Annotated in this window: 153 protein-coding genes and 5 pseudogenes; 77 read left to right on the plus strand and 81 right to left on the minus strand. The window is 70.7% G+C overall.

Annotation, left to right across the window (positions count from 1 at the left end; translation table 11 throughout):
• Positions 1-163: 163 nt before the first annotated feature.
• Entirely contained in the window at positions 164-1,624 is a 1,461-nt protein-coding gene (locus ACFVJQ_RS24205) for an APC family permease (protein WP_385786736.1), read from the minus strand.
• A 173-nt stretch (positions 1,625-1,797) separates the two neighbouring features.
• On the opposite strand from ACFVJQ_RS24205, the gene ACFVJQ_RS24210 reads away from it, so the two are divergent.
• The 8 genes from ACFVJQ_RS24210 (at position 1,798) to ACFVJQ_RS24245 (ending at position 14,685) form a co-directional block, all read left to right on the plus strand.
• On the plus strand, positions 1,798-2,409 hold the full coding sequence (locus ACFVJQ_RS24210) for a TetR/AcrR family transcriptional regulator (protein WP_385786739.1): 612 nt from the start codon (positions 1,798-1,800) through the stop codon (positions 2,407-2,409).
• Positions 2,410-2,820: 411 nt separating this feature from the next.
• The gene (locus tag ACFVJQ_RS24215; RefSeq protein WP_385786742.1) at positions 2,821-6,483 is read left to right on the plus strand and encodes a LamG-like jellyroll fold domain-containing protein; all 3,663 of its coding nucleotides are present in this window, start codon (positions 2,821-2,823) and stop codon (positions 6,481-6,483) included.
• A gap of 46 nt (positions 6,484-6,529) precedes the next feature.
• Entirely contained in the window at positions 6,530-7,564 is a 1,035-nt protein-coding gene (locus ACFVJQ_RS24220; protein WP_385515808.1) for a LacI family DNA-binding transcriptional regulator, read from the plus strand.
• A 17-nt stretch (positions 7,565-7,581) separates the two neighbouring features.
• Positions 7,582-8,838: an extracellular solute-binding protein gene (locus ACFVJQ_RS24225; RefSeq protein ID WP_385786745.1), complete on the plus strand. Its 1,257-nt coding sequence runs from the start codon at positions 7,582-7,584 to the stop codon at positions 8,836-8,838.
• A 28-nt stretch (positions 8,839-8,866) separates the two neighbouring features.
• A complete protein-coding gene (locus ACFVJQ_RS24230) occupies positions 8,867-9,841 on the plus strand; it encodes a carbohydrate ABC transporter permease (protein WP_385787013.1) in 975 nt (324 codons plus the stop codon).
• Positions 9,838-10,689, plus strand: coding sequence for a carbohydrate ABC transporter permease (locus tag ACFVJQ_RS24235; protein ID WP_385515810.1), 852 nt, complete (start codon positions 9,838-9,840; stop codon positions 10,687-10,689). Before ACFVJQ_RS24230 ends, ACFVJQ_RS24235 begins: the two co-directional genes overlap by 4 nt.
• A gap of 34 nt (positions 10,690-10,723) precedes the next feature.
• Complete coding sequence (locus tag ACFVJQ_RS24240; protein WP_385786748.1) at positions 10,724-12,727, plus strand: TIM-barrel domain-containing protein; 2,004 nt, start codon at positions 10,724-10,726, stop codon at positions 12,725-12,727.
• A 14-nt stretch (positions 12,728-12,741) separates the two neighbouring features.
• On the plus strand, positions 12,742-14,685 hold the full coding sequence (locus tag ACFVJQ_RS24245; protein ID WP_385786751.1) for a glycoside hydrolase family 127 protein: 1,944 nt from the start codon (positions 12,742-12,744) through the stop codon (positions 14,683-14,685).
• A gap of 61 nt (positions 14,686-14,746) precedes the next feature.
• On the opposite strand, the gene ACFVJQ_RS24250 is transcribed toward ACFVJQ_RS24245, so the two are convergent.
• Complete coding sequence (locus tag ACFVJQ_RS24250) at positions 14,747-15,220, minus strand: DUF4396 domain-containing protein (RefSeq protein WP_224739440.1); 474 nt, start codon at positions 15,218-15,220, stop codon at positions 14,747-14,749.
• 165 nt (positions 15,221-15,385) lie between these two features.
• On the opposite strand from ACFVJQ_RS24250, the gene ACFVJQ_RS24255 reads away from it, so the two are divergent.
• Complete coding sequence (locus ACFVJQ_RS24255; RefSeq protein WP_385515814.1) at positions 15,386-16,021, plus strand: class I SAM-dependent methyltransferase; 636 nt, start codon at positions 15,386-15,388, stop codon at positions 16,019-16,021.
• A gap of 182 nt (positions 16,022-16,203) precedes the next feature.
• On the opposite strand, the gene ACFVJQ_RS24260 is transcribed toward ACFVJQ_RS24255, so the two are convergent.
• Positions 16,204-17,151 (minus strand): methionyl-tRNA formyltransferase, encoded by a 948-nt coding sequence (locus tag ACFVJQ_RS24260; RefSeq protein WP_385515815.1) that lies wholly within the window; start codon positions 17,149-17,151, stop codon positions 16,204-16,206.
• A 249-nt stretch (positions 17,152-17,400) separates the two neighbouring features.
• Between ACFVJQ_RS24260 and ACFVJQ_RS24265 the strand changes: the two genes are divergently transcribed.
• From ACFVJQ_RS24265 to ACFVJQ_RS24300, 8 genes are all read left to right on the plus strand, one after another.
• Positions 17,401-18,756 (plus strand): lysine N(6)-hydroxylase/L-ornithine N(5)-oxygenase family protein, encoded by a 1,356-nt coding sequence (locus ACFVJQ_RS24265; RefSeq protein WP_385786756.1) that lies wholly within the window; start codon positions 17,401-17,403, stop codon positions 18,754-18,756.
• A gap of 112 nt (positions 18,757-18,868) precedes the next feature.
• Positions 18,869-19,927: a FecCD family ABC transporter permease gene (locus ACFVJQ_RS24270; protein WP_385786759.1), complete on the plus strand. Its 1,059-nt coding sequence runs from the start codon at positions 18,869-18,871 to the stop codon at positions 19,925-19,927.
• Positions 19,924-20,985: a FecCD family ABC transporter permease gene (locus ACFVJQ_RS24275; protein WP_385786762.1), complete on the plus strand. Its 1,062-nt coding sequence runs from the start codon at positions 19,924-19,926 to the stop codon at positions 20,983-20,985. The genes ACFVJQ_RS24270 and ACFVJQ_RS24275 overlap by 4 nt, the downstream gene beginning before the upstream one ends.
• A gap of 38 nt (positions 20,986-21,023) precedes the next feature.
• Entirely contained in the window at positions 21,024-21,863 is an 840-nt protein-coding gene (locus ACFVJQ_RS24280; RefSeq protein WP_385515819.1) for an ABC transporter ATP-binding protein, read from the plus strand.
• 111 nt (positions 21,864-21,974) lie between these two features.
• Positions 21,975-23,033 (plus strand): ABC transporter substrate-binding protein, encoded by a 1,059-nt coding sequence (locus ACFVJQ_RS24285; RefSeq protein WP_385515820.1) that lies wholly within the window; start codon positions 21,975-21,977, stop codon positions 23,031-23,033.
• A 2-nt stretch (positions 23,034-23,035) separates the two neighbouring features.
• Complete coding sequence (locus tag ACFVJQ_RS24290; protein WP_385515821.1) at positions 23,036-24,823, plus strand: ABC transporter ATP-binding protein; 1,788 nt, start codon at positions 23,036-23,038, stop codon at positions 24,821-24,823.
• Positions 24,824-24,882: 59 nt separating this feature from the next.
• Positions 24,883-35,778 carry an amino acid adenylation domain-containing protein gene (locus ACFVJQ_RS24295; RefSeq protein WP_385786766.1) on the plus strand — a complete coding sequence of 3,632 codons (10,896 nt, stop codon included), beginning with the start codon at positions 24,883-24,885 and terminating at the stop codon, positions 35,776-35,778.
• Positions 35,765-37,465, plus strand: coding sequence for an ABC transporter ATP-binding protein (locus ACFVJQ_RS24300; protein ID WP_385786769.1), 1,701 nt, complete (start codon positions 35,765-35,767; stop codon positions 37,463-37,465). The genes ACFVJQ_RS24295 and ACFVJQ_RS24300 overlap by 14 nt, the downstream gene beginning before the upstream one ends.
• A 9-nt stretch (positions 37,466-37,474) precedes the next feature.
• On the opposite strand, the gene ACFVJQ_RS24305 is transcribed toward ACFVJQ_RS24300, so the two are convergent.
• A complete protein-coding gene (locus ACFVJQ_RS24305; RefSeq protein WP_385786772.1) occupies positions 37,475-38,566 on the minus strand; it encodes an alpha/beta hydrolase-fold protein in 1,092 nt (363 codons plus the stop codon).
• Positions 38,567-38,655: 89 nt separating this feature from the next.
• On the opposite strand from ACFVJQ_RS24305, the gene ACFVJQ_RS24310 reads away from it, so the two are divergent.
• Genes ACFVJQ_RS24310 through ACFVJQ_RS24325 form a run of 4 tightly spaced genes read left to right on the plus strand, consistent with a single transcriptional unit; the run spans position 38,656 to position 41,179 of the window.
• Positions 38,656-38,868 carry an MbtH family protein gene (locus ACFVJQ_RS24310; protein WP_129801476.1) on the plus strand — a complete coding sequence of 71 codons (213 nt, stop codon included), beginning with the start codon at positions 38,656-38,658 and terminating at the stop codon, positions 38,866-38,868.
• A 6-nt stretch (positions 38,869-38,874) separates the two neighbouring features.
• Positions 38,875-40,452 carry an amidohydrolase gene (locus ACFVJQ_RS24315; protein WP_385786775.1) on the plus strand — a complete coding sequence of 526 codons (1,578 nt, stop codon included), beginning with the start codon at positions 38,875-38,877 and terminating at the stop codon, positions 40,450-40,452.
• Positions 40,449-40,685: a hypothetical protein gene (locus ACFVJQ_RS24320; RefSeq protein WP_385786777.1), complete on the plus strand. Its 237-nt coding sequence runs from the start codon at positions 40,449-40,451 to the stop codon at positions 40,683-40,685. The genes ACFVJQ_RS24315 and ACFVJQ_RS24320 overlap by 4 nt, the downstream gene beginning before the upstream one ends.
• Positions 40,682-41,179: a GNAT family N-acetyltransferase gene (locus ACFVJQ_RS24325; protein ID WP_385786780.1), complete on the plus strand. Its 498-nt coding sequence runs from the start codon at positions 40,682-40,684 to the stop codon at positions 41,177-41,179. The genes ACFVJQ_RS24320 and ACFVJQ_RS24325 overlap by 4 nt, the downstream gene beginning before the upstream one ends.
• Here the strand turns inward: ACFVJQ_RS24325 and argB are convergent.
• Together argB and ACFVJQ_RS24335 are read right to left on the minus strand one after the other, a co-directional pair.
• Entirely contained in the window at positions 41,163-42,035 is an 873-nt protein-coding gene (gene argB / locus ACFVJQ_RS24330) for an acetylglutamate kinase (protein WP_385786783.1), read from the minus strand. The genes ACFVJQ_RS24325 and argB overlap by 17 nt on opposite strands.
• Complete coding sequence (locus tag ACFVJQ_RS24335; protein WP_385786786.1) at positions 42,032-42,688, minus strand: isochorismatase family protein; 657 nt, start codon at positions 42,686-42,688, stop codon at positions 42,032-42,034. Before ACFVJQ_RS24335 ends, argB begins: the two co-directional genes overlap by 4 nt.
• A 106-nt stretch (positions 42,689-42,794) precedes the next feature.
• Between ACFVJQ_RS24335 and ACFVJQ_RS24340 the strand changes: the two are divergent.
• A pseudogene (locus ACFVJQ_RS24340) lies at positions 42,795-43,430 on the plus strand (ABC transporter ATP-binding protein); the annotation flags it as partial.
• A gap of 98 nt (positions 43,431-43,528) precedes the next feature.
• Positions 43,529-43,696 (plus strand): annotated as a pseudogene (locus tag ACFVJQ_RS24345) (DNA-binding response regulator); the annotation flags it as partial.
• Positions 43,697-43,730: 34 nt separating this feature from the next.
• On the opposite strand, the gene ACFVJQ_RS24350 reads toward ACFVJQ_RS24345, so the two are convergent.
• Positions 43,731-44,930: a hypothetical protein gene (locus tag ACFVJQ_RS24350; RefSeq protein WP_385787016.1), complete on the minus strand. Its 1,200-nt coding sequence runs from the start codon at positions 44,928-44,930 to the stop codon at positions 43,731-43,733.
• Between the two features lie 90 nt (positions 44,931-45,020).
• Here ACFVJQ_RS24350 and ACFVJQ_RS24355 point away from each other — a divergent pair, with 90 nt between their 5' ends.
• The 11 genes from ACFVJQ_RS24355 (at position 45,021) to ACFVJQ_RS24405 (ending at position 57,695) form a co-directional block, all read left to right on the plus strand.
• The gene (locus ACFVJQ_RS24355; RefSeq protein WP_385786789.1) at positions 45,021-45,998 is read left to right on the plus strand and encodes an ABC transporter substrate-binding protein; all 978 of its coding nucleotides are present in this window, start codon (positions 45,021-45,023) and stop codon (positions 45,996-45,998) included.
• 104 nt (positions 45,999-46,102) lie between these two features.
• Positions 46,103-47,245 (plus strand): FecCD family ABC transporter permease, encoded by a 1,143-nt coding sequence (locus tag ACFVJQ_RS24360; protein ID WP_385515843.1) that lies wholly within the window; start codon positions 46,103-46,105, stop codon positions 47,243-47,245.
• Complete coding sequence (locus ACFVJQ_RS24365; RefSeq protein ID WP_385515831.1) at positions 47,242-48,249, plus strand: FecCD family ABC transporter permease; 1,008 nt, start codon at positions 47,242-47,244, stop codon at positions 48,247-48,249. The genes ACFVJQ_RS24360 and ACFVJQ_RS24365 overlap by 4 nt, the downstream gene beginning before the upstream one ends.
• Before the next feature lie 20 nt (positions 48,250-48,269).
• The gene (locus tag ACFVJQ_RS24370) at positions 48,270-49,091 is read left to right on the plus strand and encodes an ABC transporter ATP-binding protein (RefSeq protein ID WP_385515832.1); all 822 of its coding nucleotides are present in this window, start codon (positions 48,270-48,272) and stop codon (positions 49,089-49,091) included.
• 59 nt (positions 49,092-49,150) lie between these two features.
• Positions 49,151-49,264, plus strand: a complete 114-nt coding sequence (gene amiA, locus ACFVJQ_RS24375; protein WP_385515833.1) for a streptamidine family RiPP — start codon at positions 49,151-49,153, stop codon at positions 49,262-49,264.
• A 93-nt stretch (positions 49,265-49,357) separates the two neighbouring features.
• Positions 49,358-50,200 carry a hypothetical protein gene (locus tag ACFVJQ_RS24380; protein ID WP_385786794.1) on the plus strand — a complete coding sequence of 281 codons (843 nt, stop codon included), beginning with the start codon at positions 49,358-49,360 and terminating at the stop codon, positions 50,198-50,200.
• Positions 50,197-51,678 carry a CocE/NonD family hydrolase gene (locus ACFVJQ_RS24385; RefSeq protein WP_385786797.1) on the plus strand — a complete coding sequence of 494 codons (1,482 nt, stop codon included), beginning with the start codon at positions 50,197-50,199 and terminating at the stop codon, positions 51,676-51,678. Before ACFVJQ_RS24380 ends, ACFVJQ_RS24385 begins: the two co-directional genes overlap by 4 nt.
• Positions 51,675-53,054 (plus strand): YcaO-like family protein, encoded by a 1,380-nt coding sequence (locus tag ACFVJQ_RS24390; protein ID WP_385515836.1) that lies wholly within the window; start codon positions 51,675-51,677, stop codon positions 53,052-53,054. Before ACFVJQ_RS24385 ends, ACFVJQ_RS24390 begins: the two co-directional genes overlap by 4 nt.
• 11 nt (positions 53,055-53,065) lie before the next feature.
• Positions 53,066-54,199, plus strand: coding sequence for a SagB/ThcOx family dehydrogenase (locus tag ACFVJQ_RS24395; protein ID WP_385786800.1), 1,134 nt, complete (start codon positions 53,066-53,068; stop codon positions 54,197-54,199).
• Complete coding sequence (locus ACFVJQ_RS24400; protein ID WP_385786803.1) at positions 54,196-55,935, plus strand: ABC transporter ATP-binding protein/permease; 1,740 nt, start codon at positions 54,196-54,198, stop codon at positions 55,933-55,935. Before ACFVJQ_RS24395 ends, ACFVJQ_RS24400 begins: the two co-directional genes overlap by 4 nt.
• Positions 55,932-57,695 (plus strand): ABC transporter ATP-binding protein, encoded by a 1,764-nt coding sequence (locus tag ACFVJQ_RS24405; protein ID WP_385515839.1) that lies wholly within the window; start codon positions 55,932-55,934, stop codon positions 57,693-57,695. Before ACFVJQ_RS24400 ends, ACFVJQ_RS24405 begins: the two co-directional genes overlap by 4 nt.
• Here the strand turns inward: ACFVJQ_RS24405 and ACFVJQ_RS24410 are convergent.
• Complete coding sequence (locus tag ACFVJQ_RS24410) at positions 57,673-58,827, minus strand: magnesium and cobalt transport protein CorA (RefSeq protein WP_385786806.1); 1,155 nt, start codon at positions 58,825-58,827, stop codon at positions 57,673-57,675. The genes ACFVJQ_RS24405 and ACFVJQ_RS24410 overlap by 23 nt on opposite strands.
• A gap of 145 nt (positions 58,828-58,972) precedes the next feature.
• Between ACFVJQ_RS24410 and ACFVJQ_RS24415 the strand changes: the two genes are divergently transcribed.
• Complete coding sequence (locus tag ACFVJQ_RS24415; protein WP_385786809.1) at positions 58,973-60,082, plus strand: winged helix DNA-binding domain-containing protein; 1,110 nt, start codon at positions 58,973-58,975, stop codon at positions 60,080-60,082.
• Between the two features lie 121 nt (positions 60,083-60,203).
• Here ACFVJQ_RS24415 and ACFVJQ_RS24420 read toward each other — a convergent pair whose 3' ends face one another.
• The 3 genes from ACFVJQ_RS24420 to ACFVJQ_RS24430 form a co-directional block, all read right to left on the minus strand.
• Positions 60,204-60,995 carry a S1 family peptidase gene (locus ACFVJQ_RS24420; protein WP_385515185.1) on the minus strand — a complete coding sequence of 264 codons (792 nt, stop codon included), beginning with the start codon at positions 60,993-60,995 and terminating at the stop codon, positions 60,204-60,206.
• A 254-nt stretch (positions 60,996-61,249) separates the two neighbouring features.
• Complete coding sequence (locus ACFVJQ_RS24425; protein ID WP_385786812.1) at positions 61,250-64,069, minus strand: AAA family ATPase; 2,820 nt, start codon at positions 64,067-64,069, stop codon at positions 61,250-61,252.
• 202 nt (positions 64,070-64,271) lie between these two features.
• The gene (locus tag ACFVJQ_RS24430) at positions 64,272-65,081 is read right to left on the minus strand and encodes a response regulator transcription factor (protein ID WP_385515183.1); all 810 of its coding nucleotides are present in this window, start codon (positions 65,079-65,081) and stop codon (positions 64,272-64,274) included.
• A 111-nt stretch (positions 65,082-65,192) separates the two neighbouring features.
• On the opposite strand from ACFVJQ_RS24430, the gene ACFVJQ_RS24435 reads away from it, so the two are divergent.
• Together ACFVJQ_RS24435 and ACFVJQ_RS24440 are read left to right on the plus strand one after the other, a co-directional pair.
• Complete coding sequence (locus tag ACFVJQ_RS24435) at positions 65,193-66,863, plus strand: AMP-binding protein (RefSeq protein WP_385786815.1); 1,671 nt, start codon at positions 65,193-65,195, stop codon at positions 66,861-66,863.
• Complete coding sequence (locus ACFVJQ_RS24440) at positions 66,860-68,470, plus strand: AMP-binding protein (RefSeq protein WP_385786818.1); 1,611 nt, start codon at positions 66,860-66,862, stop codon at positions 68,468-68,470. The genes ACFVJQ_RS24435 and ACFVJQ_RS24440 overlap by 4 nt, the downstream gene beginning before the upstream one ends.
• 23 nt (positions 68,471-68,493) lie before the next feature.
• Here the strand turns inward: ACFVJQ_RS24440 and ACFVJQ_RS24445 are convergent, their stop codons facing one another.
• Positions 68,494-69,171 carry a hypothetical protein gene (locus ACFVJQ_RS24445; RefSeq protein WP_385786821.1) on the minus strand — a complete coding sequence of 226 codons (678 nt, stop codon included), beginning with the start codon at positions 69,169-69,171 and terminating at the stop codon, positions 68,494-68,496.
• A 188-nt stretch (positions 69,172-69,359) separates the two neighbouring features.
• On the opposite strand from ACFVJQ_RS24445, the gene gcl reads away from it, so the two are divergent.
• Entirely contained in the window at positions 69,360-71,144 is a 1,785-nt protein-coding gene (gcl, locus tag ACFVJQ_RS24450) for a glyoxylate carboligase (RefSeq protein WP_385786824.1), read from the plus strand.
• A gap of 13 nt (positions 71,145-71,157) precedes the next feature.
• On the opposite strand, the gene ACFVJQ_RS24455 is transcribed toward gcl, so the two are convergent.
• The 24 genes from ACFVJQ_RS24455 to ACFVJQ_RS24570 form a co-directional block, all read right to left on the minus strand.
• Positions 71,158-71,838, minus strand: coding sequence for a TIGR04222 domain-containing membrane protein (locus tag ACFVJQ_RS24455; protein ID WP_385515178.1), 681 nt, complete (start codon positions 71,836-71,838; stop codon positions 71,158-71,160).
• Positions 71,839-71,996: 158 nt separating this feature from the next.
• Positions 71,997-72,245, minus strand: a complete 249-nt coding sequence (locus tag ACFVJQ_RS24460) for a hypothetical protein (RefSeq protein WP_385515177.1) — start codon at positions 72,243-72,245, stop codon at positions 71,997-71,999.
• Between the two features lie 460 nt (positions 72,246-72,705).
• Entirely contained in the window at positions 72,706-73,599 is an 894-nt protein-coding gene (locus tag ACFVJQ_RS24465) for a 2-hydroxy-3-oxopropionate reductase (protein ID WP_385515176.1), read from the minus strand.
• Between the two features lie 24 nt (positions 73,600-73,623).
• Positions 73,624-74,445 carry a TIM barrel protein gene (locus tag ACFVJQ_RS24470; RefSeq protein WP_385515175.1) on the minus strand — a complete coding sequence of 274 codons (822 nt, stop codon included), beginning with the start codon at positions 74,443-74,445 and terminating at the stop codon, positions 73,624-73,626.
• Positions 74,446-74,597: 152 nt separating this feature from the next.
• The gene (locus ACFVJQ_RS24475; protein ID WP_385786829.1) at positions 74,598-75,350 is read right to left on the minus strand and encodes a hypothetical protein; all 753 of its coding nucleotides are present in this window, start codon (positions 75,348-75,350) and stop codon (positions 74,598-74,600) included.
• Between the two features lie 34 nt (positions 75,351-75,384).
• Entirely contained in the window at positions 75,385-75,942 is a 558-nt protein-coding gene (locus ACFVJQ_RS24480; RefSeq protein ID WP_385786832.1) for a hypothetical protein, read from the minus strand.
• On the minus strand, positions 75,909-77,183 hold the full coding sequence (locus tag ACFVJQ_RS24485; RefSeq protein WP_385786835.1) for an MCE family protein: 1,275 nt from the start codon (positions 77,181-77,183) through the stop codon (positions 75,909-75,911). The genes ACFVJQ_RS24480 and ACFVJQ_RS24485 overlap by 34 nt, the downstream gene beginning before the upstream one ends.
• Positions 77,180-78,448, minus strand: a complete 1,269-nt coding sequence (locus ACFVJQ_RS24490; protein WP_385786837.1) for an MCE family protein — start codon at positions 78,446-78,448, stop codon at positions 77,180-77,182. Before ACFVJQ_RS24490 ends, ACFVJQ_RS24485 begins: the two co-directional genes overlap by 4 nt.
• Complete coding sequence (locus ACFVJQ_RS24495) at positions 78,445-79,560, minus strand: MCE family protein (RefSeq protein ID WP_385515170.1); 1,116 nt, start codon at positions 79,558-79,560, stop codon at positions 78,445-78,447. Before ACFVJQ_RS24495 ends, ACFVJQ_RS24490 begins: the two co-directional genes overlap by 4 nt.
• Positions 79,557-80,654 carry an MCE family protein gene (locus tag ACFVJQ_RS24500; RefSeq protein ID WP_385786840.1) on the minus strand — a complete coding sequence of 366 codons (1,098 nt, stop codon included), beginning with the start codon at positions 80,652-80,654 and terminating at the stop codon, positions 79,557-79,559. The genes ACFVJQ_RS24495 and ACFVJQ_RS24500 overlap by 4 nt, the downstream gene beginning before the upstream one ends.
• Complete coding sequence (locus ACFVJQ_RS24505) at positions 80,651-81,694, minus strand: MCE family protein (RefSeq protein ID WP_385515168.1); 1,044 nt, start codon at positions 81,692-81,694, stop codon at positions 80,651-80,653. Before ACFVJQ_RS24505 ends, ACFVJQ_RS24500 begins: the two co-directional genes overlap by 4 nt.
• The gene (locus tag ACFVJQ_RS24510) at positions 81,691-82,917 is read right to left on the minus strand and encodes an MCE family protein (RefSeq protein ID WP_385515167.1); all 1,227 of its coding nucleotides are present in this window, start codon (positions 82,915-82,917) and stop codon (positions 81,691-81,693) included. The genes ACFVJQ_RS24505 and ACFVJQ_RS24510 overlap by 4 nt, the downstream gene beginning before the upstream one ends.
• Before the next feature lie 5 nt (positions 82,918-82,922).
• Positions 82,923-83,738 carry an ABC transporter permease gene (locus ACFVJQ_RS24515; protein WP_224739830.1) on the minus strand — a complete coding sequence of 272 codons (816 nt, stop codon included), beginning with the start codon at positions 83,736-83,738 and terminating at the stop codon, positions 82,923-82,925.
• Positions 83,739-83,741: 3 nt separating this feature from the next.
• Positions 83,742-84,512, minus strand: a complete 771-nt coding sequence (locus ACFVJQ_RS24520; RefSeq protein ID WP_129801449.1) for an ABC transporter permease — start codon at positions 84,510-84,512, stop codon at positions 83,742-83,744.
• Positions 84,509-85,423 carry an ABC transporter ATP-binding protein gene (locus tag ACFVJQ_RS24525; protein ID WP_385786844.1) on the minus strand — a complete coding sequence of 305 codons (915 nt, stop codon included), beginning with the start codon at positions 85,421-85,423 and terminating at the stop codon, positions 84,509-84,511. The genes ACFVJQ_RS24520 and ACFVJQ_RS24525 overlap by 4 nt, the downstream gene beginning before the upstream one ends.
• A 120-nt stretch (positions 85,424-85,543) precedes the next feature.
• Positions 85,544-86,596: a sigma-70 family RNA polymerase sigma factor gene (locus ACFVJQ_RS24530; RefSeq protein ID WP_385786846.1), complete on the minus strand. Its 1,053-nt coding sequence runs from the start codon at positions 86,594-86,596 to the stop codon at positions 85,544-85,546.
• Positions 86,597-86,649: 53 nt separating this feature from the next.
• Positions 86,650-87,714: a lytic murein transglycosylase gene (locus ACFVJQ_RS24535; RefSeq protein ID WP_385786849.1), complete on the minus strand. Its 1,065-nt coding sequence runs from the start codon at positions 87,712-87,714 to the stop codon at positions 86,650-86,652.
• A 652-nt stretch (positions 87,715-88,366) separates the two neighbouring features.
• Entirely contained in the window at positions 88,367-89,113 is a 747-nt protein-coding gene (locus ACFVJQ_RS24540) for a hypothetical protein (protein WP_385786852.1), read from the minus strand.
• Positions 89,114-89,313: 200 nt separating this feature from the next.
• On the minus strand, positions 89,314-89,904 hold the full coding sequence (locus tag ACFVJQ_RS24545; RefSeq protein WP_385786855.1) for a hypothetical protein: 591 nt from the start codon (positions 89,902-89,904) through the stop codon (positions 89,314-89,316).
• Between the two features lie 45 nt (positions 89,905-89,949).
• Positions 89,950-90,534, minus strand: a complete 585-nt coding sequence (locus ACFVJQ_RS24550) for a hypothetical protein (protein WP_385786858.1) — start codon at positions 90,532-90,534, stop codon at positions 89,950-89,952.
• A 109-nt stretch (positions 90,535-90,643) separates the two neighbouring features.
• Entirely contained in the window at positions 90,644-91,237 is a 594-nt protein-coding gene (locus ACFVJQ_RS24555) for a hypothetical protein (RefSeq protein WP_385786861.1), read from the minus strand.
• Positions 91,230-91,748: a SigE family RNA polymerase sigma factor gene (locus tag ACFVJQ_RS24560; protein ID WP_385786864.1), complete on the minus strand. Its 519-nt coding sequence runs from the start codon at positions 91,746-91,748 to the stop codon at positions 91,230-91,232. Before ACFVJQ_RS24560 ends, ACFVJQ_RS24555 begins: the two co-directional genes overlap by 8 nt.
• A gap of 310 nt (positions 91,749-92,058) precedes the next feature.
• Positions 92,059-92,715 (minus strand): response regulator, encoded by a 657-nt coding sequence (locus ACFVJQ_RS24565; protein ID WP_385515161.1) that lies wholly within the window; start codon positions 92,713-92,715, stop codon positions 92,059-92,061.
• Positions 92,712-95,039 (minus strand): sensor histidine kinase, encoded by a 2,328-nt coding sequence (locus tag ACFVJQ_RS24570; RefSeq protein WP_385786867.1) that lies wholly within the window; start codon positions 95,037-95,039, stop codon positions 92,712-92,714. The genes ACFVJQ_RS24565 and ACFVJQ_RS24570 overlap by 4 nt, the downstream gene beginning before the upstream one ends.
• A gap of 681 nt (positions 95,040-95,720) precedes the next feature.
• Here ACFVJQ_RS24570 and ACFVJQ_RS24575 point away from each other — a divergent pair.
• The 10 genes from ACFVJQ_RS24575 (at position 95,721) to ACFVJQ_RS24620 (ending at position 107,350) form a co-directional block, all read left to right on the plus strand.
• The gene (locus tag ACFVJQ_RS24575; RefSeq protein WP_385786870.1) at positions 95,721-96,272 is read left to right on the plus strand and encodes a peptidoglycan-binding protein; all 552 of its coding nucleotides are present in this window, start codon (positions 95,721-95,723) and stop codon (positions 96,270-96,272) included.
• Between the two features lie 646 nt (positions 96,273-96,918).
• Positions 96,919-98,991 (plus strand): N-acetylmuramoyl-L-alanine amidase, encoded by a 2,073-nt coding sequence (locus ACFVJQ_RS24580; protein ID WP_385786873.1) that lies wholly within the window; start codon positions 96,919-96,921, stop codon positions 98,989-98,991.
• Between the two features lies 1 nt (position 98,992).
• Complete coding sequence (locus ACFVJQ_RS24585; protein ID WP_385786876.1) at positions 98,993-100,882, plus strand: PhoX family protein; 1,890 nt, start codon at positions 98,993-98,995, stop codon at positions 100,880-100,882.
• 749 nt (positions 100,883-101,631) lie between these two features.
• On the plus strand, positions 101,632-101,883 hold the full coding sequence (locus ACFVJQ_RS24590) for a hypothetical protein (RefSeq protein WP_385786879.1): 252 nt from the start codon (positions 101,632-101,634) through the stop codon (positions 101,881-101,883).
• Positions 101,884-101,930: 47 nt separating this feature from the next.
• Positions 101,931-102,242, plus strand: a complete 312-nt coding sequence (locus tag ACFVJQ_RS24595) for a helix-turn-helix domain-containing protein (protein WP_385787019.1) — start codon at positions 101,931-101,933, stop codon at positions 102,240-102,242.
• A 124-nt stretch (positions 102,243-102,366) separates the two neighbouring features.
• Positions 102,367-102,882 (plus strand): 2-oxo-4-hydroxy-4-carboxy-5-ureidoimidazoline decarboxylase, encoded by a 516-nt coding sequence (uraD, locus tag ACFVJQ_RS24600; protein WP_385786882.1) that lies wholly within the window; start codon positions 102,367-102,369, stop codon positions 102,880-102,882.
• Positions 102,879-103,280 (plus strand): hydroxyisourate hydrolase, encoded by a 402-nt coding sequence (uraH, locus tag ACFVJQ_RS24605; RefSeq protein WP_385786885.1) that lies wholly within the window; start codon positions 102,879-102,881, stop codon positions 103,278-103,280. Before uraD ends, uraH begins: the two co-directional genes overlap by 4 nt.
• A gap of 8 nt (positions 103,281-103,288) precedes the next feature.
• Positions 103,289-104,185 carry a factor-independent urate hydroxylase gene (gene pucL / locus ACFVJQ_RS24610; protein WP_385786888.1) on the plus strand — a complete coding sequence of 299 codons (897 nt, stop codon included), beginning with the start codon at positions 103,289-103,291 and terminating at the stop codon, positions 104,183-104,185.
• Between the two features lie 122 nt (positions 104,186-104,307).
• Complete coding sequence (locus ACFVJQ_RS24615; RefSeq protein ID WP_385786891.1) at positions 104,308-105,687, plus strand: 8-oxoguanine deaminase; 1,380 nt, start codon at positions 104,308-104,310, stop codon at positions 105,685-105,687.
• Positions 105,688-105,940: 253 nt separating this feature from the next.
• The gene (locus ACFVJQ_RS24620; protein ID WP_385786894.1) at positions 105,941-107,350 is read left to right on the plus strand and encodes a nucleobase:cation symporter-2 family protein; all 1,410 of its coding nucleotides are present in this window, start codon (positions 105,941-105,943) and stop codon (positions 107,348-107,350) included.
• Here the strand turns inward: ACFVJQ_RS24620 and ACFVJQ_RS24625 are convergent.
• A complete protein-coding gene (locus tag ACFVJQ_RS24625; protein ID WP_385786897.1) occupies positions 107,310-107,918 on the minus strand; it encodes a 3'-5' exoribonuclease domain-containing protein in 609 nt (202 codons plus the stop codon). The genes ACFVJQ_RS24620 and ACFVJQ_RS24625 overlap by 41 nt on opposite strands.
• Positions 107,919-108,033: 115 nt before the next feature.
• On the opposite strand from ACFVJQ_RS24625, the gene ACFVJQ_RS24630 reads away from it, so the two are divergent.
• On the plus strand, positions 108,034-109,662 hold the full coding sequence (locus tag ACFVJQ_RS24630; protein ID WP_385786899.1) for a serine/threonine-protein kinase: 1,629 nt from the start codon (positions 108,034-108,036) through the stop codon (positions 109,660-109,662).
• Positions 109,663-109,707: 45 nt separating this feature from the next.
• A protein-coding gene (locus ACFVJQ_RS24635) for an IS5 family transposase (RefSeq protein WP_385786902.1) occupies positions 109,708-110,582 on the plus strand; the annotation gives its coding sequence in 2 pieces (ribosomal slippage) (positions 109,708-109,834 and positions 109,834-110,582; 876 coding nt in all).
• A gap of 21 nt (positions 110,583-110,603) precedes the next feature.
• On the opposite strand, the gene ACFVJQ_RS24640 is transcribed toward ACFVJQ_RS24635, so the two are convergent.
• The 4 genes and pseudogenes from ACFVJQ_RS24640 to ACFVJQ_RS24655 all read right to left on the minus strand — a co-directional run.
• Positions 110,604-111,059, minus strand: coding sequence for a VOC family protein (locus ACFVJQ_RS24640; protein ID WP_385786905.1), 456 nt, complete (start codon positions 111,057-111,059; stop codon positions 110,604-110,606).
• A gap of 246 nt (positions 111,060-111,305) precedes the next feature.
• A pseudogene (locus ACFVJQ_RS24645) lies at positions 111,306-112,004 on the minus strand (XRE family transcriptional regulator); the annotation flags it as partial.
• Between the two features lie 46 nt (positions 112,005-112,050).
• Positions 112,051-112,500, minus strand: a complete 450-nt coding sequence (locus tag ACFVJQ_RS24650; protein ID WP_385786908.1) for a spore-associated protein — start codon at positions 112,498-112,500, stop codon at positions 112,051-112,053.
• 79 nt (positions 112,501-112,579) lie between these two features.
• A pseudogene (locus ACFVJQ_RS24655) lies at positions 112,580-113,080 on the minus strand (MFS transporter); the annotation flags it as partial.
• Between ACFVJQ_RS24655 and ACFVJQ_RS24660 the strand changes: the two are divergent.
• Positions 113,010-113,372, plus strand: a complete 363-nt coding sequence (locus ACFVJQ_RS24660) for a winged helix-turn-helix transcriptional regulator (RefSeq protein WP_385786911.1) — start codon at positions 113,010-113,012, stop codon at positions 113,370-113,372. The pseudogene ACFVJQ_RS24655 and the gene ACFVJQ_RS24660 sit on opposite strands and share 71 nt — an antisense overlap.
• On the opposite strand, the gene ACFVJQ_RS24665 is transcribed toward ACFVJQ_RS24660, so the two are convergent.
• A complete protein-coding gene (locus ACFVJQ_RS24665; RefSeq protein WP_385786914.1) occupies positions 113,330-114,136 on the minus strand; it encodes an SDR family NAD(P)-dependent oxidoreductase in 807 nt (268 codons plus the stop codon). The two genes, ACFVJQ_RS24660 and ACFVJQ_RS24665, sit on opposite strands and share 43 nt — an antisense overlap.
• Positions 114,137-114,361: 225 nt before the next feature.
• Between ACFVJQ_RS24665 and ACFVJQ_RS24670 the strand changes: the two genes are divergently transcribed.
• On the plus strand, positions 114,362-114,958 hold the full coding sequence (locus tag ACFVJQ_RS24670) for a CGNR zinc finger domain-containing protein (RefSeq protein WP_385786917.1): 597 nt from the start codon (positions 114,362-114,364) through the stop codon (positions 114,956-114,958).
• A 132-nt stretch (positions 114,959-115,090) separates the two neighbouring features.
• Here the strand turns inward: ACFVJQ_RS24670 and ACFVJQ_RS24675 are convergent, their stop codons facing one another.
• Genes ACFVJQ_RS24675 through ACFVJQ_RS24690 form a run of 4 tightly spaced genes read right to left on the minus strand, consistent with a single transcriptional unit; the run spans position 115,091 to position 118,080 of the window.
• A complete protein-coding gene (locus tag ACFVJQ_RS24675) occupies positions 115,091-115,513 on the minus strand; it encodes an acyl-CoA thioesterase (protein ID WP_385259877.1) in 423 nt (140 codons plus the stop codon).
• Between the two features lie 55 nt (positions 115,514-115,568).
• Positions 115,569-116,204, minus strand: a complete 636-nt coding sequence (locus tag ACFVJQ_RS24680; RefSeq protein ID WP_385786920.1) for a hypothetical protein — start codon at positions 116,202-116,204, stop codon at positions 115,569-115,571.
• Positions 116,205-116,251: 47 nt separating this feature from the next.
• Entirely contained in the window at positions 116,252-116,851 is a 600-nt protein-coding gene (locus ACFVJQ_RS24685; RefSeq protein WP_385786923.1) for a histidine phosphatase family protein, read from the minus strand.
• 20 nt (positions 116,852-116,871) lie between these two features.
• Entirely contained in the window at positions 116,872-118,080 is a 1,209-nt protein-coding gene (locus tag ACFVJQ_RS24690; RefSeq protein WP_224737072.1) for a pyridoxal phosphate-dependent aminotransferase, read from the minus strand.
• An 81-nt stretch (positions 118,081-118,161) separates the two neighbouring features.
• Here ACFVJQ_RS24690 and ACFVJQ_RS24695 point away from each other — a divergent pair, with 81 nt between their 5' ends.
• A complete protein-coding gene (locus ACFVJQ_RS24695) occupies positions 118,162-118,788 on the plus strand; it encodes a winged helix-turn-helix transcriptional regulator (RefSeq protein ID WP_385786926.1) in 627 nt (208 codons plus the stop codon).
• Positions 118,789-118,838: 50 nt separating this feature from the next.
• Here ACFVJQ_RS24695 and ACFVJQ_RS24700 read toward each other — a convergent pair whose 3' ends face one another.
• Genes ACFVJQ_RS24700 through ACFVJQ_RS24710 form a run of 3 tightly spaced genes read right to left on the minus strand, consistent with a single transcriptional unit; the run spans position 118,839 to position 122,425 of the window.
• Complete coding sequence (locus ACFVJQ_RS24700; protein ID WP_385515314.1) at positions 118,839-119,615, minus strand: hypothetical protein; 777 nt, start codon at positions 119,613-119,615, stop codon at positions 118,839-118,841.
• Entirely contained in the window at positions 119,615-120,886 is a 1,272-nt protein-coding gene (locus ACFVJQ_RS24705; protein ID WP_385515313.1) for a VWA domain-containing protein, read from the minus strand. Before ACFVJQ_RS24705 ends, ACFVJQ_RS24700 begins: the two co-directional genes overlap by 1 nt.
• 45 nt (positions 120,887-120,931) lie before the next feature.
• Complete coding sequence (locus tag ACFVJQ_RS24710; RefSeq protein ID WP_385515312.1) at positions 120,932-122,425, minus strand: IucA/IucC family protein; 1,494 nt, start codon at positions 122,423-122,425, stop codon at positions 120,932-120,934.
• A gap of 103 nt (positions 122,426-122,528) precedes the next feature.
• Here ACFVJQ_RS24710 and ACFVJQ_RS24715 point away from each other — a divergent pair, with 103 nt between their 5' ends.
• Genes ACFVJQ_RS24715 through ACFVJQ_RS24725 form a run of 3 tightly spaced genes read left to right on the plus strand, consistent with a single transcriptional unit; the run spans position 122,529 to position 125,272 of the window.
• Positions 122,529-124,043 (plus strand): IucA/IucC family protein, encoded by a 1,515-nt coding sequence (locus ACFVJQ_RS24715; protein ID WP_385786931.1) that lies wholly within the window; start codon positions 122,529-122,531, stop codon positions 124,041-124,043.
• Positions 124,044-124,085: 42 nt separating this feature from the next.
• A complete protein-coding gene (locus ACFVJQ_RS24720) occupies positions 124,086-125,000 on the plus strand; it encodes a HipA family kinase (protein WP_385515310.1) in 915 nt (304 codons plus the stop codon).
• Positions 124,997-125,272, plus strand: a complete 276-nt coding sequence (locus ACFVJQ_RS24725) for a SelT/SelW/SelH family protein (RefSeq protein ID WP_224734985.1) — start codon at positions 124,997-124,999, stop codon at positions 125,270-125,272. The genes ACFVJQ_RS24720 and ACFVJQ_RS24725 overlap by 4 nt, the downstream gene beginning before the upstream one ends.
• Before the next feature lie 3 nt (positions 125,273-125,275).
• Here the strand turns inward: ACFVJQ_RS24725 and aceB are convergent, their stop codons facing one another.
• Together aceB and ACFVJQ_RS24735 are read right to left on the minus strand one after the other, a co-directional pair.
• Complete coding sequence (aceB, locus tag ACFVJQ_RS24730) at positions 125,276-126,901, minus strand: malate synthase A (RefSeq protein WP_385515309.1); 1,626 nt, start codon at positions 126,899-126,901, stop codon at positions 125,276-125,278.
• A gap of 220 nt (positions 126,902-127,121) precedes the next feature.
• Complete coding sequence (locus tag ACFVJQ_RS24735) at positions 127,122-127,724, minus strand: NTP transferase domain-containing protein (RefSeq protein WP_385786935.1); 603 nt, start codon at positions 127,722-127,724, stop codon at positions 127,122-127,124.
• Between the two features lie 186 nt (positions 127,725-127,910).
• On the opposite strand from ACFVJQ_RS24735, the gene ACFVJQ_RS24740 reads away from it, so the two are divergent.
• Positions 127,911-128,225 carry a DUF5955 family protein gene (locus ACFVJQ_RS24740; protein WP_385515307.1) on the plus strand — a complete coding sequence of 105 codons (315 nt, stop codon included), beginning with the start codon at positions 127,911-127,913 and terminating at the stop codon, positions 128,223-128,225.
• 19 nt (positions 128,226-128,244) lie between these two features.
• On the opposite strand, the gene ACFVJQ_RS24745 is transcribed toward ACFVJQ_RS24740, so the two are convergent.
• Entirely contained in the window at positions 128,245-129,039 is a 795-nt protein-coding gene (locus ACFVJQ_RS24745; protein WP_224734989.1) for an IclR family transcriptional regulator, read from the minus strand.
• Positions 129,040-129,297: 258 nt separating this feature from the next.
• Here ACFVJQ_RS24745 and allB point away from each other — a divergent pair, with 258 nt between their 5' ends.
• Positions 129,298-130,632 (plus strand): allantoinase AllB, encoded by a 1,335-nt coding sequence (allB, locus tag ACFVJQ_RS24750; protein ID WP_385515306.1) that lies wholly within the window; start codon positions 129,298-129,300, stop codon positions 130,630-130,632.
• A 32-nt stretch (positions 130,633-130,664) separates the two neighbouring features.
• Positions 130,665-131,780, plus strand: coding sequence for an allantoicase (gene alc, locus ACFVJQ_RS24755; protein ID WP_385786940.1), 1,116 nt, complete (start codon positions 130,665-130,667; stop codon positions 131,778-131,780).
• A 51-nt stretch (positions 131,781-131,831) separates the two neighbouring features.
• Here the strand turns inward: alc and ACFVJQ_RS24760 are convergent, their stop codons facing one another.
• On the minus strand, positions 131,832-132,575 hold the full coding sequence (locus ACFVJQ_RS24760) for an SDR family oxidoreductase (RefSeq protein WP_385515304.1): 744 nt from the start codon (positions 132,573-132,575) through the stop codon (positions 131,832-131,834).
• A gap of 163 nt (positions 132,576-132,738) precedes the next feature.
• Between ACFVJQ_RS24760 and ACFVJQ_RS24765 the strand changes: the two genes are divergently transcribed.
• The gene (locus ACFVJQ_RS24765) at positions 132,739-133,365 is read left to right on the plus strand and encodes a dihydrofolate reductase family protein (protein ID WP_385786944.1); all 627 of its coding nucleotides are present in this window, start codon (positions 132,739-132,741) and stop codon (positions 133,363-133,365) included.
• Positions 133,366-133,469: 104 nt separating this feature from the next.
• On the opposite strand, the gene ACFVJQ_RS24770 is transcribed toward ACFVJQ_RS24765, so the two are convergent.
• The 4 genes from ACFVJQ_RS24770 to ACFVJQ_RS24785 all read right to left on the minus strand — a co-directional run bounded on the left by ACFVJQ_RS24770 (position 133,470) and on the right by ACFVJQ_RS24785 (position 139,106).
• Positions 133,470-136,184, minus strand: coding sequence for an ATP-binding protein (locus ACFVJQ_RS24770; RefSeq protein ID WP_385786947.1), 2,715 nt, complete (start codon positions 136,182-136,184; stop codon positions 133,470-133,472).
• A 219-nt stretch (positions 136,185-136,403) separates the two neighbouring features.
• Positions 136,404-136,859, minus strand: a complete 456-nt coding sequence (locus ACFVJQ_RS24775; protein WP_385515301.1) for an SsgA family sporulation/cell division regulator — start codon at positions 136,857-136,859, stop codon at positions 136,404-136,406.
• A gap of 237 nt (positions 136,860-137,096) precedes the next feature.
• Positions 137,097-138,017: an RNA polymerase sigma-70 factor gene (locus ACFVJQ_RS24780; protein ID WP_385786951.1), complete on the minus strand. Its 921-nt coding sequence runs from the start codon at positions 138,015-138,017 to the stop codon at positions 137,097-137,099.
• Positions 138,018-138,173: 156 nt separating this feature from the next.
• The gene (locus ACFVJQ_RS24785; RefSeq protein WP_385786954.1) at positions 138,174-139,106 is read right to left on the minus strand and encodes an RNA polymerase subunit sigma; all 933 of its coding nucleotides are present in this window, start codon (positions 139,104-139,106) and stop codon (positions 138,174-138,176) included.
• A gap of 374 nt (positions 139,107-139,480) precedes the next feature.
• On the opposite strand from ACFVJQ_RS24785, the gene ACFVJQ_RS24790 reads away from it, so the two are divergent.
• Together ACFVJQ_RS24790 and ACFVJQ_RS24795 are read left to right on the plus strand one after the other, a co-directional pair.
• A complete protein-coding gene (locus ACFVJQ_RS24790; protein ID WP_385786956.1) occupies positions 139,481-140,431 on the plus strand; it encodes an alpha/beta hydrolase in 951 nt (316 codons plus the stop codon).
• A gap of 88 nt (positions 140,432-140,519) precedes the next feature.
• The gene (locus ACFVJQ_RS24795; protein ID WP_385515297.1) at positions 140,520-141,362 is read left to right on the plus strand and encodes an alpha/beta fold hydrolase; all 843 of its coding nucleotides are present in this window, start codon (positions 140,520-140,522) and stop codon (positions 141,360-141,362) included.
• 111 nt (positions 141,363-141,473) lie between these two features.
• Here ACFVJQ_RS24795 and ACFVJQ_RS24800 read toward each other — a convergent pair whose 3' ends face one another.
• From ACFVJQ_RS24800 to ACFVJQ_RS24810, 3 genes are all read right to left on the minus strand, one after another.
• On the minus strand, positions 141,474-141,971 hold the full coding sequence (locus ACFVJQ_RS24800; protein WP_385515296.1) for an Ohr family peroxiredoxin: 498 nt from the start codon (positions 141,969-141,971) through the stop codon (positions 141,474-141,476).
• A gap of 290 nt (positions 141,972-142,261) precedes the next feature.
• Positions 142,262-143,188: an RNA polymerase sigma-70 factor gene (locus ACFVJQ_RS24805; RefSeq protein ID WP_385515295.1), complete on the minus strand. Its 927-nt coding sequence runs from the start codon at positions 143,186-143,188 to the stop codon at positions 142,262-142,264.
• Between the two features lie 242 nt (positions 143,189-143,430).
• Positions 143,431-144,174 (minus strand): SDR family oxidoreductase, encoded by a 744-nt coding sequence (locus ACFVJQ_RS24810; RefSeq protein WP_385515294.1) that lies wholly within the window; start codon positions 144,172-144,174, stop codon positions 143,431-143,433.
• Between the two features lie 272 nt (positions 144,175-144,446).
• Here ACFVJQ_RS24810 and ACFVJQ_RS24815 point away from each other — a divergent pair, with 272 nt between their 5' ends.
• The gene (locus tag ACFVJQ_RS24815; protein ID WP_385786961.1) at positions 144,447-144,968 is read left to right on the plus strand and encodes a hypothetical protein; all 522 of its coding nucleotides are present in this window, start codon (positions 144,447-144,449) and stop codon (positions 144,966-144,968) included.
• A 67-nt stretch (positions 144,969-145,035) separates the two neighbouring features.
• Here the strand turns inward: ACFVJQ_RS24815 and ACFVJQ_RS24820 are convergent, their stop codons facing one another.
• The 5 genes from ACFVJQ_RS24820 to ACFVJQ_RS24840 form a co-directional block, all read right to left on the minus strand.
• Positions 145,036-145,524: a cupin domain-containing protein gene (locus ACFVJQ_RS24820; RefSeq protein WP_224734760.1), complete on the minus strand. Its 489-nt coding sequence runs from the start codon at positions 145,522-145,524 to the stop codon at positions 145,036-145,038.
• A gap of 234 nt (positions 145,525-145,758) precedes the next feature.
• Entirely contained in the window at positions 145,759-146,232 is a 474-nt protein-coding gene (locus tag ACFVJQ_RS24825) for a carboxymuconolactone decarboxylase family protein (RefSeq protein WP_385515292.1), read from the minus strand.
• Between the two features lie 88 nt (positions 146,233-146,320).
• Positions 146,321-147,253, minus strand: a complete 933-nt coding sequence (locus ACFVJQ_RS24830; protein WP_385515291.1) for an SDR family oxidoreductase — start codon at positions 147,251-147,253, stop codon at positions 146,321-146,323.
• A 280-nt stretch (positions 147,254-147,533) separates the two neighbouring features.
• A complete protein-coding gene (locus tag ACFVJQ_RS24835) occupies positions 147,534-147,920 on the minus strand; it encodes a ribonuclease domain-containing protein (RefSeq protein WP_385515290.1) in 387 nt (128 codons plus the stop codon).
• A 117-nt stretch (positions 147,921-148,037) separates the two neighbouring features.
• Positions 148,038-148,238: a hypothetical protein gene (locus ACFVJQ_RS24840; protein WP_224734750.1), complete on the minus strand. Its 201-nt coding sequence runs from the start codon at positions 148,236-148,238 to the stop codon at positions 148,038-148,040.
• Positions 148,239-148,408: 170 nt separating this feature from the next.
• Here ACFVJQ_RS24840 and ACFVJQ_RS24845 point away from each other — a divergent pair, with 170 nt between their 5' ends.
• The 3 genes from ACFVJQ_RS24845 (at position 148,409) to ACFVJQ_RS24855 (ending at position 151,622) form a co-directional block, all read left to right on the plus strand.
• The gene (locus tag ACFVJQ_RS24845) at positions 148,409-149,665 is read left to right on the plus strand and encodes a sensor histidine kinase (RefSeq protein ID WP_385786966.1); all 1,257 of its coding nucleotides are present in this window, start codon (positions 148,409-148,411) and stop codon (positions 149,663-149,665) included.
• 111 nt (positions 149,666-149,776) lie between these two features.
• On the plus strand, positions 149,777-150,889 hold the full coding sequence (locus ACFVJQ_RS24850; protein ID WP_385515288.1) for a hypothetical protein: 1,113 nt from the start codon (positions 149,777-149,779) through the stop codon (positions 150,887-150,889).
• Positions 150,890-150,941: 52 nt separating this feature from the next.
• Positions 150,942-151,622, plus strand: coding sequence for a response regulator (locus tag ACFVJQ_RS24855; protein ID WP_385786970.1), 681 nt, complete (start codon positions 150,942-150,944; stop codon positions 151,620-151,622).
• Positions 151,623-151,656: 34 nt separating this feature from the next.
• Here ACFVJQ_RS24855 and ACFVJQ_RS24860 read toward each other — a convergent pair whose 3' ends face one another.
• Positions 151,657-152,679, minus strand: a complete 1,023-nt coding sequence (locus ACFVJQ_RS24860) for a Gfo/Idh/MocA family oxidoreductase (protein WP_385515286.1) — start codon at positions 152,677-152,679, stop codon at positions 151,657-151,659.
• Between the two features lie 117 nt (positions 152,680-152,796).
• Between ACFVJQ_RS24860 and ACFVJQ_RS24865 the strand changes: the two genes are divergently transcribed.
• The 8 genes from ACFVJQ_RS24865 (at position 152,797) to ACFVJQ_RS24900 (ending at position 163,382) form a co-directional block, all read left to right on the plus strand.
• On the plus strand, positions 152,797-153,546 hold the full coding sequence (locus ACFVJQ_RS24865) for a GntR family transcriptional regulator (protein ID WP_385787022.1): 750 nt from the start codon (positions 152,797-152,799) through the stop codon (positions 153,544-153,546).
• A gap of 169 nt (positions 153,547-153,715) precedes the next feature.
• Positions 153,716-154,720 carry a sugar ABC transporter substrate-binding protein gene (locus tag ACFVJQ_RS24870; protein WP_385786973.1) on the plus strand — a complete coding sequence of 335 codons (1,005 nt, stop codon included), beginning with the start codon at positions 153,716-153,718 and terminating at the stop codon, positions 154,718-154,720.
• Positions 154,717-155,745: an ABC transporter permease gene (locus ACFVJQ_RS24875; protein ID WP_385786976.1), complete on the plus strand. Its 1,029-nt coding sequence runs from the start codon at positions 154,717-154,719 to the stop codon at positions 155,743-155,745. The genes ACFVJQ_RS24870 and ACFVJQ_RS24875 overlap by 4 nt, the downstream gene beginning before the upstream one ends.
• Entirely contained in the window at positions 155,742-156,533 is a 792-nt protein-coding gene (locus ACFVJQ_RS24880) for an ATP-binding cassette domain-containing protein (protein WP_385515283.1), read from the plus strand. Before ACFVJQ_RS24875 ends, ACFVJQ_RS24880 begins: the two co-directional genes overlap by 4 nt.
• Positions 156,534-156,650: 117 nt before the next feature.
• Positions 156,651-157,832 carry an ROK family glucokinase gene (locus tag ACFVJQ_RS24885; protein WP_129801394.1) on the plus strand — a complete coding sequence of 394 codons (1,182 nt, stop codon included), beginning with the start codon at positions 156,651-156,653 and terminating at the stop codon, positions 157,830-157,832.
• A complete protein-coding gene (locus ACFVJQ_RS24890; RefSeq protein WP_385786980.1) occupies positions 157,829-158,422 on the plus strand; it encodes a sugar kinase in 594 nt (197 codons plus the stop codon). The genes ACFVJQ_RS24885 and ACFVJQ_RS24890 overlap by 4 nt, the downstream gene beginning before the upstream one ends.
• A 98-nt stretch (positions 158,423-158,520) precedes the next feature.
• The gene (locus tag ACFVJQ_RS24895) at positions 158,521-161,394 is read left to right on the plus strand and encodes a DEAD/DEAH box helicase (protein WP_385515281.1); all 2,874 of its coding nucleotides are present in this window, start codon (positions 158,521-158,523) and stop codon (positions 161,392-161,394) included.
• On the plus strand, positions 161,391-163,382 hold the full coding sequence (locus ACFVJQ_RS24900; RefSeq protein ID WP_385786983.1) for an SWIM zinc finger family protein: 1,992 nt from the start codon (positions 161,391-161,393) through the stop codon (positions 163,380-163,382). The genes ACFVJQ_RS24895 and ACFVJQ_RS24900 overlap by 4 nt, the downstream gene beginning before the upstream one ends.
• A 192-nt stretch (positions 163,383-163,574) precedes the next feature.
• Here ACFVJQ_RS24900 and ACFVJQ_RS24905 read toward each other — a convergent pair whose 3' ends face one another.
• Positions 163,575-163,916 carry a hypothetical protein gene (locus ACFVJQ_RS24905; protein WP_385786986.1) on the minus strand — a complete coding sequence of 114 codons (342 nt, stop codon included), beginning with the start codon at positions 163,914-163,916 and terminating at the stop codon, positions 163,575-163,577.
• 214 nt (positions 163,917-164,130) lie between these two features.
• On the opposite strand from ACFVJQ_RS24905, the gene ACFVJQ_RS24910 reads away from it, so the two are divergent.
• Together ACFVJQ_RS24910 and ACFVJQ_RS24915 are read left to right on the plus strand one after the other, a co-directional pair.
• Complete coding sequence (locus tag ACFVJQ_RS24910) at positions 164,131-164,901, plus strand: class I SAM-dependent DNA methyltransferase (protein ID WP_385786989.1); 771 nt, start codon at positions 164,131-164,133, stop codon at positions 164,899-164,901.
• Positions 164,898-165,488, plus strand: a complete 591-nt coding sequence (locus ACFVJQ_RS24915) for an AAA family ATPase (RefSeq protein ID WP_385786992.1) — start codon at positions 164,898-164,900, stop codon at positions 165,486-165,488. Before ACFVJQ_RS24910 ends, ACFVJQ_RS24915 begins: the two co-directional genes overlap by 4 nt.
• A 205-nt stretch (positions 165,489-165,693) precedes the next feature.
• Here ACFVJQ_RS24915 and ACFVJQ_RS24920 read toward each other — a convergent pair whose 3' ends face one another.
• On the minus strand, positions 165,694-167,586 hold the full coding sequence (locus ACFVJQ_RS24920; protein WP_385786995.1) for an SMI1/KNR4 family protein: 1,893 nt from the start codon (positions 167,584-167,586) through the stop codon (positions 165,694-165,696).
• A 316-nt stretch (positions 167,587-167,902) separates the two neighbouring features.
• On the opposite strand from ACFVJQ_RS24920, the gene ACFVJQ_RS24925 reads away from it, so the two are divergent.
• Positions 167,903-168,328 carry a contact-dependent growth inhibition system immunity protein gene (locus tag ACFVJQ_RS24925; protein WP_385786998.1) on the plus strand — a complete coding sequence of 142 codons (426 nt, stop codon included), beginning with the start codon at positions 167,903-167,905 and terminating at the stop codon, positions 168,326-168,328.
• Between the two features lie 709 nt (positions 168,329-169,037).
• Here the strand turns inward: ACFVJQ_RS24925 and ACFVJQ_RS24930 are convergent.
• From ACFVJQ_RS24930 to ACFVJQ_RS24990, 13 genes and pseudogenes are all read right to left on the minus strand, one after another.
• Positions 169,038-169,886: an aldo/keto reductase gene (locus ACFVJQ_RS24930; RefSeq protein WP_385787025.1), complete on the minus strand. Its 849-nt coding sequence runs from the start codon at positions 169,884-169,886 to the stop codon at positions 169,038-169,040.
• Between the two features lie 46 nt (positions 169,887-169,932).
• A complete protein-coding gene (locus tag ACFVJQ_RS24935) occupies positions 169,933-170,931 on the minus strand; it encodes an aldo/keto reductase family protein (protein ID WP_385515274.1) in 999 nt (332 codons plus the stop codon).
• Positions 170,932-171,283: 352 nt separating this feature from the next.
• On the minus strand, positions 171,284-172,162 hold the full coding sequence (locus tag ACFVJQ_RS24940; protein WP_385515273.1) for a helix-turn-helix transcriptional regulator: 879 nt from the start codon (positions 172,160-172,162) through the stop codon (positions 171,284-171,286).
• A gap of 133 nt (positions 172,163-172,295) precedes the next feature.
• Entirely contained in the window at positions 172,296-173,534 is a 1,239-nt protein-coding gene (locus ACFVJQ_RS24945; protein ID WP_385515272.1) for an MFS transporter, read from the minus strand.
• Between the two features lie 209 nt (positions 173,535-173,743).
• Positions 173,744-174,430 carry an NADPH-dependent F420 reductase gene (locus tag ACFVJQ_RS24950; RefSeq protein WP_385515271.1) on the minus strand — a complete coding sequence of 229 codons (687 nt, stop codon included), beginning with the start codon at positions 174,428-174,430 and terminating at the stop codon, positions 173,744-173,746.
• A gap of 409 nt (positions 174,431-174,839) precedes the next feature.
• Positions 174,840-175,877 carry a zinc-dependent alcohol dehydrogenase family protein gene (locus ACFVJQ_RS24955; RefSeq protein WP_385787002.1) on the minus strand — a complete coding sequence of 346 codons (1,038 nt, stop codon included), beginning with the start codon at positions 175,875-175,877 and terminating at the stop codon, positions 174,840-174,842.
• A gap of 295 nt (positions 175,878-176,172) precedes the next feature.
• A complete protein-coding gene (locus tag ACFVJQ_RS24960; RefSeq protein ID WP_385515269.1) occupies positions 176,173-177,195 on the minus strand; it encodes an aldo/keto reductase in 1,023 nt (340 codons plus the stop codon).
• Between the two features lie 451 nt (positions 177,196-177,646).
• Complete coding sequence (locus ACFVJQ_RS24965; RefSeq protein ID WP_385515268.1) at positions 177,647-178,759, minus strand: DNA alkylation repair protein; 1,113 nt, start codon at positions 178,757-178,759, stop codon at positions 177,647-177,649.
• A 462-nt stretch (positions 178,760-179,221) separates the two neighbouring features.
• Complete coding sequence (locus ACFVJQ_RS24970) at positions 179,222-180,151, minus strand: NADP-dependent oxidoreductase (protein ID WP_385787006.1); 930 nt, start codon at positions 180,149-180,151, stop codon at positions 179,222-179,224.
• Positions 180,152-180,494: 343 nt separating this feature from the next.
• Positions 180,495-181,484: a helix-turn-helix transcriptional regulator gene (locus ACFVJQ_RS24975; protein ID WP_385515266.1), complete on the minus strand. Its 990-nt coding sequence runs from the start codon at positions 181,482-181,484 to the stop codon at positions 180,495-180,497.
• 1,363 nt (positions 181,485-182,847) lie between these two features.
• Positions 182,848-183,147, minus strand: a complete 300-nt coding sequence (locus ACFVJQ_RS24980; RefSeq protein ID WP_385787010.1) for a hypothetical protein — start codon at positions 183,145-183,147, stop codon at positions 182,848-182,850.
• Between the two features lie 1,406 nt (positions 183,148-184,553).
• Complete coding sequence (locus ACFVJQ_RS24985) at positions 184,554-185,138, minus strand: hypothetical protein (protein ID WP_385515264.1); 585 nt, start codon at positions 185,136-185,138, stop codon at positions 184,554-184,556.
• Between the two features lie 289 nt (positions 185,139-185,427).
• Positions 185,428-185,509: pseudogene (locus ACFVJQ_RS24990) on the minus strand (IS5/IS1182 family transposase); the annotation flags it as partial.

Raw genomic sequence — 185,509 nt, forward strand, 5'->3', positions numbered from 1 at the left:
AGCCAGTCGCGTACGTCGCTCTCGTCGCCGACCGCGGTGATCAGCCCGTCGCGCACGGCGACGGCGGTGGCCCGCGGTCGGGCCGGGTCGAGGGTGCGGACCGTGGCGCCGGCGAGAACGAGGTCGGCGGTGGCCATGTGGTGAACTCCCTTGGCGTGTCTGGTCATTCGGCGGGTTCGGTGGCGAAGGCGGCGTACGCCGTGGGGCGTCTGCGGCGCAGCCACCAGGCGAGCGGGAAGCCGGTGGCGAAGACGAGGGGTGCCGTCACGACCAGGATCGTGTTGACGGTCGCCGAGGCGCCGGTGAACAGGTCGATGTGGCCGACGACCAGGACGATCGCCGTGGTCAGCAGGACGGTGGCGGCGATCGGTGCGACCACTGTGGGCAGGATGCCCTCCCGGTGGCTCACGCGCCGGAAGTAGCAGGGCACGGCGATCGCGGTGAGCAGCTGGAGGAACAACAGGCCGATCATTCCGGGGGTGTTGACCCACAGCAGCAGCTGCCCGTACGGGTCGGCGCCGGCCGCCCAGAAGGCGAGGACGACGACGGCGCCGAGGACGGTCTGGGCCATGCCTGCGAGGTACGGGGAGCGGTGGCGCGGGTGGATGCGGCCCAGCCGCCTGGGCAGCAGGCCCTCTTCGGCGAGGGCGAGGACGTAGCGGTTGATGGCGTTGTGGAAGGCGAGGAGGGAGGCGATGACGCTGGTGACGATGAGCACGTGCATCAGGTCGGCCGCCCAGCCGCCCACGTACACGGTGATCGCGGTGAAGAACAGGCCGCCCGGGTCCTCGGCGGCGGCCCGGACGACTTCGTCGTTGCCGAAGGCCTGGATGGCGATCCAGACGACGAACGCGTAGAAGAGGCCGAGGAATCCGACGGCGAAGTAGGTGGCGCGCGGGACGGTGCGCTCGGGGTCGCGGGCCTCGCGGCGGTAGATGACGGTCGACTCGAAGCCGGTGAACGCGGCGAAGGCGAAGGCGAGGACGGCGGCCGTGCCCGGGATGAGGATGTGGTCGGGGTGGAGGGAGGCGGCGGACAGGCCGTGCGCGCCACCCTTGACGAGGACGCCGCCGGCGAGGAGGACGAGTATCCCGGTCTCGGCGACGAGCAGGACGCCGAGGACCTTGGCGCCGAACTCGATCGAGCGGTAGCCGCCGTAGCCGATGAGCAGCAGGCCGGCCAGTGAGATCGGCAGCCAGGGGACGTCGGTGCCGAAGAGGGCGTGGACGGTGTCCTGGGTGGCGGAGCCGAGGAGGCCGTAGACGCCGATCTCCATGCCGGTGTAGCCGACGAGGGCGAGCAGGGCGGCGCCGATACCGACCGGGCGGCCCAGACCCCGGGTGACGAAGGCGTAGAAGGCGCCGCCGCTGCGGACGTGCCGGCTCATCGTGGTGAAGCCGACGGCGAAGACGGCCAGGGTGATGCCGGCCAGGAGGTAGCCGACGGGGGCTCCGATGCCGCCGAGCATGATCGCCAGCGGGGCGACTCCGGCCATCACGGTCAGGGGCGCGGCGGCGGAGACGACGAAGAAGGCGATGTCGGCGGTGCCGAGAGAGCCGGAGCGCAGGCCCGCCGTGGCAGACGGCACTCCCTCCTTCGGGGGCTCGTTGGTGGTCACGGACATGGGAAGGCCCTTCGAGCGGCGGACGGGAGGGGTTCCGGGCGTGCGGGATGGCGCCGAAGGTCCCGGCGTACCGGGGATGACGTGCGCCGGGATCCGTAAATCTAAAGCCTTTCGGTTTCTGCAATGTAACCTTCCGTTGGGTAGGCGGGAAGACCTCAGGGAGAAGACTGACGATGGGCCGGCCGCGCACACCGCTCCTCGACCGCGAGCGCATCACCACCACGGCGCTGCAACTGATCGACGAGCAGGGCGACTTCAGCGTGCCGCAGATCGCCCGGCGGCTCGGGGCGCAGACCGGCTCGGTGTATCACCATGTGGATGGCCGGGACGGCATCGTGGAACTGCTGCGCGAGCGGGTCGCGTCCGCGATCGACGTCACCACCCTGGACGCGGGGCCGTGGGACGCGGCGCTGGAGGCCTGGGCACGCTCGTACCGAGCCGCGTTCGCCGCGCACCCGAGGACGATCCCACTGCTGATGACGTCACCCGTACGGGCGCCCCGAGTGCTGGAGCAGTACGAGCGGGCGGTGACGCTGCTGCTGGACGCCGGGTTCGCCCCCGGCGAGGTCATGCCGCTGCTCGTAGCCCTGGAGAACCTGGTGCTGGGCTCGGCGCTCGACCTCGCGGCGCCGGAGACGATGTGGGAGCTGGCGGACGGCACGCCCACGCCTCGGCTGGCCGAGGCGCTGGCCGCGGTCGGCGAGGGGCGGGCGGACCGGGCGTTCGAGGTGGGGCTGACCGGTTTCCTGGAGCACGCGCGGGCCATGCGGGCCGCCCGGGCCTGACCTGCGCAGGCGCCTTCCATGCCGGCCGCCGCCCGCGCGGCGGCTTCGAGGTCGTCTGCGCACTTTTGCGCAACAGTCACGAGGGCAACTGGGCCCGCAGGGACCACGACAGGTGCCCTGGCCGGGGCACGCTGCCTGAACTGCGCGGACACGTTCTCGGTAAGAGCGGCATTACCGATGTGTGTCACGGGTGTTGACGCCACGCCCGGAGTGAAGCCATTCTCGCCCGAGGCGAAATCCCGCATGGCGTTCGTTATTTCGAACGTCGGCGGCGTCGCGTATCACCATGGCGCCACACAGCAAGGAGAGTGACGGCGGCCTCGTTGTCGAACCGGTTCGAAAGAGGGCGGCAGCGAGCGGCGTCGAACCGGTTCGACAGACCCACGTATCGACTCACAGGAGCTGCAACCGATGGTGCAATCGAGAGCAAGACGGGCGCGCCCGGGCCCACGCGCGCTGGTCGTCACCGCACTGGGCGCCGGCCTGCTGGCCACGGGCCTGACGGTGCCGGCCGCGACCGCCGCCGAACTGCCGGCGCCGAAGCTGCACTACACCTTCGACACCGACGACCTGAGCTCGGGAAAGGTCACCGACAGCTCCGGCAACGGGCTCGACGGCTCTCTCGTCAACGCCTCCACCGCGGCCCTGGTCGGCGGCGCGGACGGCGGCGCGGCGCTGGACCTGCCCGGCGGGGCGCCCACCTCCAACGGCGCGTACGTCCGGCTGCCCCGCGAAGCGGTCGGCTCCGCAACCGACCTGACGGTCTCCGCGCGTGTGAAGTGGAGCGGCGACAAGTCGTCCTGGCAGCGGATCTTCGATCTGGGCACCGACACCACCAAGTACCTCTTCAGCACTCCGTACAACGGCAACGGGCTGTTCCAGACCTCCGTGACCACCGGCGGTGGGAGCGCGGAGGCACAGGTCCGCGGCTACGCGCCGCTCCCCGCGGACAAGTGGCAGACCGTCACCGTCACCCTCGACAGCTCCGCGGACCGGCTCACCACGTATCTCGACGGCGTGGCGGTCTCCTCCGCCGAGACCAGCATCAAGGCCAGGGACGTGTTGGACAGCTCGGCCACGGCCGCCGGCTACATCGGCAAGTCGTTCTGGCCGGATCCGCTGCTCAAGGGCGCGGTCGACGACTTCACCGTGTGGCATTCGGCGCTCAACTCGGAACAGGTGGCCGACATGGCCGGGAACGTCCCCACCCTGCAGGAGCTCTCCAAGACGTCCTTCGAGGTCCGTACGACGACCGGGACCGCCCCGTCCCTGCCCGCCGCCGTCCGCTCCTCGTACTCCGACGGCTACGACCGCGACACCCCGATCACCTGGGACGCCGTACCCGCCGACAAGTACGCCCAGCCGGGCACCTTCACCGTGGCGGGAACCGCGGCCGGACGCGCGGTGAAGGCGACCGTCACCGTGGTTCGCGAAGGCCAGCTCAACGTCGACCTCGGCTCGGACACCGGCAAATTCCACGGCGGCGCCTCCGGCACGCTCTACGGCGTGTACGGGCCGGACGTCCCGACCAACAACCTCATCGAGGGCATGGGCCTGCGCACGGTCTCCACGAAGGCGCAGGACGGCCCGCAGCACCCCGGTGCCGACGCACTGGAGGTGGTGAAGCCGCTGGCCGACTCCACCGACGGTGACGTGTACATCTACATGACGGACATCCACCGCGGCTTCCCGTACCAGTGGCCGGGCGACACCCCCGAGGAGAAGCTCAAGCTCTACCGGGAGAAGATCGTCAAGCAGGTCGACCAGGTCCTGAAGCTGCCGAAGGAGTACCAGGACAACATCGTCTTCGTGCCGTTCAACGAGCCCGAGGGCAACATGTTCGGCACCGGCCAGTGGAGCTACAACAAGGTCAGCTGGCTCAACGACCCGGACGACTACTTCGCCGCCTGGGACGACTTCTACCAGCTCATCAAGAGCAAGATGCCCGAGGCCCGCATCGCCGGCCCCAACACCAGCGTCCTCTACGAGCAGGTCAAGGGCTTCCTCACGCACACCCTGGCCGCCGGCACCCTCCCGGACGTCATCACCTGGCACGAGCTGAGCCACCCGGAGGCGGTCCGCGAGAGCGTCGCCAAGTACCGGGCGTGGGAGAAGGACCTGTTCAAGGGCACCGACCGCGAGGGCACCCAACTCCCCATCAACATCAACGAGTACGCCTTCAATTACCACACCTCCGTCCCCGGCCAGATGATCCAGTGGGTGTCCGCGATCGAGGAGTCCAAGGTGGACGCCGACATCGCGTACTGGAACATCGACGGCAACCTCTCCGACTCCGCGGTGCAGTCGGGCCGCGGCAACGGCCAGTGGTGGCTGCTGCACTCGTACGCCTCGATGAGCGGGCACACGGTGAAGGTGACCCCGCCGTTCCCGGGCGAGAACTACACCATGCAGGGCGTCGCCACGCTGGACGAGGAGAAGAAGCAGTCCCGGCTGATCTTCGGCGGCTCCACCGGCAAGGGCCACATCACCTTCGACAACGTCCCGAAGAAGATCTTCGGGGACCGCGTCCACGCCTGGGTGAAGGAGATCGAGTGGACGGGGCAGGTCGGCGACAACTCCGGCCCGAAGCTGCTCTCGGAGCAGAACCTGAAGGTCGGTGACGACGGCGAGGTCGTCGTCGACTTCGGCGACGGCGCACTGCCGAAGCTGAAGGAGTCCTCGACGTACGAGATCGTCCTCAGCCCGGCCGGGAAGGCGAAGAGCACGCAGTCCCCGCCCGTGCGCTGGAATGCCTCTTACGAGGCGGAGGACGCCGCCCACACCGGTTCCGGCTACTCCAAGAACGGCCCCGAGGGCTCGCCGCGCGACGTGTCGAAGTTCTACACCTCCGGCGGCTACGACGTGGGCGGCCTGCGCACCGGCTCCGACGTCAAGCTCGACTTCACGGTGGACGTGCCCGAGGACGGCGTGTACGACCTGAGCGTCTTCGCCAACTCCCTCAACACCTTCGACAAGGTGAAGGAGCAGGGCCCCACCAACGTCTTCCTGAGCGTGGACGGCAAGGCGGACAGCGAGCAGGAGCTGTACCTGCCGCTGGGCTACAAGTGGGTGGTGTGGGACCACACCGACACCAAGGTGAAGCTCACCAAGGGCAAGCACACCCTGACGCTCGCTGCGAAGAGCGCCGACGGCAAGCGCGCCACCAAGGGTGACGCCATCGTCGACCGCCTCACCCTTTCCCTGCCCGAGGCTTCGGCCGACACGCAGGTGTACGAGGGTGAACTGGCCTGGCTGGGCGGCGGGGCGAAGCCCGTCTACGACCTGCCGAAGCAGCCGGCCACCGGCTCGGGCGCGGCCCAGCTGGCAAAGAACCAGACCGCCACGTTCTGGGTCTACTCGCCCGCCGACCGCGAGGCCACCCTCAAGGTCGACACTCTCGGCGGCACGGGCGCCCGGCTCTCCGTCAACGGCCACGACGTCCTGCGCCTGGGCAAGGGCACGAGCAGCGCGGCGGTCTCCCTCTCGGGCGGCGTCAACAAGGTGACGCTGACAGGGGGTTCCTCCACCACCCTCGTCGACCGCCTCAGGGTCACGCCGACCGAGGGCGCGCTGCCGGCGCGTACGTACGAGGCACAGGACGCCGAGCTCGCGGGCTCGGCCACGCTGACCCCGCTCTCCCTGGCCACCGACGGCACGGCGATCAGCGGCATCGGCGGCGACCCCGGCAACGGCAACACCGCGACGTTCACCGTCGCCGCCGACCGGACCGGCCTGTACGCGCTGCGCATCCGCTACTCCAACCCGGAGCAGTCCGAGGCCACGCACTACAACCCGGACCCGCTCGCCCGCCACGCCGACATCAGCGTCAACGGCGGCGAGGCACGGCGCGTGAGCTTCCCGCACAGCTTCCACCAGAACAACTTCTGGGAGCTGACCGTCCCCGTCCAGCTGAAGAAGGGCCAGAACACGATCGCCTTCCGCTCGGAGGAACTGCCCAACTTCGACGGCGAGACGTACGCGTCGGACACGTTCCCGGGCGTGCTGCTGCGCTCGAAGTACGCGCCCCTGATCGACAGGATCACGGTCGCCAGGTTCGCGGCCCCACGGCCGTGACGTGAACGGCCCCACGGCCGTGAAGTGAAAGGACAAGGGAGTCAGAGTGGTCACGATCGGCGACATCGCGCGCGCCGCCGGGGTTTCCCGCAGCACCGCCTCGTACGCACTGTCGGGCAAGCGGTCCATCTCCGCGGAAGTGCGGCAGCGGGTGGCGGACGCGGCGCGGGAGCTGGGCTACACCCCCAACGCCGGCGCCCGCGCCCTCGCCACCGCGGAGACGATGGTCCTCGGCCTGCTCGCCCAGTTCCACGAGGACGAGTTCGCCCCGGCCATGCTCCAGTACATGCTGGGCGTCTCCGACACCGCGCGCGAGCTGGGGTACGACACCCTGCTCGTCACGGAGGCCGACGGCGCCCGCGCGCTGCGCCGGATCACCAGCTCCCGGATGGTCGACGGCGTCGTCCTGCTGAACGTCGCGCAGGACGACGCCCGGCTCCCGCTCCTCAGGTCCGCGCCCCAGCCAGGGGCACTGGTCGGACTGCCGGGCGACTGCTCCGGCGTGGATGTCTTCGACCTGGACTTCGAGGCGGCCGGCCGGCTGATGGTCGACCACATGCACCAGCTGCGGCATCGGGAGCTGATCCTCGTCTCCCAGCCGGAGCACGTCGTCGAGCGCGGCGGCGCCTACGTGTGGCGGCTGCAGAACGCGGTGGTGCAGCAGGCGCGGGCCCGCGGCATCGAACTCCACGCGGTCTTCGGCGAGTCACGGCAGCCGGAGGTCGGACGGACGCTGCACGCGCTGCTCGACGCCCACCCGGCCGCGACCGGCCTGCTGCTCAACAACGAGGCGGCCGCGGCGGCGCTGCCGTCCGTCCTGCACGCCCGCGGTCTTGAGACACCACGGGACCTGTCGGTCATCGGCCGCTACTCCGACGAGTTCGCCCGCACCTTCTCCCTGCCGTTCACCTCCATCGAGAGCGCACCCGACCTCCTCGGGGAGATGGCCGTGCGGCAGCTCGTGCGCCGGATCGTCACCCCGCAGGCCAGGGACGAGCCGCACGTTCTGCGGCTCCTCACGCCCGAGCTCGTCGACCGCGGGAGCACCGGCGTGCCCTCCGCACCACCCAGCACCTCATGAGTTCAAGGAGAAAGACAGTGAGAGACCTCCCGAAGCCCTTCCGCGCCGCGGGCGTGCTCGGCGCCGCCCTCGTCCTCATGACCGGCGCGGCCGCCTGCTCGTCCAACACCGCCAGCGGCGGCGACCAGGCCGACGACACCTACACCTGGTGGGACCCGTACCCGCAGCACAACAAGTCGTCCGACTGGGCCAAGCGCGTCACCAAGTGCGGTGACGAGGCGGGCGTCACCATCAAGCGCACCGCCTACGACACCACGGCGCTGACCAACCAGGCCCTGCTCGCCGCCCAGGAGGGCACGTCGCCCGACATCATCCTGCTGGACAACCCCGCCGTCTCGACGCTCGCCGACACCGGCATGCTGACCACGATGGAGGAGTTCGGCCTCGACACCTCCGAGATCGACGAGAACCTGCTTGCGGCCGGTGTGGTGGACGGCAAGGAGTACGGCATCCCCATCGGCGCCAACACGCTCGCCATCTACTACAACAAGACCGTCCTGGACGACGCCGGCGTCGACCCCGGCTCCGTCAAGGACTGGGCGTCGCTCACCGCCGCCCTGAAGAAGGTGAAGGACGCCGGGCACAAGGGCATCACGTTCGCCGGCATCGGCACCGAGGAGGGCTCCTTCCAGTTCCTGCCGTGGTTCTGGGGCGCCGGAGCTGACCTGCGCGACCTCGACTCGGCCGAGGCCGCCGAGGCCCTCGACCTGTGGACCGGCTGGCTGAAGAACGGCTACGCACCCAACTCCGTGATCAACAACTCCCAGAACACGACCTGGGAGGAGTTCCTGACCGGCGACTTCGCCTTCGGGGTGAACGGCACCTGGCAGGTCAACAGCGCCGCGGAGGCCGACTTCCCGACCGGTGTCATCCAGATACCCGGCAAGGACGGCGGGATGGCACCGACCCCGACCGGCGGCGAGTTCCTCACGACTCCCGTGCAGGACGACACGGGCCGGTACGAGGCCACCAAGAAGATCGTCGAGTGCATGACCACCCCGGAAGGCATGGTGGAGACGGCCACGACCTTCGCGTACTACATCCCGCCGACGAAGGCCGGACAGCACAAGCTCCTCGCCGACCAGGCCGAACTCGAGCCGTGGGTCGAGGCCGTACGCACCGCCAAGGGACGCACCAGCGACGACCTCGGGACCGACTACCCGAAGATCTCCGAGCCCCTGTGGACCGCCGTGCAGCAGGCCCTCAGCGGAACCAAGAGCGCCAAGGACGCGCTCGGCGAAGCACAGGCGACCGCCGAGGACGAGGTCGGCTGACCGCCGCCCGAGGAGCCGTTTCATGAACATGTCCACGAAGTCCGCCCCGCAGGACCGGGAGGCCGGCGGGGCGGCGGTCGGCGAGCCGCCCTCCGCCCCGCGCCCGCGGATCCGCGTGCGCGGGCGTTCCACCCAGTGGGCCGCGTTCGCGTTCCTGGCCCCGCTCATCGCCTACCTGCTGGCCTTCTACGCCTACCCGCTCTACCGGAACATCGACCTCAGCCTGCACGACTACACCGTCAGGTCGTTCGTGCAGGGCGGCGCCGAGTTCACCGGTCTGGCCAACTACCGCGACATCATGGGATCCGAGGCGTTCGGCCCCGCGCTGCGGAACACCCTCGTCTTCACGCTCGTCTCGATCGCCGCGCAGTACGCCATCGGCCTTGCGCTCGCCGTGTTCTTCCGCGACACCTTCCGCCTGTCCGGGGTGCTGCGCGGCATGTTCCTCGTCCCCTGGCTGCTGCCGCTGATCGTCTCCGGCTCCACCTGGTCGTGGATGATGAACAGCGACAACGGCATCGTCAACGCGGCCCTCGAGGCATTCGGCATCGGTCAGATCAACTGGCTCACCGACCCGGGCTGGGCGCTGACCTCCGTGATCATCGCGAACATCTGGCTCGGCATCCCGTTCAACCTCGTCATCCTCTACTCGGGCCTGCAGAACATCCCGCGCGAGCTGTACGAGGCGGCGGCGCTGGACGGGGCGAACGCCTGGCAGCAGTTCTGGCGGGTGACCTTCCCGCTGCTCCGCCCCGTCTCGGCGATCACCCTGCTGCTCGGCCTGGTCTACACGCTCAAGGTCGTCGACGTGATCTGGATCATGACCACCGGCGGGCCGGGCAGCACCTCCACCACGCTGGCCGTGTGGTCCTACCGGGAGGCCTTCGGCGCCGGGCTGCCCGACTTCTCGCCCGCGGCCACGATCGGCAACCTGCTCATCCTCATCGCCCTGGCCTTCGGCTTCCTCTACCTCCACCTCCAGCGTCGACAGGAGCGGTCATGACAGCGCCGACGCCCTCGGTCACGCCCCGGCACCCCCGGCGCAGGCCCTGGTGGAAGACGGCCCTGGGGGTCTTCCTCACCGCGGTCATGCTCTTCCCGGTCTACTGGATCTTCAACGTGTCCCTGACCAGGACCGAGGACATGCGGTCCGACCCGCCGCACTGGTTCCCGTGGGACCCGACGCTCGAGGGCTACGCGAACGTCGTACGCGACCAGTTGCCGGCCCTGACCACCAGCCTCGGCATCGGCCTGGGCTGCGTGCTGCTCACCCTGGCGATCTCCGCGCCCGCCGCGTTCTCGCTGGCCAAGCTGCGCCCGCGGGGCGCGGGCACGGTCAACTTCCTGCTGCTGGTCGCGCAGATGGTCCCCAGCGTGGTCATGGCGGTGGGCTTCTACGCCATCTATGTGCGGCTCGGCTGGCTCAACTCGGTCTGGGGCCTGATCATCGCCGACTCCACGATCGCCGTGCCCTTCGGCGTCATGGTGCTGACGGCGTTCATGTCCGGCATCCCCGGCGAGCTCCTGCAGGCCGCGAAGATCGACGGCGCGAACACCTGGCGGATCTTCCGCTCCGTGGTCCTGCCGCTCAGCCGCAACGCCGTGCTGACGGTGTCGCTGTTCGCGTTCCTGTGGGCGTGGTCGGACTTCATCTTCGCCTCCACGCTCGACCGCAACGGCGACGCGATCCCGATCACCCTCGGGATCTACGCCTACATCGGCAACAACACCACCGAGTGGAACTCGATCATGGCGACCGCCGCCGTCGCCTCCGTCCCCGCGGCCGTCCTGCTGGTCGTCGCCCAACGCTTCGTCGCCGGCGGCGTCACGGCCGGCGCCGTCAAGGACTGACCGTGGGGAAACCGACTGTGAGGAACAAGAGTTCATGGTGAGCTTCCGACCGTCCCCGACCGCCCTCGAGGTACGGCACCGCCACGAGGTCCTGACCATCGAGGCCTGGGGCGCCGACAGTGTCCGCGTCCGCGCGGCGCAGCACCGGATCCCGGCAGAGAGCCACGGGGCCCTGGACAACCAGCCCCCGCCGTGCGACCTCCCGCAGATCACCGCCGAGAAGGACCGGGCCACGTTCGTCCACGGCGACCTCACCGTGCACGTGGACTTCGACCGGCGAGCCGCCTACCCTGAGCCCCTGCTGACCTTCTCCCGCACGAGCACGGGAGGCGAGCTGCTGGCCGAGAGCCGCGAGCACTTCTGGCTGCCGGGGGCCCGGGTCTTCACCGGAAACCAGTGGGGCACCCACGAGGTGCACCAGCAGTTCGCCGCGTACGAGGGCGAGCGGTTGTACGGCATGGGGCAGCGCACCCACGGCCGGCTCGACCTCAAAGGGCTCGCCCTGGACCTCGTCCAGCGCAACGGCGAGGTGAGCATTCCGTTCGTACTGTCGAACCGGGGCTACGGGCTGCTGTGGAACCTCCCGGCCGTCGGCCGCGCCGAGTTCGCGCAGAACGCCACGCGCTGGCAGGCCGGCCAGGCACGCGAGATCGACTACTGGTTCACCGCCGCCCCGACACCCGCCGGCATCCTCGCCCGCTACGCCGACGCGACCGGGCACACACCCGAACTGCCCGAGTGGGCCAGCGGTTTCTGGCAGTCCAAGCTGCGCTACCGCGACCAGGACGAGCTCCTCGCCGTCGCCCGCGAGCACCGGCGTCGAGGCCTGCCGCTGTCCGTCATCGTCGCCGACTACTTCCACTGGTCGGCCATGGGCGACTACCGCTTCGACGAGAGGGAGTGGCCCGACCCCAAAGCGATGGTCGACGAGCTGGCCGAACTGGGCGTCGAGCTCATGGTCTCGATCTGGCCGACGGTCTCGCCGCTGTCGGAGCACTTCGCGGACTATCGCGACCGCGGTCTCCTCGTCGGCACCCACCAGGGCGTGGAGTTCCACCAGACCATCCAGGACAAAGGCATGGCCGCGCCGATGCCGGTGGCGTTCTACGACCCCACCAACCCCCGGACACGGCAGTTCGTATGGGACCTGGTCCGGCGCAACTACCGCGACCTGGGCATCCGCGTGTTCTGGCTGGACGCCTGCGAACCCGAGCTGAACCCGGCGCACCCCGGACACCTGTCCCTGTACGCCGGGCCCGGCGCCGAGGTCGCCGGCATCTACCCGAGGGACAACGCCCGTCTGTTCGCCGAGGGCATGGCGGCGGACGGGGAGCCGACGGTGCTGCTGTGCCGCTCGGCCTGGGCGGGCGCGCAGAAGTACGGGGCGGCGCTCTGGTCGGGCGACATCCCCGCCACCTGGCAGTCCCTGCGGCAGCAGATACGGGCCGGCCTGAGCACCGCCGTGTCCGGCATCCCGTGGTGGACCACCGACATCGGCGGCTTCCACGGCGGCGACGCGCGCGATGCGGCCTACCGGGAACTGATGATCCGCTGGTTCCAGTTCGGCGTGTTCTGCCCGCTGTTCCGGCTGCACGGCGACCGCGAGCCGCGCAACCCCACCTCCTTCGCGCAGACCGGCGGACCCAACGAGGTGTGGTCGTACGGAGAAGAGGCGTACGACATCATCTCGGGCCTGCTGCACCTGCGGGAGCGGCTGCGCCCGTACATCCACGAGCAGATGCGCACGGCCGCGCGTACCGGGCTGCCGCCGATGCGGCCGCTGTTCGTGGACCATCCGGAGGATCCGCACGCCTGGGCGGTGGACGACGCGTTCCTGTTCGGCCCGGACATCGTCGTCGCGCCGGTGACGCAGCCAGGGCAACGGTCGCGGGAGGTGTACCTCCCGGCCGGCACCCGCTGGGTCTGTGCCGCCGGCGGCGAGGTCCACGAGGGCGGCCGCACCGTGACGGCGCCCGCGCCCATCGACCACATCCCCGTCTTCACCCGCGAGGGCGCGGACGTCCCTCTGACCGCATGAGGAGAACCACGAACGTGACCGTGCAGGAGAGCACGACCGGCGCCGACCCCAAGGGGGGCCGCCCGGTACTCCCCTCCCGGGGCCGGCAGCGACCGCTCGGCATGGGCGAGACGACGCTCACCGGCGGATTCTGGGCGACGCTTCAGCAGACCAACGCCACGGCGACCCTCGAGCACTGCGAGCAGTGGATGGAACGCCTGGGCTGGCTCGCCAACTTCGACCGGGTCGCCGACGGCACGACAGGACCCGACCGGGCCGGCTGGTCCTTCGCCGACTCCGAGGTCTACAAGCTCATCGAGGCCCTGGCGTGGGAGCACGGGCGTTCGGGCGACCAGGTCTACGACGACGCCGTGCGCCGGCTCACCGCACGCATCGCCCGCGCCCAGGACGCGGACGGCTACCTCAACACCTGCTTCGGGCACGCGGGCCGGCAGCCCCGCTACAGCGACCTGGAGTCCGGCCACGAGCTGTACTGCACCGGGCACCTGTTGCAGGCCGCCGTCGCCCGGCTCCGCACGACCGGCCCCGACGAACTCGTGGCCGTCGCCCGCCGGGCCGCCGACCACGTCTGCGACACCTTCGGCCCCGACGGGCTGCAGGGCATCTGCGGCCATCCCGAGATCGAGGTCGGCCTGGCCGAGCTGGGGCGCGCGCTGGGCGAGAGCCGCTACGTCGAGCAGGCGCGGCTGTTCCTGGACCGCCGCGGGCACGGCACCCTGAAGGACATCCCGCTCGGCCGCGCCTACTTCCAGGACGACGTGCCGATCCGCGAGGCCGACACCTGGCGCGGCCACGCCGTGCGCGCGCTGTACCTGTCGGCCGCGGCCGTCGACGTCGCCGTGGAGCAGGACGACCATGAGCTCCTCGCCGCGATCGAGCGCCAGTGGGCGAACGCGGTGGCGCGGCGGACCCATCTGACCGGCGGCATGGGATCCCGGCACCAGGACGAGGGGTTCGGCGAGGACTGGGAGCTGCCGCCGGACCGTGCCTACTGCGAGACCTGCGCCGGTGTGGCCTCGGTCATGGTGTCGTGGCGGCTGTACCTCGCCACCGGAGACGTCCGGTACGCCGACCTCGTCGAGCGCACCTTCTTCAACATCATCGCCACCTCGCCGCGTTCGGACGGGCGGGCGTTCTTCTACGCCAACCCGCTTCACCAGCGGGTGCCCGGCGAGGCCTCCCACGACGACGCCGTGAGCCCCCGCGCCGAGGGCGGTTCCCGCGCCGCCTGGTTCGACGTGTCCTGCTGCCCCACCAACGTCGCCCGCACGCTGGCCACCTGGCACACCTACCTCGCCACGGCCGGGCGGCACGAACTGACGCTGCTGCAGTACGCCGGCGCCCGGATCGAGGCCGAGCTGGGGGACGGGCGGTCCGTGTCGCTCGAGGTCGAGACGGACTACCCGCGGGACGGTCTCGTGACCGTGCGGGTCCTGCGGGCGCCCGAAGGGCCGGTGACGCTCCGGCTGCGCGTGCCCGCCTGGGCCCGGGGCGCCGAGCTCGACGAGGGCGGACGCCGACGCCCCGTCCCACCGGGCCTGGCCGTCGTGGACCGCCAACTCACCACCGGGGAGGAGATCCGGCTCCACCTCCCGATGACCCCGCGCTTCACCTGGCCGGATCACCGCATCGACGCCCTCCGCGGCTGCGTCGCCGTCGAACGCGGCCCGCTCGTGTACTGCGCGGAATCCGTCGACCTCCCGGCCGGCACCGAGCTCGACGATCTGACAGTGGACACCCGCGCAGCGCCCATGGACCACGAGGGCCGCGTCACGGTCAGGGCCGCCACGAACCACCGGAACGATCCCGAACCGGCCTGGCCCTACGGGACCCCGGCCGACGTAGGCGGAACGGGCAGTACCGCATCCATGGACCTCGCCCTCGTCCCGTACCACCGGTGGGCCGAGCGGGGACCGACGGGCATGCGCATCTGGCTGCCCGTCGCCCGCCCGTCCTGAACCGTCGGCATTCCAGCCGGCAGGCGGCGCGCCGGAACGGCCCCGCCTGCCGGTCCGGTCGTCAGTGGTGGGCGTGGGCGTGTACGACGGCGTGGCCCTTGCCGCGGCCGATCATCCACTTGTTGACCGGGGTGGTGATCACGAAGGCGACCGCGAACCCGCCCAGCAGGGCCGACCAGAACAGCCCGTCGGACAGATGGGCGTCCATCGCGCCCGGGGTGAGGGCGATGATGGCGTTGTCGACGAACTCCATCACCGCGATCGAGACGGTATCGGCGGCCAGCGCGACCTTGATCGCGCTCCGGAGGTTCAGGCCGGCCCGGAGTACCGCGAACAGCGTGAACGAGTAGCCGAAGAGGAACGCCAGCGCGATCGCCAGGACCATGGTGGGCACGTTGCCCCACAGCAGCGCCGTGCCGATGACCATGCCGAGGATCTCACCGATGGCGCAGCCGGTCAGGCAGTGCAGCGTCGCCTTCACCGCCATGCCCCAGGACGCTCCCGCGTGCCCTGCGTGGTGCGAGCTGTGGTCCATGATCCTCATCCCATTCCCGTCCAGTGTGAACCGTCTTCTGAGCTCCACACCTCCTCAACGTATACCCCCTGGGGGTATTCCCAAGGGGTCAGGCGGCTACGTGTGCGGGGCTCGGGGGCCGCGACTACGGTGGTGGCTGCCTGACCAGGTCAAGGAGGGGTGGTCATGCCCCTGGGGCCCCACATCTACGAGTTCTGCGGTGCCGTCCTCTTCGCGGGCCGGCGACACCATGCCTTCGCCCGCCTCGCCGAGCTCAGCGGGGCCGAGGCCGGAGACCGTGTCCTGGACGTGGGGTGCGGCACCGGCTGCCTCACGCGGCACATGGCCGCCCGGGTCGGGCCCGAAGGTGCGGTGACCGGGGTGGATCCGTCATCGCCCGTACTCGCCTACGCCCGCCGCAAGAGCCACAACAGCCGGGACCACCGCAGTGCTCCCTGCATCTACCAGGAGGGCATCGCCGAGGCCCTCGATCTGCCCGACGCGTCCTTCGACACCGTCGTCACCAGCCTGATGCTGCACCACCTGCCAGGGGAGCTTCGGCCGGTGGCGCTGCGCGAGATGCTGCGGGTGGTGCGGCCGGGCGGTCGGCTGCTGGTCGTCGAGTTCCGGCCGCCGAAGAGCCGCCTCGGCTGCCGTCCGGTGCACCCCACGGGTGGGCACGCCATGGCGGACCTCCGTGTCGACCTGCTGGCCGGACTCATCGCCGACACGGGCTTCGAGGTGCGGGGGAGCGGTGACGTCCGGCCCTGGCTCGGTTATGTGCAGGCTGTGCGGCCCGGGGGTGGGGAGTCCGGCCATTGAGGGTAGGTGGGGGGCAGGACGCGTACACCCACTCGGTGAGGACGGGTGCCATGAGTGGAATTCCGCGCTGGGTCGTGCAGGCCGTCAGTGTGCTCGCGGCCCTGGCCATCCTGTTCTGGCTGGGGACCGAGGTGGTCAGGAACTTCTGAGGGGAGGCCGGCCGGTGGGGCCGGCGGGTCAGGTCAGGGGTGGCTGGTCAGGTAGCCGCCCATGGAGGTGAAGTACTCCGTCGCGCCCAGCTCCCGGCCGTCCTCGGTCCGTACGCGCGTGATGGCCAGGCCGTGGTTGCGGCCGGTGCGGGCGTCGGCCCCGGCGACGATCACCACGCCGTCGCCCTCGCGATAGAAGATCCGGCCGGGCGTACCGCCGTAGCGGCCCTGGGACACCACGGCGGCGAGGATCTCAAGTCGCCTGCCCTTGTGGAAGGTGAAGGCGCTGGGGTACGGCTCGGACTGGGCGCGGACGAGGCGTTCGAGGTCCTCCGCCGGCCAGGTCCAGTCGATGCGGATGTCCTCGGCGGACCGCTTGTGGAAGAAGCTCGCCTGGGACCGGTCCTGCTTGGTGAACTCCGTCTGCCCGGCGGCGATGAGGTCGAGCGCGCCGATCGTGACCGGGGCGATCAGGTCGACGGTCTTGTGGAAAAGGTCGGTGGCGGTGTCCGTCGGTCCGACCGGCACCGCCTCCTGCCGGACGATGTCGCCGGCGTCGAGTTCGTCGTTCATCATGTGGGCGGTGACGCCCACTTCGGGCTCGCCGTTGATCAGCGCCCAGATCAGCGGGGAGAAGCCGGCGTACTTCGGCAGCAGCGAGTCGTGCACGTTCAGCGTGCCGTGGCGCGGCAGGTCGAAGATGCGCGGCGGGATCCACGTCCGCCAGTTGTTCGCCACGATGATGTCCGGGTCGGCCTCCTTGAGGCGCTCGAACAGCTCGTCGTCGTCAGGGCGGTTGCGGATCAGCACCGGGACGCCGTGCTCTTCGGCGAGGTCGGCGACGGAGTCGCTCCAGATCTTCTCGTACGCGTGCTCGCTCTTGGGGTGCGTCACGACCAGGACCACGTCGTGTTCGGAGTCCAGGAGGGCTTGCAGGGTGCGGTGCCCCCAGGTCTGGTAACCGAACATGACGACCCGCATGGGGTTCCTCCTCGAGGCAGGGGCTGACCGACCAGGGACAAGTGAAGCAAGGCTTACCTTAGTTTGCAACGGCTGTACAGCACGCCCCAGTTGGTGAGCGTCGATGCCCCGGCCGGTCCGGTTTGCCCTATCGACAGCCTCACAGGTTTAGCTTAGGCTCACCTAAGTTAGGGGCCGCTCCGTCGGCGTGCCCACCTTTCGTACTTCCCCCACGCACGACAGGCGACTGCCCCGCACGATGGGAGTGACATGTCACAGGTTCTTCCTGCTGACGCACCACTGGTCCACGACCTCATTGGCATCGGCTTCGGACCGTCCAATGTGGCCATGGCGATCGCACTCAACGAGCACAACGCACGCGCCGGCAGGCACGAGGCGATCACCGCTCACTTCTTCGAGCAGCAGCCGTGCTTCGGCTGGCACCGCGGCATGCTGATCGACGACGCGACCATGCAGGTGTCCTTTCTCAAGGACCTGGTGACGCTCCGGAACCCGGCCTCCGAGTTCAGCTTCCTCTGCTACCTGAAGAGCAAGGGACGGCTGATCGACTTCATCAACCACAAGAACCTCTTCCCGCTGCGGGTGGAGTTCCACGACTACTTCGAGTGGGCCGCGGCCAAGGTCGACGACATGGTCTCCTACGGTCACGAGGTCGTCGGCGTCGCGCCCGTCGTCCGTGACGGGGCCGTGGAGTACCTGGAAGTGACGGTCCGTTCGGGGGAGGGCCTCGTGGTCCACCGGGCCCGCAACCTCGTCATCGGCACCGGGCTGCGGCCCCTCATGCCGGAGGGCGTGGAGCGCGGCGAGCGCGTCTGGCACAACTCCGAACTGCTGGCGAAAGTCGGCGAACTGGAGGGCACCTCGCCCTCCCGGTTCGTCGTCGTCGGCGCCGGGCAGAGTGCCGCCGAGAACGTCGCCTACCTGCACCGCCGCTTCCCCCAGGCCGAGGTCTGCGCGGTCTTCTCCCGCTACGGCTACAGCCCCGCCGACGACAGCAGCTTCGCCAACCGGATCTTCGACCCCGGGGCGGTCGACGAGTACTTCGCCGCGCCCGAGGGCGTCAAGCGCCGCCTGATGGACTACCACGGCAACACCAACTACTCCGTGGTGGACATCGATCTGATCGACGATCTGTACCGGCAGATGTACCAGGAGAAGGTCCTCGGCACGGAGCGGCTGCGCTTCCTCAACGTGTCCCGGCTCACCGACGTCAAGGAGATGCAGGGCCTGGTCCGTGCCACCGTGAAGTCCCTCGTCACCGGCGAGGAGACGCTCCTCGACGCGGACGTCGTGGTCTTCGCCACCGGCTACAGCCCGGCCGACCCCCTCGGCCTCCTCGGCGAGGTCGCGGACCGCTGCCTCCGCGACGACCAGGGCCGGGTCCGCGTCGAGCGTGACTACCGCATCGCGACGGACCCCGGCCTGCGCTGCGGCATCTATCTGCAGGGCGGCACGGAGCACACGCACGGCATCACGTCGTCCCTGCTGTCCAACACCGCGATCAGGGTCGGCGAGATCCTGGACTCGCTCCTCGACCGGGGTCTCAAGTCCGCTTCGGACGAGGTCCGGACGGTCGCAGACGGAACCGGCAGCACGGCCCGTTAGCCCGCCCACCGGTTCGCCCCCACACCGCCGCGCCCCGCCGGGTGGCACCGCACCCGGCAGGCGCGGCAGCACTGTGCAACCCCGTGAAACCAAAGGGATAACGTACGTCGACATGGGCACGACTGCAGTGGAGCGCCCCGCGTCCAAGGCCACAACAGAGGCCCGTCGGCGGCGGGTTGCGGGTTTGGGCACGCTTGTGGTGATCCTCGTGATCGCGGGGGCGGTGTCGTTGGCCGTCGGTGCGCGCGCGTTGAGTCCTGCCGAGGTGTGGCACGGGTTGTTCGCGGCGCCGGACTCCGACCAGCGGCTCACCGAGATCAGGCTGATCGTGCAGACCGTGCGGGTGCCCCGGACGGTGCTCGCGATCGTGGCGGGCATCGCCCTCGGAGTCGGCGGGGCGCTGATCCAGGGGTACACGCGCAACCCCATCGCCGACACCGGCTTGCTGGGCGTGAACTCCGGTGCCTCGTTCGCCGTGGTGTCGGTGATCGCCCTGTTCGGGTTCTCCAACCCGTTCCAGTACGTCTGGTTCGCCTTCCTGGGAGCGGGGGTCGCCGGTGTCGTCGTGTTCGGGCTTGCGAGCATCGGCCGGGGCGCCAGCAACCCGTTGACGCTCGCACTGGCCGGGCAAGGAGTCACAGTGTTCCTCGCGGCGATGACCACGGCGGTCGCGCTGTCGGACAAGGAGTCGCTGAACGCGCTGCGGTTCTGGAACTCGGGCTCCGTGGCCGGTGTCGGATTCGACGTCATCTGGCCGGTGACCGCGTTCATCGCGGTCGGGCTGGTGCTGGCCCTGACCACGCTGCCCGCCATCAACCTGCTCAACCTGGGCGACGACGTGGCACGGGGGCTGGGCGTGAACATCGCGCTGAGCCGGACCATCGGCATCGCCGCCATCACCCTCCTTGCGGGCGCGGCAACAGCGGCATGCGGCCCCATCGCGTTCCTCGGGCTCATGGTGGCCCACGTGGCCCGGTATCTGACCGGGCCGGACTATCGCTGGCTGGTGCCGTACGCGGGTCTGCTCGGCGCCATCGTCCTGCTCGTCTGCGACATCGTGGGGCGCCTGGTGGTGCGGCCCGGCGAGTTGGACGCGGGTGTCCTCGTCGCTCTCCTCGGCGCCCCGTTCTTCGCGGGTCTGGTGTGGCGCGGAAAGTTCAAGAACGCATGAACGGGACAGAGTTGAAGCCATCGGTGGCGCCGGGCGTGCGGCTCGGCCATGTGTCGTTCGTATGGCGGCCCTGGATCGTCCTCGTCACGCTGCTCCTGGCGGGGGCGACCTTCCTGGTGTTCTGCCTGTCCATCGGCATCGGGGACTTCCCCATCAGTCTGCCCCGGGTGATCACCACGATCCTCGGCCGGGGCGAGCAGGTCGACGAGTTCGTGATCATGGACCTGCGGATGCCGCGTGCCCTGGCCGGGCTCGTCGTGGGGATCGCGCTGGGCGTGTCCGGGGCGATCACCCAGTCCATCGCGCGTAATCCGCTGGCCAGCCCGGACATTCTGGGGATCACCTGGGGCGCCAGCGCGGTCGCGGTGTTCGGGGTGACGGTGTCGGGCGGGGCCGCCGCGGCGGTCGTCGACTCCGTGGGCCTGTCCGCGGCGGCGCTCGCCGGTGGTCTCGGTACGGGCCTGCTGGTGTACTTCCTGGCGTGGCGGCGCGGCATCGACGGCTTCCGGCTGATCCTCATCGGCATCTCGGTGAGCGCCGTGATGGAGGCGATCACGACCTGGCTGCTGGCCACGGCCGACATCAGGGACGTGGCCCGGGCCCAGGCGTGGCTGGTCGGCTCGCTGGACGACCGGTCATGGGGCGAGGTCCGGATCGCGCTCTGGTGCACGCTCGTCCTCCTGATCGTCGTGACGTGTGTCGCGTTCCAGTTCAAGCCGCTGCACTTCGGCGACGAGGTCGCCGCGGGCCTGGGCGTCCGGTACTCGGTGGTGCGGGCGGTCCTGCTGCTGTGCGCGGTCCTGCTGGCCGGTGTGGCGGTGAGTGCGGCGGGCCCGGTCCCCTTCGTCGCGCTGGTGGCGCCGCAGGTGGCGATGCGCCTGGCGAGATACCCGACGCCGCCGATGGTGGCCTCCGGCCTGGTGGGAGCGTTGCTGCTGATCGGCTCGGACCTGGTCGCACGCACCGCACTGCCGGTCACTCTCCCGGTCGGCGTGGTCACCGCCGCGATCGGTGGCCCTTTCCTCGTCTATCTGCTGGTACGGGCGAACCGCAGATAGCTGATACAAAGTTAGGCAAGCCTAAACAAGGGGGCCTTGTGGTCGCTCAGTCCATCACCAAGACCGAGTCCGGGGTCGAGGACGCCGCACGGCTGGCAGCCAGGGGTGTCACGGTCGGGTACGGCGCCCGGACCGTCATCGACGAACTCGACGTGGCCATCCCGCCAGGGGTGATCACCACGGTCATCGGCCCCAACGGCTGCGGCAAGTCGACCCTGTTGCGGACCCTGTCGCGGCTGCTCAAGCCGGCCAAGGGGACGGTCGTGCTGGACGGCGACGACATAGTCAAGCTCAAGACCAGGGACGTGGCGAAGAAGCTCGGCCTGCTGCCGCAGGCACCGGTCGCGCCCGAGGGGCTGACGGTGTCCGACCTGGTCGCCAGGGGCCGCCATCCGCACCAGAGCTGGCTGCGGCAGTGGTCGTCGGACGACGCCGCCGTCGTGGAGCGCGCGCTGGCCATGACCGGGGTGTCCGACCTGGCCGACCGCCCGGTCGACTCACTGTCCGGCGGGCAGCGCCAGCGCGTCTGGATCTCGATGACCCTCGCTCAGGGCACCGACCTGCTGCTGCTTGACGAGCCGACCACCTACCTGGACCTGGCGCACGCGATCGACGTGCTCGACCTGGTGGACGACCTGCACGAGTCGGGATGCACCGTGGTCATGGTGCTGCACGACCTCAATCTGGCCACCCGCTACAGCGACAACCTCATCGTGATGAGGGAGGGGTCGATCCTGGCGCAGGGGCACCCCCGTGACGTGATCACCGCCGATCTGCTGCACGAGGCGTTCGGACTGCGCGCCAAGGTGATCGACGACCCGGTGGGAGACCGGCCGTTGATCGTGCCGATCGGCCGTGCCCATGTCCAACTCGACTAAACCGCTACAAAGTTACAGAAGTTAGGCTAGGCTAACCTCACCCACTCACGGTACGGTTTGCCTGCCCTCAGACGGGGTGCAGTGGACAGCGCGACAGCAAGGGGATTCCGGATGCTCCTCAAAAGAACGACGCGTATGAAGCCGTTGCGGCGGTTGGCGGCCGTACTGTCCGCCGCGACTCTCGGCGTCGGCCTCCTCGCGGGATGCGGTTCCGACTCGTCCGACTCGGCGGACAACGCCGGCGACAACACCTCGACCGCCGCCGGCGGCGCATTCCCGGTCACCGTGGAGCACGCGTTCGGATCCACGAAGGTTGCCAAGGCTCCCGAGCGGGTGGTCACCGTCGGTTACACGGACGACCAGAGCGTCCTGGCATTCGGCATCAAGCCGGTCGGCATGACCGACCAGTACCCGAACCCGGCGGGCCAGAGCCCCGACATCAACACCCAGTGGCCCTGGGTGAAGGACAAGTGGGGCGACACCAAGCCCGAGGTCATCATGAAGAACGGTGACTCCGGCCCCAACTACGAGAAGATCGCCGCCCTGCGCCCGGACTTGATCATCGCGGTCTACTCCGAGATCGACCAGGCCGCCTACGACAAGCTCTCCAAGATCGCCCCGACGGTGGGCCGCACCAAGGCCGAGAAGGAGCCGTTCAGCGCCCCCTGGCAGGACAACGCGCTGCACATCGCCAAGGCGCTCGGCAAGGCCGAGGAGGGCGAGAAGATGGTGGCGGACATCCAGGGCCGGCTCGACGCGGCCAAGAAGGCGCACCCCGAGTTCGCGGACCAGACCGCCGTCGCGCTGTCCTGGTACGAGGACTCGGTGGCGCCGTTCACCTCCACCGACGTGCGCGGCCGGCTGGTGACGGGCATCGGCTTCACGTACCAGACCGAGATCGACAAGGTCGCGGACGGCAGCTTCTACACCAAGCTCTCTCCCGAGCGCATCGACCTGGTCGACGTCGACCGCATCTTCGTCATCAACGACAAGGCGGACACGGACGCGCTGAAGAAGTTCAAGCTGTTCGCCAACCTGGACGCGGTGAAGAACGGCAAGGTGTCGTACCTGCTGGACAGCGAGGGCCCGGCGGTCGGCGCGGCCATCTCCCAGGGCACCCTGCTGTCCATGCCGTACGCGATCGACGAACTCGTCAAGTCGGTCGAGTAGGTGTGAGCACCACCGTCACACGCGTCGCCCCGGCGACCCTGCGCACGGCGACCGGACGCGAGGCCACCCGATGGGTCGCGGCACACTGCCGCGAAGTGCCCTGGCTGACGGTCGCCACCGTGCTCACCACGGTGGCCGGGGCGGCGCTCCAGGTGCTCCCGGTGCTCCTGCTCGGCCGGGTGGTCGACGGGGTGGTCGAGGGCGCATCGCAGTCGGTCCTGGTCACGATCGGGGCCCTGATGGCGGCCGCCGCGCTGCTCGGCGCGGCGGCCACCGCGGTGTCGACGTACCTGATCGGGCGGCTGGGCGCGGATCTGCTCGCGCGGCTGCGCGAAGGCGCCGTCCGGGCGGTGCTGGGGATGCCGAGCGCACGGATCGAGCAGGTCGGCCGGGGAGACGTGCTCTCCCGGGTCGGTGACGATGTGGCCGTCATCTCCAAGGGCATCCGCACGGCCGTCCCCACGGTGTTCTCGGCGGGCGTGCTGGTCGCCATCGCCACGGTCGGCATGTTCGGACTGGACTGGCGGCTCGGCCTGGCGGGCGCCGGCGCGCTGCCCGCGTACGCGCTGGCCCTGCGCTGGTATCTCCCCCGGTCCGCCCCGCTCTACCGGAAGCAGCGACTGGCCCAGGCCGACCGTGCGCAGGCGTTGATCAGCGGTCTGAACGGGATCGACACGGTCCGGGCGTACCGCCTGGAGGACGCCTTCCGGGAGAAGGTCACCCACGAGTCATGGCGGGTGCGCAATCTGGGCATCGAGGTGTTCCGGTTCTTCGGCCGGTTCGTCGGCCGGGAGAACCGCGCCGAGTTCATCGGACTGACCCTGATCCTCCTGGTGGGGTACGCCCTGTTGGAGGCCGATGCCGCCAGCCTGGGCGAGGTGTCGGCGGCCCCGCTGCTGTTCCACCGGCTGTTCACCCCGCTGGGCCTCATCATGTTCACCTTCGACGAGGCGCAGAAGTCGGGCGCGAGCCTGACCCGGCTGGTCGGGGTCCTGGGGGAGGAGGCGGAGGACCGGCTGGTGGGCGACGCGTCCGTCGCGTCGGCGAACGCAGGGCCGTTCCCGGTGACGGTGGAGGGGCTGACGTTCAGTTACCCCGGCACCGACGAGCCGGTCCTGAAGGACGTCGACCTGACGATCCCGGCCGGTGGTTCGCTCGCCCTGGTGGGAGCGACGGGCGCGGGCAAGACGACCCTGGCCGCGCTGATCGCGGGTATCGGAACCCCGCAGGCCGGATCGGTGCGTGTCGGGTCGACCGACCTCGCCGGTCTGGACGAGGCCGGGGCGCGGGCCTTGGTGAGCATCCTGACGCAGGAGACGCATGTGTTCTCCGGTCCGCTCGCCGACGACCTGCGGCTGGCCGCGCCGGACGCGACCGACGCCGAGCTGGTGGACGCGCTGCGCACGGTCGGCGCCGACGAGTGGGTCGACGCGCTGCCCGAGGGGCTGAACACCCTGGTCGGCGAGGGCGGCGAGCGCCTGGACGTCACCAAGGTCGCCCAGATCGCCCTGGCCCGGCTGGTGTTGGGCCGGTCGCCGGTGGTGGTGCTCGACGAGTCGACGGCGGAGGCGGGCAGCGAGGGCGCCGCCGAGCTGGAGCGGGCCGTGCTGGCGGCGTGCCGGGGCCGGACCACGTTGTTCGTGGCGCACCGGCTGACCCAGGCGATGGCGGCGGACCGGATCGCCGTACTGGACGCGGGGCGCGTCGTGGAGCAGGGAACTCACGAGGAGCTGGTGGCTCTGGGCGGCCGGTATGCGCGACTGTGGCGGGCCTGGCGAGAAGGCAGTTAGGTAACCCTGATTTAGGTGAGAGCTTACTTTCATTCCTTGGAAGGGATGCTGAGGCTTCGATGATGGAACCGAGCACTCGTCTCGTACGGCTTACTCCCGCGCGCCTGGCCGACGTACGCCGGCGAACCGGCGACTTCTCCGACCGGACCATCACCGAAGCATGCGCCATCGGGCTGTCGTACTGGGCGACGGGCCGGAGCCCCGACGGCATCGACCTCACCCCCGGCACGCTGTTCGCCGACGTTCTCGCGTGGGTCGACAACGGCGGTGCCGGGCTTGGCGGTTGGGATGTCGGCGCGGACGGCTGGAGCATTGCCATCCCGGAAGGCGTAGTGGCCGCCGAGGCGCAGCTCGCGCTGGACGACCTGGCCGACTTCCCGGACCGGCCCCTCGGCACCATCGGCCCGTCCGGTGTGGCGGCGCGGCTCGAGGCCCTGGCCGAGTGGAACGACACCCGGGCCGACCGGGTCCGCCCGACCATTGTGGAGATGTTCCGCGAGCAGGCGCGGGCCAGGCCGGACGCCGTCGCCATCGTCGACGAGCACCGATCACTGACCTACCGTCAGGCTGCTGAACTGTCCAGCCAGTTGGCCCATCATCTGCTCGAACGCGGCCTCGCCGCCGAGCAGGTCGTCGGCATCTCACTGAGCCGCTCCGCCGATATGGTGATCGGGCTGCTCGCCGTGCTCCAGGCGGGGTGCGCGTTCGTGCCGCTCGATCCACAGTGGCCCGCCGCGCGCCGAGCCGTCGTCATCGAGGACGCCCGGGTCGTGGTGCAGCTCAACGCCTCGGGCGAGCACGACCCGGCCGAACCGGACGCCGTGGCCGTCGACCTGGGCGACTGGCGGTTCGGTTCCTACCCCACCGAGGGGCCTGGGGTCACCGTCCTCGGCGACGCGCTGGCCTACGTGATCTTCACGTCCGGTTCGACCGGGCGGCCCAAGGGTGCGATGATCCGGCACGAGGCGATCAGCGAGCGCCTGCTGTGGCAGGTCGACGAGATCCTGGGCTTCGGCCACGACGACGCGTCGCTGTTCAAGGCTCCGTTGTCCTTCGACATCTCCATCAACGAGATCTTCCTGCCGCTGGTGAGCGGCGCCAGGCTGGTGGTCCTGCGGCCCGGCGGCGAACGCGACCCGCACCACCTGCTGAGCGTGATCGCCGAGCAGCGCGTCACCTTCACGTACCTGGTGTCGTCGATGCTGGACGTGCTGCTGGAGATCGCCGGCGACTCCGGACGGCTGGACAGCCTGCGGCACGTGTGGTGCGGCGGCGAGGTGCTGACCCCGGAGCTGTACGAACGGTTCCGCACCAAGCTCGACATCCCCATGTACCACGGCTACGGCCCGGCCGAGACGACGATCGGCGTCTCGCACGTCATCTACCGGGGCGCGGCGGAACGCCTGTCGACATCGATCGGCAAGGCCAACCCCAACACCCAGCTGTACGTGCTCGACGACGAACTGCGCCCGGTCCCGGTCGGGGTCGGCGGCGAACTGTACGTGGGAGGGTTCCTCCTGGGGCGGGGGTACGTGGGTGCGCCCGGCCTGACGGCGTCCCGCTTCGTCGCGAACCCCTTCGCGAACGACGGTTCCCGGCTGTACCGGACCGGTGACCTCGCCCGGTTCAACCCGGACGGGTCGCTGGACTTCCTCGGCCGGGCCGACAACCAGATCAAGATCCGCGGTATGCGGCTGGAGATCGAGGACGTCGAGGTCGGTCTCGCGGAGCACCCCGGAGTACGCCACACCTGCGTCGTCGCGAAGAAGAACGCGGCCGGCGGCACCTACCTCGTGGGATACGTGATCCCGGCCGCCGGCAGCGAGGACCTGCGGGCCGACGAGGTCAAGGCGTGGGCCGCCGAGCACATGGTCGAGTACATGGTGCCCGCCCACATCGTCGTGATGAAGGAGTTCCCGCTCACCGCGAACGGCAAGCTCGACCGGAACGCGCTGCCGGAGCCCACGATCGGGACGGGCTCGCTCGTGCAGCCCGCCACCGAGAACGAGCGCGCGGTGTGCGCAGCGGTCGCGTCCGTGCTACGGCTCGAAGAGGTCGGCGTCGACCAGGACTTCTTCCAGCTCGGCGGAGACAGCATTCTGGCGATCTCGCTGCTGAGCGCGCTGCGCGACGCCGGTCTCCACGTCACGGCACGGCAGATCTTCGCCCACAGCACCGTAGGGGCGCTGGCGGCGGTGGCGAGCCGTGAGGACGTCTCCACGGTGGACCACGGCGATGTCGCGACCGGTTCCGTCGTGGGCTCGCCCATCGTGCAGTGGCTCGGCGAGACCACGGACGCGATCGACGGCTTCGTACAGTCGGTGGTGCTGAACACCCCGGCGGACCTGACCGCCGACGCGCTCGACGCGATCCTCACCGCCGTGGTCCGGTGGCACGACATGCTGCGCGCCAAGCTGGTGCGCGGCGACCACTGGAGCTTCGACATCCCGGAGGCGGACCAGGCCGTCGCGGGGTGGCAGGAGAGCGACGGCCCGGTCGAGGAGTGCGTCGCGCTCGCCACCGAAGGGCTGGACCCGGCGGGCGGCGTGATGCTGCGGGCCGTCTGGCGCCGCGAGGCGCGGCAGCTGGTCCTGGTCGCCCACCACGTGGTGATCGACGGCGTGTCCTGGCGGGTCCTGATGGAGGACCTGGCCACGGCGTGGCGGCAGTTCGCCTCGGGCGCGCCGATCGAGCTGCCCCCGGTGGGCACGTCGTTCCGGCGCTGGACGCAGTTGCTGGAACGTGCGGCGTTCGACGCGGACAGCGCCTACTACTGGCGTCCCCTGCCGGGAGCGGACGCGCCGGTGGGCAGGCGCGCGCTGTCCGAAGCCGACACCGTCGCGCGCGAGCGGCTCCGGACCGTCTCGGTCGGTCCCGAGGTCACGGCCGCGCTGCTGGGCGAGATCCCCGCGAAGTTCCACGCGGGCGTCAACGACGTCCTGCTGACCGCGCTCGCCGTCACCCTCGCCCGGTGGCGCCGCGACCTCGGGCAGGACCAGACGTTCGCGCACATCGAACTCGAGGGCCACGGCCGCGAGGGACAGTTCGTGGTGGGCAGCGCCGGCTTCGAGCCGGAACTGTCGCGGACCGTGGGCTGGTTCACCACCCTGTTCCCGGTGACCGTGGACCCCGGCACGGCGGCCGACTTCACGGCGCCCGAGTACCTGGCCGCCGCGCTCAAGGCGGTCAAGGAGGACCTCGCCCGGGTTCCGGACAACGGCGTTTCCTACGGTGTCCTGCGGTACCTGACCCACACCGAGTTCGACGCGCCCGCGCCACAGGTGCTGTTCAACTACCTGGGCCGCTTCGATGCGGGCGCGTCGGGGGACTGGCAACTCGCAGGCACAACTGGGCAGTTGGGCGAGAAGCGCGACCCGAGGATGCGCCTGCCGCGCCCCCTGGAGTTCAACGCGATCGCCGAACCCGCGGCGAGCGGCGAGTACGAACTGGTCACCACCATCTCCTGGCCCGACGGGGTGTTCACCGACGAGGACATCGCGACCATCGGCGAGTACTTCCGGGTGGCTCTGGCCGGGCTTGCCGCGCTCGACCAGGGCGGCCACTCTCCCAGCGACTTCGGCCTGGTGCCGCTCACGCAGGCCGATGTCGACGCCCTGGACGGCCCCGGGCTTCGGGACATCCTGCCGTTGACCCCGTTGCAGGAGGGCCTGTACTTCCACTCCGTCTTCGACGACGACTCGGCGGGCGCTTACGTCGAGCAGCAACTGCTGACGCTGGACGGCGAGGTGGACGCCGATCGGCTCGCGGCGGCGGCCACTCGCCTGCTCACGCTGTACCCGAACCTGGCCGCGCGGTTCGTGGCCCTCGCCGACGGCCGTGTGGTCTCCGTGCTGGAGAGCGGTGTGGAGGCGCCGTTCACCACGCTGGACCGCCCCGGCATCACCGACGACGAGATACGCGAGTACGCCGAGCGGGATCGCCGCGCCGGGTTCGACCTGGCCACCGGCCCGCTGATGCGGTACACGCTCGTCCGCGCGGGCGCCGGCCGGAACGTCCTGGTGCAGACCGTGCACCACATCATCGCCGACGGCTGGTCGGTACCGCCGATGCTCCGCGCGCTGCTGGCCGAGTACCACGCGCCGGGGAGCGTGTACCCGGTCGGCGGCTTCTCCGACTACGTGCGCTGGCTGGCCGGACGTGACGACGACGAGAGCGACCGGGTATGGCGCGATCAGCTCGCCGATCTGCCGGGCCCTTCGCTGGTCGCCGAGGGGCACACTCCGTCCGACCGGTTCGCCGACACCGCCGTGGAGCCGGCGGACGACATCGACGCGGCCGCCCGGTCGGCCGGCGTGCCGCTGAGCGTGGCCGTGCACAGCGCCTGGGCGGTGACGCTGGGCGGCATCCTGCACGGCAGGGACGTGGTGTTCGGCTCCACGGTGTCCGGGCGCGACGCGGAAGTGCCCGGCATCGAGGACATGGTGGGTCTGTTCATCAACACGATCCCCGTGCGCGCTCGTTGGACCGGTACGACCACTGCAGGTGACCTGCTTGCCTCGGTACGGGAGCACCAGAGCGCGGTACTGCCGCACCAGCATGTCTCGCTGGCCAGGATCGGCCGCCAGGCCGGCGCCGACGGCCCCCTGTTCGACACCCTGGTGGTGTTCGACGTCGCGACCGACGTGGACGGTCTGCGGGGGTCCGGCGATGAGCTGGTCATCACCGACATCGTGAACGAGGGTGCTCCGCACTACCCGTTGACGCTGGTGGTGGAGCGGGCGGTCGACGGCCGTCCGCGCTTCAACCTGATCTACGACGGTGAGCTGTTGAGGGAGGCGAGCGTCCAGGAGATCCTGCGTACGTTCACCTCGACCCTCACCGGCCTGCTCACCCGGCCGGACGCCTTGGTCGACGACTTGGCGCCCGCAGGCGCTGGGCGTCCCGCACGGATCACCCCGACGACCCTGGGTGGGCTGTTCGACGCCGCCGCGAACCGCGCCCCGGTCGCCACCGCTGTCACACAGTGCGGTCTCGACGGCGGTACCCGCTCACTGACCTACGGCGAACTGGCCGATGCGAAGAACGGTTTGGCCTCGGCACTGCGCGCGGCCGGTGTCGGGCCCGGGAAGCGGGTCGCCGTCGCCGTCCCGCGTTCCCTGGAGCAGGTGGTCGCCCTGGTCGCGATCGTCAGCGCGGGCGGCGCGTACGTGCCGCTGGACCTGGCCTACCCGGACGAACGGCTGGAGTACATCCTCGCCGACGCCGCTCCGCAGGTCGTTCTCGTGGAGCGTGAGCAGCGGGACCGCTTCACGGAACTGCTGGCCCGGGCGGGCGTGTCGGCCCGGGTGCTCGTGCAGGGGGACGAGCTGCCGGTGCGGGACACCACCGAGCCCGAGGTCGGCTGGCACGACCCCGCGTACGTGATCTACACGTCCGGATCGACCGGCCGGCCCAAGGGTGTCGTCGTCCCGCACTCCAGCATGGTGACGCTGCTTGCGAACACCCAGCCCGACATGGACTTCGGCCCGCACGACGTGTGGGTCCAGTTCCACTCCTTCTCCTTCGACTTCGCGGTCTGGGAGCTGTGGGGTGCGCTGGCGTACGGCGGTGAGCTGCTGGTGCCGGAGTACGGGCTGACCCGCTCCCCGGTCGACTTCCACCGGCTGGTCCGCGAGCGCTCAGTGACCGTGCTCAACCAGACCCCGTCGGCGTTCTACCAGTTCATCGAGGCGGACCGGCACGCCGGTGAGCCGGTCACCGCACTGCGCCGGATCATCTTCGGCGGCGAGGCGCTCGATCTCGGGCGGCTGCGCGGGTGGGTCGAGCGGTACGGCACCGGTTCGCCCGAGCTGGTCAACATGTACGGCATCACCGAGACCACCGTCCACGTCACCCACCGGGTGCTGACCGACGAGGACTTCGCCTCCGGCGACGACGTCAGCCCGATCGGCGGCCCGATACCCGGCCTGGTCACCTACCTGCTCGACGACCGGCTCCGGCCGGTGCCGCCGGGCCGGGTGGGCGCCATCTACGTCGCCGGCGACCAGGTGTCGCTCGGCTACCTGGGCAGGCCGGGGCTCACCGCGGGCCGGTTCGTGGCGAACCCGTTCGCGGGCGACGGCTCCCGCATGTACCACACGGGCGACCTCGCCCGCCGCACGTTCGACGGCGAGCTGGAGTTCGTCGGCCGTGCCGACGACCAAGTCCAACTCAAGGGTTTCCGCATCGAGTCGGGCGAGGTGGAGTCCGCGATCAGGGAACTCGACGGCGTGGTCGACGTGGCCGTCACCGTGGCGGACAGCGGCGACCATCTGGTCGCGCACGTCGTGGGTCGGGTGCCCCGTGACTTCACCGAGCAGCTGTCCACGAAGCTGCCCGTGCACATGGTGCCTGGCCGGGTGCTGCCGGTCGACGCGCTGCCGCTGACGGTCAACGGCAAGCTGGACCGGAAGGCCCTGATCGCACGGGCCGCGCAGGATGACACCCCGGTGGCCGTGAGTGACTCCGCGCTCGCCGCCCTGGTCGACATCTTCGCCGACACCCTGCCCGGCTCCGCCGTCGACGGTGACACCGACTTCTTCCGCGCCGGCGGCGACAGCATCCTCGCCATCACCGTGATCAACCGGGCCAGGGCGCTCGGCCTCGCGATCACGCCACGGGACGTGTTCCTGCTCAGGACCCCCCGCGCCCTCGCCGACCACCTGGGGACGAGCACACCGCCCGCCGCGGCCCTCGCCCCCGCCCGCCGCGAGGACGGCCCGCTGATACCGACGCCGATCATCCTCCGCCAGCGCGAACTGGGCGGATCGCTCCACCGGTTCGCCCAGGCCAGGACACTGGTCGCCCCCGAGGACACCGGGTTCACCGACGTCGAGCGCGCCGCGAACGCCGTCGTGGCCGCACACCCGGCCCTCCGGCTGCGGCTGCGCGTCGAGCACGGGGTGTGGGCACTGCGCACCGAACCCGCCCGCGAGGTCACCGTCGTACGACCGGACACGACCGACGCGACCACCGCGGCGAACGAGGCCGCCGGACGGCTTGACCCCGAGTCCGGGGACGTCATCGCGTTCTCGTGGCTGGAGGCGAGCCGGACCCTGGTCGTCACCGTGCACCACCTCGCCGTCGACTCGGTGTCCTGGCTGATCCTGCTGGACGACCTGGCCACTGCCCTGCGCGGGGAGCCCCTGGCGCCGCCGACCACGTCGTACGCCGAGTACGCCGAGGCACTGACGCTCCAGTCCGCCCAGGCCATTGACGACCTCGGGCACTGGATCACCACGCTCCAGGCACCCGCGCTGCTGCCCACGGTCGAGCGGCTGCGTGAGACCACGGTGGTGCTCCCGCCCGAAGTGAGCGACCGCGTGACGCGTACCGCGCCTGCCGCACTCGGCGTCGGTCTCACCGAGTTGCTGTGCGGCGCGCTGCGCACCGCGCTGACCCACGTCCAGCCGTCGCCCACCGATCTCGCGATCGAGCTGGAACGGCACGGCCGGGTCCCGGTGCTCGAACACCACGACTACACCCGCACGGTGGGCTGGTTCACCTCCATCGCGCCCGTACGGCTCACCGCGCACACCGACCCCGTCGCCGCGGCGCGCGAGGTCACCGAACGCCGGCCGGACGAGCGCGCGCACGTCGCCTACGGCCTGCTCAGGTACCTCAACCCGCAGACGGCCCCGCTGCTGAACGCCCGCCCGCAGGTGCTGTTCAACTACCTCGGCCGGGGCAGCGAGTCCCAGGCCCTGCACATCACCGGCGGCGACCAGGGCAGCCCGTACGCCGTCGAGGTCAACGCGTGGCTCGACGAGGCCACCGGCAGCCTGCACGCGGCCTTCACCCTCGCCGAGGGCATCCCCGACGAGCTCGCCGAGCACTGGCGGAGCGCACTGGAACGCATCGCGGACGCGTCCGCGACAGCCGAGCGCACCGCACCGGTCACCCCGCTCCAGCGCGGTCTGTTCTTCCAGGCCCAGATGGCCGGCACGGCCGGACACTACGTCGCGCAGAGCTGGTTCACCTTCGACCGGCGTCTGGACACCGACGCGCTGGCCGAGGCGATGGCGTACGTGATCGCGCGGCACCCGGTCGTGGGAGCCGGCTTCACCACCGACGACGACGGGAACCCGGTCCAGGTCTTCAGTGCAGGGCGGCAAGTCGCCGTCCGTACGGTCGAGTTGGCGACGGACGCGGAAGTCGAAGCCCTGCGCACCCGCGACCGCGACACGGGATTCGACCCCGGTGAGCCACCGCTGATCCGGCTGACCGTGGTGCGTCTGCCCGATGACCGCGACGGTCTCCTGCTGAGCTACCACCTGCTGCTGTGGGACGGCTGGTCCCGCGAGATCGTGCTGCGGGACCTGTTCGACGCCTATCAGGCCGTCGTAGCGGGCGAGCCGTGGGATACGACCCCGGCCACGCCGAGCTTCGAGGACCACGCCCGGGCGCTCGACGCCAAGGACCCCGCCGTATCGGAACGCTTCTGGGCGGATCACCTGGCCGGCCTCCCCGGCCCGACGCTGCTCGCCGGACCGGCGCCGTCCCTCTCGGACGACCTGCCGCGCGCGCTCGTGCACACGCTGTCCGCCGAACAGTCGGTCCTGCTGAGGGAGGCGGCCGGGGCGCACGGCGTGACCCTGAACTCGGTGCTGACCGGCGCGTTCGGCCTCCTCCTCGGCGCCCACACGGGCCGCACCGACGCCGTGTTCGGCGTGACCGTCTCCGGCCGGGAAGGCGAAGGCCTGGACGGCATCGTCGGTGTGCTGCTCAACACCGTGCCGATGTGGACGCGGGCCAGGCCGGACGACACGGTCCGCGACTACCTGTCGGCCGTACAGACGGCCAGGGTCGAGGCGATGGAGCACGAGCACCTCGGCCTCGGCGAGATCCAGCGGGCCAGTGGGCATGACACCCTGTTCGACAACCTGTTCGTGCTCCAGAACTTCCTGGACATGGAGGCGTTCGCCGAGATGAACGCCCGGCACGGCATCACCTCGGTGAAAGCCGATGACTCCACCCATTACCCCTTCACGTGGGTCGTCACGCCCGGCGACCGGCTCACGGTCAAGCTGGAGTACCGCGACCACGACACCGAGAACGCCCGTCGTCTCCTCGACGACTACCTGCGCGTGCTGGACGATCTGGCCCGGGCGACCGGGCCGGTTGGCGCGCTGCGGGGGTTGGGGCTGGAGCCCTCGCGGGGAGCGCGTACGGACGTCGGCACCGACACCGTCGTCGACAGGTTCGACCAGGCGGCGGACCGCGCCCCCGAGCGGGTCGCGCTCGTCGCGCACGGCTCGACCATGACCTTCGCCCAACTCCGGGATCGCAGCCGGGCGGTGGCGGGTGTGCTCGCCGGGCGCGGCATCGGCCCCGAGACGACCGTGGGTCTCGCGATCCCGCGTTCCCTCGACTCGATCGTGGCGCTGTTCGCCGTACTGCGCGCTGGCGCCGCGTACGTGCCGCTGGAGCTGGACCACCCGGACGAGCGGATCGCTTCGATCGTCGCGGACGCCCGCCCGGACGTGATCCTCACCGTGAGCGCCGTGTCGCCCCGGCTGACCCCGCTGACCGGCGACCTGATCGAGCTGGACCGCCCGCTGCCCGCCGCCGAGCCGTTCGTGACGTTCGCGCCGGACGACCCCGACCGCCTGCGGCACCCCGCGTACACGATCTACACCTCCGGATCGACCGGGAAGCCCAAGGGCGTGGTGACCGAGTACGCCGGGCTCACCAACATGCTGATCAACCATCAGCGCCGGATCTTCAAGCCGGTGTTGGCCGAGCACGGCCACCGGGTGTTCCGGATCGCGCACACCGTGTCGTTCGCGTTCGACATGTCGTGGGAGGAGCTGCTGTGGCTCGCCGACGGGCATGAAGTGCACATCTGCGACGAGGAGTTGCGCCGTGACGCGCCCCGGTTGGTCGAGTACTGCCTCGAGCACGGCATCGACGTCATCAACGTGACCCCGACCTACGCGCAGCAGCTGGTCGCCGAGGGCCTGCTCGACAACCCGGAACGGAGGCCGGCGCTGGTACTGCTGGGCGGCGAGGCCGTCACCCCGACGCTGTGGCAGCGGCTCGCCGAGACCGAGGGAACGGTCGGCTACAACCTGTACGGACCCACCGAGTACACCATCAACACCCTCGGCGTCGGCACCTTCGAGTGCCAGGACCCGGTGGTGGGCGTCGCGATCGACAACACCGACGTGTACGTGCTGGACCCGTGGCTGCGGCCGTTGCCGGACGGCGTGCCCGGTGAGCTGTACGTGTCGGGCATCGGCATCGCGCGCGGCTATCTCGGGCAGCCCGCCCAGACCGCGCACCGTTTCGTCGCCTGCCCGTTCGGTGAACCCGGCGAGCGCATGTACCGCACCGGGGACCTGGTGGTCCGCCGGCCCGACGGGAACCTGATGTACCTGGGCCGCACCGACCAGCAGGTCAAGATCCGGGGACACCGGGTCGAGCTCGGCGAGGTCGAGGCCGTGTTCGCGGCGCACCCCGCGGTGCGGTTCGTCGCCGCGGTCGCCCAGCCCGACCCGCAGGTCGACGGCGCGTACCGGCTGGCCGCCTACCTCGTCCTCGACGGCTCCGACCTGGCGGCGGTCGCCGCCGAGGTGGGCGCCGGGCTGCCGGACTTCCTGCGGCCGACGCACTACGCCCAGGTCGACAGCATCCCGCTGACGGTGAACGGGAAGGCTGACACGGAGGCGCTGCCGGAGGCCAAGCCGCTGGGCGCGCTGACCACGGCAGGGGAGCGCGGCCCTCGGACCGAGACCGAGACCATGGTCTGCGAGTTCTTCGCCGAGGCACTGGACCTGGACGACGACGAGGTGAGCGCGGTGAGCGACTTCGTGTCCCTCGGAGGACACTCCATGCTGGCGGTGCGGCTGATCGGGCTGCTCCGCCGGGAGTACGGTCCTGTGATCACGATCCGAGACCTGTTCACCCTGCGCACCCCGGAAGCGATTGCCCGCCACCTCGATGACAACTCCTGACACGCAGCGGCCCCGCCCGGGGTCCGACATCCTCCGGACCGCACTGCGCCGCAACATCGGTGCCATGGCCTGGGGCACCCTCCTCATGGGCCTGTACCAGGCGGGGGAGACCGCCTTCCCCATCGCGCTCGGTCTGATCGTCGAGCACACGATGCGGGACCGGAGCCTCGGCGCGCTCGGCCTGTCGATCGGCGCGCTGGCCGTGATCATCACGACCGTGTCGCTGTCGTGGCGGTTCGGGATGCGCATCCTGCAGAAGGCCAACACGACCGAGGCGCACCGCTGGCGGGTGAAGGTCGCGGCCTGCGGACTCCAGCCGGTGGCCAGGGACGTCGACCTGAAGTCCGGCGAGGTGCTGACCATCGCCACCGAGGACGCCGACCAGACCGCCGACATCATCGAGGTGGTGCCGCTGCTGATCAGTTCGCTGGTCGCGGTGCTGGTCGCGGCAGTCGCGCTCGGCCTGGCCGACATCCGGCTCGGCCTGCTGGTGATCGTGGGAACCGTCGCGATCCTGTCGATCCTGAGCGTGCTGTCCAAGCGGATCGGCTCCAGTACCCAGGAACAGCAGGCCCGGGTGGCGCGGGCGGGCGCGAAGGTCGCCGACTTGATCACCGGCCTGCGCCCGCTGCACGGCTTCGGCGGCAACCACGCGGCGTTCCGGTCCTACCGGAAGGTCAGCACGGAGGCGAAGCTCCAGGCGATCACCGTCGCCAAGGTGAACGGCGCGTACGCGGGCACCGCGCTGGCCCTCAACGCGGTCCTCGCCGCCGCCGTGACCCTGACCGCGGGCTGGCTGGCGTTCAACGGCCGGATCAACATCGGGGAACTCGTCATGGCGGTGGGGCTGGCGCAGTTCATCATGGAACCGCTCAAGCTGTTCTCCGAGATGCCCAAGTACGTGATGATCGCGCGCGCTTCCGCCGAGCGGATGGCGCTGGTGCTGACCGCACCGCCGGTGACGACCCCGGGGCCTCAGCGCCCGGCCACGGGCGGAGACCTCGAGATCGACTGTGTCCGCTACGGGACCCTGCGGAATCTGAAGTTCCAGGTGACCGCCGGCGAGTTCGTGGCGATCGCCCCCTACCAGCCGCGCGCGGCGGCCGACCTTGCGTCGATCCTGGCCGTGAACGTCCCGCCCGACGCGTACGAGGGTGTGGTGCGGGTCAGCGGGCAGGCGCTCGCGGACCTGTCGATCGAGGCGGTCCGCGAACACATGCTGGTGAACCCGTACGACGGGGAGATCTTCGCGGGCACCCTCCGCACGAACATCGACCCCTCGGGCACCAGCGGAACGGTCCCCGAGGCGGTCGAGGCGTCCATGCTGACCGACGTCGTCGCCCTCCACCGCGAAGGGCTCGACTACGCCGTCCGCGACCGCGGCGCGAACCTCTCCGGGGGCCAGCGCCAACGGCTGTCCCTCGCCCGCGCATTGGCCGCCGACACCGACGTCCTCGTCCTGCACGACCCGACGACAGCCGTCGACGCGGTCACCGAACAGCTCATCGCGCGCAACGTCGCAAAGCTGCGCCGCGGCCGCACCACCATCGTGATCACCAGCAGCCCGGCCCTCCTGGACGCCGCGGACCGTGTCCTCGTACTGGACGACGGCGTCATCACGGCAGAGGACACGCATAGGAACCTCCTCGCCAAGGACGAGGCCTACTGCCTGGCGGTGGCGCGGTGACCTGACCTGCTAGCCAAGGGTCCAGGCAACATCCCTGAGCAGCGCGTGCCGCCAGCCCGCTCGGTCATGCTCCGATGCCGACCGCGAAACCCGCACGGCCGCACCGGCCTGCTCGGCCAGGGTCTCCACCAGCTCGCAGTGCGGCAGCATCCGCCTCTCGTGTTCCCCCACGTCGAACGCGACCCGCAGCCCGGACAGGCCGGGGCGCTCCCGCAGCCGCGCGGCGATGGCGCCGCCGACCGGGCCGCCCAAGGGATCCGCCAGGTCCATGGCGGCGTGTGTCCACCAGAACGACCCCGACTGGCAGGCGACGCGAGACACCAACTCCGGGTACTCCAGCGCCGCGTACATCGCGCTCAGCCCGCCGAGGCTCTGCCCCGCGACCACCAGCCGGTCCCGGTCGGCGGGTACGCCGCTCTCCGCCACCAGCGGCAGCAGTTCGTCCCGGACCGCCTCCCACAGCTCGGGCCTGCACGCGAACTCGGCCGCCCGGTCCTTGGCCGGAAGGAAGACGAGGGTGACCGGCGGCATCTCGCCACTGGCGACGGCCCAGTCGAACGCGGTCATGGCCGGGTGCAGATACAGCCAGTCGTCCCCGTCGAGCAGCAGGACCACCGGTCCGCCGCCGCCCGCCGGGTGGACGCGCACGGTACGCCGCCCGCCGAGCCGTTCGCTGCTCCAGCGGAGCCGGGTGCGCGGCAGGGGCAGGACGCCGTCGGCGCCGACGACGGGCCAGTGCGGCTGGGCCGGGGCGTCCGGCGTTGCGGCGATGGACCGGTCACCGCCCGCACCGACCGGGTTGAGCGGGTCGGCATACGCCTCGTCGCCCACGAGGAACTGGTAGGTCACCCGCAGTCGCGCAGGCATGCGCACCTGGGCGTACCAGCAGTCCGTGTCGCCCCACCGGCGCAGGGGTACAGGCTCCGACCAGCTTTCGAAACCGATGCTCGCCGCTTTGGACCCGCGCCGCAGGAACAGGGTCACCCAACCGTCGCCGTCGGGTATCGACGCCGGTGTCCTCGCAGTCGCCCAGAACTCGTCGGTGCCGGGTGCGCCGGACAGCCCGAACGCGACGAAGGCGTCTTCCCCCACCAACCTCATGAACGTCTCCTTGTGGAGCGGAAACCGAGAAGGCTAAGCTCATTTTTGATTAGGCGAGCCTAACCTAATTCTCCAGGAGGCCACCGCACATGAGCACCAACCCCTTCGACGACGCCGACGGCCGTTTCCTCGTCCTCGTGAACGACGAGGGCCAGCACTCGCTCTGGCCGTCCTTCGCGGACGTGCCCGGGGGGTGGACGATCGCCTTCGAGGAGAACACCCGGGACGCCTGCCTGGAGTTCGTCGAGGCCAACTGGACGGACCTGCGCCCCCGTTCGCTCGCCGAGTCCATGGACGCCTGACGCCCGATGCTCAGCGCCCGACTGACGAACGCCCGCTTCCTCACCATGGACCCCGGCCACCCCGTCGCCCACGACCTGGGCATCTGGCGGGGCCGGATCGTCGGACTGGACGAGGCCGTGACCGCCCTGCCCGCCCGTGAGGTGATCGACCTGCAGGGCGCCACCGTGCTGCCCGGGTTCATCGACGCCCATGTCCACCTGGCCTGGACCGGGTTCAAGCAGAACACCCCGAGCATCGCGGGGTGCACGCGGATCGACGACGTGCTCGCCGTCGTGGAGGAGGCCGTCACCCGGAAGGGCTCGCCCGGCACCTGGGTGAGCATCGCCGGCTACGACCAGCGGGCCCTGGGCCGCCATCTGACCGCCGCCGAACTGGACAAGGTCAGCCACGGGCACAAGGTGTTCATCCTGCACGACTCCGGGCACGGCTGCGTCGTCAACTCCGCCGTACTCGACCTGCTCCCCGCCGGCATCCCGCACGAGAACGGCTTCCTCGCCGAGGGCGCCATGGGCGCCGCCCGCGCGCTGCGCCTGCCCCACTCCCAGGAGGAACTGGCCGAGGCGATCGGGCGCGCCGCCCGGACCTGCCTGGCCGAGGGCGTCACGGCCTGCGCCGAGGCCGGAATCGGCGGCACCCTCCTGGGCCACAGCCCGGTCGAGCTGGGTGCCTACCAACTCGCCTGCGAGAAAAGCCTGTTGCCGTTGCGTCTGCAGCTCATGGTGTCCGCCGACCGGCTGCACCCGGTCGCCGCACACGAAGCCGACGGGATTCCCCGGGCCCTCGACCTCGGCCTGCGCACGGGGTTCGGCAACGACCGGCTCTCCGTGGGCGCGCTGAAGATCTTCACCGACGGCGGCATGATGGCCCGGACCGCCGCGCTCAGCAGTCCGTACGAAGGGCTGGACCACACGGGCCAGTTGCAGGACGACCCGGAGGTGCTCGCGGACACGATCGTGGACGGCCATCTCGCCGGGTGGCAGCTCGCCGTCCATGCGATCGGCGACCGCGCGGCCGACGTCGCCCTGGACGCCCTGGAGCGGGCCCAGCGCCTCCGGCCGCGCCCCGGCGCCCGGCACCGCATCGAGCACGCCGGCCTGATCCGCCCCGACCAGCTCCCGCGCTTCGCGCAGCTCGGCGTCAGCGCGGTCGTCCAGCCCAACTTCCTGCGTTACTTCGGCGACGACTACGCGGCGATCATGGGCGAGGAGCGGGCCCCGTGGCTCTACCGCGGCAGGGCGTTCCTGGACCACGGCATCACGCTGGTGGGCAGCTCCGACCGCCCCGTGACGGACGGATCACCGCTGCGGGCCGTCCAGTTCATGGTCGAGCGTGCCTCCGAGTCCGGCCAGGTGATCGGCCCGGACGAGGGCATCACCGTCGACGAGGCCCTGCGCGCCTACACGGTCGCCGGCGCCTTCGCCTGCCACTGGGAGGACGACCTGGGAAGCCTCACCCCGGGCAAGCTCGCCGACCTGGTCGTACTCGGCGACGACCCCCGGCGCGTCGACACGTCACGCATCGGAGACATCGAGGTGGTGGCGACGTACGTCGACGGCCGTAAAACCGACAGGTCGGCGTCATGAGCAGGAAGGCGGCGGTTGTGGAGAGCTACGCGCACCTCTGGGAGGAAGAGGGGTTACGGCGTCGCTGGGTCGTCTGGAACACGGCCGGCGAGACTCTGGTCTTCGACAGGGAGACCAACTGCCCGGTGGACATCGGCGACGAGTCGGTCCTGCACGAGGTTCTGCGCAGGATGCGCAAAGCGGGCGTACCCGAGACCGACGACTATCCGGGCCGCCCGTGCGCGGAGGGGTGACCGGGCCGCATACGCTCCTCGCGCCGACGTTCTCCGTGCGTGTCGCCCGTGCGGAGGACGCTGCCGCACTCGCCGACCTGTCCCGGCCCTTCGTCCGCTCGGGGGCGCTGCGGGAGCGGCCCGTATCGCTCTACGCCACCCACGCGGCCGACTTCCTTGTGACGGAGGCCCCGGGAGGCACCCTCGAGGGCTGCGTGGGCCTGCGCGTGCACCCGGCCGGCCCGGGGGAGGGCCGCAGGGCCGCGGGCGTTGTGTACAACTTCTGCGTGGCCGGGCAGAGGCAGGGAAGCGGAGTGGGAGCCGGGCTCCTGCGCGCCGTGCTGGCCAGGGCGCGCGCCCTGTCGCTCGGTGGCCTGTTCACGGCGACGACCGGCGGTGGCGGCCTGTTCCTCTGGTACGGCTTCACGCCCACGACTGCGCGCCTGGCACCTCAGTCCTGGGCAGAGTCCCTGGACCCACGGCGCAATGCGCGGATCCTCAGGAGGATCCTGTGACCGGGCTGCGGTCGGGAACCACGGTGGTGCCGGGCCCGGCCTCGTCGAGGACGCCTCGCAGTACCAAGTGCGGCACGCGGCCGTCGAGTACGTGTGCCCGGCGCACGCCGCCGCGGACGGCCCGCAGACAGCCCTCCATCTTCGGCAGCATCCCGCTCGCCAGCCCCGGCAGCAGCCCGTCCAGCGCGTCGGCCGTCAGGCGCTCGATCACCTCGGTGCTGTGCGGCCAGTTCGCGTACAGCCCCGCCACATCGGTGAGTATCACCAGCCGCTCGGCGCCGAGGGCCACGGCCAGGGCCGACGCCGCGAGATCGGCGTTGACGTTGTAGACCTGCCCGTCCTCACCGCGTGCCACGGGAGAGATCACCGGGATGTGCCCCTGTTCCAGGAGCGTGCGCACCATGCCCGGATTCACGTCCACGATGTCGCCGACAAGACCGATGTCCACCGGCCGGCCGTCCACCCAGGCCGGCCGCCGCACGGCGGTCATCGTGTGCGCGTCCTCGCCCGTCATCCCCACGGCGAACGGCCCATGGGCGTTGATATGACCCACCAGCTCCCGCTGGACCCCGCCGGTCAGCACCATGCGCACCACCTCCATGGTCTCCGGCGTGGTCACCCGCAGGCCCGCCTCGAACCGGGTCTCCAGGCCGAGGCGGCCGAGCATCGCACTGATCTGCGGCCCGCCCCCGTGTACGACGACCGGACGCAGGCCCGCGTGCCACAACTCCACGATGTCCCGGGCAAACGTCCGCTGCAGGCTGGCGTCCACCATGGCGTGGCCACCGAACTTGACGACGACCACGCTGCCCCGCAGCTCCTCCTGACGGCCCGATGCCGCGCGCGATGTGGTCACGCGTTCTTCGGCTCCCTGTGCAGGAGAAGACCGCGCAGCAGACCGTCCGTCGTACAGACCACGCCGCTGCGTGCGGCCCACCGCAGGGCCAACGCGTGCTCCTCGGCGGAGAAGTCGGCCACCGCGTCGGCGACGACGAACGGCTGGATGTCGTTCATGAAGGCGTCCGCCGCGGTCAGCAGGACACCGAGGTGCGCGTACACCCCGCAGATGATCAGCTGGTCGCGGCCCTTCGACCGCAGCAGTCTGCCGAGATGGCTGCGCAGGAAGGCGTTGTGGCGCACGTTCGGCAGCAGATGCTCACCGGGCCGAGGCGTGAGGGGCTCCACGATCGCGGCGGCGTCCGGCTCGTCCCCGATCCCCGGACCCCACATGTCGGCGACGAGCCCGCGCTGCTCCGGCGGCTGTCCGGCCGGCTCCGCGCTGAAGACGACCGGCATGTCCAGCGTCCCTGCCAGTTCCCGGAGCGCCGCGATGTTGTCGACGAGTTCCGCCACCGGGGAACGCCCCGCCGGGAACGCGCCGACGAAGTGGTTCTGCATGTCGTGCACCAGCAGCGCGGCGCGCGCCGGATCGATTCTCCAGGAGACGCGCGACCGGGGGAGGGTGGTGCGGTCCGGCATCGGGTAGGAGTCGATGGCGGGCAAGCCCATGCGTGGTTTCCCTCCCCTGACGACGCGCGCACCGCCGGATCCGAACTGCCAAGCTTAGCTTAGCCTAACCTAATTTACGCGACCCTGCGTCAGTCTTCGGGTTCACGCCGTGCACGCGCTGCGCGACCTCGACGCCCGGGTGTACGCGCACTCCCTCACCGCCGTGACGGGCCCCTCCGGCTCCGGGAAGTCGACCTTCCTGCAGTGCGCGGCCGGACTCGACAAACCCACCTCCGGCACGGTGCGGCTGGCCGGCCAGGAGATCAGCGCGATGAGCGAGCGCGAGCTCACCCGGCTGCGGCGCGCGCATCGGCTTCGTCTTCCAGTCCTTCTTCCAACTGCCCACCCTCACCGCCCAGGAGAACGTCCTGCTCCCCCTGCGCCTGGCCGGCCGGCGCCGCGACCCCGGGCGGGCCCGCCGGATGCCGGCCCGCGTCGGCCTGGACGGGCGCGCGGACGCCCGGCCGGGGGAGCTGTCCGGCGGCCAGCAGCTGGGGGTCCCCCCAGGCCCTTCAGGCACTGGGGGAGTGTGGCGATCGCCCGCGCGCTCATCACCGAGCCCGACGTCGTGTTCGCGGACGAGCCCACGGGTTCGCTCGACCAGGACACGGCGGCGGGCGTGCTGGGGCTGCTGCGGGAGGCGGTCGGCGAGCACGGGGCCACGGTCGTCGTCGTGACCCACGACCCGGCGGTCGTCGCCCGGGCGGATCGGGTGCTGCGGCTGGCGGACGGCCGGCTCGCCCAGGACACGGCGGGGGTGCTCGCATGAGCCTGTTCGCCACCACCGGCCTCGCCACCGCTTCCGTCCGGGCCCGCCCCTCGGCGTTCGCCGGCGCGTTCGCCGCCGCCGTCGGTGACGCCCGGGCGCTGCTCACCGCCGTGGCGGAGCACCGCCCCGACGTCGTCGTCGCCGACATCCGGATGCCGCCCACCCACCGTGACGAGGGGCTGCGGGCGGCGCTGACCCTGCGGGAGCGCTGTCCGCAGCTGGGGGTGCTGCTCTTCGCCTGCTCCGCACCGGCCGCCAGGCGTGGCCCGGCCGTCACCGGCCCGCGGGATCGCCTTCGGCGCAGTCGGTCTGTGTGCGCAGCATCGCGTGGCCGCCGTGGTTCAAGGGTGTGTCCAGCTTCAATCGGGCTGCTTCGCTGCCTGTTCGGGCGTCGACGACGTGGACTTCGCCGTGGCCGCCGCGGGTGACGGCTATCCAGTCCGCGCCCGGTGAGGCGGCCACAGCACGGCGTTGGACGCCCTCCCAGGGGGTGCCGCCGCGGCGGGGCGCGCCGTCCATGGCGGGGAGAGGGACGCGGCGGGTGGTGTCGTCGGCGTCCAGGAGGATCAGTTCGTCGCCGTCCGGGTGGATGCGGGTGAACGCGGTGTGGTGTCGGGCGAGGGCCAGCCGGAAGACCAGGCCGGGGCCGAGCTCTGTCAGGGTCGTGCGGTTCGTCTTCAGGTCGTGGCGCCACGCCTGGTTGGTCCATTCCGGCCACCGCAGCGGGTCCGCGGGGCCGCCCCGCAGTGTCGACCACAGCGCCCGTCGCCGAGGGTCGAGCCGGAGGTACCAGCCCCGGGCGGGCGAATCCCAGGGGATCGTCTGCTCCGGGACGAGTGCGTCTCCCTCGGGGCGGGCCCGGTATACGCCGTGGCCCGTGGCCGCGAACACGTGGCCGGAGTACGGATCTTGGGCGTCCCCGTGTCCGTCGTCCGGCAGCGGAAGGTGGCCGTGAGGCGTGACCGGAGGGCAGCCGGGCGGAGCCCCGAGCAGGTCGGCGAACCGGTGGACGGCCAGCGCGCCGGGCTCCCGGTGCCGTAGGACGACCAGCGGATCGCTGCTGCCCAGAACCGTCACACCCGGTTCGCCGACGCGCGTGCGTACCCGGGCAGCGTCTCCCGTGGTGAGGTCGGCAACCGTCAGCAGGTCCGACCACGGCTCGCCGTTGTCGCCCAGGCCCGTCGTGACGGCCACCCACCGGCCGGACGGGTCGCAGGCCAGGTGCTCGGCCGGCACGGCGACCGGGATCGCGGTCTCCACCAGCTCATTGCCGAAGGGGTCGAGCACCAGCAGCTCGCCCCTGCGGTCGTCGACGCAGGCCACTCGTCCGCCCGGCAACGCCAGGAACCCGGCATGTTCGGAGAGATGACGGCCGGTGAGGCGGCCGGCCTCGGTGCCGTCCGGCACGGTCAGTACGTGGACGGATCCCTCCACATGGTCGGAGACGAGCAGCAAAGCGAGGGCGGCGGTCATCGATGCCTCCATGAAAACAGGGTCATATTGAAAACGATTATCATGTATCTTCGGGGCGTTCCGGGTTCCTGAGAAGAAGCGAGGGCATCGATGCTGCGCTCACCGTCGAGATTCGTCCGAAGCTGGATCACCGCAGCGCTGGTGGCCTCGGTGCTGGTCGGGTGCGGCTCGTCCACCGAACCGGCGAGCGAGAAGGCCGCTGCGGCCGGCCAGAAGACCGACGTCACCGTCGAACCCATCAAGGCGACACGGGAGTTGACCGACACGAACGGGGTCAAGGTATCCCTCGACAAGGAACCCGAGCGTATCGTCTGCCTGTTCGCGCTCTGCGACGACATCCTGACTGAGCTGGGCATCGTCCCCACGGCCACCAACGGCGCGCTCCTCGCCCACCCCGACTTCCTGGGGGAGGAGAAGGCGAAGGACGTCGACGTCATCCCCGGCGGGTTCATCGCGCCCGAAGTGGAGGCGATCCTCTCCCACAAGCCCGACCTTGTGATCGGCCTGGAAGACACCCACGGCAAGCTCGCCCCGGCGCTGAAGGACGCCACCACCTTCTGGCCCATGCAGCCCGAGACGTGGGAGGACAGCGTGGGCTACCTGCGTGATGTCGCCGCGCTGACCGGCCGTACGGCCGAGGGCGAGAAGGCCGAGAAGACCTTCCGCGCCAAGCTCGCCGAGGCCGAGAAGACCAGGAGCGACAAGACCGCGCTCATCATCTACGGCAGTGACGAGAACTTCGGCGTCGCGACCCCGGAGACGGACGTGGGCGCCAGCCTGTTCCCGAAGCTCGCCGACTACCCCTGGAAGTCCCGTGGTGTGGAGGGGAGTTACAGCCTTGAAGAGATCCTCGCCCGTGACGTCGACGTGCTGTTCGTCGAGACGATGAGCTTCGGCGAGGCGGACGGCAAGCTGTCGGAGAAGCTGGCGAAGAACCCCCTGTGGGGCAAGATCCCGGCGGTGAAGAACGGGGACGTCCACGAGGTGAACTCCGAGGTGTGGGCCAAGGGGCGCGGTACCCGTTCGCTGGGCCTCATCCTCGATGAGGCCACGGCCGCGCTGCGGTGAGCACGCCCTCCGCGACGCACACCGCGGCAGGTGACCCGGCATCCGGCGCACGGCGGTCCGTGCGCCTCTCGGGAGCGTGGCAACTGCCCGTCGTGGTCGTCCTGTTGGTCGCGGCTTCGGTCTGCGCGCTGAGCCTGGGCACGCCCTACATACCGCTGTACCGGCTGCCCGGTGCGCTGCTGGAGGCGGACAGCACGCTCGCCGGGATCGTCGTCACCGAACTCCGCGTGCCCCGGTTGGTGCTGGCGCTTGTCGCCGGCGCCTGTCTGGGCGCGGCGGGGCTCGTGCTCCAGGAGGCGCTGCGCAACCCCCTGGCCGTTCCCGAGATGCTGGGCGTGTCCTCCGGGGCCGCACTCGGGGTGGCCGCGCCGCTGGTGCTGGCGGTGTCCCTGCCCGCCGCCGTCCAGCCCCTTCTGGCCATCGGCGGGGCCGCGCTCGGCGGCGGACTCACGCTGCTCGCCGCCGGGTTGGGGCGCAGCCCGTCGGCCGTACTGCTGACCGGTGCCGCGGTCGCCGCTGCGTTGCAGGCCGCGCTGCTCGTGCTGATGGTGATGGCCGACCAACTCGACCTCCAGCTGATCTACCGCTACCTGCTCGGCTCGCTCTCCGCCCGTACCTGGGACGACGTCACCGGGCTGTGGCCCTGGCTGCTTGTCGCGGTCCCCGCGCTCGTGCTGTGCGCGCCGGTGCTCTCGGTGCTGCGGCTGGGGGACGAAGATGCCGAGGCGCTCGGTGTGCGCGCCCAGCGGGCACGGCTGGCCGCGCTGGCCATCGCCGTCGTGCTGATCGCTCCCGTGACGGCCGTGTGCGGGCCGGTGGCGTGGGTGGGGTTCCTCGCTCCGCACCTGGCGCGGTGGTTCAACCCCGCGGCGGACGCGGTGCGCTGGCTGCCCTGGTCGGCGGCCTGGGGCGCCGTCGTCGTGGCCGTCGCCGACGTCCCGGCCCGCCTCGCGCTGGCGCCCGTGGAGACGCCGGTCGGCGCTTGGACGGCCCTGGTCGGTGTGCCCGCCGGGGTCGCCCTGCTCCGGTCGGGCAACCGCGGGCCGGCGGCCCGGCGCCGAGCGGCGGGCACCGCTGCCGCGGGCTCGGCGCCGCAGGGTGTCCAAGCCGTGCCCTCCAGCCCTTCGGAGAAGGAGCCTGCCACGGGGACCCGAGAGCGTGTCTGTCGCGGGGATCCCGGGAGCGACGGATCTTCCGGTGTTTCCGCCTCGCGCGGTGAGGCGACCGGAGCGGAGGAGGGCCGGTGAGCCGACGTTTCGCGGTGCTCACCGCGCTCATCGTCGTATGCGCCGGTGTCGAACTGGTGGCCGGGCGGGGCATGTCCCCGGCCGTGGTCTGGGACGTCCTCGGCGGGGGCGGCGATACGACGGAACGGCACATCCTGCTCCAGCTCCGGCTGCCCAGACTCCTGGTGGCCCTGGGTGCGGGTGCGTGCCTCGGCGTCGCGGGCCTGGTGCTGCAGTCGGCGCTGCGCAACCCGCTGGCCGGGCCCGAGGTGACGGGTGTGACGCCGGGGGCGGTGCTTGGGGCCGTCGTCGCGACCAGTCTCGGACTCGCGGGGTGGGATTCACCCCTCGCCGTAGTAGTCGCAGCGTGCGTGGGCGGTTGCGCCGGGGCCGCTCTGCTGTGGCTGCTCGCCGGGCGCGGCCGGAGCGACCCTGCGCAGACCGCCGTGCACGGGGTGCTGGTGTCGGCGGTGCTCGGCGGGCTCACCGCCATGGTGCTGCTCGTGGATCCGGGTGAGCTCGGCAGCGTCGTGCAGTGGCTCGTCGGCACCACGGAGGGCCGGGTGTGGCAGCACTGGCACCTGCTCTGGCCGTGGGCGCTGGCCTGGGGTGTGATGGCGTGGCTGCTGGCCGGGCCGCTGATCCTGTTGCGCTGCGGGGACGACATCGCCCTCGCCGCCGGGCTGTCCGCCAGGCGGGCCCGGACCCTCGCCCTGCTGTGCGCGGTGGCGCTGACGGCCGGTGCCGTGGCCGCCGTGGGGGCGCTGGGGTTCGTCGGGCTGCTCGTACCGCACGTAGCCCTGGCCGTCTTCAGCGCCGACCTGCGGGTGACCCTGCCCGGCGCCGCCCTGGTGGGCGCGGCCGTGGTGTGCGGGGCGGACGCGGCGGCGCAGCTGTCGTCGCGCCTGCTGGCGGACGCGTTGGACTCCGGGCGGCTCACGCTGCCGGTCGGGGCCCTCACCGCCTGTCTCGGGGCCGCGCTGCTGCTGGTCGTCGTGCGCCGCGCGCCGAGCCGTACGTTCTGATGTCGACTTAAGGACAGAGCATGACCGAGTCCGTGGGGATCCGCGTCGAGGGGGTCCACTTCGGCTACCCCGGACAACCCGTGTTGCGGGGCGTCGACATGACCGTCGAGCCGGGTGAACTGACCGCCCTCATCGGCCTCAACGGCTGTGGGAAATCGACCCTGTTGCGGCTGGCCGCCGGGCTGCTGAGCCCCGACGACGGGCGGGTGCTGCTCGGCGGGGACGACCTCGCCCGGCTGTCCCGGCGCGCCACGGCCCGACGGGTCGCGCTGCTGCACCAGTCGGCCCCGGCTGTGCCCGGTATGACGGTGCGGCATCTCGTCCGGCAGGGGCGGTACGCGGCGCGCGGTCCGCTGGGCATGCTGCGCGAGGGCGACGACCCCGTCGTACGCCGCGCGCTGCGCGACGTCGGCGTGGAGCAGTGGGCCGAGCGTGATGTCGACGCGCTGTCCGGGGGTGAGCGGCAGCGGGTGCGGCTCGCGATGGCACTCGCCCAGGACACCCGCGTCCTGCTGCTGGACGAGCCGACCACCTACCTGGACCTGCACCACCAGCTCGACGTGCTGCAGACCGTGGTCCGCCTGCGCGAGGAACGCGGCCTCACCGTCGTGATGGTGCTGCACGACCTGGCCCACGCCGCCCGGTTCGCCGAGCGGATCGTCGCCCTGCGCGACGGCCGTGTGATGGCCGACGGCACGCCGAAGGAGGTCGTCACGCCCGGGCTGCTCGCGGACGTTCTCCGGGTGGCCGGCCGGGTCGGCCGGGACCCCGAGGGCGGCTGGCCCGTGTGTTACCCAGATCACCCCCTCCCAGCACTAGAATATGAAAATCATATTCATTAGTGTTCCCTGTGTGGCGCTCACCCAGAACGCCGCATCTCCCTGATGCAGAAGGAGAGTTCATGGACAACGAGAAGGTCTTCGCACCGATCGCCGACCCCGGTCAGCTGGCTCACGCCTCGGCCACGCACTCCAACGCGCTCGTCGAGAACCCCTTCGACGACACCGAGGAGTAAGCGAGGGTCCAGCACCCTCGACCGTGGGCCCGCCCGTCATCTCGCGGGCGGGCCCACGCCCTTCCAAGGCCACTTCCCCATAGGAGGACTGACGTGTCCCGCAGTCGGCTCGCATCCGGTGTCGAGGTTGTCGCCGTGCCTGGGCGGGGCCTCGCCGTCCGTACGGCCGGGGGGGAGTTCCTCGGCGTCAGGACGGGCGACGTGGATCGGGACTCCCTGCTGTCCCGCCTCTCCGGTACGGCCGCAGACGAGCCGGACGGCGAACTCGACCGCATCGTCCGGGCCTTCGAGGACGCCGGGTACCTGGCGGACGGACCGCAGCGCCCCGCATGGCCCTCAGATCGCCGGGACATCCGGCTGCTGGGTGACGCGGTACTGACCGAACCACTGGAGGCACTCCTGCGCGCCCTGGGCGCCGAGCCGCGAACGGCCGTGCACAGCAGCACGTCACCGTCACCTGACGACCTGTCTGCCGGAGATCCCGCCGCCGTCGTGTGGTGCCTCGACGGGCCCGTGCCCGAAGGACTGTGGGACGCTGCCGACCGGCTGCCCGAGCGCGGCATCGCCTGGCTCCGCTGCCACCGCGAGGGCTGGCAGGCGTACGTCGAGCCCCTCGCCGTGACCCCAGGTGACGTCACCTCGGCACACGTCCGGGCCCGTCGGCTCGCCGCCACACCCGCGCACCGCGAGCTGGCCGCCTACTGGAGCGGGCCTCGTACGTCCGGCGCGCCCGTTCACCTCACCGCCCCCGCTGCAGGGCTGCTGGCCGCCCTGCTCGCCGACGACCTCAGCCGGTGGATCACCGGCGCGCCCGACACGGGCACCCTGCCTGCCCGGCGCCGGCTCCGGCGCGTCGACCTGCGCACGCTGACCGTCACCGAGCACCCCGTGCTGCCCGTGCCCGACGTCGCCCCGATGCCCGAGAAGGCCGGATGACGCCGTTCACCGTGCCCGTCGAAGGGCTCGCCACCGACATCCGCCTCCCGGACGGCGCCGGCCCCTTCCCGGCCGTCCTCATCCGCACCCCCTACGACCGCAGACGGCACCGCGCCGAGCTGCGCGGCTGGGCCCGCCGCGGATTCGCCGCACTGGTCCAGGACGTACGGGGCCGGCACGCGTCGCCGGGGGAGTGGCACCCGTACGAGAACGAGGCCGCCGACGGAGCGGCGACCGCCCGCTGGATCCGCCGACAGCCCTGGAGCGACGGGCGGTTGGTGGCCACCGGGGCCTCCTACGCCGCTCACTGCTCCCTCGTCCTCGCGCTCGACGCGCCCACGGAGGCCCGGCCCGACGCCGTCATCGCCGTCGTGCCCGCGCTGGGCCCCGCCGAGACGGCTCGCGAACCCTCGGGCGTGGAACGGCTGCTGGCCCGCGCCGGGTGGTGGGCGGCCCACGGCGACCGGCCGGACTCCGACGAGAACGCCCTGGAGAAGGCACTCGCAGCGGACCCCGGCCTGCTCACCCATCTGCCGCTGACCGGCCTGCCCGAGCGGCTCGGCCGGAGCCTGCCCTCCTGGCCGGGCCTGTGGCGGCACCGCGAACGCGGACAGCTCCTCTCGCGGGCGGAGCACGCCGGGACGCCCCTGCTCGCGGTGGGCGGCCACCACGACCACTTCACCGAGGACACCGTCGCGCTGTGGCGACGCTGGGGCGGTCCGTCGGCGCGGCTGTTGCTGGGCCCCTGGGGGCACGGCCTCGTCGCCGAACCCGGCCCCGAAGCCGAGCCCGCGCACCGGGTGAGCCTCGGCGAGCTCTACGTGCGCTGGGCCCGCCGCGCCCTCGCCGGGGACCTCGCCCCCGGGCACCGTGGCGCGGTCGGCCTGGGCGGCAGCCCCTTGTGGGTGCCCGCCGACAACGAGGGAGAACCGCGCACGCAAGACATACGGCTGCTGCACGGCTCCTCCTTCACGGCCGATCCCGAACGCCCCGTGTCGTCCGCGGACCTGGCCGTCCCCACGGAGGGTCCACCCGACCGCTGTCTGCTGGTCACTCCGCCGCTGCCGCGTCCGCTGGACGTGGTCGGGCCCGCGGAGGTGCGGCTGCGGGCCACCGCCCACACGCCGTCCGCCGACTGGGCCGTCCGGCTCGTCGCCCTCACACCGGAAGGGGTGGCTCAGCGGCTCGCCGTCGGCGTCGTCCGACGCGAGGAACCACCGGGAAGGGAAGCCGAGTTCACCGTACGACTCGGCCGGCTCGCCCGGCGACTGCCCGCCGGTACCCGGCTCCGCCTGGAGATCGCCGGGCACCACTTCCCGGCCCACGCCCGCAACCCCCACACCGACGACGACCCGGTCACGGCCACCCGGATGGTCACGTCCCGGCGCGAGGTCGACGCCGGGAGCGTGGCGCTCCGGCTGCCCGTGCTCACGTCCCGTCCCACTCCCACTGGTCCTGCAGAGGAGATCCTGCGATGACGTCGCTGCCGCTGGAAGCTCTCGTCGACCCCGTCTGCGGCATCGTCCGCACGGTCAAGCCCGTCGAGCACCCCGTGGGCGCACCGCCCCGCTACACCGCGCTCACCGCCGAGATCGCCGACGCCCGCCGGCTCGGCCTGTGGCCCGCGGACCGGGTGTCGCTCGGCACCACCTTCGGCGACCCCGAGGGCGCTCGAACAGCCGCGATAGCCGAGGGAATAGAGAGATACTGCGGCAACCGCGTGCCGCCGCCCGGCCATCCCGGCGCCCCCCTGCGGGCCACGGCCGCCGAACTGGCCGAGAAGGGGCTGCGGCTGTACGGGCCGGGCGAACTGCCGGCATACGCCGACTGGCAGTACGCCCGGGAGAAGTTCCCCTACCGCCCCCTCACCGACGACACGCCGTCCCTGTGGACGCGGGGCACGGAAAGGCTGCCCGAGGGCCGGACCGCCGAAGTCTGGGCGCCCGTCGCACTCACCCACCTCAACTGGCGCCAGGGCGACCTTCGTTCACTGCCACGCACCCACCACCTCAACTACGCGGGAATAGCCACCGGGCAGGGCTTCGACGACGCGGCCGAGCGCGGCCTGCTGGAGATCGTCGAACGGGACGCCCTCGAACTGTGGTGGCACCTCGACGGCTCGACCCGGGGCATCGACCCGGCCAGCGTGCCCGGCCTCACCGACGACCTCGCCGGATCCGCGCTCGACGTCCATCTCGTCGAGATGCCCTCGGAGTTCGCCCCCTGCATGGCCGCGCTCGTCCACGACCCCCGGCTCGGGCTGTACGCCGCCGGGTTCGCCTGCAAGTACGACCCGGCCGAGGCCGCCCGCAAGGCCGTCCTCGAAGCCGTCCACACCTGGGTCTTCACCCGAGGTCTCACCGACCCCGACGGCTGGGTCTTCCAGGCTGTCGAGGCCGGGCTGCTCGCCCGCGGGCTGTACCTGGACCACCGTGCCGACGGCCGCTATCTCGACGTGTGCGGCGAACAGTTCGAGCACGTACGGGACCTGGGCGCGCACGTCCAGGTGTGGCTGGACGAGCGGATGGCGCCCGAGGCCCGGCGGTTCACCGACCCCGCGCACGGGACCGTGCCCATCGACGCGGTCGAGCCCGGCAGCCGCGACCGGCTGGAACGCGCCCTCCATGAGGGCGGCCACCGCATCATGACGTTCGACCTCACCACCGAGGACGTGGCCGAGACCTCCCTGCGCGTCGCCCGGGTCCTCGTCTCCGGGCTCCTCCCCAACGCCCCGGCCGCCTTCGGCTACTTCGGCTGCCCGCGCCTCGCCGACGCCGCCGTCGACCGCGGCTGGCGGACGACCGCGCCGGGCGCGCCGGAGGACTTCACGCTGGCTCCTCCGCCGCACATGTGAGGGATCTCCCAGTGGACCTCACTTATGAGCCCGTGGACCTCGTCACCGCCCTCGCCCGTGCCCGTTCGCACGAGCGGCCCGGCCCGGACACGCCCGCCGGGCCCGCCGTCCGCGCCTGGCCCGCACCGCCGTGCGCCCTGCCGCAGGCCGGCCCCGGGCAGCTGGACCTGGACCGGCTGCTCCGCCTCTCCCTGGCGGCCTCGAACGGCTCCGGGCGGCTGCGGCCCGCCCCCTCCGCGGGCGCGCGGCACCCGGTGGACGCCGAACTCATCGTGGGCACCGGCTGCTCGCTGCCGCCCGGGCGCTACGGCTACGATCCGCTGCGCCATCGCGTGCACCGCCTCGGCCGGGAACCCGACGGCACGCAGCCCGGGGCAACCGTCGAACTCTCCGTCACCCCACAGCGTACGGTCTCCCACTACGGCCACCGCGCCTGGCCGCTGATGTTGCTGGACATCGGACACGTCACCGCGGCGCTGTGGCTCGCGGCTCGCGTGCCGGGCATCGCAGAGCCGGTACCCAGCTTGGACGGGCGGGCCGAACACCCCTTGGCCGCACTGCACTTCGCCCTGCCTCAGGAGAGAGGCCGGGTTTCTCAGCCTCAGCCGGCGAGCCCGCCCATGGACGTGCCCGCCCCCCGCGAGCTGCTGGGCCGCCGCAGCGCCCCGCCACCGCTCACAGGCACCCCGTCCCGGGATGTTCTGCGTGCGGTGCTGGCCACCGCCGTCCAGGCGAGTGCCGGTGAGCTCGCTTGGTGCGCGGCCGTCGGCGAACCGCAGCCCGAGCTGGTCGAGTCGGCCCCCGACGGCACACTGCGGCGGCTCGCAGCGGGGGAGGCCCGGCCGACGCTCGCCGTCTGGGCCGGGGGTCAGGCATGGCTTGCGGAGGCGGGCGCCGTACTGCTCGCGTACGGCTGCCCGTCGGACGCCGGCCCTCCGCTGATCCGCCGAGCGTATCTACGGGCCGGATTCGCCGTCCACCTGGCCCAAATGGCCGCCATACGACATGGGCTTGCGGCCCGCCCTGTCGGCTCCTGGCAGCAGGCGGACCTGGGCGCCGCACTCGGCGGCCCAGCGGGCCGGGACTGGATCGTCCACGGCCTGGCCCTCGGCACCACCCACCCCGACGAGGAGAAGACCTCGTGATCGTCCACCCCGAGCTGCGCCGCGCCGCACGGCACGCACGGCGCCCCCTGCTCACGGCCACCCTCCTGCAGGCGGCCGTCACCCTTACCCACCTCGCGCAGGCCGTACTGCTGGCCGTCGCCCTCGCCGGCCTGGCCCGCGGGGACACGGACCGGCTCCCGCTGCTCCTCGGCGCGGTGCTCGGCGTCGTCGCCGCGCGCGCCGGGCTGGACAACTGGCAGCGGCGCACCGCGACCCGTGCCGGGGTCGGGGTCAGGGTGGCTCTGCGGGACGAACTCCTCGCCCACCTCGGACGGCTTGGCCCTGCGCACCTGACCACCGCGCGTGCCGGGGCCGTCCGTACCACCCTTGTCGACGGAGTGGAGGGCGTCGACGCCTACGTCTCCCGCTATCTGTCCCAGCTCCTGATCACCCTCACCGTGCCGCCCCTGCTGCTCGCGGCCTTGGCGGTCATCGAACCGGCCGCCCTCCTCGGCCTCGTCCCCGCCCTGCTGCTCGCCCTGGTCGGGCCGCGCGCCTGGGACCGGCTCCTCGCGCAGCGCGGAAAGGAGCACTGGGACACGTACGAGGAACTGGGTGCCGACTACCTGGAAGCCCTCCAGGGCATGCCCGCGCTGCGGGCCGCGGGCGCCGTCGGGTGTACCCGGGAGCGGCTGGAGAAGCGGTCGGCGGAGCTGCACCGGGCCACCGTCGCCAAGCTGCGTGTGTCCCTCGTCGACACCGGCATCACCGACCTGGCCATCCAGGGCGGCACCGCGGCCGCCGCGCTCCTCGCCTGCTGGTCGGCCGTCACCGGATCCACCACGGCGACCGGCACCTACCTGGTGCTGCTCCTGGCCTCCGAGTGCTTCCGGCCGGTCCGTGACCTGTCCCGCGAGTGGCATGCCGGGTACCTGGGAGTGTCGGCCGCGGACGGGCTTGCGGCGCTGCGCACCGCCGAACCCGCCGTCCCCGACACCGGAACGGCACCGGCGCACTGGCCGGGCCCGCCCGAACTGCGTTTCAAGGATGTCCAGTTCACCTACGACGGCGCCGAGACGCCCGCCCTCCAAGGTGTCACCTTCACCGCCGAGCCGGGACGTACGACCGCGATCGTCGGCCCGTCCGGCGCCGGCAAGTCCACGCTCCTCGCCCTGCTCCTGCGCCACCACGACCCACAGGGCGGCCGGATCACTCTCGACGGCCGCGCCGTGACCGCGTACGCACTCGACTCGCTGCGGCAGGGCATCGCCGTCGTCTCCCAGGAGACGTACCTCTTCCACGCCACCATCGCCGACAACCTGCGTCTGGCCCGGCCGGACGCCGCGGACGACGAACTGATGCGCGCGGCACGCACCGCCGGCATCCACGACGAGATCGTCGCCCTCCCCGACGGCTACGCCACCGTCCTCGGTGAACGGGGCGCCACCCTGTCCGGCGGCCAGCGGCAGCGGCTCGCCCTCGCGCGCGCCCTGCTGGCCGACGCTCCGGTGCTCGTCCTCGACGAGGCCACCAGCGCGGTCGACGAACGCCGCGAGGCGGACATCGTCCGTGAACTGCTCCACGCCGCAGGCGGCCGAACCGTCCTGGTGGTCGCCCACCGGCTCGCCGCCGTCCGGTACGCCGACCGCATCGTCGTTCTCGACGGCGGACGCGTGGACGCCATCGGCGAACACACCACCCTCGTCGAAGCCGGGGGAGTCTACGCCGAGCTCGTCAAGGCGGGCCACGCTCACCAGGGAGGGCTCGCCGCATGATCAGCACCACCACCGACCGCGGTACCGTCGACATGCCCGCGCGCGGCTCACTGCGCGCCCTGCTCCCCGCCCTCGCTGGGCACCGGATCATGATGGCCCGCACCTGTGCCGCCGCACTCATCGAGCAGGGCTCGCTCGTCACGTTGCTGACGCTGGCGGCCCACACCGTCGGAACCGCCGTCATCGAGGACCACGCCCCCTCGGCCGGTACGGTCGGCGCGCTCATCGTCCTCGTCCTCGTCCGTGCCCTGATGACCTGGCGCGAGATGGACCTCAGCCACGACCTGGCCTACCGGGTACTGGCCGAACTGCGCGTGCGCGTCTTCGACGGGCTCGCCCGCAGCGCGCCCGCCCGCGTCGCCGGCCGGCGCAGCGGGGACCTCGCCGCCACCGCCATGGCCGACGTCGAAGCACTGGAGTTCTTCTACGCCCACACCACCGCCCAACTCCTCGCATCCGGCGCGGTGTTCACCGGCGGCGCCGCCGTTCTGGCCACGGTGGAGCCCTGGCTGCTGGCGGCGGTCCTGCCGGTCGCCGCACTGCTCGCCGCGGCGCCCTTCGCCGACGCGCGCGGACGCGCGGCGCGCGGGGCCCGCACCCGGGCGGCCGCCGCGAAGCTGTCGGCCGACACCGTGGAGACCGTCGACGGGCTGCGCGAGCTGCTCGCCTTCGGCCGGCTGGCCGAGCGGCGCGGCCGTCTCGCCGAACAGGGCCGGCGGGTGGGCGAGGCCCAACGTGCCGAGGCCACCTGGGAAGCCATGGCCGCCGCGGTCCGCGACCTCCTCATCGTGCTCGCGATCCTCGGCGTGGTAGCCGCCGCGGCGCAGTCCGTCACCTCCGGGCGGCTGCACGGCGCATGGGCCCCGGCGGCGATGGCGCTGGCCCTGTCGGTGCTGGGCCCCGTCGCCGAGTCGGCCAGGGCACTGAGCCAGGCAGTGGGACTGCGCGCTGCCGCCGCCCGGGTCGACGCGGCCTTGAAGGCGCCTGCGCTCGCCCCGCCGCCCGCCTCACCCCGTCGGCTTCCCTCCGGTCCGCTGGGTGTCCGGCTGCACAGGGTGAGCTTCGACTACGGGGACAGGCCCGTGCTGGACGAAGTCGAGCTGACGGTCCCCGCGGGGCAGACCCTCGCACTGGTCGGTGCGTCCGGGGCCGGAAAGTCGACCTGCGCCCACCTGCTGGCCCGCTTCTGGGACCCGTCCGAGGGAACCGTCCAGCTGATACCCGGCGACGGCGATCCCGTCGACGTGCGAGACGTGAGCGATGCCGAACTCCGGTGTGCCGTCGCCGTGGTGGGCCAGGACACCTCCCTCTTCCACGGAACCCTCGCCGACAACCTGCGCCTCGCCGCCCCCGAGGCGGACGAAGAACTCCTCGCCGAAACGGCCCGGTTGTGCGCCGTCGACCGGATCGCCCCCATGGACACCCTCGTCGGCGAGCGCGGCTCCACCCTCTCCGGCGGCCAGCGCGCCCGGATCGCCCTCGCCCGCGCATTGCTGGCGGAGCCGAGAGTCCTCGTGCTCGACGAGACCACCGCCCACCTGGACAACGCGAGTGACGCCCAACTCGCCACCGCACTCGGTAAGGAAGGCCGCACCACGATCGTCATCGCCCACCGCCCGGCCACCATCCGCCGCGCCGACCGCATCGCCGTACTCGAAGCCGGCCGCATCACGGAGGAAGGCACCTGGGACGAACTCACCACCCGCCCCGACAGCGCGCTGCGCCGCGTCCTCGCCCTCAGAGCCAGTCCCGCCGCTTGAAAATCACGTACAAACTGACGCAAACAACCCCCATCAGGGCGATCGCGAAGGGATATCCGAACGCCCAGTGCAGCTCCGGCATGTGCGCGAAGTTCATCCCGTAGATCGTCCCGACCAGCGTCGGAGCGAACAGAATCGCCGCCCACGACGAGATCTTCTTGATCTCCTCGTTCTGCTCGAACCCCGCCTCCGCCAACGCCCGCATCTCAGCGTTCTGTTGCTGGGTCACCAGGGTCGCGTTCACCGTGAGGATGTCCGTCAGGGCCTGGCGGAAGCCGTCGACCCGCTCGCTGGTGTGGGTGACGTGGTCGGCGACGTCCCGCAGATACCGTTGCAGTTCCTCGTCCGTGCCGTACTTGGCGAAGCCGGCCATCAGGCCGTGCAGCATGCCGACGAGGGGGCGGGTGGCGCGCTGGAACTCGACCATTTCGCGGGAGAGTTCGTAGATGCGGCGGGAGACCGCGGGGTCGCCGCCGAAGACCTCGGTCTCGATCTCGTCGATGTCGTTCTGGACGCCGGTGACGACCGGCACGTAGCCGTCGACCACCGCGTCCAGTATCGCGTACAGCACCGCCTCCGGGCCCAGTTTCAGCAGCTCGGGCGTCTCCTCCATGCGGTGGCGCACCGCCGACAGGTCGGGGGCCGCGCCGTGGCGGACGGTGATCACGAAGTCGGGGCCCACGAAGACGTGCAGTTCGCCGAACTCGACCTCCTCCGGCGCGTCGAGATACCGGGCCGCCCGCAGCACGACGAACAGCGTGTCTCCGTAACGTTCCAGCTTCGGGCGCTGATGGGCCTCCATCGCGTCCTCGACGGCCAGCGGGTGCAGGTCGAACTCCTCGGCCAGGGAGAGCAGTTCCCCCTCGGTGGGGCGGGCCAGGCCGATCCATGCCATGCCCGACGGCTGCTCGCGCAGTTCGCGGTAGGTCTCGGCGAGACCGGCGGGGGAGGAGACGCGGACGCCGTCCTGGTAGACGACGGCCTGGACGACGCTGGGGATCTCCGTGGGCAGCGCCTCTGAGGCCCCGGAGGCGGGGTCCGGGGTCTTCGGCGGCTGGGCCGGGGGAAGGGCGCGGCGCCAGCCGGACCTTCTGGAGTTCTTCGCGGCGGGTCGGGCGCGTCGCTCGGACATCGCGCTGCCTCCCGGGTCTGGCCTGCGGCTGTGTGATCGTTCAGCAGGATATACGGGGCAAACGGTATCGGCGGGGCCGGTCGGCCGGGGGCTTGGTGAGAGTTGCGGACAGAAGCTGTCCGCAGGTCGCGTTAGCGTGCGCTGCATGACCAGGACGAAGCCCGTCGTGACCGCCCCCGTGCTCGGCACCCGCGCCCTGAACCGCGCGACCCTCGACCGGCAGCTGCTGCTGCGCCGCTCACCGCTGTCCGCGGCGGCGGCCGTGGAGCACCTCGTCGGCCTTCAGGCCCAGGAGGTCAAGCCCCCGTACCACGCGCTCGCCGCCCGCCTCGAGGGCTTCACCCCCGAGGAGCTGTCGGGGCTGCTGGCCCGCCGCGATGCCGTCCGTATCGTCACCCTGCGCTCGACCATCCACCTGCACACCGCCGACGACTGCCTCACCCTGCGGCCGCTGGTGCAGCCCGCCCGCACCCGGGAGCTCAGCCTCTTCCGCAAGGGGCTCGTCGGCGTCGACCTGGGCCGGCTCGCCGCGCTCGCCCGCGAGCTGGTCGAGGCCGAGCCGCGCACGATGCGGCAGCTGCGCGAGGCCCTGCTCGTCGAGTGGCCGGACGCCGACCCGCAGGCCCTGGCCGTGGCCGCCCGCTGCACCCTCCCCCTCGTCCAGGTCACCCCGCGCGGGCTGTGGGGCCGCAGTGCGCAGGTCGCCCTCACCACCGCCGAGCACTGGCTGGGCCGCCCCGCCGAGCCCGCCGCCGGCCCCGACACCGCCGTGCTGCGCTACCTCGCCGCCTTCGGACCCGCCTCCGTGAAGGACATGCAGACCTGGTGCGGCCTGACCCGGATGCGCCCCGTCTTCGAACGGCTCCGCCCCCGGCTGGTCACGTTCCGCGACGAGCACGGCGTCGAGCTCTTCGACCTCCCCGACGCGCCCCGCCCCGACCCGGACACCCCGGCCCCGCCGCGCTTCCTGCCCGAGTTCGACAACCTGCTGCTGTCCCACGCCGACCGCACCCGGGTGGTGCCGCCCGCGAACCGGGGTCGCACCTGGCAGGCGAACACGGTCTACTGCCCGCTCCTCGTCGACGGCTTCCTGGCCGGTGTGTGGCGGCTGCTCGGCGACGCCCTCGTCATCGAGCCCTTCGGCAGACTCACCAGGGCCCAGCGCGCAGAGGTGGCCGAGGAGGGCGCGCGCATGCTCCGGGTACTGCACAAGGAGTCGTCGTACGACATCCGCTTCGGGACCGTCATCCCCTGAACGGCATGGCACCTGTATGGCACTTGTACGGCATGGAAAGGGGGCGCTGCGGGCCGCTCGTGGAGGCCCGCAACGCCCCCCGGTCACTTACCTGAGGGGTACTCAGGAATCCTTGACCTGGCTACGAGTTGACCTGTGCGGTCACCAGGCTCGAGAAGGTGGTCAGGCGGGTGTAGATGCCCGGGTAGCCGGCCGCCGCGCAGCCCTCGCCCCAGGACGTGATCCCTGCCAGGACGCCCCCGATGAGCAGGGGACCGCCGCTGTCGCCCTGGCAGGTGTCCACGCCGCCGGAGGTGTATCCGGCGCACACCATGTCGCTCGCGACGAAGTCCGAGCCGTACGAGCCGGCGCAGCTGGAGTCGGAGACCGTCGGGACCGTCGCGGTGCGCAGCTGGTTGGAGGAGCTGCCGCCCGAGGAGGTGGTGCCCCAGCCGAGGATGCGGGCGGTGGTGCCGGCCGCGTAGACGGAGGTCTGCGAGGAGGAGACGTACTTCGCCGTCGTGTACGGCATGGACGTCGACAGCGTCAGGACGGCCACGTCGTCGCCGTTGGTGACGTCCGTGTAGCTCGGGTGGATCCAGATCTTGCTGACCCGGCTCACCGTGCCGTTCGTGCCGTTCAGGTAGGTGCGGCCGCCGACCACACGGACGCTGCTGGTGGTCTCGCCGACCATGCAGTGCGCGGCGGTGACGACCTTCGTGGGGGAGACCAGCGTGCCGCCGCAGAACTGGTCCTGCGAGGCGTCCGTGATCTGCATCATGAACGGGTACGCGGTCGTGGTGGTCGTCGTGCCGCCGACGATGGGCTGCGGGGCGGCGACGGCGGCGGGGGCGGTCAGCAGCGCGGTCGCGGCGGCGGCAGCGGCCGCCGTGAGGACGGCGGCGGTCTTTCTGAGACGGGTGAGCCCGAGCATGAGTCTCCTCAAGGGGTTGCCGGTGGGGGGTCGCGCGGGTGTGGGGGTGGAGCACGAGGGTCTCGGGACCGACCCCCGCGTGCCCGGCGAGCGGCACTCCCTTACGCTAGAACCCGGAACACTTCCCTCCCAATGAGGGAACTCCCTAAGGGAGTTGGGAAGGGAAATCCCTCGGTTCCCCGCAACAGGCCCTGCGCGGGCCGCACTTGGTGTACGGCTTCACTTCGCGTACGGCTTGATCTCGCGTACAGCCCTCACCTGGCGTGGCGCCCCGCCGCCAGTCTGACGATGTCCACCCGCGATCGGATCCCCAGCTTGCGGTAGACCCGGGTGAGCGTGGCCTCGACCGTCTTGACGCTGATGAACAGACGCCCGGCGATCTCCCGGTTGGTCGCGCCCTCCATCACGAGCGCGGCGACCTGACGCTCCATCGAGGCCAGGCCCTCGAGCGCGTCGAGCGCGGCGGGCGCGGCCGCCGGGACGGCCGGCCGGACGGACGGGCCCGCGGCGACCGCCGCGTCCACCTGACGCAGCCAGGGCAGCGCCCGGCACCGCCTGAACAGCCGCGCCGCCTCGTCGTACGACGCCGGGCCCGGACGCCCGGCGCGCAGCCGCGCCGACTCGAAGGCGGCCCGCGCCTCCTCGAGCCCGTAGCCCAGCTTAGCCAGCCGGTCCTGGACGGACGTCAACTGGGCGAGCGCCGCCTCGTGTTCACCGCGCGCTGCCCGCACCAGCGCCTCGGCCCGGTCGAGGACGGCCAGCACGCTCTCCCGGCCGAGCCGCATCGCCTGCTCTCGTGTCACGTCGATGACGTCCTGCGCCTCGGCCGGCTCACCGATGCGCACCAGCGCCTCCGCGAGGTCCCCGTGCCAGCGGCCGCGCGCCGGGTCCGTCACGCCGAGTCCCTGCTCCAGCTCCCGCACCCGGCGCAGCGATCCGACCGTGCCCTGGGCGTCCCCGGCGACCAACTGGACGTAGCCGAGGGCGGCCAGTGCCCGGGAGACATAGATCTGGTCGCCGTCCTCCTCCGCGTGCTCCACCGCCTCCCGGGCCAGCGCCAGTGCCTGGTCCACACTGCCGCCCGAGGCCTCCGCGAGCGAGGTGAGCATGGCGGCGGCCACCTCGCCGATCCCGGAGTCCCGGGCCAGCCGCAGGCTCTCGCGGGCCAGATCCAGGGCCCGCCCGCAGTGCCCCGACCGCAGTTCGGTCTCGGCGAGCAGCCGCAGGAAGTGCACTTCGCTCTCGACCATGCCGCGCCGCCGCACCTCGCGCAGCAGCGAGGTGACGGTCCGGCGGGCCTCCGGCAGCTCGTCGCTCATCAGCAGCCAGCGGAAGCGCGTCGAGCCCGCGCCGTTGTGATGGCACGCCACCTGCGGGTCCTGCGGCTCCTTCAGCGCCCGCTTGATGGTGGCGGGAGCGTCCGGGTGGCCCATCAGGGTCTCGGCCTGCGCCTGGAAGGCGAGCGCGAGGAGCTCGGTGCGCCGGTCGCCGGCCCGGGCGGCCAGGTCGGCCGCGTGGGCGGCCTCCACGCGGCCCTCGGCGAAGTCGCCCTCGACGACGAGGACCCGCCAGGCCAGCTGGTAGTGCACCAGGGCGAGCAGCCCCGGGTCGTCGCCCGCGTCGGCCAGCGCCTGCGGGAAGACGGCGTCGACGTCCCCGAGGGCCTGGCCGGCCGCCTCGATCACCACCATCCAGGCCCGCACCCGGTCCGCGGGCACCGTGGCCACGGTCAGCACCTCGCGGGCGATGTCCCGGGCGAGGTCCACCTCCCCGGCGGTGATCGCGTCCTCGGCGGCCAGCAACCGCCGCTCGTCGGGCCCCGGCACGCTGTCGGCCGGGGTGTGCCGGGCCGCGAGCAGTCCGAGGGAGGCGGCGACCGAGGGCGCACCGCGGTCCCGGGCCAGCGCGGCGGCCCCGGCGAGCCGCGCCGCCACGTCCGGGTCGGTGCCGATGGTCGCCAGGGCGAGATGCCGGGCCCGCTCGATCGGGTCGGAGGCCGCCGTGGACAGCGCGGCATGAGCGGCCCGCCGCTGGTGCGCGGGCGCCTCCGCGTACAGCGCGGCCGAGATCAGCGGATGCGCGAACCGTACGGTGGGGCCCTCCGGTTCCGTGGCCAGCAGCCCGAGTTCGGCGGCCCGGGCGGTGTCGGCCTCGGCGTTCTCCCGGCCGGCCGCGAGCAGCAGGGCCGTCGTGGGGCGGGCGCCCGCGCTGGCCACGAGGAGGGTGTGCCGTGCCTCGTCGGAGAGCATCTCCAGCCGGCTGAGGACGAGCGCCCGCAGCGAGGTCGGCACGGGCAGCGGCTCGCCCGGGCGTGGCGGGGTGGGATTCTCGGCGAGGGCGCGGCCCAGTTCCAGCGCGAACAGCGGGTTGCCGCCGCTGGTGCGGTGGATCTCGCGAACGGTGGACCGTGGCAGGCCGGTGTAACCGCGGTGGTCGAGCAGCGCGGAGACCTGGGTGCGGGAGAGCGGACCGAGGCGGACGGCGAGGGTGTCCGGCGGGGACGCGCGTAGATGGCGGTCGTACTCCTGGCCCTCGGTCCGTACCGCGCACAGCATCCGGACGGGCGTGTCGCCGAGCCGGCGGGCGGCGAAGCCGAGGAGTTCGGCACTGGCTGGATCCAGCCACTGCACGTCGTCGGCGACGATCAGGACCGGACCGTCGGTGGCGAGCGCGCGCAGCGCGGACAGCACCGCCAGACGCAGCGCGAGACCGTCCCGCTGGAGGGTGGACTCGCCGCGGCCGGTGAGCGCCGACTCCAGGGCGGTGCGCTGGGCGGCGGGCAGCTTGCCCGAGACCTCGTCGAGGACGAGTCCGAACAGGTCCGCCAGGGCCAGGAACGGCAGATGGGATTCGGACTCCGTCGCCGAGCAGCGCAACACGGTCCGTGCCGCCCCGCCGTATTCCGCGGCCAGCGCACGCAGCACCGTCGACTTTCCTATTCCGGCGGGCCCGTGGAGCAGCACGCTGCCGCCACGGCCGAGCTGCTCACACGCCGCCGTGAACGGCTCCTCCCGGCCGATGACCAGGTCGGAGCGGCATCTGCCAGGCTCCGAGAAGTCCCGTCGCATGGTCACCGCTCCCTCCGCGTGTCGTGTCCTGGCCAAATTCTAGGCAACAAGTCATTGAAATTCGGAGTGCCGCCGTGGTGAGGGAAATAACAGCGGGGTGGCACGGGGAATTTCACCGCGCGCTCGACTGAATAGCAGCGCAAGGGACGCGCCCGGCTCGAGCCTTTCGGACACCGCACGGGCGGGTGGGTCGGAAAACGCCACAAACCTACGGCAACCACCCTGCCCGACGCGCGGCGACCACGGCCTCTCCACGGGTCCGGGCCCCGAGCTTCCGCATGGCGGACCGCAGATACCCTTTGACTGTCTCGGCGGTCACGCCCAACCGCTCGGCGGCACCGGCGTTCGTGGCCCCCGCGGCGACGCACGCCAGCACATCCACCTCCCGGGGCGTCGGACGAACCCCCACCGACGACACATCGACAGTCAGCAGCTCGCAGGCGTCGAGAAGCTCAGCCCGCAACGAAGGGTCCGCGATCCGAGGCGCCAGCGCCCGCAACGCCGCATGCGCCTCCCGCACCTGCTCCCATCTCGCGCCGGACGCGACCTCGGAGGCCAGCGTCCGTGCCTCCTCCCGCACGACCAGGGCCCGCTCCACGTCCCGCGCCGCCTCGACCGCCACGCTCAGCGTCCGGTCGCCCAGCGGGTGGGCCGTACGCAGGGCGCCGTACAGGACACCCCGCACCCGGTGCCGTACGACGACGGGCACCGCCACCACCGACCGCAGCCCCTCGGCGACGACGGGGGCGTCGTATTCGTGGCTGATCTGCCGCGACGACGAGTAGTCCGTCACCGCGCACGGCCGGGCGAGCACCACCGCCTTGCCGCCCAGGCCGTTGCCGGAGGTCACCGAGACCGCGCGCAGCGCGGAGGTCGCGGTGCCGCTGAGTTCGCTGATACGCATCTGTTGACGCCCGGCCTCCATCAGCCCGCCGAAGGCGACCGGGAGTCTGGTGGTGCGCCGCAGCCGCACCAGCGCGTTCCGTATCTCCACCGACTCCGCCGTGTCTGCTCCCACGTGCTCGCCCTTTCCTGCCGCACACCCCCGTTCGGGGGTAGTGAGACCTGCATCACGGATTAGACGATGGCGAAGAGCCGCCCGGCAATGGTCCGGTACCGAGGAGGATGGATGACAACGGCGACGGAACCCTTCCGCAGGGCGCGGGACTTCCTGCTGCAGCACCGCGAGGACTACGCCACCGCATACGAGGGCTTCGCCTGGCCCCGTCTCGAGCGGTTCAACTGGGCGCTGGACTGGTTCGACGTCATCGCGGACGGAAACCTCCGGACCGCGCTCCACATCGTCGAGGAGGACGGCTCCGAAGTCCGCCTGTCCTTCGCCGAGATGTCGGCCCGCTCCGACCGGGTCGCGAACTGGCTGCGCGCGCGGGGCGTCGGCGCCGAGGACCGGGTCCTGGTCATGCTCGGCAACCAGGCCGAGCTGTGGGAGACGGCCCTCGCGGCGATGAAGCTGCGTGCCGTCGTCATCCCGGCCACCCCGCTGCTCGGCCCCGCCGACCTGCGCGACCGTGTCGACCGGGGCCGGGTGCGACACGTGATCGTGCGCGCCGCGGACACTGGCAAGTTCGACGAGGTGCCCGGCACCTACACGCGTATCGCGGTCGGCGGCGCGGGCGCGGGCTGGCAGCCGTACGAGGACGCGTACGGCGCCTCCGACGCCTTCACCCCGGACGGCCCGACCCTGGCCGACGACCCGCTGATGCTGTACTTCACCTCGGGGACGACGGCCCGCCCCAAACTGGTCGAGCACACCCACACCTCGTACCCGGTCGGGCATCTGGCCACCATGTACTGGATCGGCCTCCGACCCGGCGACGTGCACCTGAACATCTCCTCGCCGGGCTGGGCCAAGCACGCCTGGTCGAACCTGTTCGCCCCCTGGAACGCGGAGGCGACCGTCTTCCTGCACAACTACACGCGTTTCGACGCGGCCCGGCTGATGTCCGAGATGGACCGTGCGGGCGTCACCACCTTCTGCGCCCCGCCGACGGTGTGGCGGATGCTCATCCAGGCCGACCTGACCCAGCTGCGCACCCCGCCCCGGGAGGCCGTCGCCGCCGGTGAGCCGCTGAATCCCGAGGTGATCGAACAGGTCCGCCGCGCCTGGGGCGTGACCATCAGGGACGGCTTCGGACAGACCGAGACCGCCGTCCAGGTCGCCAACACTCCGGGACAGCCCCTGAAGACCGGCTCCATGGGCCGCCCCAGCCCCGGTTACCGCGTCGAACTCCTCGACCCGGTCACCGGCGCACCCGGTGCCGACGAGGGCGAGATCGCCCTCGACCTGTCGGCGGAACCCGTCGGCCTGATGACCGGCTACCACGGCGACCCGGACCGCACGGCGGAGGCGATGGCGGACGGCTACTACCGCACCGGGGACATCGGCGCGCGGGACGCCGACGGATACATCACCTACGTCGGACGCGCCGACGACGTGTTCAAGGCCTCCGACTACAAGATCTCCCCCTTCGAGCTGGAGAGCGCCCTGCTGGAGCACGAGGCGGTCGCCGAGGCCGCCGTCGTGCCCGCCCCGGACGAGGTACGCCTCGCCGTGCCGAAGGCGTACGTCGTGCTGGCGGACGGCTGGGAGCCCGGCCCCGACACCGCCAAGGTCCTGTTCGAGCACTCCCGCGAGGTGCTCGCCCCCTACAAGCGCATCCGCCGCCTGGAGTTCGGTGACCTGCCCAAGACCGTCTCCGGCAAGATCCGCCGTGTCGAGCTGCGCGAGGCCACGGCCGCGGGCTCGGCGGGCGAGTACCGCGAGGAGGACTTCCGGTGACCGAACTGTCGTACACGCACGGGACGAGCGAGGTCCCGCTCCTCGGGGGCACCATCGGCGCCAACCTGGACCGCGCCATCGCCGCGTATCCCGACCGCGAGGCACTCGTGGACGTTCCCTCGGGGCGGCGCTGGACCTACGCCGAGTTCGGGGCGGCGGTCGACGAGGTGGCGCGCGGACTGCTCGCCAAGGGCGTGGCAAAGGGCGACCGGGTCGGCATCTGGGCGATCAACTGCCCCGAGTGGGTCCTCGTCCAGTACGCCACCGCCCGCATCGGCGCGATCATGGTGAACATCAACCCGGCTTACCGCGCACACGAGTTGGAGTACGTGCTGAAGCAGGCCGGCATCTCGGTGCTGATTTCCTCGCTCGCCCACAAGAGCAGCGACTACCGGGCGCTCGTGGAGCAAGTGCGCGGCAAGTGCCCGCAGTTGAGGGAGACCGTCTTCATCGGCGACCCGTCCTGGGAGGCGCTGACGGCGGCCGCGGCGCAGGTGCCGTACGAACAGCTCACCAGCGTCGGAGCCGAGTTGAGCTGTGACGACCCGGTCAACATCCAGTACACCTCGGGCACGACCGGTTTCCCGAAGGGCGCCACGCTCTCCCACCACAACATCCTCAACAACGGTTACTGGGTGGGCCGCACGATCGGCTACACGGAGCAGGACCGGGTCTGCCTGCCCGTGCCCTTCTACCACTGCTTCGGCATGGTGATGGGCAACCTGGCCGCCACCTCCCACGGAGCCTGCATCGTCATCCCGGCGCCCTCCTTCGACCCGAAGGCCACCCTGGAGGCCGTCCAGCAGGAGCGCTGCACGTCCCTGTACGGCGTCCCGACCATGTTCATCGCGGAGCTGAACCACCCCGACTTCGCGGGGTACGACCTGTCGTCGCTGCGCACCGGCATCATGGCGGGCTCGCCCTGCCCGGTGGAGGTGATGAAGAGGGTGGTCGCCGAGATGCACATGGAGGAGGTCTCCATCTGCTACGGCATGACCGAGACGTCCCCGGTCTCCACGCAGACCCGCAGGGACGACGACCTGGAGCACCGCACCACCACCGTCGGCCGCGTCCTCCCGCACATCGAGGTGAAGATCGTCGACCCGGCGACCGGCGTGACCCAACCGCGCGGCACCGCCGGTGAGTTGTGCACCCGCGGCTACAGCGTGATGCTCGGCTACTGGAACGAGCCCGAGAAGACCGCCGAGGCCATCGACCCCGGCCGCTGGATGCACACCGGGGACCTGGCGGTGATGCGCGAGGACGGGTACGTCGAGATCGTCGGCCGCATCAAGGACATGATCATCCGGGGCGGGGAGAACATCTACCCGCGCGAGATCGAGGAGTTCCTGTACGCCCACCCGAAGATCGCCGACATCCAGGTCGTGGGTGTGCCGCACGAGCGGTACGGCGAGGAGGTGCTCGCCTGTGTGATCCCCCGCGACCCGGCCGACCCGCTGACACTGGAGGAGCTGCGGGCGTTCTGCGAGGGGCAGTTGGCGCACTACAAGATCCCCAGCAGGCTGCGGATCCTCGACTCCTTCCCGATGACCGTCTCGGGGAAGGTGCGCAAGGTCGAGCTGCGGGAGACGTACGCGGCGGACTGAGCAGTCGTCCGCAGACGGTTACCTCAGGCCCCCGTGGCGTGCAGTTCGTCGGCGGGCCCGTTGGCCGGTTGCGGCGGGCCCGTCGGGCCGAGTACGAACAGCGGTATGCCGAGGGTGTCGGCGCGGGTGCGGGCGTCCTCGGTGTAGCCGGCGAGCGAGAAGTACACGCACTCCGCGGATTCCGTCATGGCCGTCAGCCACAGGCACTCCACGTCCCGGAGGGTGGCCGGGCGCACCGACGGGTCGACCTGGGCGAGCAGGCCGCGGGCGGCGAGCCCTACGCCGGACGGGGGCCGCTGGTCGGCGCGGCGGATGTCCCGGTGGCCGAGCCGGTGGAGGTGGAGGGCGGCGGCCGTGACGACGTCGAGAGCGGTGCGCGGAGCGACGGGGCGGTGGTCCGCGCCGGGTACCACCGGGATCCGCAGCACGGTCCCGCAGGGGCAGCCCAGTTCCGGACGGGGCCACTGGTTGCCGCGGCCGCATGCCGGGCAGCGCACGGCGACCCATTCCTCGTCCCAGACGCGGTGTGTGACCACCGCCGGTGCCGTGAGCCGGTCCAGCGCGGGGCTGACGGGAGCGCCACAGGCGCAGGGGTAGGACGGCGCGGCGTAGACGTGCTCACGCCGACAGGCCGGGCAGCGCACCGGCACGCTCTCGGGCATGGCCCACTCCAAGGCGTCGTAGCAGGGCAGCTGTCCCATCGTGCTCCTGTCGGACCCCGTCTGTCCGTCTCTTGACGGCATTCGCACAGCCCCCTACATTGCTTCCAGATAGTAGAAGTTGCTTTCCGTTATACGGAAAAACTATACGGAAAGCTCGCTCATACGGAAGCCGCTCACCGCGGGGCGCGACGGGAGTGCGAATCCGACAGCCGAAGCAGGAGTACTCCATGGCTCGAATGACCGCTGCCCGCGCGGCAGTTGAGATCCTCAAACGTGAGGGCGTCACGGACGCCTTCGGTGTGCCGGGTGCGGCGATCAACCCGTTCTACGCGGCTCTCAAGGCCTCCGGCGGCATCGGCCACACCCTCGCCCGGCACGTCGAGGGCGCCTCCCACATGGCCGAGGGCTACACCCGCACCCACCCCGGCAACATCGGCGTGTGCATCGGCACCTCCGGACCGGCCGGCACCGACATGATCACCGGCCTGTACTCCGCGACCGGCGACTCGATCCCGATCCTGTGCATCACCGGCCAGGCCCCCACCGCGGTGATCCACAAAGAGGACTTCCAGGCCGTCGACATCGCCTCCATCGCCAAACCGGTGACCAAGATGGCGGTCACCGTCCTGGAGGCCGCGCAGGTCCCCGGCGTCTTCCAGCAGGCCTTCCATCTGATGCGCTCCGGCCGCCCCGGTCCCGTCCTGATCGACCTGCCGATCGACGTCCAGCTCACCGAGATCGAGTTCGACCCGGACACGTACGAGCCGCTCCCGGTCTACAAGCCGGCCGCGACCCGCGCCCAGATCGAGAAGGCGATCGGGATGCTGAACGCCGCCGAGCGCCCGCTGATCGTCGCCGGCGGCGGCATCATCAACGCCGACGCCGCCGAACTCCTCGTGGAATTCGCCGAACTGACGGGCACTCCGGTGATCCCGACCCTGATGGGCTGGGGCGTCATCCCCGACGACCACGAGCTGAACGCCGGCATGGTCGGCCTGCAGACCTCGCACCGCTACGGCAACGCGACCTTCCTGGAGTCCGACTTCGTCCTCGGTATCGGCAACCGCTGGGCCAACCGCCACACCGGCAAGCTGGACGTCTACACGGCCGGGCGGAAGTTCGTCCACGTGGACATCGAGCCGACCCAGATCGGCAAGATCTTCGCCCCCGACTACGGCATCGCCTCCGACGCCAAGGCCGCCCTCGAGCTCTTCGTCGAGGTGGCACGGGAGTTGAAGGCGGCGGGCGCGCTGCCCGACCGCTCCGGCTGGGCCGCCGCCGCGCAGGAGAAGAAGGCGAAGCTCCAGCGTCGTACGCACTTCGACAACATCCCGATCAAGCCGCAGCGCGTCTACGAGGAGATGAACAAGGCCTTCGGCCCGGAGACCCGGTACGTCACCACCATCGGCCTCTCGCAGATCGCCGGCGCCCAGATGCTGCACGTCTACCGGCCGCGGCACTGGATCAACTGCGGCCAGGCCGGCCCGCTCGGCTGGACCGTCCCGGCCGCGCTCGGCGTCGCCAAGGCCGACCCGGAGGCGTCCGTGGTCGCGCTCTCCGGGGACTACGACTTCCAGTTCATGATCGAGGAACTGGCGGTCGGGGCGCAGCACAAGATCCCGTACGTCCATGTCCTCGTCAACAACTCCTACCTCGGCCTGATCCGCCAGGCGCAGCGGGCGTTCGAGATCGACTTCCAGGTCAACCTGGAGTTCGAGAACGTCAACTCGCCCGAGCTGGGCGTCTACGGCGTCGACCACGTCAAGGTCGCCGAGGGCCTGGGCTGCAAGGCGATCCGGGTGACCGACCCGGACGAGCTGGGCGCGGCCTTCGAGGAGGCCAAGAAGCTGGCCGCCGAGTTCCAGGTGCCGGTCGTCGTGGAGGCGATCCTGGAGCGCGTCACCAACATCTCCATGTCGACCACCAACGACATCAGCAGCGTGGTGGAGTTCGAGGAGCTCGCGACCGAGCCGGGGCATGCGCCGACCTCGATCAAGGCACTGAAGGTCTGACGCACGTCCGAGTTCAGTCCCCGCCGCCTCCGCCACCCCCGCCGCATCCGTATCCCCCGCCCCCGTAGGGGTACCCGCCGGGGGTGGCGCCGGGTTCGCCGTCGCCCTGGCCGGGTGTTTCCTCCGCGCCGAACGTCCGGCGGAGGTCGGTGCCCCGGCCGAACGGGAAGCGCCCCTCGTCGGCGAGCGCGCTCCGGCCGACGAGCCCCGAGGCGTGGGCGAAACGCGGCAGGAGCGCGGTCAGGGCCCGGTCGCCGAACAGCGCCACCGCGAGCAGCACGTCATCGTCCCCCCGCCCGTCCGGGGCCGCGGGGAGCGGGTGCAGCTCGCGGAGGGCCGCCAGGTGACGGCGGGCGGCGCGGGTCGGGCCGGGCAGCGTCGAGCGCAGGAGCCCGGCCGCGGCGAGTTCGCCGCGCATCCGCGCCAGGGCGCGACGTACCACCGACCGGCCGAGCAACTCCCGTATGCCGGCGGGCCGGTAGAGACCGACGCGTACCGCCTTCTCCAGCGGGTGCAGTGGGGCCGGGGCGTCCGCGCCCGGCGGCGTCGCCTTGCGCAGGGTCCCCGGCCGGCCGGCTTCGACGATGCCCCGCAGATGCAGCGCCAGCACGGCGACCGTGACGGCGGCGCGTGGGCCGCCCCGCAGCAGCGCGATCTCGTGCGGCTCCAGCCGGTCCGTCGTTCTGTCACCCATGACACACCCCCGATCCACGGGGCCCGCCACCCCCGTGCCGGCGGGTCCCGTGTGAGGGGTATCTGCCCGCGTCGGCGCGGGGGCGAAGCATCCCGGGGCGGGTTCAGAGGTTGATTTGAGGGTGCCGTAGCCGGCGTACGTCCCCTGACGTACACGGGTCATTCGGTGCCGGGCTGCTCGTGATGCTCCGACAGCCCGGGCCAGTCGTCCGGGCCGCCGCCCTGCCATTCGATGAGGTCGCTCTCCTCGACCTCGATCGTGTCCAGATCGGCCAGACGCAGGATCTCGACGACGTCGTCCAGGTGAGTGGCGATGCCGAGGGTCTCGTCGCCCGAGGTGACCCGGCGGGAGCCGTCGAGGGCCGGGGGGTGCACGACGACGTGCGGGGGCTGTGTGGGGTGTGCCATGCCTCCAGGTTGCTGCGGGCGGGGGCAATCCGCACGTCAGCCGGGAGGGGGGCGGGTGTACAGCGGAAGGGCGCCGGGAAGATGAGGGTTCCTTCCCGGCGCCCTGCGTTGTGGCCGTCCGACGGTGCGAGGCTGGGCGCGACAGGACGTTCGCACCGCCGGACGGAGTCGGTGTGGCTGGGACCGCGGCGGTGCGACGGAACCGGGGCGCCTTCCCTCAGGTCGAGAAGGGAGCCTCGGGACCTTCACCACCGCACTGGCTCGCACGCCGCCGCGGTCCTCGCCTGCCCGCCCCGTCCGAGCGACCACCCCTCATTCGGGTCGCTCGGTCTGGGCGGGCTGTGCGTCCGGCACCTGACCTACTGACAGGTGCCGGACGCGGTCCAGGTGTTCAGGTTCCGGGCGACACCGACGCCTGGGCGCGACAGGACAGTGTCAGCGGCGGCGCCGCCCGGAAGTCTCAGAGCTGGGCACCGGAGAGGCGCTCGACCGCGCGCAGCAGCGCGGAGTGGTCCAGGCCGCCGTCGCCCTGCGTGCGCAGGGAGGCCACCAGCTGGGCGACCACGGCGCCGACCGGCAGGGCCGCGCCGACGTTGCGGGCCGCGTCCGTGACGATCCCCATGTCCTTGTGGTGCAGGTCGATACGGAAGCCCGGCTTGAAGTCCCGGTTGAGGAAGTTGTCCTTCTTGCGGGTCAGTACGGTCGAGCCCGCGAGGCCGCCGTTCAGGACGTCCAGCGCCGCCTTCAGGTCCACGCCCGACTTCTCCAGAAAGACCACGGCCTCGGCGCAGGCCTGGATGTTCACGGCGACGATCAGCTGGTTGGCGGCCTTCACGGTCTGGCCGGAGCCGTGCGGACCGCACAGCACGATGGTCTTGCCGAGGGCCTCGAAGATCGGCTTCGCCGTGTCGAAGTCCGCCTGCTCACCGCCGACCATGATGGACAGCACGGCCTCGACGGCGCCGGCCTCACCGCCGGACACGGGGGCGTCCAGGACGCGGATGCCCTTGTCCTCGGCCGCCTTCGCCAGGTCGATCGAGGTCTGCGGGGTTATCGAGGACATGTCGATCAGCAGGGCACCGGACCTGGCGTTCTCCAGGATGCCGTCCGGGCCGTACGCGATGGCCTCGACCTGCGGTGAGGCGGGGACCATCGTGATGATGACGTCGGCGTCGCGCACGGCCTTGGCAATGGAGGAGGCGGCGGTGCCGCCGGCCGCGGCCAGGCGGTCCAGCTTCTCCTGCTCCAGGGTGTAGCCGGTGACGTCGTAACCCGCCTTGATCAGGTTCTCGGACATGGGGGAGCCCATGATGCCGAGGCCTATCCAGGCGATCTTGGGGGGAGTGTTGCTCATGAGAGGTGCCTTTCGGTACGGGGGTCAGCGGGACAGCCAGTCGAAGGCCTCGGCGCTCGGACGGTCGCCCGGCTTGTACTCGAGGCCGACCCAGCCGTCGTAACCCGCCTTCGTCAGCTGGTCGAGGAGGTCCTCGAGGGGCAGCGAGCCCGTGCCGGGCGCTCCGCGTCCCGGGTTGTCCGCGATCTGGACGTGGCCGGTCTTCGCCGCGTACTCCTCGATCACCGTCGGCAGGTCCTCGCCGTTCATGGACAGGTGGTAGAGGTCCATGAGGAAGCGGGCGTTGCCCAGACCCGTCGCGTCGTTGACCTTGTCGACGATCCCGACGGCGGCCGGCGCCGACACCAGCGGATACCGCGGCGACTCGGGCTTGTTCAGGGCCTCGATCAGCAGGATCGCGCCGATCCGGTCGGCGGCGCGGGCCGCGAGGGCCAGGTTCTCCAGCGCGAGGGCCTCCTGCTCGGCGGGGTCGACGCCCTCGACCCGGTTGCCGTAGAGCGCGTTGAGCGCCCTGCAGCCCAGGGAGGCGGCGAAGCCGGCGGCCACGTCGATGTTCGCGCGGAACCTCTCCGACTCCACGCCGGGCAGGGACAGGGCGCCGCGGTCCGGGCCCGGGAGCTGTCCGGCGTAGAAGTTCAGGCCGGTGAGCTGGACGCCCGCGTCCTCGATCGCCTTCTTCAGGGCGTCGAGCTCGGACTGCTCGGGGGTGGGGGAGTCGACCCAGGGCCACCACAGCTCGACCGCGGTGAAGCCCGCCGCGGCGGCCGCCGCCGGGCGCTCCAGGAGCGGGAGTTCCGTGAAGAGGATCGACAGGTTGACGTTGAAGCGCTGCTCTGTGAATCCCATGGGGTCGGCGCTCCCTCCCTGCTATTTCCGTATTGCGGAAGTTGCTTTCTGCTTAATGGAAAGACTGCCCGGGATGGCTGAGGGCTGTCAAGAGCGACCAGCAAAAAGGCGCCCCCGCGCAAAGGGCGCGGGGGCGCTGCGGAGACGGTGGCTCAGAGTGCGTCGACGGCGCTCACCTTCCACCCCTCGGACGTGCGGGTCATCGTCATCCGCACCCGGTTCAGGTCCAGCCGGGAACCGGTCACCTGGGTGCTCCTGGTCACCTGGTTGACGAAGAGCAGGACCACCGCCTCGTCCGCCGAGGCCGACACCACGGAGACCGCCGCGGCGCCGCCGGCCGGCTCCGCGACCGTTGCCTTCACCACGCCGTCGTACTTCTTCGCCGTCGGCCCGACCACCGTCCGCGTCGTCTTCCCGTACTCGTCGCGGAACTTGCCGGTGAGGTGGGCGCGCGCCGCGGCGAAGTCACGGTCCAGATGCCGGTGGTCGTACGAGAGCACGACGGGCGCCGCCTTCCGCGCGGCCGCGAGCGCCTGCGCGCGTGCCTGCTCGGCCTGCACGCCCTCCCGGTAGTGCATCCCGAGTACGGCGACGGCGACCAGTCCCGCCACCAGCAGCACGCACAGGATCCCGGTGAGCAGCCCCCGCCGGGAACCGCGCACGGCCGCCGTCTCCTCCAGGGCGTCCGCGTCGAAGTCCTCCGGCGACGGCTCCGGCGGATCGTCCCAGCCGTCCGGGGGCTCGATGACGACGGTGCGCCCGGCGAGCGGCCTCAGCTCTGCGACGGCGGTCGCCGGGCCCCGCTCCGCACGTTCCGCGCGCTTGGCCGCCGCGCGGGCCGCGGCCGTCATCGTGTGCCGGGTCGGGGAACCGGAGCCGCGGCCTCGGGTGGTGGTTTTCGCCACGGTCTTACTCCTCACTGGGTGATACGGCAGAAGGTCAGCCCACGAACTCGACGTCGGAGGTCAGCCAGCGGCCGCCCTCGTGGACGAGGTCGAGCTGCAGCCGGTAGGTGCGCGCCTCCCCCTTGGGCACGGCCGTGTTGGTCACCTTGCTGTCGGCGACCACGAGCACCCGGGCCGAGCGCTCGTCGGAGCGGACGATGCCCGCGTCGAGGACCTGGCCTTCGGACACGGACTTGTTCTGCGCGACGAGCTCGGTCAGCTCCTCGGTCTGCGCGGCGAACTCCTTCCTGAAGTCGCCGGTGGCCCCCTTGAGCACATTGGCGCTGTCCCGGTCGTAGCGCCGGTAGTCGAGCGAGGTGAAGTTCAGCGCCGACTGCCGGGCCGCTGCCAGGATGTCCTGCCGGCGCTGCTCCGCCGCGCGCTGGTCGTAGAGCCGGCTGCTCAGCCAGAGCGCCGACGCCGTGCAGAGGACGGTCGCCACGATGAGCCCCACGGACAGGGCTCTGGAGCGTCCGGCCCGGGTGAGAAGGCTCCGGGTCGCTTGGATCACGCGCCCGCTCATGCCATCGGTCCGACGAGCAGCCATTGCCACGACTCCTTTCCGAAGACGGTCTGCTGGCCGCCCGTCGAGCCGATCTCGACGGGCGTTCCGTCCGGGCCGGTGAGAGTGCCGGTCTCCGGGTCGTACGGCGTGACGTACGCCGCCTGGTCGGCCCCGCTGCGGGACGACGCCCCGGGCGCGTTCTGCGCGCCGCGCACCGAGGTGGTGCTGCCGCGCGGGGCCGTGCAGCGCGCGTCGGTGTTCGCCTCGCGCGTGCTGGTGTCCGCGGGGTCGCGCCGGGCCGTGCCGTACCCCTGGGTGCAGGGCGGGGGGTCGTCGGCGTTCACCACCAGGCCGAAGTGGGTGGTGCCGTCGCCGGGGATCACGGTGTAGCTGCCTGCGACGACCACCGGGAAGGTGACCAGGGCCTGCTCCACGCCGGGCAGCCGCGCGAGCGTGACCTGCCCGCCGCTGATCAGGTTGGCCAGCAGCACCGACAGCCGCGGCTCGATCGACTTCAGCAGCGAGTTGAGCTCGACCGCCGCCGGTTTTGCGTTGCCGATGAGTTTGCGCAGGTCCCCGTCGCTCGACTTCAACTCCTCGGTGAGCAAGGCCAGATCGCGCGAGAACGCCTTGATGGACGAGCCCTGGTCGGCCTGCGTCTTCAGCACCTTCCGGGAGTCCTCGATCAGCGAGATCGTCTCGGGCAGCGACTCGGACGCGGACTCCACGAGCGCGTTGCCGGAGTCGACCAGCCTGCTCAGGTGCGGTCCGGTGCCGGAGAAGGCCTTGCCCAGCTCGTCGACGGTGACCCGCAGATCGTCCTTGCCGACCGAGTCGACCAGCCGGTCGAGGCTGAGCACGAGGTCCGTCGTGGGCAGCGGCACGCGCGTGCGGCCGCGGGGGATCGTGCTGCCTTGAAGCAGATACGGCCCGCCGGAGGTACGTGGCTGGAGGTCGACGTACTGCTCGCCCACCGCCGAGCGGTTCGCCACCACGGCGAGGGTGTCCGCCGGGATGCGCGGCGCCCCGTCCTCGATGTCGAGCGAGACCGAGACCCCGCGGGCGCCGGTCAGCCGCAGCGCGCCGACCCGCCCCACCGGGACCCCGCGGTAGGTGACCTCGGCGCCGGTGAAGATGCCCCCGGAGTCGGCGAAGTCGGCCTGCACGGTGTAGCCGCGGCCGAGCATGCTGTCCACCAGGCCCGTGTACTCGGCGCCGACATAGGACACGCCGACGGCGGTGACCGTGGCGAAGGCGAGCAGTTGGGCCTTGACCGTACGTGTGATCACGGCTGTATCCCCTTCAGCATCAGCTCCGCGAGCGCGAGGTCGATCCCCGGCGGCAGGCCCCGGTGGGTGCTGTGACCGGCGGTGCACACCGGCGGGCACAGCAGGTCACCGCCGGATGGTGCGGAGGGGGTGGCGGGCGCGTCGGGCAGACCGGGCGTGGGCGTGGGCACGCTCGGCAGGTCGGGGAGATCGGGGACGTCGGGAAGGTCCGGAGGATCCGGAAGGTCCGGTGCGCTTGGGGTATCGCCCTTGTCGTCCGGCTCCTCCGTCAGGTTGCCGTAGAGGCTCGCCAGATCGAGGTCCGCGGTGACGCTGAGGTTGACGTAGTCGCCCTTGATGGCGTCGACCGCGTTGCGCGGGAAGGGGTAAGTGGTGAGCAGCTCGAGGGAGTTGGGCAGGTCGTTGCCCGCCTTGTTGAGCTGTTGCAGGATCGGCCGCAGCTGCTTCAGGTTGGCGACCGTGTCGTCCCGGGATGCGTTGACCACCTTCGTGCCGGTCTTGCCCAGCTTCGACAGAGCGGTGAGCATCTTCGTCAGATCGCGCCGCTGGTCCGCGAGCACCTTGAGCGCGGGCGGCATCGTGTCCACGGCCTTGGCGATCGTCTTCTTCTCCTTCCCGAGCCGCTTGGCGAGCCGGTCGACGGCCTTGAGCGCGCGGACGATGTCCTTGCGTTGGTCGTCCAGGCCGCCGAGGAACGTGTCCAGCTCCTTGAGCAGGGACTTGACCCGGTTCTCGCGACCCTCCAGGGCCTTGTTCAGCTCCACGGTGATCGTCTTGAGCTGGGCCACCCCGCCGCCGTTGAGCAGCGCGGACAGGGCGGACAGCACCTCCTCGATCTCCGGGTTGCGGCCGCTGCGGCTGAGCGGGATGCGGTCGCCGTCGCGGAGCCGGCCCACGGGGTCGGTGCCGGGCGGGGCGGACAGGGCCACGTACTTCTCGCCGAGCATGCTGGTCTGCCTCAGCTCGGCGACCGCGTTGCCGGGCAGCTTCACCGAGTCGGCGACCCGCAGCTGTACGCGTGCGTGCCAGCCCTCCAGCTCCACCTTCTCGACGGCGCCCACGGTGACGTTGTCGACCTTCACGGCCGACTGCGGCACCAGGTCGAGGACGTCGCGGAACTCGACGGTGACGCGGTACGCGTGGCCGTCCGAGGCCGCCCCGCCGGGCAGCTCGACGTCGTACCAGCCGTTGAACTCACAGCCGGACAGCAGCAGCGAACCGACCGCCGCCCAGGCGACCGCACCGCCCTTGCGCAGCCCGCTCATGCCTTGCCCTCCAGGATTCCGCCGAGGGTCCGGTCGACCGTGCCCGACACCGCGGGCTCGCTCGGCACCTCGGGCAGCGAGTCGAAAAGCTTCTGCAGCTCCGTGCAGTCGGGGTTCTCGCCGCCCTCGTCGCCGGTCGTCCGCAGCACGGAGCACAGCAGGGCGGCCGGATCCTGCGGGTGCTGCGGGTTGTTGCGGGTGTCGAGGGTGCCGGAGGAGGCGTTGTAGGCGTTCTGCAGGTTCGACAGACCCGTGGGGGCGACCTCCAACAGCTCTTCCAGCGCAGCGCGTTGGGTGACGAGCACCTTGGTCACCTTGCTGAGGCCCTTCACGTTCGAGGTCAGCGATTTCTTGTTCTTCTTCACGAACGCGGACACGTCGCCGAGCGCCGTGCCGAGGTTGCGCAGCGCCGCCGCGAGATCCTTGCGCTCCCCGGCGAGCTGCTCCGCCACCTTGGCGAGGCTGGTGTTGAACGACCGCACGTTCTTGTCGTCGGCCGCCAGCGCCGCCGTGAACACCTGCAGGTTCTGCACGGTGCCGAACAGGTCCCCGCGCCCGTCGGACAGCGTGGTGACCGCCTCCGAGAGGTCCTTCACCGTCTGGTGGATGTTCCCGCCCTGGCCCTGAAGGTTGTCCGCGCTCACCCCGAGCAGCCGCGACAGGGAGCCCTCCTTGTTGGCGCCCTCGGGGCCGAGCGCCTCGGCCGTGGTGTGCAGGCTGTCGAAGATCCGGTCCAGCTCGACCGGCACGGCCGTACGCGACTCGGGGATGACGGCGCCGTCCCGCAGCACCGGACCGCTCCGGTACACGGGCAGCAGTTGCACGTAACGGTCGCTGACCACCGAGGAGTTGATGATCGCGGCCTGCGCGTCGGCCGGCACCCTGCGCCCCTCGTCGTACTCCAGCTCCACCCGCACCCGGCCGCCCTCCGGCGTGATCTTCCGGACCTCGCCGATCCGGACCCCGAGGACGCGGACGTCCGAGCCGGGATAGATGCCGACGGTGCGCGGGAAGTAGGCGGTGACCTGCACCTTCTCGGGACGGGGCCACAGGACGAGGGCGAGCCCGGCGACGAGGGCCAGGGCGAGCAGCAGCGCCAGACGTTTCCTCATCGCGAGCCTCCCGTGCGCGGCACCACCGGGGCGGCGACCAGGTTCTGGACGTAGGAGTCGAACCAGCGGCCGTTGCCGAGGGTGTTGGTGAAGACCCGGACGTAGGGCGCGAGCAGCTTGACGCTGCGGTCCAGGCTCGACTGGTTGCGTTCGAGCATCTCGACCACGCGGTTCAGGCCCTTGAGCGCGGGTCCGATCTCCTTGTCGTTGTCCTCGACCAGGCCGGAGAGCTCGACGCCGAGCGCGGCGGAGGACTTCAGCAGCTTGCTGATGGCCTTGCGTCGCTTGCTGATCTCCTTGAACAGCTTGTCGCCGTCGTCGACCAGGGCGGTGAAGTCCTCGGAGCGTTCGGCCAGTACGCCGGTGACCCCGTTGGCGTGGTCGAGGAGCTCGCGCAGCGCCTTGTCGCGCGAGGCGACCGTCCGGGAGATCTTCGACAGGCCCTTGATGGACGCCCGCACTTCGGCGGGCGAGTCCTGGAAGGTGGTGGAGATGGCGTCCAGGGCCGTCGCCAGCCGGTCGGTGTCGACCTCCTCGGTCGTGGTGGTCAGATCGCTGAACGCCTGCACGACGTCGTACGCCGGGACGGTCCGCGTCAGCGGGATCTCACTGCCGGGCTTCAGCTGACCCGGCCCCTTGGGGTGCAGCGCGAGGTACTTGGCGCCGAGGATGGTCTGCACCCGGATCGAGGCCCCCGTCGAGGTGCCGAAGTCCGGGTCGCCCTTGACCTTGAAGGTGACCTTGACATGGTCGCCGTCCAGGTCGACCTCCTCGACCTTGCCGACCTTGACCCCGGCGATCCGCACCTCGTCGCCGGGCTTGAGACCGCCCGCCTCCGCGAAGGCCGCGCTGTACCGCTCGCCGTCGCCGATCACCGGAAGGGAGTCGGCGTTGAACGCCGCCACGGTGAGCAGCGCGAGGGTGGTCAGACCGACGGCGCCGATCGTGACGGGATTGCGCTCACGGAAGGGGGTGAGGCGCGGTCGCCCTCCGATCCGCGGGAGCCGGATGCGCGGCAGCCGCGGAGGGTCGATGCGCACCTTGACCAGCGGCTCGGGGCGAGGCCTGCGTTTCCTGCGCAGCGGGATGGTCATCCGGCGCACCTCGCCCTCGCCACGTGCATCTCCGGAGTGAGCACCTCACGCGTCTTCGGCAGCACGATCCGGCCGTCGAAGTCGCAGAGGTAGAAGTTGAACCACGAGCCGTAGGACGCCGTCCCGGTCAGCTCGTTGAGCTTGTTCGGCAGCCGCTTCAGGACGCCCTCCACGGTCTTCTCGTTCCTGTTCAGCGTTCCGGTGAGCTCGGTCAGCTCGGCGATGTCGTCCTTGAGCGGCGGGCGGGCGTCCGCGAGGAGCCCCGACGTCGCCTCCGTCAGGTCGCCGATGCTCACCAGCGACTTCCCGATGGGCTTGCGGTCGGCGGACAGCCCCGAGATCACCCGGCGCAACTGCTTGAGCAGCCCGGAGAAGCGGGCGCCGCGCTTGTCGAGCGTCTCCAGCACGGTGTTGAGGTTGTCGATCACGGAGCCGATCAGCTGGTCGCGGCCGGCGAGTGTGGTGGTGAGCGACGCCGTGTGCGCGAGCAGGCTGTTGACCGTGCCGCCCTCGCCCTGGAGGGTCTTGATGATCTCGGTGGCGAGCTGGTTGACGTCCTTGGGGCTGAGCGCGGCGAACAGTGGCTTGAAGCCGTTCAGCAGCGCGTTCAGGTCCAGCGCGGGCTGCGTCCGCGACAGCGGGATCGTCGCGCCGGGCCGCAGCCGGGTGCCGTCACCCGCACCCTCGGTCAGGGCGACGTACCGCTGCCCGACGAGGTTCCGGTAGCGGATGACCGCGCCGGTGCCGGTCAGCAGCGGGCGTTTCTGGGTCACCGTGAAGGTGACCTCCGCCCGGGTCCGGTCCTTGATCCGGATGCCCTCGACCTCACCGACCCGCACCCCGGCCACCCGGATGTCGTCGCCCTCCTCCAGGCCGGTGACGTCGCTGAACACCGCGCGATACGTGTCCTTGGGCGTGAAGGAGAGGTTGCCGATGGTGGCGGCCAGCAGGGCCGTCGCCAGGATCGTCACCAGTGCGAAGAGGCTGAACTTGATCAGCGGTCCGGCGGTCCGGCGCGCCTTCGTCGTGCTGCTGCTCATGCGACGCTCACCGCCGTCCCGCGTGCCATCGGCCCGAACAGCAGCGTCGCGACCGGCGGCACCTCGTCGGCAGGCACGCCCAGGACAGGTGCCACGAGCGAGCCGACGGCGCGCTGCTCGGCCCGGGTACCGGACACACCGGACGAACTCGCCGCGGCCGTACCGTCGTTGAGGTGGGGCTTGGGTCCGGGCACCGGAGGGTGGGGCATGTCGCGGCAGTTGGGCCCCGACCGCTCGCCGTAGTGGGGCTCCTCACCGGGTTCGTACGCCGGTTGCTGCCGCACCACTTCGAGTGTGATGCGCATCTTCCCGCCCCGGAACGCCTCCTCGGAGGCCTCCTCCTGCCGGACCAGGCCGTCCAGGAGGCACGGGTACTCCGGCGAGTAGCGGGCGAACAGCTCCAGCGTGGGCCGGGAGACCCGGCCCAGGGTGATCAGCCGGTCGCCGTTCGCGGCGAGGAAGTCGTCCGCCGTGCGGGCGGTGGTCGTGGTCGAGGTGAGCGCTGCGGCCAACTGTTCCTTCTTCTCCACCAGAGTGCGGCTGGTCGTGACCGTGTTGCGGAGGATCTTCATCAGGTCGGGCGCCGCGTCGCCGTACACCTCGGCGACGTCGGCGAACCGCGCGATGTCCTCCTTCAGGGACGGCAGATGCGGGTTGAGCCTGCGCAGATAGGCCTCCACGCGCGTGAGGTTGTCGCCGATCCGGTCGCCGCGCCCCTCGAGCGCCGTGGCGAACGCGGAGAGCGTGGCGTTGAGTTCGCCGGGCTTGACGGTCCGCAGCAGCGGCAGCAGGTCGTTCATCAGCTGCTGGAGCTCGATGCCGACGCGGGTGCGGTCCTGGGTGATGACGTCCCCGGCGCGGATCGCCCGGGCGGACGAGCCGGCGGGCACGACCAGGTCGACGTACTTCTCGCCGAACAGCGTCTTGGGCAGCAGCCGTGCGTGCACATCGGCGGGGATGTACGCGACGTGCTCCGGCTTGAGCGCGATGTCGAGCGTCGCCTTCGTCCCGTCCGCGCGCACCTCGCGCACCTCGCCGACCAGCAGCCCGCGCAGCTTGACGTCGGCACGCCGGTCGAGCTGGTTGCCCAGGCTGTCCGCCTCCAGCGTGATCCGCACGACCGGCGTGAACGCCTGCTGGTAGACGGCGACGGACAGGGACAACAGCAGGGCCAGCACAGCGAGGAACACCACGCCGTACACCCGCAGTCTCACCACTCTCACCCGGCTCACCCCGCTATCCGTACGGTCGTGTTGGCGCCCCAGATCGCGAGGCTCAGGAAGAAGTCCAGGACGTTGATCGCCACGATCGAGGTCCGCACGGCCCGTCCGACCGCGACGCCGACGCCCGCCGGGCCGCCGCTCGCGTAGTAGCCGTAGAAGCAGTGCACAAGGATGATCACGACGGCGAAGACCAGCACCTTGCCGAAGGACCAGAGCACGTCGACCGGGGGCAGGTACTGCTGGAAGTAGTGGTCGTAGGTGCCCGCCGACTGCCCGTAGTAGCCCGTGGTGATGGTGCGGGCGGCGAGGTACGACGACAGCAGCCCGACCACGTACAGCGGGATCACGGCGACGAACCCGGCGATCATCCGCGTGGTCACCAGGAACGGCAGCGACGGCACGCCCATGACCTCCAGGGCGTCGGTCTCCTCACTGATCCGCATCGCGCCGAGCTGCGCGGTGAACCCGGCGCCGACCGTCGCGGACAGCGCGAGCCCGGCCACCAGCGGGGCGATCTCACGGGTGTTGAAGTACGCCGACAGGAACGCCACGAAGTTGGAGGTGCCGAGCTGGTTGAGCGCGGCGTACCCCTGCAGGCCCACCTCGGTGCCGGTGAAGAACGACAGGAAGGCGATCACGCCGACCGTGCCGCCCACCACGGCGAGCGCGCCCCGGCCGAAGCTGACCTCGGCGAGCAGCCGCAGGATCTCCTTCTTGTAGCGGCGCAGGGTCCGGCCCGTCCACGCCAGCGAGCGGCCGTAGAAGGAGAGTTGAGCGCCCAGGTCCTCGAGGGACTTCAGGGGGCGGTCGAGAAGTCTCATCGGCTAGCCCCTCTGCGGAACGACCTGGAAATACACCGCGGTCATCACGAAGTTCGTCACGAACAGCAACATGAAGGTGATCACCACCGACTGGTTCACCGCGTCGCCCACACCCTTCGGGCCGCCCTTCGCGGTGAGTCCCTTGTACGAGGCGACGATCGCCGCGATCGCGCCGAAGACGAGTGCCTTGATCTCGGCCGCCCACAGGTCGGAGAGCTGGGCGAGGGTGGTGAAGGAGGCCAGATACGCGCCCGGTGTGCCGTCCTGCAGGACGACGTTGAAGAAGTAGCCGCCCGCCACCCCGACCACCGACACCAGGCCGTTGAGCAGCACCGCCACCAGCATCGAGGCCAGCACCCGCGGCACGACCAGCCGGTGGATGGGGTCGATGCCCAGCACCTGCATCGCGTCGATCTCCTCGCGGATCTTCCGCGCCCCCAGGTCCGCGCAGATCGCCGTCCCCCCGGCGCCCGCGATCAGCAGCGCCGTGACGATCGGTGAGGCCTCACGCAGCACCGCGAGGACGGAGGCCGCACCCGAGAACGACTGCGCGCCCAACTGCCGGGTCAGGCTGCCGATCTGCAGGGCGATGACCGCGCCGAAGGGGATGGAGACCAGGGCGGTCGGCAGGATCGTGACGCTGGCGATGAACCAGGCCTGCTGGATGAACTCCCGCACCTGGAACGGCCGTTTGGGAACGGTCCGGACGACGTCCAGGGCCATCGCGAAGAGGCTGCCGGAGTGGCGCAGCGCGCCGACGGGGTTGAGGCTCATGCGCGGGCCACCTCCTCCTCCCGCCGCGCGATGGCCTGCCAGCGGGGCGGCCGGGAGATGCCGGGGCTGGGCAGCAGCCGGGGAGTGAGGTGCTCGGGATCGGCGCTCTCGCCGATCTGGGCCAGTTCCTGCTCGACCTGCGCGGCGTCCTTCTCCTCCGCCATGCCGATCGGTCCCTGCATCCGGCCGTTCAGGAACTGCCGTACGACCGGTTCGCCGCTGGTCAGCAGTTGGTCGCGGGGTCCGAACATCACCAGCTCGCGGCGGAACAGCAGCCCGATGTTGTCCGGGACCTGGCGGGCCGAGGCGATGTCGTGGGTGACGATCAGGAAGGTCGCGTCGATCTGGGCGTTGAGGTCGACGATCAGCTGGTTGAGATACGCGACACGCACCGGGTCGAGCCCCGAGTCCGGCTCGTCGAACAGGATGATCTCCGGGTCCAGGACCAGCGCCCGCGCCAGCCCGGCGCGTTTGCGCATACCGCCGGAGATCTCCCCGGGCAGCTTCTCCTCGGCCCCGATCAGACCGACCATGTCCATCTTCTCGAGCACGATCCGCCGGATCTCGCTCTCCGGCTTGCGGGTGTGCTCGCGCAGCGGAAAGGCGATGTTGTCGTACAGGTTCATCGAGCCGAACAGCGCGCCGTCCTGGAACAGCACGCCGAACAGCTTCCGCACCTCGTACAGCTCGTGCTCACGGAGCCTGGTGAGGTCCCGGCCCTGGATCGTGATCGAGCCCCGGTCCGGCTTGAGCAGTCCGACGAGCGTCTTGAGGAACACCGACTTGCCCGTGCCCGACGGGCCGAGCATGACCGAGACCTCCCCGGCGGGCAGCGTCAGCGAGACGTCCTGCCAGATGACCTGGTGACCGAAGGACTTGGTCAGCCCTTCCACACAGATCTCGACACCCATCCAGTCCACCCTTCGCCCGTGCAGTCACCCGTGGAGCAGCTCCGACATCTGCTCTACGGGGAGGGGCGGGGCGTCCGTCGCGGCGGAGGCGAATTTTTTTGCGGACGGGTTTGAGAAGGGTTACGGCAGGGGGTCCACGGGTGCTTCGAGCGTGGCGGAAGCAGTGGGGTGGTCCGGCACCTCTGGAAGATCCGGCACGTCCGGGGCCGCCGAGATGCCGGGCAGCTCGGGTACGTCGGGCACCGCGGGTACGTCGGGCACCGCGGGCACCTCAGGCACCGCGGGCACCGCGGGCACCTCGGGAGTCGGCAGCTCCGGCCCCGAGGAGAGGGGGACCTCCGGCAGGGACGGCACGGACAGCGGCAGCAGCGGACGGTCGCCCGGGGGCCGCGTCGCCTCCGGGGCGCCGGTCCTCGAGGCGGTCGGCAGCTCACGCGCGTCCGGGGACGTCTCCCCGCCTCCGCTGTCCGGCCGCTGCCACGCCTCCGGGACCGGGGAGACGGAGGGCCGCGGCGCCGTGCCCTGCCCGTCCCAGTCGTGGGCGTACGGCAGGACGAACCCCGCCACCGCCAGCGTCGCCGCCGTCCCGGCCACCGCCACGGCCTGCGCGTGCGACGCCCCGCGCGGCCTGCCCCGTCCCCACAGGAACAGGGCGAGACCGAGCGTGCCGGCCAGCGAGTTGCGCAGCGTCCGGCGCGCCCGGGCCAGCAGCGACTCGACCGTCCGGTAGCTCAGACCCATCCGCACGGCGACCTGGCCGACGTCCAGGTCCTCCGACTTCAGCCGGAGCGCCTCCGCCTGGCGGGCGGGCAACTCACCACTGCGGACGGCAAGCCACTTGGCCTCGGCCCGGTCGCACACCGCCTCCTCGACCGGCACCGGACCGGGCGCGATCAGCGTCGGGCTGGTGCGCACCTCGGCCTCGCGGTTGACCTGCCGGTACCGGTCCACGCACAGCCGGATCGTCACCGTCGTCAGCCAGGCGGCCAGCCGCTCGTCGTCCAGGTCGGGGCGCTCGGCCGCGCGCAGCATCGCCTCGTGCACGGCGTCCTCGGCGTCCTCCAGGGACATCGATCTGCGGCGGGCCACCCTGAGCAGATGCTCACGGTGGCTCCACATGCGTTCCCACCGGTCGTGGGCCGCCTGTATCTCCGCCGGCATGTTCGTCGCCATGAGGGCCCCTTCGCGCTCGCCCGCCGGTCATGTGCGCCCGGCGGGGGGCGACATTACCGCCCGGTAGTCGCGGTTGTGGAGGGGGCTGCGACCTTTGGGTTCTCATCGTTGCCGGGCAGCGGAGCCGTGCTGGGCAGTATGTCCTCGGCGGGTGGGGCGACTTCGGTGTCGGGGAGCGATGCCAAGGGGGCCGCCGATTCTTCGGCGGACGGGCTGCTGTGCGTCGGCCGTGGCTCGGAAGGGGTCGGGGACGGGGACGGCGTACCGGAACCACCGCCCGCCGGGCGGGCACTCGGCGTCGGCGACGGCTCGCGCCGCACCGGCCGGGAGGCCTCGGGCTCCGGGCTCGCGCCGCCCGCCGCCACGGCGTCCGGCACCACCCGGTGCCCTTCCAGGAAGTACGCGAACCAGGCCCGCACCGTCCGCAGGTAGGCCCTGGAGTGGTTGTAGCCGAGGATCGCCGCGTCCAGGTCGCCCGGCACGGACAGGTCGCGTCCGCCGGCGCACAGGTAGTGACCGGCGGCGAGCGCCGCGTCGAAGACGTTGTGCGGGTCGGCCCGGCCGTCGCCGTTGCCGTCGACGCCCCAGACCGCCCAGGTCGACGGGATGAACTGCATCGGGCCGACCGCGCGGTCGTACACCGCGTCCCCGTCGTACGCCCCGCCGTCGCTGTCCCGGATGAGGGCGAAGCCGACGCCGTCCAGCCGGGGACCGCGGATCGGCGTCAGGGTCGTACCGTCCGCGTCCACCCGCCCGCCGCCGGCCTGCCCGGACTCCACCTGCCCGATGGCCGCCAGCAGCTGCCACCGCAGCCGGCAGCCGGGCGCGGAGTGCGCGAGCCGCGTCTCGGCCCGTCGGTAGGCGGCGAACACGCTCGCCGGCAGCGCGCCACCCGCCTGTGCTGTCTCGGCTGTCTCGACCTTCCGCACCCGCAGCGGTGGGAGCTCCGTGCGGAACGGCGTGTCCCCGGACACGCTGGGCCCGCGCCCGGCGGCGGGTTCCGCGGGCGCCACCGCCCGCGCCGATGTCGTCCCAGGCGCCTGCGACGCGGTCAGCGCCGCCATCGCCGCCGCCGCGAGTGCCGTACCCCTGATGCCTCTGACCCTGTGCCCTGCCACGTCGCGGTCCCCTCCCTGTGGTTTCTCCTCGTCTGCTCTACGGGGCAGTGAGGGCGGTCCGTCGCGGGGATCCCGTGCCGGTGAGGGCTGCCCGGAAATCCGTGCAGGGCGTTAGGTTGAGCGCGTGCGACTGAGAGTGAAGCCCTGCCGCACGGCTCTGACCTGCGCGAACGTGCGCTAACCCGTCCTGACCTGCAAAAACACCCCTCGCTCGTTCGCGTTGCTTCGCAGTGTTCTCCGGGGGCGTGTGCCCTGGATGTGCCCTGTGGGGGACAGGCTGGAGGCGAGTTCTGCGTGGTCTGTGCGGTCGGCGGAGTCGGGGTCCGACTCGGGGCACGGGCTGCTGGGGTGTGCGGCAGAGGAGTGTTTGGGGAGCCGAAACGCAGTGGTTGTCACCTCGATGCGTCCAAGAGGTGTTGTGGCGCATGTGCGTCCAGCATTTGCTGCGCCGTAGTGGGTGTGAGGCGCCGACGGCCGCGAGTTACGTGGATGGAGGGCAGGGAGTGGCCAAGGGGTGGCCGGACGCCTTTGGATGGTGCAGCACGAAATATCGGTGCCGAGCACGGCGTATGTGGTCTGATCAGGCACAACAGCATCGCAAAGCAGGAACGGCGGGAGGCGGGCCGCACCGTGCTGGACGATGGTGGTCCCGTCAGGGCTTGTACAGCGACTTCAGGCTGGTCACCTGACCCGCTCCGTCGAAGACCAGGTCGTACCCGATGCCGTCGTGGAGGCCGGAGTCCAGCTGGTTCAGCAGGGTGACGAACTGGGCCGGGGAGTACGGCAGCAGCTCGGCGCGGCTGACCCCGGCAACCTCGTCGCGAACCGGGCAGGTCAGCAGAGCCTGGGCGTCCTTGGCCATGGGCACCGTGGTGAACGGGTCCGTGCCCGGGGTGATCTCCCAGGTGTCGAACTGGGTGTTGACCTTCTTCTGGGCGGGCCGCACCGACAGATAGGTCAGTCCGTCCTCGGTCCAGGCCTTGTTGATCGTCACGAACTGCTGGGTGTCAGCGAAGGGGGCCTGGCTGGTCGAGGCCGACGTGTCCTTTGCCGCCTCGCTGCTGTCGGACCGGGTGCCCGTCTGCGCGGAAGGCGACTGTGTCTTTACGGCCGCGGTGGGCTCCGCGGACTTCTGACCGCCGTCCGACCGGGTGCCCGAATTCCCGGCGGGCGCGGAAGGCGACGCCTTCTTCGTGGCCTCGGCAGGGTCCGCGGACTCTTTGCCGCCATTAGGCCGGGCGTCCGTCTTGTCGGCCGACGCGGAAGATGACGCCGGCTTTGCGGCCGCGGCGGATTCCATTCGATCCGCGGGCTTCTGGCTGCACCCGGTCAGGGCAATGGCGCCGAGGGCGACAACGGTGAGCCAGCGCTTGGCGGTCCGGCGGCGTGAGGTGTTCATCGTCAACTGCTCCTGAAAACCGGTGTGGTTGGGTTACATGGTCTCTACGTCCCACACCGTCCACCGGGTTGCATCCCGGTCAGCTTTCTATTGTGGGAGTTTCACGAGCGCACCGAACTGTGATGTCGCCGCATCCCCACGCAAAGATCCCGGCCGATCAAGAAGATCGGCCGGGGTCTCGTCATCGTTCCCGAACGAACTCAGGAACTGCCGTTGATTACTTCACTGACGGTCAGCCAGAAGGCCTCCCTCAGCGATTGAATTCGGCCCTCGCCGTCGTAGTCGATGGCGAACACCCACCGCGGTCCGGTGCCCAACCGGCCCAGCAGTTCCCCCAGCCGCATGTCCCCCGGCTTCCCGTCGGCCACATGCTTCACCTCCACCGGGGTCTGCGTCGGCACGGTCACCTTGTGCACCACTCCGGTACGAAGCTGCTTCACGGTGGCCTGGACCGTATCCCCCTCCAGCAGCACCACGTCGTACACGTAGCCGATCTCGCTGGCGTATTCCTCGCCCGGGGCCGGCGTCGGGGGCACGAACCGTGAAGTGCTCGGCGCTGTCGGCCTCACGGCGGCTGGTGCCGGCTTTGGACCGAGCCCGACCAGAGACAGGACGCCCACGGCCAGAGCCGTGGTCAGTACCACGCCACCCGATGTCAGAACCGCCTGCATGCGCCGCCGCCGCTGATCGCCGCGTGCCCTGATCCGCTCCGCGGCCAGCGGCACGGCGAACCGCTGACCCGAGGCGGCAAGATCGGCGAGGTGATCCCCCAAGCCGGTCTCGTCAACCATGCTCCACTTCCTCCGCGGTCCCCATGAGGTCCAGGCGCGCGCAACTCACGGCCTGTATACGGACTGCAGCTTGGCTACCTGACCCTCTCCGTCGAAGCTCAGGTCGTACCCGACGCCCGCAGCAACCCCGGAGTCCAGCTGGTTCAGCAGGGTGACGAACTCGGCCTGGGAGGACGGCAGAGGCTCGCCCCGGCTGGCACCGGACGCGTCGTCGCCTCGGACCGGGACCGTCAGCAGAACCCGGGCGTCCTTGCCCATGGTCACCGTGGTGAAGGCCCCCGTGCCGGGGATGATCTCCCAGGTGTCGAACTGGGTGTTGACCTTCTTCTGGGCGGGCCGCACCGACAGATAGGTCAGTCCGCCCTCGGTCCAGGCCTTGTCGATCGTCACGAACTGCTTGGTTCCCGCCCACGGGGTCTTACTGGTCGATGCCTGCGTGTCCTGCGAACCCTCGCCGTCGTCCGACGGGGCGGCCGTCTGGTCACTGCCAGCCTGTGCGGTGTCCGCCGCCGCGACCGCGGTGGGATCCGTGGGCTCCTTGCCGTTCTCGCCGCATCCGGTCAGGACAAGGGCGCCGAAGGCGACAACGGTGAGCAGGCGCATGGTGGCCCGGCGGCGTGAGGCAGACATGGTCAACGTTCTCCTGGAATCCGGTGTGGTTGGGTTACACGGTCTCTACGCCGCACGCCGTCCCCCGGGTTGCATCCCGGTCAGCTTTCTTTGGGGTTTCTGCCGAAGCTCACTCGACGGTCAGCCAGAACGCCTCCCGCAGCGATTGGATTCGGCCCTCGCCGTCGTAGTCGACGGCGAACACCCACCGCGGCCCGCCACGCAGCCGGTCCACCAGCTCCCCCAACCGCATGTCCCCCGGCTTCCCACCGGCCACCTGCTCCACCTCGACCGGGGTCTGCGGCGACAGGGTCACCTTGTGCACCACTCCGGTGGGTACGGCCGTTCCCCGCTCGGTACGAAGCTGCTTCACGGTGACCTGGACCCCGTCCGCCAGCACCATCGCGTTGTACACATAGCCGATCTCGCTGGCGTACTCCTCACCCGGGGCCGGCGTCGGGGGCACGAACTGGGGAGCGCTCCGCGACGGCGTCGGCTTCGCGGCGGTCGGCGCCGGTCCGGGACCGGGCAGGACCAGCGACAGACCTCCCACGGCGACGGCAGCGGCCAGCAGCACACCGCCCGACATCTGTGCTGCCCGCTTACGGCGCCGACGCCGGTCACCGCGCACCCGGATCTGCTCCGCGGCCATCGGCACGGCGAACCGCCGGCCCTCGGCGGCAAGACCGGCAAGGTGATCATCCAAGCTGGTCTCGTCAACCATGCTCCACCTCCGAAACTCGGCCCGCCCGCGGATCCAGCTCAGTGTCGGCCAGAATCCTTGCCAGCGCGGCCCGACCCCGGCTCAGCTGTGCCTTAACCGTACCGACGGGACAGTTGGTCTCGGCAGCCACCTGCTTCACCTCCAGATCGCACAGGTGGTGGAGCACGATGGCCCGTCGCTGCGCCGCGGGGATCTGCCGCAGCGCCTGCACCAGCAGCACGTGGTGGGTGTCCGGCGGCGGTACGTTCGGGGGCGGGCCCTGGCGCCGCGCGAAGGAGAGCGAGGTTCGCACGCGCCGCCACCGGCTGACCGCCAGCCGCCAGGCCACGGTACGCACCCATGCCTCGGGCGCACCGTCCTTGTCCAGCTGGGCCCGGTGCTCCCAGGCCCGGACGAAGGCTTCTTGGACCACGTCCTGCGCCTCAGTACGGTCGCCGATCATGGCGTACAGCTGGCCGATGAGCCGCCCCACGCTTCCGGCATAAAAGGCGTCGAACGCTTGCTCGTTCATCCCCCGCCTGTGGTTCCTGATGGCCGTACATCTGTTCAATCATGCGAACGATGCCACCTGGCAGGCTTGTGGCGCAAGGAGCCCGTCACACCACCGAGACCTGCGACGACGGCAGCGTGAACGTGATCACCGACACGTGCAGGTCCGACGCAAACGACAGCATCGCCCCCCTGGCTCGGCCTGCCAGAGCTGCCCGTGGTGAACTGGCCCGCTCCACCGACGACGAACCGGTGGACGGACTTCACTGACAAGCCAATACTCCAGCCGCCCGGAATCGTCCCAGGTCAGACAGCAAAGTCCTGCTGGAGTATCAGAGGTCGTCCACGTCGACCAGCCCGTCCTGGATGGCGCGGGCGACCAGGCTTGCCTTGGTCCGGGCGGGGCGGCCGACGTTCGCGTACTTGATGCGCACTCGGTCCAGATACGAGTTGACCGTTCGTACGGAGATCCCGAGACGCTGCGCGACCAACTCCTTCGACTCCGACTGGAACCACTCGATGAGCACGTTCTCCTCGCGCACGGAGAGCTGGGGGCGGTCGGCGCGGGTGTTTGTTCCCAGCGCGCCGGCCAGCGCGGGCGGCATGTAGGGCCGCTCATCGGCTGCCGCCAGCGTCGCCTCAACCAGGTGCTCCCGGCCCTCGCTCTTGGTCAGAAAGGTCGCGGCTCCCAGGTCCAGGCAGCTGAGCGCTGTCTTCTCGTCATCCCGCATCGAATAGACGACCACCTGCCGCCCGGCGTCGACGAGTCTTCGAAGACTGCCGAAGGCGGGGCCGCCCTCGCCCAGTTGCAGATCCAGGAGGACGACATCGGCCGTGCTGCCCGGCGCGGTCCAGGCTTCCCGTACGGAGCCGCCGGCCGCGACTACGGTGATGGGCCGCCGCGATACGGCGTACCACGCCTCTACGCCCGAGAGGATGGCGGGATGGTCGTCAACGACGACCACGCTGACCGGTGCGTTGGTACTCATGTCAGGTCAACTCCGGAGGCCGCCGGTCTACTCCAGCCAGCCTCCACCCACACACTTCCGCCGCGCGTTGTTCTGGCCACGGTCACCTTCGAGTCCGAGACATGGCCGTGTGCCTGAGCGGCTTCGTCCGCGCCACGGCCCCCGGCGCAGTCCTCGCTGACCACGCTCACACGGACCGTGCGGGGTGTCCATACGACGGTCACCCGCGCGGTCGACCGGGTACGGCCCAGAATCACCGTCACCGGGTCGACCAACTCCCTGCGTACCTCCACAGGCACCTCACCCGGCCGGCCTCGTACGGCCAGGCTCACCGTCACCCCTCGGTGCTCGGCCACCTCGACGCACGCCCGCAACTCGTTCAGCAGCGGGTCGGAGACGGCATCGCTCTCCGCGAACAGGCGCCGCATACGGGCGGCTTCCACGCCGCACCGCAGCCTGACCTCCTCATCGTGCGGGCTCAGCACACCGTGACCAAGACCCACGAGCAGTGGCACTGTCGTCGCCGTCAGGGCGCGGTAGCGGTCCTTGTGATCACGCTGCATGTCCTCGTGGATGCGTTCCCGGGTACGCAGTTCCTCCTCCCGTGCGGCCGCGGTCCCCGCTGCCGGCGCCGTGCCGTGGAGCAGGCGCGTCAGTAGTACACCGACGGAGAGCTGGAGGCCGCAGTTGGATATCGCGGAGATCCCCATGGTGGCCGACTCTGCGGCGGTTGGCGCCCCCGATAGGAACACAGCGGTCGCGTTGAGCCCGATATGTGCCCCGAGGAACGCCGCGAACGCCCTGACCCGCAGGTCTGCCAGCAGGAACAGCGCATGCCAGCCGACCAGTCCGAACGCCCAGTCCTCCGCACCGGTCAACCGCTCCGGCGGGAGCGTGAACGCGCCTGTCGCGGAAACGGTCAGCACCGCGCCCAGGCTCCACCAGCGCACCCTCGGCGGGATCTGCCTGCCACGCAGCAGATAGGCGGCGCCGGTCGCCGCGACGGCGACGAGGCAGACGAAGGCCGCCGTCTGTGCCCACGCGGGGCGGTACACGCTCTGGTAGGCCGTGAGCTGGTGCAGCGAGAGAGTGACCTGCGACAGCAGGCTGATCAGCAGCGCGGCCAGTTGGGCCCCGTGCAGCAGCTGCCTGCGGATGAGCATGACGACGGCCGTGTGCGCCCGGACGCGGGGCGGGCGCGGTATGCCCGTCGCCTGCGCTCCGTCCCCTGACTGTGACGCCCGGGCCCGGGCGTGCCAGCGCCACTGCACGCGGGTCCCGGTGCCCGGATGCGAGTAGACCGTGGCGGAGCCTCCGACCGCGTGCATCCTGCTGATGATGGAACCATTGATGCCCCGGCGCCGCGCGGGGACGGACTGCGGGTCGAAGCCCCGTCCCGTGTCGGACAGTTCGACGACGGCGCCGTCCTCCTCCGTCCATGCCCTGAGCTCCGCTTCCCGCACCCCGGCATGGCGTGCCACATTGGTGACGGCCTCCCGGACTCCGTTGAATATCGCAAGCCCAGGGCCGGACGGGACCGTGAGTGGGCCGTCGATGTGCGTCTTGAGCCGCACCCTGGCCTGTCCCTCGCCTTCGGGCACGCAGCCGAGAAGTGCCGCGAGGTCGACGCTCCCCGTCTCGAATCCGGGCACGGCGGACAGTGCCTCCAGATCCTGTCTGGCACGTGGAGGCAGCCACGACCAGTCCCGCCCGTCGCCCTGGGAGACCATCAGCAGCGTCGCGCTCGCCGTATCGTGCAGGGTCGCCAGGTACTCGCGCTCGGCCGCTCTCCGTGCGGCGGCGACATCGGCCTCCCGGCGTGACGCCGCCCTGAGCGCGGCCGACCGGTCAGCGGCCCTGGCCCGCGCTCGGACGATGAGGTAAGCGGCCCTCGACAGGCCCGCCAGGAAAAGCATGCGCACCAGGGGTATCAACTCCGGGCTGTGCCCGGGCGAGGAGAGGAGGTCGCCGAGCGCACAGGCGACAGCCCCCAGCGCGGCCAGGGCAGCCCCGGCCAGGGGGCGCGTCGCCCACTCGTGCTGGAAAGTGATGACGCAGATGCCGACAACCGCCTCCACCATCACATCCGCGCCGTCGCCGCCGAGCACCGGCTGAGACAGCCCTGTCAGCACCACCACGGCCGCGTCCAACGTCCACAGCGGGGCGAACGGGAGCGGGCGGCGCAGCGCATAGAGGCGCACACCGCAGGCGAGGAGAGCGGGCACCAGCAGAGACATCGCCAGGGGAATCTCCGCCACGTCCGCCGAGACGACGCCCAGCGCACTGCACAGACAGACCACGGTGGACCGGAGCCACACCCCGTACCGCTCAAGGGTCAGGATCAACAGGCGCTCGCTGGACCTGGGGCCGTCTATCGGCTCAGCGGCTCCAACCCGCTCCTCGTGCCCCCCATGCCGCATAGAAACAAGGGTAGTTGACCCACGATCAAGGAAGAACGCCCATTGGCGGCGGCAAGCGACCCGGCGCATGGGGATGCAAGATCACTGAGCTCTGGGCGGGCTGGGTCAGCGCGACCTTGACCAGAACGTCGTTGTCGGGGAAGTGGCGGTTCCAAGGGCCCGGCGAGGACAGGCGGAATGCGGATGGGCGTCCGAGGGGGAGTCGAACCGACACCCCAACCCTCCGACTTCGCGGTGGCCTGCGCCTTCGCTGCGAGCCACGGATCTGACGGACCTGTAGGGCGGCTTCTCGTGGTCCCAGCGGTAGCGGCAGCCGAGCTCAACAAGGTCACGGCTGTCAACCAGGGGCGGTCTCGTCCGCTGCCTCCGCGTATTCCCGTGTGTGCGGCGGCCGTTCCTTGTGGGGCAAACGACCGGCACACTCAGCGACCGGGCCGGGCTACTGTGCCCGTCGTGCGGGGCTGACACCGGCCGTGGCGGGCGCGCATGACCTCGCCTTCGCTTTCCCGCTCATGACCCGGACAGTCGGCACCGGCAGGGTCATGCCGGATCGAATTCGAGGCGGACAATCCTGCTGCCTCCCTCTCTGAAGAATGAGGAGAACGTATGTCCATCACGAGGGGTTTGGTCGCGCTTGCCGCATGTGCGGCTCTGGGCGTAACGGCGCTGAGCACGAGCCCTGCGTCGGCAAGTGTCTCGCAAGGGTACATCTTTGGTAGCGGCACGATCACCGATGACTGGGGGGATGAGGGCCCTCTTTGGGCGGGTGGCAACTATCAGATATCCAACGCGGTTGGTCTCTGGCAATACGTCCTGTGGGCAGAGGGCGCCACAGAACAGAACGGCACAGTTTACGACTACGCAGATATTGACTGCGATTTCGGTGCCAACACCACCTATGCAACCAAGAAACTGCAGGCGAGATGGGGCCTGGAGGCAGACGGGGTCGTGGGCAGCAAGACCTTCAGTATCGCGGACAACCACCTCCGGGGAAGCACGGGTGAGGTCACCTACTTCGGTAAAGCGCGCGCCGTTACGTTCGTACGAACCTCTGGTGGCGCCTACCGCTTTGAGAACCCTGAGGCGGGTGTGGGCTCGAATTGGTGGGAAACGGCAAAGTACGACCCCTTCGCGACCTGCTTTGTTCCTGGCGGCTGAACCCAGCACGGAGAGATGAGAGGCCGCAGTCGCCACTTGTGACGGCGGCCTCACCCGCGCTGAAGCACTCATCGCACAGAGCCCCGCACCGGGCCGGTCGCGTCTTCCCATGCGCCAACAGGGGAATGCCGCCCGCCCGGTCAAACGCGACCGGCAATACCCGCTGGAGCGGCGGCGGTCGTTCCGCAGATGTCCGCTCCCCAGATCGGGCCCCACACGGCGACCCCCTCGCCGGCGTGCCGCGGCGTCCGGCCCTTTGTTGCAGGGGCGTTGGCAGGATGCTGCCGAGGCGTGCCTCGTTTCCGGCGGCTGCCGGGACGGCAGATCCTCTCCCGGAACGGCGTCCCGGAACGGCTCCCTCCGAGGTCAGCGACGCTTGGTGCATACGCGTCAACCCGGTCTTTTCCGGGCCCTGTGCGGCAGGCGGAAGAGGCACCCGGCCTTTCCAGGCGCTCTCGTGAGGAGGCCTGCCCTGGTTCCGCGCTGCCGGGCCCCGGCACCGACAGAGCGGTCGGTGACGCGAGGCCCGTCCCGGCGTCGCGCACGGACGACGCGGGTTCTTCCCATGGAGGAGACCTCAGTGGTAACGATTCAACCCCGCCGAACATGGCTCGAGAAGGCCCGAAGCGGTGAAGTCATATTCGCGATGGCCTCCAACCTGGCCCAGAACTCCGGCCTCAGCTACTACGAGGCCGAGGAAGTGGTCCTCAGCAGACTCTCGGTCCCCCGGAACCTGACAGGTGGTGAGTGGACCCCCTGGAAGGGTGGCGTCTTCATCCACTACGAGGGCGGCGGAAGCATCAATACGCCTTCCTGCGAGGACTGCCAATACAAGATCGCCGAGATATGGATGGACCACTACCTCGGCGAGTTCGGCGACCTCGCCTACAACTACGTGGTCTGCCAGCACGGCACCATCTACCAGGGGCAGGGATACCAGCGTGGCGAGGCCAATGGCGGTTATCCGGCGGGCCAGAATCCGGCCGATCCTACGCTCCCGGCCCGGCACATCCGGGTCCCCACCTACGGAGTGGTGGGCCGCAACGCCGCGTTCTACTCGATCCTCGGACTCGTCAGCGCCAACGACCAGCCCAGTTCGGCACTGCGCACGACGATCCGGGACCTCGTATATCACCTGAGGTCCTACTCCAACCCGGACCGGCGGGCCGGGAACCTTCTCTACCCGCACCAGCACGGCGACGCAACCGACTGCCCCGGCCCGCTCCTTCCGTATACGCTGGACGGCTCGCTGGACCCTGGTGTGGTCGTGGTGCCCGGTCCGCAGGTCTCCATCATCCCGCGGGAGTCGTGGGGAGCCCGGCCGCCGACGGACGAGTACCCGGTCGCGCTCTCCCAGCGCACAGGGTTTACCGTGCACTACTCCGCGGGACCGCCCACCCAGACCGTCAAGCAGATCCAGAACTTCCACATGGACGGCCGCGGCTGGCCAGACATCGGCTACAACTTCCTTGTCGACCGGCAGGGATGGATCTACGAGGGCGTCGGCTGGAACCACCGCGGCTCGCACGCGGTCAACTACAACACCACCCACATCGGGGTCTGCTTCATCGGCAGTGACGGGGACGCCACGGCCGCGGCGAAGTCGTCGATCCGCTCCCTCTACTACAAGGCCTCGGAGCTCTGCGGCCGCACACTCAACGCCACCTATCACAGCGGCCTGCCCGGCGCCTCCACCGCCTGCCCCGGTAACGACCTGCGTAACTGGGTGCTGGGCGGCATGGACGGCGAGGACATCCCGATCGTGGTGAGCCCCGGCACCGGTTCTGGGGGCCGCAGCGACATCCGCTCAGTGGTGTCCCAGCAGTGGGCCGTGAACCTCCTCGGGTACACCCCCCGACTGGTCGAGGACGGGGTCTTCGGTGCGCTCACCCTCGCCGGTGTGAAGTGGCTGCAGGGCGTGGTCGGGGTCGAAGCCGACGGCAAGTGGGGCCCGATCACCGAGAGCGCGTACAAGGCGTACGTCGCGGGGGGCGGGGGCGGCGGGCGGACCGACATCCGCTCGGTCCGGGGCCAGCAGACTGCGGTGAACAACCTCGGGTACCAGCCGCCGCTGGTCGTGGACGGAGTCTTCGGCGCGGCCACCGCGGCGGGTGTGAGCTGGCTGCAGCAGCAGCTCGGCCTCGAGGCGGACGGCTTGTGGGGCCCGATGACCGAGGACGCCTACAGGGAGCGGTCCGGCGAGACCGGCTGGTCCGGCGGCGCCAACACCACCATCCGGTCGGTGGTGCAGCAGCAGACCGCCGTCAACCGGCTCGGGTACTCGCCGGCCCTGGTCGTCGACGGGGTCTTCGGCCAGTACACCTTCAACGGTGTCCGCTGGCTGCAGGAGCAGGTCGGCACCCTGGCCGACGGGCTCTGGGGGCCGGCCACGGAATCCGCGTACACCGCCTACCTCAACGGCGAGGCCCTCGCCGTCGACGGCGTCTTCGGCACCGCGACGAAGCGTGCCCTGCAGCGCGCCGTCGGTGTCGAGGCGGACGGTGTGTGGGGTGATGCGTCCAAGCGCGCCACTCAGCGGCACCTCAACCTGTGGGCGGACGCGGGACTCGTCGTCGACGGTGTCTTCGGCACCGGAAGCGTCCAGGCCATGCAGCGCCACATCAACACGATGACACGCGCCGGACTCGTCACCGACGGAGTCTGGGGCGCCGGCACCACGCGAGCCCTGCAGACCGCACTCAACCAGGGGAAGTTCTGACATGAGTCAGCCCAACGAAGACGCCGTGCGCACCGCGGGCGCCGTTTCCGGTGCCTTTGCGAGTGCCCCTGCCGGGGTGTCCCGTCGTACCGTCCTGACCACGACCGCGGCGGTGGCCCTCTCGGTGACCGGCACGGCGGGTCCGGCGCACGCCGCGCCCGGACCGGGTGGCGCGGCCACGCCGGTGTCCGTGCCGTCGCCGCCGTTCCGCGCGGTGGGCGCGTCCACGGCGGACCGGGTCACCGTGCCGTCCGGGTTCCGGTCCGACGTACTGGCCCGCTGGGGGGACGCCCTTACCCGTAGCGCACCGGCCTGGCAGCCGGACGCGGGCGGTGCTGGGGCGGTGGCGGACGCGCAAACGGCCCAGGTCGGTAGCCACCACCATGGTGTCGAGTTCCTCCCGCTCACCGACGGCAAAGGCTTGCTGGTCCTCACCCACGAGGCCGCCCCCGGCATCACCGTGTCCGGGGCGGGGGCGCCGCGCCTGGCCATGGCCGCGCAGGGCGTCACTGTCGCCGCCGTGCACCGCGCCGCCGGCGGCACCTGGGCCCTGGCCGGGTCCCGGTTCAACCGGCGGATCACCGCGGACACCCCGGTACGGCTCTCCGGCCCGGCTGGCGGCCGCGAGGCACGGGGCGTGCTGGCGCCCGGCGCCACCGGCGTCACCCCGTGGGGCACCCTCCTGATCGCAGAGGAGAACGCCAACGCGGCCTTCGGTACGGACAGTCCGGACTGGCGGCGCGATGAGACGGCCGTACGGTACGGCTTCTCCGCGAGCGGCTTCGGCGCGCCCTGGCACACCGCCGACGCCCGCTTCGACCTCGCGGACGAGGGGGCCCGGCCGGAAGACCAAGGCTGGATCACCGAGCTGGACCCGCAGGACCCCGCCTCTGTCCCGGTGAAGCGGACTGCCCTCGGCCGCTTCTGGCACGGTGCCGCCACCGTCACCGAGGTGAACGGCCGGGTCGTGGTGTACAGCACGGACGCCGAGGACGGCGAGTACCTCTACAGGTACGTCAGCGCGCGGCCGTGGCGCACCCTGCGCGCGCAGGGCGAGGACCCGTTGGACCACGGCACGCTGTCCGTGGCCCTGTTCGGCGCGAATGGCTCGGGGCGCTGGCTGCCGCTGGTCTTCGGCAGTGGGCCGCTCACGGCCGGGAACGGCTGGCGGGACCAGGCCGACGTCCTGGTCCGGGCCCGCCTCGCTGCCGACGCCGTGGGCGCCACCCCGTTGGCCAGGCCCGAGCGGGTCGCCGTACACCCGGGTACCGGGGAGGTGTATCTCGCCGTCGTCGGCGGGACCGCGACCCCGGCCTGCACCGGACACGCGGAGCAGGGCCAGGAGCACCAGCGGGCAGGCTCGGGTGGGGCGGCGGCCGCCGGGCAGGCCACCGGTGCCGGACGCTACGGCCGGGTCGTGCGCTGGACCGAGACCGGCGGCACCAGCACGGAGGGCGGGACCTTCGCCTGGGAGGTGTTCCTCTCCGGCGGCGACCCGGCATTGACCCCGGACGGCCTGTTCGCCGGGCCGAAGAACCTCTGGTTCGGCACCGACGGCAGGCTGTGGATCTCCACCGGTGTCCCCGGCCACAGCCTTGCCGACGGCGACGACACCGTCTTCGCCGAGGTCGGCAACAACGCGCTCCTGGTCGCCGACACCCGGACCCGGGAGGTGGCCCGGTTCCTGGTCGCTCCCCGCGGTGCCGAGGTCGCGGGCGCGTCCGCCACTCCGGACGGTGACGCGCTCTTCGTCAACATCCAGCACCCCGGCCAGCGCACTCGTGCCTGGGGCATCCCCACGGCCGCGGACCCGCGGGCTGTGAGTTCCTGGCCCGACGGCGAGGCGGCGGCCCGGCCGCGCTCGGCGACCGTGACGGTCCGGCCGGCGTAGCGGGGGCGGCCTGGTTGCGGTCCCGTGACCGCAACCAGGCAGCAGGAGCGGTTCGGGGGTGCGGCCCGGGACCACACCCGTCGGCAGCGGGGGCGGCGCGGGGGTGTACACGCCGTCGCGCTCTCGCGCGTGATGTTGCGCGGCTTCACGACGACCGCCGCCTCGGGAAGGTCGTGGGGACGTCCTGAACCCGGTGCCCACGGCGTCCCATCGCTGGGTGTCGTGTTCCAGCCGGGGTTCCGCTCGTGCTGAGGAGCGGGCGCTCCGGCTCTCATCGATTACGCGATGGTGCTTCCAGCGGACAGAATGCCTGGCTCACGGCTATCTTGACCGCCGGTGTGTCCGGGGCCCACAAGTGGGGGTGGGCGTCGGATGCTCGGCGACTTCCTGCTCCTGCCGAGATTCCGGCCTGGTTTCTGCCCGTGGGGCCACGCGTTGCAAGATCTCAGATAGGCGCTCGGAGGCGACGGATTGGGGCGCGCTCGACGGGACGGCCGGATTTGAGACGACCAGCCTTTGGGCCATGGCGCTGCGCGGGCGGCTGGTCACGTGCAGGGCGGAGGGAGGCCATGGTCGGTTAGGGTCGCCTCGTGGCGGACGAAGCGGCTCCGTCCCAGTGAAATTGATTGGCCTGGGGTGCGTCGCGGCTGTGAAGGAGTCGGCTGATGCATCCTCGTTGTGCCCTGATGTGCCCTCGCGGTGGGTGATCTGGGTAAAATTGCAGGTCAGAGGCATGCTCTGGGGGCACAGTGCGACTGAGAGTGGAATTCACGACCGAGCCGTTCGACCTCGACGAGGCACCTGCGCACGCGCTGGTGGCCCGTGAGGTCGTGGAGGCGGCGGAGCTGGACGCGGTGGACGTCGGTCCGTTCGGCAACACCGCGGAGGGCGGGGCCGACGCCGTGCTCACCGCCGTGGACGCGCTGCTGCGCAAGACCCTCGAGGCCGGCGCCACCCGGATCTCGCTCCAGGTCAACGTGATCGCGGAGGGCGAGAAGTGAGCGAGGACGAGCCCTTCATCACGGCCGTGAAACCGCTGGTCGACGCCATGGGCGGCGAGATACTCCCGCCGGACGAGGCCGGCCCCGACGACGTCGTGCTCTCCTGGAACGGTGCCGATGTCGTCGCCGTACGCCTCCCGCAGCTCGCCGACTCCCTCGATCACATCCTCGCCGCCATGGAGCGCAAGAAGGGCAAGCCGCTGGCCGAGCTGGACCGCAAGGCCAAGCAGGAGGTCGTACGGACACTGGAGGCGCGGGGCGCCTTCTCCGTGCGGCACGGCGTGGAGACCGTGGCGAGCGCGCTCGGGGTGAGCCGCTTCACGGTCTACAACTACCTGAACCGCGAGAAGAACGTCTGAGGCGGCCTGCTCAGGTTCCGGTACCGCGAATTTTCAACAAAGTGTTGACGTCTCGTCGTCGCAGGGCGTTAGCTATCGGCACGCCCGTTCAGCACGAAGGCCCTTCGCGGCCACGGAGGCTCCCGTGACGTCGAATTCCACGCCCCCGGGCCTGGCCCGGTTCAACGCCCTGGAGGAGCACGCGGCCTACGCCGCTCTCCACGAGGCGTGCGCCTCCACCACATGGGCGAAGCGGCTGCTCGCCGCCCGGCCCTACGCCACCCCCGACGACCTCTACGCCGCCAGTGACGCCGCGATGGCCGAGCTGACCGCCGTGGACCTGGAGGAGGCGATGGCCGGGCACCCGCCGATCGGCCGCCCCAAGCCGGGCGACCCGACCTCGGCCCGGGAGCAGCGCGGCATGGCCGGCGCCTCCGCGGAGCTCAAGGCGGAGATGCTCGAACTGAACCTGGCCTACCAGGAGAAGTTCGGCCATGTCTTCCTGATCTGCGCGACCGGCCGGACCGGCGAGCAGATGCGGGACGCGGTCAAGGAGCGGATCGGCAACTCGCCGGAGCGGGAGCGGGAGATCGTCCGCACCGAGCTGGGGAAGATCAACCGCATCCGACTGGCCAACCTCGTAGAGGAAGATCAGACATGAGCACGAGCACCACCGCCTCCGTGTCCACCCACATCCTGGACACCAGCATCGGCCGCCCCGCCGAGGGCGTCGCCGTCCACCTCTCCGCCCGCGCCGGGCGCGATGCGGACTGGCAGGCGCTCGGCGGCTCGGCGACCGACGCGGACGGCCGGTGCAAGGACCTGCCGGCGCTGCCGGAAGGGACGACCCATGTACGGCTCGACTTCGCCGTCGAACCGTACTTCGAGAAGTTCGCGAAGAAGCAAGCCGATGCGCAGCAGGACGCCCCCGCGAATCGGGACAGCGGTGCCGTGTTCTTTCCGGAGGTGGCCATCACCTTCGCCGTGAAGGCCGGTGAGCACTACCACGTACCGCTGCTGCTCAACCCGTTCGGCTACTCCGTATACCGAGGGAGCTAGCAGACACCATGCCCACGATCCTGGGACAGAACCAGTACGGCAAGGCCGAGAACCGAGTCGTCAAGATCACGCGGGACGGCGCCACCCACCACATCAAGGACCTGAACGTGTCCGTGTCGCTCTCCGGCGACATGGACGAGGTCCACTACTCCGGCTCCAACGCCAACGTCCTGCCGACCGACACCACCAAGAACACGGTGTACGCGTTCGCCAAGGAGCACGGCATCGAGTCCGCCGAGCAGTTCGGCATCCACCTGGCCCGGCACTTCGTGACCTCGCAGGAGCCGATCAGGACGGCCCGTATCCGCATCGAGGAGTACGCCTGGGAGCGGATCGACAACTCCGGGAAGGGCGAGCACTCGTTCGTCCGCAAGGGCCAGGAGACCCGGCTCACCCAGATCACGTTCGACGGCTCGTCGTGGGAGGTCGTCTCCGGTCTCAAGGACCTGACCGTCATGAACTCGACCGACTCCGAGTTCTGGGGCTACGTCAAGGACAAGTACACGACCCTCCCCGAGGCGTACGACCGCATCCTGGCCACGTCCGTCTCCGCCCGCTGGCGCTTCAACTGGTCGGCCGACGAGCAGGAGATGCCCGACTGGGACACGTCCTACGAAGAGACCAGGACGCACCTGCTCCGGGCCTTCGCCGAGACGTACTCGCTGTCGCTCCAGCAGACCCTGTACCAAATGGGCGCGCGCATCATCGACAACCGCAGCGAGATCGACGAGGTCCGCTTCTCGCTCCCGAACAAGCACCACTTCCTCGTCGACCTGGAGCCGTTCGGGCTGAAGAACGACAACGAGGTGTACTTCGCCGCCGACCGCCCGTACGGCCTGATCGAAGCCACCGTCCTGCGGGACGGCTGTGAGGCGAGGATCCCGGTGGACCTCACCAACCTCTGATCAACTCCATATTTCGGCACCCGCGGCCGGGGGACACGGATTTCAGAAGGCTCCCCGGCCGCGGCACTCAAAACTCCCAGGGTCCTGCCGTGCCCTCTCCACATCAGCGCAAAGGACGAACCATGGCAGCAGACCGGCGCATCGTCATCGAGAACTGTGCGATCGCGACCGTCGACGCGAACGACACCGAGTACGCGAACGGGTACGTCGTCGTCGCCGGCAACCGCATCGAGTCGGTCGGCGCAGGCAGAGCCCCCGAGGGCCTGGAGAACGTCGACCGCCGTATCGACGCCTCCGGTCACCTCGTGACCCCCGGCCTGGTCAACACCCACCACCACTTCTACCAGTGGATCACCCGGGGCCTGGCCACGGACCACAACCTCTTCAACTGGCTCGTCGCCCTCTACCCGACCTGGGCACGCATCGACGAGCCGATGGTGTACGCGGCGGCCCAGGGCTCGCTCGCGATGATGGCCCGCGGCGGCGTCACCACCGCCATGGACCACCACTACGTCTACCCGTACGACTCCGGCGACCTGTCCGGCGCGATCATCCGCGCCGCCCGTGAGACGGGCGTCCGCTTCACCCTCGCCCGCGGCTCCATGGACCGCAGCGAGAAGGACGGCGGGCTGCCGCCGGACTTCGCCGTCGAGACCCTCGAGGGCGCGCTGGCCGCGACCGAGGAGACCGTCAACAAGCACCACGACGCCTCCTTCGGCGCGATGACCCAGGTCGCCGTCGCGCCCTGCTCACCGTTCTCCGTCTCCACCGAACTCCTCCGGAAGGGCGCCGAGCTGGCCCGCCGCCTCGGCGTACGGCTGCACACGCACGGTTCGGAGACGGTCGAGGAGGAGCAGTTCTGCAAGGAACTGTTCGGCATGGGCCCGACCGACTACTTCGAGTCCACCGGCTGGCTCGGCGAGGACGTGTGGATGGCGCACTGCGTCCACATGAACGACTCCGACATCGCCGCCTTCGCCCGCACGAAGACGGGTGTCGCCCACTGTCCGTCCTCCAACGCCCGCCTCGCGGCCGGCATCGCCCGCGTCCCCGACATGCTGGCGGCCGGTGTCCCGGTGGGCCTCGGCGTCGACGGTACGGCGTCGAACGAGTCCGGGGAGCTGCACACCGAGCTGCGCAACGCGCTGCTCATCAACCGCCTCGGCGCGCATCGCGAGGCCGCCCTGAACGCCCGGCAGGCGCTGCGGCTCGGGACGTACGGCGGCGCCCAAGTCCTGGGCCGTGCCGCGGAGATCGGCTCGCTGGAGCCGGGCAAGCTGGCCGACCTGGTGCTGTGGAAGCTGGACACCCTGGCCCACGCCTCGATCGCCGACCCGGTGACGGCGCTGGTCTTCGGGGCGGCGGCGCCGGTCACGGCCTCCTTCGTCAACGGCCGCCAGATCGTCGAGGACAACCGCCTGCTGCACGTCGACGAGGACGCGATCGCGCGCTCGACGCGGGCGGAAGCGCAGCGCCTGGCGCAGATCTCGGCGCAGGCCTGATCGCCGTACTGAATCTCCTTACTGCATACGGCATTTGATCTCCGGCCGGGAGGGACGGCTCCCGGTCGGCAGCCGTGGATCCGAGCGAGGTCCATGGCGGCCGTCTCCGGGGCGCGCGTCGGACGCGTGCGCCCCGGAACGGTCACCGTTCCCCTCCCTGAGAACGGGTCCGTCCTGGTCCCGCACGACCACACGCATCACCTCCATGAAACCCACGTCAATGCCGACGTGTTAGCCGCTCGGAGGAGCCGCCGTGTCCGATCAGCCAGTCGACGCGACCCACCCCGTCGACGAGAAACTCCCCGCCCTCAAAATGGCGACCACCGGCCTGCAGCACGTGGCCGCCATGTACGCGGGCGTCGTCGCCCCACCCCTGATCGTCGGCGCGGCCATAGGCCTGACCGCCACCGACCTGACCTTCCTCACCGGCGCATGCCTGTTCACCGCGGGCCTCGCCACCTTCCTCCAAACCCTCGGCATCTGGAACATCGGCGCCCGGCTGCCGTTCGTCAACGGCGTCACCTTCGCGGGCGTCGCCCCGATGACCGCGATCGTCGCGTCCACCGAGGACAAGTCGGATGCGTTGCCGATCATCTTCGGTGCGGTGATCGTGGCGGGGCTCCTCGGTTTCCTGGCCGCCCCCTTCTTCAGCAAGGCGGTCCGCTTCTTCCCGCCGGTGGTGACCGGCACGGTCATCACGCTGATCGGTATCTCCCTTCTCCCGGTCGCCTTCGGCTGGGCGCAGGGCCCCAACCCGGCGGCGGACGACTACGGTTCGGCGACGAACCTGGGCCTGGCGGCCGGAACCCTGCTGATCGTGCTGCTCCTGCGCCGCTTCACCCGGGGCTTCGTCAAGCAGATCGCCGTGCTGCTCGGCCTGGTCGTCGGCACGCTGGTCGCGATCCCGTTCGGCGTCACGGACTTCGGCCCGGTGGCGGACGCGGACGTCATCGGCTTCCCGACCCCGTTCCACTTCGGCGCACCGCAGTTCCAGCTCGCCGCGATCATCTCGCTGTGCGTGGTGATGGTGGTGTCGATGACCGAGTCGACCGCCGACATGCTGGCGTTGGGTGAGATCGTCGAGCGCCCGGCCGACGAGAAGACCATTGCGGCCGGCCTGCGCGCCGACACCCTCGGCTCGGCGATCAGCCCCCTCTTCAACGGCTTCATGTGCAGCGCCTTCGCGCAGAACATCGGCCTGGTGGCGATGACGAAGATCCGCAGCAGGTACGTCGTCGCCACGGGCGGCGCCTTCCTGGTCCTGATGGGCCTGTGCCCGATGGCCGCGTCGCTCATCGCGGTCGTACCGCGCCCGGTGCTCGGCGGCGCGGGCGTGGTCCTGTTCGGCTCGGTCGCGGCCAGCGGCATCCAGACCTTGGTCCGGGCCGGCCTGGAGAAGGACAACAACGTCCTGATCGTCGCCGTGTCGCTGGCCGTCGGCATCATCCCGATCACCGCGCCGGAGTTCTACCACTCCTTCCCGGAGACCGCGAGGATCGTCCTGGACTCGGGCATCTCGACGGGTTGCGTGGCGGCGGTCCTGCTGAACCTGGTCTTCAACCACCTGGGCAAAGGCCGGGATGCGCAGGACGTGACCCATCCGATGGAGGCGGGGGAGGAGATCACCGGGGCGGCGACGACCCGGGCCCCGGCCACTTCATGAGGTTGGCGAACAGCTCGGCCTGCTCGACGGCGTCGTCCAGCGCATGGTGGGTGTGGCGACGTCTCGACAGCAGCTCGCGCGGCATCGTGCCCTTGGCCACCGCCCGCAGCGGCAGCCCGGCCTTGGTCGCGTACAGCGTCTTCATGTCGATGCAGCCGGAGTGGCCGAAGGGGCTCGAACCGGTGAAGCGGATCAGGTACCAGTACAGGAATGTCCAGTCGTACGAAGCCGGATAGCCGCACATCACCGGCTGCGCGTCGCCGCTGACCTCGCGTACCCAGCGTGTGAGCTGCGTGAGTGCCAGGGCGGGGGCGAGGCCCTCCGTCCCGAGGCGCTCGCGGTCGAGTCCGCTCACCGCGAGCGCCTCGGGCACGAACTCCTCGCTGATCGGGCGCAGTTCGCGGTAGAAGGTGTGCTTCTCCGGGTCGGCCGCGGTGAATCCGTTGGCGTCCTGCACTCCGGCGACCGCCGCGCCGAAGCTCAGCATGGAGTAGGGCCCGGGAATCGGGCCGTCGGCCTCGATGTCGACGGAGATGTAGAGGCTGGGTCTGATACGTCGTGCGGCCATGGAGTGGGAGCATCCCAGGTGGCCGGAGCTTCCCGCATCCGAATTCCGTTTAGGCTTCCACCTCGGTCAACTCACGGTTGACCAGGGATCCAGGGGATGAGGGGGAAGTGGGCCGATGAACCATGCCACCGAGGTGTTCCAGCCACTGCAGGCGGACGATCCTCCCGTCGTGGCCGGCTACCGCCTCGCCGCCCGGCTCGGCGCGGGTGGCATGGGCCGGGTCTACCTGTCGCACACGCAGGGCGGCCGACCGGTGGCGATCAAGGTGGTACGGCCGGAGCTGGCCGACGACCCGGCCTTCCGGCGGCGGTTCCGCCGGGAGGTGGAGGCGGCCCGGCGGGTCCGGGGCGCGTACACCGCCGAGCTGATCGACGCCGACGCGGACGGCGTACCGCCCTGGCTGGCCACGCTCTACGTACCCGGGCCCTCCCTGGCCGAGGCCGTGGCCCGGCGCGGACCGCTGCCGGTGCCCGCGGTGCTGTGGCTGGTGGCGGGGGTGGCCGAGGCGCTACAGGCCATCCACGCCGCGGGAATCGTCCACCGGGACCTCAAGCCGTCGAACGTGCTGCTGGCCGCCGACGGTCCACGTGTGATCGACTTCGGCATCTCGCTGGCCGCTGACCTCAGCTCGCACACCGCCACGGGCTCCGCCGTCGGTACGCCCCAGTTCATGGCCCCCGAGCAGGCGACCGCGGGTGAGGTCACAGCGGCGACCGACATCTTCGCACTGGGCCAGACGGCGGCGTTCGCGGCGCTGGGCGAGCCGCTGTACGGGGACGGCCCCGCGCCCAGCGTGCTCTACCGGATCGTGCACGAAGAACCCCACCTGTCCCGGCTGTCCGAGCCGCTCCGTCCGCTGATCGCCCGGTGTCTGGCCGCAGATCCGGAGGAGCGGGCCACCTTGGCGGAGGTCGTCGAGTGGTGCCGGCAGCGGCTGGGCGGGGACGCCGACGCGGGCGCGGGACCAGCCGTCTGGCGGGACGTCATGGGACCGGAGGTGACGGTTCCGGCTCCGGTCCCCGAGCCCACCCGGGTACAAGCGGTGCCGTTGGTCGTTACGCAACCGCAGCCGACGCTGCCGGGCGTGCGGCGGGCGAGCAGACGACGTACCGCGCTGATCACGGCCGCGGCCGTGACGGCGGGGGTGCTGCTGACGGGCCTGGTGTGGACGGTCCCGGATGCGAGGGACAGGTTCCGCGACTGGGTGGCGGGCGCACGGTCGACCCCCGGCTCGGAGGAGTCCGCACGGTCGTCGGCGTCGGAGTCGTCGACGGCGTCGCCATCGGCATCCGGGACGGCGTCGGGGGCCGGTGGCGGGGCACCGGAAGCGGCACGACCGTCCCCGACCGCGTCCAAGTCGCCGCAAGCCATCCCGAACACCCAGCTGTGGCTGGACGCGAAGACCTCGCTGAGCTTCGAGAAGCCGGTCCAGCGCAGGGACCGCAAGGGGGACATCCGCTTCGTGTGCGAGACCGGGGAGCCCGACTGCACGCTGGAGAGCGACACCAGCGTGTTCGTCCAGATGATCGGCGCGTCGGGGACTTCCCTCGACGAGTGCCGTCTCTTCCTGGCCAGCGCCGAAAGCCGCCGCTGGCCGCTGGCCGCGGCGGCGAACGGCAGCGAGATCTGTGTCAAGCACTCCTCCGGGGACATCGCGCTGATCGTGATCGAGACGAAGTCGACCGCACTGCCGGAACTAGCCTTCTTGACCGTGTCCATGACGATCTGGCGGGCGGCGGCCTAGGGCGTGTATCAAAAGTGGATCTTGAATGATGAATGATCGTGGTTCATGGTGCGGGGAGATCTCACGGATGCACAGTGGGCGATGTTGGAGCCGTTGTTGCCCAAGGGAGCGAAGGTGGGACGGCCGCCCGTCTGGCCCCGGCGACAGCTGATCGACGGCATACGGTTCCGGTTCGGACAGGAGTTCCTTGGCGGGATGTGCCCGTCGAGTACGGTCCGTGGGGCCGGATCTACGATCTGTTCCGCCGGTGGCAACGAGACGGCACCTGGCACCGGGTCCTCACCCGACTTCAGTCCCAGGCCGACACGAAGGGCGGGATCACGTGGGACCTGAGTGTCGATTCCACAGTGTGTCGCGCCCATCAGCATGCGGCAGGGGCCAGGAAGCAGGGCGATCTACAGAAGGAACCGCCGGACGGAGTGCTGGCCGAGCCCAGTGATCACGGGCTGGGACGCTCACGTGGCGGGTTCACCACCAAGCTGCACGTGGCTGTCGAGCAGGGCCAAAAGCCCATGTCGATCGTGGTGACGGCCGGGCAGCGCGGCGACTCGCCGCAGTTCGAGCCCGTGCTGGAGAATGTCCGCGTACCCCGCATCGGATCGGGCCGGCCACGCGTCCGCCCCGATCGAGTACGCGCTGACAGGGCGTACTCCTCCCGCAAGAACCGCGCCTACCTGCGCCGCCGTGGAATCCGCTGCACCATCCCATACAAGGCTGACCAGGCCCGCAACCGCAGGAAGCTCGGCTCCCGTGGCGGCCGACCGCCGCGCTTCGACGCGGTGGATTACCGCGAGCGCCATGCGGTCGAGTGCGGGATCAACCGACTGAAAAGGCACCGGGCAGTGGCCACGAGGTACGACAAGCTCTCCGTCCGCTACGAGGCGACTGTGCTGGTCGCGGCCGTGAACGAGTGGCTGTGACCAGCACCGTCGCAACGGCCCTCAGACGACGTCGAATTCGTTGCCCTCGGGGTCCTGCATGGCGGCGGCGTAGAGCCCCATGTCCGGCTCATCCTTAATCCGCAGCACGGTGGCACCAGCTTTGACCAGCCGTTCCACCGTGGCCTTGACCCGCTGTGTGCGGACATCCAGTGGGACGTCACGGCCCCCACCGACCTTCAGGTCGAAGTGCCACCGGTTCTTGGCGACCTTCGACTCCGGAACCTGCTGGAACCACACCCTCGGTCCACGTCCCGCGGGATCGATGATCGACTCCGGAATATCCCCGGCACCGGCCGGCAATTCTGCCTCGGGCACCCCCACCGCCGCCCAGTAAGCACGCCATGTGGCGTGCCCGCCAGGCGGAGGCTCAGGCACGTAGCCCAGGGCCTCGGCCCAGAAAGTCACCATTCTCTGCGGATCGGAGCAGTCGATCGTCAGCTGCACTGTCATCTCCATGCTCGGAGCATCCCAGGCAGGTCTGACAGACGATCCACTTTCGCAACAGGCCCTGGTAGTGCAGGCAGTCGGACGCCGGCGTCGGCGCTCGCGGGGTGGACGGCCGCCGGGCTTTGATGCCGCGCGGTACAAGAAGCGCGGCGTATTGAGCCCAGTTAATAGACGGCAAAGGCGATCAGCGCCCTGCTGCGCCTACGACTGAGCCCCTGACAATCCGGCAGGGGCTCAGTGCTGCTTGATCCCAGGTCATTCGGGCGCCTTGTTGTACTTGGCGATGGTGGCCTTGCTGGTGTCGGCGTCCATGAACCGTAGTTCCCACGGACCCGTGTTCACGTCGAACTCCTTACCGAACCCGACCCACTTGCCCGCCATGCGGCGGCCGGTCGGCTCCACCAGCATCTGGATGGCACCGAAGTACCGCGCACCCCGGTAGTAGCCCTCGCTCGCGGTCTGCTCGGTCCATGTGCCGGTGATGATGCCGCCGTCCACCTGGAGGTCCAGCGTCAGTGGGCTGTCCGGGTTCAGTGAGCCCTGGGGCAGGCTGCGGCCCGTCAGCCGATTGCCGTGCTGGAGCAGCGCCACGTGGTGCTTGCCCATGAAGGTCGAGTCCCGGCCGCTGGAGAAGTACTCATAGGTGCTCAGCCAGATGCCGGAGTAGTTACCCCGGGGTGCGGCTTGGGCCGTGGGCTGGCCGCCGGCAGCCGGGATGCCCACCGGGGAGTCCTGTAGGTCGTGCCCGCCGTGGCCGTCGTCGGTCACGCGGACCTGCGGCACCGGGGCCGCGAAGCCCAGGGACTCGATCGGCAGGCCAGTCACCATCTCCAGCGCCCGGGCGTACACCGGCCGGGGCGCCGCCGTCTCACCGCTCTCCCAGCGCTGCACCAGCCGCTTCGTAGCTTCGTTCGGCTGGCCCGAGCGCTGTCCGGCGTCACGTACCGCCCTGGCAGAACTCCGCGAGTCCTGCCAGGGCGAGCCGTGCCACTGTGCCGGGTCAGCGGGTGAAGGTGACCCGGTGCTCCTTCAGGGCACCGCAGTTGGAGCCCGTCACCTGTACATACACGTTGTTGATGTGACCGCCCCAGTCGACGCAGTGGGCCTTGCCGTAGACGTAGGTCGGTCCGGCGTACGACGTGTACCGCCCGTAGTCCTCGTCGTATTCCTCGGTGTCGGGGACGTAGATCCACGCGGACATGTCCACGGCGGTGCCCGGGTTGTTGCGGATGGTCGCCACGCAGTTCTTGCCGTTGGAGGCGTTGTACGTCAGGTAGACGGTGCCCAGCGAGCCGACGGGTGCCGAGTTCACGGTCTTGTAGCCGCTTCCGCAGACCTTCTGCGGGGTGGTGTTGGGTGCGGCGGAGGCGGGCGCCGTCAGGGCGGCCGTGGTGCCCACCGTCAGGGCCGCCAACGCGGCAGCTGACAGGACGGAACGTGCATATCGCATATTTCCCCCTGGTCTCCATTGGAGGTGGTTGTTCCTGCATGGTGTGACCCACGGGGTATGCGAATGGTTGTGCTCAGTTCTACCGCTTCCGCAGCACCGCGGCCGCCGGCACCAGCGTCCCCGCCGCCATCAACGTCCCTGCCTGGTATGCCAGTTGGTAACCCTCCGCCGTGGCCGCCACCGGATCGGCGCCACCGGCGAGCAGGTCGTCGGTGTGACTCGCCGCCAGGACCGAGAGCACCGCGAACCCCAGCGAACCGCCCACCACCTGTGTGGTGTTGAAGAGTCCCGACGCCGGCCCGGCATCCTCCTCACGGGCCCCCGACATCGCGAGCCCGGTGAGCGCGGGCATCGCGGCGGCGAAGCCGGTGGCGAGCAGGAGCAACGGCGGGAGCCCGATGGGCAGGTTGATCAGGAAGATCCAGTGCCAGTTCAGGGCCTCCGTCAGCGCCCCGCCGAGGAACGTGCCGAGGGCTCCGCCCGCCGCGCCGACCGCGCTGAACGCCGCGATGGCGCGGGCCTGTTCCCGTGGCTCAGGGAAGAGCGCGACCAGCATGCCCAGCACCGAGTTGGAGCGGAGCATCGAGGGGATCAGCCGCCGGATGCTGACCCTCACCCTGCGCAATCTCGAGCGCGACGGCCTCGTCACCCGCACGGTCCATCCGACGGTGCCGCCGAAGGTGGAGTGCGAACTCACGCCGGTGGCCTGGGAGTTGCACGAGACCCTGCAACGCCTGACCGGCCGGGCCGAGTGGAACAGGGTCTACATCGCCGAGTCGCGCGCGGCCTACGACGAGGAGCGCGCACCGGAGTTGGTGCGACCACGGTCTCATCGCGTGGCGGAGGTGCGCCGGTACCGTGCGGCGGGTTGAGAGCCGGAGAGGTTGCCGCTCAGAGTCAGGCGCGCGGCCTGGTAGGCATCCCACAACTCGGCGTCGGGCAGTGCCGGGATGGTCACGAACTCGCCGTCGTCGAGCCCCGCGAGCGCGGCGTCGACCATGTCGTCGACGGTCATCACCCACTCCTGGGGCAGGTTCTCCACCGGGGTGCCGGCGATCTCCCAGAAGTCCGTCGCGGTGGCTCCGGGCAGCACCACCTGCACCCGCAGTCCCTTCTCGCCCAGCTCGTGCCGCAGCGACTGACTCAGTGCCAGCACGAACGCTTTGGAGGCGCCGTAGACCCCGTTGAGCAACTCGGGGACGACGGCGACGATCGATCCGATGTTGATCACGGTGCCGCCGCCTCGGGACACCGCACCAGGGGTGAACGCATAGGTGAGCCGGGTCAGTGCGGTCGCATTGAGGGTGATCATGGATTCCATCGCGTCCACGTCCGAGTCCACGAGCGTGGACACCGCACCGAAACCGGCGTTGTTCACCAGCACCGAGATGTCCGCGTTCGAACGCAGGACCTGTTCGACGCGGCGCAGATCCTCGGCTTGCCCGAGGTCTGCGGTCAGGACCTCCACCGAGCGGCCGGTCCCGGTCGTGATCCGCTCGGCCACCGCGTCCAGCCTTTCCCGGTTGCGCGCCACCAGGATCAGGTCGTGGCCGCGCCGGGCCAGTCGGTCGGCGTACACCGCGCCGATGCCGGAGGAGGCGCCGGTGATCAGGGCGGTTCCCGATGTAGCACTCATTGTGTCGTCATTCCTTCGCATCGCAGGTGAGGAACGATGTGGTCAGTAGATCCACCACGCGTATCCGTTGAAGTAGGCACGGAGCAGCAGGCCCCCCACAGCAGGCGAGGCCGAAGCCGTCCAGGCTCACGATGCTGCTGGCCCGATTCTGCATCAGACATAACCGTAAGCCTTTCACTTATGTCGAGCAAGGTGAGTCTCAACATAACCGACTATGCTTTGGGTATGTCCTATGCGGCCACTGAACGCTTTGGGATGGAGTCGGCCCCCGGCGGGCTCGCCCTGGTGCAAGACCTGCTCAACACCATCGGCGTGGGGGGACCGAGCCACCCGGACCTGCTGCAGGAGGTGCGACCTGCGCAGGAGTGGCTGAACGCTGCGCTGGAGCGGTGGGCGGAGGCGACCGGAGCCGGCCGGCCGCCGGACATCGCGCTCACGGAGCGGGACCTGCCCCGGCTGCGTGCGCTCCGGGACCGACTGCGAGCAGGGCTGAACCACCAGAACCCGTCCGACGCCGAACCGGCCCGGCCCGGCCCGGAGCCGACCGGCTCACTACGCCTCGCCCTGACCTCCGACGGTCGGATCGAGGTGCACCCGGAAGGACGGGGCGCCCGATGGATCACCTCGTCGCTGCTCGGCGAGATCTACGACGCGCAGCAGAACGACACCTGGCGGCGACTGAAGATCTGCCGATCCGAGAAGTGCGCCGTGGCCTTCTACGACCGCTCGCGGAACAACAGCGGGGTCTGGCACGACGTACGCATCTGCGGCAACGCCGTCAATCTGCGGGCCTCCCGGGCCCGCCGCAGGCAGTTGCCCTGACCACTGGTGGCGCATCGCCGCCAAGCAGCCCGATGTACAGACGTGCACTCCAGCTCGCCGTCCGCTACGAGGCGACCGTACTGGTCGCAGCCATCAACGAGTGGCTGTGACCAGCACTTTCGAAATACGCCCCTAGAGCCCGAACAGGCTCGGGTCCGACGCCAGCTCTTTGAAGACCTCCCGGGGATCGGTGACCAGCCTGCGCTCCTCGAGGTTGAGGAGGCCGCCGACCGCCGTGATCTCGGCCGCCACCGTGCCGTCCGTCTTGCGGATCGTCTGCTCGATGCGGAACGTCTTGCCGCTACCCCAGTCGAAGGCGCACGTGACCTCGACCTCGTCGCCCGCGAGCAGCTCCCGCTTGTAGCGGATCGTCGTCTCCAGGGCCACCGGACCCACGCCCTTGCCGATGAGACCGGCCTGGCTGATACCGGCGGCCTGCAGCAGCGACCAGCGGGCGTGCTCCGCGTAGTTGAGGTACACGGCCTGGTTGAGGTGCCCCTGCACATCCGTTTCGTACCCACGGACGGTCACCGGAACGGAAAACGGCTCGGTCACGACTTCCCCTTCTCCTGGCGCGGTTGGTGGTTCAACCGATCCTGACATGTGCCCCTTACATCCGTCGCGGAGATGCCAGGAGATAACGAGCCCTCGTCCGCGGCTCCGTGTACTCGCCGACCTGCCAGCCCGCCTTCTCCAGCGTGGCCGCGCAGGCCCGCAGCCCCTCGGGATCCGGTTCGCGGACGGCCACCGCCTCCGGCTGCGGGGTCGCCCGAACCCGGTAGCCCGCGGCATCCGGCTCCGGTCCGGCCGGGAGGTGCCCGGCCGCCTCCAGGGCGAGTGCGGCGGCCTGCACCAGATGCTTACGCTCCCACCCGCACGGCCGGTCCATGGCACCGTCCGGATTGGTCATCCGGCGCAGCTCCAGCAGCCCCTGCCAGGCGCTGTGCACCTCACGGACGCGCGCCGGGCCCATCTCCGGGGCGCTCTCCTCACCGCCGATGCGGGCGGCGAACACACCGGTGGCGGCGGGAGCCTCCACTGCAGGCTCGGGGGCTTCGGGTGCCGCCTCCCGTATTCGATGCCCCGCCGGCGTCAGAAAGTGATCGTGCGGCGGCCGCGGGTGCCGGAAGGCGAGCCCCCGCTTCACCAGCGCCGCGAGCTGTGCCTCCGTACCGCGCAGCCGCCCGGTGACCGGATCGGCGGCGTCGATGACACGCCGCTGGGCGGCGGTGGGCGGTCGTGTCACGGCGTGCTCCTTCCCGGCGCTGGTCACTGTTCCCATCGCTTCGAAGGCTACGACGAGGGTCTGACATTCCACCCGGCGATCACCGGCCGCCCGTGCTCCGTGCTCAGCCGGCACAGCGTGCCCGTCGCCAGCTGGAACAGCGCGCCGGCCGCCGGCGACAGCCCCAGCCGCCGCGCCGTCAGTACCCGCAGGAAGTGCCCGTGCGACACCAGCACCACACACCCCTCGGTGTTGGCGAGCGCGGCATCCACCTTGGCCAGCATCCGGTCGGCACGCTCCCCGACCTGCTCCACGCTCTCCCCGGGATGCTCCGTCGGCCCGGGCGGCACTCCGTCCGCGAACAGGAACCAGCCGGGCCGGTCACGCTGGATCTCGACGGTGGTGATCCCCTCGTAGCCGCCGTAGTCCCACTCCGCGAGATCCGCATCGACCCGTGGGCCGTGCAGCCCGATCAGCTCTGCCGTCTCCCGGGCCCGCTGCAGCGGGCTGACGAACGCGGCCCCGATCCGGTGCGAGCGGATCAGCGGCACCAGCGCCCGTGCCTCGTCCCGCCCGTGCTCGGTCAGCGGCACATCGGTCCGCCCGGTATGCCGCCCGGACCGCGACCACTCGGTCTCCCCGTGCCGGACGAGAAAGAGATCACCCATGCGGCAAGGCTAGGAGGCCGCTACTGCCGGTAGCCGCTCAAAAACCGCCCGATCCGCCCGATCGCCGCCTCCAGATCATCCGCGTGCGGCAACGTCAGGATCCGGAAGTGATCCGGCGTCGGCCAGTTGAAGCCCGTGCCCTGGACAACCTGGATCTTCTCCCGCAGCAACAGGTCCAGGACGAACTTCTCGTCGTCGTGGATCTTGTGCACCTTGGGGTCGATGCGCGGGAACGCGTACAGCGCACCCTTGGGTTTCACGCACGACACGCCGGGGATCTCGTTGAGCTTCTCCCAGGCCACGTCGCGCTGTTCGCGCAACCGTCCGCCCGGCGCGGTCAGCTCGTGGATGGACTGGCGGCCGCCGAGCGCGGCCTGGATGGCGTACTGGGCGGGCGCGTTGGCGCACAGGCGCATGGAGGCCAGCATGGTCAGACCCTCCAGGTAGTCGCGCGCGTGCTGCTTCGGGCCCGTCACCACCAGCCAGCCCGAGCGGAAGCCCGCCACCCGGTACGTCTTCGACAGTCCGCAGAAGGTCAGGACCACCAGGTCGGGCGCGAGCGCGGCGGTCGAGTGGTGCACGGCGTCGTCGTAGAGGATCTGGTCGTAGATCTCGTCGGCGAACACCATCAAGCCGTGCCGACGGGCGAGGTCGAGGATGCCCTGGATGATCTCCTTCGGGTAGACCGCGCCGGTGGGGTTGTTGGGGTTGATGATGACCACGGCCTTGGTGCGGTCCGTGATCTTTGACGCCATGTCGTCCAGGTCGGGGTACCAGTCGGCCTGTTCGTCGCACAGGTAGTGGACCGCCTTGCCGCCGGCGAGGGTCGTCACCGCCGTCCACAGCGGGAAGTCGGGTGCCGGGATGAGGACTTCGTCGCCGTCCTCCACGAGTGCCTGTACGGCCATGGAGACCAGCTCGGAGACGCCGTTGCCGAGGAAGACGTCGTCGACGCCGACGTCCAGGCCGAGGGTCTGGTAGCGCTGGGCGACGGCGCGGCGGGCGGAGAGGATGCCGCGCGAGTCGGTGTAGCCGTGCGCCTGCGGGAGCATCCGGATCATGTCCTGGAGGATCTCCTCCGGCGCCTCGAAGCCGAAGACGGCGGGGTTGCCGGTGTTGAGACGCAGCACGCTGTGCCCGGCCTCCTCCAGCGCGTCGGCCTGCTCGATCACCGGGCCGCGGATCTCGTAACAGACCTCGCTGAGCTTGCTCGACTGCCGGAACTCCATGCGCCCCTCCGGTATCTGGTGTTGCTTGGTTTTACCAAGTTTCAGCTTGGAAAGTCCAACGACACGTCTAGACTGCGTCGCATGTCACCTCGCCGAAGCTACGACCAGTACTGTTCCGCAGCCCGCGCCCTCGACGTCGTGGGCGACCGCTGGACCCTGCTGATCGTCCGCGAACTCCTCGCCGGCCCCCGCCGCTACACGGACCTGCACGCGGATCTGCCGGGCGTCAGCACGGACGTACTCGCCTCGCGGCTGAAGGACATGGAACGGGACGGGCTGTCGACACGCCGCCGGCTGCCGCCGCCCGGTGCGGCCTACGTGTACGAACTCACCGGTCGGGGGCGTGAGTTGCTGCCGGTGCTGCAGGCCCTGGGCGCGTGGGGGCAGGCCGAGCTGGGGGAGCGGCGGCCGACGGACGCGGTGCGGGCGCACTGGTTCGCGCTGCCCCTGCTGCGGGCCCTGCAGGGTGAGGGGCTCGTCGAAGTGCGGCTGGAGGAGGGGGACTTCCATGTGTACGCCGGTGCCGTGGACGATCCCGTGTACGGTGACGGGCCCGCCCCCGCCGAGCCCGACGTGCGGCTGGTGCTGGACACCGACACCTGTACGGCCGTGGCGCGGGGGGAGTTGAGCGTGGCCGAGGCGGTGCGGGACGGTCGTATCACCGTGACCGGCGACGGGACGCTCGCCAAGGCATTGCGCGACGTGTAGCGAAACGCCCGCCGCACCGAGGTGGGTGCAGCGGGCCTCGACGTCATGGGTCAGACCCTCGGTGGCCGCCCCGACCCGCGCGTCAGCGCATACCCGCCGACGCCCGCGAGCGCGGCCAGCGCACCGCCCACCGCCGTCCACACCCACCGGTCGGACCACCAGCCCGACGCCCAGCCGTCCTCCGGCTCGATGCTCGACAGAACGGCCGACGCCGACGCATCCTCCTCGGGCTGGGTGGCGGTCCCGGGCACCAGCGGCTCGGCCAGCGAGCCGTCCACCGCCGCCGACCCGCCTATGTCCTTGGCGTCCACCCGCACCTCGGTGCTCACCGGCAGACCCAGGTCGGACGTGGGCAGGCCCACCGCGGTGAGGCGGATGTAGTACGTGCCCGGCAGCGGGTCGTTGGCCCACGGATCGGACCAGGCGCGGATCGTGCGCAGCGTGCACGCCAGATCGACGGAGGCCGCGCCCGATGCGGCGGTGCGCGTCTGGGGGCCGTACTGGCAGGCCTGGCGGCGGCGCAGCCCGTCGTACACGTCGATCTGCCAGGTCTCGGCGGCGTGCGTGCCCGGCAGCTTCACCGTGGCTTTGACGGTCGGGCGCTGTCCGGCGTCCGCCGGGAACGACCAGTACAGGTAGTCGCCCGCCGAGGCGTTCGCCGTGGCCGTCTGACCCTGGTCGACCTCGGTCGCGGTACGGAACGATGTGCCCGCCTCGGTCGGGGCCGAGCTCTCGCCCGAAGGGGACGGTGTGGAGTCGGCCACCGCGGGAGCCGCGGCCAGTCCGAGCGTCAGCAGGGCTGCGCCCAAGATCCTCGTAGTACGCATCAGTTGGTCCTCCAGACCGCGACCCGCCAGCGCGACAGCCAGCCCCACAGCAGACCCCCGGCGAAGCCGGTCAGCACCAGGATGCCGAGCAGCCACCAGCCGCGCCCGAGGCCGAAGGCGGCCACGTCGCTCGACGGCGACGGTCCGTCCACCACGTCGATCGTCAGCTCCAGAGGCAGACCCGGCGTGGTCTTGACGCCGGCGGCCGCCGAGAAGGAGTGGGTGAGCTGGAGGCACACGGCCTCGGCGGCGGGCTTGTCGGCGTCATCGTCGTCGCCCTCCCGCTTCGGGTAGCGAAGTCCTGTCGAGATCACATCCGTACGGCCGTTGCCCGCCGCCTCGCCGCGCACGATCTCCCGGCCGTGCACCGTGACCGCACGCAACAGCACCCCGTAGCCGGGATTCACGTCCCGGTCCGCCGACACGCTCACCGAGGCGCGCAGCTCCCGGCCCGGCAGTACGTCCACCCGATACCAGCGCTGCTGCCCGAACTCCGCGCGGTCGGTGTACAGGCCGGACTCCAGCGCCGGCGCCTTCGCGCATTCCGCGGCGCCCTCCGTCGCCACCGGCGTCACCACCGGATCGGCGGCGCGGTCCACCAACTGGTTGACCCGGTCGGTGAGTTCGTCGGCGTGCTCCACCGAGGTGTACGTGCCGCCGGTCGCCTCGGCGATACAGCTGAGCTGCTGCCGCATCTTGGTGTTGGGCACCAGGCCCAGGGTGTCGATGGTGAGACCGATGCCCTTGGCCGCGATCTCGCGGGCCACCTCGCACGGGTCGAGCGGGGCGCAGGTGTCCTCGCCGTCGCTGATCAGCACGATCCGCTTGGATCCGGTGCCGCCGTCGAGGTCGTCGGCCGCCTTCAGCAGCGCCGGCCCGATCGGGGTCCAGCCGGTCGGCGCCAGGGTGGCCACGGCCGCCTTGGCCTCGGTGCGGTCCAGCGGGCCGACCGGGTAGAGCTGCGCGGTGTCCTTGCAGCCCGTCTTCTGGTCGTCGCCCGGATAGTCGGCGCCGAGCGTGCGGATGCCGAGCTGCACGTCCTCGGGCGTGGCGTCCAGCACCTCGTTGAACGCCTGCTTCGCCGCGGCCATCCGCGACTGCCCGTCGATGTCCCGCTCCCGCATCGAACCGCTGACGTCCAGTACCAGGTTGACCTTGGGCGCGGCGGCCGTGGTCTCGTCGGCGAGCGCCGCGGTCGGGAGAGCGATCCCGGCCGTCAGCGCGGCGAACAGGACGCAGACTCCTGCCGCCCGCCGTTGTCTTGTGATCATCGGCGGATCTTATGGAGCAGTGGTGTCCCGCACCAAAACGGAAGATCACAGAAGGGGATTGGGCAGCTCCGCCCACCGGTCCCCGGGCCGGCCCGGGGACAGCCGCATCAGCGTCAACGCCTTCGCGGGCAGGGGTTCCTCGCACAGCGCGACGAGATCCGGGGTGCGCGGCAGATCCCGTACGGCGGTCTCCAGCGCGGCCCGCAGGGCCGGCCCGGATCCCGCCGTCCCGGCCAGCGCGCCCGCCACCAGCGACCCGAACAGCTTGCGGCGCAGGGCCGTCACGTCGTCCGTGAGGATCCGGGCGGGCAGCTCCGGGGCCGGGATGCCGTGCCGGGCCAGCCGGGCCGGGCTGACCCGGATGTCGGCGAGGTCGCGGTACACCAGCCGCAGCGGGGCGCCCGTCGCGGACAGCACGACGAGGAGGTTCTGGCCGTGCGCTTCCAGGGCCACGCCCAGCTCCAGCAGCCGCAGCCCGACCGTGACGGCCAGCCGGGTGAATTCGCCGAGCCAGGCGGCGGATTCCGGCAGCTCGGTGGTGGCCAGGGCTGCCACCGGCACCACCCGCTCACCGGGCCCGGCGCACTCCTGCGGCGACGCGCGCAGCACCGCGCCGAGATCGGGCGACCCGTCCGTGACCGCGCCGAGCGTGCGGGTGACGTGCAGCAGGCCGTCCGTGCGCGCCGCCATGTCCTCCGCGAACGCGGACAGCGTCATGGAGGCGGCGATCGACCCGACCGAGATGTCCCGCACCGAGGACGTCAGGCGGGCGCTCAGCGCCGTCTTGACGTGCGGGCCGCCGTCCAGGGCCAGCGTGCGAAGGGACATCAGCGGGTGTCCGGTGAGCCGTGCCTCGCACGGCCGCTTCAAAACATGCGCCGCCTGCCACGGGTGCACCGGGACCAGCACCCGTCGCCCGTCCTGCAGGGCGTCCGGCCACTCACCGGTGACCAGGCACGCCTCCGCCGGGACGGGCACCAGACCCAGCCCCACGCGCGGCCCATGTTCGGGCGCGTAGGCGAGCTGTTCGGCCACCGAGAAACCCGGCCGGGAACGGCAGTTGGGGTGGAACGGATGTCCGTCCACCACCCGCTGCTCCCACTCCCAGTCACTCGTGGGCCACTCTTTCGGGTGCGACGGCTGCCCGGCCCGCGACAGCGCCAACGACGCGACACTGTGGTCGAGTTCGGCCACGAGGTCGGCTCCGTGCGGGACGGCGAGGTCCGTCATCAGCCGTGCCGGACGCTCGTACGTCACGTCGTCCAGCCGTACGGCGGTGACGTACGCGGCGGTCGCGTACGGATCCGGCGCTGGCCCGTGCAGCCGGCGGCCGTCCCGAAGGTGCAGGGTGAGGCCGTCCCGGCCGGGGGTGCGGCCCTCGACCCAGGTCAGCGGCTCATGGGTGAGCGCCCGCCACAGCCGGGTCAGCACGGCCGCCCGGGCGCCGGGCAGCTCGGCCGCGTACCGCGCGGCGAGGTCCGGGCGCAGGACGGACAGCTCGTCGGCGACCTCGGCCTCGGCGGTGGGGGAACGGTGCACGGGCGGGCTCCTCGAAACGGGTCGGGCGCGGACAGGGCGGTCACGGCGGGCTGTGACGACAGCGATACTGATCGTCTCCGCACATAGGAACCGTAGGGAACGAGTGGAACGCGTGGACCCCATCCTCCCGCCCGTCGGCGCAGCCGCCCCAGCACATGACGACGTCGCCGACCGGGCCGACGCGTATGCGGCGGCGCCGCTGCTCAACTGCCTGCTGCGCGAGGTGGCGCTCCCGCTCCCGGGCCGGCCCGGGGTCCACCGGCTGCCCGGCGTGGACCGGCTGCTGCGGGTGCGTGGCGGGCGGCGGCCCGCGGAACCGGAGCTGTACACGGCCGGCCGCTGGCATCGCCTCGACCACACGGAACTCGTCAAGCTCGTGGCCGAGGAACTGCGCCGGCACACGGGCCTGTCCAACCATGAGCTGCCCGCGGAGATGCTCGACAGCCGCAACGCCGTCGCCGCCCTGCTCGCCGCCCGCGCCCGCGCCACCCCGCCCGACGACCCCTACCTGCGCTCCGAGCAGTCCCTCGTCACCGGCCACCCCCACCACCCCGCCCCCAAGGCCCGCGGCGGCGGCCCGGTGGCCGGCTGGCTGCCGTACGCGCCCGAGGCCCACGCCCGTTTCCCGCTGGTCCTGCTCGGGCTGCGCGAGGACACCGTCGTCGAGGAGGGCGACACCTCGGCGCTCGACGCACTCGGGCAGGCCCCGCCCGGCTACCGGCTGCTGCCCGCCCACCCCTGGCAGCTCGACCTGACCGCCCGCGACCTCGCCCCGGCCTTCGCCGACGGCCGACTGATCCGCCTGGGCACCACCGCGTTCCCGACGTGGCCGACGGCCGCAATTCGCACGGTGTACGCCCCCGAGCGCGACCTGTTCCTGAAGTTCAGCCTCGATGTGCGGATCACCAATGACGTACGCCGGCTGTGGCGGCACGACCTGCTGAAGCTGCGCCGCATCGACACCGCGGTGACCAGGGACTTCGCGGGTGGCCCGGCGGCCTGGCTGACCGACCGCGGCTACCGCACCGCAGGCTTCGCCTTCGAGGAACTCGCCGTCCTCGTCCGTGACGGAGTGCGCGGCCACGTCCTGCCCGGCGCGACCCCGTTCCTGGCCGCCGGACTCGTGGAGGGCTTCGCGGGCAGCCCGCTGGACGGTCCGGTCGACCCGGCCGGCTGGTGGGAGGCGTATCTGCGCCAGGTCGTGCCCCCGGTCCTGTCGGCCTTCGCCGACCACGGCGTCGTACTGGAGGCGCACCTGCAGAACTCACTGGTCGCCTGCGCCGCCGACGGCACCCCGGTGCAGGCGCTGTTCCGGGACGCCGAGGGCGTGAAGCTGCTGCCGGACGTGTCACGGGCGGCCGGCTGGGAGCGGCTGGTGTACTGCCTGGTCGTCAACCATCTGGTGGAGCTCGCCGAGGCCCTCGCCGAGCGTCACGCCGGCCTCGACCCGTGGCCGGCCGCACACCGCGAACTGTCCCGGCACGACCTCCCGGAGGTCAGGAGCCTGCTCACCTCGCCCACGCTCCCCGCCAAGACCAACCTCCTGCTGCGCTGGACCGGCGCGGACGGCGCCGCCGCCCGCTACCGGCCGCTGCCCAACCCGCTGGTCAGCGCGTAATCACCGATCGGCACGGAAGCCACCTGCCGTACGCTTGCCGGTGTGCTGCGCGACGTGACTGCCGTTCGATACGTGACCCCACTGCGGTCCGGCGGCTCCGTGCCCGGAGTCGTCGAGGCCGACGACCTGGGCACCTACGTCGTGAAGTTCACCGGCTCCGCACAGGGCCGCAAGGCGCTGGTCGCCGAGGTGATCGTCGGTGAACTGGCCCGCGCCCTCGGCCTGCGCTTCCCCGAACTGGTCCTGGTGCACTTCGACCCGGCGATCGCCGATCACGAGCCGCACCAGGAGGTGCGCAACCTGCACTCGGCCAGCGCCGGCGTCAACCTGGGCATGGACTACCTGCCGGGCGCGCAGGACTTCACGCCGGAGCTCGCCGGGACCTTCCCGGTCGACCCGCTGGAGGCCGGTCGGATCGTCTGGCTCGACGCGCTCACCGTGAACGTCGACCGCACCGTGCACAGCTCGAACCTGATGGTCTGGCCCACGCTCGGCATCGCACCGCCACGCCTGTGGCTGATCGACCACGGCGCCGCCCTCGTCTTCCACCATCGCTGGGACACCTCCGCCCCCGACAAGGCGTACGACTTCCGCCACCACGCCCTCGGCCACTACGGCCCCGACGTACGGGCCGCCGACGCCGAACTGGCGCCCCGGGTGACCGAGGAGCTGCTGCGCGAGGTGCTGGCCGAGGTCCCGGACGCCTGGCTGGCGGACGAGCCCGGCTTCGCGATGCCCGACGAGGCGCGGCGCGCATACGTCGACTACCTCCACGCGCGCGTGGCGGCGTCCGAGGCCTGGCTGCCCACGGACTTCCCCACCCGGGAGGAACTCGCCGCCGAGCAGGCCCTGCGCGCGGCGAGGACACAGCAAGGCCGCCCGAAGTGGCTCAAGCGGGTCCCCGACCTGCACGGCAAACCGGCGGCGGAACAGGATTGGTCGGTGCACCTGGGATGACCCACCGAGTCCAGATCGAGTACTGCACCCAGTGCCGGTGGCTGCCCCGCGCCGCCTGGCTGGCGCAGGAGCTGCTGACGACGTTCGAGGCCGAGCTGACCGAGCTGTCGCTGAAGCCGGGCACCGGCGGGGTCTTCGTCGTGCGGGTGAACGACGAGGTGGTGTGGGACCGCCGCGAGCAGGGCTTCCCCGAGCCGACGGCGGTCAAGCGGCTCGTACGCGACCGAGTGGCCCCGGAGAAGTCCCTGGGCCACTCGGACAGACCCGCGTGAGTCTCAGTCCTTGAGCTGCTCGTACGCGGGCAGCGTCAGGAAGTCCGCGTAGTCCTCGTCGAGGGCGACCTTCAGCAGCAGGTCGTGGGCCTGCTGCCAGTTGCCGGCCGCGAAGGCCTCCTCGCCGATCTCCGCGCGGATGTTCGCGAGTTCCTCGGCGGCGACCTTGCGGGCGAGGTCGGCGGTGACCTGTTCGCCGTTGTCGAGGACGACGCCCGCGTTGATCCACTGCCAGATCTGCGAGCGGGAGATCTCCGCGGTGGCCGCGTCCTCCATGAGGTTGAAGATCGCGACCGCGCCCAGGCCGCGCAGCCAGGCCTCGATGTAGCGGATGCCGACCTGCACGGCGTTGACCAGGCCCGCGTAGGTGGGCTTGGCGTCGAGGGAGTCGACGGCGATCAGGTCTTCCGCCTTGACGTCGACGTCCTCGCGCAGGCGGTCCTTCTGGTGGGGCTTGTCGCCCAGCACCCGGTCGAAGGACTCCATGGCGAGGGGGACCAGGTCGGGGTGGGCGACCCAGGAGCCGTCGAAGCCGTCGCCCGCCTCGCGGTCCTTGTCGGCGCGGACCTTCTCGAAGGCGACCTTGTTGACCTCGGGGTCCTTGCGGGAGGGGATGAACGCCGCCATGCCGCCGATCGCGTGCGCACCGCGCTTGTGGCAGGTGCGGACGAGGAGTTCGGTGTACGCGCGCATGAACGGGGCGGTCATCGTCACCGCGTTGCGGTCCGGCAGGACGAACCTGGGGCCGCCGTCCCGGAAGTTCTTGACGATGGAGAACAGGTAGTCCCAGCGGCCGGCGTTCAACCCGGAGGCGTGGTCGCGGAGTTCGTAGAGGATCTCCTCCATCTCGTACGCGGCCGTGATCGTCTCGATCAGGACGGTCGCGCGGACGGTGCCCTGCGGGATGCCGACGTGGTCCTGCGCAAAGACGAAGACGTCGTTCCAGAGGCGGGCCTCCAGGTGCGACTCCGTCTTCGGGAGGTAGAAGTACGGGCCCTTGCCGAGGTCGAGCAGGCGCTGGGCGTTGTGGAAGAAGTACAGGCCGAAGTCGACGAGGGCGCCCGGCACCTGACGGCCGTCCGAGTCGGTGAGGTGACGCTCGTTCAGGTGCCAGCCGCGGGGCCGCATGACGACGGTCGCCAGCTCCTCGTCGGCCTTGAGTGCATACGACTTGCCCGACGCCGGGTCCGTGAAGTCGATGCGGCGGGTGTAGGCGTCGATCAGGTTGAGCTGGCCGAGGACGACGTTCTCCCAGGTCGGGGCGGAGGCGTCCTCGAAGTCCGCGAGCCAGACCTTGGCGCCCGAGTTCAGGGCGTTGATGGTCATCTTGCGGTCGGTGGGGCCGGTGATCTCGACCCGGCGGTCGTTCAGCGCGGCCGGGGCGGGCGCGACACGCCAGGTGGGGTCCTCGCGGATCTGTGCGGTCTCCGGGAGGAAGTCGAGCGTGGAGGTGCGGGCGATCTCGGCACGGCGTTCCGCGCGGCGGGCGAGGAGTTCGTCACGCCGGGGCGTGAACCGGCGGTGCAGCTCGGCCACGAAGGCGAGCGCCGCGTCGGTGAGGACCTCCTCCTGCCGGGGCAGGGGCTCGGCGTCGACGATGGCCAGCGGAGACGGCGCTGGTGCGGACATGAGCTGTCACTTCCTTCAGCGAGCTACTTCAGCGAACCACGTGCATCACCGCGGTGCCGTGGCACCGGGTGTCAGGGGCACAAAGGGGGCGGTGGACGCCCGTAGGACGGTCGGGCGCTTCTGATCAGTGGATACTAGTTTCCTCATGGTGGAAGTTCAATGGTTTGTTGATGTCGAGATTCTCCGGGTCGAGGCAAGGTGGCGCTCGGTGCCACCCCGCTCACTCAAGGTGGACCAGGTCAGCTTCGGTGTCGATGTCGAAGGCACGGGCCACGTCCCCGCACTCGACGAGCGTGATCTCCTGCTCATGGGCCTTCAGATAGGCGCGTGCCCCCCGGTCGCCGGTCGCAGTCGCGGCGATGCCCGCCCAGTGGGCGGCGCCCAGGAGGACCGGGTGACCGCGCACGCCGTCGTATGCGGCCGACACCAGCGACGACTCGCCCTGGTGGGCGGCGAGCACCCGGGCCACCGCCTCCGGGCCGATGCCGGGCTGGTCGACGAGCGAGACCAGCGCGGCCCGCGCCGTCGTCCCGGCGAGCGAGTCCAGCCCGGCGCGCAGTGAGGTGCCCATGCCCTGCTCCCAGTGCGGGTTGTCCACGAGTACGCAGCCTGGCAGCTCCGCCCGCTCCCGTACGGCGTCCGCGCCGGCCCCCAGGACCACATGCACGCGGGTGCACCCGGCCGCGCGCAGCACCGCCACCGCGTGTTCGACCAGCGGCCGGCCCCGGTGTTCGAGCAGTGCCTTGGGCCGTCCGCCGAGCCGGCGTCCGCCGCCCGCGGCGAGGAGCAGTCCCGCGACGGGCTGTTCGTTGCGATCCGTCATGGGTCCTGCATACCTGACCCGGGTGGACTCGGCGGTCTCCACGGACTGAATTTCGGTCCCCGCGGTGGCGCATCCGTACCGGGTGGCGTTTACTGGCCCGCGTCCTCCGGTGCCCGACCAACGCCACGGGGCCGCACGGCGGGATCGGACATCACTGCGCACAACGGCGTGCCAGGGGGGAGAGCTGTGTTGCGGAGCTTGGGGCAGAGGTCAGTGACCGGCAGCGACGAGGACCCGAGGGTGGCGGAACTGCGAACCGCCGTGTCCCGGCTGCGTCGCGAACTTGCCGCACACCCCGTCGAGTTCCCCGACCGGGCCGTCGCCGAGGACGAGCTCGCCGCACTCGCCGCGATGACCTCCGACGGCACCCCCGAGATCCCCCGGTTGCGCCGCTCCCTGCTGCTGATCGCCGGCGCGATCGGCTCCGTGAGCGCCCTCTCGCGAGGGCTGTCGGACGTACGCAGCGCGGTGGACCTGTTCGGCCCGCCGCCGAGCCGCTGACCCGTACGCGTCGGCGGACTCAGGCGCCGGAACTCGCCAGTGCCTGGGACAGTTCCGTCGCCACCTGCTGGAGCACCGGCACGATCCGGTCCGTCGCCGCCTCCGTCACCCGCCCCGCGGGGCCCGAGATCGAGATCGCGGCGGCCGTGGGGGAGTCGGGCACCGACACCGCCAGGCAGCGCACGCCGATCTCCTGCTCGTTGTCGTCGACGGCATAACCGAGGCGGCGCACATCGTCGAGCGCGGCGAGGAAGCCGTCCGGTGTGGTGATCGTCTTCTCCGTCGCGGCGGGCATGCCGGTACGCGAGAGCAGGGAGCGCACCTCGTCGTCCGGGAAACCGGCGAGCAGTGCCTTGCCGACGCCCGTGGAGTGCGGCAGGACGCGCCGGCCGACCTCGGTGAACATGCGCATCGAGTGCTTGGACGGCACCTGGGCCACGTAGACGATCTCGTCGCCGTCGAGCAGCGCCATGTTGGCCGTCTCGCCGGTCTCCTCGACCAGGCGGGCGAGGTAGGGGCGGGCCCAGGTGCCGAGCAGCCGGGAGGCGGACTCGCCTAGGCGGATCAGCCGCGGGCCGAGCGCATAGCGGCGGTTGGGCTGCTGGCGGACGTAACCGCACACAACGAGCGTCCGCATGAGGCGGTGGATGGTGGGCAGCGGCAGCCCGCTGCTCGCGGAGAGCTCGCTCAGCCCGACCTCACCGCCCGCGTCCGCCATCCGCTCCAGCAGATCGAAGGCGCGCTCGAGGGACTGGACACCACCGCCGCCTGCGGGCTTGGCGGAGTCGGTGGTGCTGGCGCTGGACGTCGGCACGGCGCGTTCCTTTCGGCACAGGCAGAACGGCGGGAAAGGCAGCAGCCTACCCGGCAGTCGGTTGACTCCCCGCTTGTGCGTAGCTACGTTCTGCGTGTTGGAATGTTAATTCCGCTTTGTGGAAACGTCCAGAGGGTGGGCGTCGGGTGCACTGTGGAGAAGTGTGCCCTTGACGGTGCGGGAGCGGGAGTGAAGACTCCTTCAACAGAAAGTTGAATTCCGTTACGCGGAAGTTAACGGCGGCAGAGAGGGGTCCGGGTGTCCGACGCTGAACTGGTGCTGCGCTCGACGCGCGTCATCACGCCCGAGGGAACGCGCGCCGCGTCGGTCGCGGTCGCCGGGGGCAGGATCGCAGCCGTACTGTCGTACGACGCTCCCGTCGGGGGCGTCCGCGTGGAGGACTTCGGCGACCACGTCCTGCTGCCCGGCCTGGTCGACACCCACGTGCACGTCAACGACCCCGGCCGCACCGAGTGGGAGGGCTTCTGGACCGCCACGCGCGCGGCGGCGGCCGGTGGCATCACCACCCTCGTCGACATGCCGCTCAACTCCCTCCCGCCGACGACCACGGTCGAGAACCTCCGTACAAAACAGAAGGTCGCCGCCGACAAGGCCCACATCGACGTCGGCTTCTGGGGCGGCGCCCTGCCCGACAACGTCAAGGACCTCCGCCCGCTGCACGACGCAGGCGTCTTCGGCTTCAAGGCCTTCCTGTCGCCGTCGGGCGTGGACGAGTTCCCCCACCTCGACCATGAGCAACTCGCCCGGTCCCTGGCCGAGATCGCCGCCTTCGACGGCCTGCTGATCGTGCACGCCGAGGACCCGCACCACCTCGCCGCCGCCCCGCAGCAGGGCGGACCGAAGTACGCCCACTTCCTCGCCTCGCGGCCCCGCGACGCCGAGGACACCGCGATCGCCCACCTCATCGCGCAGGCCAAGCGCCTCCACGCGCGCGTGCACGTGCTGCACCTGTCCTCCAGTGACGCACTGCCGCTGATCGCCGAGGCCCGCGCCGAGGGCGTCCGGATCACCGTCGAGACGTGCCCCCACTACCTGACCCTCACGGCCGAGGAAGTCCCGGACGGGGCCAGCGAGTTCAAGTGCTGTCCGCCCATCCGTGAGGCCGCCAACCAGGACCTGCTCTGGCAGGCGCTGGCCGACGGCACCATCGACTGTGTGGTCACCGACCACTCGCCGTCGACCGCCGACCTCAAGACCGACGACTTCGCCACCGCCTGGGGCGGCATCTCCGGCCTCCAGCTCAGCCTGGCCGCGGTGTGGACCGAGGCCCGCAAACGCGGGCACACCCTGGAGGACGTCGTCCGCTGGATGTCCACGCGGACGGCGGAACTGGTCGGACTGGGGCACAAGGGCGCCATCGAGACCGGCCGGGACGCCGACTTCGCCGTCCTCGCACCCGACGAGACCTTCACCGTGGACCCCGCGGCCCTCCAGCACCGCAACCGCGTCACGGCGTACGCCGGCCGGACCCTCAGCGGCGTCGTGAAGTCCACCTGGCTGCGCGGCGAACGCATCGTGACGGACGGCGAGTTCACCGCACCGAAGGGGCGCCTGCTCACCCGCACCCCCTGAATCCCTACTCCCGAAAGGAAGCCCTGATCATCGTGACGGCGATACCGAGTTTCACCGGCGACGCCCACCCCTACGCAGGCGGCGACCCCTACGCGGACTACCGCACCGCCGACTTCCCCTTCACCCAGTACGCCAACCTCGCCGACCGCCGGCTCGGTGCCGGAGTCATCGCCGCCAACGACGAGTTCTTCGCCCAGCGCGAGAACCTGCTGGTGCCCGAGCGCGCCGAGTTCGACCCCGAACACTTCGGGCACAAGGGCAAGATCATGGACGGCTGGGAGACCCGACGCCGCCGCGGCGTCTCCGCCGAGCACCCCTGGCCCGCGCCCGACGACCACGACTGGGCGCTGGTCCGGCTCGGCGCGTCCGGCGTCGTCCGGGGCATCGTGGTCGACACGGCCCACTTCCGCGGCAACTACCCCCAGGCGGTCTCGGTCGAGGGCGCCTCGGTGCCCGGCTCCCCGTCCCCGCAGGAACTGCTGGCCGACGACGTGAAGTGGACGACGCTTCTCCCGCGCACCCCGGTCGGCGGCCACGCGGCGAACGGTTTCCCCGTGTCGGTGGAGCAGCGCTTCACCCACCTGCGTGTCAACCAGCACCCCGACGGCGGCATCGCCCGTCTGCGGGTGTACGGCGAGGTGGTCCCGGACCCCGAGTGGCTGTCGGTGCTGGGCACCTTCGACGTGGTGGCCCTGGAGAACGGCGGCCAGGTCGAGGACGCCTCCAACCTGTTCTACTCGCCGGCCACCAACACCATCCAGCCGGGCCGCTCCCGCAAGATGGACGACGGCTGGGAGACCCGCCGCCGCCGCGACCGGGGCAACGACTGGATCCGCTACCGGCTCGTCGACCGGTCCCAGATCCGCGCGATCGAGATCGACACCGCGTACCTGAAGGGCAACAGCGCGGGATGGGCGTCGGTGTCGGTACGGGACGGCGAGGACGGCGAGTGGACGCAGGTCCTGCCGCGCACCCGCCTCCAGCCCGACACCAACCACCGCTTCGTCCTGCCGACGCCCGCCGTCGGCACGCACGCGCGCGTGGACATCTTCCCGGACGGAGGCATCTCGCGCCTGCGCCTGTTCGGCTCCCTGACGCAGGAGGGCGCGACGCGGCTCGCGGCCCGGCACCAGGAACTGGGCGGCTGACCTCACCCGGCCCGCGGAGCGCACCGGGCCGCACCGGTGCGCCCGCGCGGCTCACGCCGCGTGCCCGCCGTCGACGGAGAACTCGGCCCCGGTGACGTACGAGGCCCCCGCCAGGCAGGCGACCATCGACGCCACCTCCTCGGCCGTCCCGAAGCGCCCCAGCGCGGTCATCGCCGCCTGGCCGGCCGCATACGGGCCGTCGGCCGGGTTCATGTCGGTGTCGATCGGCCCGGGATGGACGATGTTCGCGGTGATCCCGCGTCCGCCCAACTCCCTCGCCAGGGCCTTCGTCAGACCGATCAGCGCCGACTTGCTGGTCGCGTAGAGCGTCCCGCCGGGCCCCGGCACCCGCTGGGTCATACAGGTGCCGATGGTGATGATCCGTCCGCCGTCCGTCATGCGCGCCGCGGCTGCCTGGGAGGCCAGGAACACGCCGCGTACGTTCACGGACAGCACTCGGTCCACATCGGCGAGCGCGATGCTGTCCAGTGGCCCGAGCAGCCCGACGCCCACGTTGTTCACCAGCACGTCGAGGCCACCGAGCGCCTCCGCCGTCCGCTGCACCGCTCCGGGCGCCTGGTCCGGGTCGGCGGAGTCCGCCCGCAGAGCCACGGCCCGGCGCCCCAGCGCCTCGACGGCCCGTACGACGTCGTCCGCCGCCTCCTTGCCCCACACATAGGTGATCGCCACATCGGCGCCCTCCCGCGCCAGCCGCACCGCCGTCGCCGCTCCGATACCGCGGCTGCCCCCGGTCACCAGGGCCACCTTGCCGTTGAGCATTCCTCGAGAAGTCATGCGTCCATTCCAGCGACGGCTCCACAAGAGTGCTGGCGGCGAACGGACACCGAGGTCGCACGGCCGGAACGTCCGACGCACCGATGAGTTGCGGGTGCCGGTGGGGTCTGACCTGATGACAGCAGGATCCGCCCCACGCAGACCCAGGAAGAAGGCACCCGTCATGGGCAAGCTCGTCCTCACCTCCTTCGTCACCCTAGACGGCGTTTACCAGGCCCCCGGCGGCCCCCAGGAAGACACCCGCGACGGCTTCGAGCAGGGCGGCTGGACCGTTCCGTACGCCGACGACGACTTCGGCCGGTTCGTCAACGAGGTCTTCGAACGCGTCGGCGCGTTCCTCCTCGGCCGTCGTACCTACGACATCTTCGCCGCGTACTGGCCGAAGGTGACCGACCCCGACGACCCGATCGCCTCCCCGCTGAACGCCCTGCCGAAGTACGTCGCCTCCAGCACCCTCACCGACCCGGACTGGGCCGGCACGACCGTGATCCGCGGTGACCTCGCCAAGGAGGTCATCGCCCTCAAGGAGCGCACCGACGGCGAGCTCCAGGTGCACGGCAGCGGAGCGCTGGCCCGGTCTCTGCTCGCGCTCGGCCTGATCGACACGGTCCACCTGTTGACCTTCCCGGTCGTGCTGGGCGCCGGCCGCCGCCTGTTCGCGGAGGGAACCGTCCCGACCGCCTTCCGGCACACCGGCGGCCGGATCACCGCGGCGGGCGTGTCCATCCAGACGTACGACCTGGCGGGGCGCCCGGAGTACGGCTCGTACGAGCTCCCGGAAAACGCCTAGTCGGACGGCCTACGCGCCGGTACGGCGATCAACCCCGTGCGAGCCACCGCCGTACTCCACGCCCGCCCGCGGCGATCATCCGCGCCGAGCCGGACCCCGACGGCTCATCCCGCGGGTTCCTCGTGGAGGGCGGCCAGCGCGGCGGCGAGCTTGCCCCGGCTGGTGATGCCCAGGCGTGGATAGATCCGGTACAGATGGGCGCCGACGGTGCGGTGCGAGATGAACAGGCGCTGGCCGATCTCCCGGTTGCTCAGCCCCTGCGACGCCAGCACGGCGATCTGCATCTCCTGGGCCGACAGCTGCTCGCTCTCGTACGGATGCCGCCGACCGCTCGACTCACCGGCGGCGCGCAGTTGCTCGCCGGCCATCTCCGCCCAGGGCTGCGCGCCGGCCCGCTCGAACTCGTCGCGGGCCAGTCGCAGCGGGTGCCGGGCGTCCACGTTGCGGCGTTGCCGGCGCAGCCGGCGGCCGTGGTGCAGATGCAGCCGGGCACGCGCCAGCGCCCAGCCCGCCGGCAGCGCGGTGAGCGCCGCGGCGTACCGCTCCTCGGCTGTGTCGTCCGGTGCCAGTACCGCGTCGGTGTAGGCCCGCGCGACCACCATCATTTCCGAGGGCAACCGGTCGGCCAGCTCCGGAAGTTCGGTGAGCAGGCCCCGGGCCCGCTCCACGGTGCCCGCGGCCACCGCCGCGTCCGCCAGGTCCGGCGCGAGCAGCCAGCGGCTCACGGAGTGGTAGTGCGGGTCGGCCGGATCGAATGCGCGCGCGAGAATGTCGTAGGCCTCGGTGGCGCGGCCGTCGAAGAGAGCGAGCAGACCGTCGATCTGCTGCGCCATCACCGTGACGAACGGCATCCCGGGGAACAGGCTGTGGGTGCGCAGTTCGCGGACCAGTCGCGCCGCGGCCTCGGTCTCCCCGCGCAGTGCTGCCACCAGGCCGGCTGTCGCCTTCACCCCCAGCCAGACGATCCGTTCGCCGGTCTCCTCCGCCAGGGCGATCCCCTCGCCGGACTCCTCTCGAGCCCGGTCCAGCTGACCGAGGTACACCCGCGGCCAGCTGCCGGCCAGAGAGCGGGCGAGCAGCCCGAGCCTGCCCTGCGACCGCCATGACGCAGCCGCCAGCGACAGGTACCGGGTGGCGCGGCTGATCTCGCCCACGACCATTGCGCCGCTGCCGAGGAAGTGCAGGATCCGGCCGTCCTGGCGGTTCGGCTCGATGCTGCGGAGCCGTGCGATCACGTCGGCCCCGTGTCGGTACGGTTCGGTGTATGCCCGTACCGTCAGCACGTGGGGGGCGTCCGGATCGGGGTTCCAGCGGTCGAGTTCGGCTGCGGCCTGAGCGCGCACCTGTGCGTCGCCGTCCTGGAAGAAGCATCGTGCGGCGGCCCGCCACAGCAGGTCCTCGGCGATGCCCGTGGCTCCGGCGTCCATCGCTCCGGCCGCCGCGGTGACCATGTCCTGGATCCGTCGGTGCGGCTCGTCCGGTTCGAATGCGGCCCTGTCGGACACCACCATGAGGCGGGCCTGCTCCACCGGGCCGAGCACGCTCAGGTCGGCACGGTCCAGCAGCATCTGGGCGGTGAAGCGGTCGTTGATCTCGGTGGACAGCTCGGCTGCCCGGACCAGGATGCCGGTGCGGTGGCGCGCGTCCTGCACGAGCTCGGCCGCCTGGCGCAGGGCCGGGACGGCCGCCGCCACCTTGCCCCGGGCCTGCGACGCGTCGGCGAAATGCTCGAGCCGGGCGGCCAGTTCCTCGTCCGGGCCGAGCGTGGCGGCAGCCTGGTGGGCGAGTTGGAGTTCGGGCGTGTCCGTCAACGCCGCTGCGAGGGCGCGGTGGGTGGCCAGCCGGTCGGCGACCGTGGCGCGGGTGTGGATCGCCGAGCGCATCAGCGGATGCCGGAACTCGGCGGTACGGCCGACCAGCGTGACCAGGCCCGCATCGACCGCCTCCTGCAGCGCGTCCACGGAGACCGCGGAGCCGCAGAGACGACTCGACACCTCCAGCAGCCGGCTCAGCGGTGCGGTCGGCTCGGCAGCCAGGGTCAGGAGGAAGGTGCGGCACTCCCGGCTCGCAGAGTCGGTACGCGCGGCGAACGCGGCCTCCAGTCGCTGGGTCAGCGGCAGGTCGTCCACCTGCGCGGACATGCCCTGCACCGCCTTGGGCAGCTCGACCAGGGCCAGCGGATTACCTGCGGCACGCTCCAGGACGAGCGCTCGCAGCGGCGCGGGCAGGCCGGGCGCGCCGGCATCGAGCAGCTCGGCGGCCGCCGTCCGGCCGAGCGGTTCCAGATGGAGGTCCTGTATGCCCAGGCTGAACTCGTCGGTGGAGTGGATCCGGGCGGCAGCGATGACCAGGATGGGCAGGTCGCGGGTGCGCCGGGAGACGAACCTCAGCACGTCCCGGCTGGACGAATCGAACCACTGCAGATCGTCGAGCAGCAGCAGGAGTGGCTGCTGGTCGGCTGCGTCGGCGAGCAGTTCGAGTACGGCCAGCCCGACCCGGAATATCTGGGGCTCGGTCTCCGTGGCGCTGAACGCGTCGGTCAGCGCCTCCCGCTGCGGGTCCGGCAGGTTCTCGATACCGTCGGCGGCCGGTTGCAGCAGCAGCTGCAGTGCGGCGAACGGCAGCCACTGCTCGGTCTCCACCCCGGATGTGCGCAACACCCTGAAACCGCTGTCGGCCGCCTCGGCGCCGACCGTGCGCAACAGAGCCGACTTTCCGACACCGGCGGTGCCGTGGACCAACAACGCGCCGCCCTGCCCGGCCGCCGCGTCCGTCAGCAGGCTGCGCAGGCTGCGCAGCTCCTCATCACGGCCGATCATCGCGCGGGTGCGGGCCTCGCCGGGTGTCCGGTCGTCGGCACGATGGGCAGCGGGCTGAGCATGTGGAGATTCCTCCGAAAACGGCTTACTTCGCGCCACATGCTACCCGTCCGGCGATTTCTCGCAGCAGATGGGTGTTCACCATCGGTTGAGCGGTGCACGGACGACTCGTCGCAGGCGAGTGATCGTGCACGACAGGGAGTCACACAGATGGTCACGTCATATTTCGTCCAGCAGCTGACTGACGGGGCTGTCGATACCCAAGTGACGTTCTTCTTCCCCCAGAGGTACAAGTTCCAGGATGCGCTCGAGGAACGCGTCGACCACCTTTGCCGGCGCGGCCACAACGTCCATTTCTGCACCCGAGCGCAACGAAATGAAAACCGCGCCGGAACCGTGGATTTCGGAAGGCCAGATCTGGACGTCGCCGGCACCGCTGAGCTGCCTCTGGCCGGACAACAGGAGCTCGCGTCCGAATCTCCACTCGACGGTCATATCGGTGTGCGCATTGAATATCACGCACACTGAGTACGGGTCGGCGCTGTCGTAGTGGAATTCTGTGACGACCGGCAGATGCCTCTGCCCTCTGATGAGACGCACGACCGTCCGGCACGTCACAGGCTCGGGTTGATTGTCCACCCACCCCGCGTGGACAGCTTCTGCCTTCCCGGTCATCGATTCATCCCTTCCCCACTTCTTGCCCCGAGGGGTACTGATCGGTGTCCGACCGGTACATCGGGTGGTCAGAAGTCTGAGGGCCGGTTGAGACCTGAAGCATCAGTCAAGTGACTGTGGGCGGCAGCGCGTAGCCGGAGTGCCCGGCCAAGAACTCCTGGACGCCGGTCGACCTGAGGCGGTCCTCGCAGGCGTAGCCCTGCATGGGTGTGAAGGTCGTGTGGCCACAGCTCGTGATCAGGCGCCGGGCACCGTGGTGTGGCGGGAACGCGAGTCGATGAACGCGGCGATCTTGCTCGGGTTGAACACCCACATCACCTGGTGAATGCCTTCCTGAGAGGCCGCTATCGTCATGAAGGTCGCGGGCCGGCCGTCCCGGTAGAGCAGCACGCCGCTGCGTCCGTTGGCCTCCACGGGGCGGACGTCCACCACGCCCCAGAACCGCCGCGTGGCCGTTGCCAGGTTCGCCACGCGTGCGCGGCCCAGAACGGGAACACGAGCGGCGCCCTGGATGCCGTTGCCGTCGGACAGGCTGACGGCATCCGGCGTGAGGAGGGCCTCCAGTGAGGCGACATTCCCCGTCTGCGCTGCCGAGACGAAGGCTTCGAGAAGTTGTCGGTGCACCGCCGTGTCCACGGTCTCCCGCTGGTCGGCCGCGAGATGCTTGCGGGCCCGGCTCACGATCTTCCGGACGTTGACGAGACTGAGCTGGAGCATTTCCGCGATCTCGGCATAGGCGTAGTCGAACGCCTCTCGTAGCACGTACGCGGCCCGCTCCGTGGGAGTCAACTTCTCCAGGATGAGGAGCAGCGCAAATTCCAGGGCTTCGGCCCGCTGGGCGCCCAGCTCGGGATCGGTGCTCGTGTCCACGGGCTCGGGAAGCCACGGGCCGATATAGGTTTCGCGGCGCACACGGGCCGACTGAGCCACGTTGATGGCCAGCCTGGTGGTCGTACTCGACAGAAAAGCCGCAGGGCTGACCACCACCGAGCGGTCGGTTCTCTGCCAGCGCAGCCAGACTTCCTGAACCACGTCTTCAGCCTCGACCGCGCTTCCCAGCACACGGTATGCGAGGCCGAAGAGGCGTGGACGGAGCTCCACGAAGACAGCAACGGCATCGTCCAGGGTGCTTTCCGCGGGGCATGCCTCGAGATCCATGATCCTGCTGTCTCCGTTCCTCCGAGTAACAGCTGTTCCGATCGCGTCCGCTTCATTGACCGGGTGGATCCCCGCTCTGTGACAGGTTTGCCGTACCGAATTGCCGCCCCGCGTTCGGCCGGCCCGTTCGTGGCGGAAGCACCGCTGCCGGTGGCCTCAGTCCCCGGGTTGGCCGGGCGAGTTGTTGTGCGGCCTCGGCGGGCCGGGAGGAGCGCCGGGTCGGTTCCAGGCGCGGAGTTTGTCCGGGTTGAGGATGATCCAGACCTGGACGATGTGAGGGCCCGCGATGTCGAGGCTGATGATGGCGACGACTTGGTGGTCGTACCGTACGAGGAGGCCGGTGCGTCCGTTGACGGAGTGGGTGTCGAGGGCGGTGCGGGGGTGGCGGGTGAGGAGGGTGAGCAGGCTGCGGGCGACGTGGGTGTTGCCGTGGACGGGTTTGACCAGAGCCCTGACCTTGCCGCCGCCGTCGAAGAAGGCCGTGGCGTCGGGGGCGAGGAGTGAGGCCAGGAGGGCTTCGTCCTGGGTGGTGCAGGCCTGGTGGAGGGCGCGGGCTAGGGCGTCGTGCTGCTGGGGTGGGGTGGGCCGTGCGCGGCGGGCGCGCAGGCTGCGGCGGGCGCGGTCGGCCAGTTCGGCGCATTCCGGTTCGCTCTGGCGCACGATGTCGGCGACCGCGCCCGGGGCCATGCCGAAGACGTCGTTGAGGACGAACGCCGCCCGCTCGGCGGGGGACAGGGCATCCAGCGCGTCCAGCAGCACCCCGCTGATCTGCTGCTCCAGCGTCCCGGGGGTTTCGGCGGCCGGCGGTGGGGTGCGGGTTGGGTGGTCCTGGCCGGTGCGGGTCGGGTTGCGGTCGGGCAGGGCCAGGCGGGCCAGGCAGATACTGCCGGCCACTTTCGCCAGCCAGGAGCGCGGCGTCGTGATCCGGGCGCGTGCCGGGTCGGACAGGGCGTACCAGCGCCGGTAGGTTGCGTCTATGACACTCTCGGCCTCCACACTGTTGCCCAGCATCCAGTAGGCGACATCGAGCAGGTGCCGCCGCTCGTCGAGCAGCTCCGCGATCGGTACCGCGTCATCGCCACGGTCCATACGGCATCCTCCCTCTCCCACACCACCACACGACTGCCGCGGCACTCTGTCTACGTCCGCTCGACAGCTCAGACCGGACAGCCGTGGATCGTGTGACATCAGCCCGACCAGGACCGCGGCAGCGGCCCGGTGGGCCACGGCCGTGCGCGGACGCGGCATGGCTGCGTCTCGCCCTGGAAGGCGAGTAGTCGGCGGATGCGGCAGGCGTCAGGCAGCCGGCCCGCTCAGCCGGGCTCGTACGCCGGCCGGAGGCGACGCGGAGCGCTGAACGACGGAAACAAGAAGTTGTCATCAACTCATGTCACACCTTGCAGGGATGCTCTGTCACAAGGGTGGAAACAACCACACACGCCCGCCGACCCAAGGAGCACATCGTGAACAAGCCCGTTCTCGAGCCCGCCGCGCAGAAGATCGCGGAGGCGACGGCCAACCCGCCTTTCCTGTACGAACTCGGCCCCGAGGGCGCTCGGAAGGTCCTCGACGATCTCCAGGCGGCGCCTGTCGAGAAGCCCGACGTGCAGGACAAGTGGATCACCGTACCTGCCGAGGTCGGCGATGTGCGGGTCCGCATCGTCAAGCCCGTCGATGCTCAGGGCACGCTGCCGGTCGTCCTCTACGTGCACGGCGGAGGCTGGGTTCTCGGAAACGCGGGAACGCATGATCGCCTCGTGCGCGAGCTGGCCGTCGGGGCGAATGCCGCTGTCGTGTTCGTCGAGTACGACCGTTCCCCGGAGGCCAAGTACCCGGTCGCCATCGAGCAGGCATACGCGACTGCTCGATGGATCACTGCGAAGGGCGCCGAGGAGGGCCTGGACGCCTCCCGCATGGCGGTGGCCGGCGACTCCGTCGGCGGCAACATGACCGCGGCACTGACCATCATGGCCAAGCAGCGCGGCGACGTGACCTTCGTGCACCAGTCGCTGTACTACCCCGTCACGGACGCCGCCCAGGACACCGACAGCTACCGGGAGTTCGCGGACGGGCCCTTCCTCACGGCGAAGGGCATGGCCTGGTTCTGGGACTGCTACACCACCGATCCCGCCCAGCGGGCGGAGATCACCGCCTCGCCGCTGCGGGCGAGCCTGGAGGAGCTGGAGGGCCTGCCGCCCGCGCTCGTCATCGTCGACGAGAACGACGTCCTGCGGGACGAGGGTGAGGCCTACGCCCGCAAGCTGACCCAGGCCGGCGTTCCCACCACCAGCATCCGTATCAACGGCACCCTGCACGACTTCATGATGCTCAACCCCCTGCGGCCGACGCAGGCCACAACTGCCGCGGTGGAGCAGGCCATTCACACCCTGCGTACCGCGCTCCACACCGGCTGACGCACGGCCGACAGCCCAGATCGACCGCACCGGGCCTGCGCCCACCTCTTGCCTCCACTGAACCCACACCTTCTTCGAAAGGCCTGTCATGAACCGCCGTTCTCTCTACCGACGTGCGCGCACTCCGCTCTCCCTCATGGCTACGGCGACCTTTGCCGCTGCTCTCCTTGCCACCTCGGTCGCTCCCGCGAGCGCGGGCAAGGGTTCCTCCTCGCACGGCCGTAAGCCGACCGTGGTTCTCGTCCACGGCGCATTCGCCGACTCCACCAGCTGGAACGGTGTCGTGAAGAAGCTGAAGCGGGAGGGCTATCCGGTGGTGGCCGCGGCCAATCCGCTGCGCGGGCTGAGCAGCGACGCCGCCTATGTCAAGGAACTCCTGGCCGGCATCGACGGCCCGGTCGTGCTGGCCGGGCACTCCTACGGCGGAGCAGTCATCAGCAATGCCGCCAACGGCGCCGACAACGTCAAGGCGCTCGTGTACATCGCTGCCTTCCTCCCGGACAAGGGCGAGAGCGCGGGTGAGCTGGCGGCCAAGTTCCCCGGCAGCACGCTCGGCGAAGCCCTGCGCCCTGTCCCGATCACCCTGCCCGATGGTTCCCAGGGTGCGGATCTCTACATCGAACAGGCCAAGTTCCACGACCAGTTCGCCGCAGACGTCCCGGAGAACACCACCGACCTCATGGCGGTCACCCAGCGTCCGGTGACCAGCGCCGCTCTGGAGGAGGGTGCCTCCGAGCCCGCCTGGAAGACCATTCCGTCCTGGGTCCTGGTGGCCACCGAGGACCTCAACATCCCGCCGAAGGCTCAGACCTTCATGGCCGAGCGTGCCAAGGCCCACACGGTGGAAGTCCGTGCATCGCACGCGGTGAGCGTCTCCCGCCCCGATGAGGTCGCCCAGCTCATTCAGAAGGCCGCACGGTCGGTCCGCTGACCGGCCGACTCCGAGGGCGGGCCGGCTGCGTTGCCACCCCGCCCTCCACACGCAGGGCGATGCGCTGCCGAAGTGAGGTCACTTCCGCAGCGCAGGGCCCTGAAGTCGGGGCTAGGAAGCCAGCATGATGGTTGTCGGCGTTCCCTGCCAGGCCATCTTGGCGTAGGGGCACAGTGATTCGGCCTTCTCCAGAAGGGGAGCGGCGATCTCCGAAGTGACGCCTGGCCACCTGACCACCAGGTCGACGTGCAGCAGATAGCCGCCGTCTTCCGGATCCCGCCCGAACGCCACGGTCGCCTCCACGGAGATTGCGGCAGGATCGAGCGCCTCCCGCCGCGCCACCAGACTCAGGGCCCCGTGGAAGCAGGCCGCGAAGCCGGCGGCGAACAACTGCTCGGGGTTGTTTCCCTGACCGTCCCCGCCGAGCTCGGCGGGCATGCGCAGCTCGAGGTCCAGGGCCCCGTCGGCCGACCGGGCTCTCCCCGTGGCTCGCCCGTGCGCGGCAGTGCCGCCGCTGACGGTCACGGTCGTGGAGTAGATGGGGGAGAAGGACTCCCCGTCGAAGTCCTTGTCGGTGGACAGATTGGGCAACTTGATCTGGTCGTTCACAGCATGACTCCGATGTCGTCGCGGTGCCCGCCCGGGCCGGACCTCCCCGGCCCGCCCGGAGCGGGCAAGGCGGTGGAAGGGGAGGAGTCGGCCTCTGCGGGTGTTCTTGCCTGGCGCGTGGGGCAGCACACCCGTCCGCGGGCAAGGGCCACCCGGCCGCTCATGACCATCGTCATGTCGTGTGTCCTTCAAGTCTGGGAGAACCCTGGGTTCCGGATAACCGGTAGACCGACAAGTCACCCCTCTTGTGACACGGCCAGGACCCGCTCCACCGACTGCTGCGGGAGGTCTCAGGCGCTCAGGGACGCCACGTAGGGCAGCAGCTTGGCCGGATTCATCACCCACATGATCCGGTCGATCCCCTCGGCGGACGCGTCGACGGACAGCAGGGCCACGGCGTTCCCGTCGGCGGAGACAAGGACGGCCGGCCGTCCATTGGCCTCGACCCACCGAATGTCCATCTGGGGCCAGAACCGGGGCGCGAACGCCGCAAGGTACTTGGAGACGTGCGTACGCCCGACGACCGGAATCTTCGACGCGCCGCGCACCCCGCCGCCGTCGGACCAGCTGACGACGTCCGCGGCGAGGACGTCCTCGAGCACCGCCAGATTGCCCGTCTGCGCGGCGGCGAGGAACACCTCCAGCAGCCGTTTGTGATCAACCGGGCTGACGCGCTCCCTGCGCTCGGAGGCCAGGTGCTTGCGTGCACGGCTCACCAGCTGGCGGGTGTTGGCCTCACTCGTTTCCAGGATGTCCGCGACCTGCTTGTAGGGGTAGTCGAAGGCTTCTCTCAGGACATAGGCCGCTCGTTCCACCGGGTTCAGCTTCTCGAGGAGGAAGAGAACCGCCAGCTCGAGCGCCTCGGCCCGTTCCGCCCCCAGCTGAGGGTCCTCAGTGGTGTCGACCGGCTCGGGAAGCCACGGCCCGATGTACGACTCCCGCCGCACCCGGGCGGACTGGGCGAAGTTGATGGCCAGCCGTGCGGTGACGGTGGTCAGGAAGGCCGCCGGCTCGAGGACGTCCGTGCGGTCCGTGTTCTGCCACCGCAGCCATGCCTCCTGGACGATGTCCTCGGCTTCCACCGCACTGCCGAGGATGCGGTACGCGATGCCGAAGAGCTGCGGGCGCGCCGCGAGGAACTCCCTTGTCGCCTGCTCAAGGGAGTCAGCGTCATCACCAGCGTGCACGGTTGTCCCTTCCAGCTTCGGAGCCACCATGCTACAAGCCGCCGCAGCAGCGTGTGTCCACGGCCGTGGTAGGGCACACACCGATGCCAGCATTGTGGAATTTCAGTGTTACTCGTTGTGTCCCTGGGGACTGTCCCAGGCACTGTGGTTCCCGCGTCACACATCCGGGCGTGCAGGGGCAGACGGCCACGTCCGCGATCCCCTGCAGTTCCGCCTCGTCAAGCGTATGAGGGTGAACAGTGACCCGCTCCCCCAGCTCAGCGGGGAGGGGGTCACCGCCGGGCGAGCCAGTGGGCGAACGTTTCGTGCCCCAGGTGGGCGTCCGGTGCGGGAAGCAGCGTCCGTTCCCCGATCTCCGTACCGAAGAAGGGGGCATGCGCATCGGCGACGACATCACGCAGGTCACCCCGCGCGGCCAGCAGCTTCGCGGTGAGTTCGTCGAGGCGGTGTTCCTCCGGGCCGGCGACCTGGAGAATGCCGGCCGGCGGCACTCCCACGGCGACATGAGCAACCGCAGCGGCGACATCGTTCGCCGACACCGGACGCATCAGGACGGGCGCGACGTGCACACCGTCCGCACGCGTGTTCGTCAGTGCCGTGGTCTCGACGGATTCGAAGAACGGCGTGGCGCGCACGATCGAGGAGAAGGGAACCGGCGAACGCCGCACCTGCTCCTCCTGCAGCAGCTTCGCACGGAAGTACCCCGACTTCAGCTGCTCGGCGCCCACGACGGACAGAACCACGTAATGCTCGGCACCTGCCGCCGCCGCGGCCTCCACAAGGGTGGCCGTGGCGGTGCCGAAGAAGTCCACGCTCGCCTTCTCCGTACGTGCGGGCGCGTCGGTGAGGTCCACCACGACTTCGGCGCCCCGCAGGGCCTCGGCGAGACCCTCCCCGGTGATGATGTCGACGCCCTCCCCGCGCGATACGGACACGACCTCCATGCCGTGGTCCCGGAGCCTGGCAACAGTCCTGGAACCGATCAGCCCGGTGCCTCCCGCAACAACGACTCTCATCCGGGTCTCTTTCCGTCGGGGGTCGGTGACCCCACTGGTGCTTTCATGACGATGACGGTGACGGTGAAGTCAGCCGTCCACCACACCTAGGACAGGGCTCACACTGTTGTTGTGACACTGCTCGACGTAACGCGGTCGGCCACCGTGTCACAGATCCACAGCGCACTCGGTCATCATCGGAAACGGTCATGGGACCAAGACCCACGATCACACCGAGAGCCGAGGCCGCCGACTTGTGGGCGCCGTCACTCCCGAGCATTTCGAGGACACCCGTGAACGACAGACCCGCCCGCCGGCCGAGCAGTTCACAGGTGACCGGCAGCACGCAACGGCGACGGCAGCAAGGCCGCCTGTTCTTGGGCGCGTTGGTGGGCTCAGCCGTACTCGCCGTGACGGCCACCGGCCTGGCCGTCCGCCATGATGCGGAACCGGACCGGAGCGACCGCATAAGCGTCGGTCGCACCTGCCGCTCCACGCTCGGGCAGGAGCTGGAGCTCTCCTGCGGAACGTACGGATTCGGAGACTTGCGCCACGTCTGCCCCACCGCAGCGGCCGGAGGCGGCCGGTGCGTGCCGACGAAGGCCGTGACGGTACGCAACACCGGTCCCTCCACGGTGTACGTGACCGTCATCAACGGGCCCAGGCAGGGCATCCGCGTCCAGGGCGGGGAACGGGAGATCACCCCCGGGCACTCGGCCACCCTGCGTCCCCGTGAAGGACAGCTGTTGTTCGACATCACCCTGCGCGGCGCAGGCGGGGACCCGAAGAGCCTGACTGTGACCCGCGTGCAGTGAGGCCGCCGAGCCACGTTCCGACGGCTGACAGCGCCTCGGTCGTCGACCGGCACGGTGTATCAGCTCGTCACTCCACGAAGTAAGAGTCGTGCTTGTCGAAGAACCTGGCGCGTTCTTCATCCGTGGCGTGGGCCAGCTGTGACACCTTCTCGAAGTACTCCTCGCGTGGTGCGCCCGGGGTGAAGAGCAGCAGCATTTCGGCCGGGGCGTCGGAGTCGTTGCGGAAGGCGTGCAGTCCGCCCTGCGGCACGTGCAGGAAGTCGCCCTTCTGCGCATCGATCCACTTGTCTCCGTTGAAGAGACGGACGGTGCCTTCCAGGATGTAGAAGGACTCCGAGATGGTCTTGTGGAAGTGGGTCTTGGGGCCGCCGGCCCTCGCCCTCATCTCGACTCGGTAGAGCCCGAACTCACCCCGCGTGGTCGTGGTGGTCGCCAGGTAGTGAATGGCGTCCTTGCCCGCTTCGCCGACATCGGGCGGGGTGTTCGCCGGACGGAAATCGGCGCTGACCTCGCCGCTCTCTCCCCAGTACACCTGCTCCGGGTACGACATCTTCAGCACTCCTTGGATTCGGTGGATGAACAACGCTCGTGAACAAAGACCGAGGCTCCCGGCGGATGTGACAGCTGACACCGGCCAGGAGCTGTGGCGGCAGCTTTTCCGGCTCCATGGCGGCGAGCAGCGGCAGCGCCGCCACGGCGACGATGGCTGAACACGGTGTGACAGGCCGCGCCGTAGGCCTGGGCGACGCGGAGACGGACGGCATGTGTCCGGACGGGCCGGATGCCTGGCTCAGCCGAACTGGCCGGGCCGGTAGCTGCCGGCGGGCTGCTGGTTGATGACGTTGATGCGGTTGTAGGAGTTGATGACGGCGATGAGGGAGATCAGCGCCACGAGCTGGTCCTCGTCGTAGTACTTGGCGGCGTTCGCCCAGGCCTCGTCGGTGACCCCGCCGGCCGCGTCCGCGATCCGGGTCCCCTGCTCCGCCAGCTCCAGCGCGGCGCGCTCCGCCTCGGTGAAGACCGTGGCCTCCCGCCAGGCGGCGACCAGGTTGAGGCGTACCGACGTCTCACCGGCCGCGGTGGCGTCCTTGGTGTGCATGTCGGTGCAGAAGCCGCACCCGTTGATCTGGCTGGCGCGGATCTTCACCAGCTCCTGGGTGGCGGCGGGCAGCCCCGAGTCCGACAGCACCTTGCTCGCCGAGTTGATGTGCTTCAGCACCTTGTTCGCGAGGGAATTGCCGAAGTAGTTGACACGCGAATCCATGGCGATCTCCTGGTCGAGTTGCGGATACACACCACTGACCGGACAGCCCGGCAGAATGTGACGCGATCCGGTGAACGGGCCGGCTGCCTCAGACGGCCGCGAACGTGACGCCTGTGAGACGCTCGGAGATCTGCCAGAGCCGGGCTGCGTCGGCCTCGTTCCGGGCCGACCTGTAGATCGCCAGTTGTGTGGGGCTGCCGGTGAACTGGCCAAGACCGTCAGGGCCGTACAGGCACCCGCCCTGTGCGTCACGGCTCGTGGCCGCGTACAGCAGGGGAAGCACGCCGGCGTCGACGGATTGCACGAACACGCCCCAGCGCGCGAGCCGCTTCATGATCGCCTCATGTGGTGCGGGGCGGGTGCGTCCGAGGTTGGGCCCGGATGCGTAGAGGTTGGTCAGTGTCGTACCGGGGTGAGCGGCGTTGCTGACGATGCCCCATTCGCCTGCTGTACTCCGACGGTTCAGCTCGAGGGCGAACAGCAGGTTGGCCAGCTTGGACAGGTTGTAGGCCCGCACCGGTGAGTAGCGCTGCTCGCTCTGCAGATCGTCCCAGTTGATCCTGCCGCCGCGTGCGGCGCTGCTGGTCACGGTGGTCACACGAGCCTGACCGGCGCGCAGCAAGGGCATCAGACGCCCGGTGAGCGCCACATGGCCGAGATGGTTGGTGCCGAACTGCAGCTCGTACCCGTCCTCTGTCGTGTGCCGGACAGGCGGCGCCATCACGCCGGCATTGTTGATCAGGAAGTGGATCGGTCTGCCTTCCGCGGTCAGCGTGTCGGCGAGGGTTTCGACCGAGGCGAGGGAAGCCAGGTCGAGGACGCGTGTGGAGACCTGCGCCTCGGGCACGTTCACACGGATGCGCTCCAGCGCAGCGGCACCTTTGGAGGCGTTGCGCACCGGCAGGACAAGTTCGACGCCGGCGCGAGCGAGCCGTTCGGCCAGCCCCAGGCCGATGCCGTCGCTCGCCCCAGTCACCACGGCGCGCTTTCCTCGCAGGTCGGGCACGGTTACTTCAGTCATCTCGAGCTCCCACTCGTGCAGGCCTTTCAACCAGCACCAACGTCCATGAACGGAGCCGCCCGATCCATGTGGCGCTCAACCATGGACTGACAGGGCATGGATGACATCGGTACTGCGGAGCGGACGCTTGCAGCAACACGGTGTGACACAATGTGGCAGAACGTGCCTTGCCCCGCGTCCACAGGCGAGGTGGGGGGTACGCGGGGCAAGGGGTTCTGCGGTCAGGGACCCGGCCCTCCGGGGCGGGTTGCACCGTTCCTCGGACTGAGTCGTGGGGGACTCAGCAGTCGTAGTCGATCAGGTCGAACGAGGCGTAGTGGTCCGCCGTGTAGTAGTCCTCCTGGTACTCCTCACCCGTGACGATGCGGCGCGCACCGCGCGTGGGGGAGCCCGGCGTGATCACGGTGTACTCGTGGTAGTAGCCGGAGGACTGGCTGGGCAGGATGCCTTCCCGGTTCTGGAAGACGGTGCCGTCCTGTTCGTAGGGGAAGGGGCCGCCGGCCTCGATCAGCTCGAGGGTGTCGTACGCCTGGGAGGGCAGGTCGCTGTAGCAGATGCTGCCGACCGCGGCGGCCGCCGGCGTGGCGGTGACGGTGCCGCCCACGAACAGGGCGGACAGGAGAGCGGCTGCGGCGCCGATCCGAGTGGCGCGTGGGGGGAATCTCATGCCCCCATGGTGACGCGCGTAGAGCATGGCATGTCAATGACAAGCCAGAAGATTTTCCCGTCAAGTCCGATGAGTTTTCGGGAAGTTAACCTCGCGTGCCGAGGCGCTGCCCGGCCCTCAGCCTGACTTCCGGCTCTCCGCGGCCGCGAACAGGGCGAACGCCAGCACCACCAGGGCGACGCTCGCGTAGATCTCGTAACCGTCGAGGAAACCGACCCGCTGCACGAGACCGATGTGCCAGTCGGTGAACTCGTGCAGCAGGCCCATGACGCCCTGCACCAGGGCGAGGAAACCGAGGAGTTCCAGCAGCTGTTTCATGGCCACGACCCTCGCCCCGCGGACCCCTCGCGCACATCGGCCGCGGGGCGCGCCTCTCGGTCCGGAAGTCGGTGATCTCGCCTGCCCACCGCGCCGAAAGTCGTCGGTGCCGCGACTTTGGTCGACGATCCGGCCTGCGGGGAGGTGCCGCGGTCCGCCCCTGCGTAGATTTGTCGACCGTGAAAGACGACGGGACCCTGCAACTGCCGTCGGCGTTCAAGGGACGCCGGTGGTTGTTCCCGTCCGCCCTGGTCCACGCCCTCGACCCGGACGCCGGACGGCCCGGACGCCGGCCCCGGCGCACGCTGCGCGACTGGCTCGTCGACTTCAGCCTCTTTCTGGTGGCCGTCGTCTTCGGTCTGGCGGCAGCGGACTCCATGACCCCCGAGAACACCCCGCCGACCCTCCTGGTCGTCGACCAGTGGGTCGGCGCCCTGGCCTGCGCCGCGGTCTGGCTGCGCCGCCGCTGGCCGCTCGGTCTCGCCCTCGCGATGCTCCCCGTCGGCTTCGTCTCGAACACCGCGGGCGGCGCCGGCCTGGTCGCCTTCTTCACCCTCGCGGTGCACCGGCCCTTCCGGTACGTGGGCTGGGTCGGCGGTATCTCCCTCGCACTGGTCCCGCTCTTCTTCTGGCTGCGCCCGGAACCGACCCTGCCGTACGTCGCGGCGGTCGCGTTCACCGTCCTGCTCAGCGCCAGCGTCATCGGCTGGGGCATGCTCGTCCGGTCCAAACGCCAGCTCATGTTCAGCCTGCGCGACCGCGCCCAGCGGGCCGAGACGGAAGCGCGGCTGCGTGCCGAGCAGGCCCAGCGGCTCGCCCGCGAGGCCATCGCCCGGGAGATGCACGATGTGCTCGCCCACCGGCTGACCCTGCTCAGCGTGCACGCCGGAGCGCTGGAGTTCCGGCCCGACGCGCCCCGCGACGAGGTGGCGCGGGCGGCCGGTGTCATCCGGGAGAGCGCGCACGAGGCCCTGCAGGACCTGCGGGAGATCATCGGCGTCCTGCGGGCGGGCGAGCCCGACGAGGCGGGCCGCCCCCAGCCGACGCTCGCCGCCTTCGACGCGCTGGTCGCCGAGTCCCGCGAGGCCGGCACGAAGGTCACCCTCGTCATGCGGGTCACGGAGCCGGCGGCCGTCCCCGCCTCCGTCGGCCGCACCGCCTACCGCATCGCCCAGGAGGGCCTGACCAACGCCCGCAAGCATGCCCCCGGCACCGAGGTCACCGTGTCCGTGACGGGCGCGTCGGGCGAGGGCCTCACCGTCTGCGTACGCAACCCGGCCCCCGAGGGGGAGGTCCCGCCCGTCCCTGGCTCCGGACAGGGCCTGATCGGCCTGACCGAACGTGCCACACTGGCCGGCGGCCGCCTGGAGCACGGGCCGCGGGAGGACGGTGGCTTCGAGGTGCGGGCGTGGCTGCCCTGGGGCTGAGTCGAGCTCTGCCCATGTCCCTTCGGTGCACAGCAAGTTGACTTGTGTGACGCGATGGGCTGACGTATGTCCAGCCGTCAGCAGTACACGCACCGGAAGGAAAACAGCACAGTGAGTTTCGGGGGACCCAACCCGTACCAGCCGCAGTGGCCACCGAACGGCGGACCGTATCCGCCGCCCCCGAACCAGGGACCCTACGTCCCGCCCCCGAACCCGGGACCGTATCCGCCGCCGTACGTCCCGCCGCAGCCCGGTCAGCCGCCGTACAACCCCTACGCTCCGCACCCGCCGGGCTTCCCGCCGCACCCGCAGCCGTACGTCCCGCCGCGCCGCAACGACTCCCTCTGGTCGCTGCTGGTCGGTCTGCGGGGCGCCGAATGGCCGCCCCTGCGTGACCTGTTGCGAGCCGGGCGGACCCGGATCCACGGCTGTGTGTGGGCGCTCCTGGTGTTCCCGTGCAGCTGGTTCGCGATCGTGCCCCTCATGGTGGGCTACTCCTTCGCCCGCTCGGCCCGCATCCGGGCGCACCGGCTCTTCCCGGTGCGCGGTCACCGGCACTTCGACGATCCCCACGTGTGGCGCATCCAGAAGGCGCGGGCCTGGACCGCGGCCGTCATGTCCCTTCTGCTGCTTGCCGTGTACGGAAAACCGGAGGACATCAGTGAGGCCCAGCAGCAGTACATGATGCGGCTGGCCGTCACCCCGCCGCTGCTGCTGGTGAGCGCCCCCGTGGTCATCGCCCTGCTGTTCCGCATGGCGTCGGCGGCGGCGCGGGCCGAGATGCGACCGCGGCTGCGCGCCGCGGGGCGGTCGGCGCTGTGGTACGTCGGCGCTGTGACAGCGGTGCCGCTGTGCGTGGCCGGGATCACCGTGACCGGAAGCGAGTCGGAGGTCCCCGGCGGTGCCTGGTACGGCTCGCCCTGGGTCGTACTGGCGATCTTCCTGCCGTTCGTCTGGCTGCTGTTCTTCCTCGGCTTCGCCACCGGCCCCGCGATCCGCAGCGGCTTCAACGCCGCCGCGGTGCACCCCGCGCTGCCCGCCCTGCTCACCGGCACCCTGGTGTGGGAGTTCGCCGCGATCAGCATGCTCGCGGGCGGACTGCCCCCGGGCCCGCCCCTGATCCAGTTCCTCGCCCTGCTCGGCGGCCCGGCCTCGGTCACCGCGGTGGCCTGGTGGGAGATCCGGCGACTGCGCACCCTGCACGGTGTGACCCTGCGGCGCTGAGACCCGCACCGCCGCGCGGTACAACGGGTGCGACCGTGATTACGTATGGCCCATGACTGCGATCAGACTGCTCCTCGTCGACGACGACCCACTGGTGCGGGCGGGACTGTCCTTCATGATGGGGGGTGCGGACGACATCGAGATCGTCGGCGAGGCCGCCGACGGCGGCGAGGTCGAGGCGCTCGTCGACCGCACCCGCCCCGATGTCGTCCTGATGGACATCCGGATGCCGACGGTGGACGGTCTCACCGCCACCGAGCGGCTGCGTCGGCGCAAGGACGCCCCGCAGGTCGTGGTCCTGACCACCTTTCACGCCGACGACCAGGTGCTGCGGGCCCTGCGCGCGGGCGCGGCCGGATTCGTCCTCAAGGACACCCCGCCCGCCGAGATACTCGACGCCGTGCGCAGGGTCGCCGCCGGGGACCCCGTCCTGTCGCCCACCGTCACCCGCCAGTTGATGGAGCACGCGGTCGGCACCGCCGCCGACAACCGCCGCACACGCGCGCGGGAGCGCATCGCCGCCCTCAACGAGCGCGAGCGGGAGGTCGCCGTCGCGGTCGGCCGGGGTCTGGCCAATGCCGGGATCGCCGCGGAACTCTTCATGAGCGTCGCCACGGTCAAGACCCACGTCTCCCGCATCCTCGCCAAGCTCGACCTGAACAACCGGGTGCAGATCGCCCTGCTGGCATACGACGCGGGACTCGTCGGGGACGGCGATCAGGACGGGCATTAGGCGTGTCGACCTGATGCCCTCACTCTGCTCCTGCTCACCTGAGCACCGGCTCGGCCCCGCCCGGGATCTCCGCGAGCCGGACGGGTCTGTGCTCCCGGCGCGACAGTTCGCACGCCTCCGCGATCCTGAGCGCCTGCAACGCCTCGCGTCCGTCGCAGGGGTTGGCCCGCTCGCCCCGCACCACCTCCACGAACGCGCACAGTTCGGCCTCGTAGGCGGGGTCGAACCGCTCCAGGAAGGTGGTCCAGGGCTTGCTGGCGGCCGGTGGTCCGGTCGGCTCGGTCGACGCGATCGGCGTACGGTCGTCCAGCCCGACCACGACCTGGTCCAGCTCCCCGGCGAGCTCCATGCGCACGTCGTAGCCTGCGCCGTTCAGCCGGGTCGCGGTGGCCGTGGCCAGCGTGCCGTCGTCGAGGGTGAGGAGCACGGCCGCCGTGTCGACGTCGCCCGCCTCGCGGAACACCGGGGGACCGGCGTCGGACCCGGCGGCGTACACGTCGACGACCTCGTGCCCGGTCACCCAGCGCACCATGTCGAAGTCATGGATCAACGTGTCCCGGAAGAGCCCCCCGGACAGCGGCAGGTACGCGGCCGGCGGCGGCGCCTGGTCGGAGGTCAGCGCCCGTACGGTGTGCAGCCGCCCGAGCCGGCCCGAGCGGACCGCCTCGCGCGCGCCCGTGTAGCCCGCGTCGAAGCGGCGCTGGAAGCCCATCTGGAGGATCGTTCCGGCGGCCTCGACCTCGGCGATCGCATGCAGCGAGCCGGGCAGGTCGAGCGCGATCGGTTTCTCGCAGAACACCGGCAGCCCCGAGCGCGCTGCCCGACCGATCAGTTCGGCGTGCGCCGACGTCGCCGTCGTGATCACCACGGCGTCCACACCCCACCGGAAGATCTCGTCCATGCCCGGCGCGGCCGTCTCCCCGAGCCGGTGCGCCAGCTCCTGTGCCCGCGCGGGGTCGACGTCCGTGAGGATCAAGGAGCCCACGTCCCGGTGGCGGCTGAGCGTGTTCGCATGAATGGTGCCGATGCGGCCCGTCCCGATGACCCCGATGCGCATGGAAACAAAGTGGGGTCGCACCCACCGCACTGTCAATGCTTATGTCCGGACAATCGGACTACACAACTTCCCGTCAACCCGTCACGGAGCTACGCTCGGCCCGTGCCGAAACCAGATGTGGACCCGACCGTACAGCTCGACCTCAGCGTGGACCGGAGTTCTCCGGTGCCGCTGTACTTCCAGCTGTCCCAGCAGCTCGAGGCCGCGATCGAGCGGGGAACGCTCACCCCCGGCAGCCTGCTGGGCAACGAGATCGAGCTCGCCGCCCGGCTCGGCCTGTCCCGCCCCACCGTCCGCCAGGCCATCCAGTCCCTGGTCGACAAGGGCCTGCTCGTGCGCCGCCGCGGTGTCGGCACCCAGGTCGTGCACAGCCAGGTCAAGCGTCCGCTGGAGCTCAGCAGCCTCTACGACGACCTGGAGGCGGCCGGGCAGCGCCCGGCGACCAAGGTCCTGGTCAACACCGTCGTCCCGGCGTCCGCCGAGGTGGCGGCAGCCCTCGGCGTCAGCGAGGACAGCGACGTGCACCGGGTGGAACGGCTACGGCTGGCGCACGGGGAGCCGATGGCGTACCTGTGCAACTTCCTGCCGCCCGGCCTGATCGAACTGGACACCACGCAGCTGGAGGCCACCGGCCTGTACCGGCTGATGCGCGCCGCCGGGATCACCCTGCACAGCGCCCGGCAGTCCATCGGCGCCCGCGCCGCCACCGCCGCCGAGGCCGAACGGCTCGGCGAGAGCGAGGGCGCCCCCCTGCTGACCATGCAGCGCACGACCTTCGACGACACCGGCCGGGCCGTCGAGTACGGCACGCACACCTACCGTCCCACCCGCTACTCCTTCGAGTTCCAACTGCTCGTACGGCCCTGACGACCCCGCGCGGAGCCAGCCCCGTTCGTCGCAATGTCCGGACAAGGCGACCGTCTCGCGCTCCCCGGTCACGAGGCGCACGATCTCCGTGTTCATACTGGGGCGTTTGGGGTCGGCGGGATGACCGGCCCCTTGCATACCTGAAACACAGCAAGAAGGGCACGGCCTCGTGGCACGGTTTCGGACCTGGGTAGGCATCGCGGTGGCAGGGGTGCTGTGCGCCTCCCTCGCGGGGTGCAGCAGCACCGGCGGCAAACGCGCCGAGGACGCCCGCAAGGCCGCGGCCGCCCAGGGCAAGGCAGCGGTGAACACGCCCCGCTGGACCTTCGCCATGATCACTCACTCGGGCGACGGCGACACCTTCTGGGACATCGTCCAGAGCGGCGCCGAGCAGGCCGCCGTCAAGGACAACATCAACTTCCTGTACTCCCACGACGACGAGGCTCAGCAGCAGGCGCAGCTCGTGGACGCGGCCGTCGACAAGGGCGTCGACGGCATCATCGTCACCCTCGCCAAGCCCGACGCGATGAAGGCCGCCGTCGCCCGCGCCGTCAAGGCCGGCATCCCGGTGATCACCGTGAACTCCGGCTCCGCGGAGTCCAAGGACTTCGGCGCACTCACTCACATCGGCCAGGACGAGACGATCGCCGGCCAGGCCGTCGGCGAGGAGCTGAACGAGCGCGGGAAGAAGAAGGCGGTCTGCGTCCTGCACGAGCAGGGCAACGTCGGCCACGAGCAGCGCTGCGCCGGCGTGCAGGAGACCTTCGACGGCGCGGTGCAGAACCTCTACGTCACCGGTACCAACATGCCCGACGTGCAGTCCGCCCTCGAGGCCAAGCTGCAGTCCGACACCGCGGTCGACGCCGTCGTCACTCTCGGTGCCCCGTACGCCGACACCGCCGTCAAGGCCAGGGAGAGCGCCGGCAGCGACGCCGAGATCGACACCTTCGACCTCAACGCCAAGGTGGCCGCCGGACTGAGGGACGGCACCCTCGGCTTCGCCGTCGACCAGCAGCCCTACCTGCAGGGCTACCAGGCGGTCGACCTGCTGTGGCTGTACAAGTACAACGCCGATGTCCTCGGCGGCGGCAAGCCCGTGCTCACCGGCCCGCAGATCATCACCAAGGACCAGGCGGGCGCGCTCGCGGAGTACACCGAGCGGGGCACCCGATGAGCGCGATCACTGACGAAAGGATTCTGCACGCCTCACCGCTGCGTAAGCTGCTCGGCCGCCCGGAACTGGGCTCGGTCGTCGGCGCGATCGCGGTCTTCGTCTTCTTCGTGGTCGCCGCCGACAGCTTCCTGAAGGCATCCAGCCTGAGCACCGTGCTCTACGCGTCCTCCACGATCGGCATCATGGCCGTCCCGGTCGCCCTGCTGATGATCGGCGGCGAGTTCGACCTGTCCGCGGGTGTCCTCGTGACGTCCTCGGCGCTGGTCTCGTCGATGTTCAGCTACCAGATGACGGCGAACGTCTGGGTCGGCGTCGGCGTTTCCCTGCTGGTCACGCTCGCGATCGGCGCCTTCAACGGCTTCATGCTCACCCGCACCAAGCTGCCGAGCTTCATCATCACGCTCGGCACCTTCCTGATGCTGACCGGCATGAACCTCGGCTTCACCAAGCTGATCTCCGGCACCGTCTCCACCAAGACGATCGCCGACATGGAGGGCTTCCCCACCGCCCACGACGTCTTCGCCTCGACCCTGACCGTCGGCGGCGTCGACTTCAAGATCACCATCCTGTGGTGGTTCGGTCTGATCGCCCTCGCCAGCTGGATCCTGCTGCGTACCCGCGCCGGCAACTGGATCTTCGCGGTCGGCGGCAACCAGGACGCGGCCCGCGCGGTCGGCGTCCCGGTCGCCAGGACCAAGATCGGCCTCTACATGGGCGTGGCCTTCGGTGCCTGGGTCTCCGGCCAGCACCTGCTCTTCTCCTACGACGTCGTCCAGTCCGGCGAGGGCGTGGGCAACGAGCTGATCTACATCATCGCCGCCGTCATCGGCGGCTGCCTGATCACCGGCGGCTACGGCAGCGCGGTCGGCTCGGCGGTCGGCGCGTTCATCTTCGGCATGACCAGCAAGGGCATCGTCTTCGCCGAGTGGAACCCCGACTGGTTCAAGTTCTTCCTCGGAGCGATGCTGCTCCTCGCGACCCTGCTCAACGCCTGGGTCCGCAAGCGCGCGGAGGCCACCAAGTGACGGAAACCCCTCGGCGTACGGCGCTCGTGGAGCTGTCCGACGTCAGCAAGCACTACGGCAACGTCCGCGCCCTCGAAGGTGTCTCCCTGGAGGTCCATGCAGGGGAGATCACCTGCGTCCTCGGCGACAACGGGGCGGGCAAGTCGACCCTGATCAAGATCATCGCCGGTCTGCACCAGCACGACGGCGGCACCCTGCGCATCGAGGGCGAGGAGACCCGCCTCGCCTCCCCGCGCGAGGCCCTGGACCGCGGTATCGCCACGGTCTACCAGGACCTGGCCGTCGTCCCTTTGATGCCGGTCTGGCGGAACTTCTTCCTGGGCTCCGAACCCCGCAAGGGCACCGGCCCCTTCAAGCGCATGGACGTCGACCTCATGCGCCGCACCACCCACTCCGAACTCCTGCGCATGGGCATCGACCTGCGCGATGTGGACCAGCCGATCGGCACCCTCTCGGGCGGCGAGCGTCAGTGTGTGGCGATCGCACGGGCGGTGCACTTCGGCGCGAAGGTCCTCGTGCTCGACGAGCCGACGGCGGCGCTGGGTGTGAAGCAGTCAGGGGTGGTCCTGAAGTATGTGGCGGCGGCCAGGGACCAGGGACTGGGTGTTGTGTTGATCACCCACAACCCGCATCACGCGTATCTGGTCGGCGACCGTTTCGTGCTGCTGAAGCGCGGCAGCATGGTGGCGAACCACACACGTGACTCGGTGACATTGGACGAGCTGACACGCCAGATGGCAGGCGGAAACGACCTGGATGATCTACGCCATGAACTGCAGCGCACCTAGGGGCGCGGGGGAACTGCGCGACCAGCCACAACGGACCCGCAGACGGCGTACGTCATGAACCACCCCATGCCTCCCCTGTTCGGCACCCGGCGTGAGCGTGCGGCAGAATCGGCGGCGATGAGCACCTACCGTGACCTCCCGATCTCCCGGGCGCTGAGTTCCGCCCGCGCAGGCGGCGCCCCCATCGGCTCCCGCCGCGCCCCGGTGCTGCGCACGGTCGGCACCCGGGAGCGCCGCTCCCATCTGACGGCACCCCGGGTGCCGACGGTGGGCATCGACATCGGCGGCACCAAGGTGATGGCCGGAGTCGTCGACGCCGACGGCAACATCCTGGAGAAGCTCCGCACGGAGACCCCGGACAAGTCCAAGAGCCCGAAGGTCGTCGAGGACACCATCGTCGAACTGGTCCTGGACCTGTCCGACCGCCACGACGTGCACGCGGTCGGCATCGGCGCGGCCGGCTGGGTCGACGCCGACCGCAACCGCGTCCTGTTCGCCCCCCACCTGTCCTGGCGCAACGAACCCCTGCGGGACCGCCTCGCCGGCCGGCTGTCCGTCCCGGTCCTGGTGGACAACGACGCCAACACCGCAGCCTGGGCCGAGTGGCGCTTCGGCGCCGGCCGCGGCGAGGACCACCTGGTGATGATCACGCTGGGTACCGGCATCGGCGGCGCGATCCTGGAGGACGGCCAGGTCAAGCGGGGCAAGTTCGGTGTCGCGGGCGAGTTCGGGCACATGCAGGTGGTGCCCGGCGGCCACCGCTGCCCGTGCGGCAACCGCGGCTGCTGGGAGCAGTACAGCTCCGGGAACGCGCTGGTCCGGGAGGCCAGGGAACTGGCCGCCGCCGACTCGCCGGTGGCGTACGGGATCATCGAGCACGTCAAGGGCAACGTCGCGGACATCACCGGCCCGATGATCACCGAGCTGGCCCGCGAGGGCGACGCGATGTGCATCGAGCTGCTTCAGGACATAGGGCAGTGGCTCGGCGTCGGCATCGCCAACCTGGCGGCCGCCCTGGATCCCTCCTGCTTCGTGATCGGCGGCGGCGTCAGCGCGGCCGACGACCTGCTGATCGGCCCCGCCCGGGACGCCTTCCGGCGCCATCTCACCGGCCGCGGCTACCGCCCCGAGGCCCGCATCACCCGCGCCCAGCTCGGCCCCGAGGCCGGCATGGTCGGCGCCGCCGACCTCGCCCGGCTGGTCGCCCGCCGCTTCCGCCGTGCCAAGCGCCGCCGGGTGGAGCGGTACGAGCGCTACGAGCGGTACGCGGAGGCTCGCCGTACCGGGGAGTGGACGTGACCGGTTCCCTGCCCCCACAGGGCGGTCCCGCGGGCGAGCTGGACGTTCAGGCCGAGGACCGTGCTCACGTGATCCGCCGGAGAGCGTTCACCCTGCTCATCATCGTGCTGCTCATCGGCATCCCGGCCGGCTATCTGGTGATCTCCGCCAACCAGAGCCGCAACAGCGGCAAGGCCAAGGAGGAGAAGTACTCGGCCCGGGGCCTGACCGAGGGCTGGCCGTCCAAGGTGCAGCGCCGCCTGTACCAGGTGCCGATACCGCATCCGGCCAACCAGGTGGCGTGGTACGAGACGAACAACTGGCGGACCAGCCGCCTCTACGTGCAGTTCCAGACCACGCACGCCGGACTGGACGCCTTCCTGAAGGAGATCGGTGTCAGTCGTGGGCAGCTGGACAAGGGCAACATCACCATCGGTGCCCGCGACCGGAACGTTACCGGCTGGAAATTCGCCGGCCCCGGCGCCCGGCCCGGAACCTACTGGGGCCTGGTCCACGAGCAGAAGGACCCCAGGCCGACGCAGCAAGTGGTCGTGAACACGGGCAACCCGACCTACCCGATGGTGTACGTCGTCTCCCGCGTGATTCCCTGACCGCGCCCGGCTGCGCGCCGCCGGTCGCCGGGGCCGATTGTCAGACTCCGCCCGTAGAGTCGAAGACGTCTGATCCGACGAGCGGGCGGGAGGTGACCATGCGTACGGGCGAACAGGCCGGGGCGGACCGGCGGGCGGACGGTTCTGCCGTGTCCGCGGGACTCGCAGCCGTCTTCCTCCCGGCACCACTTCCGCGCGCGGGCCGGGTCGCCTTCTGGGATCCGCAGAACGGTTCGCCGGCCTTCTCCGCCCCCGCAGCGGCACCCCCATCGGGCGCCGAGCGCATGGACCTGACCGTCGTACGACACCATGGTGCCGGCGTGCGCCGCAGGCGGACGCCCGCACTGACCCTGCCGGTCGGCGAGGCCCTGCCGCTGCTCGTGCGCGCGCGGCACGACCCCGCCGCCCACCCCGCCACGGCCTGCTGGGGCGCAGCCGCCCTGCACGCGCTGCGGCTCGCCGCCCGCGGCCGCCTGCTGCCCGGCCTGACGCCCACCGGCCACGACGCCTGGCGGGCCGGCCCCCTCGACCCCGACGACATCGCCCACCTGCGCGCGGTGGCCGCCGCCCTGCCGTACGAGGGCCATGCGGTGCCCCTGCCCGGCCCGGGCCCGCTTCTGCTGCCCGAGCCGGAAGCCCTGATGCGCTCCTTCCTGGACGCGGTCGCCGACACCCTGCCCCGCACCCCGGCCGCCGCGCACGCCTGCGGCAGGCCCTTCGCGGCGCAGGAACCGCAGCACCTGCCCGCCGCGCACGACTGGGCCGCCGAGGTCGCCGCCGGGATGGACGCGGGGGTGCGGATCTCGCTCCGCCTGGACCTGTCGGCGTACGAGCTGTTCGACGTGGGGGAGAGCGGCGACCGGGTGCGCCGGGCGGGGGCCGCGATCGTGCAGGTGCACAGCCTCGCCGACCCCACGCTCGTCGTCGACGCGGCCGCGCTGTGGGCGGGCGACGCGGACGCCGAGTTCGGTCCCCGTGCGCGGGTGGACGCCGCGCTCGCCATCCGCCGGGCGGCCCGCGTCTGGCCTCCGCTGGACCGACTCGCCGAGCAGGACGTGCCCGACGTGCTCGCCCTGTCCGAGCCGGAGCTCGGCGACCTGCTCGGCGCGGCGGCCGGCCGGCTCGCAGCGGCCGGGGTCGCCGTGCACTGGCCCCGCGACCTGGCCAGGGACCTCACGGCGGCCGCGGTCGTACGGCCCGCGCCGGGCTCGGCGACCGACGGCACCGGCTTCTTCGAGAGCGAGGAACTGCTCCAGTTCCGCTGGCAGTTGGCGCTCGGCGGCGAGCCGCTCACCGAGTCCGAGATGGACGCGCTGGCCGAGGCCCACCGTCCCGTCGTACGGCTGCGGGACCAGTGGGTGCTCGTCGACCCGGCCCTGGTCCGCAAGGCCCGCAAGCGCGAACTGGGCCTGCTCGACCCGGTCGACGCGCTGTCCGTCGCCCTCGCCGGCACCGCGGAGGTCGACGGCGAGCAGGTCGAGGCAGTGCCGGTCGGCGCACTCGCGGCGCTGCGCGAGCGGCTGACCGCCGGCGTACGGCCCGCCGAACCACCCGCCGGCCTCCGGGCGACCCTGCGCGACTACCAACTCCGGGGCCTGGCCTGGCTCGACCTCATGACCTCCCTCGGCCTCGGCGGCTGCCTCGCCGACGACATGGGACTGGGCAAGACGGTCACCGTCATCGCCCTCCACCTCAAGCGGGCCCGCACCGAACCCACCCTGGTGGTCTGCCCGGCCTCCCTGCTCGGCAACTGGCAGCGGGAGATCAACCGGTTCGCCCCCGGCGTTCCCGTCCGCCGCCACCACGGCGCCGAGCGCACCCTGGACGATCTCGACGGCGGATTCGTCCTCACCACGTACGCCACGATGCGCTCGGCCGCCCCGACACTGGCACAGCAGAAGTGGGGCATGGTCGTCGCGGACGAGGCACAGCACGTCAAGAACCCCTACTCGGCGACGGCGAAGGCCCTGCGCACCATCCCGACGCCCGCGCGCGTGGCCCTGACCGGCACGCCGGTGGAGAACAATCTCTCCGAGCTGTGGGCGCTGCTGGACTGGACGACCCCCGGCCTCCTCGGCCCCCTGAAGTCCTTCCGCGCCCGGCACGCGCGCGCGGTGGAGAACGGCGAGGACGAGGAGGCGGTGACCAGGCTGGCCCGCCTCGTCCGGCCCTTCCTGCTGCGCCGCAAGAAGTCCGACCCCGGCATCGTCCCCGAACTGCCGCCCAAGACGGAGACCGACCACCCCGTCCCGCTCACCCGCGAACAGGCCGCGCTGTACGAGGCGGTGGTGCGGGAGTCCCTGCTGGCCATCGAGACGGCGGAGGGCATCGCGCGCCGCGGGCTGGTGCTGAAGCTGCTGACCTCGCTGAAGCAGATCTGCAACCATCCGGCGCTGTATCTGAAGGAGGAGCACGGGGCGGGCGGCGGCGACCGGCTCGCCGCCCGCTCCGGCAAACTCGCCCTGCTGGACGAACTGTTGGACACACTCCTCGCCGAAGACGGCTCGGCACTCGTCTTCACACAGTACGTCGGCATGGCCCGGCTGATCACCACCCACCTGGCCGCCCGCGCCGTCCCGGTGGACCTCCTGCACGGTGGCACACCGGTCCCGGAACGCGAACGCATGGTGGACCGCTTCCAGAGCGGCGCCACACCGGTCCTCGTGCTGTCCCTGAAGGCCGCCGGCACGGGCCTGAACCTGACCCGCGCGGGCCATGTCGTCCACTTCGACCGCTGGTGGAACCCCGCAGTCGAGGAACAGGCCACCGACCGCGCCTACCGCATCGGCCAGACCCAGCCCGTCCAGGTCCACCGTCTCATCACCGAGGGCACGGTCGAGGACCGCATCGCCCAGATGCTGGAGTCCAAGCGGGCCCTCGCCGACGCGATCCTCGGCTCCGGCGAGTCCGCCCTCACCGAACTGACGGACCGTGAGCTGTCCGACCTGGTGTCGTTGCGGAGGGCATCGTGACGGGCGCGAGCGAAGAACACCCGACGGTCCCGAACGGTCCCGCCGCGCCGGACGCCGCTACCCCGACCGACCGCACGCCACAGCCACGCCCCGCCGACGTGGCCCGCCAGGCCCTGCGGGCCGCGCGGGAACGGGGGAGCCGGGATCCCGAGGAGGCCGCCGACCAGTCCACGGACGTGTCATCGACCCCGCCGATGGACCGGCCTCCCGCGGCGAACTCGGCGACTCAAAAGCCCAGGCCCGGCGACGCAGCCCGCGCGGCACTACGCCGGGGGGCATCGACGCGACGCGGCGAGGGCGAAGCCGAGGGCGCGGCGGAGGACGCCGAGCCGGCCGACCGGGCGAACGCCCACCCCGCAGACGCCGCGCGTGACGCACTCCGCGCAGCCCTGCGGGAGCGTGCGGCGGCCTCGGAGACGGACCCTGCTGCTGGTTCGGGGTTGGGTGCCCGTCCTGGCGTGGCTGCTGCTGGTTCGGGGTTGGGTGCCCGTTCCGGCGTGCCTGCCGCTGGTCCGGGTCCGGGCACCCACGCCGGCGGGTCCGCGGCCGACCCCGGGCCGGGCGCTCACCCTGGCGGGTCCGCCGCCGACTCGGAGCCGGGTATCCATCACCGCGTGCCTGCCGTCGGCCCGGAGCCGGGCACCCACCCCGGCAGGTCCGCCACCGACCCGGAGCCCGGCACCCACCCCGGCGTCCTCGCCGCAACCCCCCGTGTCCCCCGCTCCATGGCCTCGCCGCACCGCGACGGTGAGCTGCGCCGCACCTTCCCCGCCTTTCCGGCCCGGTCGTCCGACGACGCGCCCTTCGCCGCGACCTGGTGGGGCAACGCCTGGATCACCGCGCTGGAGGAGGGCGCGCTGGACGTCAAGCGGCTGGCGCGTGGGCGTGGTTACGCCGACCGCGGTCACGTGGACGCCATCACGGTCACGCCCGGACTCGTCCTCGCCTACGTGCGCGGCAGCCGCCCCCGCCCGTACCGCGTGCAGGTCCGGCTGCGCACCCTGGACGACGCCGACTGGGAGCGGTTTCTGGACGCCGCCGCCGACCGGCCCGCGCACATCGCCGCGCTCCTCGACAAGGAGATGCCCGAGGCGCTGGCCGAAGGGGACGTGCCGCTGCTGCCCGGCCCCGGTGACCTCGATCCGCACTGCAGCTGCCCCGACCGCGGCCACCCCTGCAAGCACGCCGCCGCCCTCTGCTACCAGACCGCACGCCTGCTCGACGCCGACCCCTTCGTCCTGCTCCTGCTGCGCGGCCGGGGCGAACGCGAGCTGCTCGACGCGCTCTCCCGGCTGAGCGCCGCCCGCGCGGCCCGCGCCGCCCAGGACCGGGAACCGTCCCCGCTGCCCGGCACGCGGGCCACCGACACCCTCACCCGGCGCGAACTCCCGCCCCTCCCACCCCCGTTGCCCCTCCCCCCGCACCCCGAGCAGCCCCCGGCATACCCGGCTGCCCCGGGCGGCCCGGACCCCTTCGCGCTGGACCAGCTGGCCACCGACGCCGCCGCCCGCGCCCACGCCCTGCTCGCCACCGGCAGGGACCCGGTGGCCGAGCTGACGCTGTGGCAGGACGCGGTACGGCTCGCCGCGGCCCGCCCCGGCTCCGGCCTCACCGCCGGCACCCGCGCCCTGTACTCCTCGCTCGCCTCCGCCGCAGGCCGCACCCCGGCCGAGCTGGCCCGGGCGGTCGCCGCCTGGCGGCAGGGCGGCCTCGACGGCCTCAGCGCCCTGGAGGAACCCTGGGACCCGCCGGCCGGCCGCTTCGACCGGGCCCGCCCGCTCCTCCTCGCCGCCGACCTCCCCGCCTTCCGCCCCCGGCGCAACCGCCTCACCCACCCGCACGGCCACGTTCAGCTCCGCCTCGGCCGCGACAACCTGTGGTACGCCTACGAGTCCGAGCCGGGCCACGACGACTGGTGGCCCCGCGGCACCCCGGACCCCGACCCGGTCGGCGCCCTCACGGGCCTCGGCACCACCGACGAATCCTGACCGCACCTGGCAGGGCCTGAGCGGGGCTCGGCAGTTGCGGGAGGTGTTTGCCCAGGATCCCGGCCCAACGGTGCAGGCATGGGCAAGCCGATGTCTTCCGCCGGTTCTTCTCTCAGTTCTCACACTGCCCGCAGGCCAGCGGACTCATTGCCGCTCCAACACGGCCAACCGCCTGTTCGCCGGCTACCGCCATCACCGGGGCACGGGTTCCAATTCGGAGTGGAAGTGACGCAGGACGGGGGCTTGCTCCACCATGCGGTAGCCGGGGATCCGGTCCTTGTTCTTCGCGGTTGCTTCCAGGATCTCGCCGACGTAGTTCAGGTGGCTGAGCGTGTAGGTCCTGCGGGGGAGGACGAGTCGCAGAAGTTCGAAAGGGGCTGTGGTGACCGGGTTTCCGTGCTCGTCTTCCTTGCCGAGGTAGAGGGATCCCAGCTCGACCGAGCGGATACGGGAGTGGCTCTCATCGGACTGCGTCCGTTCCACGATGCCCACGCCACCACCGAACACCGCGTACGCGAAGCCCTGGGCCGCCAACAGTACGAGGCAGCCTGGTCGCAGGGCGCAACCGCCCAGGACAGTGCGCGACTTGCCCTGGATGACGGAGCACTTCCAGCTACCGCCTCCCTCACAGGAAGACGGCTGGACAGTCACAACGGCAGTCCCGCTACTGACGGCGTCGACCACGATGGACAGTCGGGCCAGGGCGTGAGTCCGGACGGCCCCGATCACACCGGTCACCGAGCGCGGCGTGCGCGGCCTCCGCTCCGGCTTCGCTGCGGCCGCCGGGCCCAACCCCGCGCCGCTCGACCGCCTTCTGCCCACCGTCGGCGCATCCGGCGCACCGCTACGGGAGACGGCCCATGCGGCCGGTGGCGCCCCAGCGGCCTACGACGGCTTCGCGGACACCTTCGCCGCCGAGGCGGCCGTCAGCGCCTACAACGCCCACTACGACCGGCCCACCGTCCTCCGTCTCCTCGCCGACGTGCGCGACCGGCGCGTCCTGGACGCCGGATGCGGGGCCGGCCTGTACCTGGCCGAACTGGTCGAACGCGGCGCGAAGGTGACCGGATTCGACCAGAGCGCCAGACATGGTCCGTCACGCCGCGCCCGCGTCGCCGCCCTGCGCGAACTCCACCGGGTTCTGCGCCGTGCGGGGCGCCTCGTGCTGTCCACCAGCCATCCGACCGCCGACTGGCTCGCCGATGGCGGAAGCTGCTTCGACGCCCGCCATGTCGAAGAGACCTGGACCGGCGGGATGCTGCACCGCTACTGGCGCCAGCCCCTCGAACGCTGGGTGGAGGAGATCACCGAGGCAGGCTTCACCATCGAGCGCCTGGGGAACACCGACCCACCCCGGCAATGGCCCAAACCCCACCCCGGGAATACGCCAAACTGTCCCGTGAGCCCGGATTCATCGCCCTCCGGCTCGCGAAGAACACCGTGCCCCATCCGTCCTCGTCCTGACGGGACGACGCCACGAACGGGAATTCCCATGCCGACCTGCGATAACCCGCGATGAGCACACCGGCCCTGGTGGTCGTGAGCGGCGGCCCCGGTACAGGGAAGACCACGCTCGCCCACGAGCTCGCACGCACCCTCGGATGCCCCGCGATCATCCGCGACGAGATCAAGCAGGCCATGGTCATGTCCACCCCCGGCTACCAGAGCGGCGGCGACGACCCCCTCAACTACCCCACTCTCGATGCCTTTTTCGGTGTACTGAAGGTGCTCCTGAAGGCCGGCGTCACGCTCGTCGCCGAAGCGGCCTTCCAGGACCGGCTGTGGCGCCCGAACCTGGAGCCGCTCACCGGCCTCGCACATATCCGCGTCATTCGCTGCACCACCGAGGTCGGCGTCGCCCACGACCGCATCGTCCAGCGCGCCAAGGAAGACGTTCACCGGGCCGCCCACGGCGACCAGGACCTGCTCGAAACCATCGCCGCCGGAGAGCACTCCCTCGAAGCCTTCGTGCCGATCTCCCTGGACGTCCCCACCCTGACCGTGGACACCTCGGCCGGTTACCAGCCGGCCTTGCCGGACATCGCTGCCTTCGCCCGCGCGTCCGTCCACGACGGGGCGTCACCCGAACGCAAGACGGGAAGCTGACAGCGAGGCAACCGGGCGCTTTTGTACGGGGCTTGGGCGACACCACGTCGGTAAGTCCTGGCGGCTCGTGCTCCGCCCTGCTCTTCACCCGAGTGCCGCGCGCTCCGCTCGTGCATTGGGTTCCGCGTAGCGCAGGGCAGGGCTCGACATGTGGTGCAGAAGGGCAGCGGTCATCCGACAGCGCTCAAGTGCATTGGCAGCCGGTTTATCGCATGCGGATTACCGCGTACGTCTCGCCGTCCCTGGGCGGCCGCGTCCAGGAGCGGGTGGCGAACGTGTGCAGACGGCCGTTCACGATGGCGTGACGCGGCAGATGGGCACCGAACTCCCCGGCCACCGCTTCCAGCAGCGACCGTTCCGCCTCGGCGCCGTCCGCCAGATCACCGAAGAACCGGCTCGGATCCAGTGCCCGCGGTATCTCCCCGCTCTGCCGGACCTCTCCGTCCGCGTATGTGAATGCGTACTGCTCGGCACCGTCTCGCGCCACCGAAAGGTGGAAGAACGGCTCCCCGTGCCATGTCCTCAGACCGCTCCACACCACCACTGTGCGGGTGCCCGTGCCGGCGGCCGCGGCCGGGGAGACGAACCGCTGCCGGTGGAACGGGGCGGGATCGCCGTCGAAGGCGAAGCTCCAGCCGGTGCCGGCCCGGCCGACCGCCATGAGAGCCCTGTCGTCGTAGGACGAGAACTCCCTCTGGCTGTGCAGCGACCTGTGGCGCGCCTCCCAGAGGGTCATGGGTTCGTTCAGCACGATGCCGTCCCCGTCCGCGAGACGCCCGGGCAACTCCTCCGGCTCCACCCCCTCCACCAGGACGAACCGGTAGGACGTGCGGTTGTTGCCCGGGTCCGGCTCCGCGAGCCATGCCAGGTTGCCCGGGTCGAGTCCGGCCGTCGGCCTCGGTGCCTCACCCGCCTGCCCGCCCCGTGGCGTGGACAGCAGCTCGCGGCCCCGCTCCGGGGTCAGCAGCGGCCCGAGCACCGGGTCGGCCACCCACCCCAGTGGCGCCAGGTGGTCCGGTCCCAGCGGCTCCCACAGGGGCAGAGCGTTTGTCAGTGTCCGCCACGCCTCGTCGGTGTCTCCCCACCGCGCCAGCTCCCGCGCCCGCTCGACCGCCTCGCCGAACGGTCCGGACGCCGTGTACCGGTACGTACCGTTCCGCACCTGATCCAGCGTCGCGTAAGCCAGTGACACCAGGTCGTCGTCGGCGCCCCGCAGATGGAACGTCAGCGTGGAGTCGTCCCGATACGAGTGCGCCGCGTGCTCGGCGACCAGCGGCGGCAGCAGCTCGGGAGCGTACTGAGGGTCCGTCACCAGTCCGTCGAAGTACACCATGTGGGTCTGTCCGAGCAGACGGCGTATCTGGTCGCCCAGCCCGACGGCCCGCGGTCTGCCGTACTCCTTGGCCTCGTCCAGCGCCTTCCCGGCCCGTTCCCAGCCGCCGCGCAGCGCCTCCGCCCGGGCCTCCTCCACCAGGGCGTCCAGCTTTCGCGTCGTGTCGTTGGCGAACTCCGGCTCCCCGTCGCTCCGGTGCGCCCGCAGGCTGTGGAACTCCCGGTACATGTCCCGCATGAACGCAAGGAAGTTCGCGTGCCGCTCGGGTGGCGCGGCCCGCCAGCTCGCCCACGTGTACACGGCCCACTCGCCGTCCTCGTCCACGTCCCCGGGATCCAAGAGGACGTGGGTGATGTCGGACTCGACGTCGAGCTGCAGCCCGCGCCGCCAGATGTCCGCCTCCCGCCGCTCCTCGGGCCCGGCGTCCTCGTCCAGGTACTCCTCGAACACGTCCGCGAGTCCCGACTCGTTGTTGTGCCAGCGCGCGTCCTCGGTCCCCGCCAGCAGCCACACGAACCCGCCCGCGTGCCGCCACCCGTCGCTGACCTTGAGGAACTCCCGGTACGACGGGGGCATCCGTCGGCCGAGGCGCTCCTCCATGGCTGCGATCCGCTCCTCGGACGCGGGAGGGAACCCCAGCCACCGCACCCGCCGTGCGGCCTCGTCGTCCTTGCCCCGCATCTCGCCGTCCGGCAGGGAATCCGCCCACTCCCCGCTCCACTTGAGCAGGAGGGACCGCCAGTCGAATGCCGTGGTGTCCGTCATGCGCCCGATGCTGCCACCCGCCACTGACAGTGCTCCGCTGCTTGCTGCGGCCAGCGGGACCCTCTCGTACGTAACCGGCACGGCGGGTTGTGCCGACGTGCTTGCGCCCTGCTTGGTCGATGGAGCAGCCGGCGAACGCCACGTCGGTGGAGGCGATGCCAAGGCCGTGGGCGCGCTTACCTCCGTCCCGGAAGCAGGTGTGCCCCAGCGCACGGGCGAGGATCACCGTCTGCTGCCCGCCGGGCAGCAGAAGAGGAGCGAAGTGGTAGTGACCTGATTCTGAGAGTCCTTGCCTGCTTCGGTGAACATAGGCCCCATGGACCGTCTGCTGCACCTCGACCGCACGCTCGATGAGCTGGACCCACCCCGGTGGGCGTCTCCTGCCGCTGACGCGACCCGGTTGGTGCGCACCGTGCATGAGTTGCGGCGTGTGCCCCTGGGCGAACTCAGTGCGGCGGATCTGCGCACTCTCCTTTCACAGCAGGTGGCACTGCCCTACGTCCTTCCACTTGCCGTGCGCTCGCTGATCGAGGAGCCGCTGCTCGACGCCTGCTTCTACGAGGGCGACCTGCTGCTTGCTGCCGTCAATGCCCCTGCTTCGGCCTGGACCCTGCTGCCAGAGCTCGGCGCGCGGCTGCGGGCCGTGATCACGACTTTGCCGGAGACGGCGGTCGCCGGCCTGCCTCGCGGTGCCGCCGAGGATCTTGCCCGCTTCGTCGCGCGGCCCGAGTCGCTGCGCTGACCTGATTGCTGACCGTGGCGCTACACGCCGCCCGGTGCCGAGCGCTGCGCTCAGCCGGGACGTGACCTGTGTCATTTCGGCCCTCGTGGCACGATGTGGTCCGACTTCATGCAGCCCCCGTCATAGGGGCTTCTGCATGGAGCGGACCACGACGGAGCGGCGTCCGCCGTGGGCACCACTGTCCTCGGACTCTTCGCTCTCGAGCGACCGGAGCCAAGTTGCGGGGCGCAATCAGGCCCAGCCGAACCCACAGTCCGTTCGTTCGCTCCAGCTCGCGGAACTGTTTTGTCTCAGCAACGAACTGGACGAGTCGCTCGACAGACCAGTGGGCCGTCTGAGCGCTGTTGGCAGGCGGTGCCCAAGCCATCGACGGAAGATCGCGAAAGGTGCACTCTGCGTGCTCGGGGAGTAACGAATCGGGGGCCGATCCGATCGACCTGCAGGGCGGGCGAGACCGCCAAGGATGCATCCTGCTGACCGTAGTCAACCAGCGGTCGGCACCGCGCCCTCGCCGAACTCCGGGACGTCTTTGGGCGCCGTGTCACTCGCGGAGACGGACGAACCGGGCCGAGGTGACGCCATACTCCCCGGTCCCTGGGGCGCGGTCCACAGTCTCACCGTGGCCACGAGCAGACCCTGGTAGCGCCCGTGGCCAGGCCGGGCAGTGCCTGCGACCTGGCGAACGGGTGCTTACTTGCGCGGCGTGATGTCAGGTGTTGAAGCGGACGCTGCCCAGCCAACTGACGGATTGGGGGTCACGGTGATCGAAGATGCTGCTGGCGCCGGTGTCCAGCGTGGCGATGCGGTTCATTTCGTCTTCGGTGAGCTGGAAGTCGAAGACGTCGATGTTCTCGGCCATGCGCTCGGGGCGGACGGACTTGGGGATGACCACGATGCTGCGCTGGATGAGCCAGCGCAGGACGACCTGGGCGACGGTCTTGCCATGCGCGATGGCGATCTCGGTCAGGACCGGGTCGGTGAACAGGTCGTCCCGGCCCTGGGCGAGGGGGCCCCAGGACTGGAGCTGGACGCCGCGCTTGCGCATGAGGTCCTGGTCGGCCCCACGCTGGAAGTAGGGATGGGTCTCGATCTGGTTGACGGCGGGGGTGATCTCGTTGTGGTCGATCAGATCGACGAGCCGGTCCGCATAGAAGTTGGAGACTCCGATGGCACGGGCGGCGTCCTGGCGGTTGATGTCCTGCATGGCCCGCCAGGCGCCGTAGTAGTCCCCGAACGGCTGGTGGATGAGATACAGATCGAGGTAGTCGAGGCCGAGTCGCCGCAGTGACCTGTCGAACGCGCGCTTGGTGCTGTCCTCGCCTGCGTCCTGGACCCACAGCTTGGTGGTGATGAACAGCTCGTCGCGGGGGATGCCGCTCTTGGCGATGGCGCGGCCGACGGCTTCCTCGTTCTCGTAGCCGGCGGCGGTGTCGATGTGGCGGTAGCCGGCGGCCAGGGCGTCGGTGACGGCCTGTTCGGTGTGCTCGGGTGCGATCGCGTACACGCCGAAGCCGAGTACCGGCATCTGTACACCGTTGTTGAGGGTGACCTGGGGGATCTGTGCGGTCATGAGCTGGGCTTTCTGATTCTGGTCGTGGGTGCGGTCAGCGGTGCTTGACGCCGGGCTGGGCGGCGGGGGCGAGGGTGGGTCCGGTGACGGGGACGTCGCCGAGGGCCTGGTCGACGGCTGCGAGCAGGTCGTCGGAGAGCTTCACGCCGGAGGCGGCGGCGTTGGCGTGGACCTGTTCGGGACGGGAGGCGCCGGTGATCGCGGAGGCGACCTCGCTGCGGCGCAGGATCCAGGCGAGTGCCAGGGTGGGCATGCTCATCCCGGCCTCCTCGGCGATGGGGACGAGGCGCTGGACGGCTTCGAGGGTGGCGTCGTTGTAGACGAGGTCCTTCGAGACCGCCATGTCGGGGGAGGCGAACCGGCTTCCCTCGGGGACGGGCTGCCCGGGCTTGTACTTTCCGGTCAGGACGCCCTGGGCCAGCGGCGACCAGACGATCTGCGAGATGCCGTTGGCCGTGCACAGGCCGAAGACCTCGGCCTCGGGGGCCTGCCAGAGCATGGAGTACTGGGGCTGGGAGGAGACGAACAGGTCGGGGCCGGCGATGTCGATCGCGGCCTGGATCTGCTCGGGGGTCCACTCGCTGAAACCGAGGTAGCGGGCCTTGCCCTGCTGGACCACCTTCTGGAACGCCTCGATGGTGTCCTCGATCGGGACGGTGGGGTCGAAGCGGTGCGCCTGGTACAGGTCGACGTAGTCGGTCTGGAGGCGGGTGAGGGAGGCGTCGATCTGCTTGGCGATCTGGGCGGGGGACAGGCCCTGGTCGGCCGGGTCGTCCGACATCGGGAAGTAGACCTTGGTGGCCAGGATGTAGGAGTCGCGTCGGTGGGACGCGAGGATCTCGCCCCACGCCGTCTCGGCGGCTCCCTGCCCGTAGACGTTGGCGGTGTCGAAGAAGTTGATGCCGGCGTCGAACGCTGCCTCGGTGCAGGCGCGGGTGGCGTCGGCCTCGATGCCGCCGGCGTAGGTTAGCCAGGAGCCGAGGGAGATCTCGGAGACCTCCAGGTCAGAGCTGCCAAGTGTGCGGTACCGCATGATTGCTCTTTTCGGTTGATGGGTGATGGTTTACAGGTGTCCGGTCAGCGTCGGCGGGCTGCCGGTTCCAGGGCGGGTGTGGGGAGGCGTGAGCGGATTCCATCGGGCTCCGCCGAAGCCCACTGAACCAGCGGCCGCGCCCCGCAGGCAGTCACGCTTGTGAGGGGTAACGGCAGGGACCCCCTCGGGCCGGGGGCATGCGCGGGCTCCGCAAAGCATGACGCCGGTAAGGCGGCCGGAAGGCGCGCGGAGGTGACTCAGGTGCGGCACGGCTGCCAAGGCATGCTGACGGGTCGAGGAACACGACGCTGTGGCTGGGGCGGGAACCCTGCAGAACGGGCCGTACCCGGTGTCAGTGCTCCCTGTCGGACTGCGCGGCGGCCCTGGCCTGGTTCTGGGTGGCTGCCCAGCTGGCCAGGAGCTGCAAAGCGTCGGCGGTCGGCGTACCGGGATCGGCGCTGTAGACGGTGATGGACAGTCCGTCGTCGCCGGGTAGGTCGAGACTCTCGTGGACCAGTTCCAGATCGCCCACCACCGGGTGCCGGAACCGCTTGGTTCCCTCGGTGTAGACGTGCACGTCGTGCGCGCCCCACAGGGTGCGGAACGTGTCGCTGCGGGTGGACAGCTCACCGATCAGGTCCTGCAGCTCGCGGTCGTAGGGATTTCTGGCGGCCTCGACCCGCAGCACCCCCACTCCGTCGCGGGCCACACGTTCCCAGTCGCGGTAGAACAGGGTCGCCCGCGGGTCGAGGAAGACGAACCGGCAGGGATTGGCCGGCTCCTGCTCGAACGCCTGGCAGTGCAGGGCGCGGGCGAGGGGGTTGGCCGCCAGGATGTCCATGCGGTTGTTGCGCACGTAGGCCGGCTGGTCGTGCAGGCCCTCGATGATGCGCAGCACGCTGGGCCGGACGGTGGCCTTCTTGGGCCGGCGCCGTACACGGGGAGGGCTGGCGTTGGCCGCACGGGCGAGATCGTACAAGTGTTCCCGCTCGGTTTCATCGAGCCGCAGGGTCTGCGCAAGCGCGTCCAGGACGCTGTCGGAGACCCCGCCAAGGTTGCCGCGCTCCAGGCGCGTGTAGTACTCGACGCTCACCCCGGCGAGCATCGCCACCTCGCCGCGGCGGAGGCCGGGCACCCGCCGCTGCCCGTACACCGGCAGTCCCGCCTGCTCAGGTTTGATCTTGTCGCGGCGGGACTTCAGGAATGCGCTGACTTCGGCCCGATTGTCCATGATTCCAGCGTAGGGAGACGGGGCGGCCGGTGGGGGTCCCTGTCAGTACCCCCCACAGGAGGGACTCCGGGTCGGCCGGTACCGGAACCGATTTGGGTGCCGTCGGTCTTGGAGCATCGCGCTCTCTCGGACTTCACAGGGATGTCTTCATCATCTCGACTCGCGGGTTGGAAGAGTCGTCCGGGAGGCTCGCATCCGCGAGGCGGCTGCGGTTGGCGGCCCAGACGGCGAGGCCGGCGATGGTGACGGCCAGGGAGGTGGTCGTGATCGCCGTCCAGCCGCCGAGCGTCCAGAGGGGGCCGGCGGCGGCCGATCCGATGGCGCCGCCGAGGAAGTTGCTGACGACGAGACCCGTGTTCAGCCGGCTGGGCGCCGAGCCGGGCAGGGCGTACAGCCGGGTCTGACTCAGTACGAGGACGTTCTGAGTGGCAATGTCGAGCACGATGACGACGACGATCAGCGCGATGATCGAGCTGCGCGCGGCCCAGGCGGCAACCAGGGACAGCCCCAGCAGTGCGAGTGCGGCACCGGTGGCGGGTACGGACCAGCCGCGGTCGTGCAGTGCGCCGGCGCGCCGTGCGGCGAGGGCGCCGGCCAGGCCGGCCAGGCCCAGCAGGCCGATCTGGCCGGCCGAGTAGGAGAACGGTGCGGCCGTCAGCAGGTAGGTCGTCGATGTCCAGAACATCGAGAACACGGTGAAGGCCGCGGCGGAGAGGATCAGGGTCGGGGGTGCGGCGCGATAGCGCGCCACGGTGGTGAAGACCGATCCCAGCAGGCGCGGGTAGGGCACGGGTTCGCGTGGTTCGAGGGGCGGGATGACCGCGCGGAGCACGGCGGCGAGGGTGATCGCCGCCGCGGCGGCGATGACGTATATGGCCCGCCAGCTGAGGAGGTCGGCGACGAGACCGCTGATCGTGCGGGAGAGCAGGATGCCGATCAGGATGCCGGAGGCGACGGCGCCGACGACTCGTCCGCGCCGCTCGGGTTCGGCGAGTTCGCTGGCCAGCGGCACCAGCAGCTGCGCGCCGACGGTCGTCAGTCCTACGCCGCCGAGCGCCGCGAGGAGCAGCGGGAATGTCGGGGCCAGGGCGGCGCCCAGGAGCATCGCGGCGGACAGGGCCAGGACGAGGGGAATGAGGCGGCGGCGGTTGAGGACATCACCGAGGGGCACGAGGAGGAAGATGCCGAGCGCGTAGCCGACCTGGGTGACGGTCACCAGTGTCGCGGCGCTCGATGACGGGACGTCGAGGGAGGAGGCGATGATCTCGATCAGGGGCTGGGCCCAGTAGAGGTTGCCGACGGCCAGGCCGGCGGCTATCGCGAAGATGAGCGTGCGCGCCGGAGTCATCCGGCGGTCGGGCACGGAGGGCACAAGAGGTCCTTTCATACAACGGGGCGGCGCTGCACCATGGCGCCGCCGGGTCCTGGCGGGAGGGCGGGGTGTGTGCCCGGCCGCGATCGCGGGGCGGGGGTGCGGGAAGGCGGGGACCTTCCCGCACTTTTGCGAGCCACGGACTGTGGAATCAGGCTTCGATTGCCGTGATTGCGTTGGTGCCGGGGTCAACGCCGAGTGATGAGGCGTTACTTGCGCACGATCGCGAGGTTGAAGTCGTACGTGCCCAGCGCGGCCGAGAGTTCGAAGAGCAGTCGCGCGTACATCTCCGTGCCGCGCGCGCCACGGATGCCGCCGAGGTCGATGATCGCCTCGTCGGGCCAGCCGAACCCGTTCAGCAGGCTCTTGACGGTTGCCTTGGCATCACCGTCGTCACCTGCGACGAAGACATTGTGCTGGCCGGGGATCCGGCTCGGGTCGACCATGGTGTCGGCCAGCATGGTGTTCAGCGACTTCACCACCCGGGCCTCCGGGAAGGCACGTTGGATCTGCTCGCCGAGGCTGTCGGTGTTCGCCACCGCCAGCAGCGGCGGCATCCCCTCCGACATGTCCAGAGGCAGCGCGACGTCGAGGATCACCTTCCCAGCCAGGTTGGCGGAGCCCGCCGCCTCAAGTGCGGCCAGGGAGACGGTACCCGGGGTGGCGTTGACGACAACTTCGCCGTGCGCGCCCGCGTCGGAGAACGACACGAGCTGCACTGCATGGTGAGCCTGGTGCCACTGGGCGAAGGGAACGTTGCCCAGCCAGTCGGGCTCCGTGCGCGCAAGGGTCTGCTCCACATCGCGCGTACCGATCACCACGTCGTGACCGAGCGTGCTCAGCCGGTCGGCGATGGCGCGGCCGACCATGCCCGTGCCCAGAACTGCGATCTTCATACGATTTCCTTCAGGTCAATGCCGTCGGCCGGTGGCCTGTGGCGGTGTGCGTAAAAGGAGTCGTGCCAGGGCCCGTTGCGGCCGAGTCCCAATGGACTTCATCGGCGGGCAACCTGCGGCACTTCACACCCGGGGTACGGTGCCGGTCGGGCGGTGGCCCCGCACGCAGCACAGACGCTGGGTGCGAGGTGGTCATCCGTTCCTGCCGGCCCCACTGACCATGGGACGGGAAACAGCCGCGACGTGGGAGTCCCCGCTGTGAGGGGTAATGGCAGAAACCCCCAGCTCCCGCGAGAACGCAACGGTGCTCGACCACGCTCCTCGGTCTCGAGGATGTCGTGGTGGTGTCCAGCCGCACCCGTTACTCGATCAGCGGGTCTGTGATCGCCGGCGGATCAAGTGCGTGCGGTTACGGGCGCACCAGCACCTTCAGCCGGCTGCGGTCGTCCATCGCCTTGTAGGCGTCGGCGACGTCGTCGAGGGCGACTTCGGCGTCGAACACCTTGCCCGGGTCGATACGGCCTTCCAGCACGTCAGGGATGGTCTGCTCGATATAGGCGCGGACCGGGGCGGGCCCGCCGGCAAGGCGGGCGTTCTTCCCGAACAGGGAGCCGAAGCCGATCGGGGCCTCCTCGTACTGCGGCACGCCGACGCGGGAGATGATCCCGCCCGGGCGTAGGACGCCGTACGCCTGCTCGTAGGCGGGCATCAGCCCGACGGCCTCCAGCACGACGTGGGAGCCTTCGCCACCGGTGAGGTCCTGGACCCTTGCGATGCCTTCCTCGCCGCGCTCGGCGACGATGTCGGTGGCTCCCCACTCGCGGCCCAGGTCGGTACGGGACGTGTGCCGTCCCATAAGGATGATCTTTTCGGCTCCCATGCGCTTGGCCGCCAGGACCGCGGACAGGCCCACAGCGCCGTCACCGATCACGGTGACGGTCTTGCCCGGCGCGACCTGACCCATATACGCGGCGTGGTAGCCGGTGAGGTACACATCGCTCAGGGTCAGCAGGGAGGGAAGCAGAGCTGCGTCGACATCGGCGGGGATCTTCACGAGGGTGCCGGCGGCCTGCGGGACGCGGATGGCCTCGGCCTGGGCGCCGCCCACGTCACCGGCCGCGTACCAGCCGCCGTTGGGGCAGGCGGTGTGGAAGCCGTCCCGGCAGATGGGGCAGGTGTTGTCGGCCCAAGAGAAGGGGGAGATCACCGCGTCGCCGGGCTTGAGTCCGGTGACGTCGGAGCCGGTCTCCTCCACCACGCCGAGGAACTCGTGTCCCATCGGGACGCCGTGCTCGGTCTTGTCCATGGAGTGATAGGGGTGCAGGTCGGAGCCGCAGACGCAGGCCAGGGTGACGCGGACGATGGCATCGGTGGGCTCGACGATCCGCGGGTCGGGGACGTTCTCGACCCGGACGTCGCCGGGCCCGTACATGTAGGTGGCGCGCATGGGTTGGTGCCTTTCGGACGAATGGTGCGTGCTCCCGGACCGGCGAGGGGACGCAGTGGCGGGAAGCCGGATCGAAGGGTGGCCGGAAGAGGAGTGCCGTGCCTCGTACAGGAGGCCGTCGGCCGGTAACGGTCAGCGGTGCTTGATGCCGCTCCGGGTGGGCTACGTGACGGGGACGTCGCCGAGGGGCTGGTCGACGGCCGTGGCCAGGATGTAGGGGTTGCGGGTGTGGGCCGAGAAGATCTCGCCCCAGGTCTCGGCGGCTTCCTGCCCGTAGACGTTGACGTGTGCCCGGTCAGCGCCGGCGGGCTGCCGGTTCCAGGGCGGGGTTGATGTAGCTGGTGTCGGCCGGGTTGATGACCGTGCCGGGGGTGACGATCTCGTCGATGCGGTCCAGGACCGCCGGGTCCAGGACCACGTCGGCCGCGGGCAGCTGCGTCTCCAGGTGCTCCAGCGTGCGCGGACCGATGAGGACCGAGACGACCGCGGGGTGGTTGAGGGCGAAGGCGATGGCCATCTCGATCAGTGTCATCCCGTTGTCCTCGGCGAGGTGGGCGAGAGCTTCGGTCGCCTCCAGCTTGCGCTGGTTGACCGGCAGGGACATGTCGAAGCGGTCGGCGAGGCGCTGCCGCGCGGGCGAGGGGGTGGGCAGGTCGGCGTCCTGGCGCCAGCGGCCGGAGAGCCAGCCGCCGGCGAGCGGGCTGTAGGTGATCACGCCCATGCCGTGCCGGGCCGCGGTGGGCAGGACGTCGGCCTCGATCCCGCGGACCAGCATGGAGTACGGCGCCTGCTCGCACACGAACCGCTCCAGCCGCCGGTCGTGGGCGGTCCACTGGGCTTCGACGATCTGGCTGCCGGGGAAGGTGGACGATCCGATGTAGCGCACCTTGCCCTGGCGCACCAGGTCCGTCAGCGCGCCCAGCGTTTCCTCGATATCGGTGTCGGGCGAGGGCCGGTGCACCTGGTAGAGGTCGATGTAGTCGGTGCCCAGCCGGCGCAGCGAGTCCTCGACGGCCCGCATGATCCAGCGCCGGGAGTTGCCGCGCTGGTTGGGGTCGCCCCCCATCGGGTGGTGGAACTTGGTGGCCAGGACGAGGTCGTCACGGCGGTCCTTGATCGCCCGTCCGACGATCTCCTCGGACTCGCCCTGGGAGTAGACGTCGGCGGTGTCGATGAAGTTGATGCCGGCGTCCAGGGCGCGGTGGATGATCCGGGTGGACTCGTCGTGGTCGGGGTTGCCCCACGGGCCGAACATCATCGCGCCCAGGCACATCTTGCTGACGGACAGGCCGGTACGGCCGAGCAGACGGTGTTCCACGATCGTCTCCAAGGGTCGGATACGGGTTGAACGGAGCCGTTCAGGCCCCGCCAACATCCACGAAATCAGCAGCCGCGCCCCGCAGACAGTCACGCTTGTGAGGGGTAACAACAGGGACCCCCTCGCACCGAGATCGTGGGTGGATACACGGCAAAAGGGGGTAAAGGTCTGTTCAGCCGCAGGCGCGGAAGACGGACGTATCGAGCGCAACAGCGGCCTGGGCGACCATGCGGGATGACGACGGCATCCAGCTCCCACGGGCCGGAAGGTCGGGCTGCGGCCAGGAGACGAGCGCCGGGACGGGTGATTTGGCGCCGGCGCGCGGTGCCGGCTTGCACCCCGTCCTGTGGTGAGCGGCGGCCCAGCTCGCCATGAGCTTGAGGGCCCCTGGACAATTCACCCGGCGTCGGACACCGGGCGATGGCCAGGGGCTGGCCCCGCAGTCCTGGTGTCAGGGTGTGTGCGTGCCGGTCAGTTCGAAGTCGGCGCGGGCGGACTCGACTCCGTTGATCTGCAGGGAGATCGCGTGCTGTCCGGGGTGGTAGCGGCGAGTGGTGATCGGCCGGAACGAGTGCTCTCGCTCTACCAGGATCCGTTCGCCCGGAGCGAGGGTGCGGGTGGTGAGTTTGAACGTCTTGCCGCTCTGGCCGCCGTTGGCCTTCTGGTGGTGCACGATGTAGTCGATCGCCAGGCGCGCCTGGGCGTCACCGGTGTTGCGGATCGAGGCGGTGAAACGGACGCTGCCGCCGAACGGGACGGTGTGGTGGTCCAGATGAGGTCCGTCGACCTCCAGTGCCGCGGGGGCGAAGCCGAGCAGGTCCAGTGCTTCGGGGTGGCCACGCTTGACGAGGGTGCGCAGCCCGTGGCGCACGAGGCGTTCCGTAGCCGCGTCGGGGTCGTCCAGCCAGCGGCGGGCTGTGCCGATGACGAGGTCGGGGTGGTCACGGCTGAGGTCGTTGAGATGGTTGGCGACCGAGCGGCGCACGTATGGGCTCTCGTCCCCGTAGAGGGCGTCCAAGAGAGGCAGCGTTGCTCGGGGACGGGCCATGATGTCCGGCACCCGTGTCGCCCAGGGCAGGTAGGGGCGGGTGCCTTCGGAGGCGAGCCTGCGTACATGGACATCGGCCGAGTCGGTCCAGGTCCTGATGATGCCAAGCGCCCGGTCGAGGTCGTGCCGCAGCAGAGTCCTGATGGCGAACTCCGAGGTCAGACGCCCGGTGAGGTCGGCGAGCAGCGCCATAGCGTCGTCGAAGGCGGCGGTGCTGCCTTCCTGGACCGCGCGGGTGGCGAGAGCGCTGGTGACCGGCCAGATCAGCCATCCGGTGAAGTCGGGGGCGTCGTCCCGGGCGGCGCGTACGGTCCGGGCCAGTGCGGCGTAGTCGCCCGGCAGGTCCGCAAGCAGGGCATCCCGCAGCAGGTCGGCGCGTTCCCTCAGGGACAGTGGGGCGATCTGCCGTGGTGCCGCGCGCAGTGATGCGAGGTCGGCGTCGGGAGCAGCCGCCTGGACGGCGCGTAGAAGGATGTCAGCGGTGTGGCGGCCGATGAGCTCGTCGGCGGATGGCATACGGTCGATTCCCTCACGTGAATGGTGCAGCGCAGGGGGTGAGCTGTCCGTCGGCGCTGTCGTGGTCGATGGCGGCATGGACGGGCGCGTGAGCCCGCATACGGCGATACCGGCAGCACCGGCACGTCCCTGTCCCACAGCACAGGCGGTCCGCCGGCAGCCAACGGTGCCTTTGAGGAGATCCGTCGTCGTCGGGGTGAGCGCGGTCAGGTCGGCGAAGAGCATCACCTGCCGCGCGGTGAGGTCGTCACGCGGCCGTGGGAAGCGGACGGGGTGACCGAGAGCTTCCACAGCTCCGCAGCCTTCGTCACCGGGCTGAACCCGATGAACCGGCGCCGCTCCACCGCTGCACTGCCCGGGCGGCAAGGTGTAACCCCAAGCCGTGCCCAGGCGTGCGGAGGAGGAAGCCCTTCATCGGCGCAGCGGTCGGCAGGCGACGCTACGGGACGTCAGACTTCTTGCTCAGAAAAGCAGGACGAGACGCCCACGCACGCCGCCGGCTTCCAGGAGGCGGTGTGCCTCGGCCGCCTGCTCGAAGGGGAAGGTTGCGGCGACGCGAAGACTGAGGACGCCCGACTCGGCCTGGTCGCGAAGCGCCTCCATGGCGGCCGTGTCCTGGAGCCGGTCGGTGACCCACACAGGGTTCCAGCGCACGCCGCGGTCGGTGCTGCCGGTGAACCCCCGGAAGGTCACGATGCTCCCGCCGTCGCGCACCGCCGGCGCCACCGCGTCGTCCATCCCCGCCGCGTCGATGACTGCGTCCACGCCGTCGGGAAACAGTTCGCGGACCCGTCCGGCGAAGCCGTCGCCGCGCTCAAGCACGTGGTCGGCGCCGAATCCGGTGACGAGATCCCGGTCCTTCTCGGCCGCGTCGGCGACCACCGTCAGTCCCTCGGCCTTGGCCAGTTCCACGGCGTACCCGCCGACCGCACCCGCCGCGCCCGGCGCCAGTTGGAGGGCGTCCAACCCCGTCCGCGCGGTCAGCGCGTTCATCAGCAGAGTCGACGCCGCGGTCAGGTCGGCCCCCTTCGGAGCTCGCACCACCGTTTTCTCATCGACCACCACGTACTCCGCCTGCACTCCCCGCCCGGCAAGGTACGGGTTCAGCATGGCGATCGCCTCGGTGCCCACCGCCAGCTCGGGCCGCACCCCCTCGCCGACCTCGTCGATCACCCCGGCCGCGTCCCACCCCACCACGTACACCTCCGCCTGAGGGAACACCTCGGGAAAGAACTGCTTCAGGTATCCGCTGCGCAGGCCGACATCCGACGGGTTCACACCCGCTGCCGCCACCTTGATCCGTACCTGCCCCGGACCGGCATGCGGCTCCGGCAGCTCCAGCACCCGCATCTCCTCCGGACCACCGCACTCGGTGAAACCAACAGCTCTCACGACGCCACCTCACGATTTCTTGCACTCTTCTCGCCCGGGTCGGTCCCGGGCTCGCAGATTCACCCTAGGAGCCGACCCGGTCAGAAATTGTCCTGGTCAGGCAGGCCATGGGATGTGGCCGCATGGCGGCGAGGGAGCGTGAGCGCGTCGCCGCCGGTCGGTGCGGCGGCGGACACCACGGCAGCGGTCGTACGAAGGGCTCTCTCTGGGAAGAGCACAGCCTGGACCGTCTTGCTTGCCACAGCAGGAAACGCGCCGCCGACACGATCCCGCATTTGCGTCGCTGGCCTACGGCAGAGGAAATGCGGTGTCACGTGAGCTGACGGTCGGCAGCTTCCCCGTACTACTCCGCCTGCTCGCCGCCCCGTCGAGGTGGCAAGCCGTCCGGGGTGAGGGCGTCGAGCTGGGAGCGGAGGCGGGTGCGCAACACGGTGCGCAGTTCGTCGGGGGCGACCACGGTGAGCGGCACGGCCAGTGCGAGGAGGCGGGTGGCGAGTTCGTCCAGGGTGCTGCCGCCGAGGGTGACGCGGGTGGCATCCGGCCCGGCGCTCTCGTGGATGCCCGACCCGGGTGGGACCAGCCGCTGTGCCTCCTCCAGCGGCACCGGCAGCATCACCGTCGCGTACAGCGGGTAGTCACTGGTCAGCATGTCGGCGACCATGCGCGCGGCATCCGGTGGATTCTCGATCCGGACCGGCTGCCCGGTGGGCCGGGCTTCCACCACGCGGTCTGCTCGGAAGGTCCGCCACTGCCCGCGCTCGACGTCGAGCGCGACCAGATACCAGCGGTTGCGGGTCCGGACAAGCCGGTAGGGATCAGCCGTGCGGCTGGTGCGGCGCCCCGCGCGGTCGCAGTACACCATCTGCAGTCGGTTGCGGTGACGGCAGGCGTCGGCCAGCTCGAGCAGTACATCGGACGACACCGGATCGCCTGGCCCCTGAGGGGTGTGCACGACGGAGTCGGCGAACGCGCTGAGCCGGTCGGCCACCCGGCGCGGCAGTATCCGCTGAAGTTTGAACAACGCCGACAGTGCCGCCTGGTCGCTGCCCAGCACTCCACGCAGGGCGGTTTCCCGCAGCGCGACCGCCACGGCCAGAGCCTCGTCGTCGTCCAGGTTCAACGGCGGGACGGTGCTGCCCGGGGCCATGCGGTAACCGCCCCATGGCCCCGGATCGGATTCGACTCCGTAGCCGAGTTCCCGCAGCCGGGCCACGTCCCGCCGCACGGTGCGCTCGTTGACCTCCATGCGTTCGGCAAGCTCGCGGTTGGTCCACGACGGCCGTTGGGACAGCAAGGACAACAACCGCAACAGCCGCACCGGGGTACTCGACACACCGGGACTGTAAAGGATGACCAGGCCGAAGGCCGTGGACGAGCGGCTGATCGACGGGTTGGTGAGCGGGCCCGGGCCTTTGGGGGCAGCTGCAGTGATGACGCTCGTCGGCCTTGTGATGGAGGCTGGCGCCCGCACGGTCCTGACGCTCGTTTGACGCTCCGAGGCCCGACGATCCGCCCGAAGGACCCGAGAAACTGCAATTGACCTGGCATTTCTTCGTCTCTCGCATGACGCGATGTACGCAGAGATCTACTACGGCCGGCGCCGCCACGACATTCCCAAGCACATGGGGCGCGAGGTCCTCGTCAAGCGTCGCCGCAAACTCTCGCTGTGGCCCTTCGGTCGTTGACGATGGCCTGGCAGCTCGGCTTGGGGTCTGCCAAGCAGCAGATCCCTGACCGTGGGAGCGCGCTGATCCTCGTCCGGTTGTCTGGGCCAAGGTCCCGCGATTCACCGGCGCCGTTGGTGAGTCCTGGGGGTTGACCATGACCCGCGCACCCAGGACTACTACGAACGCCGCATCAAGGAGGGCAAGACCCGGCGCGACATCGTCCGATGCCTCAAACGCTACGCTGCCCGAGAGGTCTTCCAGCTGATCAGGGCCATACAGCCATGCCCCCCCTCATAGGGGCAGTGTGATGCGTGAGGACCCCCGTCGGCTTGCTCAGACGGGGGTGCTGCGTAGATGGGGACGTGATACGACGCCCCGCTGGCTTGCTCCAGTGGGACGTCGTCGTGCGGTTGGTCGAGAGGGATAGGGGCTTGTACTGGGGGCGCCGTTGTACTCCGGCTCGCCGCTCTCGAGTACTGGGAGGAGCGAGGCGGTGACGACGCGGGCGGTGCGGCCTATCGGCAGCACGCGACAGGGGAATTCCCCGCGGCGAACAAGGTCGTAGCTCTTCGATCTCGACAAGCCGAACGCTTGGGCGGCGTCCTCGACGCTCGCGGTCCTATTCCAGGTGGCGCGGATGTGCTCGGGGCTGAACGGGCCGTGATGCGTTTCGCTGCTCTGGCTGGGCATTCCTGTCAACAGTGCCTTTCCGGTTTGATTGCTTCCCGGGCAGCGGGGAAGCGGGGAGACGTGGTGGACTGCCAATAGTCCAAGGAATCACCGGTCGACAAGATCGCTGCTGGCGGTATCGAGCCAACTTCGCAGGACCCGGCGCCTGTCGACGGCATGCCCGTGCTGCGGACCGAGCTGCTCAGCGTCCGGCCGTCCTGCCGGCCCTGAGGAACTGTGGTGCGGTCACCGTGGGTCCAGCTATGTGCCTGGTCTCACGGTGATGTGAAGTAGCCGTTGCTGAACGCCTCGTGCTGCAATTGGCTGTGACGCTGGGCGGGCCGTCGGGCGGGTGGCGCGTCAGGGGCCGTAGGGGCTCCAGTGCCCGAGGAAGGGCTTCAGGTCGTCGGCTCGCGGCTCGGGGATGTCGGGCAACTGGGGCGGAGTTTCCAGGGGGTCGAGACGCTCCACGGTGTCCGCTGCCCAGCTGATCCATGCTTCGGCTTCGGTTCTCGCCTTCCCCGGTGGCATGGCCTCGATTCGCGTGCGCACGGCGCTCACATATTCGGTCAGTCGGGTGGCGTGGCGCCATGCCGCTTCCTGGGCTTCGAGGTGCCTGACGCGGTACGCCTCCGCGTACCGGACGCGAGCCCCCTCCATGGCAGCTTCCCAGCGGACGCGCTTCTGGCGTGCCGCTTCGATCTCGTCGAGACAGTCTGCGTTCTGCGGCTTCGCCGCGGAGGGCGACCTCCTGCGCGATCTCTGCGAGCTGCTCTTCGAGGGAGCGTCCGAGAGTGTCGGCCCATTCGCTCGCCCGGTGCGGTTGGCCACCGCTAAGGACGAAGCGGAGACGCTCGGACGGGGTGTAGTCGAAGCGGGGGATCCTGACCCAGGAGTACTTCTTCGCCTCGGTGAGTTCCTTCTCGGTGGCGACGTGCTCCGTCCGGTCCTGCTCCTGGAGGACGAGGAACCCCACGGTCTGTCCCTGCGCGGTGATGGTGAAGTGGGGGGATGCCCTGCGCCGGCGATGAGACGGGGGTGCGAAGCCAGTCTGTCCTGCCGAACTGGAGTGTCCGTCGTTCTCGGCGGCGGCGATCAGCGCCTGGATGAGTCGGAGAGCACGCCCTTGGACGGGCTTGGTCAGGCCCAGCGGCTGACGTTCGTTCTGCATGGCCCGGACCACGGGGTGCGGCCGCACGAGCCGCGAGGGCACGGGGACGGGTTCGAGGACGGCAAGACGCCAGGCGGGGATGTCGACGAGCTTGATCTCGTACCCGCCACGGCACCAGCCCCCGTACAGCTCCTTCGTCTCCGGGATCCTTCCGGACCTGCGAGCAGCGGCGATACGGGACGGCCAATTTACGGAATCCGGCCCGCTTCCGTTCTTGACGATCCGGCCGCCCGCCTCCGCGAGCTCTTGCAGCAGCTGCTCCGTGAACGTCACGCGAGGCTGCGGGGGAGAGCTTGGCTTTCGCACGGAGGCCGGAGTTTCCTGCGCGCGGTTAGACGGGGGTTGCGGAGTGGCGGCCTGGGTCTTCTGCGAGCGTGAACCGCGGGGAGGGTACGTGCCGTGCGCCAGATAGTGCTGGCCGACGCTTGTCAGGGCGACACTCCACTGCCCGCCCTTCTGGGAGATCGTGACCAGGCCCCGGTTCTGCAGTGCCTGGCAAGTGGTCTTGTAGGAGCTGGTCTCCCAGACGCCGGCAGGGCACCCGGCTCCCACCCACTGCAACACCGAGAGCTGCCGCTCATTGACCCGTCGTTTCAATGACCCGCCTTCGACTCGAGGTTGACGTACCACCGCGGCATGTTGTCAGTTCCGTTTGTCAGCGACGGGTGGTTCGAAACAATTCGCTCGAACGAGCGGGGGCTGAAGTCGACCGTGTCTACGCGGCGATGGCGCGCAACACTGACCGGTGCGCGGTGGAGTCTCTGCCGAAGGGAGCGATGAGCCGCCACTGTACGGGCGAACTGGGTGCCCGTGCGGGCGGCGATCTTCGCTGTTGCCGTCAGCTCGGCCTCCGTGAGCTGCTGGCGAGTCAGCCCGGTCCCTGCGGTCGCAGCTTTCAGCCACTGAGCTTCGCGCGCAAGCGTTCGTTCTCCTTCTCCAGGGTCTTAACGCGTCGTTCGAGGTCGGCTCGTGTCGGTTTCTTCGGGGGCGGCGGAGGTGGAGGTTCTGTTGCTTCCGGTGGCTCGCAACGCAGTCCGATGGGTTCGAAGGCCACGATTGTTTGCCGGTCTTCCCCGCACTCAGAGCATCGCCTGCCGTATGACCCGGCGGAGATGGGGTCGGTGTACGTGTAGTGCGCCTCGGTCTCGATGATGTGGCCGCAGTACAACCGGACACGCCACCGCATGATCTCGTGGTCTGCCTTCTTGAAGGACTGCATCAGCTTCGCGACATTCTCGAACGCCTGGCGGCGACGCTCCGCCCTCGCCGGGTCTGCCCGGCATTTGGCGTTGTCCTCCTCGACCTGACGCCGAACCGACTCGCTGATCTCCTCGCTCTGCTTCTGACAGCGGTGGTCCCTGCGGGTGAGTTCATATTCTTCCAACGGAACGCCACTGCTCCGGTATTCGACTTCGCGCATGAACGCCAGCGTAGAAGCGGTGTCCACGCGGCCATGGAGAAGAATGGTCTTGTCAACCAACTTGCGGATTCTGCCCATGAGTGACCGCAGGGGTGCGTACTGGCCCAGGGGGTTGGCCTCCATAGAGTCGTGGTTGGTTGATCGGATTCGTGGTCGCAGGGGTCGCTGCAGGCTATGTCGCGTATGCTCCGAGGCCAGCGGCCTATGCCCGTGCGGTGCAGCGACGGGCGGCTGCGGCGAGGGTGTCGGAGGGACGCAGGTGACGCACGCCTTACGGGATTCTTGATGAGGCGTTAGGGGTGGCGAAGATGACCAGGGAGCTTCTGACGTTTTTGCTCAGTGAGGTCTTTCAGCGTTGCCGCTCCAGGGTGAGGACCGCTGCGGCGATTGACGTCATTCGATTTGGGCTGCACCGCGCTCTGCGGAAGATC

Origin of the sequence: Streptomyces sp. NPDC127197 (assembly GCF_042672405.1) — a bacterium.
GTDB classification, from domain to species: domain Bacteria; phylum Actinomycetota; class Actinomycetes; order Streptomycetales; family Streptomycetaceae; genus Streptomyces; species Streptomyces flavusporus.

Excerpts from the sequence above, each read along its gene's own strand:
- ACFVJQ_RS24585 (WP_385786876.1), top strand. The coding sequence starts at position 98,993 with ATGAGTCAGCCCAACGAAGACGCCGTGCGCACCGCGGGCGCCGTTTCC.
- ACFVJQ_RS24615 (WP_385786891.1), top strand. The coding sequence starts at position 104,308 with ATGGCAGCAGACCGGCGCATCGTCATCGAGAACTGTGCGATCGCGACC.
- ACFVJQ_RS24390 (WP_385515836.1), top strand. The coding sequence starts at position 51,675 with ATGACGTCGCTGCCGCTGGAAGCTCTCGTCGACCCCGTCTGCGGCATC.
- ACFVJQ_RS24550 (WP_385786858.1), bottom strand. The coding sequence starts at position 90,534 with ATGTCTGCCTCACGCCGCCGGGCCACCATGCGCCTGCTCACCGTTGTC.
- ACFVJQ_RS24415 (WP_385786809.1), top strand. The coding sequence starts at position 58,973 with ATGACCAGGACGAAGCCCGTCGTGACCGCCCCCGTGCTCGGCACCCGC.
- ACFVJQ_RS24575 (WP_385786870.1), top strand. The coding sequence starts at position 95,721 with ATGTCCATCACGAGGGGTTTGGTCGCGCTTGCCGCATGTGCGGCTCTG.
- ACFVJQ_RS24405 (WP_385515839.1), top strand. The coding sequence starts at position 55,932 with ATGATCAGCACCACCACCGACCGCGGTACCGTCGACATGCCCGCGCGC.
- ACFVJQ_RS24315 (WP_385786775.1), top strand. The coding sequence starts at position 38,875 with ATGCTCAGCGCCCGACTGACGAACGCCCGCTTCCTCACCATGGACCCC.
- aceB (WP_385515309.1), bottom strand. The coding sequence starts at position 126,901 with ATGTCCGCACCAGCGCCGTCTCCGCTGGCCATCGTCGACGCCGAGCCC.
- ACFVJQ_RS24685 (WP_385786923.1), bottom strand. The coding sequence starts at position 116,851 with ATGGGTGATCTCTTTCTCGTCCGGCACGGGGAGACCGAGTGGTCGCGG.
- ACFVJQ_RS24445 (WP_385786821.1), bottom strand. The coding sequence starts at position 69,171 with ATGGGACAGCTGCCCTGCTACGACGCCTTGGAGTGGGCCATGCCCGAG.
- ACFVJQ_RS24795 (WP_385515297.1), top strand. The coding sequence starts at position 140,520 with ATGAACCGCCGTTCTCTCTACCGACGTGCGCGCACTCCGCTCTCCCTC.
- amiA (WP_385515833.1), top strand. The coding sequence starts at position 49,151 with ATGGACAACGAGAAGGTCTTCGCACCGATCGCCGACCCCGGTCAGCTG.
- ACFVJQ_RS24760 (WP_385515304.1), bottom strand. The coding sequence starts at position 132,575 with ATGACTTCTCGAGGAATGCTCAACGGCAAGGTGGCCCTGGTGACCGGG.
- ACFVJQ_RS24670 (WP_385786917.1), top strand. The coding sequence starts at position 114,362 with ATGTCCTATGCGGCCACTGAACGCTTTGGGATGGAGTCGGCCCCCGGC.
- ACFVJQ_RS24335 (WP_385786786.1), bottom strand. The coding sequence starts at position 42,688 with ATGGGCTTGCCCGCCATCGACTCCTACCCGATGCCGGACCGCACCACC.
- ACFVJQ_RS24950 (WP_385515271.1), bottom strand. The coding sequence starts at position 174,430 with ATGAAGATCGCAGTTCTGGGCACGGGCATGGTCGGCCGCGCCATCGCC.
- ACFVJQ_RS24785 (WP_385786954.1), bottom strand. The coding sequence starts at position 139,106 with ATGGACCGTGGCGATGACGCGGTACCGATCGCGGAGCTGCTCGACGAG.
- ACFVJQ_RS24940 (WP_385515273.1), bottom strand. The coding sequence starts at position 172,162 with ATGGACAATCGGGCCGAAGTCAGCGCATTCCTGAAGTCCCGCCGCGAC.
- ACFVJQ_RS24770 (WP_385786947.1), bottom strand. The coding sequence starts at position 136,184 with ATGATCGGCCGTGATGAGGAGCTGCGCAGCCTGCGCAGCCTGCTGACG.
- ACFVJQ_RS24275 (WP_385786762.1), top strand. The coding sequence starts at position 19,924 with ATGAACGGGACAGAGTTGAAGCCATCGGTGGCGCCGGGCGTGCGGCTC.
- ACFVJQ_RS24840 (WP_224734750.1), bottom strand. The coding sequence starts at position 148,238 with ATGAAACAGCTGCTGGAACTCCTCGGTTTCCTCGCCCTGGTGCAGGGC.
- ACFVJQ_RS24295 (WP_385786766.1), top strand. The coding sequence starts at position 24,883 with ATGATGGAACCGAGCACTCGTCTCGTACGGCTTACTCCCGCGCGCCTG.
- ACFVJQ_RS24830 (WP_385515291.1), bottom strand. The coding sequence starts at position 147,253 with ATGACTGAAGTAACCGTGCCCGACCTGCGAGGAAAGCGCGCCGTGGTG.
- ACFVJQ_RS24505 (WP_385515168.1), bottom strand. The coding sequence starts at position 81,694 with ATGAGCAGCAGCACGACGAAGGCGCGCCGGACCGCCGGACCGCTGATC.
- ACFVJQ_RS24460 (WP_385515177.1), bottom strand. The coding sequence starts at position 72,245 with ATGGCACACCCCACACAGCCCCCGCACGTCGTCGTGCACCCCCCGGCC.
- ACFVJQ_RS24875 (WP_385786976.1), top strand. The coding sequence starts at position 154,717 with ATGAGCGCGATCACTGACGAAAGGATTCTGCACGCCTCACCGCTGCGT.
- ACFVJQ_RS24525 (WP_385786844.1), bottom strand. The coding sequence starts at position 85,423 with ATGGGTGTCGAGATCTGTGTGGAAGGGCTGACCAAGTCCTTCGGTCAC.
- ACFVJQ_RS24925 (WP_385786998.1), top strand. The coding sequence starts at position 167,903 with ATGGACCGTCTGCTGCACCTCGACCGCACGCTCGATGAGCTGGACCCA.
- ACFVJQ_RS24690 (WP_224737072.1), bottom strand. The coding sequence starts at position 118,080 with ATGGAGTTCCGGCAGTCGAGCAAGCTCAGCGAGGTCTGTTACGAGATC.
- ACFVJQ_RS24695 (WP_385786926.1), top strand. The coding sequence starts at position 118,162 with ATGTCACCTCGCCGAAGCTACGACCAGTACTGTTCCGCAGCCCGCGCC.
- ACFVJQ_RS24630 (WP_385786899.1), top strand. The coding sequence starts at position 108,034 with ATGAACCATGCCACCGAGGTGTTCCAGCCACTGCAGGCGGACGATCCT.
- ACFVJQ_RS24735 (WP_385786935.1), bottom strand. The coding sequence starts at position 127,724 with ATGACGGATCGCAACGAACAGCCCGTCGCGGGACTGCTCCTCGCCGCG.
- ACFVJQ_RS24350 (WP_385787016.1), bottom strand. The coding sequence starts at position 44,930 with ATGACCGCCGCCCTCGCTTTGCTGCTCGTCTCCGACCATGTGGAGGGA.
- ACFVJQ_RS24700 (WP_385515314.1), bottom strand. The coding sequence starts at position 119,615 with ATGCGTACTACGAGGATCTTGGGCGCAGCCCTGCTGACGCTCGGACTG.
- ACFVJQ_RS24270 (WP_385786759.1), top strand. The coding sequence starts at position 18,869 with ATGGGCACGACTGCAGTGGAGCGCCCCGCGTCCAAGGCCACAACAGAG.
- ACFVJQ_RS24250 (WP_224739440.1), bottom strand. The coding sequence starts at position 15,220 with ATGGACCACAGCTCGCACCACGCAGGGCACGCGGGAGCGTCCTGGGGC.
- ACFVJQ_RS24555 (WP_385786861.1), bottom strand. The coding sequence starts at position 91,237 with ATGGTTGACGAGACCAGCTTGGATGATCACCTTGCCGGTCTTGCCGCC.
- ACFVJQ_RS24520 (WP_129801449.1), bottom strand. The coding sequence starts at position 84,512 with ATGAGCCTCAACCCCGTCGGCGCGCTGCGCCACTCCGGCAGCCTCTTC.
- ACFVJQ_RS24935 (WP_385515274.1), bottom strand. The coding sequence starts at position 170,931 with ATGCGGTACCGCACACTTGGCAGCTCTGACCTGGAGGTCTCCGAGATC.
- ACFVJQ_RS24650 (WP_385786908.1), bottom strand. The coding sequence starts at position 112,500 with ATGCGATATGCACGTTCCGTCCTGTCAGCTGCCGCGTTGGCGGCCCTG.
- gcl (WP_385786824.1), top strand. The coding sequence starts at position 69,360 with ATGGCTCGAATGACCGCTGCCCGCGCGGCAGTTGAGATCCTCAAACGT.
- ACFVJQ_RS24915 (WP_385786992.1), top strand. The coding sequence starts at position 164,898 with ATGAGCACACCGGCCCTGGTGGTCGTGAGCGGCGGCCCCGGTACAGGG.
- ACFVJQ_RS24300 (WP_385786769.1), top strand. The coding sequence starts at position 35,765 with ATGACAACTCCTGACACGCAGCGGCCCCGCCCGGGGTCCGACATCCTC.
- ACFVJQ_RS24265 (WP_385786756.1), top strand. The coding sequence starts at position 17,401 with ATGTCACAGGTTCTTCCTGCTGACGCACCACTGGTCCACGACCTCATT.
- ACFVJQ_RS24920 (WP_385786995.1), bottom strand. The coding sequence starts at position 167,586 with ATGACGGACACCACGGCATTCGACTGGCGGTCCCTCCTGCTCAAGTGG.
- ACFVJQ_RS24885 (WP_129801394.1), top strand. The coding sequence starts at position 156,651 with ATGAGCACCTACCGTGACCTCCCGATCTCCCGGGCGCTGAGTTCCGCC.
- ACFVJQ_RS24965 (WP_385515268.1), bottom strand. The coding sequence starts at position 178,759 with ATGCCATCCGCCGACGAGCTCATCGGCCGCCACACCGCTGACATCCTT.
- ACFVJQ_RS24260 (WP_385515815.1), bottom strand. The coding sequence starts at position 17,151 with ATGCGGGTCGTCATGTTCGGTTACCAGACCTGGGGGCACCGCACCCTG.
- ACFVJQ_RS24530 (WP_385786846.1), bottom strand. The coding sequence starts at position 86,596 with ATGGCGACGAACATGCCGGCGGAGATACAGGCGGCCCACGACCGGTGG.
- ACFVJQ_RS24205 (WP_385786736.1), bottom strand. The coding sequence starts at position 1,624 with ATGTCCGTGACCACCAACGAGCCCCCGAAGGAGGGAGTGCCGTCTGCC.
- ACFVJQ_RS24725 (WP_224734985.1), top strand. The coding sequence starts at position 124,997 with ATGACCCACCGAGTCCAGATCGAGTACTGCACCCAGTGCCGGTGGCTG.
- ACFVJQ_RS24955 (WP_385787002.1), bottom strand. The coding sequence starts at position 175,877 with ATGCGCGCCACCTACATGTACGGGCCCGGCGACGTCCGGGTCGAGAAC.
- ACFVJQ_RS24435 (WP_385786815.1), top strand. The coding sequence starts at position 65,193 with ATGACAACGGCGACGGAACCCTTCCGCAGGGCGCGGGACTTCCTGCTG.
- ACFVJQ_RS24810 (WP_385515294.1), bottom strand. The coding sequence starts at position 144,174 with ATGAGAGTCGTTGTTGCGGGAGGCACCGGGCTGATCGGTTCCAGGACT.
- ACFVJQ_RS24420 (WP_385515185.1), bottom strand. The coding sequence starts at position 60,995 with ATGCTCGGGCTCACCCGTCTCAGAAAGACCGCCGCCGTCCTCACGGCG.
- ACFVJQ_RS24490 (WP_385786837.1), bottom strand. The coding sequence starts at position 78,448 with ATGAGCGGGCTGCGCAAGGGCGGTGCGGTCGCCTGGGCGGCGGTCGGT.
- ACFVJQ_RS24765 (WP_385786944.1), top strand. The coding sequence starts at position 132,739 with ATGGGCAAGCTCGTCCTCACCTCCTTCGTCACCCTAGACGGCGTTTAC.
- ACFVJQ_RS24240 (WP_385786748.1), top strand. The coding sequence starts at position 10,724 with ATGGTGAGCTTCCGACCGTCCCCGACCGCCCTCGAGGTACGGCACCGC.
- ACFVJQ_RS24895 (WP_385515281.1), top strand. The coding sequence starts at position 158,521 with ATGCGTACGGGCGAACAGGCCGGGGCGGACCGGCGGGCGGACGGTTCT.
- ACFVJQ_RS24545 (WP_385786855.1), bottom strand. The coding sequence starts at position 89,904 with ATGGTTGACGAGACCGGCTTGGGGGATCACCTCGCCGATCTTGCCGCC.
- ACFVJQ_RS24595 (WP_385787019.1), top strand. The coding sequence starts at position 101,931 with ATGGGCGGCGAGATACTCCCGCCGGACGAGGCCGGCCCCGACGACGTC.
- ACFVJQ_RS24465 (WP_385515176.1), bottom strand. The coding sequence starts at position 73,599 with ATGAGCAACACTCCCCCCAAGATCGCCTGGATAGGCCTCGGCATCATG.
- ACFVJQ_RS24455 (WP_385515178.1), bottom strand. The coding sequence starts at position 71,838 with ATGGGTGACAGAACGACGGACCGGCTGGAGCCGCACGAGATCGCGCTG.
- ACFVJQ_RS24470 (WP_385515175.1), bottom strand. The coding sequence starts at position 74,445 with ATGGGATTCACAGAGCAGCGCTTCAACGTCAACCTGTCGATCCTCTTC.
- ACFVJQ_RS24835 (WP_385515290.1), bottom strand. The coding sequence starts at position 147,920 with ATGAGATTCCCCCCACGCGCCACTCGGATCGGCGCCGCAGCCGCTCTC.
- ACFVJQ_RS24855 (WP_385786970.1), top strand. The coding sequence starts at position 150,942 with ATGACTGCGATCAGACTGCTCCTCGTCGACGACGACCCACTGGTGCGG.
- ACFVJQ_RS24805 (WP_385515295.1), bottom strand. The coding sequence starts at position 143,188 with ATGGTGGCTCCGAAGCTGGAAGGGACAACCGTGCACGCTGGTGATGAC.
- ACFVJQ_RS24780 (WP_385786951.1), bottom strand. The coding sequence starts at position 138,017 with ATGGATCTCGAGGCATGCCCCGCGGAAAGCACCCTGGACGATGCCGTT.
- ACFVJQ_RS24825 (WP_385515292.1), bottom strand. The coding sequence starts at position 146,232 with ATGGATTCGCGTGTCAACTACTTCGGCAATTCCCTCGCGAACAAGGTG.
- ACFVJQ_RS24660 (WP_385786911.1), top strand. The coding sequence starts at position 113,010 with ATGGCGCGGGCCTGTTCCCGTGGCTCAGGGAAGAGCGCGACCAGCATG.
- ACFVJQ_RS24625 (WP_385786897.1), bottom strand. The coding sequence starts at position 107,918 with ATGGCCGCACGACGTATCAGACCCAGCCTCTACATCTCCGTCGACATC.
- ACFVJQ_RS24355 (WP_385786789.1), top strand. The coding sequence starts at position 45,021 with ATGCTGCGCTCACCGTCGAGATTCGTCCGAAGCTGGATCACCGCAGCG.
- ACFVJQ_RS24255 (WP_385515814.1), top strand. The coding sequence starts at position 15,386 with ATGCCCCTGGGGCCCCACATCTACGAGTTCTGCGGTGCCGTCCTCTTC.
- ACFVJQ_RS24285 (WP_385515820.1), top strand. The coding sequence starts at position 21,975 with ATGCTCCTCAAAAGAACGACGCGTATGAAGCCGTTGCGGCGGTTGGCG.
- ACFVJQ_RS24235 (WP_385515810.1), top strand. The coding sequence starts at position 9,838 with ATGACAGCGCCGACGCCCTCGGTCACGCCCCGGCACCCCCGGCGCAGG.
- ACFVJQ_RS24495 (WP_385515170.1), bottom strand. The coding sequence starts at position 79,560 with ATGAGGAAACGTCTGGCGCTGCTGCTCGCCCTGGCCCTCGTCGCCGGG.
- pucL (WP_385786888.1), top strand. The coding sequence starts at position 103,289 with ATGCCCACGATCCTGGGACAGAACCAGTACGGCAAGGCCGAGAACCGA.
- ACFVJQ_RS24320 (WP_385786777.1), top strand. The coding sequence starts at position 40,449 with ATGAGCAGGAAGGCGGCGGTTGTGGAGAGCTACGCGCACCTCTGGGAG.
- ACFVJQ_RS24305 (WP_385786772.1), bottom strand. The coding sequence starts at position 38,566 with ATGAGGTTGGTGGGGGAAGACGCCTTCGTCGCGTTCGGGCTGTCCGGC.
- ACFVJQ_RS24215 (WP_385786742.1), top strand. The coding sequence starts at position 2,821 with ATGGTGCAATCGAGAGCAAGACGGGCGCGCCCGGGCCCACGCGCGCTG.
- ACFVJQ_RS24640 (WP_385786905.1), bottom strand. The coding sequence starts at position 111,059 with ATGGAGATGACAGTGCAGCTGACGATCGACTGCTCCGATCCGCAGAGA.
- ACFVJQ_RS24560 (WP_385786864.1), bottom strand. The coding sequence starts at position 91,748 with ATGAACGAGCAAGCGTTCGACGCCTTTTATGCCGGAAGCGTGGGGCGG.
- uraH (WP_385786885.1), top strand. The coding sequence starts at position 102,879 with ATGAGCACGAGCACCACCGCCTCCGTGTCCACCCACATCCTGGACACC.
- ACFVJQ_RS24980 (WP_385787010.1), bottom strand. The coding sequence starts at position 183,147 with ATGGAGGGGGCTCGCGTCCGGTACGCGGAGGCGTACCGCGTCAGGCAC.
- ACFVJQ_RS24515 (WP_224739830.1), bottom strand. The coding sequence starts at position 83,738 with ATGAGACTTCTCGACCGCCCCCTGAAGTCCCTCGAGGACCTGGGCGCT.
- ACFVJQ_RS24565 (WP_385515161.1), bottom strand. The coding sequence starts at position 92,715 with ATGAGTACCAACGCACCGGTCAGCGTGGTCGTCGTTGACGACCATCCC.
- ACFVJQ_RS24410 (WP_385786806.1), bottom strand. The coding sequence starts at position 58,827 with ATGTCCGAGCGACGCGCCCGACCCGCCGCGAAGAACTCCAGAAGGTCC.
- ACFVJQ_RS24540 (WP_385786852.1), bottom strand. The coding sequence starts at position 89,113 with ATGAACACCTCACGCCGCCGGACCGCCAAGCGCTGGCTCACCGTTGTC.
- ACFVJQ_RS24230 (WP_385787013.1), top strand. The coding sequence starts at position 8,867 with ATGTCCACGAAGTCCGCCCCGCAGGACCGGGAGGCCGGCGGGGCGGCG.
- ACFVJQ_RS24705 (WP_385515313.1), bottom strand. The coding sequence starts at position 120,886 with ATGATCACAAGACAACGGCGGGCGGCAGGAGTCTGCGTCCTGTTCGCC.
- ACFVJQ_RS24210 (WP_385786739.1), top strand. The coding sequence starts at position 1,798 with ATGGGCCGGCCGCGCACACCGCTCCTCGACCGCGAGCGCATCACCACC.
- ACFVJQ_RS24370 (WP_385515832.1), top strand. The coding sequence starts at position 48,270 with ATGACCGAGTCCGTGGGGATCCGCGTCGAGGGGGTCCACTTCGGCTAC.
- ACFVJQ_RS24500 (WP_385786840.1), bottom strand. The coding sequence starts at position 80,654 with ATGACCATCCCGCTGCGCAGGAAACGCAGGCCTCGCCCCGAGCCGCTG.
- ACFVJQ_RS24580 (WP_385786873.1), top strand. The coding sequence starts at position 96,919 with ATGGCCTCCAACCTGGCCCAGAACTCCGGCCTCAGCTACTACGAGGCC.
- ACFVJQ_RS24775 (WP_385515301.1), bottom strand. The coding sequence starts at position 136,859 with ATGACCGGGAAGGCAGAAGCTGTCCACGCGGGGTGGGTGGACAATCAA.
- ACFVJQ_RS24385 (WP_385786797.1), top strand. The coding sequence starts at position 50,197 with ATGACGCCGTTCACCGTGCCCGTCGAAGGGCTCGCCACCGACATCCGC.
- ACFVJQ_RS24860 (WP_385515286.1), bottom strand. The coding sequence starts at position 152,679 with ATGCGCATCGGGGTCATCGGGACGGGCCGCATCGGCACCATTCATGCG.
- ACFVJQ_RS24310 (WP_129801476.1), top strand. The coding sequence starts at position 38,656 with ATGAGCACCAACCCCTTCGACGACGCCGACGGCCGTTTCCTCGTCCTC.
- ACFVJQ_RS24665 (WP_385786914.1), bottom strand. The coding sequence starts at position 114,136 with ATGAGTGCTACATCGGGAACCGCCCTGATCACCGGCGCCTCCTCCGGC.